The sequence below is a fragment of the Pseudomonas sp. WC2 genome (genome assembly GCF_050586545.1).
GTDB lineage: Bacteria > Pseudomonadota > Gammaproteobacteria > Pseudomonadales > Pseudomonadaceae > Aquipseudomonas.
In genome coordinates this window covers 1-222882 of sequence record NZ_JBOBDR010000006.1, presented here as the reverse complement: position 1 = coordinate 222882, position 222882 = coordinate 1, and the positions used below count along the sequence as shown (strand labels likewise).

Genomic DNA, 222882 nt, shown 5'->3' with positions numbered 1-222882 from the left:
CCACTGCCAACCGTGCAAGCCCAGGCCGCTGATGTGCAGCAGCGCACCGGACACCGGGCCGGAGATCACCGAGGCAATCGCCGAACCGCTGAGGAACACCGCCATGGTCTTGCCGCGCTCGGAGGCAGGCAGCCATTGGGTGAAGTAATAGATGATCCCCGGAAAGAACCCCGCCTCCGCCGCGCCGAGAATAAAGCGCAGCACGTAGAAACTGGTTTCGCCTCTGACGAACGCCATGGCCATGGCGGCGGCGCCCCAAGTGAACATGATTCGCGTCAGCCAGACCCGCGCGCCGTAGCGCTGCAGGAGCATGTTGGAGGGCACTTCGAACAGCGCGTAGCCAATGAAGAACAAGCCAGCGCCGAGCCCGTAGGCCGCAGCACCAATGCCCAGATCGGTTTCCAAATGGCTGCGCACAAAACCGATGTTGACCCGATCGATGTAGTTGACGATGAACATCACCACGAACAGTGGCAGCACGTGGCGCTTGACCTTGGCGGCGGCACGGGCGAGAACCGTGACGTCCAGCGGACTCTGGAGGGTTTTCAAGGGGCGACTCCCGATCTTGTTTTTTTAGGGATGGCGTGAAGCGATGGGTCGATCATGGACGGCGATCATTGATCCCGTCTAATCTAACTTGGCATTCGATTGATACCTGGATTAGATCAATGTTCGAACTCACTCAGCTGCGCTGCTTCACCACCGTCGCCACCGAACTCAACTTTCGCCGCGCCGCCGAACGACTGAACATGACTCAGCCGCCACTGAGCCGGCAGATTCAGTTGCTCGAGCATCACCTCGGTTTCGAACTGTTTACTCGCAGCACCCGCAGCGTCGCGCTCACCGCCGCAGGCCGGGCGTTCTTCATCGAAGCACAGAACCTGCTGGAGCGCGCCCAGCAAGCCGCCGTCACTGCCCGACGGTTTGCCGAAGGTGATATCGGTTCGGTGAACATCAGTTTTGTCGGCAGCGCGGTGTATGAATTTTTGCCCAAGGTCATCGCCGAGGCGCGCCTGAAACAGCCGCAAGTGAAAATCGATCTGTCGGAGATGAACACCTACCAACAGCACGAAGCGCTGCGCGCCCGCCGCATCGACTTGGGCATCGCCCGCGCGCCGCTGCTGGAACCGGGGTATGCCACCGAATGCCTGGTGCGCGAGCCGTTTGTGCTGGCGGTGCCGAGCGCTCACCCATTGGCAAGCGCAGCCGAAGTGTCGGTCAGCGACTTGGATAAACAACCCTTTCTGATGTACTCCCATGCGGCATATCCGCCGTTCAACGAACTGCTGACCGGCATGCTGCGTTCGGCCCGGGTCGCACCGGACTATGTGCAGTGGCTGGGGTCATCGTTGACGATTCTGGCATTGGTCAACGCCGGCATGGGCCTGGCGCTGGTACCGCGCTGTGCGACCAGTGTGGTGTTCAAGAATGTGGTGTTTCGCGATATCGATCTGGGCGAAGGGGTGCAGAGCGAGTTGCATCTGATCTGGCGGGAGAACAACGACAACCCGGCATTTGCGATGTTGCTGGAAGCGATTCGCCGGGCAGTGGCGGAGGGTTGGGGCTGAGGGATCTATCGTGCTTTGCGGCGCTTAAGCGGTGGCGGCGCACTCGGTCCCTTGATCAATGGTACTTCCAGCATCTTGCCGTCCGGTCCGATGAAAAGGCGTTCTAAATGTTTGGGCATGAGTTGTGGTGCTCTGGCGGTCGGCATGAGGATCCCTCTGATGACGGGCTGAACTCAACCCATTTGACGTTCGCGGAATCTATCAACAAAAACTCCGCACCATAAGATGTCGGCTGGCCATCATCGTCGAGCCAACGCGGAAATTGCATGACGAACTGCCCATTGGCGGATTCGCGTGGCCACTCGACCGGCCAGCCCAGGACGCGCCTTTCGTCACTCAAATGCAGGGTGATGAAGCGCTCATACTGTGCAAATGCGCAGAACCATTCACTGGGATAAGAAGATTGTTTCGTTACGTTTCTGCTACGCAACCATGCATGCAGTTTGTCATTGATGGCCAGATAACAGGCGGAAAATCCGAGTAGCAGAGAAAAAGCAAAGGCCCATGCGATTTCGGCCTTGGCGTCCCATTTGCCTACAGAAAATCCCTTCGAACCCACCCACAAACAGATTGCCCCAATCCCCAACACTGCCCCGTGGATCACAAACGTAAAAATCAACGCCTGCACAATCTGCCCGAACGTATCGGGCCGCTTGAACGCCGTCAGCGAGTAAAAAATCCACGCTGATAAAAAACCGGGAATCAGGTACTGCAATAGCGGAATAACGTCTTTGACCAGATCATCCATGATCCGAGGCTCCTTCAAAGGTCATGCCGGCCTGACGATCGACCGGCCCTCAAAAGCCTAGTGCACACGACAGGAAACCCGCGTACGCAACTGTCACCGCGCATTACGCAACCACAGGAATCATCGGATCCGCCGCCGCCAATGCGCTCACGCGATCAGCCGCCGGCGGGTAAATCCACTGAGTGTTGGCCAGCAAGTGCAAGACTGGATTCAGGATCGCCGCGAGAAAAAGGGCAACGTCGGGACTATCCCGCTGACCAACCTCTGCGACTGAGCACCGCTGGCGACAGGCCAAAAAAAAGCAGAAACCGTCGTTCCGGTTTCTGCTTTTTGATCAACGCGACAGTCGTTACAGGCAATCACGCACCGATTTGCGCAGCGAGCCGGACTTGGCCCAAGGCGGCCCCTGATACAGCGACACCCGGCTGCCATCCTTGTATTTGACAATGTCGAGAATTTCATCGGCGGTGATGATGCTCGGCGCGGTAATGCGATAGCCGTTGGAAATGGACGTCTGCGTGGTTTTGGCCACGTCCTGCTGCCACAACGGTAATACACATGCGGCATAGTCTTTGGGGACCTTTGCACTGGTCTTGCTGACATTCGGCTCACCCGGTACCAGCGACGCCGGCAACGAGCAACCTGCCAACATGGCCAACGTCAAACTCCCGATCCATATCCGCATCTGTAATGCCCTGTTCTGAAAAAAAGCGAATGTAACCCGTAACTGGGTGGACATCCATCGTGGCAATCAGCCCCGGACGACGATTGGACAATTTTTTACATCCATTCAGTCCGAAGACTGACAGGCCTTGCGCCAACCGCGAAAAATGCGACTACTCTTTTCTACCGAGAACGTCCTGGAGATGATCATGCGGCTCAATGAATACGAACACGAACTTCAGCGCGACCTGCAAAGTGTTGCATCGGATTTGAGATGGTCGGCCGTCGACCTCAAACGTATCGCCGAACAACTGCGCAAATCCGGCAACGAAGCCGACGCGCAGACGGTATTGAGATCCTGCGAGGTTTTGCAAAGCGACGAGGAGCGCCTGCAACTGTATGCAAAAGAAGTGAAGGCACGCGCGATCAGCCGTACCAAAGTTCACTGAAACCCGGCCCTTCTTTCCCCCCTAAACAAAAGCCCCGACAAATGCCGGGGCTCATTGATTACCGCTCATCACTCGGCGATGTGACTTTGTCCGCGTACCGAGCGTTTTTTGTAGCCAGGAAGTGCCGCGGCATACGCCAGCGCTTCCTCCCTGCTAGCAAATGACGCCAGCCGATCGCCTTGGGTACAAACCCGCCACGGGCCGTTGTTTACGCTGAGTACGTCGTAGCCGTTCATGTGCATCTTGTTCATCACAGGCATGCTCATGGGCACCTCCTTTTCGCTGACGGTGGGTTTCAGCCTCACGCTTTTACCTTACACCCTGCGCCAAATGAGGTACCAACCGAACGTCGCGAAACCGGCCAGTCGGCACTTTCAGTCCCAGCGAACGCTCCAAACTTCCACGGAACCTTTAGTTGCGGGCCCGGCTCGAATATTGCAGTTTCATTTCAGTTTTATGACAAGCAGTAAACAGGTAACAAATGAAAGTACGTGCCACCGTCATTTGCGAACAGGATCGTCACATTCTCCTGGTGCGCAAGCCCCACAGCCAATGGGCATTGCCCGGCGGCAAGGTCGAGCCTGGTGAAACCCGGGCGGACGCGGCTGTACGCGAGCTGCAGGAAGAGACCGGGCTGAACGCCGAAGACGTGTTGTATCTGATGGAACTGCAGAGCGGCAGCACGCGGCACCACGTCTACGAAGCCTCAGTGCTGAACATCGACGACGTCCGACCGCAAAACGAAATCATCGATTGCATCTGGCACCCGCTGGATTCGGTGCAAAACCTGAGCACCAGTGCCGCGACGTTGCGCATTGTTCGGGCATTTCAACGACGTCTGTAAACGCTCAACCTGCAAATGCACGGCGACCCGCACTCATCTCAGTGCGTAGCTCGCCAATGAAGTTGGAAATGTCACGGATCGTGACGAGATGTTCCGGCGAAACACCGTTGAGGAGCAAATCCACTCGCCCGCTTTGCGGCTCATACACCTTGATCTGCAGAAGCCCTTGCGCCGAAGGCGTGCAATCACATTTAAGCGCAGGAAAGCCTGACTCGACGATGCGGCAAATGTCGGTAATGGCAAGCATGGGCGAACGCCTCGCAGGCGATGGATCAATCCGATCGGTAGAGCATAGATGAGCAATTTGTGTCTTGCGCGACACAAATATGCCAAGCGGGTCACACTTCTCAAGAACCCTCTCAGTGAGCATCGCCATCCCAGATCCAGTTCCAGATGCCGGGCAAATTCACCGGTTCCGAGCTCTTTGCAACCGTGCGCGCCAGAGCGGCGTTCTGCAACGCAGCGTGATCATCATAGAACGGCTTGTCCGCCAGTTTCACGCCTGTAGCCGCCGCACTGTCGATGAGGATTTGCAGGTATTCGCGCGTATGTCGTGCGGTATAGCGATTGAGGTCATGGAAGGTCACCACCACAGGAATCACCCCATCCACGGTGGGAAACTCACCCAGAGCGACGCGCTCGCGAACTTCCGACATTTGTCGCAGCATGTTGGCCCGACGCCTCGGGCTGGCATTGAAACCCCAGATTTTTCCATCATTGGCACTCATGTCCGTCAGCAAAACATGCAAGCCATGTTGTTGATAGGCGGCGAAAGTGCGTTTGTCGAAGTTCCAGAATGGCGGACGCAGCAAGGTCGGTGGCGCGCCGGTGATGGCGGCGATATCCGCCGTGCCGTTGGTCAGCGACTCTTCCAGTTCCTCGGGATCAAGCGAGCGATGGTTGGTGTGCCAATGGGTGGCGGTGTGAAACGCGAGAATGTGCCCTTCGGCATACTCGCGCCGCATGATGCCGCGCCCGATCTCGCTATTACCGGCCCGGGGTGCGCGGGTCTGGACAAAAAACACGGCTTTGATACCGGGTTGCACAGGGTTGTCCTTGAGACTGTCGAGCACCGTTGCTGACGGGTTCCAGAAACTTGAAGCGCTGGGCCCGTCATCGAAGGTCAGCAGAAAGCGCACCGGCGCCTGAGCCTGAAGGCGGGATTCGGTTTGCGCAGTCATTTCGATGGGCGCGGCGATGCAGCCAGCCAGCCCGAGAGCGATGGCGGCTGCACCGATGAGTTTGAATACGGATGTCATGTTTTGCCTTGAGTCCGACCGCGCCGGTCATGTTTTCGATTGGCAAAACTCCCTCGCCTTTCTCCGTCCCTGCGCTCCGATCTGCGAGCCGAGGCTGGATAAGGTACACAGTGTTTGGTTCAGATGCTCGCTCAGTTCGCCAAGGCTTGCTGGAAGGATGTATCGATTATCCCTGCGGTGCTCAGTGCTGATGGCAATGCTTTTACTTTGAACAGGAAGTCGGCAGTGCTTTGCAGATCCGCTGCGGCCTGCTGATCCACTGGCCCGACGCTCATGTGCGCCTGGCGCAACCAGTGCCGCGACACCTGCTGATCAAGGTTGGCCTTCTTCGCCCACAGGTCGGCGTACTCGTCGGTGTGGTTGTCGACCCACGCGCGCGCCTGCTTCAAACGTACGAGGAAATCAGCGATGGCCTCACGTTTGCTGTCGATCGATGGCGTCGACGCGGCAATCGCGCTGAGTCCCGGCATCAGATTTTTCGCGGTGAGAATCGGCCGCGCACCTGAGAACACAATCTGCTGGGAAATGTACGGCTCCCACACAGGGAACGCATCGATGCTGCCCTGCGGTAATGCAGCCGCCGCGTCGATCGGCATCAGTTTGACGAAGTCGACATAGTCTTCCGGCAGACCGCCCTGCTCCAGCGCGCGCAAGGTTAGTTGCTGGCTCCAGGCGCCGGGCCAGTAGGCGACTTTCTTGCCCTTCAAATCAGCGATGGTTTTGACCGGTGAATCCTTGGGCACCAGCAAAGCAATCGTGTCCGGATTTTGCCGCGACACGCCGATCAGTTTCACCGGGGCCTGTTTTGCGGCGAGAAACAGAAATCCTGAATCACCAAGGAAGCCCAGGTCCAGCGAACCGGTTTGCAGGGCTTCGGCGAGCGGTGCTGCGGCCTGAAAATGCTTCCAGTCGACCGTGTAAGGCGCATCTTTCAACACACCCGAGGCTTCTATCGAAGCGCGGATGTTGTAGTAATTCTGATCGCCGACGTGCAGAACCACAGGCTCGGCGGCGTAGGAAAGTGGCGAGATAAACAGCGCGGCGCAAAGCGCCTTGCGAACAAAACGGGAAAGCTTCATGGCGAGTCCTGCAACGGAAATTGCATAGACCATAACGCTCTCAATTAGCGCTTTTGAAATTCGAATAATGCATAAGCTCATCGCTGCCGACGCAGACTGTTCGCCCTGCAACAGTGCCCCTCCACACTGTTCACCACGCAACACTGAGCTTGCCTTTTAAAACGTCAAGAGCCTTATAAACCGGGGCTCCGGCACGCATGGCACAGAGCCTGCAATATTCCATTCATGCAGGAAGCATTCATCAGAAATATATTTTTGGACATAAGAACCCTGTGCCTTTGCCGGAGCGCCCCATGACCTCGTTCTTCCCGTTAACCCGCTTCAAGACCCTGTTGGCCGCTGGCGCAATGGCCCTGAGCCTGCAACCGCTGGCCCATGCCGCTGAAACCGCTCCGGCCGAAGTCCATCTGGATTACGCCTACTACTCGCCAGTGAGCCTGGTCCTCAAGCATTTCGGCTTTCTGGAAAAAGCCCTGCCGCAAACCAAAGTCAGTTGGGTGTTGAGTCAGGGCAGTAACCGCTCGCTGGAATACCTCAACAGCGGCGGCGTCGATTTTGCCTCCAGCGCCAGTCTCGCTGCGGTGCTTAGCCGCGCTAACGGCAGTCCGATCACATCCGTCTACGTCTATAGCCGCGCCGAATGGACGGCATTAGTGGTGCGCAAAGATTCCCCGTACCAATCGGTCGCCGACCTCAAAGGCAAGAAAATCGCCGCCACCAAAGGCACCGATCCGTACCTGTTCACCTTGCGCAGCCTGCAACAGGCCGGGCTGAAAAAGGACGATGTGGAGTTGGTTCACTTGCAACACCCGGACGGCCGCACCGCACTGGAAAAGGGTGACGTCGACGCGTGGGCCGGGCTCGATCCACACATGGCTGCCAGCCAGGTGCAGGCGGGCTCGCGATTGCTGTATCGCAACCCGGCGTTTAACAGTTACGGAGTCGTCAGCGTCACCGAGCAATACGCCAAAGAGCATCCGCAGACTATCGACACCGTGATCAAGGCCTACGAGCAGGCGCGTGAATGGTCATTGAAAAATCCTGAAGAGTTCGCTGCCCTGCTCGCCAAGGAATCCGGTTTGCCGCTCGACGTTGCCAAGTTGCAACTGTCGCGCACCGATTTGAGCAGCCCACAACTGACACCCAACGACGTGGTGGCCTCTAAGGCTGCGGCGCCGATTCTGGTTTCCGAAGAACTGGTGCGCCGTGGCGTCAATGTCGATCAAGTCATCGACCAACTGCTCGACAGCGGTGTTCAACAAGCCGTCGCTCGCCAGTAAACGATCAGCCTTACAGCGAATCCGCGCCCGTCGCGGATTCGTTGTGAGCGGAGCCAAACCATGACCATTCAAAGCAAAGACCTGCCGGCGCAACTTGCCTTGCGGCCACGGCGCGCCACCGCCCTCAATCCGAGCTGGCAGCGCCGCTGCAAAGGCCTGGCGTTGCCGGTGCTGATCGTCATCGTCCTGGAAATTATCGTACGCATCGGCTGGCTACCGTCCTACCAAATGCCGGCCCCGAGCGAGATCGCATTGACCCTCACCGACCTTGCCGAAGGAGCGTTGTGGAAACACATCGGCGCCAGCCTGATTCGCGTGTTGATTGGCTTCGCCATCGGCGCCAGCCTCGCGCTGGTGTTTGCTGCCTGGGTCGGTTTGAGCCGTGAAGCCGAAGCTTATCTGGAGCCGACGTTCGCCGCGTTGCGCTCAATCCCGAGCCTTGCCTGGGTGCCGCTGTTGCTTCTGTGGCTGGGCATCGACGAGACCTCGAAAATTGTCCTGATCGCCATCGGCGCGTTCTTTCCGGTGTACGTCAACGTCGTCGCGGCGATCCGCAATATTGATCGCAAACTGGTGGAAGTCGGGCGCATCTACGGTTTCAGCCGCTGGCAACTGACACGACGCATTCTGCTGCCCGCCGCCCTGCCCGGCCTGTTCACCGGTTTGCGCAGCGGCATGAGTCTGGCCTGGATGTTTCTCGTCGCCGCCGAGTTGATCGCCGCCACCAAAGGCCTCGGCTATCTGCTCAGCGACGGTCGCGAAACCTCGCGGCCCGACATCGTGCTCGCCGCAATCATCGTGCTCGCCTTGCTGGGTAAATTCAGCGACGGCGTGCTGGCCATGCTCGAGCGGCGCTGGCTCAACTGGCGCGATACCTTTACCGGTGAGACCACCCAGGAATAATGACCGCCAGCGACCAATCTGAAATGCCAGCAAATGAAAAAGTCGCCTAAATAATTCGCGGCGTGGGGCGTCTCCACAATACTGCCTCTCACGCTGAATCTTCTGCGTTACAACCGGTGTTTCATTGACGAAACAGTGGCAATAAAACAGACGTTTGAGCGAACTAACCGCTTGTCTGACAATTTGTACGCCATACATACATTTACGGGCACTACAGCTAGCATGCGCGCCGCCTTTCCGATTGGTATACCAATTGACCAAAGAGTCAACAAACCGGGAATTCCCTATCACTGTACAAGCCCTTGCAGAGAAATAAGTTGCGCGACGATTTTGCAATCAAACAGGTCGGTGGCCTGGAGTGTGTCTATCTGTCCATGACAGAACGCTTTGAACTCGACTGTTTTATCGGCCACTACATCAAGACCCGAAACCTGCGTGCCGTTCCCGACATCGAACGCATCCTGCGCACCACCCTCGAGGGATATCCCGGCCACCCGCCGGTGATGATCAACGAGCTCAACGCCTGGATCGATCGAACGTTGGGATATCGGGCTTCACACCCCGATTTCACCCAGATCGAAGATCTTTGAATCCACAAAAAAGCCCCGCGCATGCGGGGCTTTTTCATAGGAATCACTTACAGCTTGCGGTCGGGGTCTGAAAGTTCTCGGCCATCGTCGTGCTTCCAGGTCTGTTCCTTGCGCCTCTCACGCTCGATTTCTTCTTGCGTCGGCTCATCGGTCTTTTCTTCATCCGCTTCCGGATGTTTTTGCTCAGTCGTCATACTCACCCTCCCTTTTACCGAAAACGTTCAGCCCTAAAGCGTAGAACAGTTTCAAGCGGACAACTTACAACCACCAGCGCAGCAAAAAGAAGAACGCCATGCTCAACAACATGCTCAGCAACGTATTGCGTGTCGCGAGCACCAGGCCAATAGCGACCAGCGAACTCAGCAGGTAGGGATTGTCCCACTGCAGATTCAAGTGTTTGTCCGGCATAAATACGATCGGCCCGCAGATCGCCGTGAGCATGCCCGGCACCGCGAAGCCGAGAAACTGTCGGACGTTGCTGCTCAAACGCACGGGCAGGCGCGGCTCAAGAAACACGTAGCGGTTGAGAAAAACCAGAATCCCCATGCCGAAAATCACCGCCCAGACCATCATGTGCGCTCCCGATACAGTTTGTTGCAGATGAACCCTGCGGTCATGCCCGCCAATCCCGACAGCACCAGCGCCGAGCCCCACTGCCAATAACTGAACAGCACCGAGCAGAACAACGACGCGGCCACGCAGACCACGGTCGGCACGTTGCGCACCACGGGCGTGATCAGCGCAATGAAGGTCGCGGCAATCGAGAAATCCAGGCCCAGGTGTTCCAGCCCCGGAATACTGCTGCCAAGAACGATACCGGCCAAGGTGAAGAGGTTCCAGGCAATGTAGAAGGTCAAACCGACGCCCAACGCATACCAGCGATTGAACTGTTGCCGGTCATGCTGACTGGTCAGCGCAAACAACTCGTCAGTGAGCAGAAAGCCGAGGCCAAGACGCCAGCGACCGGGTAACGGTGAGATCACCGAACGCATGCTCATGCCGTACAACAGATGCTGCGAGGTCAGCAGCACCGTGGTCAGCAGAATCGAAAAAATCCCCGCGCCCCCCTTGAGCATGCCAATCGCCACCAATTGCGCCGCGCCTGCAAAGACAATGCTCGACAGGCCCTGCCCTTGCAGCGGGGTGAGGTTGGCCTCAATCGCCATGGAGCCGGCCAGCAGCCCCCACGGCGCGGTCGCCAGAGACAACGGCATGATCGCCGCAGCACCGCGCAGGAACGCACTGCGGGGCAAAAGTGAATCGGACATAACGCTCTTCAATCAGGGAAACGGCCGAAGACTTTGCCAGTAAAGTGGGTTTTATGGCTTGAACAATCTTGCGCACTTGTAGGAAATAGGTCCGAGCCAACCGTTCATCGGCAACCTGCTTGCAACGCAACAGTGCCACTAACATGCTGGCGCAGCCTTTTCCTTCTCGAGCCCCGCCATGACCGCCATCGACAATGACGTGTACAAAACCCTGCTGGAATCGACCAAAGCCATTCCATGGCGGATCGACTGGAAAAGCATGACTTTCAGCTACATCGGCCCACAGATCGAAACTCTTCTGGGGTGGAAGCAGGACAGCTGGGTCGGGGTTAACGACTGGGTTGAACGCATGCACCCGGATGATCGCGATTACGTCGTCGAATTCTGCGTCTCGCAGTCCCGTGCCGGTGTCGATCACGAGGCCGACTATCGCGCGCTGACCAGTGCCGGCGAATACGTGTGGATCCGCGACGTCGTACACGTGGTGCGCAAGGACGGCGAAGTCGAGGCGCTGGTGGGATTCATGTTCGATATCAGCGAGCGCAAGAAGACCGAAGAGCATCTGATCCGCCTGCAAAAACAACTGGAGGAATATTCCTTTCAGGACGGGCTGACCGGTATCGCTAATCGGCGCATGTTCGACACCGTCCTCGAACGCGAATGGGCTCAGGCTCAACACGGCGGATTGCCGCTGTCACTGCTGATCCTCGACATCGACTACTTCAAGCAATACAACGACCACTACGGCCACATCAAAGGCGACGAATGCCTGCGCCAAGTGGCCAAGACGCTGTCGCTGGCGGCCAATCGGCCACGGGATTTCATTGCGCGCATCGGCGGCGAAGAATTTGTCTGGCTACTGCCGGAAACCGATGCCGAGTCAGCGCGTCTGGTCGCGCGCAAATGCCTGCACTTGATCCGTCAGCAGCAGATTGCGCACGCGCATTCGCCGGTGTCGTCGTTGGTCAGCCTAAGCCTGGGCGTCGGTACTACCAGGGCAAAGGTCGGCAGCGATCCCCTGCACTTCGTCGAACAGGTCGACAAATTGCTTTATCAAGCCAAACACAATGGGCGGATGCGCGCCGAATTTGCCGATTTTCGCCCTGAGCCTTAAGCCCCTGACGGGCGTAACATAGCGCCATTCACAATTGCGTCAGGGAGACGACATGCTGTACCGAATCGCAGCCGACGGGCTGGTGCTGTTTCATTTGTGCTTCATTTTGTTCGTGCTGTTCGGCGGCTTGCTGGTGCTGAAGTGGCCACGACTGATGTGGCTGCATTTGCCGGCGGCGGCGTGGGGCGTCGCGGTCGAGGTGTTGCACCTGACCTGCCCGCTGACCTATTGGGAAAACCTGATGCGTCACGCCGCCGGGCAAACCGAATACGCCGGCGGCTTCATCGAGCATTACATCTGGCCGATCATCTACCCGGCCGGGCTGACACCGCAGATTCAACTGGCATTGGGCAGCGTGGTGCTGGCGGTCAATCTGCTGGTCTACGGGCGGCTGATCCGCTCATGGAAACTGCGCGGCAAGCAGGCGCTCTAGCGCGGCGTCTGCTTCAGGGCGTCAAGCCAGGCCGGATCGAAGCGCGTCTGCTCGGTGTCGAGGCCCTGCGCTTGCATGCGCTGTTTGTGCGCTTCGACTTCTCGCCAGAGTTGCCCATGATCGCTGGAATTACCGTCCAGTTCATGCATCTGCGTCAGGCCCAGATGGTAGAAGCGCAACACCTTCATGGCCATCGGATCGTTTTTCTCCACCGCTGCCGTGACCTGATGCATCACGTTGGTGATGCTCATCAGGTTGCGCTTGAGGCGCCAGCTGTACACCGCAGGGGCCATCCAGCTCTGATTCCAGAACCGGCCGCGCAACAGCGCCGCCGTCAGCAGGAAAGCGAGAAACACCCCGCCGACGTTAAACCGCAGGTTATCGCCGCCGGGCTCGCCGAACAGCGCCACCGCGACGCTGGAAAACAACATCGCCAGCACCAGGAACAGCACGGCGATGATGATCGTGCTGCGCCGGGTCTGCTGGCGAAAGGTGGCGGCGTCCATCGGCTGAATTTCGAACATTACGAATGACTTCCTTGAGCAGCAAAAAAAGGCAACGGAAAAAACCCGCCGGCGCATTATCGCATCGAGCGGCGATTTAGCTATGCTGGGGCTCCTTTTCATCTTTTCAGCGTCCAACGGGGACATGGCGGTATAGCGCAGATCGTGCCATCTTCATTCATGGATACACACTATTCGGATGCCATCGCCTAGTCTTGAGATGACATCGTTTTAAGGATCATTGCATGACCCAACGACACGTAATCAACGCCTCGGTCAGCCCGAAAGGCAGCCTGGAAACCCTTTCTCAACGTGAAGTCCAGCAACTGAGCGAAGCCGGATCCGGCAGCACCTACACCCTCTTCCGCCAGTGCGCCCTGGCCATCCTCAACACCGGCGCCCATGTCGATAACGCCAAGACCATCCTCGAAGCCTACAAGGACTTCGAAATCCGCATTCACCAACAGGATCGCGGCGTACGCCTGGAGCTGCTGAACGCTCCGGCCGACGCTTTCGTCGACGGCGAAATGATCGCCAGCACCCGCGAAATGCTGTTCAGCGCCCTGCGCGATATCGTCTACACCGAAAACGAACTCGACAGCCAACGCATCGACCTTACAACTTCGCAAGGCATCAGCGACTACGTCTTTCACCTGCTGCGTAACGCGCGCACCTTGCGCCCGGGCGTCGAGCCGAAGATTGTCGTCTGCTGGGGCGGTCACTCGATCAATACCGAAGAATACAAATACACCAAGAAAGTCGGCCACGAACTGGGCCTGCGCAGCCTCGACATCTGCACCGGTTGCGGCCCCGGCGTGATGAAAGGCCCGATGAAGGGCGCGACCATTGCCCACGCCAAACAGCGCATTCACGGCGGTCGCTACCTCGGTTTGACCGAGCCAGGCATCATCGCCGCCGAAGCGCCGAACCCGATCGTCAATGAACTGGTGATCCTGCCAGACATCGAAAAACGTCTGGAAGCCTTCGTCCGGGTTGGCCACGGCATCATCATTTTCCCGGGCGGCGCGGGTACGGCTGAAGAGTTCCTCTATCTGCTCGGCATCCTGATGCACCCGGACAACGCCGGCCTGCCGTTCCCGGTCATTCTCACCGGGCCGAAACACGCGGCGCCGTATCTGGAGCAGCTCGACGCATTCGTCACCGCGACCCTCGGCGAAGCGGCCAAGCAGCATTACGAAATCATCATCGACGACCCGGCCGAAGTGGCGCGGCAGATGACTCAGGGTCTGAAAGCGGTGAAGCAGTTCCGCCGCGAGCGCAATGACGCGTTCCACTTCAACTGGCTGTTGAAAATCGACGAAGGCTTCCAGCGTCCGTTCGATCCGACCCACGAAAACATGGCCAACCTGAAACTGCACCGCGACCAGCCACCGCACGAACTGGCGGCGAACCTGCGTCGGGCGTTTTCCGGCATCGTCGCCGGCAACGTCAAGGACAAAGGCATTCGCCTGATCGAAGAGCACGGGCCGTACCAGATCCGTGGCGACGCGGCGATCATGCAACCGCTCGATGCCCTGCTCAAAGCCTTCGTCGCCCAGCACCGGATGAAACTGCCGGGCGGCGCGGCGTATGTGCCTTGTTATCGGGTGGTGGCGTAACTGTTAAGCCGCCCACACCATTCCAATAGGGGAGTTGGATGCCAGCGATAGTGGTAGATCACGCACATTCGTGTTGCCTGATGCACCGCTATCGCTAGCAGGGCTAGCTCCTACAGGGATTTGGAGTGCACACAGATTCTGCATCCCCCCGCCCTGCTGGCGATGGGGCCGGAAAGATCACCCTCACTCTACCAATCGCACCGCCAACGCCTTGGCCTGCAACGCCACATCCGTCACCGCCGTACTTTCCCACCACATCCCCCGAAGTGGCGGCCCCATCGCAAATAGGCGGTCAGCCGCACACCCTTCAGCATCCAGCACTGCGCCATCTGCCACCGCCGCAATCCCCAACGCCAACGGCCCCGGCTGCACCAGACCACGCTCCAGCAACTGCTGCGGCAACGGTCGCGCCACCCGCCGCCAGTCGTATTCGATGCCACTGGAATTGATCAGCGCCGCGCCCTGCACCACGCAGGTTTCAGACTCACCACGACGTCTTATTCGAATACTCACGCCGCCATCCGCACCAGGCTCAAGCCCTTTGAACGATGCAGCGTGAATGCTCAGCCGCCCGGCCAATTGCAGGCGCCCGACCAACGCCGCGCTCAACGGCGGCGAACGATGATGATGACTTTCCCACCACGGCCGCAAATGCCGTACGAATTGTCGCCGCTGCACGTCAGTCGCCTGACTCCACAACCGAGCGATGTGCACGCGAACCGTGTCCAGCGGTGCTTGCCAGTCGATGCCTTGGGCCATCGCCTGGTGACAGTGCCGGCGTAATTCGCGCAGCAACTGTCGTGGAGTGCGAATACTGTGATCGCTGCCCAGAAAGTCTTCCCAGGCCGGTGGTTGTCGGCGCACATGGGGCAACAAACCGTGCCGGGAGAACACTTCAATCGGCCCCCGATGCCCGGCCTGTTCCAGCGAAACCACGGCATCAACCATGGTCAGGCCGGAACCGATGATCAGCACGGTCGATTGCGGGTCAAGTTGACGCATCGCCGCGACATCCCACGGGTCCAGCGCGGCGGCGTTGAGGCCGCTTGAGTGTTTCTGCACCGTCCGCGCCGCGGGGAACATGCCAGTGGCGAGAACCGCATAAGCGCCGTCCACGATCTGGCCATCGCTCAGGCGCAATTGCACCGAGTCCACAGCCGTTTGCAGATCCACCGCCTCAGCGCAAATGTGCTCGACCGTCGAGCCGTATTGCGCACCGATACGCCGCGCTTCAGCCAGACGCTGCTGCACATACACGCCAAACAATCCGCGCGGGGGAAACAGCTCATTGATGGGAACGTTTTGCTCGGCAGACTCAGGCCAGCCGCCGGCAGCGATGTGTTCGGTCAGCCATTGCGTGAGATCATCCGGATTATCCGGATCAACGCTCATGCGCGCGGCATTGCCATTGAGCGTATGGCCCAATTCAATCGCACTGTAAGCTTCGCCTCGACCGAGTTCGGCACGCGGCTCGATGATGACAATTTTTCGTTGGCCCGGCTGACGCAACAATTGCACCGCCAGCATCGTGCCGCTAAGGCCGCCGCCGATGATCAGGATCTCTGCAGTCTGCTCCATTCAAATCACCACATTACGCACAAACCGCGCTGCGACATCGCCATCGTTTCGATAGGAATGCGGCTGGCTACTGGCAAACATAAAGAACTCCCCTGTGCCGATCTGTTGCGGCTGATCGCCGAGCATCAGCGTCAGGCAACCTTCGAACACAAAAATCTGCTCACTCCAGCCCTCGGCATCCGCCTGAGAGGGGTAGACCTCACCCGGTTGCAAGCACCATTCCCACTGCTCGACTTCGCGAGTGGCAGTGGCTTTGGACAGGAGCACGGCTTTGCTGCCCGGAATAACGCCGGCCCAGGCCACTTCGTTGATGCGGCTCGGATCACGGGCATCCGGCGCCTGGATCAGATCGCTGAACGCGACATCGAGCGCTTCGGCAACGCGGTCGAGCGTGGTCAGGCTGACATTCTTCTCGCCCGCCTCGATCGCCACCAGCATGCGTCGACTGACCCCGGATTTTTCCGCCAGCGCGGTCTGGCTCATATCAGCGGCATGGCGCAGACGTCGGACGTTCTGGCTGACGTGCTGAAGGACGGAAGCGCGTTGCAAGGAATCTTTGGGCACTATATTGCTCACTCGGTGAGGTTGGGCAGTATACTGCGCAACGTTGGGCGCATTGTGCGGCCTCTTTTTTATAGTACGCAAGGTCATGACGTCGCTGAACACCTCCCCTACCCCTATCCGCTTTTCCCGTTTCAGCAAAGCCGAGTGCGTGCTGGTGCTGATTACCATGATCTGGGGCGGCACTTTTTTGCTGGTTCAGCACGCAATGACGGTCAGCGGGCCGATGTTTTTTGTCGGTCTGCGCTTTGCCGCAGCGGCGTGCATTGTCGCGCTGTTCTCGTGGCGCCACTTGCGCGAACTGACCCTGTTCGAACTCAAGGCCGGCGCCTTTATCGGTGTGGCGATCATGCTCGGGTACGGCTTGCAGACGGTTGGCTTGCAAACCATCCCGAGCAGTCAGTCGGCGTTCATCACCGCGCTATACGTCCCGTTCGTGCCGTTGCTGCAATGGATGGTGCTCGGGCGCCGTCCTGGGTTGATGCCAAGCGTCGGGATCATGTTGGCGTTCGCCGGTTTAATGCTGCTGTCGGGGCCATCCGGGGCTGAGCTGAATTTCAGTCCAGGTGAAATTGCCACATTGATCAGCGCAATCGCGATTGCCGCCGAAATCATTTTGATCAGTACCTATGCCGGTCAAGTGGATGTGCGCCGGGTCACCGTGGTGCAACTGGCCACGACGTCGGTGTTGTCGTTCCTGCTGGTGGTGCCAACGGGCGAATTGATTCCGGATTTTTCCTGGACGCTGCTGGTGACTGCGTTGGGCCTGGGTGCCGCTAGCGCGGCGATTCAGGTGGCGATGAACTGGGCGCAGAAAAGTGTTTCCCCGACTCGGGCCACGTTGATCTATGCCGGTGAGCCGGTATGGGCCGGGATTGTTGGGCGGATTGCCGGCGAGCGGTTGCCGGCGATTGCACTGGTGGGCGCAGGATTGATTGTGGCGGCGGTGATTGTCAGTGAGTTGAAGACCAAGGGTAAGGTCGCAGAAACCGATGTTGAGTTGGAGCGAGAAGCGCAGGGTTAATCCGCAACATCTTCAGCGTCTGACCCGACGCTTTCGCGAGCAGGCTCGCTCCCACATTTTGAAATACATTCCAATGTGGAAGCGAGCCTGCTCGCGAAAGGGCCATCTGCCACACCTTCCATTGCCCTGAAATAAGGCCAAACACAAATTTTGAGACTACTTTGTAGGATTCTGAGACATCCTGGCGTTTGGTGATCGGGGAGCTGGCACGTATGATGCTTCACAAACTTCCGCAGATTAGAAGCCTATGTCCCTGATAGTTCTACTGCTTCTGCCATTCATTGGCAGCTGTCTGGCAGCCGTGCTGCCACACAACGCGCGTAATACCGAATCCCTGCTGGCAGGTCTGGTCGCTTTGATCGGCACTGTTCAGGTCGCGATGTTGTACCCGCAAATCGCCCACGGCGGCGTGATCCGAGAAGAGTTCATGTGGCTGCCCAGCCTTGGCCTGAACTTCGTTCTGCGCATGGATGGCTTCGCCTGGCTGTTCTCGATGCTGGTGCTCGGCATCGGCACACTCGTTTCTCTATATGCGCGTTATTACATGTCGCCGGATGATCCGGTGCCGCGTTTCTTCGCGTTTTTCCTGGCGTTCATGGGCGCCATGCTTGGTCTGGTCATCTCCGGCAACCTCATCCAGATTGTATTTTTCTGGGAGCTGACCAGTCTCTTTTCTTTCCTGTTGATCGGCTATTGGCACCACCGCGCCGACGCTCGTCGCGGCGCCTACATGGCGCTGATGGTCACCGGCGCGGGCGGGCTCTGCCTGCTGGCGGGGGTCATGATTCTCGGCCATGTCGTCGGCAGCTATGACCTCGACAAGGTCCTGGCCGCTGGCGATCTGATTCGCGCACACGCCCTCTACCCAATCCTGTTACCCCTCATCCTCATCGGCGCACTCAGCAAAAGCGCCCAGTTCCCGTTTCACTTCTGGCTGCCCCACGCCATGGCGGCGCCGACTCCTGTTTCTGCTTATCTGCACTCGGCGACCATGGTCAAGGCCGGGGTGTTTCTGCTCGCCCGCCTGTGGCCGTCACTGTCCGGCAGTGAAGAATGGTTTTACATCGTCAGCGGTGCCGGCGCGTGTACGCTGTTGCTCGGCGCGTATTGCGCGATGTTCCAGAACGATCTCAAAGGGCTTCTGGCCTACTCGACCATCAGCCACCTCGGCCTGATCACCCTTCTGCTCGGCCTGAACAGCCCGTTGGCGGCAGTGGCGGCGGTGTTCCACATTCTCAACCACGCCACGTTCAAGGCTTCGCTGTTCATGGCGGCGGGCATCATCGACCACGAAAGTGGCACCCGCGATATCCGCAAGCTCAGCGGTCTGATCAAACTGATTCCGTTCACCGCGACGCTGGCGATGGTCGCCAGCGCCTCGATGGCCGGCGTGCCGTTGCTCAATGGCTTCCTCTCGAAGGAAATGTTCTTCGCCGAAACCGTGTTCATCAATGCCACGGCGTGGGTCGAGATCAGTCTGCCGATCGTGGCGACCATCGCCGGCATGCTCAGCGTTGCCTATTCCCTGCGTTTCACGGTGGATGTGTTCTTCGGCCCTCCGGCTACCGAGCTACCGCATACTCCGCACGAACCGCCGCGCTGGATGCGAGCGCCAGTCGAACTGTTGGTGTTCACCTGCTTGCTGGTGGGGATTTTCCCGGCACAGATCGTCGGCCCGTTGCTCGCAGCAGCGGCGTTGCCGGTGGTAGGTGGCGAGTTGCCTGAATACAGCCTGGCGATCTGGCACGGCCTGAATGCACCGATGATCATGAGCCTGATCGCCATGTCCGGCGGCATCGTCCTCTACCTGTTGCTGCGCAATCAGCTCAAGCGTGGCCGATTCAAATACCCGCCACTGGTAGGACGCTTCAACGGCAAGCGCCTGTTCGAGCGCAGTCTGGTGGTGATGATGCGCATGGCCCGACGCGTCGAGCGACGCCTGGGCACCCGACGCCTACAGATGCAGCTGTTCCTTATGGTGTTGGCCGCCGTGCTCGCCGGCCTGATCCCGATGCTGCACAGCACGCTGAGCTGGGGCGACCGGCCGAAGATTCCTGGCTCCATCGTCTTCGTGACCCTATGGTTGCTGGCGATTGCCTGCGCCCTAGGCGCGGCGTGGCAAGCCAAGTATCACCGTCTCGCAGCACTGACCATGGTCAGCGTCTGTGGCTTGATGACTTGCGTGACCTTCGTCTGGTTCTCCGCGCCGGATCTGGCGTTGACGCAACTGGCGGTCGAGGTGGTGACCACCGTGCTGATCCTGCTCGGCCTGCGCTGGTTGCCACGCCGGATCGAGGAAGTCTCGCCACTGCCGAGCAGCCTGCGCAAGGCGCGCGTTCGTCGTCTGCGCGACTTGCTTCTGTCGATTGCAGTCGGTGGCGGCATGGCGCTGCTGTCCTACGCGATGCTGACGCGGCAGACGCCGAACGATATCTCCTCGTTCTACCTCAGTCGCGCCTTGCCCGAAGGCGGCGGCAGCAACGTGGTCAACGTGATGCTGGTGGACTTCCGTGGCTTCGACACCCTCGGTGAAATCACCGTGCTGGTTGCCGTGGCATTGACCGTGTTTGCCCTGCTGCGACGCTTCCGCCCACCGAAAGAAAGCCTGCAATTGCCGACCCAGCAACGCTTGCTCGCGCCGGATGTGGTCACCGATCTGGTCAACCCGCGTTCGGCCAGCGACACCGCACTCGGCTTCATGATGGTGCCGGCGGTGCTGGTGCGTCTGCTGCTGCCGATTGCGCTGGTAGTGTCGTTCTACCTGTTCATGCGTGGACACAATCAGCCGGGCGGCGGTTTCGTCGCCGGTCTGGTGATGTCGGTGGCGTTCATCCTGCAATACATGGTCGCCGGTACGCAGTGGGTCGAAGCGCAAATGAGCCTGCGCCCATTGCGCTGGATGGGCACCGGACTGCTGTCCGCCACCGCCACCGGGCTGGGTGCGATGCTGGTCGGTTATCCATTCCTGACCACGCACACCTGGCATTTCAGCTTGCCAGTCCTGGGTGACATCCATGTCGCCAGCGCACTGTTCTTCGACATCGGTGTGTACGGCGTAGTGGTCGGTTCGACGCTCTTGATCCTCACTGCCCTCGCCCACCAATCGGTGCGGGGTCACAAGACCGCATCGCTGCCCAAGTCCGTCGCCAGCAAAGGAGCCGTCTGATGGAAGAAGTCATCGCAATCGCCATCGGCATCCTCGCCGCATCGGGCGTCTGGTTGATCCTGCGGCCACGAACCTTTCAGGTAGTCATGGGCCTGTGCCTGCTGTCCTACGGCGTCAACCTGTTCATTTTCAGTATGGGCAGCCTGTTCATCGGTAAAGAGCCGGTGATCAAGGACGGCGTGACGCAAGATTTGCTGCACTACACCGATCCACTACCGCAGGCGTTGGTACTCACGGCGATCGTGATCAGTTTCGCCATGACCGCATTGTTCCTCGTCGTACTGCTCGCCTCGCGCGGTCTGACCGGCACTGACCACGTCGACGGCCGGGAGCCTAAAGAATGATGGCGATGACTCATCTGATCGCCGCACCGATCCTGCTGCCGCTGCTGACCGCCGCCATCATGCTGATGCTGGGCGAGCGGCACCGGCCGCTGAAGGCGAAAATCAATCTGTTCTCCAGCCTCGTCGGTTTGTTCATTTCGGTAATGTTGTTGCAATGGACACAGACTACCGGCGTGCCCGGTTCGATTGGCGTGTACCTGCCGGGTAACTGGCAGGCGCCGTTCGGCATTGTGCTGGTGGTCGATCGGCTGTCGGCATTGATGCTGGTACTGACCGGGATCATCGGCGTCAGCGCCCTGCTCTTCGCCATGGCGCGCTGGGACGGTGCCGGCTCGAGCTTCCACGCGTTGTTCCAGATTCAGTTGATGGGCCTGTATGGCGCGTTCCTGACGGCGGATCTGTTCAACCTGTTCGTGTTCTTCGAAGTGCTGCTGGCCGCGTCCTACGGCTTGTTGCTGCACGGCTCAGGACGGGCACGGGTGTCGTCGGGGCTGCATTACATCTCGATCAACCTGCTCGCTTCGTCATTGTTCCTGATTGGCGCCGCGCTAATCTATGGCGTGACCGGGACGCTGAACATGGCCGATCTGGCGCTGAAGATTCCGCTGGTGCCGGAAGCCGACCGTGGCTTGCTGCACGCCGGCGCGGGGATTCTCGCGGTGGCATTTCTGGCCAAAGCTGGCATGTGGCCGCTGAACTTCTGGCTGGTACCGGCCTACTCCTCGGCCAGCGCGCCGGTGGCCGCGATGTTCGCGATCATGACCAAGGTTGGCGTCTACACCCTGTTGCGCCTGTGGACGCTGTTGTTCTCCGGGCAAGCCGGAGCTTCGGCATTCTTTGGCGGTGACTGGCTGATCTACGGCGGTATGGTGACCATCGCTTGTGCAGCGCTGGCCATTCTCGCGGCGCAGCGCCTGGAGCGCATGGCCAGCCTGAGCATTCTGGTGTCCGCCGGGATCCTGCTGTCGGCGATCGGATTCGCCCAGCCAAACCTGATCGGCGCCGCGCTGTTCTACGTGGTCAGCTCGACCCTGGCGCTGAGTGCTCTGTTCCTGCTGTCGGAGCTGATCGAGCGCTCGCGTTCGGCCAACGAAATTCCACTGGAAGACGAAAGCGAACTGTTGCCGCGACCGCAGGAATCCCTGCAACCGCCCAAAGGCATCAACCTCGACGATGAACAGAAAGCCGTGGTCGGTCAGGTCATCCCCTGGACCATGGCATTTCTTGGCCTGAGCTTTATTGCTTGCGCGCTTTTGATCATCGGCATGCCGCCGCTGTCGGGTTTTATCGGCAAACTCAACCTGATCGGCGCGTTGCTCAATCCGCTCGGGCTGGGCACCGCTGCGCCGATTTCCATACCGGCGTGGATGCTGCTGGCGCTGCTGATTCTCTCCGGACTGGCTTCGCTGATGGCATTCTCGCGCTTGGGTATCCAGCGTTTCTGGACGCCGGAGGAGCGTCCTTCGCCCCTGCTGCGAAAACTCGAATGCGCGCCGATCTTCCTCTTGCTGGGGCTGAGCATCGCCCTGACTTTCAAGGCTGAACCGCTGCTGCGTTACACCCAGGCTACGGCTGAGGCACTTCACAATCCGCAGCAATACGTAATGGCGGTGCTCGGCACACGCGCGGTACCAAGTCACGAAGCCAAAGCAGCGGTGCTGGAGGGGCAGCCATGAATCGAGTGTTTCCTGCGCCGTGGCTGTCGCTGGCACTGTGGGCCTTGTGGCTGACGCTGAACCTCTCGATCAGCCCGGGCAACCTGCTGCTTGGCGCGGCATTGGGTTTCGCCGCCCCTTTGATGATGCGTAAGTTGCGGCCAAAACGCGCGCACATTCGCCGGCCGGGGACGATTATAAAGTTGTTCTTCCTGGTCGGTCGGGACGTAGTGATGTCCAACCTGATCGTCGCGTGGGGCGTGCTCAACGCCGGTCGCCGCCCACCGCGCTCGCGCTTCGTCAAAGTGCCGCTGGACCTGCGCGATGCCCATGGCCTGGCAACGCTGGCGATGATCTGCACGGTCGTGCCCGGTACAGTGTGGTCGGAACTGGCACTGGATCGCAGCATTCTGTTGCTGCACGTCTGGGATCTGGACGACGAAGCCCAGTTCATCGAGCACTTCAAGACCACCTACGAGCGGCCGTTGATGGAGATCTTCGAATGAGCCCATTACTGTCGAACGCGATTTTGTTGACGCTGTTCCTGTTCTGCCTGGCGATGGCACTGACCCTGATTCGCTTGTTCAAAGGGCCGTCGGCACAGGATCGGGTATTGGCGCTGGACTATCTGTACATCGTTGCGATGTTGATGATGTTGACGCTGGGCATTCGTTATTCCAGTGACACTTACTTCGAAGCAGCGTTGCTGATCGCGCTGTTCGGTTTCGTCGGCTCGTTTGCCTTGGCGAAATTCCTGCTGCGTGGCGAGGTGATCGAATGAATGCTGAATTATCGCTGTGGGTGGAGATTCCGGTGGCGATCCTGCTGGTGCTCAGCGGTGTCTTTGCGCTACTCGGCGCGGCCGGATTGTTGCGAATGAAGGATTACTTCCAGCGCATGCACCCGCCGGCACTGGCTTCCACACTGGGTGCATGGTGCGTGGCGCTGGCCTCGATCATTTGCTTCTCGGCACTGAAATCCGGGCCGGTGATACATGCCTGGCTGATCCCGATTTTGCTGGCGATCACGGTGCCGGTGACCACGTTGCTGCTGGCGCGAGCGGCATTGTTCCGCAAGCGCATGGCGGGCGACGATGTACCGGCAGAGGTCAGTAGCCGCCGGACCGAAAGCGGCAGCTGAAGTTTTTGTATTGTCTGCAACGACGCCATCGCGAGCAGGCTCACTCCCACACGTGGAATGCGTTCCCCTGTAGGAGTGAGCCTGCTCGCGATAGCTATCTCCTGATCACCCCAAATCTCAAACCCAAGCCACCGCCAACAACCCCGCCCCCAGCGCCGCACACAACGGCGAATATACCCAGGTATCCAGCCGCGCAAACCGCGAGCCCTTCACTTCTTTGAAAAAACCGACCAGATTGGAATCGCCAATTGCTCGGGCAAACATCAACAACGCAATCGCGCTGATCACCCACTGCAACGCCTTGTGGTTCACCGCTGGCATCCCCCAGCCCACCCGCATACACACCAGCACCGCGATCACCAGCAGCGCGGCAGCCACGATCAACGTCAGCCAGCCAGACGGTTTGAACGCCGGTCGCACCGTCGTCACGAAACCCTGCACCGGAACCTGCGGCACCACCATGGCTGCCGCCCATTGTCCGCCCAACGCCCAATACACATGCATCAGGCTGATCACCGCGAAAATCGTCACCAGCCATTGAGCCAACACAAAGGTCATGGTTTAAATCCTTGGAAAGGGATTTGAACAAATCATCCTAGTCGCAATTTTTTCAAGTGCACGACCGATCAGCGGTACGGTAAAGTGCCGCCCCATGAAATTCTCCCGTTCCGACCGTTCACTGCTGGCCTGGATGCTCTATTGCTGCGTCCTGTTCAACGTGTTCGCCTGCAGCATCGGTCACGGACAAATGGTCGGCCTTCAGCTGAACGGTCTTGGCGGCCAGTTCTGTGCAGTGGATCCGGCCACTCAAGCGCCGCTTGCCAGTAACCCCAGCGAAGAACAACTGCCGACCTTGTCGAAAGCGTTCGGCTGTCCACTGTGCTCCGTTGGCGGTGGCATGGGGCCGGCGTTCAACTCCAGCCTGACCCTGGCGATCCTGCCGGAACAACACAGTCCACCGCTGGCGCCGATCGTCAGCGCCGACCTCCCTGCCCGCTTCACCTGGCCTTCGGCCAATCCTCGCGCCCCGCCGCTCGCCTGAGTGTTTTTGCCTTTTTGATGTGTCAGCCCATTGCGCCAACGCGCGGCGTTTGCCTGTGCGCTGACTCCTAGACAAGCATTCAGGATTCGATGATGAAACAACTCACTTTGCTGGCGAGCCTGTGTGGCTGCCTGTCCGTTAACGTCTGGGCGCAATCCACCGTGGACCTGGCGCCGATCACCATCGATGGCGAGTCCGGCGCAGAGCCGGGCCTGAGCCTCGACCAATCCAGCGGCATGGCCTCGCGCCTCGGCCTAAGCGTGCGCGACACGCCCGCCTCGGTGGCCGTCGCCAATCGCAACGACATCGAGCGCCACGGCGCGCAGAACTTTCAGGACGCCGCCAACACCCTGCCCGGGATCAACGCCAGTGCTCCACCGGGGTTCGGCGGTTTCGTGTCCTATCGCGGTTTCACCAGCAGCCAGATCACCCAGATGTTCAACGGTATCAACGTGTCCGGCGGCCTCGCCCGGCCGGTCGATGCCTGGATCTATGATCGGGTTGAGCTGGTCGGCGGCCCGTCGTCGCTGATCAATGGCGCGGGCTCCGTGGGCGGTTCGCTGAATTACGTGACCAAACTGGCCACGCGCGACGAGCAGGCTGTTGAAGGCCGGGTCAGCTACGGCACCTACGACACCACCGAAACGGCTTTCGGTCTCAACCATGCGTTGACCGATCCTAGCGCTGATATTCAGCACTACGCGCGCCTCGACGTCAGCCATAACACCAGCAACGGCTACATTGACCGTCAGCAGCGCGATGCCTGGAGCGTAGCGTTCTCACTGCTCAGCGATCTCACGCCAAACCTGTCACACACGCTGGCCGTGGAATATCAGGATGAACACGAAGACAGCCCGTATTGGGGCACGCCGGTGCTGAATCCCAAGGCTGGCGAATTGAAGATCGATAAGCACAATCGCTTCAACAACTACAACGTGGAAGACGGGCGCTACGAACAGCGAACGATCTGGGTGCGCTCGATCATCGACTACCGTATCAACGACAGCACCACACTGCGCAACACGTTGTATCACCTCGACAGTCAGCGTGATTACCGCAACCTCGAAACCTATCAGTACAACGCCGACAACAGCGCGGTGAACCGCTCCACCGCTTATCAGGTGCGCCATCAGGGCGAACAAAACGGCAACCAGTTCGAACTGCGTCATGACAACTCGATCTTCGGTCTGGATACGACGTGGTCAGGCGGTTTTGAATACAAGGTCAACCAGACCACCAATTCGCCGCTCAACGTCAAAGGCGCGAGCACGGTAGATCCGAACAACTACCGGCCAGGCTACTTCTACGATATTCCCGGCACCAATCCCAAACTGATCAGCGACAAAACCAACGAGGTCACGACCAAAGCGTTGTTCTTGGAAAACCGTCTGGCCCTGACCGATAAACTGGCGCTGCTCACCGGCCTGCGTTATGACGACATCGACCTCGACGTCACCAACCACCGTACCGTGACCGCCGCCAACCCCAGACATCTCAAGCGCAGCTGGGAACCTGTGACCGGTCGCGTCGGCCTGACTTACCAATTCATTCCGTCGGCCAACGTTTACGCGCAATACAGCACCGCCGCCGAACAACCCAATGGCACGCAGGACTTCGACGTGTCGACCGGCAAGCAGTGGGAGATCGGCAGTAAATTCGACTATCTGAATGGCCGAGGCTCAGCGACCGTGGCCGCCTACACGATTGAGCGCAAAGACTTCGCCGTCACCGATCCACTGGATCCGACCAGCAGCATTCCGGTCGGCCAACAGACGTCGAAAGGCATCGAGATCGCCAGCTCATTGCGGATCACTGACAAGTTACTGGCCGAAGGCAACTTTGCCTGGGTCGATGCGCAGTACGATGATTTCACCGAAAAAAATGCCAACGGCGTGGTGGTGTCGCGCAAGGGCAACACCCCGACTAATGTGCCGGATCGGGTCGGTAACCTGTGGCTGACCTATGATTTTTCGCCGCAATGGCAAGGTGGCGTCGATGCGCGATATGTGGCGTCGGTGTATGCCGACACGGCGAATACGATGACCGTGCCGTCGTACACCTTGTTCGGCAGCTTCCTCAATTACAAAGTGGATTCGCACACCACGGTGACGGGGCGCGTGCGCAACCTGACCAACGAGGTGTATGCCGAGTTTGCGCATGTTTCGCCGGCGTATTACCTAGGCACGCCGCGCACTTTTGAATTAGCGGTGCAGACCAAATTCTAGAAGCTTCGCGAGCAAGCTCGCTCCCACAATTGGAATGCGTTTCCTGTAGGAGTGAGCCTGCTCGCGATGAGGTCATCAGCCTCAACGCCTATTTCAGATCAGCCGAAACCTTATCCGCCACATCCTTCGGCAACCACGCTTGCCACACATCCGGATGCGCCTTCATAAAGGCTACCGCCGCCTCCCGCGGCGCGGTGTGTTTCTCACTCATGTCCGCCAACGCCTTGTTCAAAGGCTCAATCGGAAAATCGACCTTACTGAAGAATTCGGCGATCTGCGGGTATTGCTTCTGGAACGGTGTAGACACGCCAATCGACAGCTTGGAGGCCAGCGAACGGGTCGGTTTCGGGTTGGGATTATCAGCATCGGTCAGCGTCTTCCACGCTTCGGCATCAAACGGCGGCTCTTCCAGCTGCACCAGTTTGAATTTGCCGAGCAGCGGCGTCGGCGACCAGTAGTAGAACAGCACGGGCTTGCCGCGACGAATCGAAGAACTGATCTCGGCATCCAGCGCCGCCCCCGAACCACTGCGGAAGTTGGTGTAATCATCCTGCAGGCCGTAAGCGGTCAGTTTTTGTTTGTTGACCACTTCCGAGGTCCAGCCGATCGGGCTGTTGAGAAAACGCCCCTTGCTCGGGGCTTCTGGGTCCTTGAACACGTCTTTGTATTTTTTCAGATCACTGACGCTGCGCAAATCCGGCGCCATCGGTTTGATGCCCTTGGCCGGGTCGCCTTTGATCACGTACTCCGGCACCCACCAGCCTTCGGTGGCGCCTTTGACCGTATCGCCCAGGCTGACGACTTTGCCTTCCGCTTCGGCCTTGACCCATACAGGACTACGCCCGGCCCACTCTTCGCCAATCACTTGAATGTCGTTGTTGGCCAGCGCGGTTTCCAGGGTAATAGTGGTGCCGGGCAAGGTGTCGGTCGGCAATCCATAGCCCTTTTCGACGATGATCCGCAGGACATCAGTGATCAGGCTGCCACTTTCCCAGTTCAAGTCGGCAAAATGGATCGGCTTCTCTGCCGCCACCACCGTTTGCGCTGACGCCAGCAAGCCAAATGTGGCCACGCTCGCCGCCAACAACCGTCGAAATCCGTTCATGCATTGCACCTCGTGCTGTTCACAGCAATGGCAGGATGGCCTGACAGAAAGACCGCAAGCCTCTGAATACTCAGTCAACTGACTGTAGCCGAGGTTCCTGCTTTTTCCGGGGTGGAACCCGGACGAGGTTACGAATCAGACTTTTCCTGCAAGCTTTGCAGCTCGCGTCTGACCATGCTGGCGTATTCCGCGGGACGCAACGTATAGAGCTGCGCGGCAACCCAGTTCAGCCACGCGCCTTGCAGTTCGGCCTTCGCGACGTACAAACGCCGGGCCTCGACCTGTGCACTTTCGAGGTTCTGCAGATGGAAATCGGCGCGACTCAAAACGCTCACTCGCTCGCCTTGAAAGTCACCAGTTCGCCCTTGCGCCACTTGGCGGCTTTGGCCGTCACGGCTTTCAGGGTTTTGGTCAGGCCTTCCTGCAACTGCTCATTGGCGGCGAACACCGTCACCACGCTGTGACCTTCCTTGAACAGGATCGCATGACCGTCTGCAGTGTCGACGAAGGCGTAATCGCCAAGCCCGTAGACCGTCAGTTTGATTTCACGAAAACGGATATCCATCTTGCCGCCTTCACGGCTCGGCAAGACTGAAGCGCTGAAATGATCGCCGACCTTGAGCTTGAGCCCCGGTTTGTCGTCCACCACCAGTGCGCTTTCGGTGTCGATCTCGGCAACGTAAATGCCTTCAGCGTTTTGCTCGGTGATGTAAACAAAACGCGACTGGAACAGCTTGACCAGCTTTGCACGCAAATCACCCAGCACGAACAAAGCATGCATATCGAGGTTACTGACTGCCAAAGAAACATCCCCACATCTGGAAAAACCACGCACGGAAAACGCGCACGGGAAAAATAACGGTCAGGCCGATGGCACTGCCAAATCATTTGAAAGAAGCCCGAAGCAAGCAGAGAGCCCGTTCGCGAGGTTGGTAAGACTACTGGATTGTCACTCGCAAAACTCATCCCGATGTCGCCACAACTTGAAGGAAAAATCCTTACTGGCGGACAGAGAAAACTGACTACGAACTTTAGGGAAATTTCTCACGAAAAAAAGCACTTTTCCGACATATCGCTCGCGAAAAATTGCTTTAGATAAGCCCTGTCGTCAACAGGTGCTGACGATTCTAGAGCAGCTCTGCTCTTTACGACTACCCGAAACGGTCCGTAATTCAAGGCCAATTGATGAAAAGGACTTCATATGTGCACTCTGACTCACTTTGCCAGACCCGCTGACGACCTGATCCCCTCTCCCCTGATACTGCATGTCAGCGATGACCACGACCAGACACCGCGTTTTCAAGTAGTGCCGGCGGGTAATGCCTTCTTTCATATCAAGGAAAAATCGACCGGTCGTGTAAGAGGTTTCCGTGAAAGTCATAACGAAGCCTGCGCGCTTGCCCGTTCACTTGAATCGCAAATCGAACTCCGGGCGCACGGACACCTCAGATAAAGAGAGTGATCGACTGCGCCACACCGGCGCGTACCCAAGGAGCACACGATGGATTTGCCAACACACGATCTGAAAACCCTGTTCGATCAACTGGGACTGCCTTCGGAAGGCACCGCCATTGACGACTTTATCGAAGATCATCAGCTCGACGCCGACACCAAGCTGATCGATGCCGACTTCTGGACGCCGCAACAGGCGCAATTGCTCAAGGAATGGTTACGTGCAGACGGCGAAGAAGCTGTCGTGGTCGATGAGTTGAATGTGCGCTTGCACCCCGGCAAGTAACCCTGATCAGTGCAGGCTGTCACCCGGCTCGGCCTGCAATTGCGCGAGCCACGCAGCTCTGCACTCCTCGGCTTCGTCACGGCTGGCGAATGCGGTGCCGCGTCTCTCACCGTTGAGCAAAACCACCCAGCAAACGCTCTGCCCCATCGCCCGCAAACCGGCCGGGACACCACTGCCGATCATCACGGCAACATCAACTCGGCATTGCATACTGACCTCCCGAAATCATTAGCTACCTAACTAAGTGGTCAGGTTAAAGCTTTATTTCGGGAGGAAACAGCAACCGCTCTGCACAGATTCATTGCACCAACGGTAACAATCAGCGCGGATTTTCCGGTTTGTAACCCAACCGCAGTCCACCCCAATGTCGGCCTTTGATCATGATTGGCACCGAGAGGTCATGCATCAGCTCGCCGGTATCGCGGGTGTACGTCTGCAGCAGCACCGGTTGCTGGTGACTGCCGCAGCGAATTCCAGTGCGATCGGCGAACTTGCGTTTGGTGCGACTGTTCACCGTGTCGGCTTTCACATCCCCGGTCAGTGGCTGGCTGAATGCCTGATTATGCGTAGGCACATAGCCTTGCTGCGTGCAGGCGATTGCAAATACCAGGCCCTCGTGACGCGGCAACAGCGGCTCTTGAATCGCTGGCAGCACCTGATCGGTGTAGCGGTCGAAACGCGTCTGGAACTTGGCCGGTTCCGTACCGGGAATCGCCTGATAATTGCGATCGAACAGATCCTCCAGGCTGACTCGCCCCTGCTCGACATCCGCCTCGAAACGCGCCGCAATCTGGCCAGCGCCTTCACGCGCCAAGTCATAGATGCGCTGGTGATAGTCATCCAGGCCGACTTCAGCCAGACGCTCGCTGATGGTTTCGGCCTGCCCTTCCATCTGCACCGCCGCTTCCGCCAGGCGTCGGGTCTGCTGATCACTGATTGCCAGATCGCTGCGCATCTGTTCGATGGCTGTGAACAGACTGTCGAGTTGCTCACGATCGGTTTCCGCGCCCCGAGCGATCTCGCCCACCTGGCCCTCAACTCCAGCGGCCAGTCGCGCGATGTTCTCCAGATGCTGACCGGTGTGCTCGACCTGCTCGACACCTGTTTGGAGGTCGCTGGACAGCTCGCGAATCTGCTCCACCACTTGCGCGGTGCGCTGTTGAATGTCCGCGACCATCTCACCCACCTCACCGGTTGCCGACGCCGTGCGCGCCGCCAAACCGCGCACCTCATCGGCCACCACGGCAAAACCGCGACCATGCTCGCCGGCCCGCGCCGCTTCAATCGCCGCGTTCAAGGCCAACAGATTGGTCTGGCTGGCGATGGACTGAATCACCAACGTCACGCGCTGAATGTCATCGCTGCGCACACTCAACGCTTCGATCAATTCACGGCTGGCATTGGCGCGTTGACTGAGTTGATGCATGCGCGCGATCGAATCGACCAGTTCGGTGCGCCCCGCCGCGCTGCTGTGATGCGCCTCGCTGGCGGCCGCCAGCGCTTCTCGGCTGAGCTGCGAGGTCGCGTGTTCGGTGGCGATCATCACCTCGGCATTGCTGACAATTCGCGCCGCGGCATCGAGTTGCGATTCGAGTTTGCTCGCCAGCGCTTTCACCGAAAACGCCACGCCCGCCGCCGACAAGGCATTGTGGCTGGTGGTGTAGGAGAGATCGCGGGTCAGTTCGGACATTGCGCTGCCATTGTCGGCAGGCGGTACAGCGGGGACACCTCGGGAACGCAGGCGCGGTAGCCAGACAATCAGCACCGCCAAGGGCATGCCGAGATAAAGCGACCACTCACCCAGCGTCATGCCGGCCAACAACAGCATCAGGGCGATGCTTTGCAGGGTCGGTGCGATCCAGCGGTTTTTCGGCAACAGCACTGGTGCGGGCAAAGCCCCAACCAGAGATCCATCTCTCGTCATTTCAACACCCCACGCTTGTTCTCATTGTTGTGACTGCATTAAACGCCACTACAACGCCATTATCCATGGTCCGTTAGTCGTGGGGTCTGCGGCAGGTCAATGAACCGGCGGGAAGATGTTGCGGACGAGCAAAAGCAAAGATCGCAGCCTCCAGCAACCCCCTATAGGAGCCGCCGAAGGCTGCGACCTTTTCCAGGCGCCCCGATTAAGGGGTCACCTCACAGCATCAAGCCTGACGCTGGTGCTTGTCGATCTGCTCGTGACGCTCTTGAGCTTCGATGCAGTATTTGGTGGTCGGGCTGATCAGCAGACGCTTCAGGCCAATGGCCTCGCCGCTGTCATCGCACCAGCCAAAGCTGTCTTCCTTGATGCGCTCAAGGGCTTGTTCCAGTTGCGGCAGCATGCGCTGGTCGCGATCGATCGCGTTCACCAGCCAGGTACGCTCTTCTTCAACCGAAGCCGCATCCGCCGGGTCAGCCGGAGTGTCCAGGCTCTCGATGGCGATACGGTTTTGCTCAATGCGCTCGTGGGTTTCGACTTTCATGTTCTGCAACAGCTCAGTGAAGAAAGCGTGCTGCTCGGAATTCATGTAGTCATCTGCCGGCATGGCCAGCAACTTGTCCTTTGTCATTGATATCTCTATAAAAAAACGTGCATTAAGGCGAATTAGGGAGCGTTTCGGCGAACCGTGCGCGGTCGGCGAAAAGGCATCGTTTATTGCAAATGCCACCCGGCACTCAATTTACGAGGGGCGGCAGTCTAAGGCCCGTTTGAGGCCTCAGCAACTGTAAATACTGGGAATTTGTCCGACAAAGCCCGGAAACTGCTCTGACACAGGGTTCACATGGGCAATCGGAGTGCGTTTATAGCAAGAAATTCAGTCGAGCGGCTGTATATAGAAGACAAACGGCTAACCCGGCATCGCTCAATCGCGAATTTTTCTTCGGCCAGTGCATCGTTTCAGCTCAGCAGACCTCGCCCAGCCCCACTAATATCAGGGGCCATCGAGTGATCAACCCGTCTGAAGGATGACTTATGCCCCGCCCCGATCTGCCGGCCACAGACGAGACGAGCCTCGCTAGCCCCCCGATCAATGCCGAGCGCTTGCTGCAATTGATCACCGACGAATACGACGCCCTGCCGCGCCAGCTCAAACGCATCGCCAGCTACATGAGCCAGCAAAGCGACCGGATCATGGTTGACCGCATCAGCGATATCGCCCGCGAATGCGAAGTCCACCCGTCCGCCATCGTCCGCTTCTCCCAGCGCTTCGGCTTCAGCGGCTTCAGCGAAATGCAGGCGCTGTTCCGCAGCGCCTACACCCACAAAGCCTCACCGGTGCAAAACTACCAGCAACGCATCCGCAGCATGATCGCCAACCCCTCGCAGCACACCGGCGACGGCGACCTCGCCCGCGAATGCATCGAGGCCACCCGCTCCGGCATCGAACGCCTGGGCCGGGAACTCGACGATGCCGCGTTTACAAAAGCGGTCGACCTGATTGCCAACGCCGACAACATCTATGTCATCGGCGTACGCCGCTCCTTCGCCGTCGCCGACTACCTCGTTTACAACTTGCAACACACTCACAAGCGCATTCACCTCGTTTCTGGCCTCGGCGGCAGTTATCGCGAGCAAATGCGCAGCGTGCGCGGCAACGATCTGGTAATTGCCATCAGCTTCGTCCCCTACGCCAAGGAAACCCAACAATGCCTGCGCTTCGCCCGCGAGCAACAGGCGAACACGCTGGTCATCACCGACAGCCACCTCTCGCCGCTGGCCAAGCGTGCAAACAGCTTGCTGTTGGTGAATGAAGGCAGCGCGCTGGCGTTTCGCTCGTTGAGCGCGACGCTGTGTTTGTGCCAGGCGCTGTTCGTGGCAGTCGCGTATCGGTTGGGGTTGAATGTCGATGAGATTCACGAACAGGCGGGGTTTGACGACTGACAATTGCTGCAAGCTCAGCTAGGTTATGCGTTCCCACCGGTTCGACTTGAAGGAACGCGTCATGAAACTGATCGGCATGCTGGACTCCCCTTACGTGCGCCGCGTGGCGATCTCCGCGAAACGCTTAGGGATCGACCTCGAACACCAGTCGGTCTCGGTGTTTCGCCATTTCGAGCAATTCCAGCAGATCAACCCGGTGGTCAAAGCGCCGACATTGATCCTCGACGATGGCACTGTCCTGATGGACTCGACCCTCATCCTCGACTACCTTGAAGCCGCCTCAGGTAAAAGCCTGCTGCCAATCGACCTGAAACAACGCGCCCATGCCCTGCGCCTGATCGGACTCAGCCTCGCCGCCTGCGAAAAAGCCGTGCAGTTGTATTACGAGCGCAACCTGCGCCCCGCCGACATTCAATATCAACCGTGGGTTGACCGTGTTGAAAGCCAACTGGCTGCCGCCTTCACTGCCCTCGAACAAGAACTCGAAAAAAATGGCTTGCCCACCGATGGCACCCTCACCCAAGCTGGCATCAGCCTCGCCGTCGCCTGGAGCTTCACCGACCTCGTCGTCCCTGACCAGATCGACACGCAACGCTACCGCCGCATCGCCCAGTACACCGCCTACGCCGAAACGCTCGAAGCGTTCGTCAGCACGCCGATGACCTGACCGTGAGCGCAACCGAGACCGCCGCCCCGGCGTTAAAAGAAATCTTCAACGCCGAACGGCTGCGACATATCGCTGACGAGATGAGCACCGTATATCCCGCGTTCAAGTCCAAAGCATTTCTTAAACACGCCAATGAAGGCCTGGCCGAGTTGTCGGTGATGCAACGCATGGCGCGCGTCAGTGAAAGCCTGCATGCCGTGCTGCCGCTGGACTACGCGGATTCTCTCGACGTGCTGCGTGAACTCGCGCCACGCTTGAACAGTGGATTCGTCAGCATGTGCCTGCCGCACTACGTCGCCAGCTACGGCGGGCACGCGTTCGATACGTCCATGGAAGCCCTGAAATACTTCACCACCTTCGGCTCCTCCGAATTCGCCATCCGTTACTTTCTGCGCAGCGACCTGGAACGCTCGCTGGAACGGATGCACGACTGGACCCAAGACCAAAACCACCACGTCCGCCGCCTCGCCAGCGAAGGTAGTCGCCCTCGCCTGCCTTGGTCGTTCCGGTTGGAAGCGGTGCAAGCCGATCCACGACTGGCAGCCGGGATATTGGACCGATTGAAGGCTGACGATAGTTTGTACGTGCGCAAATCCGTGGCGAATCATTTGAATGATGTGACCAAGATGCATCCGGAATGGGTGCTCGACACGATTGAAGGTTGGTCGCTGGAGAACAAGCACACCGCGTGGATTGCCAAGCATGCGTTACGGAGTTTGATCAAACAGGGGGATGTGCGCGCGCTGACGGTGATTGGCGCGGGGGCGAAGGCTGAGGTTGAACTTTTGGATGTAAAGGTTGAGCCGGCGGTGGTGAGGTTGGGTGAGACGATTACGTTGTCGTTTGTGGTGAAGTCGATGGTGGCGCATGAACAGCGGTTGGTAATTGATTATGCGATTGACTATGTGAAGGCGAATGGCGGGGTTTCGGAGAAGGTTTTCAAGTTGAAGACGCTGCAGTTACCAGGATCTGGAAGCACGGTGGTGGAGCGAAAGCAGGTGATTCGGGATTTCACCACTCGTAAGCACTATATTGGGCGGCATGGGGTTCGGGTGATGGTGAATGGCCAAGTCTTGGCTAATGCCGGGTTTGACATCGTAGGCTGACGGCTTTGAACGACTCTACTTCCTGAATCCCTAGTTCCCTTGCGGCTCTGCTGAGCCGCAAGGACGTGTCGTCAGTGTCTAATCGCTGTGGCCGCCATCAGCGTCGATCAAAAATCAATTTGCCTGCCGCCAATTGGAGTTTCCGTAGCATTCTGCCCGGCAACCATAGCCGAAGCGCTAATTGCATTCTGATTCGCCCAATCACGGAGTTTGATGAACTCGTCTTTACGCATTTTGCTCATGGGTACCAAACGCGAAATAGTCGTTTCAAAATCATCCATCGTCAGGTCGCTTGCATCATCAGCGCCATTCATCCGCCGTGAAAACGCTTCAATCAGCGAGTCGCCAACCCAAGCTTCGATTTCAGCACCAGACAGGACGATGTCCTGGCCAAAATTCGACTCGCCCCCTAGCGCGGACAGTCGATCCAAATCAAATTTCGCCGGGTCGCGCTTCGATTTCCTCAGATGTATTTCAAGAATCTTCTTTCTTTCTACTGTCGATGGGAAGTCAACGAAAAATATCTCGTCGAATCGCCCCTTTCGCAACAATTCCGGTGGCAAGCTGTTGATGTTGTTAGCAGTAGCAAATACAAAAACGGGTGCCGTTTTTTCCTGCATCCAAGTCAACAGCGTGCCAAATACGCGCGTAGCCGTGCCACCATCAGATGATCCGCTGGAAGAGCCGGAAAGTCCTTTTTCAATTTCATCGATCCATAGAATGCAGGGCGAAATAGCTTCGGCAGTACGCAGAGCGGAACGAATATTGGACTCTGAAGAGCCAACCACTCCCTGGAAGATTTTCCCCATATCCAGACGCAATAAGGGCATATTCCATGACGACGCAACACATTTCGCCGTTAGAGACTTACCGCAACCAGGAACTCCAGTTAAGAGCAATCCCTTAGGAGTTCCAACACCGAACTCCTGAGCAGCCTGCCCAAAACACTGGCTGCGCAAATGCAGCCACTTTTTAAGAGTTGCCAGTCCCCCCACATCCTCAAGACTTACCTTTGAGTCGATGTATTCCAGAATACCTGTTTTGCGAATAATTTGTTTTTTCTCGGAAAGCAGGTCTTTTACAGTTGTTTCATCCAGGCTCAGACTGGAAACCAGCGAACGAGACAAGCTATTGTCGATCTCCAAACCCGTTAGACCCAAAGCAGCATCAATAAGCTTATCTTTAGCATCGCTGGAAAGATCAATCTTAACGCTGCTATTGCCCTGCCAAGCGCTGACAAAATTATTGATTTGAGACTTCACTTCATCTCTTGACGGCAACGGGAAATCAATCAGTGTGATTTCCTTCTGAAGGTCATTGGCAATTTCAAAGCTGGGTGCCACGACAATGCAATTACTGCGATATCCACGCGAGCGGATATTGATGGCTAAATCTCGGAGCCGACGACGGTAGACAGGATTTGAGCTTGAGGAAAGATAGTTATGTCCATCACAAAAAACAAATATGTTTTTGCTGCCCTCCTCTTTTGCTTTTTCTTCGCAAAAATCCAGAGCCATTTTCAAGTCAAAGGTTTTATCCCCAGCAACGACGCCGTTTGTCTGTACTCCTACCGTCGAGTTCCAAACGAACAAACGATGGCTAAGCGACTTGGCGATTTCAGAGATCTCGTTGAGTGCACGCTCTTCCTCGAACGTTTCAATGACCAGAATCGCATAACGCGCCTTGAGGTAATCTGTTATCTGCTTGGTACGGTTCATGCCTGTTATCCCTGCGCTTGAACTGAGTTATACATGCATCGGAAGACCGGTTTTGGTAACACCGTGACTTGAAACGACGAATTCGACAACTCTTCTATTACGGAAGAAACCAATATCGACTCTGTCGCTGCTTTTGATGATCTGTTTATGTTGATAGGGATGTATAGCGTTGTGTCGATAGCGACCGGCCAGGGTCAAGTCCACGGCTTTAACGACTCGAATCATTGCTTCGTTCTGGAATATCTCTTTCGGTGTATAGCCGGTGTAGAGGATCCAGTTCTTCTCGTGATTGACGGCGCGCATCAGTTGCTCCAAGGCTGGCGCCTGATCAAGCGGCTCTCCCCCGGAGAGGGTAACCCCAGCGATATCCAGTGCGTTTATCTTCTGTGCCAAGTCATGAACAGACATCAGCGTACTCACTTCAGGAGCGTGGGTCGCCTGGTTGAAGCACCCCTTGCAATTCAGCGCACAACCCTGCACCCATAACGTCAAGCGCAATCCGGGGCCATTGACAGTGCTCAACTCCATATGGTGCACATTGATTTCCATTTAGAAATTCGCACTGAGAATTTGAAGGGTTTGCTCTTCATGGACTATGGTGTATTCCGGCTTCCACTCGGTGACAAGTTCTGCAGTAGGCCTGGAAAGTAGAGCCTCAAGTTCTTCGGTAAGTCTTGTGCAAATGTCGCCTTTCACGCCACGCACTTCCTCGGTAATTTCATCGCCCGAGAAAGTGACATGGATGCTGTATTCGTAGTGAGGTCCAAATTCAACCTCAAATCCTTGAAGACTTTCTTTCACTCTGGCTGGAACACCTGATGCCTCTATGCGCTTGATGGTTCCATCAATAGCTACACTGATATAGGCTTTTTGAAAGCTCAAAGCCAATTCAGCCATTGTTGCTTCATCGTTAGCGGACACAGTTCCACGTTCGATCAGAAGTTTATATGAGCCCGCCTCAACCTGACATACAAACAGATTGAAATCATCTGCCGTCTGGCCACAAATAGCTCTAAACTGCTGCGTACCCATATAGCCTATTTTGCTTAAAACTTTTTTACTGAAGTCGCTGGAGAATATTGAAACAAGCCCCGTCGTCGGGATGATGCCCATCTTGCCGAAAGCTTTGGCGATGGTTTCTTCATCAACATAAGAAAACTCAAACTTTGTACAATGCGACATCATTAAAGCTCCAGCCTGCGACCGGGAGCAACTTCCGCAGCGGCCTGGATGGCTGTTAATACATCAGGGGTGACCTCAATGCTGCGTACAGACGGCACAGAGGCAAGTGTCGACTCAGGCGCAACATTTTTTGAAGTCGGGGTTGGCGTTCCATGATTGACGACTACCCGGCGTCTTTGTGCCGCCTGGGGGGCAACACCCTCACCCAAAAGGCTTGCATCAATGGCCTCCAAGAGCTTTTTTATTACCAGAACGGGATTGGAAGTGAGCTTTTCATAGAGCTCAATGCGCAACAAAACATCCGCTCCGTCAAGGAATTGCAGTTTAAAAAAGTAATTTTGGCTTTCATCGCCAGCGATACCAATGTGCGAGACCTGATTGAGATCACGTGACAGCTTTATCCAATTATCCCCATCAAACGACGCTACAACCAGTTTCGTCGCTGTTGCGGCAAAAGCATTACTACCCGCTTCGACCTCACCGGCCTCAAAATTCTGGTAACTCACCAGAATCTTCTCGCCGACAGGAAACCCCAGAGCAGTTGCTAAATATTCATTCGTCGAAAAATCGATATCTGCGTGAAACTTCAGGGTTTTTGAATAAGTATAAAGACCAAAAACGGCCGCTATTGCATAGCCTACCGATCTCAGCGTGTCTTCCGGTACAAGAACCGCAAAAATCAGGCAGATAAAAGCGATGATCGCGTAGCCGTAATAAACGGCTTTCTGGGTATGGAATTTTTTATTTCTATATGCCTGAAATGTTTTGCCGGGAACATATTTTTTAGACGGTCCCACGAGCAGGGTGCCGCCACCAAAAAAAATCAGACAAAGAAGACCTATTACAACCTGGCGCATTTTGCCACTCTGCAACCCTTCAACAAACATCCACGCACCGCCAATGATGAAGACAGGTAAGAATGCCAGGACCACAAGGCCCACTACCTTACCTTTGGTGGCCATCATCATTTTCCACATCGGGACAGTTTTTATCATTTACATACCTTATTGAGTGGGTGCAGAAGCGCGTAGTGGGAGGATGATTGAAGAGCGGATCATGGCACTATGCTACGTGACGATCCTTGATTAATCACCCACTGTTGCGTGTGTCATTCGACTTAAAACAGCATGTGCAAAAAGTCTCCCCCTCGCCGCACGGGTAGTCAGCTCGCGATCTCGGCGTCGTCCAATGCTTGGTAAACCGAGAACTGGCCGAGCATTTGCGCAGTGCCGAGCGGCGGAGCCAAGGGTTTCGCTGGCGTTAGTGAGTAGGGATTCGCTGTGTACATGGGGTTGACCCAGTAGATGCGTTCGGGTTGGTTAGTGCTGGCCGGAGCCATTCATTGAGCATGACCATGTGCGTAACAAGCACGTTGGTTACCAACTTCCGTAAGGAATACCGTACTTGTCGATATACCGCTTCGCCTTTTCACTCACTGGATAGGCGTAGCGCCCTCCATTCTTGCCCTGACTCGGCCCCAGTGGTTCGATCTCAGCCTGTGCTCGAGCCACTTTGATCGCTTTATGGCATGAGTCCTTGACCCAAGCCTGCACAACTCCGCCGGGAGCGAGCCCCAAGTAGACCGACGCCATAAATCGCGCTTCTTGATTGGGAGTTTCCGCGCATCGTTTGTTGGTGGATGACACCATCATTTGCCTTGCTTGCTCAGGAATATCTACCCAGGCTTGCCAGGTTTTCTTTTCAACGATTGATTGCCACCGGACGTAGATCCGGACGGGAAGACCGGCGCCCACCACTCGTTTACCACTACCGTCCACGATTGACCAACCCCGCGCTGACTCGCTGCCGTCTTCTGGCTCACCACCCGCCGCAGAGCCACCATTTGCTCGGTAGTAGACCTTACCGGCGACGTCTTGGACGGAACTGTCCTCAACCCAAACCTGCATGTAATTCGGCTCGATGAAGGCCAGCTCCCACCATTCGGACTTGGGGTCATTTGTTCCGGATAATGGGTCAGCAGATTGGCAGCCGGTCATGAACAATACGCATAGCAGGGTCACAATTAATTTCATTACCAAAGCGTCCAATCGGGTACATGAGGATGTTGCACGCGAATCGAGTCTGCCGTAGGGGCGTTGATGTAGACAGCTTTTATACCGCTACCATCTCTGCGCCCAAGAGGGTGGTTCCAGTTTGCAGAGGTGTGAATGTACTTCAGTTTCAGAAGCTGTTCTTCCTCAGGAGTAACGTTGTAATCCTTGGCCAAGAACCGATCACACAGCGCTTGTAGTTCTGAGGGGACAGCTAGGTCCGGAGTGTCTGGGATGTCTTTAAACCGAACGCCCTTCTCTTTTGCCAATTGGTGCATTACTCGCAGATAAACCCTGGACAGCATGCCGCTTACAGGGCGTTTGAGCTGGACCGCAGCGTACACGCGCTTCATGCGTGGGCTGATCCCATTGGGCTGGCTGTTTGCTAAAGGAGTTGCATCAGGCGTGACGATTTCCAGCATTTCTGAAGGCCAACCTTTCGCGAGCCATTGATCTCTGACCATCGCAGCATCACGGTAAATCGAGGTAGCAGATACATCAGTGAATTGCGAAACATCAAGTGTTTGCATCGGGCTGATAAGCACGTTTTCTTGCGCTTCTTCGAGGTAACCACCACCCAGATCAGAGTGAACACCCGGCAAGGTGATTTCCAGATGATCGGGTTTGACACGACTCAGAGCGAAGTTGGCTCGACATTCATCGCGGGCTGTCAGTTGAACAACATCGGAAAAAAAACGTCGATCCAAGTAAAGCCTGATACCCGTTGCGATGGAGCTTTTGATGTTACCCAGATTGGACCAGCCAGCAATTGAGGGCACGGTGTCGAACAGACCAATAAAGCCCATATTGATGCTGCTTTTATATTGATCGTTGAAGGTTGAGCTGAACCCTCTCGCACTACTGCGCAAAATTTCCCCGAGCGGCCCCTGCTTTCCACGGGCAATTTCATTGGCAAAGTGTCGAGCGGCAGCAGCTCCACGACTGAAGCCGAACGTATCGAAAGTCAGCGAGGTGATTTCACTATTGGGAATGTTCGCTAACACGCCTTCGATGCGCAGTTTGATCTCTGAAAATGAGAACTGAACACGACCCGCAACGCCCGTTTCGCCCCGGCCTGTACCAGCCCCGAGAGTGCTGTCCTCTTCGCCTGAGCGGGTACCGATACCCTCGATATAGACCATACGGAACGCTTGCTTATGCGAGCTATCGCCTTCGGCATTTTGAGGCGCGTAGTACAAGTCACTAAGTTTTTGCACATTGCTAGTATCGTTGCCGTAGCTGCTGTCCGGATTTTTCATGAACGGCTTGCAACTGGCATCAATGTCTTCGGCTGCAATTGGATGATGGGCGCCGCACAGCAAGCCCGCAGCAGCATTACTAGCGTTATTGCCGGTACCGTCGAAGAACACTCCGATACGCAAGGCAATGCCGATTTTTTCACGCGCCGATGCAGGCTCTTTCCCATACTTCTCATACTCCGCCCAACGCTGGGCGTGGATGTCGACGGGTTTGGCTTCTTCGTAGCGATGGTTTTTCGGGGGGTTGGGGACGTAGCCGCTCAATCCTTGATTCCTTGTTCTGATCCTTGAAGAACGGCGCGAAGGGTGACAGCGGAGGCTTAGGGGCACAAGCCGTGGCCCTGTGCCAGCGCTGTTGAGACCGCGTTTAAGGACGAGGGTTTCCCCTCGTCGCGGTGGTGGGTCAGTTGGCGATTTCGACGTTATCCAGCGCTTGGTTTACCGCGATTTCGCCGAGCATGACGACCTGTGCGATGCCCAGTGCGGTTTTGCGGTGGGAGGTGTCGAGCATGGCGGCGAAGTTGATGAGCATTTCGCTGGCGGAGCCGAGGGTTTCGCTGGCGTTGGCGAGCAGGGATTCGCTGTCGTACTTGGGATTGGCGAGGTACATGCGTTCGGGTTGGTGGGTGCTGGCCATGATTTGCGCAGGGCCGAGGTAGTGGTCGAGGGCGCGGTCAGCGGCTTCGTTGAGTTTCTTGGAGTTGGGGGATTCGTAGGGGGATGTGGGATCGATTTCGGGTGGGTTGGGTGTGACTTTGAACATGGTGAAACTCCTAGTTGATAAAAGGAGCCTCCACATTCGCTACCAAACGAAGGTGGCGGCCATACGCGGGTTGGTAGACCGGTAACTAGGACCCGGCACACCCGAAGGTGTCCTGCGCATGGCCACCATTGAGCACAGACCTGAAGCGGTCAGCGAACGGTGCGCGATGCGACTAGTTATGGCGGGCTACCAAACCCGATCACTGTTTTTCAGTGACCGGCAAACGATAGAACCCGCGCCCTAGACGCACAAGCCGGCGGATTCTGGCTTAGTCGTAGGCAACGGCGCAAGGCGTTGTAGGGCGCAGATCACCATTTGAAGCATCATTTAAACAACCACCTCGCTCCCTGTTTACCCACCAGTAAACACCTGGACATTTGCTGCAATGATTCCCTCCGCAAAGGATCGTATGACTCCAGCACAGATCCCGCGAAACGAACCAGACCAACCCCCCTCGCCCACAGCGTGACCAACCGGTCCCCTGCAAAAACGCAAGCTATTTCGGTGTCGATATCAGACACAAAAATGCCGCGTTCAGGCTATTGAGCCATCAGACAGCCCAGTTAAGGTGACGCGTCTTTTCAGCAAAATAAAGCCATCGCGATGATGCGTTTGATAAGAACTGCGGCGTTTGAGGGGGGCTTCTTGAAGGAAGTCCAGCAGGCAACAACCAAGCCCTCCCAATTCGCTTAAATGTCGATCAGCAGAGAATAAGAAAACCATGATCAGCCCGAACTCCAAGGATTCGAGTGGCCAATTGGCGCAGGGCTTCAAGCCTCGTCACGTCACAATGTTGTCAATCGCGGGCATCATCGGTGCCGGTCTGTTCGTGGGCTCGGGGCATGCCATTGCGGCGGCGGGGCCTGCGGTGCTGCTGGCTTATCTTTTCTCGGGTCTGCTCGTCGTTCTGGTGATGCGCATGCTCGGTGAGATGGCAGTGGCCAATCCCGACACCGGTTCGTTTTCTACTTATGCCGATCAGGCAATCGGGCGCTGGGCTGGCTTTACCATCGGCTGGCTGTATTGGTGGTTCTGGGTGCTGGTGATTCCCATCGAAGCGTTGGCCGCCGGCCACGTGTTGCACCAATGGTTCCCGCAGGCCGATGCCTGGCTGTTCGCCTTGGTGTCGATCATTGCGTTGGTGATCACCAATCTGTTCAGCGTGTCGAAATACGGCGAGTTCGAGTTCTGGTTTGCGATGGCCAAAGTCGTGGCGATCATCGGCTTCATCGGCGTGGGTTTCGCGGTGTTGATGGGCTGGGTGCCCGACCGCGAGGTCAGCGGGTTGAGCGGGTTGATGGCTGATCACGGCGGCTTCGCCCCCAACGGCATGTCAGCGGTCGTCGGCGCGTTCATCACCATCATGTTCAGCTTTATCGGCACGGAAGCAGTGACCATCGCCGCCGCTGAATCCAGTGATCCGGCGCGCAACATTGCCAAGGCAACGCGCTCGGTCATGTGGCGCATCGGCGTGTTTTATCTGCTGTCGATTTTCGTGGTCATCTCGGTGGTGCCGTGGAACGACCCGTTGCTGGCGTCGGTGGGCTCTTATCAGCGCGCCCTGGAAATCATGAACATCCCCCACGCCAAGTTCATGGTCGACGTGGTCGTCCTGATTGCCGTGGCCAGTTGCATGAACTCGTCGATCTACATTGCCTCGCGGATGTTGTATTCGCTAGGCCGTCGTGGCGATGCGCCGAAAGCGCTGAAGGCGACGTCTTCTGAAGGCGTGCCGCGCGCCGCCGTGATCGCCAGCACCGTGCTCGGCGCGGCGATTACCGTGTGGAGCTATGTGATGCCCGCCGGGCTGTTCGAGTTTCTGCTGGCCAGTTCCGGCGCAATTGCCTTGCTCGTCTATCTAGCGATTGCCGTGTCGCAGTTGCGCATGCGCAAGGTGCTGCGTCAGCGCAACGTCGAACTGACCTTTCGCATGTGGCTGTTTCCTTGGCTGACCTGGTTGGTGATCGTGTTCATTTGCGGTGCGTTGACGGTGATGATGATCACCCCGCAACACCGCACCGAAGTCACCACGACGATCGGCCTGGCGCTGGCGATTTCCTTCATCGGCCTCTTGACCTCGCGCCACCCTGCGCCCGCTGCTCAGGCCACCTCTGCCGGGTAAGCAGAACTGATGCCCCCCACGCCAAGGCTGGGGGCTCGCCATCGTTTTTCTGCAAGGACAATCTCGATGTCATCGAACGCCCCCATGCCCGACGGCAAGACTCAGTCCATCGGTTTTCTGCTGTTGGACAAATTCACCCTGATGTCGCTGGCGTCCGCCGTTGAGCCTTTGCGCATGGCCAATCAATTGACCGGCCGCGCGCTGTATCGCTGGCACACGTTCAGTCTCGGTGGCGCGCCAGTCTGGGCCAGTGACGGTTTGCCGATCACGCCGGACGCAGATTGGAAGAATCCCTCCGTGGCGGACACGGTCATCGTCTGCGGCGGGGTCGGCATTCAGAGCGTGATTACCCGCGAGCACATCACCTGGCTGCAAGCCCTGTCGCGGCAATCAAAACGCCTGGGCGGCGTCTGCACCGGCAGTTGGGCGCTGGCGAAAGCCGGGCTGCTTGATGGCTATGAATGCAGCGTGCATTGGGAATTCCTCGCGGCCATGCAGGAAGCTTTCCCGCGCGTTGGTGTCAGCACCAGTCTGTTCACCCTCGACCGCAATCGCTTCACCAGCTCCGGCGGCACGGCGCCGCTGGACATGATGCTGCACCTGATCGGTCGCGATCATGGCCGTGAACTCTGCGCCGCGATCTCGGAAATGTTTGTCTACGAGCGCATCCGCAGCCAGCAGGACCATCAGCGCGTGCCACTCAAGCATGTGCTCGGCACGCATCAGCCCAAGCTGCAGGAAATCGTCGCGTTGATGGAGGCCAATCTTGAGGAGCCGATCGACCTCGACAAGCTCGCCGAATACGTTGATCTGTCGCGGCGGCAACTGGAGCGGCTGTTTCAGAAGTACGTGCAATGCACGCCGTCACGCTACTACTTGAGGCTGCGGCTGATTCGCGCGCGGCAACTGCTCAAGCAGACATCCATGTCGATCGTTGAGCTGGCGTACGTCTGCGGATTTGTGTCCACGCCGCACTTTTCCAAATGCTATCGCGAGTACTTTGGTGTGCCCCCGAGCGATGAGCGCTTCGGTTCTGACATGAGTCGCAAGTCCCCAACGCCAGCGACTTTGGCCGAACCGCAGACTTCGCTGGATCAGGCCCGACATGAATCGACATTTGCCAGTGTGCGAACGATTGAACGAGCTGACTGCGCGTAATTGTGGGCAGTCTTCAGGGCACTGTCGCGGGCGGCAAGTCGTTCTGGCGCACATCCGCTTCCGCCGTTGAACGCTGCATCGTCTCCGGCACAGCGAACCAAAGCAGCACCAACGCCACCGCCGCAACTGCCGCCAACGTCAGGAATGCGGCGCTGTACCCCGCCGCCTGCACGACGAATCCGGCCAAGCCGTTACTCAATGCCGCGCCCAGGCCGAACGCGGTCGAGAGTGCGCCGAGGCTGACATTGAAATGCCCAGTGCCCAACGTCAGATCTTTAACCACCACCGGAAACAGTGCGCCGAAAATCCCCGCGCCAACGCCGTCGAGCAATTGCACGGCGACCAGCCAATACGGGTCGTCAGACAGGACATACAGCACGCCCCGCAGCGGCAAGATCAGAAAGCCTGCGAGCAGCAGCGGCTTGCGTCCCCAGACATCGGCCTTGGCGCCAACCAGCATCGCGACCGGCACCATCACCAATTGGGCGGCAACAATGCAGGCGGACGTCAGTGGCGTGGCCATCTGCAGATTGGCCTGCGCCAGTTTCTGGCTCACCAGCGGCAGCATTGCGGCGTTCGCCAGGTGAAACAACGCGCAGCACACGGCAAACATCAGCAGCGGTTTATTGGTCAGCAGCACTGACAAACCCGACGGTTGCGTGCCATGCCCCGCGCCGCCCGGATCCAGCCCCCTGGCCACATCGTGGTCGATGGCTTCTGGCGATACAAACGAGACAGCGACGACGCTGGCAACCGCCATCGCCGCCATCAGATAAAACACCGCGACCGGCCCGAACAGATAGGCGAACAACCCGGCCAACAGCGCTGCGCAGGCGTTGCCGGCGTGGTTGAAAGTTTCGTTACGGCCCGTGCGTCGGGTGAAGGCGCGCGGCCCGGTGATCCCCAAGGTGATCGCCGAAATGGCCGGGGCGAAAACCGATGCGGCGACAGCGCTGAGGGCCTGGGTCAACGCCACCAGACTGAACGACGTCACGAACGGCAGCAGCAGACAACTGCCGGTCACCAGCAACGCGGCAATAATGATGATGGCGCGTTTACGCCGCGTGTTATCGACCAGCGCACCCGCAGGCGTTTGCGTGATGAGCGCGGCGATCCCGGCGATGGTCATGACCAGACCAATGCTGGCCGGGTCCCAGTGGTGAACCGCCAACAGGTAAATCGCCAGATAAGGACCGAGCCCGTCGCGCACGTCGGCGAGGAAGAAATTCAGACTGTCGAGTGACAGGTTGTTGCGACGATCGAGATGAGTGGCCACGGGCAGCGTCTTCGGTGTTCGAGGTCGTGCGAATTGAATCAACCTCCGCTGATTGAATGACCTGTGGCGCGGGGACTTAGTTGCAGGGATCGTCAGCAATTCGCCGCTCGGCCAATACCCGACGGGCAGCTTGGCTGGCTCAAATCGATCGCTGGTTTACCCGGGCCATCAGTTGCTCGGCGCTTTCCTTGCGTTCGGAGTAGCGGTCGACCAGATGCGTCTGCTGATCGCGCAACAACACAGTGAACTTCACCAACTCCTCCATCACGTCAACCACACGGTCGTAGAACGGCGACGGTTTCATCCGCCCTGCCTCGTCGAATTCCATGTAGGCCTTGGGCACCGAGGATTGGTTGGGGATGGTGAACATGCGCATCCAGCGGCCCAGCACGCGCAACTGGTTAACTACGTTGAACGACTGCGACCCGCCGCAGACCTGCATCACCGCAAGGGTTTTGCCCTGTGTCGGGCGCACGGCACCGAGCTCCAGCGGGACCCAGTCGATCTGCGCCTTGAACACGGCAGACATGGCGCCGTGACGTTCGGGTGAACACCACACCTGCCCTTCCGACCACAGCACCAGATTGCGCAGCTCCTGAACCTTGGGATGGTCGACCGGAACGTCGTCGGGCAGCGGCAGACCGGACGGGTTGAAGATGCGTGTTTCGGCACCGAAGTGTTCGAGCAGGCGCGCGGCCTCTTCTACCAGCAAACGGCTGAACGAGCGTTCGCGGGTCGAGCCGTAGAGCAGCAGGATGCGTGGTTTGTGTTCGCCCAAAGGGGACGCTCCTTCGAACAGCGAATGATCAAGATGGGGCAGTTGTTCTGACATATGTCCTCCAGCTCAGAGAGAGCCGATACGATCCAGCTCACGCTGAAGTTCAGCGCGGCTGAGTGCTTTGAATGGCAGGCCGAGAAAAGTCGCGCAGCGCCGCTCGATGATCGCCAGGGTGGCAGTAAATGCCGCGTCCACGGCGGCATCGTCGCCGATCACATCCGAGGGATCTGCCAGCCCCCAATGGGCTTTTAGCGCGGGGCCGAAATACACCGGGCAGCTCTCACCGGCGGCCTTGTCGCAGACGGTGATGACAATATCTGGCGGATTCTCTTCGAACGCGTCATTGCCTTTGCTGGATAAGCCATCGATGGCAATGCCGGCCTGTTGCAGCGTCGATAGGCTGCGCGGCAACACTTGGCCCTTGGGGAAACTTCCGGAACTCACGGCCTCGAATCCGGGGCGCGCCAGATGATTGAACATGGCTTCGGACAGGATGCTGCGGCAGCTGTTGGCGGTGCACATAAACAGAATTAGCATGGTTTTTTCTTTCTCAGCAGCAGGCGGTTTCGCGAACCGGACGACCGTCCATGTTCTGCAGGCGCGCGGCATTGTCCTGGAGCCAATCGGCGTTGGCTTTGGACGTCACTTGCAGAATTTCGCGAACCCACGCTGGCAGCTCCGGGTTGAGGCGGTAATAGACCCACTGACCCTGACGGCGATCAAGCAGCAAACTATTGCTGCGCAGTTGCGCGAGGTGGCGGCTGATTTTCGGCTGGCTGTCGCCGAGTGCGCACATCAACTCGCAGACGCAGAGCTCACCTTGATCGGCGATGAGCAGCATGGCGCGGACGCGGGTTTCGTCAGCGAGGCTCTTGAAGACTTCGGTGGGGGAGATCATCGGAGGGACTCAACACATACGGAAATCCGAATATACGGATATCCGTATATTAATCAACGAAGAAGTTCATTCTTGCCAAAGTCTCGCAGGAGCAACGGTTTTCACTCGCCGCTCGCGACATCATTCCTGCCGGTCCTAGGAAAGGGATTGAAGGTGTGCATGCACCACCGGCGCGACGATCTCCACTTTGATCTTGTCCGGGTCCTCACAGTAGAGGGCGTAGTGCTCCGGGCCGCCGGCGTACGGATAGACGCTCTCGTAGAGAAGACGAAAACCGGACGTTCGCAGCCAATCCGCCATTTCCTCCACTTGCGCCTGTGAACCCGCCTGGAACGCCAGATGATTCAAGCCCACGCCCCGGCGGTTAAAGCCCTGTTGCAGATCGCTGGCCTGAACGAACACCAGGTAGGTGCCGTTGAGAATAAAGCTGCGCCCGGCTTGCCAGTTTTGATGCTGCGTATAACCCAGCATCAAGAGCAACGGCTGCCAAAAACGCAGCGAGACTTCCAGCGATGAGACGTTGATTTCAACGTGATGAAGCATGCCGGTTTTGGGTGTACTGCTCAGATCGCTACTGCTCATCGGCGGCGTTTCCATTGGTTCCGTTAAGCGTTTTCAAGAGCGTATGACGACTCCACGGGCCGCAGTACTCAGGCACATGCGCGATCAATCTATATCCGCAACGGATGTACCACCGTGCGACGTCGTCATCCAGCGTTTCGATCAAGGCATCCACGCATGCCCTTTCAATCGCTAACGCCTCGAGCTTGTGCAACGCCTGCGTACCCAGCCCCGTTCCGCGCCATTGCGCGTCGATCCACAGGTAATTGACGAACAGGCGCCGGAATTCGGTTCTGCCTGTAGCCCCGCCGATCAGTGTTCCCTCCTCCATCAGCGCACAGGCGATGGATTCAGCTTGCCCGCCGCGCGCCTCAGACAAGGCTCGGCCATGCTGTAAGACGCCTTCACTGATAGCCTTCAAGGTGTCCGCATTGATGTCGCGAACGGTAAGCCATTCCCTCATTGCTGCTCTCCATTGCCAAGGGCCTTGGAGGTATTCAAGCAAAAGCGGCGCCAACACCAGCACAGCCAAAACGATTAACGGATGCCGGGCTTCGATCTGCCCAGCAGCAACCCCTGCTCCGCCTCACACAACCCCACCACATAATCCCAGACCACCCGCAACCGCACCGATTTGTGCAACTCGCGCCGCGTGCTGATCCAGTAGCTGCGCTCGATACTTTCATCCGGCAGCAATGGAACCAGATCCGGATCCGACTCGGCCATGTAGCACGGTAAAACCGCTATCCCCAATCCTGAGCGCGCCGCTTCCTGCTGGGCGATGACGCTGGTGCTGTGGAACACGACGCGAGGGCTGCGGCAGAAACTGTTGAGAAACATCAGCTCCTGACTGAACAGCAAATCATCGACATAACCGATCCACGCATGCCGCCCGAGGTCTTCACGGCTTTGCAGTGGCGGGGCTTTATCGAGGTAGGCCTGGCTCGCGTACAACGCCAAGCGATAGTCAGTAAGTTTGCGCGTGACCAGCATGTCCGCCGCCGGACGCTCCAGATGAATGCTGATTTCGGCCTCGCGGTTGAGGATGCTGACAAACCTCGGCACCGCGACCAGCTCCACTTCCAGTCCCGGATAGCGCTCGAACAAGCCAATCATGCGACTGGCGAGAAACTTGATGCCCAGCCCTTCGGTGACACCGACGCGAATCTTGCCCAACGGCGCGGTCGACTGGGTGATTTCTTCCTGAGCCAACAACGCCACATTCTCCATGGCCTCCGCATGCTTGAGCAGCGCCTCCCCCGCCGGGGTCATCTCATAGCCTTGCGCATGCTGGACGAACAGCGCAGTGCCGAGGCTTTTTTCGATGGCTTCGATGTGGCGGGCGACGGTGGCGTGCGTGGTGTTGAGGCGGCGGGCGGCGGTGAGCAGGCGGCCACTGCGTTGCAGTTCGAGAAAAAACCGCAGGTCGTTCCAGTCGAACATGGCGTGTCCTTGTCGGCTATCGTCTAGTGAGGCTGTTCGAAAACGCACAGCGGCTGCGCAAAAACTAACATTCTTTTGACGAAAGCTAACAACTAGAGTGTCCGACAATAAAAACAAAAAGCGAGGTCAGGGAATGCAGACTTCCCTCGATGAATATGACTACATCGTGGTCGGCGCCGGCCCTGCCGGGTGCCTGCTGGCCAATCGGCTGTCGGCGGATCCGCAGCAGCGCGTGTTGCTGCTCGAAGCCGGCGGACGCGACAACTATGCCTGGATTCACATCCCTGTCGGTTACCTGTTCTGCATCGGCAATCCGCGCACCGACTGGTGCTTCAAGACCGAACAACAACCCGGCCTCAATGGCCGCGCGCTGAGTTATCCGCGCGGCAAAGTGCTGGGCGGCTGTTCTTCCATCAACGGCATGATCTACATGCGCGGCCAGGCCAACGACTATGACGGCTGGGCGGCCGAGGGCAACCCGGGCTGGGCCTGGAAGGATGTGCTGCCGCTGTTCAAACAGAGCGAAAACCACTTCGCCGGCGCCGCTGATTTTCACGGTGCCAAGGGTGAATGGCGAGTGGAGCAACAGCGCTTGTCGTGGCCGATTCTCGACGCGTTTCGCAACGCTGCCGAGCAAAGCGGCATCGCCAGCATCGACGATTTCAATCAGGGCGACAACGAGGGTTGCGGCTACTTTCAGGTCAATCAGAAGGCCGGGGTGCGTTGGAATGCGGCCAAGGCGTTTTTGAAACCGGTGCGTAACCGCCCGAATCTGACGGTACTGACCGGGGTTGAGGTGGATCGGGTTCTGCTGGAGGACGGTCGCGCTTCGAGAATCAGCGCGCGGCACGAAGGTCAGACCAAACAGTTCAAGGCGCGCAAGGAGATTGTCTTGTGCGCGGGCTCCGTGGGGTCTCCGAGCATTCTGCAGCGCTCCGGGATTGGCCCGCGACCGCTGCTCGAACGTTTGGGTATCGGCGTGATTCACGAGCTGCCGGGTGTTGGCGGCAACCTGCAGGATCACCTGCAATTGCGCCTGATCTACAAACTGGAAAACGCCCGTACGCTGAACCAGATCGCCGGTAGCGTGTGGGGCAAGATGGGCATGGGCCTGCGTTATCTGTATGACCGCAGCGGGCCGTTGTCGATGGCGCCAAGTCAGCTGGGCGCGTTTGCGCGGTCGGGGCCGGAGCAGACCTCGTCGAATCTGGAATATCACGTGCAGCCACTGTCGCTGGAGCGCTTTGGCGAACCGTTGCACAGCTTCCCGGCCTTCACCGCGTCGGTGTGCGATTTGCGTCCGCAGAGTCGTGGGCGGATCGAAATCCGTTCGGCGAATCCCCAGGAAGCGCCGCTGATTCAGCCCAACTATTTGAGCCATCCGGAAGATTTGCGCGTCGCGGCAGATGCGATTCGCCTGACCCGCCGCATCGTCAACGCGCCTGCCCTGCAAGGGTTCAAACCGGTGGAATACCTGCCCGGCGCGAGTCTGCAAAGTGAAGAGGAACTGCAGCAAGCGGCGGCGACCATCGGCACAACGATTTTCCACCCGGTCGGCACCTGTCGCATGGGCAATGACGGCGAGGCGGTGGTCGATGCGCAATTGCGCGTTCACGGCGTGCCCGGTTTGCGCATCGCCGACGCTTCGATCATGCCGCGCATCACCTCGGGCAATACATGTTCGCCTACGCTGATGATTGCGGAGAAGGCTGCACAGCTGATCCTGGCTGGACCTGTACACAGTCCAAATGTGGGAGCGAGCCTGCTCGCGAATGCGGTAGCACATTCAACATAAACGTTGACTGACACGATGCCTTCGCGAGCAGGCTCGCTCCCACAATAATCAACAGCAGAATCACGGCATCGCGCATCACCCGGACACGCAACACCAGTGGAACAACAAAAACAATCACTGTGAGGGATACCGATATGTCAGAACACGCTCAGCCGCTGGACGCCGTGCGCAGCGCGGAAACCAGCCCGGATACACGCAAAGTCATCTTCGCCTCATCGCTGGGCACGGTGTTCGAGTGGTATGACTTCTTCCTCTACGGCGCCCTCGCGGCGGTGATCAGCAAACAGTTTTTCGCCGGGGTCAACGACACCACGGCGTTCATCTTTGCGCTGATGGCCTTCGCCGCAGGCTTTATCGTGCGGCCGTTCGGAGCGTTGGTGTTCGGTCGGTTGGGGGACATGATCGGGCGCAAATACACCTTTCTCGCGACGATCATTCTGATGGGTGTCGCGACCTTCTGCGTCGGTCTGCTGCCGACCTACGCCAGCATCGGCATCGCCGCGCCGATCATTCTGGTGGTGCTGCGCATGCTCCAGGGTTTGGCGCTCGGCGGCGAATACGGCGGCGCGGCGACCTACGTGGCGGAACACGCGCCCATCGGCAAACGCGGTTTCCACACTAGCTGGATTCAGTCCACCGCGACCCTCGGTCTGCTGCTGTCGCTGCTGGTGGTGCTCGGTTGCCGCTATTTCACCGGCGATCAGTTTGAAGTCTGGGGCTGGCGCATTCCGTTCCTGCTGTCGATCGTGCTGCTGGGTATTTCCACCTGGATTCGCCTGAGCCTGCACGAGTCGCCCGCCTACCTGAAAATGAAAGAGGAAGGCAAAACCTCGAAAGCGCCGATCCGCGAATCCTTCGGCAAATGGGACAACCTCAAAGTCGTGCTGATCGCTCTGTTCAGCATCAACGCCGGGCAAGCGGTGACTTTTTACGCCGCGCAGTTCTACGTGCTGTTCTTCCTCACCCAGTTCCTGAAAATGGACCCGGCGGTGGCCAACACCTTGCTGATCATCAGCGTGGTGATCGGCGCGCCGTTCTTTATCATTTTCGGCTGGCTGTCGGACAAGGTCGGGCGTAAACCGGTGCTGATGCTTGGTCTGTTGCTGGCCACGGCGCTGTACTTTCCGATCTTCAAATCCCTCGCGCACTACGCCAACCCGGCGATCGATCAAGCCAGCCGTCAGGCGCCGATCACCGTGATGGCGGATCCGGCAACCTGCACCTTTCAGTTCGATCCGGTCGGCAAAGCCAAATTCGACAGCCCCTGCGACAAGGCGAAAACCTTTCTGGTCAAGCAAGGCCTGCCTTACTCGAGCGTCGCTGCGCCGGCTGGCAGTGCGGTACAAATCAGCGTCGGCGACGTAAAACTCGACGGCTATGATGAAGCGGCATTGCGCGGTGCGATCACCCTCGCCGGTTACCCGCAACAGGCGGATTTGCAGCAGATCAACAAGCCGATGATCGTCGCCCTGATCGTGGCGCTGATCATCATCAGCGCCATGTGCTACGGCCCGCTCGCGGCGCTGATGGTCGAACTGTTCCCGACGCGCATTCGCTACACCTCGATGTCGCTGCCGTACCACATCGGCAATGGCTGGTTCGGCGGGTTCCTGCCGACGGTGTCATTTGCGCTGGTGGTGTACACCGGGGATATTTTCTACGGGCTGTGGTATCCGGTGCTGATTACCGGGGTCAGCCTGGTGGTGGGGATGATCTGTTTGCGTGAGACGAAGAATATCGATCTCGACAAGAACTAAACGCGTTCGAAGTGGCGAGGGATTTTGCTCCCTCGCCATTTTTTTTGTCAGGCCTCAGCCTTGATCACCTCGAACTTCACCTGATCCGGATAAAACGCCACGTAGTCGCGGATCGGCGCCACCGACACTTTCGGGTTCTCATAAGTCCACACGGCGTTCGCGCCCTCATGCCCCGGCACTTGCAGGCTGAAGTAATTGGCATCGCCCTTGTACGGGCAATAACTGGTGTGATCGGTGCGGGCGAAATACTTAGCGTCGATGTCTTCGCGAGGGACGTAATAGACCGGCGGGTAATTGGCTTCGTTGAGGACCAGAACGTGGGAAGACGCGGCGACCTGGATGCCGTGGAATTTCACCAGCAGGCAGCCGGCAAGCTGCTCGAGGTTGATGACGGGACTGGGGCCAGAGGTTTTCATTGGGGTTCTCCTGTGTACGGCGAAGAGACCGATTCAGGTATAGCCCATAGGTGCCGATGCGGGTGGACTTACAGCCGAACGGCCAATGACCCGGCGCTCCGCCACCGCGAGGGTCTCCGCGAGATTTCCCGCAACGTTTTATCTGTATATCCATACAGATAAAAGTTGCCCCACGCTTCAAGTCCAGCCATTCTGTGCGCCTGTTCCGACCTTGATCGACGATGGTGGTTATGCGGCTGTACCTCTGTGAAAAACCCTCCCAGGCCAAAGACATTGCGGCCGTGCTCGGCGCCAAGCGTCGGGGCGACGGCTGCTGGCTGGGAACGGATGTCACGGTGACCTGGTGCATCGGCCACTTGCTCGAAACCGCTCCGCCGGATGCTTATGACGCACGCTACAAGCGCTGGGTACTGGCGGATCTGCCGATCATTCCGGACAAGTGGAAGATGACCGTCAAGCCGCGCACCGCCAGCCAGTACAAAGCGGTGAAACGCCTGCTCGGCGAGGCCAGCGAACTGATCATCGCCACCGACGCCGACCGTGAGGGCGAGATGATCGCCCGGGAACTGGTCGAGCACTGCCGCTACCGCGGGCCGATTCGCCGCTTGTGGCTGTCGGCACTCGACGAAGCCTCGATCCGCAAAGCCTTGGCCGCGCTGAAACCGGGCGCCGAGACGTTCAGCCTGTATCACTCGGCGCTGGGGCGATCGCGGGCAGACTGGTTGATCGGCATGAACATGAGTCGCCTGTTCACCTTGCTCGGGCGACAGTCAGGTTATCAAGGGGTGCTGCCGGTCGGTCGGGTGCAAACGCCGACATTGCGGCTTGTTGTTGATCGCGACCGCAGCATTGCCGATTTCGTACCGGTGCCGTTTTGGGCGATTGATGTGGATCTGTTGCATAACGGCACGCCGTTTACCGCGCAATGGCGCGCGCCGTCGGATGTTTGTGATGATCAGGATCGTTGCCTCAATCAGGCATTGGCCCAACAGGCAGCGGCGGCAATCGGCAGCGCTGCCAGTGCACGGGGGGTCAAGCTGAAAACCGAGCGCATGCGCGAAGTGGCGCCCCTGCCCTTCGATCTCGGCACCTTGCAGGAAGTCTGCTCGAAGAAACTCGGCCTCGGTGCGCAGGAAACGCTCGATATCGCCCAAGCGCTGTATGAAACCTACAAGGTCATCACGTATCCGCGCAGCGATTGCGGCTACCTGCCCTTGAGTCAACACAGCGAGGCGCCGGGGATTCTCGCGGCGCTGCGTCAGGCCGATCCTGGCCTTGAAGCACTGCAAGGGTTTCTTGAACCTCAGCGCCGCTCACGGGCCTGGAACGACGCCAAGGTCAGCGCGCACCACGGCATCATTCCCACCGCAGCGGCGAAGAATCTCGAACGCCTGAGCGGCAAGCACCGCGCGGTCTACACGCTGATTCGCGCACGTTACCTGGCGCAGTTTCTGCCCAATCACGAATACGATCGCACCCAGGCCGATTTCGATTGCGCCGGCCAAGCCTTGCGCGCGGTCGGCAAGCAGATCATCGAGCCGGGCTGGAAGCGCGCCCTGCCAGAGGCGCTCGCACCGGCCAAGGGCCGCGAAGCCCCTGCCCCGCAAACGTTGCCGGCCCTGAGCCAAGGCGTCGAATGTGCCATCGCCGCGGTGAAACTCAAGGATCTGTGGACGCAACCACCGAAACCCTACACCGAGGGCGATCTGATCAAAGCGATGAAAAACGTCGCCAAACTGGTCGAAGATCCGCTGCTCAAACAGAAGCTCAAGGACACCACCGGCATCGGCACTGAAGCCACCCGTGCGTCGATCATTCAGGGTTTGCTGGATCGCGGTTATCTGGTGAAAAACGGCAAGGCGCTGGCCGCCACGCCCGCCGCGTTCAGTTTGATCGACGCGGTGCCCCGGGCGATTGCCGATCCTGGTACGACGGCGATTTGGGAACAGGCGCTGGACATGGTGCAAAGCGGCGAGATGAGCCTGGAAGAGTTCGTCACCAAGCAGGCAGCATGGATGAGCAAACAGGTTGCACGCTGCTCCAGCCTCAGCCTGACCATCAGCGGACCGCCTCCTGCTGGCAAAGCGTCTGCACCGTGGAAAAAGAAACGCAAATCAACCCGCAGCAAAACCACCGGCACCAGCAAGCGCGCAGCGAAACCGGCCGCCAGGTAAAACCCGCTACTGTTTCTGCAAGGTTCATCACTTTCAGGAACTCGGCGCATGCCCAACATTGATCTGCACCCCGCTCAACGCGATGAACTGCAAATCATCGAAAACCTTATGCAGTTCTACATGTACGACTTCAGCGAATGGCTGCCGTTGAAACTCGCCGGGCACGGTTTCTTCTCCATCCAGGCAAAAATCGACTACTGGCGCCGCCCGACCACTCAACCATTCCTGATCCACGTCGACGGCGAACTGGCGGGTTTCGTGACCGTCGATGACGAGGTTCATGTTGCCGGTGCACAACACAATATCGGCTACTTCTTCATTGCCCGGCGCTTTCGTGGCCAAGGCATCGCGCAGTTTGTCGTCTCTGCCCTCTTGAAGCGCATCCCCGGTCAATGGCAGATTTTCCATATCAACGCCAATCTGCCCGCGCAACGCTTCTGGGCCGGGCTGATCCCTGAATTGACCGGCGGCGATTTCACCCGGCACCAGCGCGAAGTGGACGGTTATCCGTGCACGTTCTACTGCCTCCACACGCCTTTTTCCGTTACCTGAACGGATCCTTTCTCATTCCAAAACAGCTTTGTCCGACAATATGTAGTGCTTGAAAATAATCACTACAAAACCGTTGACGGCGTCGTTTTGCTTTTGCATGATGAAGACGTTCCCCGATCGGGAACACGGGTAACACGCTTGAGCAAACTCGTCTGACCGCCGAGTTGTTTTTTCCGGATACACGCTGCCCACAAGGCAGATTGAAGAAGCTGACCTGGCCTGAACGTCCAGTACAAGGACGAGAAGCGCTGGCGAAAATTCTCAAGACGCTTGTGGTCGACACTGAAAATGTCGTCAAGGAGCCTCCCGGTTTTCGCTGCTTCTCTTCGTTGTGACGCTATTGCGTAGCAGTTATTCAACACGACTACATGCAACAGATGCACGACCCCGTACTCCATGCGGGCGAGCGCTGACGTCCTGGTTTCGGTGCCAGGGATCAACTAACCGATGGGCTACCTGTATTAGCGAATCAACTTTGAAAGATCACCAAACTGGTCAAGGGGCAATATTATGAATCTGAACAATCAACCTACTATCGAAGAACTGGCTCGTATGTTCGCTGCGCAAAAAGACAGCCACGACAGCCATATTCTGTGGATCAGCAAGTCGGGTCAGGTGCATATCGACTGCCTGGCGCCCCATGCTGGTGAAGACGAATTCGACCGTAACCATCAGAACCTGCTGGCCCGCCTGAAGATGTACCGCCGTGGCCACGGTTATGTTGGCAAGAAAGCCGCGGCTGACAAGGACTTCATCGGTAATGTTCTGCAAACGCTGAAACAGGCGTGGGACTCGATGCAGAACAAGAATGAAGTTCGGGTGATTGATCGGTTCTGCTGACTCTAAACTTCAATAAAGAAAGGGCCTGCTTCCGATTAAGAAGCAGGCCCTTTTTATTGGCCGGAACAGAACCACCACTCGTACAGGGACGGCGCCGTTCAATGATTCTTTGTTTCCAGCACCAACTCCATGAATGCCTCCGCCGCTGCGCTGTGATAGTTGTTCTTGCGCCGCAACAACGCCGCCCCACGCTGCGGCGCATCACTGTCGACGTCTAACCTGCGCAGCGCCCGATCCTCGCTCGCAATCGCCTGCGGCAACATGGTTGCCATGGGCAAACACCGCACCACCTCCAGCAACGTACTCACCGAGTTCACCTCGATCCGCACCTTGGGCGTAATCCCGTGCTGACGAAAATACTCATCCACCGATAAGCGCGTGATGAAGTCTGGCGCCAACAAGGCGAAGCCCAAAGAAGCAATGTCATCCGCAGTCAGCCGCGAGTGGCTGTCATAGAGCGGATGCTCGCGCCCCACCATAATCCCCAGCGTCTCGGTAAACGCCGGAATGCATTCGATGTCCGCATGCCGCACCGGCGTGAACGCAATCGCGACGTCCAGCGAATCATCCGCCAGCCCCGCCTCGATGTCGTCCATCGACAATTCGAAAATCTGCAGATGAATGCCTGGATAACGCGCGGTGAAGTCACGCACCAACGGCCCGACCAGGTACGCCATGAACGTCGGCGTCATCGCCAGGCGCAAGCTGCCGCGAGACAAATCTTTCACGTCATGCAATGCACGCTTCCCGGCCTCCAGCTCCACCAATACCCGCCGCGCACATTCGATATAAGCCTCGCCAGCATCGGTGGGTTTGACCGTGCGCGAGGTTCGGTCGAACAGGTTCACGCCCAGGGTTTCCTCGAGTTGGCGGATCTGCTGCGACAGGGTCGGCTGCGACACATGCAGCGCCTCCGCCGCGCGAGTGAAGCCGCCGTGATCGGCGACGGCCAGCAGATAACGCAAATGTCGCAGCAACATGGACACACCATCTATAGGCAGGGCTTATGCAAAGCATTGTATATCGATCTTGGACGCTATGAATCATTCGGCAGAAGATGGCTCCCACACAGCAAGCCAACCCTGAAAGGAGTGTCACCATGCAACAGTCCCACGCCTACAACGACAACAGCCTGGCCCTGACCACCCGCATTCTCGACGCCAAGGCAGGCAAAAATCTGTCGTGGCAGGACCTCGCCGACGGCACCGGCCTCAGCCTGGCCTACGTTACTGCCGCCCTTCTTGGCCAACACCCACTGCCGGAAAACGCCGCGCAAGTGGTCGGCCAAAAGCTGGAGCTGAGCGCTGAAGACGTCGCGGCGATGCAGATCATCCCTCTGCGTGGCAGCCTCAGTGGTGTACCGACCGACCCGACCATCTACCGTTTCCACGAGATGATCCAGATCTACGGCACCACCCTTAAAGCGCTGGTTCACGAGCAGTTCGGCGACGGCATCATCAGCGCCATCAACTTCAAACTCGACATCAAGAAAGTCGAGGACCCGGAAGGCGGCTCCCGCGCCGTGGTCACCCTCGACGGCAAATTCCTGCCCCTGCGTCCGTTCTGATGTGCCCCGGCCCGCACCCGCGTGCGGGCCATCCGATCTCCATCAAAGAGAACACGCCCATGAAAGCCCTGATCGACGGTTTCCTGAAATTCCAGAACGAAGCTTTTCCGCAACGCAGCGAATTGTTCAAGCACCTGGCGACTACCCAGCAACCAGGGACGCTGTTCATCACCTGCTCTGATAGCCGTGTAGTGCCGGAACTGCTGACTCAGCAAGAACCCGGCGAGCTGTTCGTCATCCGTAACGCCGGCAATATCGTTCCGTCCTACAGCCCGCATCCGGGCGGTGTTTCGGCGACGGTGGAATATGCCGTGGCAGTGCTTGGCGTGACCGACATCGTGATCTGCGGCCACTCCGATTGCGGCGCGATGACCGCGATTGCGCAGTGCAAATGCATGGATCATCTGCCCGCTGTCAGTGGCTGGCTGCAACATGCCGAGTCGGCGAAGGTGATGAATGAGGCGCGCACCCATGCCAGTGACGCCGCGAAGTTGAGTTCGATGGTGCGCGAAAACGTGATCGCGCAACTGGCGAATATCCAGACTCACCCGAGCGTGCGTCTGGCTCAGGAGAAAGGCCTGCTGAACCTGCATGGCTGGGTGTATGACATCGAGACCGGCTCGATCGATGCGCTGTCCTCCGACCGCCGTACCTTTGTGCCACTGGCCGAGCAACCGACGACCTGCGCGGTTTACGCAAACAGCGCTGACGCAGCCTGAAACACCCCCTGTAGGAGCTGCCGAAGGCTGCGATCTTTTGATCTTGAAAAACCAACATCAAAAGATCGCAGCTTCGGCAGCTCCTACATTGAGGGGGCTGTGTTGCCGGGGATATCAGCGTTTTACCGTGAGATCGACCTGGGTCATGCGGCTGCGCACGGTGAATACGCCGTCGCCCGACAAAATCGCACTGCGCGCAAACAACCGCCCGCTTTCCCAGTTCGAAAGCCCCAACTCCGGTTTATTCAGCGCGTACTGACCATCCACCCAACGGGTGATGCCATTGCCTACGAACGGCGCGTTTACCGCATTGTAAAAACGCTCATGAGCCACAGCGTCCTCACTGATCAACGACACAGTGAATTGCGGGCTGTAGCGGTTGAACAGCGCAATCGCCTGATCCAGATCGTCAACAATCATCAGGCTGACTTCCGGGGTTTCCTCCCACTCCCACTCGCGACCCAACTCGGACTGCGCCAAGGGTTCGGCCAGTGCTTCGGTCTGATAACCCCCGGCGCGATAAACTTCGACCGTCGCCTGCTGCCACTCGCTCGGCAGGCAACCCTGGCTGCCTTCGACGATGTGCAATTTGCAGCCCTGCCCCCGAGCATTACCAGCTTGCTGCAATGCCTCGAGGAACAACGGCACCAGTTCAGCCGCACGCTCACGCTGGATCAAGCAGACATTCAGCGTGTTGCACACCTTGCGATCCAGCGAGTTGCGCACCACGGCGGCGAAGCGCTTGGCATCGGCATCGCGATCAGCAACCAGCCAAGCACCGCCCGTGCCGTGGAGGCTCACCGCGGTGCCGGCCTGCTGAGCGATGCTGCCCAGTTGACTGACCGCTCGCCCCGAACCGCGCGCCACCGCCAGCGATAAACGTCGATCGGCAAACATCGCCCAACCGGCGGCGTGATTGACACTTTCCACCAGCGACACCGCGCCGGCCGGCAAACCGGCATCGGCCAGTGCCGGGTTCAAGGCGTGGGTGACGATGGCTTGCGCTGTGCCCAATGCATCGCTGCCAATGCGCAGCACGGCGGTGTTGCCGGTGCGCAAGACCCCGGCCGCATCGGCAAACACGTTCGGCCGCCCTTCAAAGACAAAGGCCACGATGCCCAGCGGTGAAACCACTTGCTCGACCTTCCAGCCATCATGCTCGACGCTGCTGATGACTTTGCCGCGCGTTGCCGCCGCATCACGCCAGGCGCGCAGGCCGGCGATCATGTCGCGGCGCATGCGTTCATCGGCGAGCAAACGGGTGGTGGAACGACCGCGAGCCTTGGCCCGTTCAATATCGGCCTGGTTGGCGGCTTCGATCTGCGCCCAGCCATCGGGGGTTTCCAGGCGTTGCGCGAACAGATCAAAGAATTGACTGATGGACTCATCGGACACAGCCGCCAATGCTGTGAACGCAGCCGCCGCCCGCTCTATCGCCACGGACGCCGCTTGCTGATCCGCCACTGGAATCAGCAGCAGTTCGCCACTGACCTGCTCGACCAGCAGATGGTCACCGGGCTGAAACCGAGCGGCCAGTTCGGGGCTGACCACGGTGACGCGGTTTCCAGCGAAAGGGATCGGCGTGCCAGCGACCAGACGTTCGAGTGCAAGAGACATGAAGCGAATTCACCATGCGGAGAGCGGCCGGAAAATGTAGCGGATTCGCCGCTGAAATACACCTGTTCAATCGCCAATCTCCGGACGAAAAAAAGCCGCTGTGCGCATCACGCACAGCGGCCATTGTTCCTGCGTCAATTGCGTATTCTGGCTTACGCCGTCAACGAATAAATCAACGCCGAAATCGCCACCAGACCTACGGCAGTGACAAACACGTTCGACGCCTGACCACGATAACGCGCCATCGCCGGCACTTTACGGATCGCGTACATCGGCATCAGGAACAGGATCGCCGCGATGACCGGGCCACCGATGGTTTCGATCATGCCGAGGATGCTCGGGTTCAGGGTCGCGACGATCCAGCACACCACCAGCATGAACGCGGCAACGATGCGGTCCAGTGCTTTGGCGCTCGGACGCTTGCCGCTCTTGACGATCAAACCTTTGAGGCCTTCGCTGGCACCAATGTAGTGGCCGAGGAACGACTTGGAGATCGCCACGAATGCAATCAACGGCGCAGCGAACGCAATGGTCGGATTGCTGAAGTGGTTGGCCAGGTACGACAGGATCGACAGGTTCTGCGCTTTCGCTTCAGCCAGTTGCTCAGGCGACAGGGTCAACACGCAGCTGAAGACGAAGAACAGCACCATCAGCACCATCAACGCGTGGGCGCGGGACAAGATCTGCGAGCTGCGCTCTTCGGCATGCACGCCGTAACGACGTTTCTGGTCCACGGCGAACGCCGAGATGATCGGCGAATGGTTGAACGAGAACACCATTACCGGGATGGCCAGCCACAGCGTGTGCAGCAAGGCCGACGGTGCCGGCACGTGCGAAGCAGTGGCGAGGATGCCGCCGTTCCAGTGCGGGATCAGGTAGACCGCCAAAAACAGCAGCGCGACGATGAACGGATAGACCATCAGGCTCATGGCCTTGACGATTGCCTGCTCGCCGCAACGCACGACGGCCAGCAAACCGAGAATCAGCACGAACGACAACAGGGCGCGCGGTGGCGGCGTGATGTGCAGTTGGTGTTCGAGGAAACTCGCGACCGTGTTGGTCAGGCCAACGCTGTAGATCAGCAGGATCGGAAAGATCGCGAAGAAGTACAGCAATGTGATCAGCGCGCCGGCCTTGATGCCGAAATGCTGCTCGACCACCTCGGTGATGTCGGCGCCTTCGCGACCGGACAATACAAAGCGGGTCAGGCCCCGGTGCGCGTAGAACGTCATCGGGAACGCCAGCAGCGCGAGGATCACCAGTGGCCAGAAACCACCGAGTCCTGCGTTGATCGGCAAAAACAGGGTGCCGGCGCCGATGGCCGTCCCAAACAGTCCCAACATCCAGGTGGTGTCCTGGCGATTCCAGCTCGACAGCTCGGCTGGTGCTGCTGCGTCAAAGCGCTGGTCGACGCTTTTGGCCTGATCATTCATCCGGTCGGATCTCCGCATTCCGGTCACTTGCCACTCGGTCAGGACGCGTCGGAAAAAACCGACAGACATGCTCCGGCCGAAACAGGGGCGCGATTCTCCGCGATAAATCAACAGAAGCAAAGACTTAGCTGAGGAATGGTTGTGCGGAGCAGATTAACGGGTTGTCGTTTTCGGGAAAATGCCTGTCGTCAATGAGCAAGTGACATGTCGTTTTCTGAAAGGTATCTGCGCCGAATCTTGTCGAGATAAACAGATCAGATCGATCTACCCAACAAGAATCCAAGTGACCAGCAAAAGATTCCAAACGCTAGCGTCGCCCAGACCGGGAACATATCGCCCTTGTTTTTAATGCGTACTCTTTCAGCCCACTCATCGTGTTCCCGCTCCATTTCTTCCATTCTGGCTTTGCGATCATAGGTACTCATGTTGATTTCCTTTCTGGGTCATGGTCTGAAAGCAGTAAAATGCGAATAATCACAGCTTGAAGAAAACGCCTGCTATTGCAGTGACTGCTGTCGCTACTCCCGCTAATACTGCGAGCGGATAAAAACTCGTCTCTCTATTCAGCTTTTTTTCTTCCGCCAGAAGCTTCTGTCTTTCAGCCACCAGCTTCCTTGACTCGTTCTCCAGCCTTTCCAGCTCCAGATATTCGCGGTTGTTCTTGAGCATTCGCCTTCCTTGGCTGCTGGCAATCGCTGACGGGCAGCTTAGTGCCCTTATGATTTCGTACTCATCGATTGCCCGATAGCAGATCAATCCGCCAAATTTGTAGGCAAAATCCGCGAATTTCGTAGGTCGCCTCAGACAGCGAAATACTTTCATTCTGGCCGGCATGATCTAGCGTGAGATAAGCCCCCTACCCCACGGAGCCTGCCCATGCCACTTGTCCGCGTCGACATCCAGCAAAACCCCGACCCCAGCTTCGCCAAGCGCGTCGGCGAACATATTTATGCCGCGCTGCGCAGCTGCATCGATGTGCCCGAGCACGACAATTTCCAGATCCTCGCCGAGCATGACGCCCGACACTTCGTCTACGACCCGCAATACCTTGGAATCCAGCGCACCGACGGGATGGTGTTCATTCAGATCACCATCAGCGAAGGACGCACGGTAGAAAAGAAACAGCTGCTGTTCAAAACCATCGCCGAGAGCCTGCACACGCATCTGGCGGTGCGGCTGGAAGACGTGTTCATCAATCTGGTGGAAGTCAAAAAAGAAAACTGGTCGTTCGGCAACGGCATCGCTCAGTACGTGACCTGAGACGCCGCTACACTGCTTGAAGCGGGACTGCGGCCAGCATTGCCAAACCGCTCTGGAATCAGCACTCTGACACGACTTTCGCGACCGAACCGCCATTGATCTCAGGAGCCGCGCAATGCCCGCCACCGTTCTGGTACTGGTTGAAACCATCAATGACTATTTGCCGATTCTCGAACATCAGGGCTTTCACCTGATTCTGGCGCCGACGCCGGCAGAACGTGCGCAAGCCATCGCCACCCACGGCAGTCGCATCGATGCGGTGTTGACCCGCGGCCCGCTGGGCCTGACCGCCGCCGAAATAGCTGCGCTGCCGGCGCTGCGGATCATCACCGTGATCGGTGCCGGTTATGAGCAGGTCGATCTGCAAGCCGCCAGTGATCGCGGAATTACCGTGACCAATGGCGCCGGGGTCAACGCCTCTTCCGTGGCTGACCATGCCATGGCGATGTTGCTGGCTCTGGTCCGTGACATTCCGCGTTGCGATGCGGCGGTCAGACGCGGTGAATGGCCGAAAATCATGCGTCCGTCGCTGGCCGGCAAACGCTTGGGAATTCTGGGTTTGGGTGCGGTAGGCCTGGCGATCGCGAAACGTGCCAACCTCGGTTTCGACATGTCGGTCAGCTACCACAGCCGTCAGGTGCGCAACGAAGTGCCGTACACCTTCTGTTCGACGCCGACCGAACTGGCACGGGCCTCGGACTTTCTGATCGTGGCCACGCCCGGCGGCATCGGCACTCAACATCTGGTCACGCGGGCGGTGCTGGATGCGCTCGGGCCGAACGGGTTCATCGTCAACATTGCCCGCGCCAGTGTGATCGCTACGGCGGATCTGATCAGCGCGCTGGAACAACGGCGAATTGCCGGCGCCGCCCTGGACGTATTCGACCATGAGCCGCAAGTGCCGGATGCTCTGAAATCCCTCAGCAACGTACTGCTCACGCCCCACGTGGCCGGTCTCTCACCGGAAGCTACCCAGGGCACGGTGGAATTGGTGGGGAAAAACCTCGTGGCATTCTTCTCCGGGCAGCCGGTGCTAACCCCGATCGCGCTGCCGCCAAGGCACAGTAACCAGCGGGTGCACTGAGCTGCGATCGCTTTAACCCAAGGGCTCGATCTGCTTATTCGGAACGCTGATTATCCGGCAACACGCTAACCTATAAGACCTGTCCGCGCTTGTGAGCAATCGGGCGCGCCATTAGATTAGCCAATGATGTCTGGCCTCCAAAATAAGCAGAAGGGATAAGCATGGCGCTTACTGACCAGTCCACCCGTATCCGCTCGGGCGAAGAACTCGATGCCAGCCTGATCGACCCGTACCTCAAGGCGCACATTCCGGGCCTCAACGGCACACCACAGATCAGTCAGTTTCCGGGCGGTGCGTCGAACCTGACTTATCTTCTGGAATACCCGGATCAGGAATTCGTCCTGCGCCGTCCGCCGTTCGGCCACAAGGCCAAATCCGCCCACGACATGGGCCGCGAATTTCGCATTCTCAATCAGTTGCGCGACGGTTTCCCCTATTGCCCGAAAGCCTACGTGCACTGCACCGACGAATCAGTGATCGGCGCCGAGTTCTACGTGATGGAACGGGTCAACGGGATCATCCTGCGTTCTGAGTTGCCGCCGGAACTGGGTCTGGATTCAGCGAAAACCGAAGCGCTGTGCAAAAGCTTTATCGACCGCTTCGTCGAGTTGCACCGTGTCGATTACAACGCCTGCGGCCTCGGCGATCTCGGCAAGCCGGAAGGCTACGTCGCGCGCCAGATCAAAGGCTGGAGCGAACGCTACGAAAAAGCCCTGACCCCGGACGCGCCGCACTGGGAAGCAGTGAAAGTCTGGCTCAACGACAAGATGCCCGCCGACCACCCGACCTCAAGCATCGTCCACAACGACTACCGCTTCGACAACGTTATCCTCGACCCGCACAACCCGATGCAGATCATCGGTGTGCTCGACTGGGAACTGACCACCCTCGGCGATCCGCTGATGGACTTGGGCAACACCCTCGCCTACTGGATTCAGGCGGATGACCCTGCGCCGGTGCAATTGATGCGCCGCCAGCCGAGCCACTCGCCAGGCATGCTCACGCGCCGCGAGTTCGTCGATTACTACGCCGAGCGCTCGGGCATCCAGATCGACAATTTCGATTTCTACTACACCTACGGCCTGTTCCGCCTGGCCGGCATCGTGCAGCAGATCTACTACCGCTTCTACCATGGCCAGACCCAGGACAAACGCTTCGCGCAGTTCATTCACATGAACAAACTGCTCGAGCAGATGAGCCTGCAAGTCATTTCGAAATCGAGCCTCTGACGGCCCACACTCAGGAACCCTTATGTCCAAGACTCAGTTGTTCGACCTCGACGGCAAAATCGCATTCGTCTCCGGCGCCAGCCGTGGCATCGGTGAAGCCATTGCCAAACTGTTGGCCCAGCAAGGCGCCCACGTCATTGTTTCCAGCCGCAAACTCGACGGCTGCCAACACGTTGCCGACGCGATCATCGCCGCAGGCGGCAAGGCCACTGCGGTCGCGTGCCACATCGGTGAGATGGAGCAGATTGCCCAAGTGTTCGCCGGAATCAAGGAACAGTTCGGCCGCCTCGACATTCTGGTCAACAATGCCGCGACCAACCCGCAGTTCTGCAACGTCCTCGACACCGATCTCGGCGCGTTCCAGAAAACCGTCGACGTGAACATTCGCGGCTACTTCTTCATGTCGGTTGAAGCCGGCAAGCTGATGCGCGAAAACGGTGGCGGCAGCATCATCAACGTTGCCTCGATCAACGGCATTTCGCCGGGGATTTTCCAGGGCATCTACTCGGTGACCAAGGCCGCCGTGATCAACATGACCAAGGTCTTCGCCAAGGAATGCGCGCAGTTCGGCATCCGTTGCAATGCCCTGCTGCCGGGCCTGACCGACACCAAATTTGCCTCGGCGCTGGTGAAAAACGATGCGATTCTCAAGCAGGCACTGACCCAGATCCCGCTCAAGCGCGTGGCGGATCCGAGCGAAATGGCTGGCGCGGTGTTGTACCTGGCCAGTGACGCATCGAGCTACACCACCGGCGTTGCGCTGAATGTGGATGGCGGGTTCCTGTCCTGATTCCCATTGCTGACACACACCCACCCTGTGGGAGCAAGCCTGCTCGCGAAGGCTTCATCTCAGTCAACATTATCGGTGACTGATACACCGCATTCGCGAGCAAGCTCGCTCCCACAGGAGGTCAGCACAATCCGCTCAATCCGGGACTAACGCCCCGCCGGCGCTATTGCGTGACGCAACGGGTGGTGGTGATGTGGCGAGTGACCTGCCCGTCGACATACATATCACCGGCAACCTCTGTGTTTTCGAGGACTTGGCAAGTACGTTCCGGCGGTGGCGGTGGTGCAACAGGTGGAGGTGGCGGCGGACTGGCACAGCCCGCCAGCAAAGCAACGAAAAAAGCCAACGGCAACACGCGTTTCCCAGGATTGTTCATAGGACGACCCGCGGTAAATGAAAGAGCCACTCCCGCGACCGAACCGACCACGGAAGACCTGACCACTCATTCTTTATAGTCGACAGGCTCGCATGTGCCAGTAAAGCGAGGTATTGGCAGTTGATGGCTGTCGATTTTGCGTTGGGATGCAAGAGGATTTGCAGATTGAAACAAGTAGGGCCAGACAGGCAGTCTTCGCGAGCAGACGGGCTCCCACAGTGGAAGTGCAAGCAGTCTGCTGGAGATTGGTCGACCCGTAGGCCGCCAAGATCTAAACCAGATCAGGATCCCGCGAAGACCGCAAAGAATTACTCTCCAGCTCATACCGCAACTCTTCAATCAACGCCTCTACCGACTCCGGCGTTCGCAGCGCATCCAGCTTCAGCCCACTGATCACCAGATCCACCTGCCCGGAGACGGGGTGAAAAAGCTTCACGGTCATGGAATGGTCACCATCCACCAGACACTCACACGCCAGCGGCGAAAAACTACGCTCAAGCTGCACGCGCAACTGCGCAAGATTCATCATTACGGCTGTCCTTCAGCAACTTCAAGGGGACACGATCACAAGCGCAAACAGGCTCGTATCGCACCCCACAAGACTAAGAACAGTGCCGCTGCACCAATACCTGCATTTGCACCACCTGAACTAGTGCATTTGCACCTCAGCGCTGACCCTTGCCGACTGAGTCTCCGGAAAACAAACCACGCTCCCGCGCCCAGACAATCGCCTCACTCCGGCTGTGCACATCCAGCTTGGAATACACCGTCGCCACATGATTGCGCACCGTATTCAGCGCCAGTTTCAGGCGAGCGGCGATCTCCTTGTCGGCCAGTCCTTCGCAGATCAGGCCGAGCACATCGCGCTCGCGCGCCGTCAGGTCGGTGAACGACACGCTCGGCAGTTGCGGCGAGTTGACCTTCTTCACGTTAGCCAGTTTTTCGATCAGCGTACGGCTGAACCATGAAGCATCTTTCATCACCTCTTCAATCGCCGCCACCAGCTCAAGCTCGGTGCGCTTGCGTTCAGTGATGTCCATCAGCACCAGTAGATAACACGGTATGTCCTGAATGTTGACGGTGTCGGCGGACAACGCGCACTCGAGCACATCGCCGTCCTTCTTGCGCACTTGCACGTCAACCCGGTCGACGCGCCCGCTGTTTCCCAAGGCCGTCAGTAACCGCGCACGGGCGCCTTTGTCGCTGATGAAGTCGAGCTGCGTCACGTTTTTGCCGAGCACCTCGTCGCTGTCGTAGGCCAGGGTTTCGAGGAACGCCTGATTCACATCGATCACTTCCTGCCCGTCGGCGCTGCAGATCAGGATCGGCACCGGCGTCAGGCGGAAGGCCTTGGCGAAACGCTCTTCACTCTGGCGCAACGCGAGTTCAGCCTTGTGCCGCAGGTCGATGTCGACGAACGAGAACAGCATGCAAGACTCGTCGTTGAGCTGCAGCGGCTGACCGGCGACGATCACCTGTTTGCTGCCACCATCGGGCAAGCGCAGTTCCGCCTGCATCTGCGGAATGGTCGCCACGTCGCGCAGACGCTGAATGGCCAAATCCTTTTTCTCGGCGTGCTCATAGATGTCGATTTCATAGGCCGAGGTGCCGATCACCTGCTCGCGGCTGTAGCCGGTCATTTCCAGAAACCCCGGGTTGACCTTGATATAGCGCAGATCGCTGAGACGACAGATCACAGCCGGTGCCGGGTTGGCGTTGAAGGTTTTCTCGAAACGCTGCTCGGCGTTGGCCCAATCGGTGACGTCGCTCATGATCAGCACCAGCGACTCGGGCTGACCTTCGCGATCGGTGAGGATCATGCTGCGCACGCTGTGGACCCAGACCCGCTCGGGGTCATCGACGGCGAACAGTTCGATCAGGACGTCGTTGAACATTTCGCAACGCGCGACCCGGCTGATCGGGTAGTTTTCCGCCGCCAGCGCGTGATTATTGCGGTAGCGCAGGCTGAAGCGTTGCGCGTACTCGGCAGCGTTATGGCCCAGCTCACCGATCCGGCTGACACCGTGCATGGCCAGCGCGGCTTCGTTGGCCCAGAGGATGCTCTGATCGAGCTCCAGCAGGATCACCCCGTCGGACAACCCGGCGATGATCTGCTGCAACTGGCGGCGATTGGTTTCGGTGGTCAGGACTTCCTGGCTCATTGGATCTCCACAAGTGATGCGCCATGTGAAGAGTACGACCGCACGGGTTGGTGATCGTGCCGAGCCAATATTTGCGGACACCCAGAGCCCCTGTAGGAGTGAGCCTGCTCGCGATAGCGGCGTATCAGTAAGAGTTGATGTGGCTGAGAGACTGCTATCGCGAGCAGGCTCACTCCTACAGGGGATTGTGTCTATTCGCGACTTCCGGGTTTGTCGGCTAAGGTTAATCCCTCATCGGACTGAGCCCCTGCCAGCAAAACCGGGCTCTTGATCAAGGAGAGACTGATGGCGTCGCGTCGCAACATCGAACAGACCTATCGCACCTGGTCCAGCCCCATTCTGCTGGAGCTGAAAAAGCGCGAACACCAAATGGCGCCGTTTGAGCGTCAGGCGTTGGAGAATGTGTTGGTGGAGAGGCGGTTGCTGGATGTGGGCAATCCGCAGGGCAATGACCGGCGCACAAGTGCCGCAAGCAAAAATGACCGCCCCGGTTGATCACTTCATTTAACTGAATAAACAAAACCCTGTGGGAGCGAGCCTGCTCGCGAGGGCGGTGTGTCAATCACTCATGTGTTAACTGAAACAACGCTTTCGCGAGCAGGCTCGCTCCCACAGTTGCAGGCTGCGATCTGTTGATGTTTATGCGGCGGCTTTACCAGATGCCACCGCCGCCGAAGCCGCGAGCATCGCCCGCAACAACACCGCGCACCCGGCCGCCAGATCATCCGGCGCGGCGTTTTCGATTTCGTTGTGGCTGATCCCGCCTTCACACGGCACGAAAATCATCCCGGCAGGGCCAAGTTCGGCAAGAAAAATCGCGTCGTGGCCGGCGCCGCTGACGATGTCCATGTGCGATAACCCCAACCCTTTCGCTGCACCACGCACCGCTTCCACGCAGCCTTTTTCGAAATACAGCGGTGGGAAGTCGGCCGTCGGCGTTAGCTCATAGGTCAGGCCATGTTCTTCGCAAGTGGCTTCGATGACATGTTTGACCTCGGCGATCATCGAATCCAGCCGCGCCGGTTCCAGATGCCGGAAGTCCAGAGTCATGCGCACTTCGCCGGGGATGACGTTGCGCGAGCCGGGGTAGGCTTGCAGGCAGCCGACGGTGCCGCAGGCGTGGGGTTGATGGCCGAGAGCGGCGCGGTTGACAGCGCCGACGATGACCGAGGCGCCGACCAATGCGTCTTTGCGCAGGTGCATCGGGGTCGGGCCGGCGTGCGCCTCGACGCCGCGCAGTTTGAGGTCGAACCACTTCTGCCCCAGCGCGCCGAGCACCACGCCGATGGTTTTCTGTTCGTCTTCGAGGATCGGACCTTGTTCGATGTGCGCTTCGAAGTAGGCGCCGACCTGGTGTCCGCTGACCTTGCGCGGGCCGGCGTAGCCGATCGCATTCAACGCTTCGCCCACTGTCACGCCGTCGGCATCGACTTTGGCCAAGGTTTCTTCGAGGGTGAATTTCTCGGCGAACACGCCGGAGCCCATCATGCATGGCGCGAAGCGTGAGCCTTCTTCGTTGGTCCAGACCACCACTTCCAACGGTGCTTCGGTTTCCACTTTCAGGTCGTTGAGGGTGCGCAGGACTTCAACGCCGGCGAGCACGCCGAAGCAGCCGTCGAATTTGCCGCCGGTGGGTTGGGTGTCGATGTGGCTGCCGGTCATGACCGGCGGCAGGTCGGGATTGCGCCCCGGGCGTCGGGCGAAGATATTGCCGACGGCATCGACCGTGACGCTGCACCCGGCGTCCTTGCACCATTGCACGAACAGGTCGCGGGCCTGGCGGTCGAGGTCGGTCAGGGCCAGTCGACAGACGCCGCCCTTGACCGTGGCGCCGAGCTTGGCCAGCTCCATGAGCGAGGCCCACAGGCGATCGCGGTTGATGTGCTGATGGGTCGATTGCAGAACGTCTACGGCTGCGTTCATGGGGATCTCCTCAGTGTTGATGCCGATAGTTCCCACGCTCTGCGTGGGAACTCATCCATGGACGCTCTGCGTCCGCTGTTGGGACGCAGAGCGTCCCGGACTGCATTCCCACGCAGAGCGTGGGAACGATCATGAGTTACACCGCTGATTTCACGGCAGAAGGCTGCGCACGCATCACGCACAACCCGTAATAAATAATCCCGCCCAACGCCGAGCCGGTGAACCAGCCGTAGCTGTAAAACCAGCTGAACGCATCGCTACCGAGCGACAACAACGTCAGCACCACCGGCACACCAAAGGCGAGAAACCCGGCCCGGTTCCACGCCGGATAAACGTCATCGCGGTACAACCCGGCCAGGTCCAGTTGCTGTTTCTTGATCAGGAAATAGTCCACCACCATGATCCCGGCAATCGGCCCGAGCAGGCTCGAATAGCCCAGCAGCCAATTGGAATAAACCGTCTCCAGACTGACATCGGAGACAATCAAACCAAGCTTTTTCAGCAGCTCATGGCCCATCAGCAACAGCCCGACCAACCCGGTCAGCAACACCGCTTTGGTGCGGTTGATCACCTTGGGCGCGATGTTCTGGAAGTCATTGGTGGGCGAGACAATGTTCGCCGCCGTGTTGGTCGACAACGTGGCGATGATGATCAGCGCCATGGCCACCGCAACCCACACCGGGCTCTGGATATGACCGATCAGCGTCACCGGATCAGACACGGTTACGCCGACCAGTTTCACTGACGCCGCCGTCATGATCACGCCCAGCGACGCGAACAAAAACATGGTCAGCGGCAGGCCGAAAATCTGCCCGAGGATTTGATCTTTCTGGCTCTTGGCGTAACGACTGAAGTCCGGAATGTTCAGCGACAACGTCGCCCAGAATCCCACCATCGCTGTCAGGCCGGCGGCGAAGTAACTCACCACACTGGCGCCTTCCGGACGTTTCGGCGGGATCGCCAGCAGTTCGGTCATCGAGACATTGGGCATCGCCCACACCAGCAAGCCGATGCCGACCGCCACCAGCAACGGCGCGGACAAGGTTTCCAGCCACTTGATCGACTCGGCGCCGCGAATCACCACCCACAGGTTCAGCGCCCAGAAAATCATGAAGCCGATCACTTCGCCGGTGCCACCGAGGGATTTCCAGCCGTCGAAAATCGAGCCGAGAAACAGGTGAATCGCCAGACCGCCAAACATTGTCTGGATACCGAACCAGCCACACGCGACCAACGCGCGAATCAGACACGGAACGTTGGAGCCGAGAATCCCGAACGAGGAACGCAGCAACACCGGAAACGGGATGCCGTACTTGGTGCCGGGAAAGGCGTTAAGCGTCAGCGGAATCAACACGATGATGTTGGCGAACAGAATCGCCAGCAGCGCTTCACCGACGCTCAAGCCGAAGTACGCCGTCAGCACGCCACCGAGGGTGTAGGTCGGCACGCAGATCGACATGCCGACCCACAGCGCGGTGATGTGCCATTTGTTCCAGGTTCGTTCGCGCACCTTGGTCGGTGCCATGTCGTGGTTGTAACGGGGACTGTCGAGGACGTCGCTGCCGGCTTCGAGTTCGAACAAGCCGTCGCGCTCGGTCACTTGCGATCTGTTCTGTTGCATGGCCGCTCCACTGTTCTTCTGATTATTTTTTTGCTCATCAGGCGGCTTGCACACAGAGTGCGAGCCGGACGATGGCCGGAGGAACTGACAACTTTCGTACACCGGCCACGTTGTCAGCGGCGGCATCAATAAACGTGCCGGGTGCCGCGCTTGCGCATCGGGCCGAGGGTTAAACGCTTTGCAACTTTCTGATATTCATCAATTTTAATTATTCACCGGTTGAGTTCGCGGAAACTTGTCTGGGTGCTCAGGCTAAACACTTGGCAAGTTGTCCGAACAGACAGGACTCAAACTGGTGCACGATATTTATTTTCATTGTGAGCGCGCCGCCGCAGCTCAACTTCAAGCGGCTGATTTCACATAGGAAATCTTGCTCATATTTCCATCCTGTCAAGTGCGTCAAAATGGTGAACAGCCTCACCATTTTGGTGATTATGACTTTTTATCGTTATTTTTCATGCACTTAAAACAGCCATAAGCTTATAAAAAATAATCTTGATCTATTGCAAATCTGCGACTAGTTTCTATTCCTGACAGCGCTGACAGGAATACACCTTGCCACGCTGTACATCACTAAAACATCTAGAACCGGCACAAGTCGGTCATGCCTGCGAGGAACTCGGAATGTCTCTGTTGATCCGTGGCGCCACCGTTGTTACCCATGATGAAAGTTATCGCGCCGACGTCTATTGCACCGACGGCGTGATCAAAGCCATCGGTGAAAACCTTGATATTCCCGCCGGCGCCGAAGTGCTCGACGGCAGCGGCCAATATCTGATGCCCGGCGGCATCGATCCGCACACCCACATGCAACTGCCGTTCATGGGCACCGTTGCCAGTGAGGACTTTTACAGCGGCACAGCGGCTGGTTTGGCCGGTGGCACCACGTCGATCATCGACTTCGTCATTCCCAATCCACAGCAGTCATTGATGGAAGCGTTTCATCAGTGGCGCGGCTGGGCGGAAAAATCCGCATCCGACTATGGCTTCCATGTCGCAATCACCTGGTGGAGCGAGCAGGTGCGTGAGGAAATGGCCGAACTGGTCAGCCATCACGGCATCAACAGCTTCAAGCATTTCATGGCCTACAAGAACGCGATCATGGCTGCCGACGACACGCTGGTGGCGAGTTTCGAGCGCTGTCTAGAGCTCGGCGCGGTGCCGACCGTGCACGCGGAAAACGGCGAATTGGTGTATCACCTGCAACGCAAGTTGATGGCCCAGGGCATCACCGGGCCGGAGGCGCATCCGTTGTCGCGTCCTTCGCAGGTTGAAGGGGAAGCGGCGAGCCGAGCGATTCGTATCGCTGAAACCATTGGCACGCCGTTGTATCTGGTGCACGTCTCGACCAAGGAAGCCCTCGACGAAATCACCTATGCGCGCAGCAAGGGTCAGCCGGTTTACGGCGAAGTGCTGGCCGGACATTTGCTGCTCGACGATAGCGTCTACCAACACCCGGACTGGCAGACTGCTGCGGGTTACGTGATGAGCCCGCCGTTCCGTCCGCGCGGTCATCAAGAGGCGCTGTGGCACGGGCTGCAGAACGGTAATTTGCACACCACTGCGACGGATCATTGCTGCTTCTGCGCCGAGCAAAAAGCGGCGGGTCGTGATGACTTCAGCAAAATCCCTAACGGCACGGCGGGTATCGAAGATCGCATGGCGGTGCTTTGGGATGAGGGCGTTAATTCCGGGCGTTTGTCGATGCAGGATTTCGTCGCCCTCACCTCCACCAACACCGCGAAGATCTTCAACCTCTATCCGCGCAAAGGCGCGATCCGTGTCGGTGCCGATGCCGATCTGGTGCTGTGGGACCCGCAAGGGACACGGACCATCTCCGCCAAGACCCACCATCAGCAGGTGGATTTCAACATCTTCGAAGGCAAGACCGTGCGCGGCGTGCCGAGCCATACCGTCAGCCAGGGCCGCGTGGTCTGGGCCGATGGCGATCTGCGTGCTGAGCGCGGGGCCGGGCGGTACATCGAACGGCCGGCGTATCCGGCGGTGTTTGATTTGCTGAGCAAGCGGGCTGAGCAACATAAGCCAGTTGCTGTGAAACGCTGATATCGAGGCCTTCGGCCTCATAAATGATCGTTCCCACGCTCTGCGTGGGAATGCAGCCCGTGACGCTCCGCGTCACTGGACGCAGAGCGTCCCTAGAGGCATTCCCACGCAGAGCGTGGGAACGATCAAAAATCCACTGCCCATCAGAGGCAGAGAACCTCAATAACCGTGAGGCAAAAAACCGTGATCGAGACCCTGAACCATCTCCCCCACCCGCACGAGAGCGCGGCCGCCCTCGCTGGGCATTTCACTGATCTGGCGCCACCGCTCAACGATCGCCAGGCGCATCTGGAAGCCTCGCGCTGCCTGTATTGCTACGACGCGCCTTGCGTGAATGCTTGCCCTAGCGAGATCGACATCCCCTCATTCATCCGCAATATCCACCAGGACAATGTGACCGGTGCCGCGCAGAAAATCCTCTCGGCGAACATCCTCGGCGGCAGTTGCGCGCGGGTGTGTCCGACTGAAATTCTTTGCCAGCAAGCCTGCGTGCGCAACAACGCCCACGAATGTGCGCCAGTGCTGATCGGCCTCCTGCAACGCTACGCCGTCGATAACGCCCATTTTGCTGAACACCCCTTCCAACGCGCCGCCGCCACCGGCAAACGCATTGCCGTGGTCGGTGCCGGTCCGGCCGGTTTGTCCTGCGCGCATCGCAGCGCCATGCACGGTCACGACGTGGTGATTTTCGAAGCGCGGGAGAAGGCTGGCGGCCTCAATGAATACGGGATCGCCAAGTACAAACTGGTCGACGACTATGCACAGAAGGAACTGGATTTTCTTCTGCAAATCGGTGGCATCGAAATTCGTCATGGGCAGAAACTCGGCGACAACCTGACGCTGAGTGAACTGCATCAACAGTTCGACGCGGTGTTCCTCGGTCTCGGCCTCAACGCGAGCAAACAACTCGGTTTGGCCCACGAAGATGCCCCGGGCCTGCTCGCCGCCACCGATTACATTCGCGAACTGCGCCAGGCCGATGACCTCACGCAACTGCCGCTGGCCGAGCGCTGCATCGTCCTCGGCGCCGGCAACACGGCGATCGACATGGCCGTGCAAATGGCCCGCCTCGGCGCCCGCGATGTGAATCTGGTGTATCGCCGAGGTGCCGCCGACATGGGCGCCACCGGCCATGAACAAGACATTGCCAAAGCCAATCAGGTGCGCCTGCTGACCTGGGCGCAACCGGAAGAAGTGCTGCTCGACGATCACGGCCACGTGCGCGGCATGCGTTTCGCTCGCACCGATCTGGTCGACGGTCGCCTGCAAACCACCGGAGAAACCTTCGAACTGGCCGCCGATGCGATCTTCAAAGCCATCGGCCAAGCCTTCGACAACGGCGCCCTCGCCGACCCGTTGGCCCGCGAACTCAAGCGTCAGGGCGAACGCATTCAGGTCGACGAAAATCTGCGCACCAGCATCCCCGGCGTGTATGCCGGCGGCGATTGCACCAGCCTCGATCAAGACCTCACCGTGCAAGCCGTGCAGCACGGCAAACGCGCCGCCGAGGCGATCAACGTTCAACTGATGCTCAACGTGGAGGCTGCATAAATGGCCGATCTGTCGATAGTCTTCGCTGGCATCAAAGCGCCGAATCCGTTCTGGCTGGCTTCCGCGCCGCCAACCGACAAAGCCTACAACGTCGTCCGCGCCTTTGAAGCGGGCTGGGGCGGTGTGGTCTGGAAAACCCTCGGCGAGGACCCGGCGGCGGTCAACGTGTCGTCGCGTTACTCGGCGCACTACGGCAACAACCGCGAAGTGCTGGGCATCAACAACATCGAGCTGATCACCGACCGCTCGCTGGAAATCAACCTGCGCGAAATCACTCAGGTGAAGAAGGACTGGCCGGATCGTGCGCTGATCGTTTCGCTGATGGTGCCGTGCGTCGAAGAGTCGTGGAAACACATTCTGCCGCTGGTCGAAGCGACCGGCGCTGACGGCATCGAATTGAATTTCGGTTGCCCCCACGGCATGCCCGAACGCGGCATGGGCGCGGCGGTCGGTCAGGTGCCGGAGTACGTCGAGCAGGTCACGCGCTGGTGCAAGACTTATTGCTCGCTGCCGGTGATCGTCAAACTGACGCCGAACATTACCGACATTCGTGTGGCTGCCCGGGCGGCGTATCGCGGTGGCGCGGATGCGGTGTCGCTGATCAATACGATCAACTCGATCACCAGCGTCGATCTGGAGCACATGGTCGCCCTGCCCACCGTCGGCAGCAAAAGCACCCACGGCGGTTATTGCGGCTCGGCGGTGAAGCCGATTGCGCTGAACATGGTTGCCGAGATTGCCCGCGATCCAGAAACCCAAGGCCTGCCGATCTGCGGGATTGGCGGCATCGGCAGTTGGCGCGACGCGGCGGAGTTCATGGCGCTGGGCAGCGGCGCGGTGCAGGTGTGCACGGCGGCGATGCTGCATGGTTTCAGGATTGTCGAGGAGATGAAGGACGGGCTGTCGCGGTGGATGGACAGTCAGGGTTACGCCAACATCAGTGAGTTTTCCGGGCGTGCGGTGAGTAATACCACCGACTGGAAGTACCTCGATATCAACTATCAGGTGATCGCGAAGATTGATCAGGCGGCGTGCATTGGCTGCGGGCGCTGCCACATTGCTTGCGAGGACACTTCACACCAAGCGATTGGCAGTCTGAAGCAGGCGGACGGCACGCATAAATATGAAGTGATCGATGACGAGTGTGTGGGCTGTAATTTGTGCCAGATCACTTGTCCGGTGGCGGACTGCATCGAGATGGTGCCGATGGAAACGGGCAAGCCGTTTCTGGACTGGAATCATGATCCGAGGAATCCCTACCATGTTGCTGTCTGATTGATCGTTCCCACGCTCTGCGTGGGAATGCAGCCCGGGACGCTCTGCGTCCCATTGGAACGCGGAGCGTCCCTTGAGGCATTCCCACGCAGAGCGTGGGAACGATCAGGGAAAAGACTTAGGGTTCCAACCCAATCCCGCGCAAGATCACACTCGTCACCGTCTGCACCGCCCGCTCGAACTGCATGTCCGACAGCGGCTGATGCTCGTTGAGAATATTCACCTGATGATCAAAGTCGGCATAGTGCTGCGTCGACGCCCAGATCATGTACAGCAGGCTCGAAGGCTCCACCGGCAGAATCCGCTTGTCCTCGACCCACTGACGAATCTTCGCTTCCTTCATCTTCGCCCAGTCGTACAGGCTGACATCCAGCGCTTCGCCCAGCGTCGGCGCGCCGTGGATGATTTCGTTGGCCCAGACTTTCGAACCATACGGGCGACTGCGCGAGTGGTTCATCTTGGCGCGGATGTAGCTGCTCAGCACCACGCGCGGGTCGTCGAACATCTCGAAGCACAGCGCATCCTGCTTCCACACTTCCAGCAAGTCGAACAGCACCGCGCTGTACAGCTCGCTCTTGGTTGAAAAGTAGTAATGCAGATTGGAACGCGGCAGCTGCACCTCGGCCGCGATGTCGGCCATGGCGGTGCCACCGAAGCCTTTTTCGGCGAAGACTTTCTCCGCCGCCAAGAGGATTTTCTCGACGTTACTGCGACGAATCTCGATCTTGTGATTGCCCATGTGGGCTCCCTGACACCAACGTTGCTCAAGACTAGCATCCGCTCTGGTGCGCGGGCGAACGCTGTAAACAAAACTTCGTACTGAGGCGAGCGGATGGCTAAACTGACGTTTTTCGATCCTGCCTCAGAGGTATCCGCGATGCTGCTCAAGAACGTCCTGACCACCACTGCCCTGCTCGCCTCGCTGTTCGCCGCATCTTGCGTATTCGCCCACGCCCACCTGAAAAGCCAGACCCCGGCCGCCGACAGCACTGTCGCGGCACCGGCTGATTTGCGCCTGACCTTCTCCGAAGGCGTCGAGGCCACGTTCACTAAAGTCACCGTAACCAAGGATGGCGCAGCAATCGCGATCAAGCCGCTGACCACCGAAGACGACAAGAAAACCCTGATCATCACCCCCGCCGCACCGCTGAGCGCCGGCGAATACAAAGTCGAATGGCACGCGGTATCGGTCGACACGCACAAAAGCGAAGGCGCCTATCAGTTCAAGGTTGGCCAGTAATTCATGAGTGAAGCGCTGGTGCTGTGCCGCTTTGTGCATTTCATCGTGGTGTTGATGCTGTTCGGGGCCTGGCTGTTCAGGCCGTTGCTGCTCAAGGATGAAGCGCTGCAAGTGGACCGGCACCTGGCGCGACTGGCGCGTTGGCTGACCGCGATTGCGCTGGTCAGTGGGGTCGTCTGGGCGCTCTTGATTACCGCGAGCATGGCCGGTTCGACTGCGGCGGCATTTGATCCGGACACGATTGCGCTGGTGCTGGGCAAGACGTTTTTCGGTCAGGTCTGGCGCTGGCACTTGTTGATCAACGCGGTGTTGTTGGCGTTGTTGTTTACCCCGTGGCGATCAAGCCTGCCGTTGCGGCTGGGCTTGAGCGGCTTGCTGCTGGCGACGCTGGCACCGGTCGGGCACGGGGCGATGCTCGATGGTTTGAGCGGGCAACTGCTGATTCTCAACCAGATCGTTCATCTGACCTGCGTGGCCGCGTGGCTCGGCGGGTTGTTGTTGCTGGTGATGATTTTGCGCCAGCCCACGGAACCGGTGTCGAGGGTGCTGCGGCGCTTCAGTGGCGTCGGTTATGCGCTGGTCGCAGGGCTGCTGATCACCGGATTGATCAACGTGCGCGTGCTGACCGGCCAGTGGTGGCCGACGCCGCTGTTCAGCGGGTTTGCGTTGATTCTGTTGATCAAGGCGCTGATCGTGCTGGGGATGCTTGGCTTGGCGTTGTTCAACCGCTTGCGGATCGATGATTGCGAAAAGCGGATGGCCGCGCTCAGGCGCAGTGTGATGCTTGAATGGTTACTCGGGATTGGCGCCGTCGCCGCCGTTTCACTGCTCGGCACCCTGCCCCCGATGATCACAGGATAAACACCGCTCCCACAGGGTTATGCATTGAGTCAGTGAGGTTGCGTGTTGCCCGCGGCGGTGTCGATGCTGACCACCACCGACATCCCCGGCCGCAACCGTTCCTCTTCCTGCTGATCCGGATCAATGGTGATCCGCACCGGCACCCGCTGGGCGATTTTGACGAAGTTGCCGGTGGCGTTATCCGCCTGCAACAGAGCAAATTCCGACCCGGTCCCCGGCGAAATATGCTGCACGTGCCCGGTGAATTTGCGGTGGTTCAACGCATCGACGGTGAAGCGCACCGGTTGCCCGACGCGCACGTTGTCCATCTGCGTTTCCTTCATGTTGGCGATTACCCATTTCTGGTTCGGCACCAACGCCATCAACTGCGCCCCGGAGTTGACGTAGGCGCCAAGACGCACGCCGATCTGCCCGAGCTGGCCGTCGCGGGGCGCGACGATGCGCGTATTCGACAGGTCGATCCGCGCCAGTTGCACCGCCGCTTCGGCGCTGGCCACCGCCGCTTCCAGCGAGCCGCGATTGACGATCACCGTTTGCAGATCCTGGCGGGCGATTTCCAGATTGGCCTTCGCCTGCGCGACGGCTGCAACGCTTTGCGCATTGGCCGCCAACGCCACGTCCATCTCGCGTTTCGACACCGAACCGTCGCGCACCAACTCTTTGTTGCGGCGCAGATCCGCCTCGCTTTTGCGCAACTGCGCTTCGCTGTCGGCCTGCACCGCTTGACGCAACTTGATGGTTGCTTCGGCGCTGTTGCGTTGCTGCACGACGTTGGCCAATGCGGCTTTCTGCACCGCCAGTTGCGCCAGCGATTGATCGAGGCGTTGCTGATAGATACGGTCGTCAAGGCGCACCAGCAAATCACCGGCCTTCACGTACTGGAAATCCTGCACCGGCACTTCAAAAACATAACCGGCGAGCTGCGGACCGATGATCGTCACCTGCCCGCGTACCAGCGCGTTTTCAGTGGTTTCGACCGCGCTGCTGAACGGCGGCAGTTGCCATGCATACAAGACGATCAACACGCCGACGATGGCAATCGCGGCAAAGCCCAGCGACGAAATAATCCGCACCCGCAGCGAGCGCGGCTCGGTGTTCGGCGATGACGGCGGCGCGACACCTTCAGGCGTGGCGGCAATGGCATGGGTGGTTGTGGTGGTCGGTTCGGTCATGAAGAAATGGCACCGCTCGAAGGTGTGGATGGCGCAGGGGCGACGGCTTTGGTGGTGCTCATCAGCCACAGCGCACGAATGGACAGCCAGATCATGGTCAGCACCGCAATCACGGCGATCAGCATGAACACGTCGTTATAGGCCAGCACGTTGGCCTCGCGGGTCGCGGCGTTGGACAGGCTGCGAATACCCGCGAGGTTGCGCAGGCTCGGGTCGGCCAGCAACGGGCCGTACGCCGAGCCGCCGCTCTGCACGCGCGCAGCCACCAAAGGGTCAGACAGCGTCAGGTGTTCAACGATGTGGCTGGAATGAAATTTTTCCCGGACGATCTGGAAGGTGCCCAGAAGCGCTGCGCCCAGCAGGCCGCCGAGGTTATTGCAGATCCCGAACAGCACGGAAAAACTCACCAGATTGCGCGGATTGGTCAGCACGTTGCGCGTGCCGAGGACCATGGTCGGACCGAGGAAAAACGTGCTGCCGAAGGCCAACAGGAATTGACTGAAATACAGATTTTCCGGGCGGGTCAGGTTATTCGAATAACTGTCCATGACCGACCCGGTGGCCATCAGGCCCAACGAGATGATCAATGGCATCAGCAGGTGTTTGGGGTCGATCGTCAGTGCGCTGGTCAACAACCCCGCGACGCTGCCAAACAGCATCACCACGTACAGGCTGTGCAACTGCTCATAGCCCATGTTCAGGTTCTGCATGAAACCCACCGCCCCGGTGGACTGCTCCGAGGTGACCATGCGAATCAGGGTTACCGCCAGCGCCAGGCGGATCATCGTTCCGCTGCCCAGCCAACGGGTCATCAACATCGGGTTGCTGCGGTTATGTTCGATGGCCAGGCCGGCGAGAATCAGCGCGATGGACGACGCCAGGGCAACGCCTATCCAGTCCGCCTCCAGCCACCAGTCAATTCGCCCCAGCGACAGCACCGCGCACAATAGAGCGACGCCTGTGGCGAGAATCGCGAAGGTCAGGAAATCGAGTTTTTCGAAGGTTTTGAAGCGGTCGCCGGGCGGCAGCTTGAGCATCAACACGCAACCGAGCGACAGCAAGGCCATGCCCAATTCGAACAGGTACAAGCCGCGCCATTCGGCGATTTGCAGCAAGTCTTCGGAAAACAAGCGCGCCAGCGGCAGGGCCAGTTGCGAGGTGCCGAGACCGAGCACCAGCGCCTTCATCCGCCACTTCGCCGGGAACGCCTGGACCATGTAATACAGGCCCAGAGAGCTGAGCGCCGCGCCGACCATGCCGTGCGCCGCACGCACTGCCACCGCCGAGTTCAGGTCGTTGACGAACAAATGGCCGAAGGTCACCAGCGCATACAACACCAGGAACACTTCGGTGAACGCGCGCAGACCGAACTGCTGACGAAACTTCACCAACAGCAGGTTCATCGACACGTTGGTCATCACGTACGCCGCCGGCAGCCAGGCCATTTCCGCCGTGGTCGCGCCGAGGGCGCCTTGCAGATACGTCAGGTTGGCGACCACCAGCGAATTGCCCAAACCACCGGTCAACGCCACCAGCAAACCGACCAACGCATACGCCAGGCGCTTGGGGGTGGAGTGCAGCGGCGTCGAGGGAGAACCGGGCAGACTGGGCTTCTCGTGCGGCTGCCAGTGGCGAGGGGCGTATTGATCCATTGAAAGGCCTTGGGCGGAAGGTGGTTAAGTTTGCCGTAAATTCATTGCCAAAACACGTTTCCCCTGTGGGAGCGAGCCTGCTCGCGAATGCGCTGTGTCAGTCGACAACATCAGCGGATGAAAGTCCGCATTCGCGAGCAGGCTCGCTCCCACAAGGGTTCCGTGGAGTGGCAGGCAGTCATCGTATAACTTGTTGTTGACATTCCCGGAGAACGTAGGAAATATCCGCAACCATGTTGTACGACGACGTATAACAAATAATAAAAACAACAAACGTAACAGGGAGCGTCACAGTGAGCACACTCGTCTGCAATTCCGTCCGCCCTTCCCGTCTTTCCATCACCCGCCCGCGTACCGCCTTAAGCCTGATCGGCTGCAGCAGCCTGGCCCTCGTCATGCCGATGAGCGCCGAGGCCGAAGGTTTTCTTGAAGACAGCAAAGCCACGCTGAACCTGCGCAATGCCTACTTCAACCGCAACTTCGTCAACCCGGCCAACCCGCAGGGCAAGGCTGAAGAATGGACACAAAACTTCATCCTCGACGCGAAATCCGGCTTCACCCAAGGCACCGTCGGCTTCGGCCTCGATGTGCTGGGCATGTATTCGCAAAAGCTCGATGGCGGCAAAGGCTCGGGCGGTACGCAGTTGTTGCCGATCCACGATGACGGCCGCCCGGCGGACAACTTCGGCCGCCTCGGCGTGGCGCTGAAAGCCAAGGTGTCGAAGACTGAATTGAAGGTCGGCGAATGGATGCCGGTGCTGCCGATCCTGCGTTCCGACGATGGCCGCTCCCTGCCGCAGACCTTTCGCGGCGGCCAGATCACGTCCACCGAGATCAATGGCCTGACCGTCTACGGCGGCCAGTTTCGCGGCAACAGCCCGCGTAACGACGCGAGCATGGAAGACATGTCGATGAACGGCCGCGGTGCGTTCACTTCGGACCGCTTCAACTTCGGCGGCGGCGAATACAGCTTCAACGACAAGCGCACCTTGGTCGGCGTGTGGTACGCCGAACTCAGCGATATCTACCAACAGCAGTATTTCAACCTCAGCCATAGCCAGCCGTTGGGCGACTGGACCCTGGGCGCCAACCTCGGGTTCTTCACCGGCAAGGAAGACGGCAGCGCCCAGGCCGGCGACCTCGACAACAAGACCGCGTTCGCCATGCTCTCGGCCAAATACGGCGGCAACACGTTCTATGTCGGCCTGCAAAAACTCAGCGGCGACGATGCGTGGATGCGGGTCAACGGCACCAGCGGCGGCACCCTCGCCAACGACAGTTACAACGCCAGTTATGACAACGCCAAAGAGCGCTCCTGGCAGTTGCGCCACGACTACAACTTCGTCGCCCTCGGCATCCCCGGGTTGACCATGATGAACCGCTACATCAGCGGCGATAACGTGCACACCGGGACCATCACCGATGGCAAGGAATGGGGCCGCGAATCTGAGTTGGCCTACACCGTGCAGAGCGGACCGCTGAAAAACCTCAACGTGAAATGGCGCAACGCGACGATGCGTCGGGACTTCAGCACCAATGAGTTTGACGAGAACCGGCTCTTTATCAGTTATCCGATTTCGTTGTTGTAAGTTCCCGAGCTGTCGCAAATCCCCCTCTGGGAGCGAGCCTGCTCGCGAAGGCGGCGTGTCAGTCGACATCAATTGTTAATGACACACCGCTTTCGCGAGCAGGCTCGCTCCCACAGGGAACCGCATTGCAAGTTCAGGATTGGAGTACCGACCGAAAAGAGCATCGGCCCATCCGTCATTTACACCAAAAGTCGCGTTGACAAGTTCCGGAAACCCTACCGATACTTCAGCGCAGTCATACGACAACCTACAACAAACCTAATAACAAACGTGTAAGGGATTGCCATGACGTCTACTTCTATTCCCCGCGCCCCGTTCAACCGTCTGCTGCTGACCGGCGCTGCCGGTGGTCTGGGCAAAGTTCTGCGCGAACGCCTGCGTCCTTACGCCAATGTGCTGCGCCTGTCCGACATCGCCGCCCTCTCGCCAGTCGTCGATGACCGTGAAGAAATCGTCCTCTGCGATCTGGCCGACAAACACGCCGTGCATCAACTGGTCGAAGGCGTCGACGCGATTCTGCACTTTGGCGGCGTCTCCGTTGAGCGACCGTTCGAAGAGATCCTCGGTGCCAACATCTGCGGCGTTTTCCACATCTATGAAGCGGCGCGCCGGCATGGCGTAAAGCGAGTGATCTTCGCCAGTTCCAACCACGTCATCGGCTTCTACAAACAGGACGAACCGCTCGACGCCAGTTCCGCCCGACGCCCTGACGGCTACTACGGATTGTCGAAGTCCTACGGCGAAGACATGGCCAGTTTTTACTTCGATCGCTACGGAATCGAGACCGTCAGCATCCGCATCGGCTCTTCGTTTCCCGAACCGCAAAACCGTCGAATGATGCACACCTGGCTGAGCTTCGACGACCTCACCCAATTGCTCGAACATTCGTTGTACACGCCCAACGTTGGCCACACCGTGGTGTATGGCATGTCCGACAACAAGGACGTCTGGTGGGACAACCGCTTCGCCAGCCACCTCGGTTTTGAAGCGAAGGACAGCTCCGAAGTGTTCCGCGAAAAAGTCGAAGCGCAGCCGATGCCCGCCGCCGATGACCCGGCGCGGATCTATCAGGGCGGCGCGTTCGTTGCGGCCGGACCGTTCGGCGACTGATCACTCTGACAACGACACAAGGGATTGAGTATGCAAGCCGAATTGATCGTCGACGCCCGTAACGCCGTGGGCGAAAGCCCGGTCTGGGTGGCACAGGAAAACGCGCTGTACTGGGTCGATATTCCCAACGGCGGGCTGCAACGCTGGAGCGCCGACACCGGCCACGTACATGCCTGGAAAACTCCGCAGATGCTCGCCTGCATCGCCCGCCACAGCCGTGGCGGCTGGATCGCTGGCATGGAAAGCGGCTTCTTTCATTTGCACCCGCACACCGATGGCAGCCTCGACAGCGAGCTGCTCGCCAGCGTCGAGCACAGCCGCGACGACATGCGTCTGAACGATGGCCGCTGCGATCGTCAGGGTCGCTTCTGGGCCGGCAGCATGGTGTTGAACATGGGCCTGAACGCGCCGGAAGGCCGGCTCTATCGCTACGGCGCTGGCCAGTCTGGCGTGATCGAAGCACAGCTCGACGGCTTTATCGTGCCTAACGGCCTCGGCTTCAGCCCCGATGGCAAGACCCTGTACCTGTCCGATTCGCACCCCGACGTGCAATTGATCTGGGCATTCGATTACGACACTGAGACCGGCACACCGTCGAACCGGCGCATCTTCGTCGACATGAATCACTTCCCCGGTCGCCCCGATGGCGCCGCCGTGGACGCCGAAGGTTGCTACTGGATCTGCGCCAACGACGCGGGCCTCATCCACCGTTTCGCGCCAGATGGCCGGCTCGACTTCTCGCTGGCCGTGCCGGTGAAAAAACCGACCATGTGTGCGTTCGGCGGCAGCCGCATGGACACCCTTTTCGTCACCTCGATTCGCCCCGGCGATGACCACGATCCGCAATCCCTGGCCGGCGGCGTGTTCGCCCTCAACCCCGGCGTCAGAGGCCTTGCCGAACCGCTGTTTGACGATTCCCTGTAACACCTGCACCGCTGCGCCTTGAACACAACAATAACAAGACTGGAGACTCACCCCCCATGTACTTCAAACGCACCTTGCTCGCCGTCGCTTTACCGCTCGCCTTCTCCCTCGCCAACGCCGCCCAGGCGCTGGAAATCAAGTTCGCCGACATTCACCCCGCCGGTTATCCCACCGTGGTCGCTGAAGAAAGCATGGGCAAAGCCCTGACCAAGGAAACCAACGGCGACCTCACCTTCAAATACTTCCCGGGCGGTGTGCTCGGTTCGGAAAAAGAAGTCATCGAGCAAGCGCAGGTCGGCGCGATCCAGATGACCCGCGTCAGCCTCGGCATTGTCGGGCCGGTGGTGCCGGACGTGAACGTGTTCAACATGCCATTCATCTTCCGTGACCAGGCGCACATGCGCGCGGTCATCGATGGCGAAGTCGGCGATGCGATTCTTGATCGGATTACCAATTCCGAATTCGGCTTGGTGGCCCTGGCGTGGATGGACGGCGGCACGCGCAACATCTACACCAAGAAACCGGTGCGCAAACTCGAAGACCTCAAGGGCATGAAGATCCGCGTGCAAGGCAACCCGATGTTCATCGAAACCATCAACGCGATGGGCGGCAACGGCATTGCGATGGACACCGGAGAAATCTTCAGTGCCCTGCAAACCGGTGTCATCGACGGTGCGGAAAACAACCCGCCGACCCTGCTCGAACACAACCACTTCCAGAACGCCAAGTTCTACAGCCTGACCGGGCACCTGATCCTCCCCGAGCCGATCGTGATGTCGAAAATCACGTGGGAAAAACTCACCCCCGATCAGCAGACCCTGGTGAAGAAAGCCGCCAAGGCTGCGCAGCTTGAAGAACGCGCGCTGTGGGACGCGAAATCCGCCAGCAGCGAAGAAAAACTCAAAGCCGCTGGCGTCGAGTTCATCACCGTCGACAAGAAACCCTTCTACGAGGCCACTGCCTCGGTTCGCGAGAAATACGGCGCGCCTTACGCCGATTTGATCAAGCGCATCGAAGCGGTGCAGTAACCCTCCAAGCCCTCAATGAAAGGCCCGGCAGCGCTGGCGTCCACTGACGTCTGCGGCTGCCCGGTTACGGTGAAACCCGATGAAGAATTCGCTGCTGCGCCTCAACGATGTTCTCTACATGACCTGTATCTGGGTCGCCGGGCTGTCGGTCTTGGCGATCGCCCTGATCATTCCCTGGGGCGTGTTTGCCCGTTACGCCCTCGGCACCGGCTCGAGCTGGCCGGAGCCGACCGCGATCCTGCTGATGATGGTCTTCACCTTCATCGGCGCTGCTGCCAGCTATCGCGCTGGTGCGCACATGGCAGTGGCGATGGTCACCGACCGCTTGCCACCGAACCTGCGCAGAACCATGAGCATCGTCTCGCAATTACTGATGGCCACGGTGTGCCTCTTCATGACCATTTGGGGGGCCAAGCTGTGCGCCTCGACCTGGAACCAGTTCATGAGCGCCCTGCCAACCTTGCGCGTCGGCATCACGTACATGCCGATCCCGGTTGGCGGCGCGCTGACACTGGTGTTCGTGCTGGAAAAACTCATGTTTGGCGACCAGAGCAACCGTCGGGTTGTGCGGTTCGATCTGGTTGAAGAAAGCGAAGGGGCCGCCTGATGGACGCATTGATTCTGCTGGGCAGTTTTATCGCATTGATCCTGATCGGCATGCCGGTCGCCTACGCTCTCGGGCTGTCGGCGCTGATTGGCGCGTGGTGGATCGACATTCCGTTTCAGGCCTTGATGATTCAGGTCGCGGGCGGGGTAAACAAGTTCTCGCTGCTGGCGATCCCGTTCTTCGTGCTGGCCGGGGCGATCATGGCCGAGGGCGGCATGTCGCGGCGGCTGGTCGCATTTGCCGGAGTGTTGGTGGGCTTCGTGCGTGGCGGGCTGTCGCTGGTCAACATCATGGCCTCGACGTTTTTCGGCGCGATCTCTGGTTCATCGGTGGCGGACACCGCATCGGTGGGTTCGGTGCTGATTCCGGAAATGGAACGCAAAGGCTATCCGCGCGATTTCTCCACGGCGGTGACCGTCAGCGGTTCGGTGCAGGCTTTGCTGACACCGCCGAGCCACAACTCGGTGCTCTACTCGCTGGCGGCCGGCGGCACCGTGTCCATCGCTTCGCTGTTCATGGCCGGCGTGGTTCCGGGCCTGTTGATGAGCGCGTGCCTGATGGTGCTGTGCCTGATCTTCGCGCGCAAACGCGACTACCCGAAAGGCGAAGTCATTCCGCTGCGTGAGGCGCTGAAAATCTGCGGCGAAGCGCTGTGGGGGCTGATGGCGATGGTGATCATCCTCGGCGGGATTCTCTCCGGGATTTTCACCGCGACCGAGTCGGCAGCGATTGCCGTGCTCTGGGCGTTCTTCGTCACCATGTTCATCTACCGCGACTACAAGTGGAGTGAACTGCCGAAGCTGATGCACCGCACGGTGCGGACGATTTCGATCGTGATGATCCTGATCGGTTTCGCCGCAAGCTTCGGCTACATCATGACCCTGATGCAGATCCCGGCGAAAATCACCACAGCGTTCCTGACCCTGTCGGACAACCGCTATGTGATCCTGATGTGCATCAACGTCATGCTGCTGTTGCTCGGCACGGTGATGGACATGGCGCCGCTGATCCTGATCCTCACGCCGATCCTGATGCCGGTGATTCTCGGCATCGGCGTCGATCCGGTTCAGTTCGGCATGATCATGCTGGTAAACCTGGGGATCGGACTGATAACGCCGCCGGTGGGCGCGGTGTTGTTTGTCGGTTCGGCGGTGGGCAAAGTCAGTATCGAGAGCACAGTGAAGGCGCTGCTGCCGTTTTACGCGGTGCTGTTCCTGGTGTTGATGCTGGTGACCTACATTCCGGCGATTTCGCTGTGGTTGCCGCATCTGGTGTTGTAAGCCGTCGAACAAATCGCAGCCCTTAACGGGCTGCGATTTTTGCTTTACGCCCGCAACAACATATACCCCGCCACCACCAGACAGACGCTGGCAAACCCCACCTGTAATGCCCGCGCCGGCACCCGCGCGCACAGCTTGCGGCCGATGATCATGCCGACAACGCTGGCCACGATGAACGCCGCGCCCTGCCCGTCAATCCGCACACCGGCGTGAAACGAGCCGATCACGCCAATCGCTGAAATCAGACTGATCACCATCAGCGAGGTCGCGACGATGCCGCGCATCTGCACATCGGTCAGTTGCTTGAACGCCGGCACAATCAAGAACCCGCCACCGACGCCGAGCAGTCCGGACACCACGCCAGTAATCGCGCCTAATGCGGCCAGGGTCGCGGTGCATTTGGCGGTCCAGTCAAATCGCCCGGTGTCTTCGTTGAGCATGCAGTTCTTCTGGCCCCAACTGGCGTGACCGTGATCGCTCGGCCCTTGCTGCTGACGCTCGCGGCGCAACATGCGCCAGGCGACCATGACCATCAGCAGACTGAACAGGATCATCAGGATTTTTTCCGGCAACTGGTGCGCGAAGTAGATCCCCAACGGCGAAAACACCGCGCCCAGCGCCGCAATCAACAGCGCCGCACGATAGCGCACCAGGCCATGCCGCAAACCATCGATAGCGCCAACCGCCGCCGCACTGCCGACCGCAAACAACGCGACTGGCGCCGCTTGCGTCATGGTCCAGCCAAGGCCGAGTACCAGCGCCGGCACGGCGAGAATGCCGCCACCGGCCCCGGTCAAACCGAGGACCAACCCCATCACCACGCCAAACAGACTTGCCAGCAACATAGGGTTTTCTCAGTCGACCTTGGACAGACCAGTCAGCCACTCACGGCCCTTGAGCATGCCGTTCCAGTAGAACCACGGCAGCAACGTCGCCTTGAGCAACCACGCCGAACGCCGCGCCACGGTCGGGTCCAGTGGAAAGGTCGGCAGCAACTTCCCGGCATAGCCGAATTCGGCGAGGATCACCTTGCCCTTTTCCACCGTCAGCGGGCAGGAACCGTAACCGTCGTACTTCAGCGGCAGCGGTTGTTGCTTACGCAGGGCCAGCAGGTTTTCCGCGACCACCACGACTTGCTTGCGCACCGCCGCCGCGGTTTTCGCGTTACTGGTGCCGCAGATGTCGCCGAGGGCGAACACCTCGGCATAACGCGGATGCTGCAGGCTGTGCGGATTGACTTCGCACCAGCCGGCGGCGTCGGCCAACAGACTTTGTGCGATGAAATCCGGCGAAACCTGGGGCGGTACTACGTGGAGCAGATCGAAGCTTTTCGCCTCGCGGATGACGTTGCCGTCGGCGTCCTTGATCTCGAACCACGCGGTTTTCGCCGGGCCGTCGACCTTGACCAGGTTCGAATTGAACGCCAACTGTGCGTTGTACTTTTCGATGTACTTCATCAACGGCGGGACGAACGTCGGCACACCGAACAGCGCGGCGCCGGCCAGATTGAATTCGACGTTGATATGGTTCAGTACGCCGCTTTTGAGCCAGTGATCGCAAGACAGGTACAGGGCTTTTTGCGGCGCGCCGGCGCACTTGATCGGCATTGCCGGCTGAGTGAACAGTGCTGTGCCGCCGCGCAGTTTCTGTACCTGATCCCAGGTGTATTGCGCGTGCTGATAGCTGTAGTTGGAGGTGACGCCGTGCTGGCCGAGGCTTTCCTGCAAACCTTCGATTTTCTCCCAAGCCAGACGCAGACCGGGGCAGACGATCAGGTTCTGGTAGCTGACCGTGCGCTCGTCGTTGAGGGTGAGTTGTTTATTGTCGGGATCGATGCCGGTGACAGCGGCTTGCACCCAAGTGGCTTGGCGCGGCAGTACTTTAGCCATCGGCCGGACGGTGTCTTTCACGTCGTAGGCGCCACCGCCAACTAGTGTCCACGCCGGTTGGTAGTAATGGTGAGTGCTCGGCTCGATGACCGTGATGTTCAGGTGCGGATCACGCTTGAGCAGACTGGCGACGAAGCCGATGCCGGCAGTGCCGCCGCCGATGACCACGATGTCCGCACTGATGGATGGGCCCCAGTGTTGATCGTTCATTGCTTGTTCCTTTTACTGCACGCAAGGATTTTTCTAGCTGAAACTCAAATCCCACATTGGAGTGGTGTATAGGCCGGCATTTATTGCAATTCCCAGCTCTTGAGTACCGCCCCGCAATAAAGCCCCGACAGCGTCTTCATCACTTGAATCACTTCGTGACTGGCGAGGCCGTAGAAAATGTATTTCCCTTCACGACGGGTCGCGACCAACCCTTCGTCACGCAAAATGCCCAATTGCTGGGACAGCGTCGGCTGGCGTACGCCGGTCATCTTTTCCAGTTCGCCGACGTTGCGTTCGCCCTGAGTCAGTTGACACAGGATCAGCAGGCGATCCTCATTGGCCAGGGCCTTGAGCAAAGCGCAGGCCTTGGAGGCCGAGGCGCGCAGTTGGGCGACTTCACATTCGGTCAGACTGGATTGCATTTGCACGATGCCTTCAAGGTCACTTAAGCTACGAACATTATGTTTTTAGATAAAGTGTTGCAACCCATTTTCCTCGTTCAGGTTGGTGTCCATGCCCGCGCAGATTGAATCGTTCCTCGACCCCGCCTCCTCGACCTACAGCTATGTGGTCTATGAAGACGACGGCGGGCAATGTGCAATCGTCGATCCGGTGCTCGATTACGACGGCGCCGCCGGCCGCACCTGCACCGCGCAGGCCAACAAGATCATCGCTTTCGTTCGCGCCCACAACTTGCAAGTGCAGTGGCTGCTGGAAACCCACGCCCACGCCGATCACCTGTCCGCCGCGCCTTATCTGCGCCGAGAACTGGGGGGCAAGATCGCCATCGGTGAATCGATCAGCAAAGTGCAAAACGTGTTCAAGACGCTGTTCAATCTGGAGCCGGAGTTCTGCGTCGATGGCTCGCAGTTCGATCACCTGTTCGCGCCGAACGAATCGTTCAGGATCGGCAATCTGAAAGCCACCGCCCTGCACGTCCCCGGGCACACACCCGCGGACATGGCTTATCTGATTGATGGCGAGCAGATCCTGGTCGGCGACACATTGTTCATGCCCGACGTCGGCACGGCGCGCTGCGACTTTCCCGGTGGCAACGCGCATCAGTTGTTCAATTCCATTCATAAACTGTTGGCCTTCCCGGCCGGCGTGAAGCTTTACGTTTGCCACGACTACCCGCCAGAGGGCCGCGAGCCGCAGTGCCAGAGCACCGTGGGCGAGCAGCGCAAAAGCAATATCCATGTGCATGACGGGGTTGATGAAGCAGCGTTTGTCGAGATGCGCACGAAGCGTGATGCCGGGCTGGGCATGCCGACATTGCTGCTGCCGGCGATTCAGGTGAATGTGCGGGCGGGGAATCTGCCGGCGGCTGAGGACAATGGCGTGGTTTACCTGAAGATCCCGATCAATAAGCTCTAACGTCAAAAGATCGCAGCCCGCGGCAGCTCCTACATTGATCGTTCCCCACGCTCTGCGTAGGAACGATCAGCAGGTCAGGTGCCCAACGTCAATCCATTCGCCGGCAGCGGCAGCGCGGTTTTATAGCGCACCTGCTTAAGCGCAAAGCTCGACCGGATATTCGCCACACCGGGAACCTTGGTGAGGAAATCCATCATGAAGCGTTCCAGCGACTGAATCGTCGGCACCAACACGCGGATCAGATAATCCGGATCGCCCGCCATCAAATAGCACTCCATCACCTCAGGGCGATCGGAAATAGCCTCTTCGAAATGCTGCAGCGCCTCCTCGACCTGTTTCTCCAGGCTGACGTGAATGAACACGTTCACGTGCAGCCCCAGCAGATCGGCATCCAGCAGTGTCACCTGCTCGCGAATCAGGCCCAATTCCTCCATCGCTTTCACCCGATTGAAGCACGGCGTTGGCGACAGGTTTACCGAACGCGCGAGGTCAGCGTTGGTGATGCGCGCGTTCTCCTGAAGGCTGTTGAGAATGCCGATGTCGGTACGGTCCAGTTTGCGCATGAGACAAAACCACCTGTTTTTTATGTTTATGCAGAATTTCTATCTGCAAATGATCGCCAGCGCAACGAAACAGAGATAAATATTCTTCTTGGCCGGGCCTATGATTGTTGTAGGACAAGATTTCTTCTACCGAAGAATGACTGCCAGCTCACTACAAGAAATTCACAAGATCGAGCGTAGAAGCCATGACCCAAGCGTATGAACCGCTGCGTCTGCACGTCCCTGAACCCTCGGGCCGTCCAGGCTGCAAAACCGATTTTTCCTACCTGCATCTGACCGATGCCGGTACGGTGCGCAAACCTCCCGTCGATGTAGAACCGGCTGACACCGCCGACCTCGCCCGAGGCTTGATCCGCGTGCTCGACGATCAGGGCAACGCCCTCGGCCCATGGGCTGAAAACGTCCCCGTCGAGATCCTGCGCAAAGGCATGCGCGCCATGCTCAAGACGCGCATCTACGACAACCGCATGGTGGTCGCCCAGCGTCAGAAAAAGATGTCGTTCTACATGCAAAGCCTCGGCGAAGAAGCCATTGGCAGTGCTCAGGCCTTGGCCCTCAACATCGACGACATGTGCTTTCCGACCTACCGCCAGCAAAGCATTCTGATGGCCCGCGAAGTGCCACTGGTCGACCTGATCTGCCAACTGCTGTCGAACGAGCGCGATCCGCTCAAGGGCCGTCAGTTGCCGATCATGTACTCGGTCAAGGAGGCTGGTTTCTTCACCATTTCCGGCAACCTCGCCACTCAGTTCATTCAAGCGGTCGGCTGGGGCATGGCCTCGGCGATCAAGGGCGACACGAAAATCGCCTCGGCGTGGATCGGTGATGGTGCTACCGCCGAATCGGACTTCCACACTGCCCTCACCTTCGCTCACGTTTACCGCGCGCCGGTGATCCTCAACGTGGTCAACAACCAGTGGGCAATCTCGACCTTCCAGGCAATTGCCGGTGGTGAAGCCACCACCTTCGCCGGACGCGGCGTCGGTTGCGGCATCGCTTCGCTGCGCGTTGACGGCAACGATTTCTACGCGGTCTACGCCGCCTCTGCCTGGGCAGCCGAACGCGCCCGCCGCAACCTCGGCCCGACCATGATCGAATGGGTCACCTATCGCGCCGGCCCGCACTCAACTTCCGACGATCCGTCGAAGTACCGCCCTGCCGATGACTGGAGCCACTTCCCGCTTGGCGACCCGATTGCGCGCCTGAAACAGCACCTGATCAAGGTCGGCCACTGGTCGGACGAAGAGCACGCCGCCGTCAGCGCTGAACTCGAAGCCGAAGTGATTGCCGCGCAGAAACAGGCCGAACAGTACGGCACCCTCGCCGGCGGCCAGATTCCAAGCGCCGCGACCATGTTCGAAGACGTCTACAAAGAGATGCCGGAGCACTTGAAGCGCCAGCGTCAGCAGTTGGGGATCTGACATGAACGATCACAACAACAATATTCAGTTGGAAACCGCCATGACCACGACCACCATGACCATGATCCAGGCCCTGCGCTCGGCCATGGATGTGATGCTTGAGCGTGACGATAACGTGGTGGTGTTCGGTCAGGACGTCGGCTATTTCGGCGGCGTGTTCCGTTGCACCGAAGGCCTGCAGACCAAGTACGGCGCTTCGCGCGTATTCGATGCGCCGATCTCGGAAAGCGGCATCGTCGGCGTTGCCGTGGGCATGGGCGCCTACGGTTTGCGTCCTGTCGCCGAGATCCAGTTTGCTGACTACGTTTACCCGGCGTCTGACCAGATCATTTCCGAAGCGGCGCGCCTGCGCTATCGCTCGGCCGGCGAGTTCACTGCGCCGATGACCCTGCGCATGCCTTGCGGCGGCGGCATCTACGGCGGCCAGACCCACAGCCAGAGCATCGAGGCGATGTTCACTCAGGTCTGCGGTCTGCGCACTGTCATGCCATCCAACCCGTATGACGCCAAAGGCCTGCTGATCGCCTCCATCGAAAACGATGACCCGGTGATCTTCCTTGAGCCGAAACGCCTGTACAACGGCCCATTCGACGGCCATCACGACCGTCCGGTAACGCCGTGGTCGAAACACCCGCAAGCGCAGGTTCCGGACGGTTACTACACCGTGCCGCTGGACGTTGCCGCCATCACCCGTCCGGGCAAGGACGTGACCGTGCTGACCTACGGCACCACCGTGTACGTCTCGCAAGTCGCTGCCGAAGAAAGCGGCGTGGATGCCGAAGTCATCGACCTGCGCAGCCTGTGGCCGCTGGACCTGGAAACCATCGTCAAGTCGGTGAAGAAAACCGGCCGCTGCGTGGTGGTTCACGAAGCCACGCGCACCTGCGGTTTCGGCGCCGAGCTGGTGTCGCTGGTGCAAGAGCATTGCTTCCATCACCTGGAAGCGCCGATCGAACGCGTCACCGGTTGGGACACCCCCTACCCGCACGCGCAGGAGTGGGCGTATTTCCCAGGGCCGTCCCGAGTGGGCGCGGCGTTGAAACGGGTTATGGAGGTCTGAATGGGCACGCACGTTATCAAGATGCCGGACATCGGCGAAGGCATCGCAGAAGTAGAACTGTCGCAGTGGCACGTCAAGGTTGGCGATCTGGTCGTTGAAGATCAGGTGCTGGCGGACGTGATGACCGACAAGGCGATGGTCGATATTCCATCGCCGGTGCATGGCAAGGTGATTGCACTTGGCGGTCAGCCGGGTGAAGTGATGGCGGTTGGCAGTGTGCTGATCAGCATTGAGGTTGAGGGTGCCGGTAACCTGAAAGAGTCCGCCGCCCCCGCGCCGGTTAAAGAGGCGCCGGCCGCGCCGAAAGCTGAAGCGGTTGTCGAGAGCAAACCTGCTCCAGCCGCCCCGCGTCCGGCTGCCGTTTGCCAAGGCCCGATGGTGGCTCGCGAAGCAGACGAACGCCCGCTCGCCTCTCCGGCCGTGCGCAAACACGCGCTGGATCTGGGCATTCAATTGCGTCTGGTGCGCGGATCCGGTCCGGCCGGTCGTGTGTTGCACGAAGACCTCGAGGCCTATCTGGCGCAAGGTCAGTCCAACGCCTCGGCGCCGGTGGGCGCTGCTTACGCCCAGCGTAATGACGAAGAACAGATTCAAGTGATCGGCATGCGCCGCAAGATCGCCCAGCGCATGCAGGATGCTACCCAGCGCGCCGCCCACTTCAGTTATGTCGAAGAAATCGATGTCACCGCGATTGAAGAACTGCGCGCGCATCTGAATGAAAAACACGGGGCCAGCCGTGGCAAGTTGACCTTGCTGCCGTTCCTCGTCCGCGCCTTGGTCGTCGCCCTGCGCGACTTCCCGCAAATCAACGCCCGTTACGACGACGAAGCCCAGGTCATCACTCGCCTTGGCGCCGTGCATGTCGGCGTCGCCACCCAGAGCGATGTCGGCCTGATGGTGCCGGTGGTGCGTCACGCCGAGGCGCGCAGCCTGTGGGACAGCGCTACGGAAATCTCGCGTCTGGCCAACGCCGCACGCAATGGCAAGGCCAGCCGCGACGAGCTGTCCGGCTCGACCATCACCCTGACCAGCCTCGGTGCGCTGGGCGGCATCGTCAGCACACCCGTGCTGAACCTGCCGGAAGTGGCGATCGTCGGCGTCAACAAAATCGTCGAACGGCCAATGGTCGTCAAAGGCCAAGTGGTGATCCGCAAGATGATGAACCTCTCCAGCTCCTTCGATCACCGCGTGGTCGACGGCATGGACGCGGCACTCTTCATCCAGGCCATCCGTGGCCTGATCGAACAACCTGCCACTTTGTTTGTGGAGTAAGGCGCGCATGCAATCTCTGAACACCACGCTGCTGATCATCGGCGGCGGCCCTGGCGGTTATGTGACGGCGATCCGCGCCGGGCAACTGGGCATTGCGACGATTCTGGTCGAAGGCCAGTCGCTGGGCGGCACCTGCCTGAACATCGGCTGCATCCCGTCGAAAGCGCTGATCCATGTGGCTGAGCAATTCCACCAGACCCAGCATCACAACCAGCATTCGGCGCTGGGCATCAGCGTTTCCGCCCCTACCCTCGACATCACAAAAAGCGTCGAATGGAAGGACGGCATCGTTGATCGCCTGACCTCTGGCGTGGCCGCCCTGCTGAAGAAAAACAAGGTTCAGGTCATCAACGGCTGGGCCAAAGTCATCGACGGCAAAACTGTCGATGTCGGCGACACGCGCATTCAGTGCGAGCACCTGGTGCTGGCCACCGGTTCGACCAGCGTCAATCTGCCGATCCTGCCGATTGGCGGGCCGATCATCTCTTCCACCGAAGCGCTGGCGCCGAAATCAGTGCCGAAACGTCTGGTGGTGGTCGGCGGTGGTTACATTGGTCTGGAGCTGGGCATCGCGTATCGCAAGCTCGGCGCTGACGTCAGTGTGGTCGAGGCGCAGGATCGTATCCTGCCGGCCTACGACGCTGAACTGACGCAACCGGTGCACGACGCGCTGAAACAACTGGGTGTGAAGCTGTACCTCAAGCACAGCGTGCTGGGTTTCGACGGCACGTTGCAGGTGCGCGATCCTGAGGGCGAAACCCTGAACCTGGAAACCGATCAGGTGTTGGTCGCCGTCGGTCGCAAACCGAATACCCAGGGCTGGAACCTCGAAGCGCTGAATCTGGACATGAACGGCTCGGCGATCAAGATCGACAGTCGTTGCCAGACCAGCATGCGCAACGTCTACGCCATCGGCGACTTGAGCGGCGAACCGATGCTGGCCCATCGCGCGATGGCTCAAGGCGAAATGGTTGCCGAGCTGATCAGCGGTAAAACCCGCGAATTCAACCCGACCGCGATTGCTGCGGTGTGCTTTACCGACCCGGAGCTCGTGGTGGTCGGCAAGACGCCGGACGAGGCCAAGGCTGCGGGGCTGGACTGCATCGTTTCCAGTTTCCCGTTCGCTGCCAATGGGCGAGCGATGACCCTGGAATCGAAAAGCGGCTTCGTGCGCGTGGTCGCTCGTCGGGACAACCATGTGATCGTCGGTTGGCAGGCGGTGGGCGTTGGCGTGTCGGAGTTGTCGACCGCGTTCGCGCAAAGCCTGGAAATGGGCGCGCGGCTGGAAGACATCGGCGGCACCATTCATGCGCATCCGACCTTGGGCGAAGCGGTGCAGGAAGCGGCGTTGCGTGCTCTCGGGCATGCGTTGCATATGTGATGGGCGGTTGATCGTTCCCACGCTCTGCGTGGGAATGCAGCAGGGGACGCTCTGCGTCCCAAAAGCCGAACGCGGAGCGTCCGATGAGGCATTCCCACGCAGAGCGTAGGAACCATCAAGCATGGGAACGATCAGTGGAGCGAATTCCGGCTGCGAAACCGCTCAAGAATGAAGTATTGTTGTGCCCATCCAAAAAACGTCAGAAGCCTTGAACCGTTTCGACGGTTGTTCAGTGATAGAGGGTGTCATGGGTAACGAAAGCATCAATTGGGACAAGCTGGGTTTTGACTACATCAAGACCGACAAGCGCTATCTGTCGTACTTTCGCGATGGCCAGTGGGACAAAGGCACCCTGACCGAAGACAACGTGCTGCACATCAGCGAAGGCTCGACTGCCCTTCACTATGGTCAGCAGTGCTTCGAAGGCATGAAGGCCTATCGTTGCAAGGACGGCTCGATCAACCTGTTCCGCCCGGACCAGAACGCCCTGCGTATGCAACGCAGTTGCGCGCGTCTGCTGATGCCGACAGTCGACACCGAGCAGTTCATCGAAGCGTGCAAAGAAGTGGTTCGCGCCAACGAGCGCTTCATCCCGCCGTACGGCACTGGCGGCGCGCTGTACCTGCGTCCGTTCGTGATCGGCGTGGGTGACAACATCGGCGTGCGCACTGCACCCGAGTTCATCTTCTCGATCTTCTGCATCCCGGTCGGCGCCTACTTCAAGGGCGGCCTGACCCCGCATAACTTCCAGATCTCCAGCTACGACCGCGCGGCCCCACAAGGCACCGGCGCAGCCAAGGTCGGCGGCAACTACGCGGCCAGCCTGATGCCGGGGTCGAAAGCCAAGAAAGCCAACTTCGCCGACGCGATCTACCTCGACCCGATGACCCACACCAAAATCGAAGAAGTCGGTTCGGCCAACTTCTTCGGGATTACCCACGACAATAAGTTCATCACCCCGAACTCGCCGTCCGTTCTGCCAGGCATCACCCGCCTGTCGCTGATCGAACTGGCCAAGTCCCGTCTGGGGCTGGAAGTGATTGAAGGCGACGTGCTGATCGACAAACTGTCGGACTTCAAAGAAGCCGGCGCTTGCGGCACCGCTGCCGTGATCACCCCGATCGGTGGCATCAGCTACAACGATCATCTGCATGTGTTCCACAGCGAGACCGAAGTTGGCCCGGTCACCCAGAAGCTCTACAAAGAGCTGACGGGCGTGCAGACCGGCGACATCGAAGCGCCAGCGGGCTGGATCGTCAAGGTTTGATTTGACGGCTGCTGATGCACAAAAGCCCCCCATCGAGTGATCGATGGGGGGCTTTTTTTGATCTTTGATTTTCTATTTCAACGCAATGCGTTTCCCGCCCCGGCTGGCAATCCCGCTCGCCTGACCATCCTGCTGTTTGCCCGTCCGCGCCTGGGTAATCAACCCCGGAATCAATTCCCCCTCCGGCAGATTCTTCCAGAACCGCACGGGCAAATGACCCTGCATGACCTTCTCGTTCAACCGCGCCGGGTTGAAGATGTGGCTGTAGTAGGTCAACCACAAATCGCCATGGGGATCGTCGACGTTTTGCGCTAATTGCTGCCATTGCTCCGGGCACTGGCGCTCGTAGATCAACTGTTCGCCATCGTAATAAACCCCGTCACGCGGCGTGGCGATCAGCCAGCGATGCTGCCCCATGCGCCCGACGAAATGCTCGCTGGCGCTGTGCAGAATGTCATGGGCAGGCTCATGCCACGCCACATATTGCGGGCCGGCGCTGGTTAACGGACGCTCGATAAACCGCACAAATGCATGCAAGTGATGCGCTTCGCGGCGCACTTGTTTGATCCGCCGCTGCAACTCGCTACCGAGCTTGTCACCGGCCATCATTGCCGTGCGATCACCGTGGCTGACGCGCCACAACACCTCGTAAAGCAGACTCCAGCGTTGATCGCCGCGGTATTGCGCTGCTTGCTCCAAGGTATCGAGCAGCACGCGAGGGATCTTCGCCATAAACGGGCCTTGCCCTTCCGGCACCGGATCATCGTTGGCAAATAGATCGCCCACGCCTTCCGACGCCCAACTCACCAGGCTCGGATCGACCTCATGGCTGAGCAGCCAGCGCGCTTGCTGGCGCCAGGTGGCGAACAGGTCGTCACAGTCGAGATTGCTCATCCCCACAACCCCATCTGCTGCGGCATTGGCCGGTCGCGCAATTGCTGGTAGAGCAAGTGGCTGGTCACTTCAGCTTGCTGCGGGTGGTAGTCGCTGGTGATGATGAACGGTTTGGCCTTGGCCAATACGCAGCGCATGCGCGCGACATCTTCGTAGCGAATCTTCCGTTGCCGGCGCAGTTCGACCAGACGTTCGGTGGTACGTAGACCGATGCCGGGAATGCGTGCGATCAGCGACGCTTCGGCGCGGTTCAGATCCAGTGGAAACACCTCACGATTCTGCAACGCCCACGCCAGTTTCGGGTCGATGTCCAACGCCAGATTGCCCGGACCCTTGAGCAGCTCATCGGCGCGGTAGCCGTAGCTGCGCAAGAGGAAATCCGCCTGATACAAACGGTGTTCGCGCATCAGTGGCGGCGCGGCCAGCGGCACACTTTTCGGGCTGTCGGGGATCGGGCTGAACGCCGAATAGTAAACGCGGCGCAAACGGAAGTTGCCATACAGCGACTGGGCACTGTGCAAGATCGTGCTGTCGTCGGTGTCATCGGCGCCGACGATCATTTGTGTACTCTGCCCGGCAGGCGCGAACTTCGCCGAACGGGGTTCGTTGAGCACCGTTTGCACACCGGTGTAGATGGTATTCATCGCCTGCTTGATCGAGCCAATGTCTTTCTCCGGTGCCAGGGTTTGCAGGCTGGCATCGGTGGGCAGTTCGATGTTGACGCTCAAGCGGTCGGCGTAGCGCCCGGCTTCCTCGATCAACGCCGGGTCGGCATCCGGAATGGTCTTGAGATGGATGTAGCCGCGAAACTCATGCTCTTCGCGCAACAGCTTCGCCACCCGCACCAGTTGTTCCATGGTGTAGTCCGCCGAGCGAATGATGCCCGAACTGAGGAACAGCCCGCTGACGCAGTTGCGCCGATAGAAATCCAGGGTCAGCGTCACCACTTCTTCGGGGGTGAAACGGGCACGCGGCACATCGCTGGAGCGGCGATTGACGCAGTATTGGCAATCGTAGAGGCAAAAATTGGTCAGCAAAATTTTCAACAACGACACGCAACGCCCATCCGGCGTATAGCTGTGGCAAATGCCCATGCCATCAGTCGAACCGAGGCCGCTCTTGCCCTCGGAGCTGCGCTTGGGCGCACCGCTGCTCGCGCAGGACGCGTCGTACTTGGCGGCGTCGGCGAGAATGCTCAGCTTGTCGATGATTTGCATGGCGCGGGCCCTTTACTGTGTGGATATACAGTATAGCGTCGGGCCCGGGGTTACAAGGTGGTAGAAGTGCACCTCGTCGGTCAGGCGCTCAAGATCAAAAGATCGCAGCGTTCCGCAGCGCCTACATGAGATCTCGAACCCCTGTAGACGCTGCTGAACGCTGCGATGTTTTGCTCTGGCCGTTTTCAATCGCCAACTCAATGCCAAACCGCGCGGCGATTTCCCTGCGCCCCAGCGCTGTCAACGTCAACGCCCGACTGTCCAGGTCTTGCGTCACCCACTTGCGCTTTAACGCCGCTTGCAACAACGCCGCCCCCAGCGACCCACCGAGATGCGGGCGACGCATGCTCCAGTCCAGGCACGGGCAGGCAAACTTGCGCCGCAACGCGCTCAGATCCTGCACTTCAATGCCCAAGCCTTCGAACAACGCCACGCCAGTGTCGCTCAAGCGATACGCCTGCTCGTCGGTTTCCACCAACCACCCCGCCTCAAGCAAACGGTCATGCAGCATCACCGCCAGCGTCCCAGCCATGTGGTCGTAGCAGGTGCGCGCGAATTGCAGGCGATCCGGCGTGTGTGGCTTGAACGTCGGCGCGGCGCTCTGGCCGATCACCATCAACGCTTCCAGCGCTTGCGCCACGCGCTTGTCGGCGAGGCTGTAATAACGATGGCGACCCTGAACGTGCAGACGCACCAGGGCCAGATCCTTGAGCTTGGCCAAGTGCGCGCTGGCGGTGGAGGCGCTGACTTCAGCAATGGCCGCCAACTCCGTGCTGGTGCGTGCGTGGCCGTCCATCAGCGAGCAGAGGATTTTCGTCCGCGCGGGTTCCGCTATGGCGGCGGCCACTTGCGAGACACCGATGTCTTGATGTTCTGCGTGCATATTTCGCTCCCGGACGAATCATCGCCGCTGTGCACTGAAGATACTCGCCCTACTTTCACGACGACAAGGCTGCGAACCATGGACCCGATCATCGCTGCGACTCATGCCGATCCTTATCCTTATTACGCCGAACTGCGCGCTGCGGGCGGATTCACTTTTCATCCCGGATTGAAACTGTGGGTCGCCAGCAGCGCCCGCGCGGTGTGTGCAGTGCTGGCGCATGCCGATTGCCGGGTGCGTCCGCTGCAGGAGCCGGTGCCCAAAGCGATTGCTTCGGGCATGGCTGGCAAGGTGTTCGGGCAGTTGATGCGGATGAACGATGGCGAGCGTCAGCGCTGTCCGCGTTCGGCGATCGAGCCTTCGCTTGAGCTGATTGATGAGGCGCAAGTCCGAGCATTGGTAGCCGCGCGACTGATTACCGTGGACGCCGACGGCTTATATAAAGCCATGTTTCGCGGCCCGGTGTGCGTGGTTGCGGCGCTGCTTGGCTTCACCCCGGCGCAGGGTCGGGTCGTCAGTAAGCTGACCGCCGACTTCGTCGCGTGCCTGTCGCCGTTGAGCAATGACCTGCAACTCTCGGCTGCGCATGCCGCCGCTGAGCAATTACGCGGATATTTCATCGAGTTGCTGGCAGAGGCCGATAGCGCTTTATTGGCGGCGATCAAGCAGCGATTTGAAGGCGATGAAGATACGTTGATCGCCAATCTGATCGGGCTGTGTTCGCAGACTTATGAGGCCAGCGCCGGTTTGATTGGCAATGCGTTAGTCGCGCTGCGGCGGCAACCTGAGTTGCGCGGTGCGTCGAGGGAAGCTCTGCTGGCGGAGGTGCAACGTTTCGATCCGCCGGTGCAGAACACGCGGCGATTTGTGGCTGAGGCCTGTGAGATTGATGGCGTTCGGGTCGAGGCTGGCGACGGAATTCTCGTGTTGCTGGCCTCGGCCAGTCGCGATCCAGCGCTCAATGAACAGCCTGACGCGTTTTTGCTGGAGCGCTCCAATCGGCGCAGTTTCAGTTTTGGCAGTGGCCGGCATCAGTGTCCGGGGCAAGTTTTGGCGATGGAAATTGCGGGGGCGACTGTCAGAGAAATCCTTGATCGCGGTGTGAATCTGGAACGACTGGTCTGGCATTACCGGCCTTCGCTGAATGGGCGCATTCCAATGTTCAGTTTTGGCGGTGACTGACCTGCCGCTATCGCTAGCAGGGCTCCCACACTGAATCGGCGTCGTGCATAAATCTGCTGCGGGAGCCAGCCCTGCTGGCGAGAGCGCACGGAAAAACGCAGCATCATTTCGGCATCATCGAGCAGGCCACAGCGCCTTGCGCCTTTGCCTACAACTACGCCAGAATCCGCCGGCTTGTGCGGTTTGGGGAGCGCCGGTAACTTGGTTCGCGTCACTGAATGTTCAGTGATCGGGTTTAGTCGCTCGGTAATCTATTCAACTTGCACAACGTTCCAGACAGTAGGTATTTCGATACCTTGCTCAATGGTAGCTGTGCACAGGGCACCTTCGGGTGCGCCGGTTTGGGTGGGTTTCCGGTCGACTAACCTGTGCATAGCTGCCACCTTTTGGTTTAGTCGCGAGAGGGTGTCAGCATCACTTTGGAAACCTACTCAATGTTCAAAGTTACGCCGAATCCCCCGGAAACCGATGCCATACCCGAATCCGATCCAACATCCCCCTACTCCACCCTCGCCCCGACAAAACTGAACGGCGCCGCCGAACGCGCCCTCGATCACTACCTCAAACCCCAAGCCCCGCCGCAGCGAACACCCAGCTCCATGTTCGTCGTCGCCCCTCACATAGACACCGAGTCTCTCCTGGCCCACGCCTGCGAATCCATGGCCTCGGCCAGCATCATGCTCAGCGACTTCGCCGGCCTGCTGGAAACGCCCTACCGCAATACCCTGCTCGGCATTCAGCAAGTGGTCATGCTCGGCGAACTCGCCGTCAACCGCGCACTCGACAACTTGGAGCCGCCGACCAGAAATTGAAGTGAGTTGATAGGTGAGAGAGCTTGCTCCCGCACCTCTACTTTCTGTTACCAAATGTCTGATAGATCCACATCCATCTTGTTTTATATCTGTTCTGATATAACCTTGAGCAAGAACACTCTTGCCATCCTTTGAAACACTCCAAAGCATCACGATTTGGTCTGAGCTATTACGCTTTTTCCTTTCAAACAGGAGAAATCGATGTCAAGACACAAGGATGTGATGTTTGTCGGAAGTTCGCTCAAGGATCTGCGAGCATTCCCGCTTGATGCCCGAAGGGCGGCGGGTTTTCAGTTGGATCTATTGCAACAGGGTGAAGCACCTTTTGATTGGCGCCCAATGAAAACTGTAGGCCGTGGCGTCAACGAAATCAGGATCACTGAGGATTCAGGAGCGTTTCGGGTGTTCTATGTGGTCAATCGGCCTGAAGCCATTTATGTGCTGCACGCCATGCACAAGACCGCACGTAAAACTGAAACGCGAGATATCGAACTGGCTCGCGCCAGATACCAGGAAATAGGTTAAGCCATGAAGGATCATCAAGACCCATCCCAGCGTTTCATAAGCGTCTGGGACGCACTGGAAGATACGCCGCAGGACGCAGCCAATATGCGTCTGCGGGCCAAACTAATGCGTACGCTTTGCGAAACCATTCGCGCTTGGGAGCTACCACAGAAAGAGGCAGCCAAGCGACTGGGCATCACTCAGCCGCGCCTCAATGATGTACTCAACGGGAAAATCGACAAGTTCTCGCTCGATGCCTTGGTCAACCTTTCGGCAGCAGCAGAGTTGGAAGTAGACATCTACTTTCCGTCCGGGCCACCGTTGCAGTGGGCCTGAGGACCACTCAGCCCGCCAAGGATTACTTCAACCCGTGCGCTGACGAAACTCCGAAAGGATAAAAGGTTTACCGGCTCTGGGTTAACCTTCGACATCCTCCAGCGCCACCAAAGGCTCGCTGGAGGACTCGACAGCGCCTGCACTCAATCCTCCCGCGTCAAAACCTCCAGCAACTCAATCTCGAAGACCAGATTCGAATGCGGAGGAATCTTGCCCATCGTCCGCTCGCCATAGCCCAAGTGCGCCGGCACCAGCAATTTACGCTTGCCGCCCACCTGCATGCCCATCAGTCCCTGATCCCAGCCTTTGATGACCCGGCCGGTGCCAATCACGCACTGAAAAGGTTTGCCACGGCTGTAGGAAGAATCGAACTCGCTGCCGTCTTCCAGCCATCCGGTGTATTGGGTGGTGATCAGCGCGCCTTTGACCGCGGCTTTGCCTTCGCCGACCTTGAGATCGATTACCTGCAATTCATTATTCATAACCATCACTCTGTTGTTCAGCAGGCCGCCGTTTTCCCAGAAACAGCGATTATTGGCAACCCGCACGCGCAGGACAATGCCTTAGCAGAATCGAGTGAGGCCAAGCGCAGTGGAAGAATCAGGATCGGTTGGGAGGGGAAAGCCCTGTGCGCGTGCATGCTCAGGGCTTTTAAAGCGGGGTTTAACGCGGAACCGGTTTCATCTCGACAATCGTGCCGTTGGTGATCATCACCATGACGTACTGGTCATTGATCTGCACCCATTGCGCCTGTTCAACCGGTTTTTTCAGGCCTTTGGCTTTCCAGTCGATGGCTTTTTCGCTGCGTTGATAAATGTCCGGCGCGCGGTCGTTGACCTTCAACTCGCGGTCGCTGACCGGCGATTGTACGGAAGGATCGCTTGAGTTTTGCGCCGCTTGAACGATTGGGGTGATGCCGGCAATGCCAGCAACGAGGGCCAGACTGGCGATTAGGGTTTTGCTGTTCATCGGTGAAACTCCATAGAGGTGCGATACCTGAAATCGGACTGCGCGGCGCGGAAATCATTCCTTTTTTGTAGGGGCTGCTTGGCGATTGTAGTCGCCAGTCGGACCGCCATCGCTGGCAAGCCAGCTCCCACAGTGTTTCGGAATGTTCGCAAGATGGGCAATCTCATAGAGCCACTGTCGGCGTGATGTTTTTGCGCTACCATGCCGCGCAAAATCTCGCCGAGTGAAAAGGACATCACCTTGAACACCTATCTCGTCGTCAATCTGGTTTTACTCGCGTTCTGTGCGCTCTATGCCATGCGCGTGTTCAACGCGCTGGTGGCGCGCCGCAACGAAATCAGGAACGCGTTTGCGCAAGTCGAAGTTCAGCTCAAGCGTCGCTACGATCTGATCCCCAATCTGGTGGCCATCGCCAAAGGCGCGATGGCTCACGAACGCGAAACCCTCGAAGCGGTAATCGCTGCGCGTAATGCGGCGGTGGCCGTGCTGGAAGCCGCCCAAGCGCGACCCGTTAACGCGCAAAACATCGAACAGTTGGGCCATGCTGACAGCGCACTCGACAGCGCCGTGGAACGCATGAATATCACGCTGGAGGCTTATCCCGATCTCAAAGCCTCGCAGAACATGCTGCAACTGAGTGAAGAGCTGAGCAGTACCGAAAACAAAGTGAGTTTTGCCCGCCAGGCTTACAACGATGCCGTCATGGCCTACAACACCCACAAGCAGAGTTTTCCGGCGGTGCTGTTGGCCCCCAGCTTCGGCCACCGCGCCGATGCTGCGCCGCTCAAATTTGCCGACACCCTGGCGATTAAGACCGCTCCCAAGGTTTCTTTCTAAACCCTGCTGCCCATGGAAGGCCCGATGAATTTCTTCGAACAACAACGCCAAGCCAAAAGCCAGACCACACGTCTGATCAACATGATGATTATCTCCATCGTCATGTTGATCGGGCTGACCAGCCTGCCGTTTGTCTTCAGTGGTTTTGAGGATTACCTGAGCGGCACCGGCACCTTGCTGGATGCCTTCATGGCGCTGGGCGTTATCGCGTCAGTAGTCGGCGGCGTCATCGTGATCGGCGGCCTGCTGAAATACCACGAGCTGCGCGCGGGCGGCAAAGTGGTCGCCGAGAAGCTTGGCGGGCGTTGCCTGAACGGCGTTGCAAAAACTCAGGATGAAAAACGTCTAATGAATGTGGTCGAGGAAATGGCCATTGCCTCTGGCAGCGTCATGCCGACGGTGTATCTGTTGCCCGATCAAACGATCAATGCCTTCGCCGCCGGTTTCAAACCTGAGGATGCGGTGATCGGTGTCACACAGGGGGCGGTCACCCAGCTGACTCGCGAAGAGTTGCAGGGTGTGATTGCCCATGAGTTCAGCCACATTTTCAATGGTGACATGCGCCTCAATACACAACTCGTTGCAGTAGTGCATGGGCTTCTGGTGCTCGGAATTTCGGGCGGACTGTTGATAGCCAGTCTGTTCAAGGGTGGTAAACGCGATTTCAGCTTGATACTGCTGGGATTGTTCGCCGGTTTTTTGCTGTGCCTGGCCGGCTTCATCGGCAATCTTTTCGGCAATTTGGTCAAGGCCGGAGTGAGTCGTCAGCGTGAGTTTCTGGCTGATGCCAGTGCGGTGCAATTCACGCGCAATCCCCAAGCGCTAGTCAGCGCGCTGAAAAAAATTTCTGCGCAAGGTTCGACCATCAGTGCTGCTCGGGCCGGTGAATACAGCCACTTGTATTTCAATACGGGCGTTTCGGACACGCTGACTCGAATGTTTGCCACTCATCCTGATTTGAGCGTGCGCATTCGGCGAATTGATCCGCTGTGGGATGGGAGTTTTGCTTTGCCGGCGAATTTGTAATGCCGGAGGGGTTTACACCCGCAAAATCTTCGTTAGCGGGCAATCCGCTATCGCTGGCAAGCCAGCTCCCATAGGGTGTTCAGGTGTCTGCAGGGCCAGTGGGAAGTGCCACAGGGTTCTGCTGTGTTCCCCGGTTCGAAGGGCATCTGCAGAGTCTTTTTTAACGCCGCATTTTGCGACTGATCCACTTTGCACATCAATGCATGCCAATAATGCAATTAACATCCAGTTACACCTGGGCCACCATCCGCCTCAATAAGAACCGTGCGCTGCCTCTCCGTGGCGCACGTCATAAAAGCGGTGGAGTCCTTTGCTATGACAGCCTCAATCCCTCACGGCGGCTCGCGGGCCGGTGCCATTTTCCGGGTGACCTCGGGTAACTTCCTCGAACAGTTCGATTTCTTTCTGTTCGGCTTCTACGCCACGCAGATCGCGGCGGTGTTCTTTCCGGCGAGCAGTGAGTTCGCTTCCCTGATGATGACCTTTGCAGTGTTCGGCGCAGGCTTTTTGATGCGTCCACTGGGGGCCATCGTACTCGGCGCGTACATCGATGATGTCGGCCGCCGCAAAGGTTTGATCGTCACCCTGTCGATCATGGCCAGCGGCACGATATTGATTGTGCTGGTGCCCGGATACGAAAGCATTGGCTTGTTTGCCCCTGCGTTGGTGCTGATCGGGCGGCTGCTGCAAGGCTTCTCCGCCGGTGCGGAATTGGGCGGGGTTTCGGTGTATTTGTCGGAGATCGCCACCCCGGGCCGCAAAGGTTTCTTTACCGCTTGGCAGTCGGCCAGTCAGCAAGTGGCGATCATCGTTGCCGCCGCCCTGGGTTATGCGTTGAACGCGTGGATGGCGCCGGACGTGATTGCCGATTGGGGCTGGCGGATTCCGTTTTTCGTCGGCTGCATGATTGTCCCGTTCATCTTTTTCCTGCGCCGCAATCTCGCGGAGACCGAAGAGTTTGCCGCACGCAAACACCGCCCAAGCATGCGCGAAGTGTTCCGCACCCTCGGCCAGAACTGGGTCGTGGTGCTCGGCGGCATGCTGATGGTGGCCCTGACCACCACCGCGTTTTATCTGATCACCGTGTACGCGCCGACCTTCGGTAAAACCGTGCTGCACCTGAGCACGTCCGATGCACTGCTGGTGACCTTGCTGGTCGGTGTGTCGAACTTCTTCTGGCTGCCGATTGGCGGCATGTTGTCGGATCGCATCGGTCGTCGTCCGGTGCTGATCGCGATGTCGCTGCTGGCACTGGCCACGACTTATCCGGCGCTGTCGTACCTGGTGCAGGCGCCGAGCTTCAGCCACATGTTGCTGTCGCTGCTGTGGTTATCGTTCATCTACGGCATGTACAACGGCGCGATGATTCCGGCGCTGACCGAAATCATGCCGGTGGAAGTGCGCGTCGCCGGTTTCTCCCTCGCCTACAGCCTGGCCACGGCAATTTTCGGCGGCTTTACCCCAGCGATGTCGACATTCCTGATTCAGTACACCGGCGACAAAGCCGCGCCGGGTTACTGGATGAGCATCGGCGCGCTGTGCGCGTTGTGCGCCACGCTGTACCTCTATCGCCGCGCGGGCGGCCGTCTGCAACCGGTCGCAGCATAAGGAACCATGACCATGAAAAAACTCTTCAACTTCGCCGCCATTGCCCTCTGCGCTTTCAGCACCCTGGCACACGCTGAACAGCTGAACGTGATGACGTCGGGGGGCTTCACCGCCGCCTATAAAGTCCTCGGGCCGAAATTCGCCGCGGCCACCGGCAACACCCTCGACACCCAACTCGGCCCGTCGATGGGCAAGGCGCCGGAGGCCATCCCCAATCGTCTCGCACGCGGTGAGCATGCCGACGTGGTGATCATGGTCGGTTACGCCCTCGATGACTTGATCAAACAAGGCAAGGTCGACCCGGCGTCTCGTGTGGAACTGGCGGATTCGCGGATCGGCCTGGTGGTGCGCGAAGGCGTGGCCAAACCGGACATCAGCAGCGTCGACAAGCTGAAGAAAACCTTGCTCGACGCGCAGTCGGTGGCCTACTCCGACAGCGCCAGCGGCGTGTACATCGAGCAGCAGTTGTTCAAGAAGCTGGGGATCGAAGATCAGCTGAAACCGAAGGCGAAGATGATCCCGAAAGTCCCGGTCGGCTCGGTCGTTGCCACCGGCGACTATCAACTGGGCTTCCAGCAGGTCAGCGAATTGTTGCCGGTGCCGGGCGTGAGTTTTGTGGCGAAGATTCCGGAATCGGTGCAATCGGTAACGCGTTTTGCTGCCGGGATTCCAGTCGGCGCGCAGCACCCGGAAGAAGCGAAAGCCTTGCTCGCCTACCTCGCCGCGCCAGCCGCACAAGCTGACGTGCAGGCCACCGGGCTGGATTCGGTCAAGCGCTGATCGTGGGCGGCTGGACTTTCATTTCCACCACCAGCCGCTCTAGTTCCAGTGCCGCCGGGGTCAGCGTACGACCCCGGCGCTTGATGATGCCGACACTGCGCATCACTTGCGGATCGGTCAACGGTACCCGCGTCAGGATCGGATGATCCGGCCCCGGCAGCGCCATCTGCGGCACAGCTGCAACCCCCAATCCCGCCTCGACCAGACCGATCATGGTCGTCACATGCTTGGTTTCACAGATGCTCTGCCGCTGCGGCACCACGGTGCTCAGGGCTTGATCGAGCAAAAAGCGGTTGCCGGACGTCTTGTCCAGCGAGATGTAATCCTGCTGATAGAACTCGTCCCACGTCACGCTGCTGCGCCCGGCCAACGGGTGATCGCGACGACAAGCGACCACGTAGCACTCCTGCACAAGCGCTTCGAAGTCGACTTTGGCATCCTGCGTGCCCAAGAAACTCAAACCGAAATCCGCCTCGCCATTGACCACCGCACTCAAGACATCGTGAGCGCTGGAATCGAGGACTTTGACCTTGATCCGCGGGAATTGCTGGTGATAGCGGGCGACCACCCGCGGCATGAAGTAGTACGCCGCCGACGGCACGCAGGCGACGGTGACGTGGCCCAGCCGCGTCGAAGCCACTTCGCTGATACCCAGCAACGCGACATCGAGATCATCCAGCAAACGCTCGACACTCGGCATGAAACCGCGTCCGGCCTGGGTCAGGCTGACCTTGCGCGTGGTGCGTTCGAAGAGTTTTACGCCGAGAGCGTCTTCGAGCTTTTCGATGCGCCGGCTCAGCGCCGGTTGCGACAGGCGCACGGTGTCGGCGGCTTTGCGGAAACTGCCCTGCTCGACCACGGCGCGAAAGGCTTGCAGGTCGTTGAGGTCGAAGTTGATGGCCATGGCGGGACTCGGGGAGATTGATTCGTAGAGATTATGAATGTAACTAATTGATGCCAATTATTACAGAAACAATGAAAATCCCTGTGGGAGCCAGCCTGCTCGCGAAAGCGGAGTCTCAATCAACAGGGTTGTCACTGACAGAATGCTTTCGCGAGCAGGCTCGCTCCCACAGGGATCTTTGGTGGATGAAAAGTCTGTGTACCCATTATCCTTGTCACCCCCCGCCGTACCGTTGTCAGGAGTTACCCCATGCCCCATGAAGGCAATCTGTTGCAAGCCGCTGTCGTCTTTCTGTTCGCGGCGGTGCTCACCGTGCCTTTGGCCAAACGTCTGCAACTGGGCGCGGTGCTCGGTTATCTGTTTGCCGGGGTGATCATCGGCCCTTCCGTGCTGGGTCTGATCGGCAATCCGCAGAGCGTTGCGCATATCTCCGAACTGGGTGTGGTGTTGCTGCTGTTCATCATTGGTCTTGAGTTGTCGCCGCGACGTTTGTGGGTGATGCGCAAATCGGTGTTCGGCGTGGGCCTGGCGCAAGTGCTGCTGACGGCTTCGGTGATCGGCGTATTGGCGTTGTCGGTGTTTGGCCAACCGTTGAACAGTGCAATTGTGCTTGGCCTCGGCTTGGCGTTGTCGTCCACGGCGTTCGGCCTGCAAAGCCTCGCAGAGCGAAAGGAGTTGACCAGTCCCCACGGGCGGCTTGCGTTCGCGATTCTGCTGTTCCAGGACATCGCCGCGATCCCGTTGATCGCGCTGGTGCCGATGCTCGCGGGCGTCGATCACCACACTAGCACCGCTGACGATATCCGGCACAGCCTGCAGGTACTTGGCGGCATCGCGGTGGTAGTGATTGGTGGGCGTTATCTGTTGCGCCCGGTGTTCCGCGTGGTGGCGAAAACCGGTCTGCCGGAAGTGTCCACGGCCACCGCGTTGCTGGTGGTGATCGGCACGGCGTGGTTGATGGATCTGGTCGGTGTGTCGATGGCGCTGGGGGCGTTTCTCGCCGGTCTGCTGCTGGCGGATTCGGAATATCGCCACGAGCTGGAAGCGCAGATCGAGCCGTTCAAAGGCCTGCTGCTCGGGCTGTTTTTCATCAGCGTCGGCATGGGTGCAAACCTCAGCCTGCTGCTCAGCGCGCCGTTCACCGTATTGGGCCTGACGCTGTTGCTGATTGGCCTGAAGTTGCCGCTGCTGTTCGTGGTCGGAAGGCTGGCCGGAGGCTTGAACAAAATCAGTGCGATTCGCCTCGGTATTGTCTTGGCGGCGGGCGGTGAATTCGCCTTTGTGGTGTTCAAGATCGGTCGCGATCAAGGCCTGTTCGAGCCGCGTCTGTACGACTTGCTGGTGCTGACCATCACCCTGTCGATGGCGGTCACACCGTTGCTGCTGCTGGTCTGCGCGCGTCTGGTCAGCCCGAAAGTGCAACCGGTGGAAGTGCCGGAACAATACCGTGAGATCGACACTGACACACCGCGCGTGGTGATTGCCGGCATGGGCCGGATGGGCCAGATCGTGGCGCGTATTCTGCGCGCGCAGAACATCAAGTTCGTCGCGCTCGACACGTCGGTGGAAACCATCGAACTGTCGCGCAGTTTTGGCGGTGTGCCGGTGTTCTACGGCGACCCGATGCGCCCGGAAATCCTCAACGCGGCGAAGGTCGGCGAGGCGGAATATTTCGTGATTGCCACGGATGATCCGGAGACCAATATCAAGACCGCCGAGGTGGTACGCAAGCTGTACCCGCACATGAAAATCATCGCCCGGGCGCGTAACCGTCAGCACGTGCACCGGTTGGTCGATGTCGGCGCTGAAGCAATTCGTGAGACCTATTATTCGAGCCTGGAAATGAGCCGGCGCACATTGGTGGGTCTGGGGCTGACGCAAGCTCAGGCGGATGCGCGGATCAAGCGTTTCAAGCATCACGACGAACAGGTGCTGGAGGCGCAGCACGCGGTTTACGACGACGCAGCGAAAGTCCTGCAGACCGCCCAGGAAGCCCGGGCGGAATTGGCGCGGTTGTTTGAGTCGGATCAGCTCGAAGAGGAATCACGCAAATCCTGAGCCTCACCTGATTGTTTCCACGCTCCGCGTGGGAATACAGCCCGGGACGCTCCGCGTTTCAATTCGAAGGCTGGAACGCGGAGCGTCCCTTGAGACATTCCCACGCAGAGCGTGGGAACGATCATCTTGCCGAGGTCAGGCCAGTTCGAGTTCGGGCGCTTGCTTGACCGGCGCCACCTCAAACCGATCCGCCAGAAACGGCGTGATGTCCAGCGGCAGCGGTTCATCGTTGACCAGTTTGTCCAGCAACACCCCGGTTATCGCCGACGTCAGAATCCCGGTACGAAAGTGGCCGCAGGCATTCAGATACCCTTCCACCCCACGCATCGGCCCGAGGATCGGCAGCTCATCCGGTGACCCCGGACGCAGCCCCGCCCACGTGCGTTTCAGGTTGACGTCCTTCAGCTCCGGCAAACAGCGCACCGCGCCCTGCACCAGCCCGGCGATTTCCGGGTAGGTGGTGGTGACGTCGAAGCCTTTGTCTTCAGTGGTGCTGCCGATCAGGATCTCGCCGTTGTCCTTTTGCGCCACGTAGCAATCGCTGGTGGTCAGGCAGCCGTTGAGGATCTTCGGCAGGCGTTCGGTCAGTAGAATCTGGCCTTTCACCGGTTTCACCGGGATGCGGATGCCGCTGGCCCACTCACTCAAATCCGCCGCCCACGCGCCCGCCGCGTTGATCAGGGTTTTGCAGTGAAACACGCCCTCCTCGGCTGTCTGCACGCCGGTCACGCGCGTGCCGTGGTGCAGCACGCCGGTGACGTTGGTGTTGACGAAAATATCCACGCCGTTCTGCCGCGCGCCTTCCATGTAGGCATCGGCGAGGCGGAACGGGCTGACCTGATGGTCGCAGAGAAACTCCAGCGCGCCGCGTGCTTCATGGCTGACGCTGGGCTCGGCCTCGCGCAATGCCGCCTGATCGAGCCAACGCACCTGATCGGCCAGGTGCGGAATGCAGCCGACGATATGCTCGGCGTAGAGCCGGTCTTCGTCGTCATAAATCACGAATTTCAGCCCGGTCTTTTCGAACTTGAAATCCATGCCGTGGTTGTCTTTCAGCTCACGGTGCAACGCCGGGTACAAGGCGTTGGACTGCAAGGCGAAATCGAAGAACGACGGCGGCAGAATGTGCGGCGTGCTGGCGTCCACAGCCACCGCCGCGCCTTGAGTTTCGCGCCTGCGGTTGGCCGACATCATGCGAAAGAAAATCACCCCGCAACCGAGGCCGACCGACTCACCGATCGCCCACAAACCACCGGCCGAGGCACGGGTTGCGTTGCCCGGACGCTTGGCATCGATCAGCGCGACTCTGAGGTTTTTGCGTTTGGACAATTGATAGGCGCAGGACGCCCCGATCACGCCGCCGCCGGCGATGACCACGTCATAGAACTTACTCATGGGAAACGGCCTCCGTGCCGACGGACTGGAACGCGGAAAAAGGAATCGGATCGATCGGGAAACGCGGGCGCAGCCAACCGACGTCCTTGCGTCCGGTGGCTTGGCGCAAGCGGTCGCTGCAATAGCCGATGCACATGCGCCCCTGACAATCGCCCATGCTCACGCGGGTGCGCATTTTCAGGCTGGCGATGTCTTGCACGCCCTGCTCCAGCGCCTTGTCGATGTCCGCGCGAGTCGCGTGTTCGCAACGGCAGATCACCGTGTCGGCGGCGGGCAATGCGGTCTGACCGACGCCGCGTTCGGTGTAGCGATCCACGGCGGCGCGGAAACGCACGATGGCTTTGAGTTTGCTCAGGTAACGATCGCGACGCACGCGGGCCAGTTCTTCCTCGAGCACACCGCGTTGCAGCAGGATCGAGGTCGCGGCGATCTTGCCGGCGAGCATCGCCGCTTCACCGCCGCGAATCCCGCCCATGTCACCGGCCAGATGCACCTGCGGTTCGTTGCTTTGCTGCCAGATATTGGAATTGGCGCGCAGGTAACCGTCGTCGCTGAAGCCATGGTCCAGGCCCATTTGCTGGCTCAGTTGCGTACGCGGAATGAAGCCATAACCGACCGCCAGCGTCTTCGCCTCGAAGCGTTCGATGCGGGTCATGTCCGGCTCCCACGTCGCCGAATAAGGCGCGACGCTGACGCTGTGCAATTCGCCTTCGCCGTGGGCTTCGACCACGCCCCAACCGTAATGCATCGGGATGCCGTGCAGTTTCAGGTAAGCGAGCATGCTCAAACCATCGAGGAACAGTTGCGGCTTGTTCAAGAGCGCCAGACTTTCGCGGGCGATCTTGCTGAACGCACAGGCCTCATACACGCCAGCAACGCTAACGCCGGCGGCATGCAACTGCGTCGCCACCAACGGCAGCAGCGGCCCGGTGCCGGCGATGATCACCGGCCCTTGCGGTTTGACCACGGCGCTTTTGATCTGCAATTGCAAACCGCCAAGCATGATCACTCCCGGTAGCGTCCAGCCGGGGAACGGCACGCTGCGTTCGTGGCAACCAGCAGCCAAGAGCAACTGCGGATACTCGATCTCGTGCAGTTGCTCATCGCCGTCGAGCACGACCAACGCGCGAGTGCCTTCGGCGCCGACCACACGATGGTTGAGGCGCACATCGATCAGCCCGGACTGCTCCTGAAAATCGCCGTGCAGTTTGCCCAGCGTTTCGGAGTAACGCGGGCCGAGGTAATCCAGTTGCACGCCGTCCCGCAGCGGCCCGCGATAGACCACACCGCCAAGGCGCGAAGCTTCTTCCAGCAAAGTGCAGCGCACGCCGTGGCGCGCCAGTTCGATGGCCGCCGCCATCCCCGCCGGCCCACCGCCGACGATCACCGGTTGCAGGCTCATACGACCTCCTGCGCGGTGATGCGGTTGACCTGGGTTTCGATCTGCATACCGTCGCGCACGACGGTCTGGCAAGCGCGGCGTTTGTGCCGACCATTGATTTTCACCAGACAGCACTGGCACACGCCCATGCCGCAATAGGCGCCGCTGATCTGGCCGTGATCGTTGCGCGCGATCTGGCGCACGCCGAGGGACTGGATAACGCTGAGGACGGTTTCGCCGATGGCGGCCGTGACGGGTTGACCGTTGATGTGCACGGTCATATCCGCCTGCGCCAAGGGCTGGATATCAAAGGTTCTTTCTAGGCAGTGCATTGCGATGATCTTCCGTGAAAATGTCAGTGGAGTTTTGCGCCAGCTCCTTGCTGCACTACACCGTGTCGACCCGTTGTTCTCATGCATTTTGAGGGTCTGACTGCGGTACTCCGTCAGCGCAACAGATGCGCGTACAGGCAATGTAGTCGATACCGCGACAAAGGCTTGGATCCATTTACGGTAGGCGATATCGCCGGACGAAATATTGATCCAGGCCAGTGAAGTCGGTTGGATTGTCCAACGATCAGTTGCAGAGAACGGTGCGGATTCTCGCTTTGTTGGGGGCCAGAAAGCAAAAAGCCGCTTCCACCCGAAGGTGGAAGCGGCCGAGGCACGAGCCTCAATAGAGCAATCAGTGCACGAACAGGGCGATCAGGATAATGATCGGGATCGGTACGCCGAGGAAAAACAGCAGTAGTGAACGCATGGTGGATCTCCTTGTTTAACGGACCGGAGTGGTAGTGGTGTAGGTATCGACTTCGACGTATTCGACTGCATCGCGACGACGACCGCCGAAGGTGGCTGCGAAGCTGGCGAAGAACGCACCGGCCAACAGCGCGACGAACATCCACAACGAAGTCAGGGCTGCAACTTTCGCGGCGGTATCAGCGGCTTGTTGAGCTTTGAGCTTGGCGTCGGCCAGGGCTTTCTGAGTGCGAGCGTAAATCTCATCAACACGACGTTCGGCATCGGCCTGAGTCAGGTTGGTACGCTGTGCAACCAGTTGGGCGAGGTAGGTACGGTCTTCGGCGCTCATCTGACCATCGGCCAGGCTTTGCGCAAAGATGCGGGCCACGGCGCCGTGGGCAGCGTCATCGCTGACGGAAGCAGGACGGTCATCGCGGAACAGGCTGTCGATGTAGTAGCCGTACTGATTGCTGTCGGTGTTAGCCGCAGCAGTACCGGCCGCTTGGGTCATGGCACTGGCTGCACCGCCAGCGACGCTGGCACCGGCCTGCACACCACCGCTGATGACGCTGCTGACCGAGCCGACCACCAGAACTGCAGTGACCAGAGTAGCCACGCACCAGGCGAGGAAGCCGTGAGCGGTATCGCGGAAATACACCTCGTCACCGTGCATGTTCGCCCACTTCACCCGCAGGCGACCGGCGATATAACCACCCATGCCGGAAGCGACGATCTGCGTCACCGCCAGCCAGACAATCGTGGAAATGCCCAGGCCCTTGGCGCTGACGCCCTCTCCGGCCCACGGTGAAACGGCAGAGAATCCTAAACCGAAACCGAGTAACACCAGGATCATCGACAGGGCAGCGGCAGCCGCGGCACCTGCGAAAATCGCGCCCCAGGACACGCCCGAAACGCTGCTCGACTCTTCAACGGCGGGATAAAACCCATCAGGGGATCTATTCATTGTTGTTCTGCTCCAGGCATGAAAAATGGTGTTACAACTCGTCATCAGATGAATTGCAGCGACCGTGCCAGTTGCAGCAAATAAATAAATCCTTGTATTTCAACGTTTTAGAAAAGATGAACTTCCTAAGACCATGCAAATTGCAACAAGCGCCGAATAACAGCGGGTTTTATGCATTGGCACCCATTGCGCGCAGGCGCGAAATTTGCGTTTGTGACAGGCCAACATGAAAGTTAATTTAAAGCGTCGCCGGAATTTCTTGGCAAAATGCTGCCATTCCGTTTGAACCGATCAGCAGGCCTGCCTATGACTCGTATCTTGACCATCGAAGACGACGCCGTGACCGCCCGGGAAATCGTCGCCGAACTGAGCAGCCACGGGCTGGAAGTTGACTGGGTCGACAATGGCCGCGAAGGCCTCGACCGCGCCGTGAGCGGCAATTACGACCTGATCACCCTCGACCGCATGTTGCCCGAACTCGATGGCCTGGCCATCGTCACCACGCTGCGCACCATGGGCGTGGCCACGCCGATTCTGATGATCAGTGCCCTCTCCGATGTCGATGAACGTGTGCGCGGTTTGCGTGCCGGCGGCGATGATTACCTGACCAAACCGTTCGCCACCGATGAAATGGCCGCGCGGGTTGAAGTGTTGCTGCGGCGGCAGAACAGCGGCGCCACGCAGGCCACCACGTTGCAAGTGGCCGACCTCGAACTCGACTTGATCAGCCATGAAGCACGCCGCGCCGAACAGGTGCTGACGCTGCTGCCGACCGAATACAAGCTGCTGGAATTCCTGATGCGCAACAGCGGCCAGATTCTCTCGCGGATGATGATTTTCGAAGAAGTCTGGGGCTATCACTTCGACCCGGGCACCAACCTGATCGATGTGCACATTGGCCGTCTGCGCAAGAAAATCGACGCTGCAGGCAATGTTCCGCTGATCCGCACGGTACGGGGCTCGGGTTATGTCATTGCCGAACCCGTCTGACGGTTGGCGCTCCTCCAGCAGCCGTTTGCTGGCGCTGTACAGTTCGCTGTTCGTGGCGTGGAGCGCGATCCTCATGGGGGTCATGTACTACGAAGTTTCCGGCTACCTCGACAACCTCGCCAAACACTCGCTGATGCAACGTCAGCATCTGTTTTCGCACTTTCGCGGTGAGCAACTGGAAGAAGCGCTCGCCGCGAGCATGACCTTTGATATTCGCGGCATCGACGCCTATGGCTTGTTCGATGCCGAAGGCGTTTACCTTGGCGGTGCGCTGCAGCAGATTCCCGAAGGTCTGCCGCTGGACGGCAAGATCCACATGCTCGCCGATTGCGCCAATTCCGACGACCCAACCCTGCCCAATGACAGCTGCGACGCCGTCGCCACGCAAACCCGCGACGGGCGCTGGCTGGTGCTGTTGCGCGACAACGGTTCGTTGTTCGCGGTGACGCGGATCATTTTGCATGCGTTGTTCTGGGGAGTGTCGCTGACGATTCTGCCGGGGATTGCCGGTTGGCATTTGCTGCGACGCCGACCGCTGCGGCGGATTCGTGCGATTCAGGCCAGCGCCCAGGCGATTGTTGCCGGCGACCTGACGCATCGTTTGCCGCTGTCCAATCGCCGCGATGAACTGGACATGCTCGCCGCCATCGTCAACGCCATGCTCGAACGCATCGAGCGCTTGATGAATGAAGTCAAAGGCGTCTGCGACAATATCGCCCATGATTTGCGCACCCCGCTGACGCGCCTGCGCGCGCAGTTGTATCGCATGCAGCAGCAGGCCGGCGAAGGTTCGCAGGAAGCGGCGCAACTGGATCTGGTGCTGGCGGAAGCGGATACGCTGATGGCGCGGTTTCGCGGGTTGTTGCGGATCTCCGAACTGGAGGATCGGCAGCGGCGCTCAGGGTTTGTCGAACTTGATCCGGTGCAGTTGCTGGAAGAACTGCATGAGTTTTACCTGCCGCTGGCCGAGGAAGGCGAGTTGCGTTTCGATTTGAACATGCCGGAAACATTGCCGCCGCTGAACGGTGATCGGGCATTGTTGTTCGAAGCGCTGGCGAATCTGCTGAGCAACTCGATCAAGTTCACCCCGCCGGGCGGCACGGTGATGCTGCGCGGCGTGAATGCGGGTGGCCAGACGCGGATTGAAGTGCACGACTCCGGACCGGGGATCCCCGAGGCTGAACGCGAAGCGGTATTCCAGCGCTTTTATCGCGCCGACGGTGGCCAGCCGCTGGGTGGGTTTGGCCTGGGGCTGTCGATTGTCGCGGCGATTGTCAGCCTGCATGGCTTCAGCCTTGAAGTCGGCAGCAGCGATCTGGGCGGGGCGAAACTGGTGCTCGATTGCCGCCAGAGTTTGATCGAGAATTCCTGATTCCGCCACGAGCGTTCCCACGCTCTGCGTGGGAACGATCATGCAATCCCCTGTGGGAGCTAGCCCTGCTGGCGATCGCGGTGTGTCAGTCAACAACTTCATTGGATGACACCCCGCCATCGCTAGCAGGGCTAGCTCCCACAAGGGTTGCAGCGTATCTGTCAGGCTGGGTAATTGGCGCGCAGTGCGTCGAGGCCACCCTGGTAGATGCCATTGAATAGCGCCACGACCTCCTCATCGCTGACGCCTTTGGCGTTGAAGCGCCCCGACCACGTCACGCGTGCGCCCTGCCCCTGGGCCTCGACCTTGATCGTCGCCAGATAATCCGTCGCCGGAAACGGTGCCTGTTCAATCGAATAGCTGTAGGTCTTCGCGGCATTGTCGAACGCTTGCAAACGCTCGACCACCACAGCGCCATCCGCCGTTTGCAGTGTGCGCACGCGGCCACCGTCGCTCAGTTCGCTGTTGGGAATGAACGGCAGCCAGTCCGGCAGCGTGTTGAAGCCGCCGATCAATTGCCAGACCTGATCGGCCGAAGCCGGAATATCGATGGTTGCGGATGCTGTAGGCATAGATAAATCTCTCTGGGGAATTCAGATAGTGAGGCTGTCGACCACGCCGCCATCAACGCGCAAAGCAGCGCCCGTGGTGGCCGACGACAGCGGCGAAGCAATGTAGGTGACCAGATGCGCGACTTCTTCGACATCCGCGACACGCTGGATGATCGAGGTCGGGCGGGCCTTGAGCACGAAGGCATCGGCTTCATCGCGCAGGTTACGCCCGGATTCAGCGGCGGCGTCCTTAAGCATGTCTTGCAGGCCATCGGTGAAGGTCGGTCCCGGCAGGATCGAATTGACCGTCACCCCGGTGCCCGCCAGACGTTTGGCCAAACCGTGGGACACCGCGAGATTGGCGCTTTTGGTCACGCCATAATTGATCATGTCGGCAGGCGTTGCCACCCCCGATTCCGAGGACAGGAAAATCACCCGCCCCCAACCTTGCTCGACCATCCCGGGCACGTAATGCCGAGACAAGCGCACGCCGGAAATCACGTTGACCTCATAGAAGCGCGTCCACTCGCTGTCCGGCGCTTCGAAGAAATCCACGGCGTCGAAGATGCCGAGGTTGTTGACCAGAATGTCGGCGCGGGGTTCGGCGGCGAACAGTGTCTGCGCACCCTCCGCTGTGCCCAGATCCGCAGTCAAACCACGCAACTGCGCGCCCGGGACTTTCTCGCGAATACTCGCCAACGCCTGTTCAACCTTGCCCGTGTCGCGGCCGATCACCACCACCGTCGCCCCGGCTTCGGCCAACGACTGGCTGATGCCCAGACCAATGCCGGCGGTGCTGCCGCTGACGATGGCCAGTTTTCCACTCAGATCAATCTTCATGCTTTCACCTCATCGATTGGCAATGGTGCACGTTCGGAAACCAGTTGGGCGTCGCGCATCGCCTGCCAGAAACCGGCAGGGATAGTCGCCGACAACGCCGCGACATCTTCAGCAATGCGGCCGGGTTTGCTCGCCCCCGGAATCACCGCAGCCACCGCGGGATTGGCCAGCGAGAACTGTAGCGCAGCGGCTTTGATACCGACGTTGTAAGCAGCGGCGATGCGTTTGATCTGCTCGACCTTGGCGATGACTTCAGGGCTGGCCTGCTGATACTCGAAGTGCGCGCCACCGGCCAGAATGCCCGAGCTGTAAGGCCCACCGACGACGATTTCAACGTTCTGCGCCAAGGCCGAATCCATCAGGCGTTGCAACGGACGTTCGTGATCCAGCAGCGTGTAACGACCGGCCAACAGGAAGCCGTCCGGCTGCGCTTCAGTCAGGTCGAGGGTCAGTTCGCACGGCTCGACTTTGTTGACGCCCAGGCCCCAGCCTTTAATGACGCCTTCTTCACGCAAGCGGGTCAGCACTTTGAACGCGCCGGTGCGAGCCTGATCGAAGTATTCCAGCCATTGATCGCCGTAGAAATCCTGGGCGATGTCGTGCACCCAGACGATGTCGAGGCGATCAGTCTGCAGGCGTTTGAGGCTATCTTCGATGGAACGCAGGGTCGCGTCGGCGCTGTAGTCGTTGACGATCTTGTTCGGGCGACCGTGTTCGAACACGCCACTTTTTTCACCGAGATCGCGGGCGGCTGCATCCTCGACTTCATCGAGAATGACCCGACCGACCTTGCTGCTGAGCACGTAGTCGTCACGCTTGTATTGCTTGAGCGCTTCGCCGAGACGAATTTCCGAGAGGCCCGAGCCGTAAAATGGCGCGGTGTCGAAGTAACGCACGCCGGCCTCCCACGCGGCATGCACAGTGGCCTGCGCTTCGGCTTCGGGGATGGCGCGGAACATGTTGCCCAACGGTGCCGTGCCAAAGCCCAGTTGGCCGGGCAGTTTGTCTTTCAAGCTCATGGGTTTTTCCTCAATCGGTTCTGGGTCTGTGTGACCGTTGAGCAGATCCTAGATTGCGACACCGAGACCGTCCAAGACATAATGTGCAGCACTTGAGTCCCTATAGGTCTGACATGATCGACATCCGTCAATTGCGCTATTTCGTTGTCGTCGCCGAGGAAGAACACGTCGGCCGCGCCGCCGAACGGCTGCACATTTCTCAATCGCCGCTGAGCCGGCAGATCGCCCAGCTCGAAGAACGATTGGGTCTGACCCTGTTTGAGCGCAGCCAACAACGCATCCGCCTGACCCGCGATGGCCAGACCTTCCTCGCCGAAACCCGCGCCCTGCTCACCCACGCCAATCGCCTGGAATCCCTCGGCAAACGGCTGGGCCGGGGCGAAGAAGGCGGTTTGTGCATCGGCTATATCGAAAACGCCATGCATGCCGGCGTGCTGCCCAACGCGTTGCGCTTATTGCGCGGCGATCGCCCCAACGTCCACGTCGCGCTGTACAACCTCAGTTCCGCCGAGCAATTGGAAGGCTTGCGACAGCGTAGTCTCGATATCGCCCTGGTGAGTGATCCGCCGACCGATGACGACCCGGATTTACTGGGTTTTCAGGTGCTGGATGATCCGATGCTGCTGGCGTTGCCGGAGCATCATCCGCTGGCGCAGCAGGCTTCGTTGACCCCGCAGGATCTGGCCGATCAGGAATGGATCGGCGTGCAGCCGCGCCAGGATGCCGGCGATGAATTCGTCAGCGCGTGCATTCGTGCCGGGTTCACCCCGGACGTGCGCATGCAGGCGACCGAACCGTTTACCGCGCTGGGGCTGGTGGCGTCGGGGCTGGGGATTGCGATGATTCAAAAGGGCTTGAGCCAAAATGCGCCGCCGGGTGTGCTGTTGCGAGAACTGCCTTGGCTGACGTTGACCACGCCGTTGTGGGCGGCGTGGCATCGGGTCAATTTGCGGCCGTTGGTGGAGACGTTCCGCAAAGTCCTGACTGACGGCAAGATATCAGCTGACTGACCCACCGCATTCGCGAGCAAGCTCGCTCGCTCCCACAGGGACTGTAGGTGTCAGTTACTCTGGAGGTGGAGCTTCCCATCGCCATCGACTTTGGCGCGAACGTCAGCATAAGTGTCCAGCGTCGCATGGCGCGTTTCCAGAGCATGCTGGTGCGTGGTGGTGATGATCATCAACGGCGCGCCCGCCGCTTCCGCTGCTTGAATACCCACGGTGGCGTCTTCGAAAATCAGGCAATCATTGGGTTCAAGCCCAAGACGCTTGGCGGCCAGCAGATAACCCGCCGGATCAGGTTTGCCCGCCTTCACATCTTCAGCGGTGATCATCAGCGAAGGCTCGGGAATCCCCGCCGCCGCCATCCGGCGCAAAGCCAGATCCCGTGGTGCCGAGGTCACCATCGCCCAGCGGTCTTTCGGCAAGCTGTGGAGAAACGCTGCCGCGCCGGGAATCTCGACGATGCCTTCAACGTCTTCGATTTCCGCGTGGGTGATGAACGCCGCTTGCGCCTCGGCATCAACGCCGGGCAGGTTCAGGCGATTGATGGTGTCGATGGCACGCGCGCCATGAATGGTCGGCAAAAACGTTTCCACATCGACGCCATGCCGCACCGCCCAGGCAGACCAGATGCGCTCGGCAGCGGCGATGGAATTGAGGACGGTGCCGTCCATGTCGAACAGGAACGCGCCGAACGCGCGATCGAAAACAGAATCGTGAGCAGACAAAACGTCGCATCCTCTGGCAATAAACCGGGCCGGCAATGTAGCACTTGCCGGGCCGATTGACCCAGCGTGTCAGTGCAGGCGCGGGGCCTTGGACTTGAACGCGCTGTCTACGCAGTCGAGCAACTGGCCGATGGCCCAAGGCTTTTTGATGAACGCCACCGAATGCTTGACCCCGGAAGTCTCCGGCGTTTCATAGCCGGACATGACCATCACCGGTTTGTCCGGCCAGCGGTCACCAACCAGGTTGGCCAGATCGGCGCCATTGAGGGTGCCGGGCATGGTGATATCGGTGAGCAATAACGCGACTTGCTGGGCGTGTTGCTCCAGATAAAGCGATGCGGCGTCAGCACTGGTGTGCGGCTCGACCTTGAAACCTTCCTCCTGAAGAATTTCGCAGAGAAACTCCAGAATCAACGGATCATCCTCAACCACCAGAATCAATCCGTCAGGAAGGTGCTCGTCCGCCGTCGATGTTGGGCACATGAAACTGCACTCCCTGAATTGCATTAACGATTTAGCGGCTTGAATCCGCTGCTTATCAGGTATGAGCGGTGGGCTCTGCAGAAATTCATTTTTGATACAGGTCTTTTCAAGAACGTTGTTTTTGCCCGCCAGCAGCAATCGTTCGCTGGGCCATATTTGTGGTTAAAATGCCGGCCCTTTTGCTTGCCGACCCTGACCGATGAACCCTGAAGCCCTCGCCACCCTCCACGCTCATTTGCTGCCTGCGCTCGCGGCGGCGCCGAATGAGACCCGACGTCTGTTCCACGGGCGCGGGCGCTGCTGGCCGGGGCTGGAACAGTTGACCGTGGACTGGCTGCAAGGCGTGGTGCTGGTGTCATTGTTCAAGGAGCCGCTGCCGGAACAGCTCGCTGCACTCAAGCGCTTGCTGCTGGACATCACCGAGGCCGACGAATGGCAGCAAAGTGGCGCACACACGTTGCTGATCCAGCATCGATACTTGCCGCAAAGCACGGCTGAATGGCTGCTGGGCGCCGAGATTGACGAAATGACCATCGTCGAGGGTGGTCTGCAGTACCGGATCGATCTGGGCCTCAAACAAAACACCGGTTTGTTTCTCGACATGCGCTACGGTCGCAACTGGGTGCGCGAACAGGCCAGCGGCAAGCGGGTGTTGAATCTCTTCGCCTACACCTGCGGATTTTCCGTGGCGGCGATCGAGGGTGGCGCCGATCACGTGGTCAATCTGGACATGTCCCGCGCAGCTTTGAGCCGTGGCCGCGACAATCACCGCTTGAATGGCCATGACCTGAGCAAGGTCAGTTTCCTCGGCCACGACCTGTTCAAATCCTGGGGCAAAGTGATCAACAGCGGCCCGTACGATCTGGTAATCATCGACCCGCCGTCGTTTCAGAAAGGCAGTTTCCTGCTGACCAAGGATTACCAGCGCGTGCTGCGCCGCTTGCCGGAATTGCTGACGGCGCAGGGCACCGTGCTGGCGTGCATGAACGATCCGGCGTTTGGTTCGGACTTTCTGATTGATGGCGTCACACAGGAAGCGCCGGGGTTGCGCTTTGAGCAGCGGCTGGAGAATCCGCCGGAGTTTGCGGATGTTGATCCGCAGAGCGGGCTTAAGGCGCTAGTGTTTCAACGAATCTCCTGAACACCCTGATCGAATGTGGGAGCAAGCTCGCTCCCACAGGGATAGGTGCATGGCTGATGATCTTCAGTGCGCGCGCAACACCAGCGCAAACAACTCGCCATGCCCGCTGACATTGAGCTTCTGATAAAGATTGCGTCGATGCACTTTCACCGTCTCCGGGGAAATGCCTAGCTGCTGGGCAATCGCCTTGCTGGAAAAGCCCTGCAGGATCAGCCGCGCTGTGTCGACTTCCCGTGCGGTCAGCCGGGCATCGAAGCGATCAAGCAAAGTCGCCAGATCACCGACCGCCACGTCCGCCACCGGCCCCTGCGGCGGCAGCAACTGCACGTGCCGTCGCATCGCCGCCAACACCCAATCCCTCACGCAAAGCAACCTGCCCTGCTCGGCCAAATCGAACGTCGTCGAGCGTCCCAATGACAACCCGAGCACGCCGGCGTCGAGGTTGATGATGACCTGCAATTCGTCTTCGCCGACCACCGGACGAAAGTAGCTCTGGTAGTACTCACTGTGCAGAAACTGGTCCGGCGCGACCGACGCCAGACTGTGCAGACCGTCACTGATGCCAGCCGACGCGGCTTGATAAAACGGATCGAGCAGGTACATGCCGGCGGTGTAATCGGCCAGTTCCTCCTGCTCGGCGGCGCTGCCCTTGCTGTCGAAGTCGATCAGCAATTGTGGCGGTTGCCCGGCCTTCATGACCGCTACCAGCGCGTTGTCCACGGGCACCAGCAAGCGCAGGGTGTCGACCAGCGCGCGCCAGAAACCGTCCTGCCCGACACTGGCAAACACCCGCGCCAGGCTTTGATGCACCGGCAATTCCTGCAACAACGCGTCCACGTTCTACCCCTTCTGTGTAACCCATGATGGGAATGGGTCTGGTGCGATCCGCCCGATAGGCTGATTACCGTTGCTCATACCGGCCCGCCGCATCATGCGGTGTCGGCGGGAGGAGTTCAACCGGTCCGCTTCCCACAGAGGAACGTGACAGTCAGTGCCATTTTTATCTGCCTTCTAGAGAGACAAGAACCGATGAAACCTCGTGCCCGTGACCTCAACATTCGCCTCGGCCAGATGCAGCCCGGCCCGCTCAACGCGATCACCGATGTGCCCGGCGTGCGTGTCGGCCACAGCAACGTGCGCGGTCGCAGCGATGCCGGGCGGGACATTTATACCGGCGTCACGCTGATCGAACCGCGTCGCGGCTCGACCAACCAGCAACCGTGTTTCGCCGGCGTGCACGTGCTCAACGGCAATGGTGATGCCACGGGTCTGGAGTGGATTCGCGAGGCCGGTTTGCTGACCAGCCCGATCGCCTTCACCAACACCCACAGCCTCGGCGTGGTGCGTGATGCGCTGATTGCACTGGACCGTGAGCAGCAACCGGACGACGGTCGTCTCTACTGGAACATGCCGGTGGTGCTGGAGACTTATGATGGTTTGCTCAACGACATCAACGGCTTCCACGTCAAACCGGCGCATGTTGCCGAGGCGTTGAAATCAGCCACCGACGGTCCTGTGGTTGAAGGCGCGGTGGGCGGTGGCAGCGGCATGATCTGCCATGAATTCAAGGGCGGCATTGGCACCGCCTCGCGCCGGTTGAGCGCGGCTCAGGGCGGCTGGACTGTCGGCGCCATCGTCCAGGCCAACCATGGCATTCGCAGTGAATTGCGTGTCGACGGCTACCCGGTCGGGCGTTACATGGAACAGAAGGACTCGCCGTTCTTGCGGGCCTCGCTGCCGCATCCGGGCATGGGTTCGATTGTCGTGTGCCTGGCGACCGATGCGCCGCTGCTGCCCCACCAATGCACGCGTCTGGCGCAACGTGCGAGCCTCGGCCTGGCCCGCACCGGTGGCGGTAACGAAGACCACAGCGGCGACATCTTCATCGCCTTCGCCACCGGCAATGAGCACGTCCCGCCAGCGGCCTATGAAGGGAAAGGCGCGCCGACGTGCGACGGTTTGCGCATGGTCAATAACGACCACATCAGCGAGCTGTTTCTAGCGGCTACCGAGGCGGTCGAAGAGGCGATCATCAATGCGTTGCTGGCCAGTGACAGCACCGAGGGCAATGGGCATTCGGTGCCGGGGCTGGATGCGCAAACGCTGCTCGCCGCGCTCGCAAAAGCAGGTTGGCCCGGCTCTCGTTAACCCTGAATGACCTGTGGGAGCGAGCTTGCTCGCGAAAGCGATCCGTCAGTTAATGATGATTCGACTGACACGACGCCTTCGCGAGCAGGCTCGCGCCCACAAGGGGCTATGCGAACAGTGCGTGCCTCAGTGCAGCGTCAGGCGCTGGCGAACAAATTCTTCAACGTGACGGGTGGTCTGATCCAGATGCCGGTCGCGCTGCTTTTCGGCATCGAGCATGGCGCGCTTGCCGTTTTTCTGCAGAAGGTAAGTGTGAATCTGCTGCACTTCCAGCGAGCGATAGATTGGCGTGGTGTCGATAAACCCGCGCAAGCCGTTACTGCGGTAGTGCCGGGTGCTCATCAGCACTTGGGTCTCACGCGAGCCGATCACTTCAAAACCCATCGCTTCGAAACACGGCACTTTACCAACCGTGCACGCCAGTTCGGCATGCGGGTAACGTCCGACCATGTCAGCGATCATCGCCCGCGCCACGCCTTGCCGACGATGCCCTTCGCGCACCGCCATGTAGGCGACGCTGCAGGCTTCCCAGTCGCCCTGCACCGGCAGGTACAACAGGAAACCGATGACCTGCTCCGGATCATCGTCATCGGTCGCCACCAGCAACTCGACCTCGGTGCCCTTCTCGCCGTTCAACGCTTCCAGATACAGATGCACCTCGTAGCCGACCGCGTACTGATAGACGTTGTAGAGCAGATTGCTCGGGCCCAGGCCCACGGCGCTGATGTCCGTCAGGTAGTCGACGACCATCTGCAGAATCTGGCTGTTGACGCCTTCCGGGCAGGGAGATGTGTAATGGGTGATGCGGGGCATGGTGGCTGAACTCCGGCAGAAAACCGCGACATCATACCTTGTCACCCCGACCAGCGGACTCACTGCTGTGGCGCCACCACCTTGATCTTGATGGCGATGTCCCTGGACACCACGGTGTCCGCCCACTCCCCCGCTCCCAAGCCAAACTCATCGCGTTTGAGCAGCAGTTCGCCGTCAAAAATGCCGATGTCGTGGTCAGGTTTCAATTCCACCGGCACTTGCACCTCGCGGGTAATGCCCTTGAGGGTGAGTTGGCCGGCGATCAAATAGCGGTTTTCTGCAACTTGGGTGAACTGGCTGGATTCGAACACCGCCACGGGGAATTTTGCCGTGTCGAACCAAGCCGGCTTCACCAGTTCGGTGTTGGCGTCCTCGCTGCCGGCGTCGATGCTGGTGAGGTCGATGTGCAACGTGGTGTGGGCGTTTGCGAGGTTATCGGTATCGAAATCCAGCGTCGCCTCGAACCTGGCGAAGGTGCCGTACATCCGCGAGCCCATCTGGTTGTAGGTGAAACTGATCTGGCTGGCGTGGGTGTTGACCCGGGTGTATTCGACCGCCTGCGCAGTGGAGATGGCGCAGAACGCCAGCGTGGCTGCCAGCAGCAATCGGATCGACATGGGATTCTCCGGGCAGCGCTTAACGTCGAGGGGCTCGATTGACTTAAGCAAACATCCGCCGGTTGCGCCAGTTCCCAACGTGGCGCGCCCATGCTCAGACGAAGGCTTCAGTGCCACGAGCATCGGCTGCGTCCGGCCGCACACCGGACCGAAGCCGATGGCGCAATTTCAACCCCGGCCGCTCAATGCAGTAGTACGTCAGGCCGCTGACCGAAAAGGCCACCAACAACAGGAGCAAAATGATTGCCGTGTCGTACGTCCCCGACCAGAAGCCGTGCAGCGCGTAAATCAGCACGAAATGATTGAGGAACACGCCGTAACTGAGGTTGCCGAGAAACTCGTCGACCCAGTGATATCTGAGTCTGCTCAGCCAGTACACCGCTGGAATGCCCAGCGCGATGCCGAGCGTCACCTCGGCGTTGTAGGGCCGGCGCTCGATCACCCCCGCCATGATCGCCGCAAACAGCAGTCCCGCGCCGATTGCTGTCGCGATCACCACTGCGATTGCTCTGGCGTTGGCTTTGCACAGATAGCTGCCACACAGAAACATGAACAGCACGCCCGGCAACAAACGATAGCCATAGTAATCCGTGTTGATGTAACCGAAACACGCCAGCAGAAACACGCCGACAGACAAGGCGAACGCAGCGCCACGCCACTTGAGGATCAGCAGAAAAGGAATCACCAGGTAAAAACACATCTCCAGCCCGAGTGACCACGCGGGCGGCAGAATCCACACGCTGGAAATCCCGAACATGGAGAAATCCAGCGGCATCATCGACAGGCTCGCGGCCACCCGTGGGACGGTTAGTTCGAGGTCAGGCGCCGAACCGGGCATGAGCACATGCACCACGATGCACGAGACGATGAAATAGAACAGAAACTGCGGATACAGGCGCAAGGCCCTGTCCAGATAGAACGCCGGGATGTTCCCCGTCGAGCTGTAGTTACGCTCGATCAGCGATGTCATGACGAAACCGCTGATGATCAGAAAGGAAATCACCGCCACCACACCGGGATTGAGCCCGGCGAACGTTACCCCCATGTGCGAAACGGCGACCAGCACAGCCAGCAACAGTCGGAACACACCCATTTACACCCTCGAACGACCTTATAGTTATGGCGCGTAACCTACGATGCTTTCTGACTGGATAACAGCAAAATATCCAGCCTCCGGCGGCAGTTCCTACACAAGCCGCTCGATCTTCTGATGCCGCCAGACCAGTTTGTAATACAGCGTCTGCAGCACCAGCATGCCCAGATACGCCACCGGAAACGCCATCCACACACCCTGCAAACCGTATTGCGCGTCGAGCCAATACGCCGCCGGCAACTGCACGCCGACCACGCAGACAATCGCAATCACCACTGGCACCAGCACCGTGCCGCTGGCCCGCATGATGCCGCCGATGATCGCCTGAAAACCGAACACCAGCAGGCTCCACAACATGATGTGCAGCAGATGCTCGGCCATCATCCGCGTCGAATCCTCGGTGAGGAACAGCCCCAGCAGCCAGTGCGAGAGCAGATAGCCCATCACGATCAAGCCACCAGTGAGGCACACATTGATCAACAACCCTGTGCGCAGGATCGGCCCCATGCGCTGCAGTTGCCCGGCGCCGATTGCCTGTGCGCCGAGGATCGACGCGGTGATCGCAATCGACAACGCCGGGAACTGCACGTAGTTGACGATCTGCGTTACCGCGCCATACGCCGCCGTTGCTTGCGAGCCGTGCTGGTTGACCAGCGCCAGAATCACCAGCTCCGACAGTGACAGCACAATCATCTGCACCCCGGTCGGCAAACCGATGCGCAGCACCTTGCCGAGAATCGCCCCGTTGAGTCGCAGTGCCGCGAAAAACTCGCGGTCCGGCGCCAGCGGGTGGCCCTTGCGAATCAGCCGCCAGGCCAGCCACGCCATCGCCGCCAGGTTGCCGGCCAGCCCGGCAAACGCTGCACTTTGGATGCCCATCTGCGGCAAACCGAACCAGCCGCGAATCAACGCCGGCGTCAGCGCCAGCCCGACCGTGGTCGAGACGATCAGCGCCAACAGCGGCGACAACGTATCGCTGACCCCGCGCAGCAATTGCGTGAACAACACAAACACCAGCAGCGACGGCAGGATCCACAGCATCACATGGGCATACGCCACCGCATCATCGAGCACATCCGCCGGCGTTCCCAGCCCGGTCAGGGCCTGGCGCGCAAACACACTGCCAAGCACCGCCGCGACCAGACCGATCAATACCCCGAGCAACAACGTCGCCCCGGCAATCGCCTTGACCATGTGCGTTTCACGCGCGCCCCACGCCTGACCGATCAACACACCGGCACCGGCGCCGAGGCCGATCACCAGCGCAATAAAGAAGAACACGATGGGAAACATCCCCGACACCGCCGCCAGCGCCTGCGTACCGAGCATCTGGCCGATGTAGATGCTGTTGACCGTGCCCGACATCGATTGCAGAAAATTCGACAGCACCATCGGCGCCAGAAACAGCAGGTAGGTTTGCCAGAGGGGTTTGGCGGTTGCGGGGGTTTGCATTGAAGGGAGGTCCATCTCGACGGCGGGAGGGCTATGACAGGATAGCTTCGGTGAGTTGCTTGCGAGGTGCAATTAACATTTCACATCGACGTCTATAGTCGGCTGCAGACCGTGATACTTAACCGTCCACTTGTGTTTCCTTCAATGAGGCCTTGTCCATGCCCCGCTTGCCCGGCGGCCTGAATGCCCCTGAAAAAACCATCTGACAAAAAGCCGCAAACGCTGGCGTTCGCGGCCTTCTGCTACCGACAGTCTTACCGGTCAATCACATGATGTGCCGCAGGACGGTGCCGAGTGTCACCACTCCGTCAGCGCCCCTGACCTGAGCCAGTGCCTGCAGCCATTGCTCCAGCGCAAAGAAGTGATATTCGCCACGGATGCTGATACCCACCTGCAACGCGGGAGCCGACATCCCCTCCTCCAGTGGATGGCCGCGCACAATCAGACTGTGCGCGTTATCCGGATCGGTGAGCAGCCAATGCCCATCGACGCTAGACATCAACAAACGCTCACTGTCGGCCATGTCCAGCACGAGCTTGCGGACGTGCGACGCTTCAACCGGTGCAACAGGCTGCCTGTCGATTACGATGCAATCCAACCGCTGCCAGACGTGTTCGGAAATTCGATAGGTCGATGCATCTCGGTTGTAACTCAAAATCAGCTTGTTTATCCCGTCAGGCAGAAAGGGCAGCAGATCGGGAATGTCACCGTGAAGCTGCAACGACAACAATTCGTCATCACGGCTGGCACCACTGCCAGTCAGGCTGAGCCGTCCTGTCGGGAGATATCGGTTGACCTGCCCTTCTACCGGATCGAACAGCAGCGGCTCGCTCCCATCGAACACCCCCAGAAAAACGGCCCATCGACCATTGCTCTTGGCGTCGACCTCAAGCAGCCGATTCTGGTCAGGCACGAAGTATTGATAACGCCCCGCCGTTTGCTCAATCACCACCACCGAACCATGAGCTTCCCCCCTGAGCAACATGCGCAAATCTTCTCGCAATGCTTCGGGCGTTCGATCCTTGTATTTGAACCATTGGTTGTCCACGCTCACGACAAGTGCCGGCCGGCCATCGTGCAGCTCAAGGTTGATGCCATCAAACGTGCGCCCGAACAACCCTTGACCATCAAACGAAACCTCCTGGAATGTCCAGCGCGCCCAGACTTTCTGGGGTTGCGGCAGCGACGCCGGATTCATCAGTTGCCTGCCGCCGGCGAACGCCGCACGCATGCCTTCGACGTCGACCAGCGACTGACGATAAACGTGCCCACTGCGTTTATCATGTAACCACGCCGCTTTGCCGTCAGGCGTCGCCCCCAAAAGCAGCCATTCCTTGCCGCCGTCCATATCGGCAAGCAGAAAATGTCGGCCGATCACCCAAGCGCCAAGAGACCCGGTCCCGGAAGCGCGACTCAGGCCTATCAGCGCATATGCTCTGGCCTGACGCTCATCGGCGCCCTCGATGAGTGCGCTGATCCAGTCTGGATGTTGGTCGAACCAGTGCGGACCCAAGCCGACAGAGTGGAAAGAGCCATCCGGGGCGACCTCGAACAATTGGCCGTTCGCCCGGGTTGCCATGAAATGACCTCCGGCCGCTCTGACCTCGATGATGTCGCGCTCCAGCACTTCACCAGGCGTGACCGGGCCGGTGTTGCCGCCGCCAACACCACGACGCAACATGTTCGCCTGCCGACTGAAAAACAACGGCGTATCGAGAGCCCAGCCATCGACTCTGGGGAGCATGACCGTGTCCAGGCCCATGCCGCTGTCGCGAGCCAGACGGTGATATCGACCGTCACCAGGGGAAAGCCAGACCAAGTCACGCAAATCATCGTCAATACAGCAACGAATCTCTACGAACGGCCTAGGTCCCCAAGTGGCAATGGCGGGTACCATGTCTTGGGTATCGTCGGCGTAATCACCAGAATGACCCAAGTGTTTCATCAGTTCGAGCCAGTAATGGGTACCTCGGTCTGGGGTGTAGTTCCCCCAGGCAGACGATAACGTGATCCCCACGAGCGCGACTGACCAATCAGAGATCTGAAACTCCATCGTCGTCGCGACACCGTCTCTGGCATTCAGCAACCGCTGTAAAACCCGAATTCCGTCGGCACGCATTTCAAAACCGACAATCTTCGCCCCTGCCTCTGGCGTCATCAAGCGATAACGGTGATTGACCGTTCCGGTAATTGCATCCACGCGCCAGATCGTCATCCAGTCCGGGTGATAGAACCAGGCATGCCGAGCGCTGGCCGCGCCCAGCACGACTCCCTGACGGACAAAATGGGGAAGATTGCGACCATAAAGTTGACGATTTCGCGCGATGTCATGGTAGGCCGTGATGAGCGGCACATTTTCCTGTGCTGCCAGAGGCAGTTTGTACTGGTAGAGCGGCACATAAGCCCCAGGCAACCGCCCCCGATTCAAGCGTTCACGCAATCGGATCATCGCACTGTCGAGCGTGGTGCTCTCGCTGAGTGTCACAGACACCAGATCCAACTGTTCAGTCTGCCAATCGATCCTGAACAGTTCGCCATTGGCCAGCTCGATGAAGTCGGGCGTGCCGCGAATTCGGATGCCATCAACGCTGAGCCAATCATCCTCGAGCCGACATTGCAATTCGTTGGCCCATGTCGCATGGATTACCCACTCATTGCGGCTACGCGTCTGCAAATCAATCTCGACCAGTCCAGGGGTCAACCACAACTGCCGTCGACCTGGCGATTGCGCGTCCATGTCGTATGAAATGAGGTTCTTCCACTCGTCGGGGAGCTCGGGGATCACCAATTGCTGGGTCTTTTCGCCGAGGGTTACCGCGATACGGGTCGGCATGGGAAAGGGGCGCAGCTTGTACAGAATATGGGGAAACGGCGTCTTGACGGTGAAATAGAAACGCTGCTCGCCGTTCGGCGCATATTCCAGCCGGCTGACCGTACTGTTGCGCAACCCCGGATACCACGTCTCGATCTGATCACCGAGACGGCCTTCGATGAACTTCCCTGCAGCCACTGCAATATTCAGAAAGTGCAGCAAATCGGGAGTGGGAATTTCACTTTCCGCACGTGGCTCAAGTTCACCTTCGCGGCGTTCATACAAAAACCCAGACGTTCCCAACTGATAGTCGTAACCGTAAAAAACCACGGGCGTACACGGCAACACGACCGTGCGCGCGGCTTCCGGCACCCATTCATCCATGGCAAGGCTGCGTGCCAGGCCCATGCCCTCGCGAATATTGATCGCCTTATGCAAGTGAGCCTGGGCCGAGGTGTATTGCGGCAGTTCAAGTCCGCCACGCAGCATCGGATAAAATTTCTGGCTGGCGAAGTGAACCTTATTGTTGTGCAAGTCCAGATGTTCGATGACCGCTTCAGGTTCGAAGCGCAGCGTTGCGCCTCGGCAGGCATGGCCTCGAGGTCCATAGGCCTCCTGGATCTTGCGCAGATGCTCACCCACGGCTTCGGCCTTGTCCCTGATCTGCCCCAGATTGCTGGCGATCGCGGTCACGCCGATACCGATCCCAAGCAATGGCACCGCCAGAATGCTCGCAGCAGAGCCTACAGTTCCGCCAGCCACCATGGCCGTGATATCCAGGCCCAGCGCTACCAGATCAAACGCCAGTTGCGTGGAAAATCGCGAGCGCTGCTCGTGGTTGGTCGCGTTGGCCAGGTTGTAGGCGCCAAAACCAATGTTCATGAGTGAAAAGCCCACGCCTACGCCTGTATTGGCACGGGCGATCAAGCGCCCCGCCATCGAGCTTTGGCGCACGAGCAGGGCCCGCTCGGACGTGATGATCTGGCGAACCAGATTGGCCATCTGCTGTGCATCGTTCAACACGCCGTAACCTAACTGGGCGTAATTGACATACACCTGAACCTGCAGCGATATCGCCAACGCCGGTGCAGATTTATCGTCAGCCTGATACTCGCGATTGCGCATTTCACTGATCAATGTCTGGATGGCGAAAGCAAAGCTCAAACGGCTGCCCCCGTCGGAATCCCCGTGAGCAGCACCTTTGCCGACAGCCCCCTCAACCAGACGCTCGACATGTTTCCTCAGCGCCATGAGGCGTGAGTCGTCGGTGCTGATCTTGACGACGTTGGGCGGATCGCTCATGTCCACCATTTGCAACGTGTAACCCTTGTCCGGATGCTCTTCTACCGTCTGGAGCAATGGCAGGTAATCACGTCCCAACTGATGTTTACCGCGCAACAGCGTAGCAGCGTCGTCGTACTCGGCAGCCCGGAAACGGTTTTCCAGTTGCGCGAGGCTGGCACCCAGTCGAGCATTTTCCGATAAGGATCGGGAACGTCCGACAGCCTGCTTCTCCCAGAGGCTGGGCGTTCGAGGATGGGTGATGGGGCGTGCCGCGCAAAAACAGTCCCACCTGCAGATTGGAGGGCAGCACCCGCTCGGTGATGGCGGGAATATCCAGCTCGACCACGTTGAACTGCGGGTCGGCGCCGGAAACTCCATACGGGCTGGCCAGCTCACCGCCGTTGTGATTCAGATAACGCCGCACCCCAGTCTCCAGCGGCTGTACCCGATCAAAGCCGTACAGGGAGAAATTGGGCTCGAAGAACCGAAAAGCGCTACTGTCCGCGGTGACGACCTTCGCCACCAACATCGCATGATTGCCGGTGTCGAGCAGCAACACGCGGGTCTGCGTCTGTTCTTCCAACAATCGACCGATCCCGGCGAGATCCAGCGTGCCTCGCGGTTTGCCGATCTCGGCCATGGATACGTCCTGCAACTCGTTCAACGCAACCATTAACAGCCGTGATTCGGCATCGTCGGGCATTAAAACCGCGTTTGAAAGCCTGCCGACCATCGAACGCTCGCCCGCATCGCCCTCGCCCATCGCGGCGGCCATCATCAACGCCAGGGGATAGCAATAACGGCTTGGATCACCTGCCACCTGTCCCAGCAAGTCCTGTGGCATTTGCTTGGCGGATACGGCCCCTGCTTGGAAAAATTGCTCTCGCACCGTGGCTGCGCGCCTGAGAATCTGCCCTTGATATTCCTGCCGCGCAACCCGCCCGACTTGCGCAACCTGCTGCCCCCACTGCGTTAGCGTGAGGGGCTCGGCTAATGTTAAAGCCTTGAGTTCCCGAGCGGTTTGATGACTCGATACGCCCACCTGTGACAGGCCCTTGTCGAACGCCGCCAGATTGTGATCACGTAGCGCACTTTCGATCGCCGTATAACGGGCGAAAACGCCGGAGTCGGCTGTGTTCGCGGCCATGTCCACCGCATCGCGCCAAGCGTCGGCGAAACCGTCGGCGTCGAGTGTTTGCGCGCCAAAAATGCCGCCCAGGATCACCCGCATCATCGGGCTGATCTGTTCGAGTGTCAGTGAACCGTGAGCTATGCGAGCAAACCATTCATTGACGTTATCGAAGGGTTGCGCGCCGATCGAAACGGGTATGTCAAAACTCGCCTGTTGTCGAATTTGCTGACGCATTTCCAGGTTCAGAACAATGCGTTGATTGAAGGACACATCACCGCTGAGTTTATCTTTCATGGCGCGAATGAACGGTTCGCCCAAATCATCCATTAATTGCTGCAAGACAGCGGTTAACAGCACCGGCTTTCCATCGATGACCGGCCAACCTTGTTTGAAGGTCAGTATCTGCTCTTTAAGCAGATCATCGAGATGACCGACATGGCGCGACTTGAGCTTACCGTCAGCCCATTTACTGTGCTCGTTGGCCAACCATTTAGCGGGGTCGTCGTTGACCGTCCAGCCGGAAATCATTTCCTCTTCGGTGAAAACGTTATAACCCTCAAGCAATTTGAGCTTCTGACGCACAACATCAATCTGATCGGGCAAGAGGTTTGTTTCAATGTATCTGATCACACCGTGTACCGCCGCGCCGGGACCGGTCAACGTGATGGTGCCTCGCGCGCCAATACGAATACCGTCCTGAAAATACTGATTAATGGCCTCGATGATCTTGAAGGGCGAAAAGTGCAGGTGTGAAGCCGGAAAACTTCCGCTCGCCTGCGCTTCATTCACAACATTCTGAATAATCGCCAGTGCTCGGCTATCTGTAACAGAGGCGATGCCTTCTGCGGCCAGACGCCGTTCTACTTTCACCAGACAGTCGTAATTGCTTCGAATCATTTGCATATAAGCCAGTGTCATCGCGCTGCCGGGATGGGTCAGAAAATGCGCATTCATTTCACCGCTGGCCTGCGCGCCAAAGGCACTGCCCAAACGAATCCCGTCCGGCGGCATCGAGCTGCGCACCGGCGCCGCAAAAATATCCCGAGTGCCTGGTTTTGTCTGCGCAAACTCGAGCAATGCTTGCCGATGTTCCAAAGGAATATGTCCGGTTCTATCGTCGTATCGGTTTTGGTCCCGCCCGGGCATCAAGGCCGAATTGTGATTGAGCAACAGCTGCAACACACCTAACCGGGCTTCGCCACTGAAGTTGCGGATATCCACCCCAGCCAATGTGTCTTTGAGGGGGGGTAAATAATCCATATCGCTGTAGCGTCCCCCTTCCAGATAAGCGGCCTGCAGACGCACGACGTCGCTTGCCGCGGCGAAATTGCCACGCATCGCGACTTCGCGTTGGTAGATATCGGCTAAAAAGTGAGTCTTGAATTCGGACTGCACATCACGCAGCTGCAGATCCTGACCCACCAGCGCCTCATGCGTTTCCAGGCAACGCCTGCGAAAGGCATCCAGCGTCGCCCGGTCCTTGCCGTAGGCGCGAACCATAAGGTCGATGCGTGCCTCATCGGCCCGTCCGACCCATTGCGCCTGCCTAAGGTGTTCGGACATTTGAAGCTTCAACACCCGGGCGCGGTCTTCGATCATTTGCGACAACTCAGTAGAGCCCGTCGCAAGATGCCCCCCCGACTCCATCGCGTGAACGCGGGCGCTGTCGAGGATGACCCGGTTCATCTCAAACGCCAGCAATGCATCACTGTCGTACCAAAGATTGAATGTGTACGCCTGAGGCGCCATGACTTCGCGCCAGATATTGATGTAATCGCGTTGATTAACCCCTACTTCACTACCTCCGACCCAAACGAAATGCATAATATTCGGAGCGGGCACGGCAGTGGGTGACAACATCGCTGCCGTGCGCACTAACCTGGATGCATAGATGTCGAGCTGACGCAGAGATTGCGTAACAACCGGTGATACCAAACCCGTCTTTTTACTCATTAATGAAATGAGTGTTTCCTGAAATAATTTCACTGGGAGCAAGGCATCCAGAGTCGTAGCCGCACTGGCAACTGCTTCATAGTGGCGTGCCAGCCTTTCGTATTCATGTGTACTGGCAAACTCCGCCAGCTCACTTTTAATCGCGAAAAAATCAGACGCCGACATAAATCCATTCAAGTCGACTACTGTCTCTTGAGCATTACTCATCATTAAACTTCCTGTTGGGTTCGTTCAATCGCCCACTTCTGAAGGCAGAGAGCTGAAGAGAAGGCATTTCACAGCTTTCAACTCTTCAACCGGGCGAGAGGATCGAACGAGAGATAATAGGAAGCGAGTAACTATTCAAATTACAAGAACATCAAATCAAGACAGAAAAAACACACAGCAACATTATTTGATTAACGTCGAACCATCTACGAACAACTTCTCCAGTTGCCAAAAAGGTCGGTCTTTGAAAAGGCGCATACTCCGTGGCATCGCCGGAAATTATTGGAGGACCATAAGGGTTGGAGCGCTTATAACAGAACCCTACGACTTACTGATGTGCTTACAATCGGATGCTTTCGCTGCCTGCCAGATTTTAGCAACCATCGCTGGCGTCGATAGTCACCATCACGCCAATGAAGTTCTCATAAAAAATCCACGGCGTAACATCGGCTCCAGACAAACAAACAACTTCTGGAGCACACGATCATGAAACGCCAAACCCTTCTCAGCATCGCTTTCTCGGTTTTCGCAGTTAACGCTTTTGCCGCCACTCCGGCGCACACGATGATCGCCGAAGGCGGTTCGGACAAGCTGATTGAAAGCCGTGTGGCTGAGGGCGGTTCGGATCGTCTGATCGAACGCCGTGTTGCCGAAGGTGGTTCGGACCGTCTGATCGAACGCCGCGTTGCTGAAGGTGGCTCGGATCGTCTGATCGAACGCCGTGTTGCTGAAGGTGGCTCGGATCGTCTGATCGAGCGCCGTGTTGCTGAAGGTGGCTCGGATCGTCTGATCGAACGCCGCGTTGCTGAAGGTGGCTCGGATCGTTTGATCGAACGCCGCGTTGCCGAAGGTGGTTCGGATCGTTTGATCGAACGCCGCGTCGCATGATCCAAAGCTGTACCGCACGCCCACAAAAAAGCCCGGCCTGATCAGCCGGGCTTTTTGCATTCAACCGGTGCTTACTGCACGGTTTTCAGCTTGACCACGTCACCGGAGATCTTGGTGGTGTAACCGGTCAGGACCCACGCCCAGAACCAGTTTTCCTGGACTTGGGTGTTGATCATGGCGTCGCCGCCCTTGGCTTTGATCGCGGCGGTCTGGGCGCGGACGAAGCGGTTGTTCTGCTGGATCGGGATCACGCCGAACAGCAGCAGACCGGTGGCGGTGGCTTCACTGTGGCCGATCACGGTGTATTGGTTGCTGTCGTAATGCTGGGTGTTCATCGGGGTGCCGGTGCAACCTGCCAGAACCGCACCGAGCAGGGCGGCGGCGACTACTTTGCTGAGGTATTTCACGCTAAAACTCCATAGGAAAACGCCCGGGATCCGTCTCTCGGGCGGCGCATACCTTAGCGAAAATGGTGGCGTCTTGGTATCAATCTCGACAAGTTTCATTTTGCCGCTTCGCTGGCAGCCCGTCGGCCATGTCGCATACCATGGCGCCACGCCAATCAAGACAGACAATCATCGCCCATGCTCAAAGCCAGTCTGCGTAGCCACCTCACCCTATGGTTCACCGGTTTGTCCCTGTTGACGCTGTTGAGCGTGGGTTTCTACGTCGGCCACATCGCCACTGAACAAATGAAACAGGCCAGTGGCAACGCCTTGCTCAACACCGCACGTTCAGCCGCCTCGTTATTGGGTGAGCAACTGCGTGAGCGGCAACTGGAAGTTTATCTGCTCAGCCGCGCCCCGCACCTGGAACGCGGCGATCTGGACAATCCGGCGATTCTCAAATCGATGCAATTGCGCACCCAGGCCCGCAACGAGTATGCGTGGATGGGCGTGACCGATGCCGACGGCAACGTGCATCAAGCCGTGAACAATTTGCTGGTCGGGCAATCGGTGCAACAGCGCCCGTGGTTCCAGGCTGGCCTGCGCGGCGAATACACCGGCGATCCCCACGAAGCCGTGCTGCTGGCCAAGTTGCTGCCCGGCACGCCGAATGGTGAACCGCTGCGCTTCATCGACTTCGCCGCGCCAATCCACAATGCCGAGGGTCAGGTGATCGGTGTGCTGGGCGCCCACGCGCACTGGAGCTGGGTGACGCGGATTGTCGAGTCGGCGGCGGTTTCCCATAAGAATTCCGCACCGGATATCGAAGCGCTGATCGTCGATCACGACGGCAAGGTGTTGTACCCGGAAGCGTTGATGGGCGAGCAACTGGCGGCGAGTAATTCGCCCTCGCCAGGTTGGTCGGTGGGCGATGGCTATCTGACCAGCATGGTCACTGTGCCGACGCCATCAAGCACCGCCCTGTCGTGGTCGATTGCCGTGCGCCAGCCTTTGGAAACCGCGCTGCAACCCGCACGCCTGCTGCTGTATAAACTGCTGATTCTGGGCGTCGTCGCGGCGGTGCTGTTCGGTCTGGTCGCATATTACCTGGCGCTGTACCTCAGCCGCCCGATCGAACAGCTCGCGCGGTCGGCCAAACAGGTGCAGCGCGACGAACCCGGTGCGCGTTTTCCGCTGGAGCATCCGGTGCAGGAAATTGCCCAGCTCGGCCAGTCACTCGATGCCATGACGCAATCGTTGCTCGGCAAGGAACGCGAACTGCAAGAGGCCAACGCCTCGCTGGAAGCCACCGTCGCGCAACGCACCGCCGCCCTCACCCAAGCCAACGCCGAACTGCTGAGCCTGGCCGTTCACGATGGCTTGACCGGGGTTTACAACCGTCGGCGCTTTGACGAAAAACTCACCGAGTACACGCTGCTGTCTCGGCGCACCGGGCGTCCGTTTGCGCTGCTGTTGATTGACGCCGACCACTTCAAGCGGATCAACGACACTCACGGCCATGCCGTCGGCGATGACGTGCTCAAGCAGTTGGCCGCGCTGATTCAAAGCAGCCTGCGCACCACCGATTTCGTCGCCCGTTACGGCGGAGAAGAGTTCGCCGTGCTCCTCCCGGAAATCGCCCAACCGGACACGCCCGAAGTCGTCGCCGAGAAGGTTCGCGCGGCAATCGCCGAGGCCTTCTTCCCCGTTGTCGAACGGGTGACAGTGAGCATCGGCGTCGGCCTCGCCGACCCCGCAGACAACAGCCATAGCGCACTGATCAAGCGTGCCGACCAGCAGTTGTATCAGGCGAAGGCAGCGGGCCGTAATCAGGTGGCGTGATCAGCCCTTCTTCACTTCGCACACGCCGTTGGCTCTGTTCTTGCCGGTGTACGACACTCCGGCAGAGCCATCGGGATTGATGCTCAGGGAAATGGTCACCCCGGCGCCTTTGGCTTCAAAGTAGTTGTCGTTGAATTTCTTCAATTTGCCCTCCTTGCCGTTGATGTAGATCGGCCCGCCCTCATCGGCGTGGACTTCGATCTTGCCCGGGCAAGTGGCATTGAACATCGGAATTGCGGCTTGGGCCCATCCCGCGGCGAGCAACAGTGGCGCGGCCAACAACATCGATTTCATGGTCTGCTCCTTGATAACGGCGGAATGCCGACGCTGTTAGCAATAGCGCAAATCATCCCGTCAGACCAGCGCCCTGTTGCCACATCCGGTCTCACGTATTGGTTTTCAACTTGGTCCACAACCGCGTGGTCAGACGGGCGATCTTCGCCGGCAACTCTTCCACGGTGAACAGTTTTTCCAACACGCTCTTCGGTGGGTAGATCGCTGAATCCTGCTGCACATCTGCATTAAGGAAATCATGGGCCGCCGCGTTCGGGTTGGCGTAGTGAATGCTGTTGCTGATGTTGGCGATGACCTTGGGTTCGAGCAGGTAATTCATGTAGGCGTAGGCGTTTTTCTCGTGGGGCGCGCTCTTGGGCATGACCAGCATGTCGAACCATAACGTCGTGCCTTCGTCAGGAATCGAGTAAGCGATATCGATGCCGTTTTTCGCTTCCCGGGCACTCGCCGCTGCCTGAACGATATCGCCATTGAAACCAATCACCACACAGACGTTGCCGTTGGCCAGATCGCTGATGTACTTGGACGCATGGAAATACTGGATATACGGGCGGATCTTCAACAACGCCTGCTCGGCCTTTTTGTAATCGTCCGGCTCATGGCTGTGCGGTGGCAGGCCCAGATAATTGAGCGTAATCGGCAGCACTTGCGTCGGGTTGTCGATAAACGCCACGCCGCACTGGCTGAGTTTCTTGATGTTGTCTTCGTCGAACAACAGCTTCCATGAGCGGGTGACGTCCGTGGTGCCGAACATGGCTTTGATCTTTTCGACGTTGTAGCCGATGCCAGCGGTGCCCCACATGTACGGAAACCCGTATTGATTGCCCGGGTCGTTGACCTGCAGTTTCTCCATCAGCACTGGGTCGAGGTTTTTCCAGTTGGGCAATTGCGAGCGGTCGAGCTTCTGAATCGCCCCGGCCTTGATCAGCCGCGACAAAAAGTGGTTCGACGGACTGACCACGTCATAACCGGTGTTGCCGGTCATCAGTTTCGACTCCAGCACTTCGTTGCTGTCGTGGATGTCGTAGGTGGTTTTGATGCCGGTGGCCTGGGTGAAATTGGCCAGGGTGTCCGGGGCGATGTAGCTGTTCCAGTTGGAGATGTTGACGGTTTCATCGGCGTAAACCGTAGCCGAAGCGGCCGCGAGCACGGTCGTCAGAAAAAGTGGCTGGGTGCGCATGTTCTATCACCTGAGTTGAGTGGCTTTTGTTCTTGTGAAATGGGGTGAAAATTCAGATTTCTGTTCTGGCCCTGACCGCCTCCACACGCATGCGCAACATAGCGCCGATGTCGAACAATGGACGCGGCGGCAACCAGCCCGGCTCGGCCCTTTGCATCACCGATTGCAGCAGCGGTGAATTGATGCCCGACGCCAGTTCCGCCAATAACCGCCCCCACAACGTGCCGCGCGCAACGCCGGAACCATTGCACCCCGCGACGGCGAAAACGCCCTCCTCGACCCGATCGAAATATGCCTGGCCACTGCGGCTCGCGCTTAAGTGGCCGGTCCAGGTGTATTGAATGTCTGACTCACCGAGGAACGGAAAGCGTCGTTGCAAACCACGGACATGATGCTCGCGGCGCACGGCCAGTTCGCTGCTGGACAGGTCGCGCGTGCGGTATTCCGCGGTGTTGCGGATCATCACCCGACGATCCGGGGTCAGCCGCACCGTCGCCCCCAGCGGCCGGGTCGACAGCACGCCCCACGGCTCGACCGCACCGATGGCTTGAAACTCCTGATCGGTCAGTGGCCGTGTGAGGCTGGCGCTGAGTTCCATCGGGAACGTCGCGGTGTCCGCGATTCCGACCCTGGGAATAAAGGCGTTGAGGCAGACCAGTACCTGTTTCGCTTCGATGCTGCCGTCTACTGAACTGGCGCGAAGGCGACCATGGCTCAGGCGCTCAAGACCGCTGATGTCCGTGTCCTCGTACAGCGTAATGTTGCCCGGTGAAGCGTTGAGCAACCCTTTCACGTATTTGGCCGGTTGCAACAATGCGTTGCCTTGGCCGCACCAGATTGCCGCTTGGTAGTGGCGGGTGCCGAGCTTTTGCGCCAACGCCGCGCCCTGAAGAAATTCCGCTCGCGCCCCAAGGGCACGCAGCGTCGCCAGTTTGGCGTCGACGTGGTCGAGTTTGGCGCGGTCGTTGACGGCAAAGTAATAGCCGCTGTCGCGAAAGTCGCAGTCGATGGCATGCCGGGCAATGCGTTGGCGCACTTCTTCGCTGGCCGCGCGGGAAATGGCGGTATCGACTTCAAATCCGGCAAAACCCGGCTCGCCGATCAATTCGTTGTGCGCCGGGTGTTCATGGGCAACGACGAATCCTGAGTTGCGCGCCGAAGCGCCCTGCGCCGCCCGCTGCCGATCCACCACGACAATGCGCGCCTGCGGGTGCAATTCGGCCAGCGTATGCGCCGCGCTGAGACCGGTGATGCCAGCGCCGATCACCAGCCAGTCAGCCTTTTGTGCGCCGCTCAGGCGAATGCCTTGCGGGGCACTGCCGGCCTGCGCGATCCAGCCACATACGTTTTCCATGCTCCACCTCTTCGACTGTCGTTCTGCGGCTTGCTTCAACGGGTTCGGCATGCGTGAATGGCATACACGGCTTGAGAAGATCACCGCCAGAGCTAGAATCTATAAGGTCTTCGCCAAACCGACCAACGCTATAAAATCATCGAACCATTCGGAAAACGCATGGATAACATTCGTCACATTCCCTCCTTGCCAGCCTTGCAGACGCTGGTTGAAGTCGCCCGTTGCGCCAGCTTCACCAGCGCTGCGCAGACCTTGTGCCTAACGCAAAGCGCAGTGAGTCGGCAAATCCAGCAACTTGAAAATCATTTCAACGTGGCACTGTTCATCCGTACCAGCCGCAGCCTGCGCCTGACTCCGGAAGGCGAATTGGTGTTGTCCAGCGCACGCAGCATCCTTGAACAATTGAAAACCCTCGAAGAACGCCTCGCGCCGCAAAAACGCCCGTTTCGCATCCGCATGCACGTGTCGCTGGCGGTGCGCTGGCTACTGCCGAAACTCAGCGATTTCTATCTGCGCCATCCCGAGGTGTCGCTGGCGATTGAAACAGTGGCGACCGAAGTGGTGGAGCCGGCGAGCGACAGCGATGCGTACATTCTTTACCTGCCGCAGCCGTCGAGCGACACCGCGTGCCTGATGCTATTCGAGGAAATGCTGGTGCCGGTGTGCTCGCCGAATCTGGCCCATGCGCCGCGCTCAATCAGCGAATTGCAGCGCTTTGCCTTGCTGCACCGCTCGTCAGATCGACAGGCGTGGATCGAATGGCTGGCGGCCAACGACGGTCAGCCGCTGGAGGATTACCGGCACATTCCGTTCAATCTGGATGAGTTGGCGCTGGACGCGGCCGCACGCGGCTTGGGCGTGGCGGTGACCGACATGACGCTGGCAGCGGAGTCGATCGAACGCGGTGTGTTGCGGGTGCCGTTTGGCGAGCCGTTGAAGACCGGAGGTGTGTACGCGTTATGCCCGCAGCCAGGGGCGGCGGCGCATCCGGCGTGCAGTTCGGTCATGCAGTGGTTTGCCGACCAGGCTCTGGTTTGAACCCGGTTTTATGGCGCAGTGGCTTGAAAGCTCTGCAGATAGGCCAGCAAGTTTTCCACCTTCTCCTCGTCACTCAGCCCCCAGAAAATCATGCGCGTGCCGGGCACCACACCTTTCGGGTCTTTCAGGTACGCAATCAGTGTTTCGCGATTCCAGGTCAGTCCTGAGTTTTTCATCGCATCGGAATACACATAGTTCGCCGAGGTGCCGGCGGGGCGGCCGATGATGCCGTTGAGTTGCGGGCCGAAACCCGGGCGTGCCGACTCGCCGACCTGATGGCAGCCACCGCACAGGCGCGGGAAGATTTTCGCCCCGGCTTCGGGGTCGCCCGCCGCGTGAGTGAGCGTGCTGAACAGCGCGGCGGTTAGCATCAGGGCGAGGGACAGGCGTGCGGCGTGGTTCATCGAGTGTTCCGGAGCGGCGTGAATCGGGCGGCGCAAGGGTAGCATTTGTTTTTACAGGTAAGCGCCGATGATCTGTCTGACCTTGATCAACGCTTGGCGCAGAACGTCCATGTCCACCGAACCCAGCGCCAGACGAATTGCATGGGGTACGTGCGCCGAAACGGAAAACGGTTCGGCGGTGGTGACGGAAATCTGCTCGTGCATCAGCGCCACCACGATCTGATCGGCGCGCACATCTTCCGGTAACGGCAGCCAGAGGAAATACGAAGCCGGATGGCCGATGGTGGGCAACCCGTGCAGCAGTTTGGCCGCCAACGCTTGCCGTGCCTTGGCATCGTTGCGCTTCTGTTCTTCCAGCACGCCGACCGTTCCGTCATCGAGCCAGCCACAGGCAATGGCAGTCATCACGCCGGGCGTGTTCCAGGTGGTGGCGCGGATGATGCGTTCCAGCGCCGGTACCGCAGGTTCAGGCGCGGCGATAAAACCGACGCGCAAACCGGTGGCGATGTTCTTCGAAAGTCCGGACACGTACACGGTGCGCTCCGGCGCCAATTGCACGAGGGCCGGCGGTGGGTTGTCCACGAGAAATGCGTAGGCCGCGTCTTCGATGAGCGTCAGATCATGCTGCCGGGCAATCGCCACCAACCGTTCGCGCGCCGCCAATGGCATCACCCAACCCAGCGGATTGTGCAGGGTCGGCATGCTGTACACGGCGCGGACCGCGCGGCTGCGGCAGAGCTTTTCCAGCGCCAGAAGATCCGGCCCGTGCTCGCTGACCGGGATCGCCACGACTTCCAGATGCAGTGCCTCGGCCAGAACCTTGAAACCGGAATAGGTCAGCGCATCGGCAGCAATCACATCACCGGGTTTGAGCAACGCCATCAACGTCACGGCCAACCCTTGCTGGGCGCCGTTGACGATCAGCACGTGTTCGGAGTCGACCGTCACACCGCGGGCGATCAGGTGTCGCGCCACCGACGCGCGCTCGTGGGCGCGACCGGCGTGGGGCTGATAGCGCAACAGTGCTTCCAGATCTCCGGACAACGCCAATTGTCGCAACGCCGTACGCAACAACTCCGCCTGACCGGGCAACGATGGGTAGTTGAAATTGAGATCGATCATGCCCACCGCGACATCTTTCTGATCGATGCCCTGCCCCGGCGCCAACAAGGTTTCGCGAACGAACGTGCCGCGTCCGGTCTCGCCGCTGACCAGCCCCATCGCCTCCAGCTCGGCGTAGACCCGCGACGCCGTGACCAGCGCCAGCCCTTGCTGCGTCGCCAATTGCCGGTGAGTCGGCAAGCGCGTACCGGGCGCCAGACGCCCGCCGCGAATGTCCGCCGCGTAGGCATCAACGATGGTCTTGTAGCGGGAACGCGGCATGTGGGTTGTATCCATGACAATTTTTTGATTGTGCTGATTCTCGACCCTAGGATGAGCCAAACGCAACCCCACTGCCGAGCGCGTCCAACATGCAACGAACTTCAAACCTGACCACCCCGGCCCTGGAAAAAACCAGCGGCTGGATCAACGGTTTTATCGGCGTGGTGATCTTCAGCGGCTCGCTGCCGGCGACGCGGCTGGCGGTGCTGGAATTCGACCCGGTGTTTCTCACGGTGCTGCGCGCGGCCATCGCCGGGGGTTTGGCGGTGGCGTTGTTGTGGCTGTTTCGCGAACGACGCCCGGCGCGCAATCAGTGGCTGTCGTTGTTGATCGTGGCGCTGGGCGTGGTGCTCGGTTTTCCGCTGCTGACGGCGCTGGCCCTGCAACACGTGACGTCGGCGCATTCGATTGTGTTTGTCGGATTACTGCCCTTGGCCACGGCGATTTTCGGCGTGCTGCGCGGCGGCGAGCGGCCACGAGCGGTGTTCTGGATTTTTTCCGTGCTGGGCAGTGCTTTGGTGGTCGGCTACGCGGTGTCGCAGGGGCTGACCGCCTCGCCCACCGGCGATTTGCTGATGCTGGCGGCGATTCTCGCTTGCGGTCTCGGTTATGCCGAAGGCGCGAAACTGTCGCGCAGCCTCGGCGGCTGGCAGGTGATTTGCTGGGCGCTGGTGCTGTCATTGCCGCAGATGGCGTTGCTGAGTGTATGGCTGGCGCCCGCCTCGTTCGGCGAGATCAGCCTGTCGGCGTGGCTGTGCCTGGGGTACGTGTCGTTGTTCAGCATGCTGATCGGGTTTGTGTTCTGGTATCGCGGTTTGGCCCAGGGCGGGATCGCTGCGGTCGGTCAGTTGCAGTTGCTGCAACCGTTTTTCGGTCTGGCACTGGCGGCGACGTTGCTGCATGAACAGGTCAGCCTCGGCATGCTCGTGGTGACGTCAGGCGTAATTCTCTGCGTGGCCGGGGCGAAGAAATTCGCCAAATGACTTTCAGGCACCGGCCTTCCATTCCCTGGGACTCAGGCCGGTCTTGCGCCGAAACGCCCGGGCCAGCGCCGAGGGACTTTCATAACCCACCTCTTCGGCGATCAGCGCAATCGGCTTGCCTTCGCGCAGACGCTTCTGCGCCAGGCTGACCCGCCAGCTCAGCAGATAATCGGCGGGGGTCTGCCCGACCACCCGGCGAAACTGCTCGGAAAAACTGGCGCGGGACATGTTCGCGACGGTCGCCAGTTCGGCCACGCTCCACGGCGTTTGCGGTTGCTCATGCATCAGGTTCAAGGCTCGGGATAAACGCGCATCGGCCAGCCCGGCGATCATCCCCGGTTGCTGCTCACGACTGCTGATCAGATGCCGCAAGAGCAAAATCACCAGCAGTTCAAACAGCCGATCCATCACCGCCATCCGCCCGCAATGACCTTCAAAGGCTTCCCTGAACAGCCATTCGACCGTGCTGGCCAGCTCCGGAATCTCGCTGAGTTTCAGCACCAGATAATCCGGCAACGCGGCGGCCAGGGCATTGCCTGAACCACCGTCAAAGGTCAGCGTCGCGCACACCACCTGGCTGTGCATGGCTTCATCGGCAAACATTCGGTGCGGAAACGGTCGCGCAAAGAAAATCAGCGACGGCTCGCTGAGATGAATCTCGCGCTCATTGCCCGGTTTGATCCGCAACTCGCCCGCCTGCAACAGATGCACATGGCCGACTGGCTCGTCCTCATGCATGGCGACACCGCAGAACGTGCCGCTGTGAAAGGTCCCGGCATTTACGCCGAAATGGCTGAGCAAGGTGGACAAGCGATCCATGGGTGACTCCCGTCGGCATGTCTGGACGATCTGTCGCATATCCTCGACGATTTGCCGCCAATGCGCTACTGGCGTTGCCTACCATTCACTCCATCGCCGCTGCACTTCGCAGCGGACTTTCGGAGAATCACCATGAGCCGCATCAACACCATCAGCCTCGACACCGCCACCGACGCCACCCGCACCGTGCTGGAAGGCGTGAAGAAGAAAATCGGCTTCCTGCCGAATCTGTTCGCGACCCTGGCCACCGCGCCGGTCGCCCTCGACACCTACGTGCAAGCCTCGGCGATCCTCGGCAAGACTTCGCTCAGCGCCCAGCAAAAAGAAGCGGTGTACCTCGCCACTTCGCAGGTCAACGGCTGCGACTACTGCCTGGCGGCGCACACCCTGTTTGGCGGCAAGTCAGGGCTGTCGGCGCAGGACATCGTCGCGGCGCGTCAGGGCGAACTCAATGCTTATGCCGCCCTCGCCCGGCAACTCACCGAGAGCCGTGGCCACCTCAGCGACGCGCAGATTGCCGCCGCCCGCGCCGCCGGGATCGACAACGTCAAAATCATCGAAGTGATTGCCCTGGTGGCGGTTCAGACCCTGACCAACTACCTGAACAACACTGCGCTGACGGACATTGATTTCCCCGCCATCGACGCCTGAAAAAAGCCTGATCGAAACCTGTGGCGAGGGCGCCGGTGCCCTCGCCACAAATCGTTTTGTCTCGCGCATCGTGCCATGATGCGCAAAGACCCGAATCCTCTGCGATGCAAACACGCCTGGGGCGTGCTGAAATCATGGTCATCGGCAAGGGTCTTTCTACACAAGCTGACGTCAGGAACGACACGCCCCCTATGACACAATGGTTGCAAGACAACGGCGAGATGGCCGAACAAATCCGTGCTCACGACTGGGCGAATACGCCCCTCGGCCCGCTCGAACATTGGCCGGATGTGCTCAAGACCACCGTTTCGCTGAGTCTCGCTTCGCATTTTCCGCAGGCGATTGTCTGGGGCCCTGAACTGATCACGATCTTCAACGACGCGTTCAAGCCGATCCTCGGCAGCAAGCCGCTCGCGCTGGGCCATCCGTTCAGTACGATCTGGAAAGAAGCCTGGCGCGACATCGGTCCGATTGCCGAGGCGGCATTCGCCGGCAAAGCCACCTACATCGAAAACTTTCCCTTGGTGGTGGAACGCGGCGCCGGCCCGGAACAGGCTTATTTCACCTTTTGCTACAGCCCGATTCGTGACTCGCGCGGCCAGGTCGTCGGCCTGCTCGACACCGTCACCGAAACCACCCAAACGGTTTTTCTCAACCAGCGCCTCGCCGTGCTGGAGGCGATCGGCAACGCGGTGACCAACGCCAGCGACGCCCAGGCGATTCTCGCCGCCAGCACACGTTTGATGGTCGAACAACTGAACCTGTCCAACTGCGCCTATGCCGACATGGACGCCGACGAAGACGGCTTCACCATTCGCGGCGACTTTGCCGCCGCCGGTTCGCCGAGCATCGTCGGCCACTACAGCCTGAGCGATTTCGGCGAGAAAGCCGTGACCCTGCTGCACGCCGGCCAAGCGCTGGTGATTCACGATAACCGCGCCGAACTGCCGCCCGAGGAATCAGCGACGTTCCAGGACATCGGGCTCGCCGCGACCATTTGCGTGCCGCTGATCAAGCAGGGCCGGTTGACCGCGCTGATGGCCATTCACGACAAGGTGCCGCGCGCCTGGTCGCCGTTCGAACAAGCGCTGTTGATCGAAGTGGCCGAACGTTGTTGGGCGCACATCGAGCGTGTGCGCGCCGACGCCGAAGTGCGTCAAGGCCTGCTGGCGCTGGAGGAACTGAATGCCACGCTGGAGCAGCGGGTCGAGGAGCGCAGCGTGCGTCTGGCCCATGCCGAATCGGCGTTGCGCCAGTCGCAGAAACTCGAAGCCATCGGCCAGCTCACCGGCGGCGTGGCCCACGACTTCAACAACCTGCTGACAATCATTCGTTCCTCGGTGGATTTCCTGCGGCTGCCGAACCTCTCGGACGAGCGGCGCCAGCGCTACATGCGCGCGGTGTCCGACACCGTCGAGCGTGCGGCGAAACTGACCAGCCAACTGCTGGCCTTCGCCCGCCGTCAGCCGCTGAACCCGGAAGTCGTCGATGCCGGCGAGCGTCTGGCGAACATTGGCGAGATGCTCGAATCGGTGACCGGTGCGCAGATTCATATCAGCGTCGAGCGTCCGGATCAGCCGTGCTATATCCGCGCCGACCTGAGTCAGTTCGAAACCGCGCTGATCAACATTGCTCTGAACGCCCGCGATGCCATGGACGGTCAGGGTCTGCTGAAACTGCGCGTGGAGGGTGGCAAGCCGTTGCCGGTGATCCGTGCGCATGCCGGCTCAAGCGCGCCGTTCGTGGCGATCACCCTGGCCGACAACGGCACCGGTATCGACGCGAAAACCCTCGAACATATTTTCGAACCGTTCTTCACCACCAAGGCTGTCGGCAAAGGCACCGGTCTGGGGCTGTCGCAGGTGTTCGGTTTTGCCAAGCAATCGGGAGGCAACGTCGACGTGTCCAGCGTCGTCGGCGAAGGCACGGTGTTCACTCTCTATCTGCCGCAAGTCAACGCCAGCGCGGTCGCAGCGGCGGAAGGCATCGAGGCTGAAGAAGCGCCGTCGGCGGATATCCGACGCCGAGTACTGGTGGTCGAGGACAACCTCGACGTCGGCCGTTTCGCCCAGCAGATCCTTGAGGATCTGGGTTATGAAGCCACTTGGGCCACCAACGCCGAAGAAGCGTTGCAACTGATCGGCGCCGATGCCATGGCGTTCGACGCTGTGTTTTCCGATGTGGTCATGCCGGGCATCAGTGGCGTCGCGCTGGCCCGCGAGCTGCGCCGCCGACGCCCCGACCTGCCCGTGGTGCTGACCTCGGGCTACAGCGAAGAACTGGCGCGCAGCGGTTATGAAGGTTACGACTTTCTGCCCAAGCCCTACTCCGCCGAGCAGGTCTCGCGCATCCTTGGCAAAACCTGGCTCAAGGGCTGATCGACGCCCGATCAGTCGTGATCGACACCGGCACGCTTGAGCAGCTTCTTGCAGCGCTCCGATAAATGAAACACCTGCACATGCTTGCCGGCCTTGGCGTAGCGCTCGCGCAGGGTTTTCAACGCGGCGATGGCCGAGTAATCGACGAAGCTCAGGTGGCGACAATCCAGCGTGACTTTTTCCGGGTCGTTGGCCGGGTCGAACTGATTGAGAAAAGGTGTGGTCGAGGCAAAGAACAGCGTGCCGTGCAGGCGATAGAGTTTGCTGCCGTCGCTTTCCAGATGCTCATCGGCGTACAACTCGCGCGCCTGCTGCCAAGCGAAGTTGAGCGCGGCGATGATGATCCCGCACAGCACCGCCGTGGCCAGATCGGTGAACACGGTGATCGTGGTCACGGCGATGATCACCAGCACATCGTTGAGCGGAACCTTGTTCACCACCCGCAGCGACGCCCAGGCGAAAGTCTGCTGCGACACCACGAACATCACGCCGACCAGCGCCGCCAGCGGAATGCGCTCGATCAGCGGCGACAGAAACAGGATGAACAGCAGAATCAGCATGCCTGCGACCACACCGGACAAGCGCCCGCGTCCGCCGGAGCTGAGGTTGATCACGGTCTGACCAATCATCGCGCAACCGCCCATGCCGCCGAATGCGCCCGAGACCACGTTCGCCGCACCCAACGCCACGCATTCGCGATCCGGGTAGCCACGGGTTTCGGTAATTTCGTCGGTGAGATTGAGGGTCAGCAAGGTTTCCAGCAGGCCGACCAGCGCCATCAGGATCGCGTACGGGGCGATGATGCGCAGGGTTTCCAGGTTCCACGGGATGTCCGGCAGCGCAAACGTCGGCAGGCCACCGGCAATGTGCGCCATGTCGCCGAGGGTGCGGGTAGGCAGACCGAACAGGTAAACCAGCAAGCCGACGCCGAGAATCGCCACCAATGCCGGCGGCACCGATTTGGTCAGGCGCGGCAGGATGTAGACGATGGCCATGGTCAGCGCCACCAGACCGGTCATCAGGTACAACGGCGTGCCGCTAAGCCAGTCTTCGCCGCTCTTGAAATGCTCCAGCTGCGCCAGCGCAATAATGATCGCCAGGCCGTTAACGAAACCGAGCATCACCGGGTGCGGCACCATCCGCACCAGTTTGCCCAGGCGCAACAGCCCGAACGCCATCATGATCAGCCCGCCAAGCAGCACCGTCGCCAGCAGATACTGCACGCCCTGCTGCACCACCAACGCGACGATGACCACGGCCATCGAGCCCGCCGCGCCGGAGACCATGCCCGGACGGCCGCCGAACAGCGCGGTCAGCGTACAAATGATGAAAGCGCCGTACAGGCCCATCAACGGATTGAGGTGGGCCACCAGCGCAAACGCAATGCATTCGGGCAACAGGGCAAATGAGGTGGTGAGTCCGGCCAGGACATCGGCGCGCAGACGTTTCGGTTTCATGGCTTACCTGACTGAGCAGCCACTGAGCGTGGCCGCGGATATTCGCGAAATTTGAGGGTTGCGAATGTTACGGAATTGTCCGGGCCCGGGCCAGCAATCACTGACAGGCTTTTTGCGGTGATTTATGCTGGCGCGTTCCTGCCCCCTGATCGAGTCCCACCATGTCTTCTTTTCTGAGCGCCCGTGAGGTCTGCCAACGCTTGCGCGACGCGGCGCTGGGCGTCCTGACGTTTGAACGGCGCGAGTCTTGCGACAATACCGGACGGGTCCTCGTCGATATCGAGGGCTGGCGCCTGTTGCTGGATTTTGAGGGCGGACGCTTGCACCACTGTGAATGCGCGCAAAATGCCGACGGGCAGGAAGGCGCGCTACACACATGGCAGCGCTACGGCACGGATCCGGTGAGTTTGCTCAGCACCTGGGAATTGGCGCAGATCGAGAAGCTGTTGCGCGAATCCGCTCAGGCCTGACGCAAATCGAGCAGATAGGTGTAGTAACCCGTGTCCCGCACATAACCCAGTGACTCATACAAACCCTGCGCGGTGAAGTTGTCGGTCGCCGTTTCCAGTGTCATGCTTTTCGCGCCGGTCTCCAGCGCAAACTCGCGTGCAGTATTCATCAGCAGACGGCCAACCCCACGTCCCCGCGCACTCGGCGCGGTGAACAGGTCGCTGAGAAGCCAGGCGCGATGGGCGTCTATTGACGAAAACGTCGGGTACAACTGGACAAATCCCAAGGCCTGCCCTTGTTCATCCTGAGCGAGAAATATCGCTGACTCGTTGCCCGCGATGCGTTCGGCAATGAACGCGCGGGATTGCTCGAGGTTCGGCGGTTGCTGATAAAAACCCCTGTACGCATCGAATAATTGTGCCACCGCGTCCAGATGACTCGCGTTCGCCCGCAGTGCCTGAATGGCCATAGCCCCTGCCCTCTTTTTATTTGAATGATCGATCCAGCATAGCGCTGCGTATCGATCAGGCTGGATTGATCGCTATATAGTTTTGTATATTGCGAAACCAAAAATCGCCAGAACGTTGCCATGCCGTCCACCAAATCCGTGTTGCCATGAGCGCCATCCGAGTCCGCAACGAGCAGTTGATCCTCGCCGCCGCCAGCGAAGAATTCGCCGCCAACGGCTTCGACGCCACCCAGACCCGCGACATCGCCGCCCGCGCCGGCGTGCCCAAGGCCAACCTGTATTACTACTTCCAGACCAAGGAAAACCTTTACGGCAAAGTGCTGCTGGGGTTTGTCGAACCGCTGCTGGAAGCTTCGGCGGCATTGCGCGAAAGCGATGATCCGTTGATCGGCCTTCGCGCCTACGTGGCCGCGCGAATTCGCATCGCCCGCGAACACCCGGCGATTGCCAAAGTGTTCAGCGGCGAGTTGCTGCTGGGCGGACGGCAACTGCCCGACGAATGCCGCGACCTGCTCCACGCCGAAGCACGCCGCAACGTCGACTGCCTGCGCAGCTGGATCGAGCGCGGCTTGCTCGCGCCAGTGGACCCAGAGCACTTGATGCTGTTCATCTGGTCGGCCACGCGCACCTACACCAACATTGGCTGGCAGATGGGCCGGATCATGGAACGCGAAGTGCCGCAGGATGAAGATTACGCGCAGGCGGCGGAAACGATCACGCGGATGGTGCTGGAGGGTGTGGTGGTGGCGCCACGGCGGGTTGGGGAGGTTCGTGGGTTTTGTTTGCGACGTGATTGGCAGAACGGTCAATATCGAATGGCGATATAAATCCTGTGGGAGCGAGCCTGCTCGCGAAAGCGGTAGGTCAGCCACTATCAATGTTGACTGACATATTGCTTTCGCGAGCAGGCTCGCGCCCACAGGAGTTTAGGTAAGTGGTTAGAAAGTGATGTCGGCCGCCGGTTTTACGTCGATTCGCGCCACGGAGCCGGTCAGGTGGGCCAGGTCTTTGTTGTGTTCGGCGATGATGTCTTCGGCGCTCATGTTGCCGTTGTCTACGGTGGAATGCGCGTCGGCGGCGAGTTCGACGTCGTAGCCCAGTTCATGGGCCTGGCGCACGGTGGCGTTGACACAGTAGTCGGTTTGCAGACCGCAGATGACCAAGCGCTCGAAGTCCTCGCTCGGCAGCAGCTTGCGCAGGTCGGTCTGGTAGAACGAGTCCCGCGTGGTCTTGCCGACACGCAAGTCGCTGGCGGCGGTTGTCAGCGCTTCGGCCAGTTGCCAGCCTTCGGCGCCGCGAGCCAGTGGACTGTCGGCCTCTTCGTGCTGAATCAGCACCACCGGCACGCCAGCGTTGCGCGCGCGGGTGCTGAGCGCATTGATTCTGTCGATGATGGTGTGGATGTCGTGGCACTGATACTCGCCCGAGCAGAGGGCGCGCTGGACGTCGATGATCAGTAATGCGGTGGTCATGATGAGCCTTCCTTGATCAGTCCTTGAAACGGGGGCGGACTTAAGCCCGCCCCCTTTTTACGCGCATCAGTAACCCAGTGACAAGCCAGTATTGCGCCGTGGATCGTTGGCGCCGTAGAAGCGGTTTTTGCCGACCGGTTTGCCACCCAGCGAAGGCGCCCCGACCAGAATGGCCGCGATGTGGTTGGCATCCTGCGGCCCGGCGAACTTGTGGCCCCAGCTCTCGAGGATTTTTTTCGTGTCCGGGCTGGCCGCGAAGTCTTCGAGGTTGGTTTCTTCCGGCATCCATTGCTGGTGGAAACGCGGCGCATCGACCGCTTCCTGCAGGCCCATGCCGTAGTCGATGACGTTGAGCATGGTCAGCAAGGTCGCGGTGATGATGCGGCTGCCACCCGGGGTGCCGACGACCATGACTACTTTGCCATCCTTGGTGACGATGGTCGGGCTCATTGACGACAGCGGCGCCTTGCCCGGGGCGATCGCATTGGCTTCGCCCTGGACCAGACCGTACATGTTCGGCACGCCGACCTTGGAGGTGAAGTCGTCCATTTCATCGTTGAGGATCACCCCGGTCTTGCTCGCCATCACGCCCGCGCCGAACCAGTCGTTGAGGGTGTACGTGACGGACACCGCGTTGCCCCACTTATCGACGATCGAATAGTGGGTGGTATTGCTGCCTTCGTGGGGCGCGACGCCGGGTTTCAGCTCAGCCGAAACCCCGGCCTTCTGCGGCTGGATCGCGTCGCGCAGCTTGGTCGCGTAGTTCTTGTCGAGCAGGTGCTCGATCGGATTTTTGACGAAATCCGGATCACCGAGGTAGCTGTTGCGATCCACGTAGGCGTGGCGCATGGCTTCGATCTGATAGTGCATGCCTTGGGCCGAATGGAAGCCCAGATCCTTCATCGGATAGCCTTCGAGGATGTTCATGATCTGGCAGATCACCACCCCGCCGGAGCTTGGTGGCGGTGCGGAAACGACGTGGTAGCCACGGTAATCGCATTCCACTGGGGCCAGTTCGCGGGTCTTGTATTTGTCGAGATCGGCCTGGGTGATGATGCCTTTGTTGGCCTGACTGGAGGTGACAATGGCATCGGCGACCCAGCCTTTGTAGAAGCCATCGGCGCCCTTCTCGGAAATCGTGCGCAGGGTTTTACCGAGGTCTTTCTGCACCAGTTTTTGCCCGACCTGCATCGGCTCGCCGTTGTGCAGGAAGATCGACCCGGAATCGCGGATGTCCTTCTTGAACACGTCAGTGGCGTATTCCAGCAACTCGACGTCACCCTGCTCCAGCGCGAAGCCGTCTTCCGCCAGTTTGATTGCCGGGGCGATCATTTCATGGCGCGGTTTGGTGCCGTACTTGCTCAGCGCCAGTTCCATACCGGACACGGTGCCCGGCACGCCGACGGCCAAGTGGCCACGGGTGCTCAGATCGGGCACGACGTTGCCGTCCTTGTCCAGGTACATGTTCGCAGTGGCGGCCAGCGGGGCCTTTTCGCGGAAGTCGAGAAAGGTCTTGCGTCCGTCGGCCAATTGAATGGTCATGAAACCGCCACCACCAAGGTTACCGGCGGCGGGATAGACCACCGCCAGCGCATAACCCACGGCGACTGCCGCATCGACGGCGTTGCCACCACTTTTCAACACATCGACGCCGACGTGCGTGGCCAGATGTTGCGCGGTCACGACCATGCCGTTTTCGGCGGCCACCGGCGCCACCGATGCGGCATGGGCCATAAGGCAGCTGAGGGCCAGAGACGTCGCTATCAGCGATTTGGCAAAAGGTTCGTACTTCATGAGTCGATCTCTTTTTTTGTTTTTAGGGACTGAAGCAGCAGGAAACGCTTCAAAAGCCACAAGCAGTATGGTCGGCTTTGCGTATTGCGCCTGCCTGATCAGGCAGTATCCTGAGGGCCCGTTGTTGTCCTGTTGCGGAGCCCGTTCCCATGTCTTTTACGTTCATCACCCTGCCCTCGCCGGTCGGCGAGCTGAAGCTGGTCGCGAACGGCTCCCGACTGGCCGCCATCCTCTGGGAAAACGACAAACCGAACCGGGTACGACTTGGTCAGATGAGCGAAGCGCAAGACAACCCGATCCTGGTGAAAACCGCTCGCCAGCTGGAAGAATATTTTGCCGGCACCCGGGACTGCTTCGAGCTGGAACTGGATTTCGCCGGCACCGAGTTTCAGAAAAAAGTCTGGGCGGCGCTGCTGACCATTCCCTTCGGCGAAACGCGAACCTACAGCCAGATTGCCGAGCAGATCGGGAATCCCAGCGCCGTTCGTGCGGTGGGCGCGGCGAACGGGCGCAATCCAATCTCTATCGTCGCGCCATGTCATCGGGTCATCGGCGCTTCAGGAAAGCTGACCGGATTCGCCGGCGGACTTGAGGCGAAGCAACGGTTGCTGACGCTGGAGGGCGGCGACTGGTCAGAGGTTGGCAAGACCGGCCAGTTGTTCTGACTCAGGCACCGAACAGGTTATTCATCGCCGCATACTGCAACAGCATGATGGTCTTGGCGTCACAGATTTCGCCGCGCTGGAACGCCGCCAACGCCTCATCGAAGCCCCACTCCAACACTTCCAATTCTTCGGTTTCTTCCTCCAGACCGCCACCCTCGCTGACCTTCGATGCCGCATCGTATTCGGCAATGAAGAAGTGCAGCTTCTCAGTGACAGAGCCGGGGCTCATGTAGGCCTCGAACACCTTTTTCACGTCGTGCACGCGATAGCCGGTTTCTTCCTCGGCTTCATCACGAATCCGTTGTTCCGGCGCGGCACCCTCCAGCAAACCCGCCGCGACTTCGATCAGCAGGCCGTCATGGCCGTTGACGAACACCGGCAAACGGAACTGACGCGTCAGCACGACGGTGCGCTTGTCACCGTTGAACAACAGAATCGCCGCGCCATTGCCGCGGTCGTACACCTCGCGAGTCTGACGCTGCCACTCGCCGTTGTTGCGGTGGTAATCAAAGGTGATTTTCTTCAGCAGATACCAGTCATGGGACAGCACCTGAGTCTCGACGATGTTGACCCGCTTGGCAGTGTTGGACATGACGTCTGATCCTTTTTTCATCGTGGAAAGCCGCTATGGTCGAATAGTCTGCTCGACAAAAAAAGCCCGGCAGCGCTACCGGGCTTCATCATTTGACGACAGTGCGTCGTTATTTGAAGTCGACGTCGAAGGCCTGATAAAAGGCGTTGCCGGTATTGGCAACGATCCACATCAGCACGATGACATGCCGCCCCTTCTTGTCGGCCGGCAGTTTCACTTCATGTTCGACTTTGGCCTTCAATTCATCCGCATGGCTGTAATACGGCACCTGCGGATAGAAATCCTCAAAGAACGGTTGCGCCTCCAATTGCCCGCGGCTGATACGTTGTTTCGGGTCCCAGCCATCCTTGGTGATCAACCAGCGATAACCGCGGGTGGTGTGCGGCGCGGTGTATACCCAGTTGATCTTCAGCGTTTGCCCCGCGTCGACATTCAGCAGGGGCCAGGCGAACGAACGACCAAGCTTCTGGCTCATTTCTTCGTCGGTGTAATTCACACAGTCGCGGGCATCGGACTTGCCGCCACTGAGGATGTAGCCGTCGGCGGGTGGCGCCACGCTCGCCGAGTCAGTCTCGAACGGCGCAGGAAACGGCCCGGCGACCAACGCCGGGAAGTTCTTGCCACCCTCCATCTCGTTGACCTGCCAGCCACCGAGCAGACCGAGGTCGATGGCCACCGCACCGCGGCTGGCTGGAGAGGTCACGCGACCGTGTTTCAGTTCGGTGTTTGCAATTGCCTGATTCATTTTTTTCACTCCGTTGATTTAAGAACTCTCCTTCCCGAGGAGAGGCCTTCAAGCTAACGGAGGTGGTTTTTTTGTCCATCGGCGGATTTGTCGCAGTCAGCGCAGGCAAATCGCAAAACACCCCAGAATACTGGATGGATATACAGTCACCTGAGAGAACGCCCACCCACCAACGAGCAAAAGGATTACACGGCAAGACTGCAAAGGCTGCCGTTCAGTATTCAAGGCAACTGCGCTTTGAATTCCTTTTCGTACTCACCGGCGAGTTGGACTTTCTGCTTCTCGTTGAGCAATTTTCCGGCCATCTGGAAGAATTTCTGCTCCTCTTCCTTGAGGTGGTGATGGACTTTGTCGGAGAGTTTTTTCGCCGTGGCCAGCCAGGCCGGACTGGACATCTCGGTCTCGTCCAGTTCTTCCATCATTTCGTCCATTTCATGGTGTTCGGATATGGCGTGGCGACTCAGGTCAACGCCGTTATCGAAGGCCATCAATGGAATGTAGAAATGGCGTTCTTCTGCCGTTTCGTGGGCCTGCAATTCGGCCTTGAGCTGCTTGTAAGCTTCCACCCGTTCCGGCGTATCACCACTGGTTTCAACCAGGCGTTTGGCGTAGCTGCGCTGGCGATCGTGGCTTTCGCGAAGGGCTTCAAAAATATTCATGGAGTGTCCTCATCAACCGCGTTCGAAATGACGCTGTAATGCCTAGACCCCGGCGCGCGAACGACGGTTCCACTTGGGTTAAGCAAGCGCTTGGAAGATTGGCGTCGGGCACGTTAGGCTGCGGGCTCAACCACAAGGAAGTCAGGCATGAACCTGCGTATCGAGTTGTCGCAAGACCCCACCGAAGAACAACGCACCGCCATTCTCGCGCCACTGCGTGCTTATAACGTCGCCAAGGCTGGCCCCTCGGCCATGGAGACGATTGCGCTGTTGGTGCGCGATGAGCACGACGCGATTCTCGGCGGCCTGTGGGGCCATACGTTTTATCGGTGGATGTTCATTGATCTGCTCGCGGTGCCGGAGCAAGGACGGGGTCAGGGCATTGGCTCGAAGCTGATGCAAATGGCCGAAGCGACAGCGCGGGACAAGGAATGCGTGGGCATCTGGCTCGACACTTTCGATTTCCAGGCGCCGGAGTTCTACAAGAAGATGGGGTTCAGCCAGTGCGGGGAAATCGCCGATTATCCGCTGGGGCATAAGCGGCATTTTTTCCAGAAGCGGCTGATCGGTTGAAGTCACGGCGCCTTCGCGAGCGAGCCTCGCGAAGGTGCCGGAAGCTTCAACGCAGGCTCAGAGGCAAGTCGCCAACGCCGCCAGGCGGCGCTTGGCAACAAAATCATCCTGCTGCGCGTAGTAATTGAGCGTGGTGCCCGAAGCCTCGGTGATCACATCGACAAACGACTCCGCCGAACGGGTGTAGATCGTTGTGCCGCCGGATTTGCGCGGTTCCAGGTAAGCCGCCGCATCCACGCCAAATACCGCCTCGTCTTGCCAGCCGAACTGCACGCACTGTGCCACGACTTTCTCGGCTTTGTCCGACGTCAGCACTTTATACGGGGCTTTGGTGCGCGCATCGTTCATCACCGAACCCGCGCAACCAGCCAGCAGCGTCGCTGCCAGCGCAACCATCAGAATTCGCATTGCCTTCGCTCATTCAGAAAAAAGCGGACTGTATCACCGCAGCCAGCAGAATCGTTCTGCTTTACTGCATTTATAGCGCGACACACGTCGGCCGCTGCGGCAACCTACGGTCATCAGCCTCACAAGGAAACGCTATGGCGCCCACTGACCAACGACATGAACACGCCCTGAAACTGTTTCTTGAAGCACGACCCGAATTGCGTGAAACCCTCGATCACCTCAACCCCCTACTGGCACAGGCCAAGGGTGAAACCCAGGCGCAGTATCGCGAAGAGCGACTGCATGAGGCCTTCGAAGCCGAGGCGGAAAGTCTCGGTCTGTTTGCTTGGGAACTGACACTGCAACTGACCGCCGCGACCCCCGAGGACTATCAGGCGCAGCGTCTTGAAGTGCATCGTGAAGTCGCGGAAATGGCCGGGATGGACTGGCTCGAGTATTGCGATCTGTATGGCATAGACCCGTAACCGCCGCACAAGGATACCGTCACCGATGCTGCCATCCGCCTCCACCCACCGTGCCAGCCCCGGCCACCTGCACACGCAAAAGTGGCGCGGGCGGGTGGGTCTGGCGCTGGTGGCCAGCCTCTCGGTCCTGGCTGGCATGACCGACGCCATCGGTTTCATGGCCAGCGGCGACTTCGTCTCGTTCATGAGCGGCAATACCACCCGACTCGCCGTGGCGATCAGTGACGGCGACATCGGGCTGACCGGGCGTTTGTTGATCCTCGTTGCGACTTTTATTGTCGGTAATGCCTTGGGCGTTGTCGTCGCGCGGGTCGGCGGGCGTCGGGCGCTGCCGCTTCTACTGTGTATCGCCACCCTGCTGTGCGCAGCGGCTGTCTGGCCTTATGACTCGCAACTGCCGGCGCTGCTGGCAGCGATTATTGCCATGGGCATGCTGAACGCGTCGGTGGAGGAAGTGAACGGCTTGCCGGTCGGCCTGACGTATGTCACCGGTGCCTTGTCGCGATTCGGCCGTGGATTGGGCCGCTGGATGCTCGGCGAACGCCGCAGTGGCTGGCGGGTGCAACTGGTGCCTTGGAGCGGGATGTTCATCGGCGCGATTCTGGGGGCGGTGCTGGAACATCATTTTGGCCTCAGAGCGATGTTCGCCAGCGGCTTGCTCGCCGCGATGATCGGGCTGCTCTCCCTGAAAATCCCGCGACGCTGGCAACTGGGCTATATGCCGCGCTGACCGAGGACAACAAAAATCTCTGTAGGCGTGAGCCGGCTCCGGGCGGCGTTCCGACGAAGACGCCGGCCCATTCTTCATCTTCACCAACTGACACCGCTATCGCGAGCAGGCGAAGGCCTACAAGGTTTCGCGGCGGCCTCGATAAAGCTTTATCATGGCCGCAGTTTTGCTGATCGAGTCCGTCATGAAGTTCGCCATCGCGCTGTTTTCCGCCGCTCACGCGCCCTCCTCGCGCCGCGCCCTGCTGTTTGCGCAGGCTGCGCTGGCCGGTGGGCATGAAATTGTCCGGCTGTTTTTCTATCAGGACGGCGTCTACAACGCCTCGGACGCAGTGGTCACACCGCAGGACGAACTGGACTTGCCCAAACAATGGCGCGCATTCATTACCGAGCAGAAGCTGGACGGCGTGGTGTGCATCGCCGCCGCCCTGCGTCGCGGCGTGTTGAACGGCGAAGAAGCCAAACGTTACCAGCGTGATGCGATTTCGGTCAGCGCGCCGTGGGAATTGTCCGGCCTCGGTCAGTTGCATGATGCGGTGCAAGACGCTGACCGTCTGATCTGCTTCGGAGGTGCGTGAGATGGCCAAATCCCTGTTAATTATTAGCCGCCAGTCGCCATGGTCCGGTCCCGCTGCCCGCGAAGCGCTGGACATCGTCCTGGCCGGCGGCGCGTTCGATTTGCCCATCGGCCTGCTGTTTCTCGATGACGGCGTGCTGCAACTCGCCGCCGCGCAGAACGCCAAAGCGCTGCAACAGAAAGACCTCAGCGCCAACCTGCAAGCGCTGCCGATGTTTGGCGTTGAAGAGCTGTTTTATTGCGCCGACAGCGCCCGCTCCCGTGGCCTCGGCAATCTGTCGCTGGACGAAGCGCAGCCGCTGGACGCCGAGCACATCACCGCCCTAATTGACCGCTACGACCAGGTGATCACCCTCTGATGTCGACTTTGCATGTGTTGTCTCACTCCCCGTTCGGCGACGATCGCCTGAACAGTTGCCTGCGTCTGATTGGCAGCGCTGATGCGTTGCTGCTGTCCGGCGATGCGGTTTATGCGCTGCAACCGGGCACCGCGCCGTTCACCGCTTTGCACACCCGCCAGATCAAATTGTTTGTCCTCGCCGAAGATGCTCAGGCACGCGCCATCGAAGTCCCGGATTGGGCCAAAGTGATCGATTATCCGGCCTTCGTCGAACTGTCGATCCAGCACGACAAGGTCAACAGCTGGCTATGAATTCCATGACCGTCGGCGCCCGCGCCATCGAACTGGACAAGGACGGCTTCCTCGTCGACCTCAGCGATTGGTCTCACGATGTCGCCAGCGCCCTCGCCGCTGCAGAAGAGATCGAGTTGACGCCCGAACACTGGGAAGTCCTCGAACTGCTGCGCAGCTTCTACGCCGAATTCCAGTTGTCCCCGGCCACGCGCCCGCTGATCAAGTACACCGCACTGAAACTCGGCCCGGACAAAGGCAACAGCCTGCACCTGAACCAACTGTTCAAAGGCACCCCCGCCAAACTCGCCGCGAAACTGGCGGGCCTGCCCAAACCGACGAATTGCTTATGACCGACTTTCCAGCGCTGACCCTCGAAACACCCGCCGAGCATCCGTTCGCCCAGTTCGTGCGCATCCTCGGCAAGGGTAAACGCGGTGCGCGCGATCTCACTCGCGAAGAAGCGCGCGAAGCGATGGGCCTGGTGCTCGACGACAAGGTCGAGGACACCCAGCTCGGTGCGTTCCTGATGTTGCTGCGGCACAAGGAAGAAAGCGCCGAGGAAATGGCCGGTTTCACCGAAGCTCTGCGCGCCCGTTTGCAGGCCCCGGCGCTGAATGTCGATCTGGACTGGCCAACCTACGCCGGCAAGAAGCGCCATTTGCCGTGGTATCTGCTGGCGGCCAAGTGCCTGGCGCAGAACGGCGTGCGCATTTTCATGCACGGCGGCGGCGCTCATACCGCCGGGCGTCTGTACAGCGAGCAGCTGCTCAGCGAATTGAACATCCCGTTGTGCCGCACTTGGCCGGAGGTCGGCGCGGCGCTGGACAACGGCGGGCTAGCGTTTATGCCGCTAGTGGACTGGGCGCCGCAGCTGCAAAAGATGATTGATCTGCGCAACACCCTTGGTCTGCGTTCACCCATTCATTCGCTGGCGCGGATTCTCAACCCGTTGGGCGCTCGCTGCGGCCTGCAAAGCATCTTCCACCCCGGCTATCAAGCGGTGCACCGCGACGCCAGCGGTTTGCTTGGCGACACGGCGATTGTGGTCAAGGGCGACGGCGGCGAAATCGAGATCAATCCGGATGCCGACAGTCACTTGTATGGCACCACCGGCGGCGAGAGCTGGGACGAGGAATGGCCGCAATTGTCGGCGCAGCGCCACGTCAAGCCGGCGACCCTGGACATCGAACATCTGAAAGCCGTTTGGCGTGGCGACGTCGTCGACAGCTACCCGCAAATGGCCCTGATGGCGACCATGGCATTGGCCTTGCGCGGCCTCGGTCAGACCCGTGAACAAGCCTTCGAGACCGCCGAGGAATTCTGGGCTGCACGGAACAAATCGATTTAACCGATCATTCACGCCCGATCTTTGCGCTTTTTGTTCGAACTCATCGGAATAGACTCGACTCCAACGATTATCGGTTTACGGAGTCTTGATCATGGGTTTACTCGTCGATGGCCACTGGCAGGACAAGTGGTACGAAAGCAGCAAGGACGGCGCGTTCCAGCGCGAACAGGCGAAACGCCGCAACTGGGTCACCGCCAACGGCGAGCCCGGCCCGAGCGGTGAAGGTGGTTTTGCCGCTGAAGCCGGGCGCTATCACCTCTACGTTTCGCTCGCCTGCCCGTGGGCGCATCGCACGCTGATCCTGCGCAAACTCAAAGGTCTGGAAAGTCTGATCGACGTGTCGGTGGTCAGTTGGCTGATGCTGGAAAACGGCTGGACCTTCGACACATCGCTTGGCTCGACCGGCGACAAGCTCGACGACTTCGAATTCATGCACCAGCGCTACACCGCTGACACCGCCGACTACACCGGGCGCGTCACCGTGCCAGTGCTGTGGGACAAGAAACTCAAGCGCATCGTCAGCAATGAATCAGCAGAGATCATCCGCATGTTCAACAGCGCGTTCGATGATCTGACCGGCAATGACCTGGACTTCTACCCTGCGCCACTGCGCAGCGAAATCGATGCACTGAACGATCGTATCTATCCCGCCGTGAACAACGGCGTGTACCGCGCAGGTTTTGCCACCTCGCAGCAGGCTTATGAAGAAGCGTTCGATGAAGTGTTTGCCGAACTCGATCACCTTGAGGGTGTTCTAGGCGCGAACCGTTATCTGACCGGCGAGTACCTGACCGAGGCGGACGTGCGACTGTTCACCACGATCATTCGGTTTGACGCGGTGTATCACGGCCACTTCAAGTGCAACCTGCGGCGGATTGCCGATTATCCGAACCTGTCGAACTGGCTGCGTGAGCTGTATCAGATGCCGGGAATCGGCGAGACGGTGGATTTCCAGCACATCAAGAACCACTACTACGGCAGCCACAAGACCATTAACCCGACCGCGGTTGTGCCGAAGGGGCCGGAGCAGGATTTCAGCGTCGCCCATGATCGGGCGCGGTTGGCAGGCAAAGAGGTTTGGCGCCGGGGTTGAGATTTGTATTGTTTTTGAGGGCCCCATCGCTGGCAAGCCAGCTCCCACAGGGATTTTGGTGATGCTGAAGATTGCAGCTTCAACACAAAACCTGTGGGAGCTGGCTTGCCAGCGATGGGGTCAACTCGGTTCTCAGACCTGCGCCTGAGCCCCTTCGAACCAAGCCAGTTTCTCGCGCAGTTGCACCACTTCACCGACGATCACCAGTGTCGGCGCATGCACTTCATGCTCCGCGACCAGTCGCGGCAGATCCGCCAGGGTGCCGGTAAAGACTCGCTGATTGACCGTGGTGCCCTGCTGGATCAACGCCGCCGGCGTATCGGCCGAGCGACCGTGTTTGATCAGTTGTTCGCAAATGACCGGCAATCCCACCAGACCCATGTAGAACACCAGCGTCTGCGCCGGTGCGACGAGGTCGGACCACGGCAGATCGGTGGAACCGTCCTTCAAATGCCCGGTAACGAAACGCACTGACTGCGCGTAATCCCGATGGGTCAGCGGAATCCCGGCGTACGCCGCGCAACCGCTGGCTGCGGTAATCCCCGGCACGACCTGGAACGGAATGCCATGGGCCGCCAGTTCTTCGATCTCTTCGCCACCACGGCCGAAGATGAACGGATCACCGCCCTTCAACCGCACCACACGTTTGCCGGCCTTGGCCAGGTCGACCAGTTGTTGGTTGATCTGATCCTGCGGCACCGCGTGATCGGAACGACGCTTGCCGACGTACACACGCTCGGCATCGCGACGGCACAGCTCAAGAATCGCCGGCGCGACCAAACGGTCGTACAACACCACATCGGCTTGCTGCATCAGACGCAAGGCCTTGAAGGTCAGCAGATCCGGATCGCCCGGCCCTGCGCCTACCAAATACACTTCACCCGTGGTGACCGTGGCTTCGCCGTCAATCTTGGCTTGCAGCAGACGCTCCGCTTCCGTGCCCTGCCCGGCCAGTTGCCGATCGGAAATCGGTCCCTGGAATACGTCTTCCCAGAATCCGCGACGCTGCTGCACATCCGGAAACAGGCTTTTCACCTGATTGCGGAAACGTGCGGCGAGCCCCGCCAGTTGGCCGTAGGTCGATGGAATCCAGGTTTCGATCTTGGCGCGAATCAACCGCGCCAGCACCGGCGCATCGCCGCCGCTGGACACCGCGATGATCAGCGGCGAGCGATCGACGATCGCCGGGAAGATCACGCTGCACAAGGCAGGCGCGTCGACCACGTTGACCGGCACGCAACGCTTGTGAGCATCGCTGGACACTTGAGCGTTCAGCGTTTCATCGTCGGTCGCGGCGATGATCAACCCGCAACCGTCCAGATCCGTTTCGACGTAACCGCGCAACAGGCATTCACCGCCAGAAGCGACGACCAATTCACCCAGTTGCGTTTCGATTTCAGGTGCGACCACCCGCAGCAGCGCACCGGCATCGGCCAGCAGGCGGGATTTGCGCAAGGCAATTTCCCCCCCACCGACGACCAACACACGACTGCCGCGCAGGTTGTGAAACAGCGGCAGATATTTCATTTAGCCGATGACCTCAAGGCCACCCATGTACGGCTTCAGCACGTCCGGAACACGGATCGAGCCGTCGGCCTGCTGGTAGTTTTCCAGCACAGCAACGAGGGTACGGCCTACGGCCAGACCAGAACCGTTCAAAGTGTGCACCAACTCAGGCTTGCCGGTTTCCGGGTTACGGAAACGCGCCTGCATGCGGCGGGCCTGGAAATCACCGCAGTTCGAGCACGACGAGATTTCGCGGTACTTGTCCTGGCTCGGGATCCACACTTCGAGGTCGTAAGTCTTGACCGCGCTGAAGCCCATGTCGCCAGTGCACAGCGCCAGGGTGCGATACGGCAGACCAAGCAGTTGCAGAACTTTTTCAGCGTTGGCGGTCAGGCCTTCCAGCGCTTCCATCGAGGTCGACGGCTCAACGATCTGGACCATTTCGACTTTGTCGAACTGGTGCTGACGAATCATGCCACGAGTGTCGCGACCCGACGCGCCGGCTTCACTGCGGAAGCACGGGGTGTGGGCGACGAATTTGATCGGCAGCAGTTTCGAGTCAACGATTTCGCCGGCAACGATGTTGGTCAGCGACACTTCGGCGGTCGGGATCAGGTACAGATCGGCTTCGCCTTCGCGAGCGATCTTGAACAGATCTTCTTCGAACTTCGGCAGTTGACCGGTGCCTTGCAGTGCCGGCGCCTGAACCAGATAAGGCGTGTAAGCCTCTTCGTAGCCATGCTCGTTGACGTGCAGGTTGATCATGAACTGCGCCAGAGCGCGGTGCAGACGGGCGATCGGGCCACGCAGCAGAGCAAAGCGTGCGCCGGACAGCTTGGCGGCGGTTTCAAAATCCAGCCAACCGAACTTCTCGCCCAGTGCGACGTGGTCTTTTACTTCGAAGTCGAACGCGGTCGGCGTGCCCCAGCGGCGCACTTCGACGTTGTCATCTTCGTCTTTACCGACCGGCACGGAGTCATGCGGCAGGTTGGGAATGCCCAACACGATCGAGTCCAGTTCGGTCTGGATCGCGTCCAACTCGACTTTACCGGCGCTCAGTTCGCCCGCCATGCGCTCGACGTCCGCCATCAGCGGCGCGATGTCTTCGCCGCGCTGCTTGGCCTGACCGATGGATTTGGAACGCGCATTACGCTCAGCCTGCAGTGCTTCGGTGCGGGTCTGGACGGTCTTGCGCTGTTCTTCCAGCGCTTCGATGCGCGCGGTATCCAGGGCAAAGCCACGGGAAGCCAGGCGGTCCGCTACGTCCTGAAGGTTGCTACGTAACAGTTTGGAATCGAGCATGTCGGTTTCTCGTTATCAAAGTTTGGTCAAAGACAGGCCAGCCCACGTCGCGAGCAGCCCGCCGAATACGCTGAGTGCCGCATAGCCCAGGGCCAGCAGCACTTGCCCGCTTTCCAGCAGGCGCACCGTATCCAGTGAAAAGGATGAAAAAGTCGTCAGCCCCCCGAGGAAGCCGACCATCAACCCGGCACGCACCTCGATCGGCACTTCCGGGCGTATCAAAAACAGGCCGTACAACACGCCAATCAACAGACAGCCCACGATATTAACGGCCAGCGTCGCGGTATAGAAGTGCCGCGGCCAATTGGCGTTGACCCAATTACCGGTGGCGAAGCGCAACAGCGTGCCGGCGACCCCGCCGACGGAGACCGCAATGATCAATGGAAGCACTATTTTCTCCGCTGCCGAGGGCTTAACCGATCGAGTTGGGCGAGATGATTGAGCTTCTCGCCGATCTTCAATTCCAGGCCGCGAGGCACCGGTTGATAGAACGGAATCGGCTCGAGTTCTTCCGGAAAATAGTCTTCGCCAGCGGCGTAAGCGTCCGGTTCATCGTGGGCGTAGCGGTATTCGTCACCGTAGCCCAATTGTTTCATCAGTTTGGTTGGCGCATTGCGCAGGTGCAGCGGCACTTCCAGTGAACCGTTTTCGGCGGCGGCACGCAGCGCGGTTTTGAAGCCCATGTACACCGCGTTACTTTTCGGCGCGCAGGCCAGATAAGTGATGGCCTGGGCCACCGCCAACTCGCCTTCCGGGCTGCCGAGGCGTTCCTGCACTTCCCACGCGGCGAGGCAGAGGCTGAGGGCGCGCGGGTCGGCGTTGCCAATGTCTTCGCTGGCCATGCGCACCACGCGCCGAGCCAGATACAGCGGATCGCAACCACCGTCGATCATCCGCGCGAACCAGTACAGCGCGCCGTCTGGATTGGAGCCGCGCACCGATTTGTGCAGCGCCGAGATCTGGTCGTAGAACGCTTCGCCGCCCTTGTCGAAACGCCGACGGGTGTCGCCGAGCAGGCTCTGCAGCAGCTCGGTGCCGATTTCGCTGTCGTCTTCGGCCAGGTCGGAAGCGTTTTCCAACAGATTGAGCAAGCGCCGGCCATCACCATCGGCGGCGGACAACAGCATCTGGAAGCCTTCGTCATTCAGCGTCAGGTTGCGCTTGCCGAGGCCGCGCTCTTCGGTGAGCGCGCGGTGCACCAGCTTGCGCAGCGCCGCTTCGTCGAGGCTTTTCAGCACGTAGACGCGGGCTCGCGACAACAAGGCGTTATTGAGTTCGAACGACGGGTTTTCAGTGGTGGCGCCGATGAAGATCAGCGTGCCGTCTTCAACATACGGCAGAAACGCGTCCTGCTGGGACTTGTTGAAACGGTGTACTTCATCGACGAACAGAATCGTGCGCTTGCCGTACTGACCGGCTTGCTGCTTGGCGATTTCAACGGCCTGACGGATCTCTTTGACCCCGGCGAGCACTGCTGAAACCGTTTCGAAGTGCGCATCGGAGACTTCCGCGAGCAACCGCGCCAAGGTGGTTTTACCCACGCCCGGCGGGCCCCAGAAGATCATCGAATGCAGGGCACCCTGCTCCAGCGCCTCACGCAGAGGCTTGCCGCGAGCGAGCAGGTGCTCCTGACCGACGTACTCATCCAGATTGGTCGCACGCAAACGCGCGGCCAGTGGCTGGGCAATCGGTGCACTGCGAAACAGATCCATCACTACCTTTGAAACCTCACAGGTTTTTTGGGTTTATTCCTGGATCACGTCGGCACCCTTGGGGATGTCGAACTTGAACTTGGAGGCCGGTACCGCTTCGTTGGCCTTGACCCCGGTAAACAGGATGTTGGTGCGCTGGCCGACACTGTCGATCAGTTGCATGTCATTGAGCAGACCGTTGCGGAACGACAGGCGCAGGTTGTCGAACAGGGTGTCTTTGGTTTTTGGCTTGAGGGTGAAATCGATCACACCGCCCGCCTCTTTCGCGCTGATATCGAAGCTCTGGCTGATCTTCGACACATCACCAGACAGCAGCAGCGCTGGGGTCTGGGTCAGGCGCTCGTCGAGCTTCTTGATGGTCGCTTGTTCCAGATCCGGATCCCACAGGGTGACTTTCTTGCCGTCGGAGACCATGGTCTGCTCGGCCGGGGCGTTGGTGTGCCAGTAGAACAGGCCCGGACGCTGCAGGGTCATATTGCCGGTGGTTTCCTGCAACTGGGTGCCGCTGCCGTCGAGGGTCAGCTGCGAGAAGTTTGCGCTCAGGGTCTTGGATGTTTCCAGCAATTGGGTCAGACGCGCCACATCCTCGTCATCGGCGTGGGCCGTGAGGGTGGTCAACGCCAGCACTGGCAACAGCATGCGGATAAGACGCATGGGAGTCCTCTTGAATACGTGTGGAAGAGCGGCGGAACATCATTGTCCCGCCTTTTGCTTTGCAATCAGTCGCGTACCGGGCCCGGGGCCAGGACTTCACGCGAACCGTTGGTGTTCATTGAGGTGACGACGCCAGCCATTTCCATGGCTTCGATCATCCGCGCGGCACGGTTGTAACCGATCTTCAGCTTGCGCTGTACTGCAGAAATCGAGGCGCGACGGCTTTCCAGGACGAACTGCACGGCTTCGTCATACAGCGCGTCGGCTTCAGGATCGTCGCCATCGCCGCCACCACTGCTGCCTTCGAAACCGCTGCCGGCCTCTTCGACACCGTTGAGGATGTCGTCGTTGTATTCCGGTGCGCCACGCAGCTTCCACGCCTCCACCACACGGTGAACTTCATCGTCGGAAACGAACGCGCCGTGAACCCGGATGGGCAGGCTGGTGCCCGGCGGCATGTAGAGCATGTCACCGTGGCCGAGCAATTGTTCGGCGCCGCCCTGGTCGATGATGGTCCGGGAGTCGATCTTGCTCGACACCTGGAACGCCATACGCGTCGGGATATTGGCTTTGATCAGACCGGTGATCACGTCCACCGACGGGCGCTGGGTCGCAAGGATCAAGTGAATACCCGCCGCACGCGCCTTCTGCGCAATACGCGCGATCAGCTCTTCAACCTTCTTGCCGACGATCATCATCATGTCGGCGAATTCGTCGACCACCACGACAATGGTTGGCAGTTTCTGCAGCAGCGGCGCTTCGTCGTGGATGCTTTCGCGCTTGTACAGCGGATCGCTCAACGGTTCGCCAGCGTCCTGCGCTTCCTTGACCTTGGCGTTGAAGCCGGACAGGTTTCGCACGCCCATCTTCGCCATCAGTTTGTAGCGGCGCTCCATCTCGGCCACGCTCCAGCGCAGGGCGTTGGCGGCGTCCTTCATGTCGGTCACGACCGGGCACAGCAGGTGCGGAATGCCTTCGTAGATCGACAGTTCCAGCATCTTCGGGTCGATCATGATCAGCTTGGCGTCTTCCGGGCCGGACTTGAACAGGATCGACAGGATCATCGCGTTCACACCGACCGACTTACCGGAACCGGTGGTACCGGCTACCAGCAAGTGCGGCATCTTCGCCAGGTCGGTGATGACCGGCTTGCCGCCAATGTCGTGACCGAGCGCCAGGGTGACCGGCGATTTGAAGTTGTCGTATTCAGGCGTCGACAGCACTTCGGAGAAGCGCACGATCTGCCGGTCTTCGTTGGGAATCTCGATACCGACCGTGGTCTTGCCCGGAATCACCTCGACCACCCGCACACTGGTCACGGCCAGCGAACGCGCAAGGTCTTTGGCAAGGTTGGCGATGCGGCTGACTTTGACGCCGGCGGCAGGCTGGATTTCGTAACGGGTAATCACAGGGCCCGGGTGGATCGAGTCCACCGTGACTTCGACGCCAAACTCCTTGAGCTTGATCTCCAGCAAGTGGCCGACCGCTGCAAGGGATTCCGGCGAGTAATTGAGTTGTTTCTTTTCCGCCGGATCGAGAATCGAGATTGGTGGCAAGGTGCCTTCCACGGCGCTGTCAACGAACAACGGCGCCTGCTTCTCTTTCTGCACGCGTTTGCTTGGCTCGGGAGCCTTGACTGGCGCTGGGGCGATGACCGGAGGCACCTGCTTCTCACGATCAGACATGTGCTTGCTCAGCGCTTGCTCACGCTCGATCAGGCGTTCTTTGACTTTGGCTTGTTCGCGCTTGTCGGTGACGGTCGGCGCAACGACATCGTGCACACGATCATCGACTTCACGCAGTTGCGCGACCAGTTGCTTGCGCTCGGTACGCGCCGACCACCAGCGGTTGAGCGCGCCCTGGAACAGTTCGAACAAGTCGAGGGTGATCTTGCCGGTGACGTCCATCACCTTGAACCACGACAGGTCGGTGAACACCGTCAGGCCAAACAGAAACAAGGCGATGAACAACAGCGTGCTGCCCTGGATGTTCAGCGCGTTCTTCGCCAGATTGCCCAGACTTTCGCCCAGCGCACCGCCAGCACCCGCCGGCAGACCCGAGGCCGCATGGAAATGCAGATGCGCCAGCGCAGCGCCGGACAACACCAGAAACACCAGGCCGATCAGGCGCCAGGAAAACAGCCAGCCGCTCCACTGCCACGGCTCATGGCGCTGGCGGAAAATCTGGTAGGCCTTGATCGCCAGCAGTAGAGGGAAGATGTAGGCGAAGTAACCGAGCACCATGAACAGGATGTCGGCGCTGTAAGAACCCGCCGGGCCGCCGAAATTCTGTACGTCGTCGATCTTGCTGTTGTGGCTCCAGCCCGGATCGTCCTTGCCGTAGGTCAGCAAAGCCATCATCAGGAACAGGCACAAGGCGCCGATGGCGATCAATGCACCTTCCTTGAGACGGTAGTGCAACTGTTGGCGCCAGAGCGGAACGACTGTTTTAGGTGCTGCGGTGGATTTCTTCAAAACGCTTCTTTTCCTGCGCCCGAGGCGCGTCCATCTATTGAATGACGATAAAAAACTGCCCAATCCAGGCAGGTAAAAAAGTTGACGGGCACAACTGAGACTACTTTTAACACTGTGCTGGCGCTTTTATAAACACAGCGCATCGCGAACATTCTGTAACAGCCCGGCATTGTACGGGTTTGTGCGTCCGATGCCATGCTTCAAACCCCAGCAATGATGATAGTCAAGCACATAGAACCCGCGATTCAATTTGAGCATGCATTACCTTTTGTGACAAAGGCTTATGAGGTGTATTTGATGAACGCAGCGAAGCATTCACGCCTGATCATCCTTGGCTCTGGCCCCGCCGGTTACAGCGCCGCGGTGTACGCCGCTCGTGCCAACCTGAAACCCGTGGTGATTACCGGATTGCAGGCCGGTGGCCAGCTCACCACTACCGTCGAAGTCGACAACTGGCCGGGCGACGTCGAGGGCCTCACCGGCCCGGTACTGATGGAGCGCATGCAGAAGCACGCCGAACGCTTTGCCACAGAGATCGTTTACGACCACATCCATACCGCCAAGTTGCAGCAGCGCCCGTTTGAGCTGATTGGCGACAGCGGCACCTACACCTGTGACGCGCTGATCATCGCCACCGGCGCTTCAGCGCAATATCTGGGTCTGCCCTCGGAAGAAGCGTTCGCCGGCAAAGGCGTGTCGGCGTGCGCGACCTGTGACGGTTTCTTTTATCGCAATCAGGTGGTCGCGGTAGTCGGCGGCGGCAATACCGCTGTCGAGGAGGCGCTGTACCTGTCGAACATCGCCAAAGAAGTGCATCTGATTCACCGTCGCGACAAGCTGCGCTCAGAGAAAATACTTCAGGACAAACTGTTCGAGAAAGCCGCTAACGGCAACGTGCGCCTGCACTGGAACCAGAATCTCGACGAAGTACTCGGCGATGCCAGCGGCGTGACGGGTGCCCGCCTGCGCGACAGCCACACGGGCGAGACCCGCGAATTGCCCCTGGCCGGGGTGTTCATCGCAATTGGCCACAAACCCAACACCGATCTGTTTCCAGGCCAGTTGCCGATGCGTGACGGCTACCTGTTGGTCAAGGGCGGAAGCGACGGTGACGCCACCGCTACGAATATCCCCGGGGTGTTTGCCGCCGGCGACGTCGCCGACCATGTCTACCGTCAAGCCGTAACGTCGGCGGGTGCGGGCTGCATGGCCGCGCTCGATGCCGAGAAGTATCTGGACGACATTCCTGTCATTTAACGGCACACTTTATCGCGGGTCGAACAGCCCGCACCGCCCTCCCCTTCTGCAAGCCTGGATGCCATGCTGACTTGGTTACAACGTAATTCACTGACCTTTCCGCCACTGGAAAAGGCCATGCGCGACCCCAACGGACTGCTCGCCGCAGGTGGCGACCTGTCCGCCGATCGCTTGATCCAGGCTTATCGCCATGGCTGCTTTCCGTGGTTCTCCGAGGGCCAGCCGATTCTCTGGTGGTCGCCGGATCCGCGCACGGTGTTGTTTCCCGACGAACTGCATGTGTCGCGCAGTCTCGGCAAATTGCTGCGCAAAGAGCGTTATCAAGTGACGTTCGACAAAGATTTCGACGCGGTGATTCGCGCCTGCGCTGCGCCCCGGGACTACGCCGACGGCACCTGGATCACCGAAGCCATGCAGGACGCCTACGTTGAACTGCATCGGCGCGGCTTCGCCCATTCGGTGGAGGTCTGGGATGCGGGCGAACTGGTGGGAGGCCTGTATGGCTTGGCCATGGGCCAATTGTTCTTCGGTGAGTCCATGTTCAGCCGCGCCGATAACGCCTCGAAATATGGCTTCGCCACGTTGGTGCAGCATCTGAAAGAGTCAGGCTTCGTGCTGATCGACTGCCAGATGCCGACCGACCATCTGCACAGCCTCGGCGCGCGGGCGATTGCCCGTCAGGAATTCGCCGACTATCTGGCCAGACACCTGGATCAACCCAGTCATGCCACTTGGGTTTGCTGAGCGACTTTCGCGCGCGTGGCTTACACTTAATTCACCAGCTTATCCCGAGGGTTGATCATGACCGAGTTGGCGCGTTTGAAGTTCTATGCCACTCAGCCTCACTCTTGCAGCTATCTGCCCGAGGAGCAGGCCACGACCCTGTTTCTCGACCCTAGCCAGCCCATGGATGTGCATGTCTACGCAGATCTGTCGGAAATGGGCTTTCGTCGCAGTGGCGATCATTTGTATCGACCCCATTGCCAGAATTGCAATGCGTGCGTGCCTGCGCGCATCCCCGTCGCGCAGTTCACTCCCAATCGCCAACAGAAGCGCATTTTCAAGCGCAATGCCGATTTGCAGGTGCGCCCGGTCAAACCACAATTCAGCGAAGAATATTTCGACCTGTACCAGCGCTACATCGAACAACGCCACGCCGACGGCGATATGTACCCGCCGAGCCGGGATCAATTTTCGACATTCCTGGTGCGCGACCTGCCCTTCTCCCGTTTTTATGAGTTCCGACTCGACGGACGGTTACTGGCCGTGGCGGTGACCGATTTGCTGCCTAACGGCTTATCTGCGGTCTACACCTTCTACGAACCCGACGAAGAACGCCGCAGCCTCGGCCGCTTCGCGATTCTCTGGCAGATCGGCGAGAGCCAGCGTCTGGGGCTTGAGGCGGTTTATCTGGGTTACTGGATCAAGAACTGCAAAAAGATGAACTACAAGACCCAATATCGACCCATCGAATTGCTGATTAATCAGCGCTGGGTGATCCTCAACTAAACCCAAGCCGTAAACCCCTTGGCGTAAACCCCATTTTTCGGGCACAATGCACGCCGCTTTTGCCTGGCGCAGTTGCACCGGGCCATTCATTGGATACCGAGGGCTTTACTGCATGTCGAAAGAAGACAGCTTCGAAATGGAAGGCACTGTCGTCGACACCCTGCCCAACACCATGTTTCGTGTGGAGTTGGAAAATGGGCACGTCGTAACCGCGCATATTTCCGGCAAGATGCGCAAGAACTACATTCGTATTCTTACCGGTGACAAAGTGCGCGTCGAGCTGACGCCCTATGACTTGAGCAAAGGGCGCATTACTTACCGCGCTCGCTAATCAGGTCAATACAAGACGCCCGGTTTATGCCGGGCGTTTTTGTATCTGGGCTTTATCGGTTTTGTGTGTATATCCGTTGCTGCGGGTGATGCCGCCGGCGGTTTCGCTCTTACAGCGAGTCACCTTTTCCAAACGCCGGAATGCCGGGGTTTGAAAAAAAGTGAGTCGCCGTAAGGGTGAAACCGTAATAAGCCATCACCGCAGCCACGGATATACACCCAAAGCCCAAAAACACCAGACAACAAAAAGGCGCCCGAAGGCGCCTTTTCACCCGACAACAAGCCGTCAGGCCATTTCTGCGGTAGTCTCGAAGTCAAACGTCAACTCACCATCCTTGATGTCGATGTGAACCACACCGCCATGCTCGGCCAGCTCGCCAAACAGAATCTCCTCCGCCAAAGGACGCTTGATCTTGTCCTGGATCAGACGTGCCATCGGACGTGCGCCCATCGCCGCATCATAACCACCCGCGGCGATCCAACTACGTGCCGCATCAGTCACTTCCAGCAACACACGCTTATCTTCCAGCTGCGCCTGAAGCTCGGTAAGAAACTTGTCCACCACACTTTTGATAACCTCATGGCTGAGGCGACCAAACTGGATAATGGTGTCCAGACGGTTACGGAATTCCGGCGTGAAGCTCTTCTTGATCACTTCCATCGCATCAGACGAGTGGTCCTGATGAGTAAAACCGATCGAAGCGCGAGCAGCCGTTTCGGCACCGGCGTTAGTGGTCATGATCACGATCACGTTGCGGAAGTCCGCCTTGCGCCCGTTGTTATCGGTCAGCGTGCCGTGGTCCATTACCTGCAGCAGCAGATTGAAGACTTCCGGATGCGCCTTCTCGATTTCGTCGAGGAGCAATACGCAGTGCGGCTGCTTGGTGATCGCTTCGGTCAACAGACCGCCCTGGTCGAAACCGACATAGCCCGGAGGCGCACCGATCAGACGCGATACGGTGTGACGCTCCATGTATTCGGACATGTCGAAGCGAACCAGTTCAATGCCCAGAGCCTTGGCCAATTGCCGCGCGGCCTCGGTTTTACCGACACCGGTCGGACCTGCGAACAGGAACGAACCGACTGGTTTGTCAGGCGACTTGAGGCCGGCACGAGACAGCTTGATCGCAGTCGACAGCGAATCGATCGCCGCGTCCTGACCAAACACCGTCAGCTTCAAATCACGCTCAAGGTTACGCAGCAGCTCTTTATCGGAGCTGGTGACGTGCTTCGGCGGAATCCGCGCGATCTTCGCCACGATGTCTTCGACCTGTGGCACTTCAATGCGCTTCACGCGTTTTTCAACCGGTTGCAGACGCTGATAGGCGCCCGCCTCGTCGATCACGTCGATGGCCTTGTCCGGCATATGCCGGTCATTGATGTAGCGCGATGCCAGTTCAGCAGCGGCGCGCAACGACTCATCGCTGTATTCGATGTTGTGGTGCTGCTCGAAACGCCCTTTCAGGCCGCGCAGGATACCGATGGTGTCTTCCACCGACGGCTCGACGACATCGACCTTCTGGAAGCGACGTGCCAAGGCACGATCCTTCTCGAAGATGCCGCGAAATTCCTGGAACGTGGTCGAACCGATGCAACGAATGTCGCCAGACGACAACAGCGGCTTGAGCAGATTCGAGGCGTCCATGACCCCACCGGATGCAGCGCCCGCACCGATGATGGTGTGGATCTCGTCGATGAACAGGATCGCCTGCGGACGTTTTTTCAGTTCATTGAGCAGCGCCTTGAAGCGCTTCTCGAAATCGCCGCGATACTTGGTGCCCGCGAGCAGAGCGCCAAGGTCGAGCGAGTAAACAACGCTGTTGGCCAGCAGATCCGGCACCTGGTTGTCGACAATGCGCTTGGCCAGACCTTCGGCAATCGCGGTTTTACCCACGCCGGCCTCGCCGACCAGCAGCGGATTGTTTTTGCGACGGCGCGCGAGAATCTGCGCGACACGCTCGACTTCCGATTCGCGGCCGACCAGCGGATCGATACGACCCTGGCGCGCGAGTTCGTTAAGGTTGCTGGCATAAGCATCCAGAGGATTGCCTGAAGAAGAAGACTCACCGCCCTCGTCGTCCTGCATATCTTGCTCACCTTCAGAGTGATCGCCATGCCCCGGCACTTTGGAAATGCCGTGTGCGATGTAATTGACGACATCAATGCGCGCAACGCTCTGCTGTTTCAGCAGGAACACGGCCTGACTCTCTTGCTCACTGAAGATGGCAACCAGCACGTTGGCGCCGGTTACTTCGCGTTTGCCCGAGCTCTGTACGTGGAATACAGCACGTTGCAGTACACGCTGGAAGCCCAGGGTTGGCTGGGTTTCGCGATCTTCGTCATGAACGGGGATCAATGGCGTGGTGGAGTCGATGAACTCCTGCAGGTCGTGCTTGAGTTTGTCGAGGTTTGCGCCGCAGGCACGCAAAACGGTGGCGGCAGCCTCATTGTCCAATAGGGCCAGCAAGAGGTGTTCGACGGTCATGAATTCATGACGTTTCGAACGAGCCTCCTTGAAGGCTAGATTGAGGGTGACTTCGAGCTCGCGGTTTAACATAGCTTCACCTCATACCCAAGTGGTCGGCGATTAACCGTCCTTCTCGATTTCACAGAGTAGCGGATGCTGGCTTTCCCTGGCGTACTGGTTGACCTGCATGGCCTTTGTCTCGGCGATGTCGCGGGTAAACACTCCACATACTGCCCGTCCTTCTGTGTGAACGGCCAGCATGACCTTGGTCGCCAGCTCGCGATTCAGGTTAAAAAACACCTCGAGCACTTCGACGACGAAATCCATCGGTGTGTAGTCATCATTGAACAAAACCACCTTGTACATCGGCGGCGCCTGTAACGCAGGCTTTGCTTCCTGAACAGCAACGCCTGCCGAATCGTCGTCGTGCTCCTGTGGAAGATCCTTTTGGAGAAGCGGGCGATCCTGATTGAATGTTAGTCGAATCTGGCTGATTGCATGCATGGAAAGAAAGGTTCGTCAGTTGAGCAAATACAGTGGTGGGGGCGGTTGCACGCGTTTTCAACTCCGACTGCCCGGTCACCTTGACTATCGGGAAAACGGTGTTACAACCAATAGAGCCCACAGTGGGTAAAAAAGATCCGCGGAGTCAATTTTTTTAACGAATAAGATTGCGGATGAATTGGATGATACTCCAGCGATGGAGTCTGTTGCAGAGGGATTTGAGCATGGCTGTCGGCAAGGTGAAATGGTTCAACAATGCCAAGGGATTCGGCTTTATCAATACCGACGCCCGCGAAGGCCGCGATGAAGATGGCAAAGACATCGATTTCTTTGCGCACTACTCCGCCATCGAAATGGACGGGTACAAAACCCTGAAAGCGGGTCAGGAAGTGAAATTCGACATCGTGCAAGGCCCAAAAGGCCTGCATGCCGTGAAGATTTGCTCGGCCGACGCTGTGAAAGAGGCGACCTCAGTCGCCATTCACGAAGAAAAAGCGACCAGCTGACGCCTAAAACCTTCAGCCATAAAAAAACCGCCTGACTCAACTCATCGAGTCAGGCGGTTTTTGTGTGCCTGCGTTTTACATGTGCGAAATCAGCGCATCACCGAAGCCCGAAGACGAAACCAGCTTGGCGCCGTCCATCAGTCGTTCGAAATCATAGGTCACTGTTTTGGCCGAGATAGCGCCGTTGGTGCCCTTGATGATCAGATCCGCCGCTTCCGTCCAGCCCATGTGGCGCAGCATCATTTCCGCCGAGAGAATCAGCGAGCCCGGGTTGACCTGGTCCTTGCCGGCGTATTTCGGCGCGGTACCGTGGGTGGCTTCGAACATCGCCACGGTGTCGGACAGGTTGGCGCCCGGCGCAATACCGATACCGCCCACTTCCGCCGCCAGGGCGTCGGAGAGGTAGTCGCCGTTGAGGTTCAGGGTCGCAATCACATCGTATTCGGCGGGGCGCAGCAGGATCTGCTGAAGCATGGCGTCGGCGATGGCGTCTTTGACCACAACGTTCTTGCCGGTTTTCGGGTTCTTGAACTGCATCCACGGGCCGCCGTCGAGCAGGGTCGCGCCGAATTCTTCTGCGGCCACTTCGTAGGCCCACTCTTTGAAGGCACCTTCGGTGAACTTCATGATGTTGCCTTTGTGCACGATGGTCAGCGAATCGCGGTCGTTATCGACCACATATTGCAGGGCCTTGCGCGCCAGACGCTTGGTGCCTTCCAGGGAAACCGGCTTGACGCCGATGCCGCAGTTTTCGTCGAAACGGATCTTGGTGACGCCCATTTCTTCTTTAAGGAATTTGATGACTTTGGTAGCTTCCGGCGAACCGGCCTTCCACTCGATACCGGCATAGATGTCTTCGGAGTTCTCGCGGAAGATGGTCATGTCGACGTCGCCAGGCTTCTTCACCGGGCTCGGCACGCCTTCGAACCAGCGCACCGGGCGCAGACAGACGTACAGGTCGAGCTGCTGACGCAGGGCCACGTTCAGCGAGCGGATGCCGCCACCGACCGGTGTCGTGAGCGGGCCTTTGATGGAAACCACGTAATCCTTCACGGCATCGAGGGTTTCCTGAGGCAGCCAGGTGTCCTGATCGTAAACCTGTGTGGCTTTTTCCCCGGCGTAGACTTCCATCCAGGAAATCTTGCGCTTACCGCCGTATGCCTTTTGAACTGCAGCATCGACAACCTTGATCATCACCGGACTGATGTCGACACCAATGCCGTCACCTTCGATGAAGGGGATGATCGGGTTATCAGGAACATTGAGAGAATGGTCTGCATTGACGGAGATTTTGTCGCCGACGGCTGGAACCTGAATCTTCTTGTAACCCATGCTGAACTCCATTGTTTGGATTGAACATCTGGCTTGGTTCGAGCGTAACCCAGTTAAATCAACACGCAAACCCTCTGTTCCCGGCAATCGCACAACTCGTTTCGTACAACCCTGAAAGCAAAGGGAAAAGCGCCAAACTCAAGCATTCCCATCGACTTTAGCCGTCCCCCTGCCCTGCGACCTTTAGACCAATGGACGAGATTCGTTGCATATGAACCATCGGCAGATTGCCAGCTACCTATGTATAATGCCGCCCGCTGACCACAGGGTCACGACGGCTGGCCTCTCTAGTACGAGACTTTCCGCCTGATTGGTCGGGTTGTTACCGCAGCCTGACTGCTTGACGCTCTACTGATGCACCCAACATCACCGCGAAGAATCTCGACATTCGGTTCATGGATGACTTTGAACGAACGCGCTTACCCGGCGCCCCTCGAGTTTCTGCGCACGCTTTAGCAAAGAAGAGAGAGTTAATCCGAATATGCCCACCCGCTCGAAGATCATCTATACCTTCACCGACGAAGCTCCTGCCCTCGCCACCTATTCCCTGCTGCCGATCATCGAGGCTTACACCGCCTCGGCCGATATCGCCGTGGAAACCCGCGATATCTCTCTGGCAGCACGCATCCTGGCAAGCTTCCCCGAGCAACTGGGCGACAAAGCCGTAGCCGACCACCTCGCCGAACTGGGCGACCTGGCCGTTACGCCTGAAGCCAACATCATCAAGCTGCCGAACATCAGCGCTTCGGTTCCACAGCTGCAAGCCGCGATCAAAGAGCTGCAAGCTCAGGGTTACAACCTGCCGGACTACCCGGAAACCGTGACCAGCGACGCCGACAAAGACGCCAAGGCGCGTTACGACAAGGTCAAGGGCAGCGCCGTGAACCCGGTTCTGCGTGAAGGCAACTCCGACCGTCGCGCACCGCTGTCGGTTAAAAACTACGCGCGCAAGCACCCGCACAAAATGGGCGCCTGGGCCAAAGACTCCAAGTCCCACGTTGCTCACATGAGCACCGGCGATTTCTACGGCAGCGAAAAAGCTGCCCTGATCGACGCCGCTGACGCCGTGAAGATCGAGCTGATTGCCAAGGACGGCACCGCTACCGTCCTGAAAGAAAAAACCACTGTTCAGGCTGGCGAGATCCTCGACTGCGCCGTGATGAGCAAAAACGCTCTGCGTGCGTTCATCGCTGCTGAAATCGAAAGCGCCAAGGCCCAGGGCGTGCTGCTCTCGGTTCACCTGAAAGCGACCATGATGAAGGTCTCCGACCCGATCATGTTCGGCCAGATCGTTGCCGAGTTCTATAAAGACGCACTGACCAAGCACGCTGACGTGCTGGCCGAGATCGGCTTCAACCTGAACAACGGCATTGGCGATCTGTACGCTCGCATCAAAGCCCTGCCGGCTGAGCAGCAAGCGCAGATCGAAGCTGACATGGCTGCGGTCTACGCTGCTCGTCCATCGCTGGCGATGGTCAACTCCGACAAAGGCATCACCAACCTGCACGTGCCGAGCGACGTGATCGTCGACGCCTCGATGCCAGCGATGATCCGTGACTCCGGCAAAATGTGGGGCACCGACGGTCAGCTGCACGACACCAAGGCGGTGATCCCGGATCGTTGCTACGCAACCATCTACCAGGCTGTGATCGAAGATTGCAAAGCCAATGGCGCTTTCGATCCGACCACCATGGGCAGCGTGCCAAACGTTGGTCTGATGGCGAAGAAAGCCGAAGAGTACGGCTCGCACGACAAGACCTTCCAGATCAAGGCTGACGGCGTGGTTCGCGTCACCGACAGCAAGGGCAACCTGCTGATGGAACAGGCTGTTGAAGCCGGCGACATCTTCCGCATGTGCCAGACCAAAGACGCGCCGATCCAGGATTGGGTCAAACTGGCCGTCAACCGTGCTCGCGCCAGCAGCACCCCGGCGATCTTCTGGCTCGACCCAATGCGCGCTCACGACGGCGTAGTGATCGAGAAAGTTCAGGCTTACCTGAAGGATCACGACACGGCCGGTCTGGACATCCAGATCATGGCGCCAGTCGATGCCATGAAGTTCACCCTGCAGCGCACCCGCGAAGGCAAGGACACCATTTCGGTGACCGGCAACGTACTGCGCGACTACCTGACCGACCTGTTCCCGATCATGGAACTGGGCACCAGCGCCAAGATGCTGTCGATCGTGCCGCTGATGAACGGCGGTGGCCTGTTCGAAACCGGCGCCGGCGGTTCGGCTCCGAAGCACGTGCAGCAACTGGTTGAAGAGAACTTCCTGCGCTGGGATTCGCTGGGCGAGTTCCTCGCACTGGCAGCGTCCCTTGAGCATCTGGGCGTGAACTACAACAACCCGAAAGCGCTGGTACTGTCGAAAACTCTGGATCAGGCGACTGGCCAGTTCCTCGACAACAACAAGTCGCCATCGCGCAAAGTCGGCAACATCGACAACCGCGGCAGCCACTTCTATCTGGCGATGTACTGGGCTCAGGCTCTGGCTGCCCAGACTGAAGACGCTGCACTGCAAGCGCAGTTCGCGACCCTGGCAAAAACCCTGACCGAGAACGAAGCAACCATCGTTGCCGAGCTCAACGCCGTTCAGGGCAAGCCAGTCGACATCGGCGGTTACTACCACGCCAATGCCGAGCTGATCAGCAAAGCCATGCGCCCAAGCGCAACCCTCAACGCGGCGATTGCTGCGCTGGTTTAAGGTTGTAATGGGAACATCACAAACCCCGGCCTTGTGCCGGGGTTTGTGTTTCCAGAGGTCCCACAATGGGAATGGGTTTCAACCAATAGATTGAGGAAGGTTTTATGGAATGGCTCCCCCACATCACCGTCGCCACCATCGTCGAGGACAACGGTCGCTTTCTGATGGTCGAAGAACACAAGGCCGGACGTAACGTGCTCAACCAGCCCGCCGGCCATCTCGACCCGGACGAAACCCTGATCGACGCCGCCGTGCGCGAAACCCTCGAAGAAACCGGTTGGGACGTCGAGCCCACCGGCGTCATCGGCATTTATCTGTACACCGCGCCGAGCAATGGCGTGACCTACCAACGCGTGTGCTTCAGCGCCAAAGCCTTGAAACACCATCCGGACTACCAGCTCGACGACGGCATCGTCGGCGCCAAGTGGCTGACCCGCGACGAATTAATCGCCCAGCGCGATAACTGGCGCAGTGAGCTGATCATCCGTTGCATCGACGATTATCTGGCCGGTCATCACTTCAGCCTCGAACTGATCCGCCCTTCTCTTTAGCCTTGAGGCCGCGAGCCTGCTAGAATCGCGTCCTTTTTCAAGACACTCATTGAATCCCTATGCGTGATCCAGCCCCTTCTGACACATCCAAGAAGCGCGTCATTGTCGGCATGTCCGGCGGCGTGGACTCTTCCGTTTCCGCTCTCCTGCTGATCGAGCAGGGTTACGAGGTGGAAGGCCTGTTCATGAAGAACTGGGAAGAAGACGACGGAACGGAATACTGCACCGCCATGGACGACCTGGCGGATGCCCAGGCTGTCTGCGACAAGATTGGCATCAAGCTGCACACCGCCAACTTCGCCGCCGAGTACTGGGACAACGTGTTTGAGCACTTCCTGGCCGAATACAAGGCCGGGCGCACGCCGAACCCGGACATCCTGTGCAACCGCGAGATCAAGTTCAAGGCGTTCCTCGACTACGCCATGATGCTCGGCGCTGACCTAATCGCCACCGGCCACTATGTGCGCCGCCGCGACATCGATGGCCGCACCGAACTGCTCAAAGGCCTCGATCCGAACAAGGATCAGAGCTACTTCCTGCACGCCGTTGGCGGTGAACAGATCGCCAAGACCCTGTTCCCGGTCGGCGAACTGGAAAAGCCGGAAGTCCGCGCCATTGCCGAGAAATACGAGCTGGCGACCGCGAAGAAGAAGGATTCCACCGGGATCTGCTTCATCGGCGAGCGTCGTTTCAGCGACTTCCTCAAGCAATACCTGCCGGCGCAACCGGGCGAGATCAAAACCACCGAAGGCGAAGTCATCGGCCGTCACCACGGCTTGATGTACCACACCATCGGACAACGTCAGGGCCTCGGTATCGGTGGTTTGAAAGATGCCGGCGATGAGCCGTGGTACGTGCTGCGCAAGGATCTCGACACCAACGAACTGATCGTCGGCCAGGGCAACAACCATCCGTGGCTGTTCTCCAGCGCCCTGCTCGCTTCGGAAATCTATTGGGTCAACCCGATCGACCTGAGCCAGCCACTGCGCCTGACCGCCAAGGTGCGTTATCGCCAGAGCGATCAGGTCTGCACCCTGGAAAAAACCGCCAGCGGCTACCGCGCTGTGTTCGACGAGCCGCAACGCGCGGTGACGCCGGGCCAGTCCGTGGTGTTTTATGACGGTGAAATCTGCCTCGGTGGCGGCGTAATCGAGGTCGCCGAGCCGTGGAGCGGCCAGGCATGAGCCCGACTCAGGAGCAACTGACGGCGCTGGGCGGCGTGTTTCTCGCCGCCGTGCTGGTCGACCGGATCGCCAAGACCGGGCAGACCAGCGAGGCCGGCCTGACCTGCATGCTCGGCAGCCTGTTGGTGCGCGACCCGAAAGACACGCTGGATGTGTACGGCGGCGATGACCTCAATCTGCGCGAAGGCTACCGCGCACTGATCGGCGCCCTCGAACGCGACCCGAGCACGTTGCAGCGCGAGCCATTGCGCTATGCGCTGTCGATGCTCGGCCTGGAACGCCAACTGGCCAAGCGTGACGACATGCTCGATGTGATCGGCAAGCGCTTGCCGCAGATCCAGTCGCAGGTCGAGCATTTCGGCCCGGCCCACGAGAACGTGGTGGCTGCTTGCGGCGCGCTGTATCAGGACACCCTGAGCACGCTGCGCCAGCGGATTCAGGTGCATGGCGACATGCGCAATCTGCAGCAACCGAGCAACGCTTCGAAGATTCGCGCCCTGCTGCTCGCCGGCATTCGTTCGGCGCGCCTGTGGCGGCAGCTCGGCGGCCATCGCTGGCAGTTGGTGATCAGCCGGCGCAAGCTGCTCAAAGAGCTGTATCCGTTGATGCGCAGCGAGTAAACGCCGCGCAATAAAAGCTTTGTAATCTGTAACGCGTAATACGCCGGTCAGTTGGCAACGGACCGGCGGATTTTTTCATGTATGATACGCGCCCCATTTCGTTGCCCGACTGTCCGAGAACACCCCATGCAGCTTTCTTCGCTCACTGCGGTTTCCCCTGTTGACGGCCGCTACGCCGGCAAAACCCAGGCCCTGCGCCCGATTTTCAGCGAGTACGGTCTGATCCGTGCCCGTGTTCTGGTTGAAGTGCGCTGGCTCCAGCGCCTGGCCGCCCACGCTGGTATCCCTGAAGTGCCAGCCTTCTCCGCCGAGGCCAACGCCGTTCTCAATGAACTGGCTGAAAACTTCTCGCTGGAGCACGCCGAGCGCGTCAAAGAGATCGAGCGCACCACCAACCACGACGTCAAAGCGATCGAATACCTGCTCAAAGAGCAGGCGGCCAAGCTGCCGGAACTGGCCAAGGTCAGCGAGTTCATCCACTTTGCCTGCACCAGCGAAGACATCAACAACCTGTCCCACGCGCTGATGCTGCGCGAAGGCCGTGACGACGTGATGCTGCCGCTGATGCGCCAGACGGCCAACGCCATCCGCGAACTGGCCATCCGTTTCGCTGACGTGCCGATGCTGTCGCGCACCCACGGTCAACCGGCTTCGCCGACCACTCTGGGCAAAGAACTGGCGAACGTGGTTTACCGTCTCGAGCGCCAGATCGCTCAGGTCGCTGCCGTGCCGCTGCTGGGCAAGATCAACGGCGCTGTCGGCAATTACAACGCGCACCTGTCGGCCTACCCGCAGATCGACTGGGAAGCCAACGCCCGCGCCTTCATCGAAGACGAACTGGGTCTGGGCTTCAACCCGTACACCACCCAGATCGAACCGCACGACTACATCGCCGAGCTGTTCGACGCGATCGCGCGCTTCAACACTATCCTGATCGACTTCGACCGTGACATCTGGGGCTACATCTCCCTGGGTTATTTCAAGCAGCGCACCATCGCTGGCGAAATCGGTTCGTCGACCATGCCGCACAAGGTCAACCCGATCGACTTCGAAAACTCCGAAGGCAATCTGGGCATCGCCAACGCACTGTTCCAGCACCTGGCGAGCAAACTGCCAATCTCCCGCTGGCAGCGCGACCTGACCGACTCCACCGTCCTGCGCAACCTTGGTGTCGGCTTCGCCCACAGCGTGATCGCGTACGAAGCCAGCCTCAAAGGCATCAGCAAACTGGAGCTCAACGAGCAGAAGATTGCCGCTGACCTCGACGCTTGCTGGGAAGTGTTGGCTGAGCCGATCCAGACCGTGATGCGCCGCTACAACATCGAAAACCCGTACGAAAAACTGAAAGAACTGACCCGCGGCAAGGGCATCAGCCCTGAAGCGCTGCAGACTTTCATCGATGGTCTGGACATGCCAGCCGAAGCGAAAGCCGAGCTCAAGCAACTGACCCCGGCCAACTACATCGGCAACGCTGTAGCGCAAGCCAAACGCATCTGATCGACCGTTTGACCCGTTTGAGACGCCCGGCCGCGCCGGGCGTTTTTATTCCCGTCTGAAAAGTGCTTTTTTTCAATAGGTTACATATGAATTCCGACATTCCTCTTCAACTTCTGGGCGGCATCACGGCGCGCGAATTCCTGCGCGATTACTGGCAGAAAAAGCCACTGCTGATCCGTCAGGCAATTCCTGACTTCGAAAGTCCGATCGACGCCGACGAACTGGCCGGCCTGGCCCTGGAAGAAGAAGTCGAGTCGCGCCTGGTGATCGAGCACGGCGAGCGCCCATGGGAACTGCGTCGCGGCCCGTTCGCTGAAGACGAGTTCAGCAAGCTGCCGGAAAAAGAGTGGACCCTGCTGGTTCAAGCCGTCGATCAATTCGTCCCGGAAGTCAGCGAGCTGTTGGAAAACTTCCGTTTCCTGCCGAGCTGGCGCGTCGACGATGTGATGATCAGCTTCGCCGCCCCGGGTGGCAGCGTCGGTCCGCACTTCGATAACTACGACGTGTTCCTGCTGCAAGGTCACGGCAAGCGCAACTGGAAAATCGGCCAGATGTGTGATTCCGAGAGCCCGCTGCTGCAACACGCGGATCTGCGCATCCTCGCCGAATTCCACGAGACCGAAGAATGGGTTCTGGAACCGGGCGATATGCTCTACCTGCCGCCGCGTCTGGCTCACTGCGGTGTCGCGGTCGACAACTGCATGACCTACTCGGTCGGCTTCCGTGCGCCGAGCGCTTCCGAAGTGCTGACCCACTTCACCGACTTCCTCAGCCAGTTCCTGACTGACGAAGAGCGTTACACCGACGCCGACGCGCAGCCAGCCGCTGACCCGCATCAGATTCAGCACGATGCGCTGGATCGTCTGAAAAGCCTGCTCGCCGAGCACATGAGCGACGAGCGTCTGCTGCTGACTTGGTTCGGCCAGTACATGACCGAGCCGCGCTATCCGGAACTGGTGGTTGGCCCGGAAGACGTCGAAGAAGAAGACTTCCTCAGCGCTTTGCAAGATGGCGCCGTGCTGATCCGCAACCCGAGCGCGCGTCTGGCCTGGTCGGAAGTCGATGACGACCTGCTCCTGTTCGCCAGCGGCCAGAGCCGTTATCTGCCGGGCAAACTGCGCGAGCTGCTGAAACTGATTTGCGCCGCTGACGCCCTGCACGCCGACAACCTCGGCGAGTGGCTGAGCGACGAAGACGGTCGCGGCCTGCTGTGCGAGCTGGTCAAGCAAGGTAGCCTGGGGTTCGCTGATGAATAAAATTCGCGTTCGTGTCGCAGACTGGCAGAAGGACATCGCCGAGATCCGGCGCATTCGTGAAACGGTGTTCATTGCCGAGCAATCGGTGCCACCTGAGCTGGAGTGGGACGCGGACGACGCGACCGCCGTGCATTTCCTGGCCTTTGAAGGCGACTTTCCGATCGGCACTGCGCGCCTGCTGCCTGACGGGCACATTGGCCGCGTTTCCGTGCTGAAAGACTGGCGCGGAATGAAGGTCGGTGATGCGCTCATGCAAGCGGTTATCGCTGAAGCAGAAACGCGCGGCTTGAAGGAGCAGATGCTCAGCGCCCAGGTGCAGGCCACGGCGTTCTATGAGCGCTTGGGTTTCAGTCTGGTCAGCGAGGAATTTCTCGAAGCCGGGATTCCGCATGTCGACATGGTTCGCCATTCGGCTTGAGCTCTGCCCTGATCGTTCCCACGCTCTGCGTGGGAATGCCTCTCGGAACGCTCCGCGTCCCTTGCGGCATGTGACGCAGAGCGTCACTGGCTGCATTCCCACGCAGAGCGTGGGAACGATCACGCCCCGACATCCACCGATGCCGGGGCGTTTTGCTGTCTACGATTCAACTTGCCCCACCCAAGGCCGACAAACTGGCAATATCAAGCCTTTCGAAAGCGGAGATAACGGACATGTCCCTACGCACCCTGCTCACCACCCTGCTGCTCGGCTGCAGTTTTTCGGTGATGGCAGCTACAGAAATCGTGCCTCTCAATTACCGCACCAGCACCGACATGCTGCCAATGGCGCAAGACTTCCTTGGCAAGGACGGTCAGGTCAGCGCCTACGGCAACCAACTGATCATCAAGGCCGAGCCGGACAAGATCCAGGAACTCAAGGCGCTGATCACCCAACTCGACACCGCGCCCAAACGCCTGCTGATCACCGTCGATACCAACGAAAACAATGGCCGTGGCGATGAAGGCTATTCAATCAACGGCGCACAGCCGAGCCAGACCCGCATCATCAGCCGCAGCACCACCAGCCGTAATGGCGGCGTGCAACAGATTCAGGCCAGCGAAGGCGCGCCGGCGCTGATTCAGGTCGGACAAAGCGTGCCGATCACCAGCAGCCAGAGCAATTCCTACGGCGACTACAGCAGTCAGACTCAATACCGCAACGTCACACAAGGGTTCTACGTCACCGCCAGCGTCACCGGCGACATCGTTCATCTGGCAATCACCACCAACAATGACCGCATGAGTCAGGAACGTTCCGATGTAGTGAACGTGCAAAGTACCGACACAACCGTCAGCGGACGCCTCGGTGAATGGATCACCCTCGCCGGCGTCAACAGCCAGACCCAGGCTGATAAACAGGGCCTGACCCGCAGCTACTCGACTCAAGGCCGGGATGACATGACTTTGCGGGTGAAAGTCGACACGCTGGACTAAAGCACCGAAAACTGACTGATTAGTCGTATTAGACGAAAGATGTAGTGCTTGAAAAAAAGCACTACAAAACGTTTGACGAGGCAAAAAAGCGAAGGCATGATGGCCTCGCTCCCGCTAATCAGAGGCCCTGGCAAGGGCCTTCGAAGCGATGTTCGCACCTACCCCGCGAACCGTTTCGTGTCTGTACCGCCCACAAGGTGTGTTTGACGAGGTTGCCGACTGGAACGAAGTTGTCCCGAGGGACGGAAGCGTAATTAGGTAACCCGGCTCCACACTGTAGATCGTATAGAGGCCCACGACGCCCGAATGCGCCCGCAGTCCGCCACTACCTGCTCACTTCCCCTCGAGCCCATCGTTCATCCCGTCGCCTACCCCGCCGAATCCGACTTGACCACCTAAGCTTCTGGTCAGCGAGCGCAGGAATTTTCCACCGCAGAACAACTTTTCATAAAAGACGCGACGAGGTTTATCTCCATGGCACTGACACGCGAACAGCAAATTGCAGCCCTCGAAAAAGACTGGGCTGAAAACCCGCGCTGGAAAGGCGTGACACGCACTTACTCCGCTGCTGACGTCGTCCGTCTGCGTGGCTCGGTTCAACCTGAGCACACCTTTGCAAAAATGGGCGCCGACAAGCTGTGGAACCTGGTCACCCAGGGTGCCAAGCCGTCCTTCCGTCCTGAGAAAGATTTCGTCAACTGCATGGGCGCCCTGACTGGCGGCCAGGCTGTTCAGCAGGTTAAAGCCGGTATCCAGGCGATCTACCTGTCGGGCTGGCAAGTGGCTGCGGACAACAACTCCGCAGAATCCATGTACCCAGACCAGTCGCTGTACCCGGTGGACTCGGTGCCAACCGTGGTCAAGCGCATCAACAACTCGTTCCGTCGTGCTGACCAGATCCAGTGGAAAGCCGGCAAGAACCCGGGCGACGAAGGCTACATCGACTACTTCGCGCCAATCGTGGCTGACGCAGAAGCCGGTTTCGGCGGCGTCCTGAACGCCTACGAGCTGATGAAGAGCATGATCGAAGCAGGCGCTGCCGGCGTTCACTTCGAAGACCAACTGGCTTCCGTGAAGAAATGCGGTCACATGGGCGGTAAAGTACTGGTTCCTACTCAGGAAGCCGTACAGAAGCTGACCGCTGCGCGTCTGGCTGCTGACGTTGCCGGTACCCCGACCATCATTCTGGCCCGTACCGACGCGAACGCCGCTGACCTGCTGACCTCCGATTGCGACCCGTACGACCAGCCTTTCGTGACTGGCGAGCGCACTCAGGAAGGTTTCTACAAGGTCCGTGCCGGCCTCGATCAAGCCATCGCTCGTGGCCTGGCTTACGCGCCATACGCCGACCTGATCTGGTGCGAAACCGCCAAGCCGGATCTGGACGAAGCCCGTCGCTTCGCTGAAGCGATCAAAAAGGAATACCCGGACCAACTGCTGTCGTACAACTGCTCGCCTTCCTTCAACTGGAAGAAAAACCTGGACGACGCGACCATCGCCAAGTTCCAGCGCGAACTGTCCGCCATGGGTTACAAGCACCAGTTCATCACCCTGGCCGGCATTCACAACATGTGGCACAGCATGTTCAACCTGGCGCACGACTACGCCCGCAACGACATGACTGCCTACGTGAAACTGCAAGAGCAGGAATTCGCTGACGCCGCCAAGGGTTACACCTTTGTGGCTCACCAGCAGGAAGTGGGCACCGGCTACTTCGACGACATGACCACCGTGATTCAAGGTGGCTCGTCTTCGGTAACCGCACTGACCGGTTCGACCGAAGAAGAACAGTTCCACTGATTCTGCTTCGCTGAGCAAACGGCCTCTGCGGATCGGATAGAAAGCTAACCGCAGAGCCGCAAAACTGACGCCCCGACTGGTTCGGGGCGTTTTTTTGTCTGCGATTTGGCAGACGCCTGACGACAGCTTCCCCACCCACTCCCGTCCTTGACACTTCCCCGCCAAAACTCCGCCATCTGTGACGACAGTTCACACCCTGTTTGAACCATTTGGGGCTAATGCCCTCCCCTCTTAACGCTTAGGGTACGGCCCATCGCCGTGTCGTTGCGGCGCTATGACAATAATAAAGACGTTCATTCGAGGTACAAGCCGATGCGTGATGACAAAGACAAGGCTAACAACGAGCTAGGGAATGGCTTGAAGGGACGGCAGGTCACAATGATTTCGATCGGCGGCGTGATCGGCGCCGGTCTGTTTGTGGGTTCGAGCAATGCCATCGCCACCGCTGGTCCTGCGGTGCTGGTGTCGTATGTCTGCGCCGCGATCATCGTGGTGCTGGTCATGCAGATGCTCGGCGAAATGGCCACTGCGCGGCCAGACACCGGGTCGTTCTCATCCTATGCCGATCAGGCGATTGGTCGCTGGGCCGGGTTTTCCATCGGTTGGTTGTACTGGTGGTTTTACGTGCTGGTCATTGCCATTGAAGCGATTGTCGCCGGCAATATCCTTGGCGATTGGCTAGGGATTTCCCATTGGGTGGCGGCGTTCGGCGTCACGTTTGCGCTGATCCTGTGCAACAGCCTCAGCGTCGGTTCGTTCGGTACGCTGGAATATTGGTTGTCGTTGTTCAAGGTCGTCTCGATCGTCGGTTTCATCATTCTCGGTGTGCTGGCGATTTTCGGGGTTTTGCCGGGTTCTTCGACCAGCGGGATTTCCAATCTCTACGCCAACGGCGGTTTCGCCCCCAACGGTAACGTGGCGATTGTCGCCGGCCTGCTAACAGCGATGTTCAGTTTCCAGGGCAGCGAAGTGGTGACCATTGCCGCCGCTGAATCCAAGGACCCGAAAGCCAACATCAAAAAAGCCATTCATGCCGTGGTCTGGCGTTTGGGCTTGTTCTATCTCGGCTCGATGTTTGTGGTGGTGTGCCTGATTCCGTGGAACGCCCCAGATCTGGCGAAGGGTTCTTACCAGGCCGTGTTGAGTGCGATGAACATTCCGTGGGCGCCGCAGATCATGGGCATTGTTGTGCTGGTGGCCGTCACCAGTTGCCTGAACTCGGCGATCTACACCGCTTCGCGCATGGCCTACTCGCTGGCCCGTCGCGGCGATGCACCGAACGCGGTGTCGCACACCACCCGTCACGGCGTACCACTGCTGGCCGTCGCGCTGACATCGGTCGCGGCGCTGACGGCGCTGACCGCCAACTACCTGCTGCCCAAGCAAGTGTTTCAGTTTCTGCTGGCCACCAGCGGCGCATTGGCCTTGCTGATGTACCTGGTGATCGCCGTCACACAACTGTGCATGCGCCGCAAACTGGTCGCGCAGGGCAAGAAACTCGAAGTGCGGATGTGGATGTTTCCGTATCTGACGATCCTCACGATCGGGTTCATCCTCGGCGTGTTCGCGATCATGGCGGCCTTCCCCGGCCAGCGTGCGGAACTGCTCTCGACCCTCGGCCTGACGGCGGTGCTGGTGATCATCGGCGCGTATTTGCAGAAGTCGCAGCCCGAACTGTCGGCACGCCGCAGCGCCATGGCGCCAGTTGAAACCGCCACCCCGCAAGTATTGGCCTGAACACCGCCCGCCACTGTGACTGAGCGTCACAGCGAGTGTGCCGGCGACCCACTTTTTCACGGTTGATCGCCAGCCTAACCTGCTTGAAACCCCGGCCAACAAACGGCCGGGGGTTATCAAAACTTACAAGGAACGCCTCATGAGTATTGCGCCTAAACCTGACGAACTGGCCATCCCGTATCAACTGCCGCAAGTGCCGTACATGGCGCCCGACATGGTGCACCCCGGCGTCCTCGGCCAATGGCTGGAAGACGATCAACTGTGGGTGCCGGTGACCGATTCGGTGTCGTTCAAACCGGTGTTGCTCAGCGTGTCCGGTGGCTACTACATCAACCTGTTGCGCGTGCGCAAAAGCGGTGTGCTCTCGCGCCATCGTCATACCGGCGGCGTGCACGCGATGGTGCTGAAAGGTCGCTGGTACTATCTGGAGCATGACTGGGTCGCCGAGGAAGGTTCGTTCGCGTTCGAGCCACCGGGCGAGACGCACACCCTGTTTGTGCCGGAAGATGTCGAAGAGATGATCACCTGGTTTCACGTGCAGGGCGGCTACACCTACGTTGACCCGCAGGGTGTAGCGGTCGGTTACGAAGACGTTTTCACCAAACTGGAAACGGCCCGCGCGCACTACAAAAAGCTCGGGCTGCCAGACGATTACATCGAACAGTTCATTCGCTGATCGACGCCGTGGCAGGCGTCTGATCGACACGGGAGGCAAGCCTTGGATAACTACTCGCAGCTGCTGGCGTTTCTTTGGGCCACCGAGCACGGTAACTTTTCAGCGGCCTCTCGCGCCCACGGTCTGACGCCGTCGGCCATCAGCAAGCTGATTTCGCGCCTGGAAGATCGCTTGCAGGTGCGCCTGTTTCAACGCGGCACGCGCAGCTTGTCGCTGACCGAAGAAGGCGCGGCCTATCTGGTCAGCGCCCGCGCGGTGATCAATGCGATGGCCGAAGCCGACTCGCTGGCCGAAGCGTTTCCGACGCGGGTCAGCGGCATGCTGCGGATTCACACGATGTCGACGTTCGCCAAACACCAGATCATTCCGTGGTTGCCGGAGTTCTTGGCGGCCTACCCCGGGCTGACGATTGATATCCAGATCGGCGCGCAGTTTTCCGATCAGTTCGATCAAGGGCTGGATCTGGCGATTCACAGCGGCGTCCTGCCAGATTCCACGCGCATCGCCCGCAAGATTGGCCAGAGCCGCTGGATCATCTGCGCCTCCCCGGACTACCTCGCTCGCCACGGAACGCCGGAGCACCCACAGCAATTGCTCGATCACACCTGTTTCAGTTTTGGCTTCAACAGCGTGTGGAACGACTGGGATTTCCTCATCGATGGCCACCCAACGTGCATCCCGGTGATTCCCAAAGCGACTTTCGCTCAGGGCGATCTGCTGCGCGATCTGGCACTCAGCGGCGCGGGCATTGTGCGCCTGGCTGAGTTTCATATCGGCCACGATATCCGCGAAGGTCGCTTGATCCCGCTACTGCAGAGCTACAGCCCGGACAGCTTTGAACCGATTTACATGATCTACACCAATCGCAAGCACCTCAGCCCCAGGATCCGCGTGTTCCGCGACTTTCTTGAACAGAAACTCGCGCAAAGTCCGTGGAACACCGAGCGCGGCTGAGCGCTCACCTATTAACAAGCACAGAGGCTTCTATGCGTAACCTGATTGGCGATGTTTCCAGCGCCGCGCGCATCCTTCCTGAACTCAATGGCGAAACCCTGTTTATCCGCAACGGCAAGGACGCCTACGTGTATGACGATCAAGGTCGGCGCTACATCGACACCGCGCTTGGCTTTGGCGCTGTGCTGCTGGGGCACGCCAATAACCGCGTGAACGAACAGGTGGCAGCTGCGTTGGCCGATTCTGCCGCGCCGTCGTGGGCGCATGTTCGTGAACACGCGGCGGCCTCGGCACTGGCGGCGCATACCGGCGCGCTGAGCAAGGTGATTTTCACCAACTCCGGCAGTGAAGCGGTACACCTTGCCTGCCGTGCGGCTCGCGCTTATACCGGGCGCGGGCGTATCGCGAAAATGGCCGCGGGCTTCGACGGTTGGTTCGATGACGTCAGCTTCGGCAATGTGTCGTCCAGTGAGGCGAATTTCGCTGACGGCCAGCGACCTTCTACGCCGCGCACGACGTTGCTGCGCTTCAATGACTTTGATGATGTCGAGCGGTTGTTTGCTGAAGATGCGGACATTGCGGCGGTGATTCTTGAGCCGATGCTCGCCAATGCCGGCTGCATCATGCCGGCGCCGGGGTATTTGCTGCATGTTCAGGAAGTCGCGCATCGACATGGGGCGTTGGTGATCTGCGATGAAGTGCTGATGGGGTTTCGCCTGTTCGCCGGCCTCGCGGGTTTGCAGGCGGGGCTGGATCCGGACATCGCCAGTGTTGGCAAGGCGATCGGTAATGGCGTGCCGGTGTCGGCGATTGTCGGCAAGCCGCATATCTTGGCGGGGTTTGAGGAAGGCCGTGTGCTGCGTGGCGGCACGTTCAGCGGCAACCCGATGGCGTGTGCAGCGGTGATCAGCACCTTGGCACAACTGGATGATGCGGATTATCAGCGTTTGATTGCGCGGGGTGAGGCGCTGCGTGTTTCGGTGGAGGCCTCGTTCAAGGCCCATGGGATGACGGTCAGCACCAGTGGTTACGGGAATGTGTTTGGGATCTGGCCTTCGGCGCAGGCACCGACGAATTATGCCGAGGCGCTGGAATGTGGCGATGCCGAGTTCAGTAAGGCGCTGCATTTGGCGTTGCGCGAAGCCGGGGTGCTGGTGATGCCTTCGCCTTATGGGCGGGTTTACCTGTCGTTCGCCCACGATGATGGCGTGGTTGAGGAGATGAAGGCTGCTTTTGCGGTGGCGGCTTCGAAACTGGCTGGGCGGTTCGGCTAAGAGGATTGGGATTCAGGCCCGGCGCGCAAGGCGTCGGGTTTGGCGGTGACTGGCAGACCGCTTTCGCGAGCAGGCTCGCTCCAGGGTTCTCGGTTGGACACAGGACTTCCGGCACACCACCGCTCGCTGCCAAAGGGATTCGCGGCGCTCGGACAAAACATTGATCCAGAGCGGTAGCGGCGTAGGAAAAATCGTGTAAAACGGGCGCCGTCGCTACTTGCAGTAACGCGCAAGTAAGACAACTTCCCAATACCTCACCCGTTAAACAGTTACAAAACCATTCCAAACGATATTAATTATCATTTAGCGACAACTATGTTCGTTACATTCTCTACAAAACATTATTTGCATAACCCCGGCTAATGCCCGCAACGCATGGGCTGCAGGGCATCGGAGATGCGCTATGTCCTTATTCCAATAAATAATTTCGCTATAGGAATTTTACTTGCCGGGTGTTTAGCCATAAAATCAGCGCGATTGATTGCTGCGACATATCGTCACTGCCTATTTCTTTATCAAGCTCAGAGACCTTTGCTCTCTGTTAAGGATTACCAGCATGCCCGAAGCGACAGGACTCATGGCCCACAACTGGGGCTTTGCCATTTTCCTTCTGGGTGTCGTCGGCCTGTGTGCCTTCATGCTTGGCGTCTCCAGCCTCCTCGGGTCAAAAGCCTGGGGCCGCAGCAAAAACGAACCGTTCGAGTCGGGCATGCTACCTACCGGTGGCGCCCGCTTGCGGCTCTCAGCCAAATTCTATCTGGTCGCGATGCTCTTCGTGATCTTCGATATCGAAGCCCTCTTTCTCTTTGCATGGTCTGTGTCCGTCCGCGAAAGCGGCTGGACCGGATTCGTCGAAGCTCTCGTTTTCATAGCAATTCTGTTGGCAGGTCTTGTCTACCTGTTCCGAGTGGGCGCCCTTGACTGGGCTCCGGAAGCTCGTCGCAAGCGGCAGGCGAAGCTGAAACAATGAGGCTTTGGCAATGCAATACAATCTCACCAGGATCGACCCCGATGCTCCTAACGAGCAGTATCCGATTGGCGAACGGGAAACCGTTTCCGATCCGTTAGAAGATCAAGTCCACAAAAACATTTTCATGGGCAAGCTGGAAGACGTGCTGAGTGGCGCGGTCAACTGGGGACGTAAGAACTCCCTGTGGCCGTACAACTTCGGCTTGTCGTGCTGCTACGTGGAAATGACCACCGCCTTCACGGCGCCCCACGACATCGCGCGCTTTGGCGCCGAGGTTATCCGGGCATCGCCGCGTCAGGCCGACTTCATGGTTATCGCCGGTACCTGCTTCATCAAGATGGCGCCGATCATCCAGCGTCTCTACGAGCAGATGCTCGAACCGAAGTGGGTGATCTCCATGGGTTCGTGCGCTAACTCCGGTGGCATGTACGACATCTACTCTGTGGTTCAAGGGGTGGACAAGTTCCTGCCCGTGGACGTCTACGTACCTGGCTGCCCTCCTCGTCCGGAAGCATTTCTGCAAGGCTTGATGCTTTTGCAGGAATCGATCGGCAAGGAGCGTCGTCCGCTTTCCTGGGTCGTTGGCGATCAAGGCGTTTATCGCGCCGACATGCCTTCGCAGAAGGAAGAGCGCCGCGAACAGCGAATCGCAGTCACCAACCTGCGCAGCCCTGACGAAGTCTGATCCAGATCTGTTCTTACAAAGAAACGAGAAGCTGGCTTCATTCTTTACGTTGACCGAAAGCGAAAAAATAACCATGACTACAGGCAGTGCTCTGTACATCCCGCCTTATAAGGCCGACGACCAGGATGTGGTCGTTGAATTGAACAACCGTTTTGGCGCCGAAGCGTTCACCGCTCAGTCGACCCGCACCGGCATGCCGGTGCTGTGGGTCGCGCGCGCCAGGCTCGTTGAAGTCCTGACTTTCCTGCGCAACCTGCCCAAGCCGTACGTCATGCTCTATGACCTGCACGGCGTGGACGAGCGTCTGCGCACCAAGCGTCAAGGGCTGCCGAGCGACGCCGAGTTCACCGTGTTCTATCACCTCATGTCGCTTGAGCGTAACAGTGACGTGATGATCAAGGTCGCCTTGTCCGAGAGCGACCTCAGCTTGCCGACCGTCACCAGCATCTGGCCGAACGCCAACTGGTACGAGCGTGAAGTCTGGGACATGTTCGGCATCGACTTCAAAGGTCACCCGCACCTGTCGCGCATCATGATGCCGCCGACCTGGGAAGGTCACCCGCTGCGCAAGGACTTCCCGGCGCGCGCCACCGAATTCGATCCGTACAGCCTCAACCTCGCCAAGCAACAGCTTGAGGAAGAAGCCGCGCGTTTCCGCCCTGAAGACTGGGGCATGAAGCGTTCCGGCCCGAACGAGGACTACATGTTCCTCAACCTCGGCCCGAACCACCCTTCGGCGCACGGTGCGTTCCGTATCATTCTGCAGCTGGACGGTGAAGAGATCGTCGATTGCGTGCCGGACATTGGCTACCACCACCGTGGTGCCGAGAAAATGGCCGAGCGTCAGTCGTGGCACAGTTTCATTCCGTACACCGACCGTATCGACTACCTCGGCGGCGTGATGAACAACCTGCCGTACGTGCTCTCGGTCGAGAAGCTGGCCGGCATCAAGGTGCCTGAGAAGGTCGACGTCATCCGCATCATGATGGCCGAGTTCTTCCGGATCACCAGCCACCTGCTGTTCCTCGGGACTTACATCCAGGACGTCGGCGCGATGACGCCGGTGTTCTTCACCTTCACCGACCGCCAGAAGGCGTACACGGTGATTGAAGCCATTACCGGTTTCCGTCTGCACCCGGCCTGGTACCGCATCGGTGGCGTTGCCCACGACCTGCCGCGCGGCTGGGAAAAACTGGTGAAAGACTTCGTTGAATGGCTGCCAAAACGCCTCGACGAATACACCAAGGCTGCCCTGCAGAACAGCATCCTCAAGGGCCGTACCATCGGCGTTGCCCAGTACAACACCAAAGAAGCCCTGGAATGGGGCGTCACCGGTGCTGGCCTGCGTTCGACCGGTTGCGACTTCGACCTGCGTAAAGCGCGTCCGTACTCCGGCTACGAGAACTTCGAGTTCGAAGTACCGCTGGCCGCCAATGGCGATGCCTACGACCGCTGCATGGTTCGCGTTGAAGAGATGCGCCAGAGCATCAAGATCATCGACCAGTGCATGCGCAACATGCCGGAAGGCCCGTACAAGGCGGATCACCCGCTGACCACGCCGCCGCCGAAAGAACGCACGCTGCAGCACATCGAAACCTTGATCACGCACTTCCTGCAAGTTTCGTGGGGCCCGGTGATGCCGGCCAACGAATCCTTCCAGATGATCGAAGCGACCAAGGGCATCAACAGTTATTACCTGACGAGCGACGGCGGCACCATGAGCTACCGTACCCGGATCCGCACTCCAAGCTTCCCGCATCTGCAACAGATCCCTTCGGTGATCAAAGGCAGCATGGTCGCGGACATGATTGCGTACCTGGGTAGTATCGATTTCGTTATGGCCGACGTGGACCGCTAAGCATGAACAGCACGCTTATCCAGACAGACCGTTTCACCCTCAGTGAAACCGAGCGCTCGGCCATCGAGCACGAGCTGCATCACTATGAAGACCCGCGCGCGGCGTCGATCGAAGCCCTGAAGATCGTTCAGAAGGAACGCGGCTGGGTGCCGGATGGCGCCTTGTACGCAATAGGTGAAATGCTCGGCATCCCGGCCAGCGACGTTGAAGGTGTGGCGACGTTCTACAGCCAGATTTTCCGTCAGCCGGTTGGCCGTCACATCATTCGCGTCTGCGACAGCATGGTCTGCTACATCGGTGGCCACGAGTCGGTGGTCAGCGAAATCCAGAACAATCTGGGCATCGGCCTGGGTCAGACCACCGCCGACGGTCGTTTCACCCTGCTGCCTGTCTGCTGCCTCGGCAACTGCGACAAGGCTCCGGCGCTGATGATCGACGACGACACCTTTGGTGATGTGCAGCCTGCTGGCGTCGCCAAACTGCTCGAGGGCTACGTATGACCCTGACATCTTTCGGTCCTGCCAACCGCATTCAGCGTTCGGCCGAGACTCACCCGCTGACCTGGCGTCTGCGTGACGACGGCGAAGCCGTGTGGCTCGACGAGTACCAGGCCAAGAACGGTTACGCCGCTGCGCGCAAAGCCTTCGCCGACATGGATCAGGACGCCATCGTCCAGACCGTGAAAGACGCAGGCTTGAAAGGTCGCGGCGGTGCAGGCTTCCCCACGGGCGTGAAGTGGGGCCTGATGCCCAAAGACGAATCCATCAACATCCGCTACCTGCTGTGCAACGCGGATGAAATGGAGCCGAACACCTGGAAAGACCGCATGCTGATGGAGCAACTGCCCCATCTGCTGATCGAAGGCATGCTGATCAGTGCGCGCGCGCTGAAAACCTACCGTGGCTACATCTTCCTGCGCGGCGAATACACCACCGCCGCCAAGCACTTGAACCGTGCTGTGGAAGAAGCCAAGGCTGCGGGCCTGCTGGGCAAGAACATTCTGGGCAGCGGCTTCGATTTCGAGCTGTTCGTTCACACCGGCGCCGGGCGTTACATCTGCGGTGAAGAAACCGCACTGATCAACTCCCTCGAAGGCCGCCGCGCCAACCCGCGCTCCAAGCCACCCTTCCCTGCCGCCGTCGGCGTGTGGGGCAAGCCGACCTGCGTGAACAACGTCGAAACCCTGTGCAACGTGCCGGCGATCATTGCCGACGGCGTTGACTGGTACAAATCGTTGGCTCGCGAAGGCAGCGAAGACATGGGCACCAAGCTCATGGGCTTCTCCGGCAAAGTCAAAAACCCGGGCCTGTGGGAACTGCCATTCGGCGTCACCGGTCGCGAGTTGTTCGAAGACTACGCCGGTGGCATGCGCGACGGCTTCAAGCTCAAAGCCTGGCAACCAGGTGGCGCCGGTACCGGTTTCCTCCTGCCAGAACACCTCGACGCGCAAATGTACGCCGGCGGCATCGCCAAAGTGGGCACCCGTATGGGTACCGGCCTGGCCATGGCGGTGGACGACAGCGTCAACATGGTCTCGTTGCTGCGCAACATGGAGCAGTTCTTCGCTCGCGAGTCGTGCGGCTTCTGTACCCCGTGCCGTGATGGTCTGCCATGGAGCGTCAAGCTCTTGATGGCCATCGAAGAAGGCCGCGGTCAGCCAGGCGACATCGAGACCCTGCTGGGTCTGGTCGGTTTCCTCGGCCCAGGCAAGACCTTCTGCGCTCACGCACCGGGTGCCGTGGAGCCGTTGGGCAGTGCCATCAAATACTTCCGTCCAGAGTTCGAAGCCGGTATCGCGCCAGTCAGCGCCGCCGTCCCGCCTCTGGCAAGGCCGATCGTAATCGGCGCGTAAACGCTTAAAAAGGCGAAGGGTCCGTGCCCTTCGCCTTTCGTCCGATGACGCCTTTCGGGGCTGACTGGATTCGGACGGATAACAAGATTCCATTAGCCACGCCCGCTGACACCGGGCCAACGAAGACCTTTGAACCATGGCCACTATCCACGTAGACGGCAAAGCGCTCGAAGTCGACGGGGCAGACAACCTGTTACAGGCATGTCTGTCGCTGGGCCTCGACATTCCATATTTCTGCTGGCACCCCGCGCTTGGTAGCGTCGGGGCTTGCCGCCAGTGCGCGGTCAAGCAGTACACCGACGAGAACGACACCCGTGGTCGCATCGTCATGTCCTGCATGACCCCGGCCACCGACAACACCTGGATCTCCATCGACGATGATGAATCCAAGGCATTCCGCGCCAGTGTTGTCGAATGGCTGATGACCAACCACCCGCACGACTGCCCTGTGTGCGAAGAAGGCGGTCATTGCCACCTGCAAGACATGACGGTGATGACCGGCCACAACGAGCGCCGTTATCGCTTCACCAAACGCACCCACCAGAACCAGCAACTGGGCCCGTTCATTTCCCACGAAATGAACCGCTGCATCGCTTGCTATCGCTGCGTGCGTTTCTACAAGGATTACGCTGGCGGCACCGACCTCGGTGTATTCGGCGCCCACGACAACGTGTACTTCGGTCGCGTTGAAGACGGCACCCTCGAAAGCGAGTTCTCCGGCAACCTCACCGAGGTCTGCCCGACTGGTGTGTTCACCGACAAGACTCACTCCGAGCGCTACAACCGCAAGTGGGACATGCAGTTCTCGCCGAGCATCTGCCATGGCTGCTCGAGCGGTTGCAACATCTCCCCGGGCGAGCGTTACGGCGAACTGCGTCGCATCGAAAACCGTTTCAACGGTTCGGTAAACCAGTACTTCCTGTGCGACCGTGGCCGTTTCGGTTATGGCTACGTCAACCGCACCGACCGCCCACGTCAGCCGCTGCTGGCCGACGGCACCAAGCTGGGCCTCGACGCTGCACTGGATAAAGCCGCTGATCTGCTGCGCGGTCGCAACATCGTCGGTATCGGTTCGCCGCGTGCCAGCCTCGAAAGCAACTACGCGTTGCGCGAGCTGGTTGGCGCCGAGCACTTCTACTCGGGTATCGAAGCGTCCGAACTGGAGCGCATCCGTCTGGTCCTGCAAGTGCTGAAAGACAGCCCGCTGCCAGTGCCGAACATGCGCGACATCGAAGACCACGACGCAATCTTCGTACTCGGCGAAGACCTGACCCAGACCGCCGCCCGCGTGGCGCTGTCCCTGCGTCAATCGGTCAAAGGCAAAGCTGAGGACATGGCCGAAGCCATGCGCGTTCAGCCTTGGCTCGACGCAGCGGTGAAGAACATCGGTCAGCACGCGCTGAACCCACTGTTCATCGCCAGCCTCGCTGAAACCAAGCTCGACGACATCGCTGAAGAATGCGTACACGCCGCTCCTGACGATCTGGCGCGCATCGGTTTCGCCGTTGCCCACGCTCTGGACGCCAGCGCCCCGGCCGTTGAAGGTCTGGACGCTGAAGCCCTGGAACTGGCTCAGCGCATCGCCGACGCCCTGCTCGCGGCCAAACGTCCACTGATCATCGCCGGTACTTCGCTGGGCTCCAAAGCCTTGATCGAAGCCGCCGCGAACATTGCCAAGGCACTGAAGCTGCGCGAGAAGAACGGTTCGATCAGCCTGATCGTGCCGGAAGCCAACAGCCTCGGTCTGGCCATGCTCGGTGGCGAATCGGTCGACGCGGCGCTGCAAGCCGTCATCGACGGTAAGGCTGACGCGATCGTTGTGCTGGAAAACGATCTGTACACCCGCACTGCCAAAGAAAAAGTCGATGCTGCGCTGAACGCCGCGCAAGTGGTGATCGTTGCCGACCATCAGAAAACCGCTACCAGCGACCGCGCGCACCTGGTTCTACCAGCGGCAAGCTTCGCTGAAGGCGACGGTACTTTGGTCAGCCAAGAAGGTCGCGCTCAGCGCTTCTTCCAGGTTTTCGATCCGCAATACCTCGATGCGAGCATTCTGGTTCACGAAGGCTGGCGCTGGCTGCACGCCCTGCGCGCGACCCTGCTGAACCAGCCGATCGACTGGACGCAACTCGACCACGTCACCGCTGCCGTTGCTTCGAGCACCGAGCAACTGGCGCGTATCGTCGACGCTGCACCGTCCGCCGCGTTCCGCATCAAGGGTCTGAAACTGGCGCGTGAGCCGCTGCGTTACTCCGGTCGCACCGCGATGCGCGCCGACATCAGCGTTCACGAACCGCGCACCCCGCAAGACAAAGACACCGCGTTTGCCTTCTCCATGGAAGGTTACTCGGGCTCTGCCGAACCGCGTCAGCAAGTGCCATTTGCATGGTCGCCGGGCTGGAACTCGCCACAAGCGTGGAACAAGTTCCAGGACGAAGTCGGCGGTCACCTGCGCGCTGGCGATCCGGGCACTCGCCTGATCGAAAGCACTGGCGACTCGCTGAACTGGTTCGCCGCTGCGCCACGTGCGTTCAACCCGGCGCCGGGCACCTGGCAAGCCGTGCCGTTCTTCCACCTGTTCGGCAGCGAAGAGAACTCTTCGAAAGCCGCACCGGTTCAAGAGCGCATTCCCGCGCCTTACGTGGCACTGGCCAAGTCGGAAGCGGATCGTCTGGGCGTCAACGACGGTGCCTTGCTGAGCCTGAACGTGGCCGGTCAGACCCTGCGTCTGCCGCTGCGCATCAATGAAGAACTGGGCGCAGGTCTGGTGGCATTGCCTGCGGGCATAGCCGGCATTCCACCGGCATTCGCCGGCGTATCCGTCGACGGTCTGCAGGAGGCAGCGCAATGACCTGGTTCACCCCTGAAGTGATCGATGTGATCCTCTCGGTCGTCAAAGCCATCGTGATTTTGCTGGCCGTTGTGGTTGCAGGCGCGTTGCTCAGCTTTGTCGAACGTCGCCTGTTGGGCTGGTGGCAGGACCGTTACGGTCCGAACCGCGTTGGTCCGTTCGGTATGTTCCAGATCGCCGCCGACATGCTGAAGATGTTCTTCAAGGAAGACTGGACCCCACCGTTTGCCGATAAAGTGATCTTCACTTTGGCACCGGTGGTCGCCATGTCGGCCTTGCTGATCGCGTTTGCGATTATCCCGATCACCCCGACCTGGGGCGTCGCGGACCTGAACATCGGCCTGCTGTTCTTCTTCGCCATGGCCGGTCTGTCGGTCTACGCGGTGTTGTTCGCCGGCTGGTCGAGTAACAACAAGTTCGCCCTGCTCGGCAGCTTGCGTGCGTCGGCGCAGACCGTGTCCTACGAAGTGTTCATGGGCCTGGCCCTGATGGGCATCGTGGTCCAGGTCGGCTCGTTCAACATGCGCGACATCGTCGAGTACCAGGCGCAGAACCTGTGGTTCATCATTCCGCAGTTCTTCGGCTTCTGTACCTTCTTCATCGCTGGCGTCGCCGTGACTCACCGTCACCCGTTCGACCAGCCGGAAGCGGAACAGGAACTGGCTGACGGTTACCACATTGAATACGCCGGTATGAAATGGGGCATGTTCTTCGTCGGTGAATACATCGGCATCATCCTGATCTCGGCGCTGTTGGTCACCCTGTTCTTCGGTGGCTGGCACGGTCCGTTCGGCATCCTGCCGCAACTGGCGTTCGTCTGGTTCGCACTGAAGACCGCGTTCTTCATCATGCTGTTCATCCTGCTGCGCGCTTCCATTCCGCGTCCGCGTTATGACCAGGTGATGGATTTCAGCTGGAAATTCTGCCTGCCACTGACCCTGATCAATTTGCTGGTGACCGCTGCAGTCGTGTTGTGGAACACGCCTGCGGTCGCGGTTCAGTGAGGATTTGACCCATGTTCAAATATATTGGCGACATCGTTAAGGGTACCGGTACCCAGTTGCGCAGCCTGGTCATGGTCTTCGGCCATGGCTTTCGCAAGCGCGACACCCTGCAATACCCGGAAGAAGCGGTCTACCTGCCACCACGCTACCGTGGTCGCATCGTCCTGACCCGCGACCCCGATGGCGAAGAGCGTTGCGTAGCCTGCAACCTGTGCGCCGTGGCTTGCCCGGTGGGTTGCATCTCGCTGCAAAAAGCTGAAACCGAAGACGGTCGCTGGTATCCGGACTTCTTCCGTATCAACTTCTCGCGCTGCATTTTCTGCGGTCTCTGCGAGGAAGCCTGTCCGACCACCGCAATCCAGTTGACCCCGGATTTCGAGATGGCCGAGTTCAAACGTCAGGACCTGGTGTACGAGAAAGAAGATCTGTTGATCTCCGGCCCCGGCAAAAACCCTGATTACAACTTCTATCGTGTTGCAGGTATGGCAATCGCTGGCAAGCCGAAAGGCGCCGCACAGAACGAAGCCGAACCGATCAACGTGAAGAGCTTGCTGCCTTAAGGAAGAACGATGGAATTCGCTTTCTATTTCGCATCGGGTATCGCTGTTGTGTCCACGCTTCGCGTAGTCACCAACACCAACCCTGTGCACGCCCTGCTCTACCTGATCATCTCGTTGATCGCTGTGGCCATGACCTTCTTCGCACTCGGCGCACCGTTCGCCGGCGTGCTGGAAGTGATCGCCTACGCCGGCGCCATCATGGTGCTGTTCGTGTTCGTGGTGATGATGCTCAACCTCGGCCCGGCCTCGGTTCAGCAAGAACGCGTCTGGCTCAAGCCCGGCATCTGGGCAGGGCCGGTGATTCTCGCCGCGCTGCTGCTGGCCGAACTGCTGTATGTGCTGTTCGCTCACCAGAGCGGTCAAGCCATCGGCCACACCACCGTAGACGCGAAAGCCGTGGGCATCAGCCTGTTCGGCCCGTACCTGCTGGTGGTCGAACTCGCCTCGATGCTGCTGCTCGCCGCAGCCGTCACGGCGTTCCATTTGGGCCGTAACGAGGCGAAGGAGTAAGACATGCCTGCTATCCCTCTCGAACATGGATTGGCCGTCGCCGGCATCCTGTTCTGCCTTGGTCTGGTCGGCCTGATGGTCCGCCGCAACATTTTGTTCGTGTTGATGAGCCTGGAAGTGATGATGAACGCCTCTGCACTGGCGTTCATTGTTGCGGGTGCCCGTTGGGGCCAGCCGGATGGACAGATCATGTTCATCCTGGTGATCAGCCTTGCAGCCGCCGAGGCCAGTATTGGTCTGGCGATCCTGCTGCAACTGTATCGCCGCTTCCACACGCTCGATATTGACGCTGCCAGTGAGATGCGCGGATGAACCTGATCTTTCTGACTTTCGTATTTCCTCTGATCGGTTTCCTGCTGCTGTCGTTCTCCCGTGGACGCTGGTCGGAAAACCTCTCGGCGCTGATCGGCGTGGGTTCCATTGGCTTGTCGGCAATTGTCGCCGCCTACGTCATCTGGCAATTCAACGTCGCACCACCCGAAGGCGGTCACTACACCCTCGTGCTGTGGAAGTGGATGGCGGTCGAAGGCTTCAAGCCTGATTTCGCCCTCTACGTCGACGGCCTGTCGATCACCATGCTCGGCGTGGTGGTTGGCGTCGGTTTCCTGATCCACCTGTTCGCGTCCTGGTACATGCGCGGCGAAGCGGGTTACTCGCGCTTCTTCTCGTACACCAACCTGTTTATCGCCAGCATGCTGTTCCTGGTGCTCGGCGATAACCTGTTGTTCCTGTACTTCGGCTGGGAAGGCGTGGGCCTGTGCTCGTACCTGTTGATCGGTTTCTACTACAGCAACCGCAACAACGGTAACGCCGCACTCAAGGCCTTCATCGTCACCCGGATCGGCGACGTGTTCATGGCCATCGGCCTGTTCATCCTGTTCCAGCAAGTGGGCACGCTGAACATCCAGGAACTGCTGGTGCTGGCACCGCAGAAATTCCAGGTCGGCGATTTCTGGATCACCTTGGCAACCTTGATGCTGCTGGGCGGTGCGGTCGGTAAATCGGCACAACTGCCGCTGCAAACCTGGCTCGCGGACGCGATGGCCGGCCCGACCCCGGTTTCGGCACTGATTCACGCCGCAACCATGGTGACCGCCGGTGTCTACCTGATCGCCCGTACCCACGGTCTGTTCACCCTTGCGCCGGAAATCCTCCATCTGGTGGGCATCGTTGGTGGTGTGACCCTGGTACTGGCAGGTTTCGCCGCGCTGGTTCAAACCGACATTAAACGTATCCTCGCCTACTCGACCATGAGCCAGATCGGCTACATGTTCCTGGCGCTGGGCGTTGGCGCATGGGATGGCGCGATTTTCCACCTGATGACCCACGCCTTCTTCAAGGCCCTGCTGTTCCTTGCTTCCGGTGCGGTGATCGTTGCCTGCCACCACGAGCAGAACATCTTCAAGATGGGCGGTCTGTGGAAAAAACTGCCACTGGCCTACGCCAGCTTCATCGTCGGTGGTGCCGCTCTGGCTGCTCTGCCTCTGGTCACCGCAGGCTTCTACTCCAAGGACGAAATCCTTTGGGAGGCATTTGCCAGCGGCAACCACGGTCTGCTTTACGCAGGTCTGGTCGGCGCATTCATGACCTCGCTGTACACCTTCCGCCTGATCTTCATCACGTTCCACGGTGAAGCCAAGACCGAAGCCCACGCCGGTCACGGCATCGCTCACTGGCTACCACTGTCGGTGCTGATCGTATTGTCCACCGCCATCGGCGCGATGATCGTTCCGCCACTGCACGGCGTACTGCCAGAAAGCGTTGGTCATGCCGGTGGCGAAGCCAAGCACAGTCTGGAAATCGCTTCGGGCGCCATCGCCCTGGCCGGTATCCTGCTGGCAGCGCTGCTGTTCCTCGGCAAGCGTCGCTTCGTCACGGCGATCGCCAACAGCGGCATCGGCCGTTTCCTTTCGGCCTGGTGGTTCGCTGCCTGGGGCTTCGACTGGATCTACGACAAACTGTTCGTCAAGCCTTACCTTGCGATCAGCCACGTACTGCGCAAAGACCCGCTCGACCAGACCATCGGTCTGATCCCGCGTATGGCCAAGGGTGGTCACACCGCCCTGAGCCGCACCGAGACCGGTCAACTGCGTTGGTACGCTGCTTCGATGGCTGCTGGTGCCGTGCTGGTCATTGGCGCCATCGTGCTGGTAGCGGTCTGATATGAACCTTGCGAATTTGCGAAAGGAAACGAGCCCGTCATGATTCTGCCTTGGCTAATCCTGATCCCCTTCATCGGCGGCCTGCTGTGCTGGATGGGTGAGCGCTTCGGCGCTACCCTCCCGCGCTGGATTGCGCTGTTGACCATGACCCTGGAACTCGCCCTCGGCCTCTGGCTGTGGGCCCACGGTGACTATTCATTTGCACCGGCGCCTGGCGCCGATCCGACCTGGGCGCTTGAGTTCAAGCATGTCTGGATCCAGCGCTTCGGCATCAACGTGCACCTGGCCCTCGACGGCCTGTCGCTGTTGATGATCCTGCTGACCGGTCTGCTGGGTATCCTCTCGGTACTCTGCTCGTGGAAAGAGATTCAACGTCACGTTGGCTTCTTCCACCTGAACCTGATGTGGATCCTGGGCGGCGTTGTCGGCGTGTTCCTCGCCCTCGACCTGTTCATGTTCTTCTTCTTCTGGGAAATGATGCTGGTGCCGATGTACTTCCTCATCGCGCTCTGGGGTCACAGTTCTTCGGACGGCAAGAAAACCCGGATCTACGCGGCGACCAAGTTCTTCATCTTCACTCAGGCTTCCGGCCTGATCATGCTGGTGGCGATCCTCGGTCTGGTACTGGTCAACTTCAACAACACTGGCGTGATTACCTTCAACTACGCCGACCTGTTGAAAACCAAGATGTCGATGACCACCGAGTACATCCTGATGCTCGGTTTCTTCATCGCCTTCGCGGTCAAGCTGCCAGTCGTACCGTTCCACTCGTGGTTGCCTGATGCCCACGCCCAGGCGCCGACTGCAGGTTCCGTCGACCTCGCCGGTATCTTGCTGAAAACCGCTGCCTACGGCCTGCTGCGTTTTGCCCTGCCGCTGTTCCCGAATGCTTCGGCCGAGTTTGCGCCGATTGCCATGACCCTCGGTCTGATCGGGATCTTCTACGGTGCGTTCTTGGCGTTCGCACAAACCGACATCAAGCGTCTGATTGCCTTCTCGTCCGTTTCCCACATGGGTTTCGTGTTGATCGGCATCTACTCCGGCAGCCAACTGGCCCTGCAAGGTGCAGTGATCCAGATGCTGGCGCACGGTGTGTCGGCAGCCGCACTGTTTATCCTCAGCGGTCAGTTGTACGAGCGTCTGCACACTCGTGACATGCGTGAGATGGGCGGTGTGTGGTCGCGTATCGCTTACCTGCCGGCAATCAGCCTGTTCTTTGCAGCCGCCTCGTTGGGTCTGCCGGGTACCGGTAACTTTGTCGGTGAGTTCCTGATCCTGATCGGCTCCTTCGCGAGCTGGCCGTGGATCACCGCGATTGCCACCTCCGGTCTGGTGTTCGGTTCGGTCTACTCGCTGATCATGATCCATCGTGCCTACTTCGGTCCGGCGAAATCGGATTCGATCCTGCACGGTATGGACGCTCGCGAACTGATCATGGTGCTGGGCCTTGCGGTGTTGCTGATCTACATCGGCGTCTACCCGCAACCGTTCCTCGACACTTCTGCCGCCACGATGCATGGCGTTCAGCAGTGGCTCGGCACCGCCTTCACTCAACTCGCTTCGGCCCGGTAAGAGCGCTATGGAATTCACGATTCAACACTTTATTGCGCTTGCGCCACTGTTGATCACCAGCCTCACCATTATCGTGGTGATGCTGGCAATCGCCTGGCGCCGCAACCACTCGCAGACCTTCCTGATCTCGGTCGCCGGTCTGAACCTGGCCCTGCTGTCGATCCTGCCGGCATTGAAAGTCGCGCCTCTGGCCGTGACCCCTTTGCTGCAGATCGACACCTTCGCTTGCCTGTACATGGCGCTGATCCTGGTCGCCACCCTCGCCTGTGTCACCCTCGCCCACGCTTATCTGGGTGATGGCGGTTCGGGTTACCCGGGCAACCGTGAAGAACTCTACCTGCTGATCCTGATGGCTGCCGCCGGTGGTCTGGTTCTGGTCAGCGCGCAGCACCTGGCCGGTTTGTTCATCGGTCTGGAACTGCTCTCGGTACCGGTCTACGGTCTGGTGGCTTACGCCTTCTTCAACAAGCGTTCGCTGGAAGCCGGCATCAAGTACATGGTGCTGTCGGCGGCCGGTTCCGCGTTCCTGTTGTTCGGTATGGCGCTGCTGTACGCAGACTCGGGTTCGCTGAGCTTCGTCGGTATCGGTCAGGCTCTGGCCGCGACTGGCCTGCCTAGCTCGCTGGCACAACTGGGCTTGGGCATGATGCTGATCGGTCTGGCGTTCAAACTGTCGCTGGTTCCTTTTCACCTGTGGACGCCGGACGTTTACGAAGGTGCTCCGGCGCCAGTGGCCGCGTTCCTTGCGACCGCTTCGAAGGTTGCGGTGTTTGCGGTGATGGTGCGTCTGTTCCAGATCTCCCCTGCCGCGAGCAGTGGCGTGCTGAGCGACGTGCTGACCGTCATCGCCATCGCCTCAATCCTGTTCGGTAACCTGCTGGCCCTGACCCAGAGCAACCTCAAGCGTCTGCTCGGTTACTCGTCCATTGCGCACTTCGGCTACCTGCTGATCGCACTGGTAGCGAGCAAGGGTCTGGCGGTGGAAGCCATTGGCGTGTACCTGGTCACCTATGTGATCACCAGCCTCGGCGCCTTCGGCGTGATCACCCTGATGTCCTCGCCGTACAACGGCCGTGACGCGGACGCACTGTACGAATACCGCGGCCTGTTCTGGCGCCGTCCGTACCTGACCGCCGTCCTGACCGTGATGATGCTGTCGCTGGCGGGTATCCCGCTGACCGCTGGCTTCATCGGCAAGTTCTACATCATCGCTACCGGTGTTGAATCGCACCAATGGTGGCTGGTGGGTTCGCTGGTTCTGGGCAGCGCCATCGGCGTCTTCTACTACCTGCGCGTGATGGTCACCCTCTACCTGATCGAACCAAACCTGCGTCGCCACGACGCCCAGCTGCACTGGGAACAGAAGGCAGGCGGCGTGATGCTGCTGGCCATCGCCCTGGTCGCGTTCTTCCTGGGTGTGTACCCGCAGCCATTGCTGACACTGGTTCAGCAGGCGGGTCTGGCGGGCTGATTGCTCGGCTGGCTAGAAATGAAAACGGCACCTTCGGGTGCCGTTTTTGTTTTTGCGGGATTCAATATCTCGAGTGTTTGCACTGGCCGCGGGATTTTTCCGTCACGCCAGCTGCGAAGTCTCCTCATGATCAGTCGAAGGTTCCCACCGCACTCGTCGATGCGTCCTACAGGTGTTTTTACGACCGGCGTCTACCGTTGAAAAAGGAACGAAAAGCAGGGCCAGGAGGCCTTGACTGATTCGATTATCGGGACAACACTATACGCAGGTAACGTACAGAATATGGAAGCTCTATTTATCGAATTGCCTGCCTTTCAGAAGCACCGAGATGACTATCTGGATGACGATCTTTTTCGTAGTTTTCAACTGGAGTTGCTGAAAAACCCAGTAGCGGGCGATCTCATCGAGGACACCGGAGGCCTTCGTAAAATTCGCTTTAGCGACCAACGAAGAGGAAAAGGCAAGCGCAGCGGATTACGAGTGATCTATTACTGGTGGTCAGGCTTCGATCAGTTCTGGCTCTTTACCGTCTACAGCAAAAACGAGCAGGACGATTTGACGCCTGCCCAGAAAAAACTTTTCCGACAAACGCTGGATAGAGAACTCAACGCGAGAACCCACGATGAAACGTGACATTTTTTCCGAACTGATGGATGGCCTTGAGGCGTTGGCGGACGAGCGCCAAGGGAAGGTCACACTCCGCACTCACAAAGTCCAGCTACCAAAGCTGGTGCCTATCACCGCCGAGGAGGTAGTCGCGATCCGCCAGCAACTCAACCTCTCAAGATCGGTATTCGCCATGTATCTACGCACCAATACCCGGACCCTAGAGAATTGGGAGCAAGGACGTGCCACACCCAACGCGCAAGCGACGACCCTGATTCGGCTAGTACAACGCTTCCCACAAACCATAGAACAACTCGCAGCCTTGAACTGAGCCGGCGTGGTCAGCGATGGTGCGGGTCAGTCGATACCGATGTCGACTGCCAGACCGCAATCGCCTGCAGGCAAGCTTCCACAAGGGTTTAGGGGGTACTCGAAAGCCGGGATCATCGCTAGATCATGTGGGAGCCAGCCCTGCTGGCGATGGCGGTGGGTCAGTTGATGGCAATGTTAAATGGCAGACCGCAGTCGCTGGCAAGCCAGCTCCACAGTTATCTGCGGTGTTCACAGAATATGGGCACACCACTGAAACCTGTGGGAGCTTGCCTGCAAGCGATGGCGGTAGATCAGGCAGCAAAAAAAACGGCACCTTGCGGTGCCGTTCGCCTTTCACACTTCCCCTTTCACTTACGCGCATCCGCCCAGGATTTCAGCAGTTCGTTGTAGCTCACGGTCTCGCCTTTTGGCTTCTCGTTGGCCAGTTTCGGTTTCGGTGCGCCCGGTTGATCAAACCAGTATTGCGCGTCGCGCTCCGGATTCATCTTCGGTGCGCAAACGGCTTGGGCCTTGGAGCGTTCGAGGCGCGTCATGATCGCGTCCTGATCCTTGGCGAGGCCATCCAGCGCTTGTTGCGGGGTCTTCTCGCCGCTGGCCGCTTCGGCGATGTGGCTCCACCACAATTGCGCCAGACGCGGATAGTCCGGCACGTTGGTCCCGGTCGGGGTCCATTGCACGCGGGCCGGGCTGCGGTAGAACTCGACCAGGCCACCCAGTTTCGGCGCCAGATCGGTCATCGCCTGCGAGTTGATGTCCGACTCGCGAATCGGCGTCAGGCCGACGATGGTTTTCTTCAGCGACACGGTTTTCGAAGTGACGAACTGCGCGTACAGCCACGCCGCCAGTTTCTGTTTCTCAGGCGTGGATTTCATGAACGTCCACGAACCCACGTCCTGATAACCGAGCTTCATGCCCTCTTCCCAATACGGCCCGCGTGGCGATGGCGCCATGCGCCACTTCGGCGTGCCGTCGGCATTGACCACCGGCAGGCCCGGTTTGGTCATGTCGGCGGTGAACGCGGTGTACCAGAAAATCTGCTGAGCAATGTTGCCCTGGGACGGCACCGGCCCCGACTCGGAGAAAGTCATGCCCGCTGCTTCCGGTGGCGCGTAGGCCTTGAGCCAATCGACATATTTCTGCGTGGCGAACACCGCCGCCGGGCCGTTGGTGTCGCCGCCTCGGGTGACGCTGGAGCCAACCGGGTGGCAGTCCTCGACGCGAATCCCCCACTCGTCCACCGGCAATCCGTTCGGGATGCCCTTGTCGCCGCCGCCGGCCATGGAGAACCAGGCATCGGTGAAACGCCAGCCCAGCGACGGGTCTTTCTTGCCGTAGTCCATGTGCCCGTAAACGCGTTTACCGTCGATTTCCTTGACGTCTTCGCTGAAGAATTTGGCGATGTCTTCATAGGCCGACCAGTTCACCGGCACGCCCAATTCGTAACCGTACTTTTCCTTGAACTTGGCTTTCAGGTCCGCACGTTCGAACCAGTCGGCGCGGAACCAGTACAGGTTGGCGAATTGCTGGTCAGGCAGCTGATAGATCTTGCCGTCCGGCGCAGTGGTGAACGAGATGCCGATGAAGTCCTTGATATCGAGGGTCGGCGAGGTGAAGTTCTTGCCTTCGTTGGCCATCAGGTCGGTGATCGATTCGGTTTTGCCGTAGCGAAAGTGCGTACCGATCAGGTCCGAGTCGTTGACCCAGCCGTCATAGATATTCTTGTCGGACTGCATCACCGTCTGCATTTTCTCGACCACGTCGCCTTCTTGCAGCAGGTCGTGGGTGAGTTTGATCCCGGTGATTTCGCTGAAGGCTTTGGCCAGCACCTTCGACTCGTATTCGTGGGTGGTCAGGGTCTCGGAAACGACCTTGATGTCCATGCCGCGAAACGGCTCGGCCGCTTTGATGAACCACTTCAATTCTTCGAGTTGCTGCTCGGCCGTCAGGGTCGACGGTTTGAATTCACTGCCGATCCATTTTTTCGCCGCGTCCTCGTAGGCATCGGCCCAGGCGGATGCGCTCAAACCGCTGAGTGCCAGCATGGCTGCCAATGAAATGCTATGTCGCAGCTTATTGTTTTTGTCGAACATAGAGACCTCCTGTTTAAGTTGTGGAGCCGCATTGCCGAACGACTCGACTAGCCCCAACGCATCACAGCCAACAGCCACACCAGGGACAACGCGGACGCCACCCAGATGCTCCAGTCGGTGGCGCCGATCACCAGCAAATGCAGGTAGGCGCTGCCGAGAAGACCGATAAACAAACGATCACCACGGCTGGTGGCAATCGGTAGAAACCCTCGCCGCAGGATGCTCGGCGAACGCAATTCCCACGTGGTCATGCCGACCAGAATCAGGCCGATGACGATGAAGAATGCGGCTGTCGGGGTGGTCCAACTCATCCATTCCATCATCAGCTCCTCAGACCCGACCGAGGGCAAAGCCCTTGGCCACATGGTTGCGAACAAACCAGATCACCAGCATGCCCGGCAGAATGGTCAACACCCCCGCCGCTGCCAGCACGCCCCAATCGATACCCGACGCCGACACCGTGCGCGTCATCACCGCTGCAATCGGCTTCGCGTTTACCGAGGTCAACGTGCGCGCGAGCAGCAGTTCGACCCAGGAAAACATGAAGCAGAAAAACGCCGTCACACCGATGCCGGAGCCGATCAGCGGGATGAAAATCTTCACAAAGAACTTGGGGAAACTGTAGCCGTCGATGTAGGCGGTTTCGTCGATTTCTTTCGGCACCCCGGACATAAAGCCTTCAAGAATCCACACCGCCAATGGCACGTTAAACAGGCAATGCGCCAACGCCACGGCAATGTGCGTATCGAACAGGCCAATCGACGAATACAGCTGGAAGAACGGCAGCAGAAACACTGCCGGCGGCGCCATGCGGTTGGTCAGCAGCCAGAAGAACAGGTGCTTGTCGCCGAGAAAACGGTAGCGCGAAAACGCATACGCCGCTGGCAGCGCCACACTCAGCGAGATCACCGTGTTCAAACTCACGTAATACAGCGAGTTGAGATAACCGTTGTACCAACTCGGATCGGTGAAGATCACTTTGTAGTTCGCCAGCGTGAATGCCTGTGGGAAAAGTGTCAGGCCGCCGAGGATTTCGGTGTTGCTCTTGAAGGACATGTTCAGCAGCCAGTAGATCGGCACCAACAGGAACAGGATGTACACCAGCAACGGAATAAGCTTTCTCTTGCTCATGGCCGGGCCTCAGCGGTTGGCGTCGGAGTGCGTCATGGCGGTGTAGAACAGCCAGGACACCAACAGGATGATCAGGAAGTACACCAGCGAAAACGCCGCTGCCGGACCGAGGTCGAATTGCCCTACGGCCATCTGGGTCAACGTCTGACTCAAGAAGGTCGTGGCGTTACCCGGTCCGCCGCCGGTGAGCACGAATGGCTCGGTGTAGATCATGAAACTGTCCATGAAGCGCAGCATCACCGCGATCAGCAGCACGCTCTTCAGTTTGGGCAATTGGATATGGCGGAACACCGCCCAGGCTGAGGCGCGGTCGATGCGCGCGGCCTGGTAATACACGTCGGGAATCGCGCGCAGCCCGGAGAAACACAGCAGCGCCACCAATGAAGTCCAGTGCCAGACGTCCATCACCAGCACCGTCACCCAGGCGTCCATGGTGTTGGCCGCGTAGTTGTAGCTGATGCCCATGGCGTTGAGGCTCGAGCCGAGCAAACCAATGTCGGCACGGCCGAAAATCTGCCAGATCGTACCGACCACGTTCCACGGGATCAGCAATGGAATCGCCAGAATGATCAGCACCACCGACGACCAGCGGCCCTTGGTCGGCATGGTCAGGGCAACAGCGATGCCCAGTGGAATTTCGATCAGCAACACGCAGGCCGAGTAGATGAACTGACGCAGCAACGAGTCGTGCAGACGCGGATCGAGCAGCACTTGTTTGTACCAGTCAGCACCGACGAAGTAGCGGCTGGACTGGTCGAAGATGTCCTGCACCGAGTAGTTGACCACGGTCATCATCGGGATCACCGCACTGAACGCCACCAGCAGGAACACCGGCAATACCAGCCACCAGGCCTTGTTGTTCTGCACCTTGTTCATGGCTGCACCGCTTCATCGGCTTCAAGCAGAAACTCATCGGCATAAACCATCAGCCACTGCGCCGGAAAACTGATGTACGCCGTGCCTTGTGGCACCGGTTTGTCTTCGGCCAAACGCACTTTCAACGGTGCGCCGTCGAGGTCGAGGGTCATGATCTTGTAGGTGCCGAGGTCTTCGACGTGTACGACGTTTGCCTGCATCGCGTCATCAAACGGCTCGTCCCACACGTGAATAAACTCGGGACGGATGCCGACCTTCAGATTTTTCCACTGGCCGTGTTCGATATGGCGCTGCATGGCGTCAGACAACGGCAGGTGCGTCGAGGCGAAACCAACGCCGCCGGGTTGCGGCTGCACTTCGATCAGGTTCATTCCCGGGCTGCCGATGAAATAGCCGACAAAGGTGTGGCTCGGCCGTTCGAACAATTCCCGTGGCGTGCCGAACTGCACAATCTGGCCGCCGTACATCACCGCAATCTTGTCGGCGAAGGTCGAGGCCTCGAGTTGATCGTGGGTCACGTAGACCATGGTGATGTTGAACTGCTCGTGGATCTGCTTGAGCTTGCGCCGCAGTTTCCACTTCAGGTGCGGATCGATCACCGTCAGCGGTTCATCGAAAAGGATCGCCGACACGTCGTCCCGCACCAGACCACGGCCCATCGAGACTTTCTGTTTTTCGTCGGCGGTAAGGTTGCGTGCCTTCTTGCTCAGGAGGTTTTGCAGGTCGAGCACTTCAGCAATTTCCTGCACCTTGCTGTGTACTTTTGCCTCGGCCATGCCCTGATTGCGCAGGGGAAACGCGAGGTTATCGAACACGGTCATGGTGTCGTAGACCACCGGAAACTGGAAAACCTGAGCAATGTTGCGCTTCTCCGGCGTCAGGTCGTTGACCGCTTTGCCGTCGAATAGCACATGGCCCTGCGAAGGGCTGAGCAGGCCGGAAATGATGTTTAGCAAGGTTGATTTTCCGCAACCGGACGGGCCGAGCAAGGCATAGGCGCCGCCCTGTTCCCAGACGTGATCCATCTCGCGGATCGCATAATCCTCCGCGCCGCTCGGGGTTTTGCTGTAGCTGTGGGCGAGGTGCTGCAAACGGATTTCGGCCATCAGGCAACCCTCGCGACACGCCGGCCCGGTGCTTGCACCAGACGGCCCTGCGCATCGAAAACGAACAGTTTGTGGGTCGGGATGTAAATGCGGATCGGCGCATCGACGTCGTATTCGTGAACACCGGGCAGGTGCAGCACCAGCAGAAAATGCTCGTTGCGCACGTGCAGGAAGGTTTCCGAACCGCTGATCTCGGCGACTTCGACGGTAACCGCCAGTTCGAGGTCGTCATCGTTGCTCGGCACCAGCGAGATGTGGCTGGGGCGCACGCCAAAACGGAACTCGCCCTCGCCCACCGGGCGCAGATCGACGTTCAACGGGAAGTGTACGAAGTTGGCAAAACTCACTTCGTTGCCGGCGATGCGACCCGGCATCAAGTTGATCGGCGGCTCGGAGAACAACTCTGCCGCCAACACGGTTTGCGGTTGGTGATACACCGAAGTCGACGGGCCGCTCTGAATCACCCGGCCTTCGTGGAGGATGGTCGTGGTGCCGCCGAGGGCCAGCGCTTCGTTGGGTTCGGTGGTGGCGTAAATGGCGATGGTGTGACGCGCCTTGAACAGCTCGCGCATTTCCTGGCGCAGTTCTTCGCGCAGTTTGTAATCGAGGTTAACCAGCGGTTCATCGAACAGAATCAGCTCGGCGTCTTTGACCAAGGCGCGGGCCATGGCCGTGCGCTGCTGTTGACCGCCGGACAGCTCCAGCGGATAGCGCTGCAGAAACTTCTCGATCCGCAGCATCTTCGCGGTTTCCTGCACTTTGCTGTGGATGATTTCTTTCGACACACCGGCCTGACGCAGCGGCGAAGCGATGTTCTCGAACACGGTCATGGTCGGGTAATTGATGAACTGCTGATAGACCATCGACACGTTGCGCAGGCGCACCGGGCGTTGGGTGACGTCGACGCCGTTCATCAGGATCCGGCCGCTGTCAGGCTTGTCCAGACCGGCCATTAAACGCATAAGGCTGGTTTTGCCGGACAGGGTGCGGCCGAGCAAAACGTTGAACGAACCGGGTTCGAATTTCAGGCAGGCATCGTCGATCCAGGTCTGGCCCTCGACGGTGCGGCTGACGTGCTCCAGGGTGAGTGACATGGCTCGGCCTTTTTATTATTGGAGTCAAGCGACCTGTGCACAGGAGCGAGTTTCATGCCAGAAATGGCAAGTGGTTGATTAGCCGCGAAAATCGGCGAAAGCGTGGTGAAACGGCGTTCATTGCTGAACACATTTGAACAGTTGGGCGATTGACAATGAACAAGAGTGAACAACACTCTATGAACGCTTTTTGCCCGATCTTGAATGCGATAGAGATC

At 59.2% G+C, this 222882-nt stretch carries 222 protein-coding genes and 1 pseudogene (1 of these 223 only partly in view); 120 read left to right on the top strand and 103 right to left on the bottom strand.

The annotated features are described in order from the left end of the window. On the bottom strand, nt 1-549 hold the beginning of the coding sequence (locus ACQ4OE_RS09860; RefSeq protein ID WP_430946520.1) for an MFS transporter. The gene continues 819 nt to the left of window position 1, outside the view; only the first 549 of its 1368 coding nucleotides appear in the window; its start codon is at nt 547-549; its stop codon lies off the left edge, out of view. Nucleotides 550-668: 119 nt separating this feature from the next. Here ACQ4OE_RS09860 and ACQ4OE_RS09855 point away from each other — a divergent pair, with 119 nt between their 5' ends. After that, on the top strand, nt 669-1568 hold the full coding sequence (locus tag ACQ4OE_RS09855; protein ID WP_430946519.1) for a LysR substrate-binding domain-containing protein: 900 nt from the start codon (nt 669-671) through the stop codon (nt 1566-1568). A 103-nt stretch (nt 1569-1671) separates the two neighbouring features. Here ACQ4OE_RS09855 and ACQ4OE_RS09850 read toward each other — a convergent pair whose 3' ends face one another. Further along, on the bottom strand, nt 1672-2316 hold the full coding sequence (locus tag ACQ4OE_RS09850) for a DUF6338 family protein (protein ID WP_430946518.1): 645 nt from the start codon (nt 2314-2316) through the stop codon (nt 1672-1674). Nucleotides 2317-2665: 349 nt separating this feature from the next. Continuing rightward, complete coding sequence (locus ACQ4OE_RS09845; protein WP_122594213.1) at nt 2666-3001, bottom strand: hypothetical protein; 336 nt, start codon at nt 2999-3001, stop codon at nt 2666-2668. Nucleotides 3002-3188: 187 nt separating this feature from the next. On the opposite strand from ACQ4OE_RS09845, the gene ACQ4OE_RS09840 reads away from it, so the two are divergent. Next, entirely contained in the window at nt 3189-3428 is a 240-nt protein-coding gene (locus tag ACQ4OE_RS09840) for a hypothetical protein (protein ID WP_008085812.1), read from the top strand. Nucleotides 3429-3496: 68 nt separating this feature from the next. Here the strand turns inward: ACQ4OE_RS09840 and ACQ4OE_RS09835 are convergent, their stop codons facing one another. After that, nucleotides 3497-3694, bottom strand: a complete 198-nt coding sequence (locus tag ACQ4OE_RS09835) for a DUF2188 domain-containing protein (RefSeq protein WP_122594212.1) — start codon at nt 3692-3694, stop codon at nt 3497-3499. 215 nt (nt 3695-3909) lie between these two features. On the opposite strand from ACQ4OE_RS09835, the gene ACQ4OE_RS09830 reads away from it, so the two are divergent. Further along, nucleotides 3910-4272: an NUDIX hydrolase gene (locus ACQ4OE_RS09830; RefSeq protein ID WP_122594211.1), complete on the top strand. Its 363-nt coding sequence runs from the start codon at nt 3910-3912 to the stop codon at nt 4270-4272. 4 nt (nt 4273-4276) lie between these two features. On the opposite strand, the gene ACQ4OE_RS09825 is transcribed toward ACQ4OE_RS09830, so the two are convergent. The 3 genes from ACQ4OE_RS09825 to ACQ4OE_RS09815 form a co-directional block, all read right to left on the bottom strand. Continuing rightward, nucleotides 4277-4519 carry a DUF1652 domain-containing protein gene (locus ACQ4OE_RS09825; protein WP_122594302.1) on the bottom strand — a complete coding sequence of 81 codons (243 nt, stop codon included), beginning with the start codon at nt 4517-4519 and terminating at the stop codon, nt 4277-4279. A 112-nt stretch (nt 4520-4631) separates the two neighbouring features. After that, nucleotides 4632-5531 carry a polysaccharide deacetylase family protein gene (locus tag ACQ4OE_RS09820; protein WP_430946517.1) on the bottom strand — a complete coding sequence of 300 codons (900 nt, stop codon included), beginning with the start codon at nt 5529-5531 and terminating at the stop codon, nt 4632-4634. Between the two features lie 131 nt (nt 5532-5662). Next, nucleotides 5663-6610 carry an ABC transporter substrate-binding protein gene (locus ACQ4OE_RS09815; RefSeq protein WP_430946516.1) on the bottom strand — a complete coding sequence of 316 codons (948 nt, stop codon included), beginning with the start codon at nt 6608-6610 and terminating at the stop codon, nt 5663-5665. Between the two features lie 293 nt (nt 6611-6903). On the opposite strand from ACQ4OE_RS09815, the gene ACQ4OE_RS09810 reads away from it, so the two are divergent. From ACQ4OE_RS09810 to ACQ4OE_RS09800, 3 genes are all read left to right on the top strand, one after another. Continuing rightward, on the top strand, nt 6904-7890 hold the full coding sequence (locus ACQ4OE_RS09810) for an aliphatic sulfonate ABC transporter substrate-binding protein (RefSeq protein ID WP_430946515.1): 987 nt from the start codon (nt 6904-6906) through the stop codon (nt 7888-7890). 60 nt (nt 7891-7950) lie between these two features. Beyond that, nucleotides 7951-8793: an ABC transporter permease gene (locus ACQ4OE_RS09805; protein ID WP_430946514.1), complete on the top strand. Its 843-nt coding sequence runs from the start codon at nt 7951-7953 to the stop codon at nt 8791-8793. Between the two features lie 317 nt (nt 8794-9110). Next, nucleotides 9111-9383, top strand: a complete 273-nt coding sequence (locus ACQ4OE_RS09800) for a hypothetical protein (RefSeq protein WP_430946513.1) — start codon at nt 9111-9113, stop codon at nt 9381-9383. Between the two features lie 47 nt (nt 9384-9430). On the opposite strand, the gene ACQ4OE_RS09795 is transcribed toward ACQ4OE_RS09800, so the two are convergent. From ACQ4OE_RS09795 to ACQ4OE_RS09785, 3 genes are all read right to left on the bottom strand, one after another. Beyond that, entirely contained in the window at nt 9431-9577 is a 147-nt protein-coding gene (locus ACQ4OE_RS09795) for a hypothetical protein (RefSeq protein WP_163005231.1), read from the bottom strand. Between the two features lie 64 nt (nt 9578-9641). Further along, nucleotides 9642-9953 (bottom strand): AzlD domain-containing protein, encoded by a 312-nt coding sequence (locus ACQ4OE_RS09790; protein WP_430946561.1) that lies wholly within the window; start codon nt 9951-9953, stop codon nt 9642-9644. Further along, a complete protein-coding gene (locus ACQ4OE_RS09785; protein ID WP_430946512.1) occupies nt 9953-10651 on the bottom strand; it encodes an AzlC family ABC transporter permease in 699 nt (232 codons plus the stop codon). The genes ACQ4OE_RS09790 and ACQ4OE_RS09785 overlap by 1 nt, the downstream gene beginning before the upstream one ends. A gap of 178 nt (nt 10652-10829) precedes the next feature. Between ACQ4OE_RS09785 and ACQ4OE_RS09780 the strand changes: the two genes are divergently transcribed. Then, nucleotides 10830-11765 (top strand): sensor domain-containing diguanylate cyclase, encoded by a 936-nt coding sequence (locus tag ACQ4OE_RS09780; RefSeq protein ID WP_430946511.1) that lies wholly within the window; start codon nt 10830-10832, stop codon nt 11763-11765. A 52-nt stretch (nt 11766-11817) separates the two neighbouring features. Continuing rightward, nucleotides 11818-12198, top strand: a complete 381-nt coding sequence (locus ACQ4OE_RS09775; protein WP_122594202.1) for a DUF2784 domain-containing protein — start codon at nt 11818-11820, stop codon at nt 12196-12198. Here the strand turns inward: ACQ4OE_RS09775 and ACQ4OE_RS09770 are convergent. Then, the gene (locus ACQ4OE_RS09770; protein WP_430946510.1) at nt 12195-12722 is read right to left on the bottom strand and encodes a DUF3087 family protein; all 528 of its coding nucleotides are present in this window, start codon (nt 12720-12722) and stop codon (nt 12195-12197) included. The two genes, ACQ4OE_RS09775 and ACQ4OE_RS09770, sit on opposite strands and share 4 nt — an antisense overlap. Before the next feature lie 224 nt (nt 12723-12946). On the opposite strand from ACQ4OE_RS09770, the gene ppnN reads away from it, so the two are divergent. Next, on the top strand, nt 12947-14320 hold the full coding sequence (gene ppnN / locus ACQ4OE_RS09765; protein ID WP_105704980.1) for a nucleotide 5'-monophosphate nucleosidase PpnN: 1374 nt from the start codon (nt 12947-12949) through the stop codon (nt 14318-14320). A gap of 183 nt (nt 14321-14503) precedes the next feature. Here the strand turns inward: ppnN and ACQ4OE_RS09760 are convergent, their stop codons facing one another. Both ACQ4OE_RS09760 and ACQ4OE_RS09755 read right to left on the bottom strand, forming a co-directional pair. Next, complete coding sequence (locus tag ACQ4OE_RS09760; RefSeq protein ID WP_430946509.1) at nt 14504-15898, bottom strand: FAD/NAD(P)-binding protein; 1395 nt, start codon at nt 15896-15898, stop codon at nt 14504-14506. Beyond that, nucleotides 15899-16462, bottom strand: coding sequence for a helix-turn-helix domain-containing protein (locus tag ACQ4OE_RS09755; RefSeq protein WP_430946508.1), 564 nt, complete (start codon nt 16460-16462; stop codon nt 15899-15901). A gap of 85 nt (nt 16463-16547) precedes the next feature. Between ACQ4OE_RS09755 and ACQ4OE_RS09750 the strand changes: the two genes are divergently transcribed. The 7 genes from ACQ4OE_RS09750 to ACQ4OE_RS09720 all read left to right on the top strand — a co-directional run bounded on the left by ACQ4OE_RS09750 (nt 16548) and on the right by ACQ4OE_RS09720 (nt 23788). Next, a complete protein-coding gene (locus ACQ4OE_RS09750; RefSeq protein WP_430946507.1) occupies nt 16548-17483 on the top strand; it encodes a DMT family transporter in 936 nt (311 codons plus the stop codon). A gap of 247 nt (nt 17484-17730) precedes the next feature. Continuing rightward, a complete protein-coding gene (locus ACQ4OE_RS09745) occupies nt 17731-20649 on the top strand; it encodes a monovalent cation/H+ antiporter subunit A (RefSeq protein WP_430946506.1) in 2919 nt (972 codons plus the stop codon). Then, nucleotides 20649-20993 (top strand): Na+/H+ antiporter subunit C, encoded by a 345-nt coding sequence (locus ACQ4OE_RS09740; RefSeq protein ID WP_122594196.1) that lies wholly within the window; start codon nt 20649-20651, stop codon nt 20991-20993. The genes ACQ4OE_RS09745 and ACQ4OE_RS09740 overlap by 1 nt, the downstream gene beginning before the upstream one ends. After that, nucleotides 20990-22669, top strand: a complete 1680-nt coding sequence (locus ACQ4OE_RS09735) for a monovalent cation/H+ antiporter subunit D (RefSeq protein WP_430946505.1) — start codon at nt 20990-20992, stop codon at nt 22667-22669. The genes ACQ4OE_RS09740 and ACQ4OE_RS09735 overlap by 4 nt, the downstream gene beginning before the upstream one ends. Further along, entirely contained in the window at nt 22666-23154 is a 489-nt protein-coding gene (locus ACQ4OE_RS09730) for a Na+/H+ antiporter subunit E (protein ID WP_122594194.1), read from the top strand. Before ACQ4OE_RS09735 ends, ACQ4OE_RS09730 begins: the two co-directional genes overlap by 4 nt. Beyond that, nucleotides 23151-23429 (top strand): K+/H+ antiporter subunit F, encoded by a 279-nt coding sequence (locus ACQ4OE_RS09725; RefSeq protein WP_122594193.1) that lies wholly within the window; start codon nt 23151-23153, stop codon nt 23427-23429. The genes ACQ4OE_RS09730 and ACQ4OE_RS09725 overlap by 4 nt, the downstream gene beginning before the upstream one ends. Beyond that, nucleotides 23426-23788 carry a Na+/H+ antiporter subunit G gene (locus ACQ4OE_RS09720; RefSeq protein WP_122594192.1) on the top strand — a complete coding sequence of 121 codons (363 nt, stop codon included), beginning with the start codon at nt 23426-23428 and terminating at the stop codon, nt 23786-23788. Before ACQ4OE_RS09725 ends, ACQ4OE_RS09720 begins: the two co-directional genes overlap by 4 nt. 117 nt (nt 23789-23905) lie before the next feature. Here ACQ4OE_RS09720 and ACQ4OE_RS09715 read toward each other — a convergent pair whose 3' ends face one another. After that, nucleotides 23906-24346: a DUF3995 domain-containing protein gene (locus ACQ4OE_RS09715; RefSeq protein ID WP_430946504.1), complete on the bottom strand. Its 441-nt coding sequence runs from the start codon at nt 24344-24346 to the stop codon at nt 23906-23908. 94 nt (nt 24347-24440) lie between these two features. Here ACQ4OE_RS09715 and ACQ4OE_RS09710 point away from each other — a divergent pair, with 94 nt between their 5' ends. Next, a complete protein-coding gene (locus ACQ4OE_RS09710) occupies nt 24441-24830 on the top strand; it encodes a DUF2946 domain-containing protein (RefSeq protein WP_430946503.1) in 390 nt (129 codons plus the stop codon). Between the two features lie 92 nt (nt 24831-24922). After that, nucleotides 24923-27055, top strand: a complete 2133-nt coding sequence (locus tag ACQ4OE_RS09705; RefSeq protein ID WP_430946502.1) for a TonB-dependent receptor — start codon at nt 24923-24925, stop codon at nt 27053-27055. Between the two features lie 88 nt (nt 27056-27143). Here ACQ4OE_RS09705 and ACQ4OE_RS09700 read toward each other — a convergent pair whose 3' ends face one another. The 3 genes from ACQ4OE_RS09700 to ACQ4OE_RS09690 form a co-directional block, all read right to left on the bottom strand. Further along, nucleotides 27144-28160, bottom strand: coding sequence for an ABC transporter substrate-binding protein (locus ACQ4OE_RS09700; protein ID WP_122594188.1), 1017 nt, complete (start codon nt 28158-28160; stop codon nt 27144-27146). A gap of 128 nt (nt 28161-28288) precedes the next feature. Continuing rightward, nucleotides 28289-28486 carry a hypothetical protein gene (locus ACQ4OE_RS09695; protein WP_122594301.1) on the bottom strand — a complete coding sequence of 66 codons (198 nt, stop codon included), beginning with the start codon at nt 28484-28486 and terminating at the stop codon, nt 28289-28291. Between the two features lie 5 nt (nt 28487-28491). After that, on the bottom strand, nt 28492-28941 hold the full coding sequence (locus ACQ4OE_RS09690; RefSeq protein ID WP_163005233.1) for a hypothetical protein: 450 nt from the start codon (nt 28939-28941) through the stop codon (nt 28492-28494). A gap of 420 nt (nt 28942-29361) precedes the next feature. Here ACQ4OE_RS09690 and ACQ4OE_RS09685 point away from each other — a divergent pair, with 420 nt between their 5' ends. Together ACQ4OE_RS09685 and ACQ4OE_RS09680 are read left to right on the top strand one after the other, a co-directional pair. Next, on the top strand, nt 29362-29613 hold the full coding sequence (locus ACQ4OE_RS09685; RefSeq protein WP_430946501.1) for a hypothetical protein: 252 nt from the start codon (nt 29362-29364) through the stop codon (nt 29611-29613). A 48-nt stretch (nt 29614-29661) separates the two neighbouring features. Further along, entirely contained in the window at nt 29662-29898 is a 237-nt protein-coding gene (locus ACQ4OE_RS09680) for a DUF2789 family protein (RefSeq protein WP_122594185.1), read from the top strand. A gap of 6 nt (nt 29899-29904) precedes the next feature. Here ACQ4OE_RS09680 and ACQ4OE_RS09675 read toward each other — a convergent pair whose 3' ends face one another. From ACQ4OE_RS09675 to ACQ4OE_RS09665, 3 genes are all read right to left on the bottom strand, one after another. Further along, the gene (locus tag ACQ4OE_RS09675; protein ID WP_103303573.1) at nt 29905-30108 is read right to left on the bottom strand and encodes a hypothetical protein; all 204 of its coding nucleotides are present in this window, start codon (nt 30106-30108) and stop codon (nt 29905-29907) included. A gap of 109 nt (nt 30109-30217) precedes the next feature. Next, nucleotides 30218-31441, bottom strand: coding sequence for a methyl-accepting chemotaxis protein (locus ACQ4OE_RS09670; protein WP_430946560.1), 1224 nt, complete (start codon nt 31439-31441; stop codon nt 30218-30220). A gap of 607 nt (nt 31442-32048) precedes the next feature. Beyond that, nucleotides 32049-32453: a TraR/DksA family transcriptional regulator gene (locus ACQ4OE_RS09665; RefSeq protein WP_008084239.1), complete on the bottom strand. Its 405-nt coding sequence runs from the start codon at nt 32451-32453 to the stop codon at nt 32049-32051. 404 nt (nt 32454-32857) lie between these two features. Between ACQ4OE_RS09665 and ACQ4OE_RS09660 the strand changes: the two genes are divergently transcribed. The 3 genes from ACQ4OE_RS09660 to ACQ4OE_RS09650 all read left to right on the top strand — a co-directional run bounded on the left by ACQ4OE_RS09660 (nt 32858) and on the right by ACQ4OE_RS09650 (nt 35539). Continuing rightward, nucleotides 32858-33766 (top strand): MurR/RpiR family transcriptional regulator, encoded by a 909-nt coding sequence (locus tag ACQ4OE_RS09660; protein ID WP_122594182.1) that lies wholly within the window; start codon nt 32858-32860, stop codon nt 33764-33766. Nucleotides 33767-33827: 61 nt separating this feature from the next. Further along, complete coding sequence (locus ACQ4OE_RS09655; protein WP_430946500.1) at nt 33828-34433, top strand: glutathione S-transferase; 606 nt, start codon at nt 33828-33830, stop codon at nt 34431-34433. 2 nt (nt 34434-34435) lie between these two features. Beyond that, nucleotides 34436-35539 carry a DNA alkylation repair protein gene (locus ACQ4OE_RS09650; RefSeq protein ID WP_430946499.1) on the top strand — a complete coding sequence of 368 codons (1104 nt, stop codon included), beginning with the start codon at nt 34436-34438 and terminating at the stop codon, nt 35537-35539. Nucleotides 35540-35646: 107 nt separating this feature from the next. Here the strand turns inward: ACQ4OE_RS09650 and ACQ4OE_RS09645 are convergent, their stop codons facing one another. From ACQ4OE_RS09645 to ACQ4OE_RS09615, 7 genes are all read right to left on the bottom strand, one after another. Continuing rightward, nucleotides 35647-37257 carry an AAA family ATPase gene (locus ACQ4OE_RS09645; RefSeq protein ID WP_430946498.1) on the bottom strand — a complete coding sequence of 537 codons (1611 nt, stop codon included), beginning with the start codon at nt 37255-37257 and terminating at the stop codon, nt 35647-35649. A gap of 27 nt (nt 37258-37284) precedes the next feature. Beyond that, nucleotides 37285-37806, bottom strand: coding sequence for a 4Fe-4S single cluster domain-containing protein (locus ACQ4OE_RS09640; RefSeq protein ID WP_430946497.1), 522 nt, complete (start codon nt 37804-37806; stop codon nt 37285-37287). After that, nucleotides 37807-38442 carry a DUF2997 domain-containing protein gene (locus ACQ4OE_RS09635; protein WP_430946496.1) on the bottom strand — a complete coding sequence of 212 codons (636 nt, stop codon included), beginning with the start codon at nt 38440-38442 and terminating at the stop codon, nt 37807-37809. After that, nucleotides 38442-39434, bottom strand: a complete 993-nt coding sequence (locus ACQ4OE_RS09630; protein WP_122594177.1) for a hypothetical protein — start codon at nt 39432-39434, stop codon at nt 38442-38444. Before ACQ4OE_RS09630 ends, ACQ4OE_RS09635 begins: the two co-directional genes overlap by 1 nt. 381 nt (nt 39435-39815) lie before the next feature. Continuing rightward, nucleotides 39816-40472: a DUF2931 family protein gene (locus ACQ4OE_RS09625; protein WP_122594176.1), complete on the bottom strand. Its 657-nt coding sequence runs from the start codon at nt 40470-40472 to the stop codon at nt 39816-39818. After that, nucleotides 40472-42013, bottom strand: a complete 1542-nt coding sequence (locus ACQ4OE_RS09620; protein ID WP_430946495.1) for a DUF2235 domain-containing protein — start codon at nt 42011-42013, stop codon at nt 40472-40474. Before ACQ4OE_RS09620 ends, ACQ4OE_RS09625 begins: the two co-directional genes overlap by 1 nt. 139 nt (nt 42014-42152) lie before the next feature. After that, complete coding sequence (locus ACQ4OE_RS09615) at nt 42153-42512, bottom strand: DUF6124 family protein (RefSeq protein WP_430946494.1); 360 nt, start codon at nt 42510-42512, stop codon at nt 42153-42155. A 721-nt stretch (nt 42513-43233) separates the two neighbouring features. Here ACQ4OE_RS09615 and gabP point away from each other — a divergent pair. Continuing rightward, nucleotides 43234-44634: a GABA permease gene (gene gabP / locus ACQ4OE_RS09610; RefSeq protein WP_430946493.1), complete on the top strand. Its 1401-nt coding sequence runs from the start codon at nt 43234-43236 to the stop codon at nt 44632-44634. Nucleotides 44635-44700: 66 nt separating this feature from the next. Next, nucleotides 44701-45792 carry a GlxA family transcriptional regulator gene (locus ACQ4OE_RS09605; RefSeq protein ID WP_430946492.1) on the top strand — a complete coding sequence of 364 codons (1092 nt, stop codon included), beginning with the start codon at nt 44701-44703 and terminating at the stop codon, nt 45790-45792. Between the two features lie 13 nt (nt 45793-45805). On the opposite strand, the gene ACQ4OE_RS09600 is transcribed toward ACQ4OE_RS09605, so the two are convergent. The 7 genes from ACQ4OE_RS09600 to ACQ4OE_RS09570 form a co-directional block, all read right to left on the bottom strand. Next, a complete protein-coding gene (locus ACQ4OE_RS09600; RefSeq protein ID WP_122594171.1) occupies nt 45806-47068 on the bottom strand; it encodes an MFS transporter in 1263 nt (420 codons plus the stop codon). 139 nt (nt 47069-47207) lie between these two features. After that, complete coding sequence (arsH, locus tag ACQ4OE_RS09595) at nt 47208-47900, bottom strand: arsenical resistance protein ArsH (RefSeq protein WP_430946491.1); 693 nt, start codon at nt 47898-47900, stop codon at nt 47208-47210. A 12-nt stretch (nt 47901-47912) separates the two neighbouring features. Beyond that, nucleotides 47913-48383: an arsenate reductase ArsC gene (locus ACQ4OE_RS09590; protein ID WP_430946490.1), complete on the bottom strand. Its 471-nt coding sequence runs from the start codon at nt 48381-48383 to the stop codon at nt 47913-47915. A 13-nt stretch (nt 48384-48396) separates the two neighbouring features. Then, nucleotides 48397-48744 (bottom strand): metalloregulator ArsR/SmtB family transcription factor, encoded by a 348-nt coding sequence (locus tag ACQ4OE_RS09585; protein WP_430946489.1) that lies wholly within the window; start codon nt 48742-48744, stop codon nt 48397-48399. A gap of 135 nt (nt 48745-48879) precedes the next feature. Continuing rightward, nucleotides 48880-49341 carry a VOC family protein gene (locus ACQ4OE_RS09580; RefSeq protein WP_430946488.1) on the bottom strand — a complete coding sequence of 154 codons (462 nt, stop codon included), beginning with the start codon at nt 49339-49341 and terminating at the stop codon, nt 48880-48882. Further along, the gene (locus ACQ4OE_RS09575; protein ID WP_430946487.1) at nt 49316-49768 is read right to left on the bottom strand and encodes a GNAT family N-acetyltransferase; all 453 of its coding nucleotides are present in this window, start codon (nt 49766-49768) and stop codon (nt 49316-49318) included. Before ACQ4OE_RS09575 ends, ACQ4OE_RS09580 begins: the two co-directional genes overlap by 26 nt. A 74-nt stretch (nt 49769-49842) precedes the next feature. Continuing rightward, nucleotides 49843-50748 carry a LysR family transcriptional regulator gene (locus tag ACQ4OE_RS09570; RefSeq protein WP_430946486.1) on the bottom strand — a complete coding sequence of 302 codons (906 nt, stop codon included), beginning with the start codon at nt 50746-50748 and terminating at the stop codon, nt 49843-49845. 133 nt (nt 50749-50881) lie between these two features. Here ACQ4OE_RS09570 and ACQ4OE_RS09565 point away from each other — a divergent pair, with 133 nt between their 5' ends. Both ACQ4OE_RS09565 and ACQ4OE_RS09560 read left to right on the top strand, forming a co-directional pair. Continuing rightward, nucleotides 50882-52543, top strand: a complete 1662-nt coding sequence (locus ACQ4OE_RS09565; protein ID WP_430946485.1) for a GMC family oxidoreductase — start codon at nt 50882-50884, stop codon at nt 52541-52543. A 134-nt stretch (nt 52544-52677) separates the two neighbouring features. Beyond that, nucleotides 52678-54300, top strand: coding sequence for an MFS transporter (locus ACQ4OE_RS09560; RefSeq protein WP_430946484.1), 1623 nt, complete (start codon nt 52678-52680; stop codon nt 54298-54300). Nucleotides 54301-54347: 47 nt separating this feature from the next. On the opposite strand, the gene ACQ4OE_RS09555 is transcribed toward ACQ4OE_RS09560, so the two are convergent. Next, nucleotides 54348-54716, bottom strand: a complete 369-nt coding sequence (locus ACQ4OE_RS09555; protein ID WP_430946483.1) for a DUF427 domain-containing protein — start codon at nt 54714-54716, stop codon at nt 54348-54350. Nucleotides 54717-54946: 230 nt separating this feature from the next. Between ACQ4OE_RS09555 and ACQ4OE_RS09550 the strand changes: the two genes are divergently transcribed. The 3 genes from ACQ4OE_RS09550 (at nt 54947) to ACQ4OE_RS09540 (ending at nt 58282) form a co-directional block, all read left to right on the top strand. Next, entirely contained in the window at nt 54947-56890 is a 1944-nt protein-coding gene (locus ACQ4OE_RS09550) for a DNA topoisomerase III (protein ID WP_430946482.1), read from the top strand. A gap of 48 nt (nt 56891-56938) precedes the next feature. Continuing rightward, the gene (locus ACQ4OE_RS09545; RefSeq protein ID WP_430946481.1) at nt 56939-57442 is read left to right on the top strand and encodes a GNAT family N-acetyltransferase; all 504 of its coding nucleotides are present in this window, start codon (nt 56939-56941) and stop codon (nt 57440-57442) included. 510 nt (nt 57443-57952) lie between these two features. After that, nucleotides 57953-58282 carry a hypothetical protein gene (locus tag ACQ4OE_RS09540; protein WP_122594161.1) on the top strand — a complete coding sequence of 110 codons (330 nt, stop codon included), beginning with the start codon at nt 57953-57955 and terminating at the stop codon, nt 58280-58282. A gap of 98 nt (nt 58283-58380) precedes the next feature. Here ACQ4OE_RS09540 and cynR read toward each other — a convergent pair whose 3' ends face one another. After that, complete coding sequence (gene cynR / locus ACQ4OE_RS09535) at nt 58381-59262, bottom strand: transcriptional regulator CynR (protein WP_430946480.1); 882 nt, start codon at nt 59260-59262, stop codon at nt 58381-58383. A 119-nt stretch (nt 59263-59381) separates the two neighbouring features. Here cynR and cynS point away from each other — a divergent pair, with 119 nt between their 5' ends. Next, complete coding sequence (cynS, locus tag ACQ4OE_RS09530) at nt 59382-59849, top strand: cyanase (protein ID WP_430946479.1); 468 nt, start codon at nt 59382-59384, stop codon at nt 59847-59849. Nucleotides 59850-59908: 59 nt separating this feature from the next. Continuing rightward, entirely contained in the window at nt 59909-60568 is a 660-nt protein-coding gene (locus tag ACQ4OE_RS09525; protein WP_430946478.1) for a carbonic anhydrase, read from the top strand. 114 nt (nt 60569-60682) lie between these two features. Here ACQ4OE_RS09525 and ACQ4OE_RS09520 read toward each other — a convergent pair whose 3' ends face one another. The 4 genes from ACQ4OE_RS09520 to ACQ4OE_RS09505 all read right to left on the bottom strand — a co-directional run bounded on the left by ACQ4OE_RS09520 (nt 60683) and on the right by ACQ4OE_RS09505 (nt 64287). Further along, nucleotides 60683-62185 (bottom strand): aldehyde dehydrogenase family protein, encoded by a 1503-nt coding sequence (locus ACQ4OE_RS09520; RefSeq protein ID WP_430946477.1) that lies wholly within the window; start codon nt 62183-62185, stop codon nt 60683-60685. A 152-nt stretch (nt 62186-62337) separates the two neighbouring features. Then, nucleotides 62338-63618: an HAAAP family serine/threonine permease gene (locus tag ACQ4OE_RS09515; RefSeq protein ID WP_122594156.1), complete on the bottom strand. Its 1281-nt coding sequence runs from the start codon at nt 63616-63618 to the stop codon at nt 62338-62340. A gap of 254 nt (nt 63619-63872) precedes the next feature. After that, the gene (locus tag ACQ4OE_RS09510; protein ID WP_163005230.1) at nt 63873-64043 is read right to left on the bottom strand and encodes a hypothetical protein; all 171 of its coding nucleotides are present in this window, start codon (nt 64041-64043) and stop codon (nt 63873-63875) included. 49 nt (nt 64044-64092) lie between these two features. Further along, nucleotides 64093-64287: a hypothetical protein gene (locus ACQ4OE_RS09505; protein WP_122594155.1), complete on the bottom strand. Its 195-nt coding sequence runs from the start codon at nt 64285-64287 to the stop codon at nt 64093-64095. Nucleotides 64288-64494: 207 nt separating this feature from the next. Here ACQ4OE_RS09505 and ACQ4OE_RS09500 point away from each other — a divergent pair, with 207 nt between their 5' ends. The 5 genes and pseudogenes from ACQ4OE_RS09500 to ACQ4OE_RS09480 form a co-directional block, all read left to right on the top strand. Then, the gene (locus tag ACQ4OE_RS09500) at nt 64495-64878 is read left to right on the top strand and encodes a tautomerase family protein (protein ID WP_430946476.1); all 384 of its coding nucleotides are present in this window, start codon (nt 64495-64497) and stop codon (nt 64876-64878) included. A 115-nt stretch (nt 64879-64993) separates the two neighbouring features. Next, nucleotides 64994-65962 (top strand): 2-hydroxyacid dehydrogenase, encoded by a 969-nt coding sequence (locus tag ACQ4OE_RS09495; RefSeq protein ID WP_430946475.1) that lies wholly within the window; start codon nt 64994-64996, stop codon nt 65960-65962. Nucleotides 65963-66123: 161 nt separating this feature from the next. Beyond that, nucleotides 66124-67191, top strand: coding sequence for a phosphotransferase family protein (locus tag ACQ4OE_RS09490; RefSeq protein ID WP_430946474.1), 1068 nt, complete (start codon nt 66124-66126; stop codon nt 67189-67191). A 22-nt stretch (nt 67192-67213) separates the two neighbouring features. Next, nucleotides 67214-67981 (top strand): SDR family oxidoreductase, encoded by a 768-nt coding sequence (locus ACQ4OE_RS09485; protein WP_007911074.1) that lies wholly within the window; start codon nt 67214-67216, stop codon nt 67979-67981. Between the two features lie 6 nt (nt 67982-67987). Beyond that, nucleotides 67988-68098 (top strand): annotated as a pseudogene (locus tag ACQ4OE_RS09480) (metal ABC transporter ATP-binding protein); the annotation flags it as partial. A gap of 530 nt (nt 68099-68628) precedes the next feature. On the opposite strand, the gene ACQ4OE_RS09475 reads toward ACQ4OE_RS09480, so the two are convergent. Next, nucleotides 68629-68886 carry a DUF1652 domain-containing protein gene (locus ACQ4OE_RS09475; protein ID WP_122590110.1) on the bottom strand — a complete coding sequence of 86 codons (258 nt, stop codon included), beginning with the start codon at nt 68884-68886 and terminating at the stop codon, nt 68629-68631. Between the two features lie 136 nt (nt 68887-69022). Next, the gene (locus ACQ4OE_RS09470; RefSeq protein ID WP_430946473.1) at nt 69023-70519 is read right to left on the bottom strand and encodes a helix-turn-helix transcriptional regulator; all 1497 of its coding nucleotides are present in this window, start codon (nt 70517-70519) and stop codon (nt 69023-69025) included. A gap of 285 nt (nt 70520-70804) precedes the next feature. Here ACQ4OE_RS09470 and ACQ4OE_RS09465 point away from each other — a divergent pair, with 285 nt between their 5' ends. Continuing rightward, complete coding sequence (locus tag ACQ4OE_RS09465; RefSeq protein WP_122590113.1) at nt 70805-71014, top strand: hypothetical protein; 210 nt, start codon at nt 70805-70807, stop codon at nt 71012-71014. Between the two features lie 144 nt (nt 71015-71158). Here ACQ4OE_RS09465 and ACQ4OE_RS09460 read toward each other — a convergent pair whose 3' ends face one another. Beyond that, on the bottom strand, nt 71159-72442 hold the full coding sequence (locus ACQ4OE_RS09460) for a Zn-dependent hydrolase (protein WP_430946472.1): 1284 nt from the start codon (nt 72440-72442) through the stop codon (nt 71159-71161). 136 nt (nt 72443-72578) lie between these two features. Next, entirely contained in the window at nt 72579-74063 is a 1485-nt protein-coding gene (locus ACQ4OE_RS09455) for an NCS1 family nucleobase:cation symporter-1 (RefSeq protein ID WP_122590117.1), read from the bottom strand. A gap of 624 nt (nt 74064-74687) precedes the next feature. Here ACQ4OE_RS09455 and hydA point away from each other — a divergent pair. From hydA to preA, 3 genes are all read left to right on the top strand, one after another. Then, the gene (gene hydA / locus ACQ4OE_RS09450; RefSeq protein ID WP_430946471.1) at nt 74688-76127 is read left to right on the top strand and encodes a dihydropyrimidinase; all 1440 of its coding nucleotides are present in this window, start codon (nt 74688-74690) and stop codon (nt 76125-76127) included. A gap of 183 nt (nt 76128-76310) precedes the next feature. Then, nucleotides 76311-77678 carry an NAD(P)-dependent oxidoreductase gene (locus tag ACQ4OE_RS09445; RefSeq protein ID WP_430946470.1) on the top strand — a complete coding sequence of 456 codons (1368 nt, stop codon included), beginning with the start codon at nt 76311-76313 and terminating at the stop codon, nt 77676-77678. Further along, the gene (preA, locus tag ACQ4OE_RS09440) at nt 77679-78953 is read left to right on the top strand and encodes an NAD-dependent dihydropyrimidine dehydrogenase subunit PreA (protein WP_430946469.1); all 1275 of its coding nucleotides are present in this window, start codon (nt 77679-77681) and stop codon (nt 78951-78953) included. Nucleotides 78954-79071: 118 nt separating this feature from the next. On the opposite strand, the gene ACQ4OE_RS09435 is transcribed toward preA, so the two are convergent. Then, nucleotides 79072-79692 (bottom strand): TetR/AcrR family transcriptional regulator, encoded by a 621-nt coding sequence (locus tag ACQ4OE_RS09435; RefSeq protein ID WP_038365564.1) that lies wholly within the window; start codon nt 79690-79692, stop codon nt 79072-79074. 138 nt (nt 79693-79830) lie between these two features. Here ACQ4OE_RS09435 and copC point away from each other — a divergent pair, with 138 nt between their 5' ends. Both copC and copD read left to right on the top strand, forming a co-directional pair. Beyond that, entirely contained in the window at nt 79831-80193 is a 363-nt protein-coding gene (copC, locus tag ACQ4OE_RS09430; protein ID WP_430946559.1) for a copper homeostasis periplasmic binding protein CopC, read from the top strand. 3 nt (nt 80194-80196) lie between these two features. Then, entirely contained in the window at nt 80197-81054 is an 858-nt protein-coding gene (gene copD, locus ACQ4OE_RS09425; RefSeq protein WP_430946468.1) for a copper homeostasis membrane protein CopD, read from the top strand. A 29-nt stretch (nt 81055-81083) separates the two neighbouring features. Here the strand turns inward: copD and ACQ4OE_RS09420 are convergent, their stop codons facing one another. Continuing rightward, nucleotides 81084-82226, bottom strand: coding sequence for an HlyD family secretion protein (locus ACQ4OE_RS09420; protein WP_122590125.1), 1143 nt, complete (start codon nt 82224-82226; stop codon nt 81084-81086). Next, a complete protein-coding gene (locus ACQ4OE_RS09415) occupies nt 82223-83878 on the bottom strand; it encodes an MFS transporter (protein ID WP_430946467.1) in 1656 nt (551 codons plus the stop codon). Before ACQ4OE_RS09415 ends, ACQ4OE_RS09420 begins: the two co-directional genes overlap by 4 nt. Before the next feature lie 293 nt (nt 83879-84171). Here ACQ4OE_RS09415 and ACQ4OE_RS09410 point away from each other — a divergent pair, with 293 nt between their 5' ends. From ACQ4OE_RS09410 to ACQ4OE_RS09385, 6 genes are all read left to right on the top strand, one after another. Continuing rightward, nucleotides 84172-85467 carry an OprD family porin gene (locus ACQ4OE_RS09410; protein ID WP_430946466.1) on the top strand — a complete coding sequence of 432 codons (1296 nt, stop codon included), beginning with the start codon at nt 84172-84174 and terminating at the stop codon, nt 85465-85467. Between the two features lie 285 nt (nt 85468-85752). After that, nucleotides 85753-86577: an NAD-dependent epimerase/dehydratase family protein gene (locus ACQ4OE_RS09405; protein ID WP_122590133.1), complete on the top strand. Its 825-nt coding sequence runs from the start codon at nt 85753-85755 to the stop codon at nt 86575-86577. A 30-nt stretch (nt 86578-86607) separates the two neighbouring features. Then, on the top strand, nt 86608-87501 hold the full coding sequence (locus tag ACQ4OE_RS09400; RefSeq protein ID WP_430946465.1) for an SMP-30/gluconolactonase/LRE family protein: 894 nt from the start codon (nt 86608-86610) through the stop codon (nt 87499-87501). A gap of 56 nt (nt 87502-87557) precedes the next feature. After that, nucleotides 87558-88529, top strand: coding sequence for a TRAP transporter substrate-binding protein (locus ACQ4OE_RS09395; RefSeq protein WP_008087215.1), 972 nt, complete (start codon nt 87558-87560; stop codon nt 88527-88529). 79 nt (nt 88530-88608) lie between these two features. Beyond that, nucleotides 88609-89136, top strand: a complete 528-nt coding sequence (locus tag ACQ4OE_RS09390) for a TRAP transporter small permease (RefSeq protein WP_122590136.1) — start codon at nt 88609-88611, stop codon at nt 89134-89136. Continuing rightward, nucleotides 89136-90416, top strand: coding sequence for a TRAP transporter large permease (locus ACQ4OE_RS09385; protein WP_122590138.1), 1281 nt, complete (start codon nt 89136-89138; stop codon nt 90414-90416). Before ACQ4OE_RS09390 ends, ACQ4OE_RS09385 begins: the two co-directional genes overlap by 1 nt. Nucleotides 90417-90460: 44 nt before the next feature. Here the strand turns inward: ACQ4OE_RS09385 and ACQ4OE_RS09380 are convergent, their stop codons facing one another. The 3 genes from ACQ4OE_RS09380 to ACQ4OE_RS09370 form a co-directional block, all read right to left on the bottom strand. Continuing rightward, nucleotides 90461-91261, bottom strand: coding sequence for a sulfite exporter TauE/SafE family protein (locus ACQ4OE_RS09380; RefSeq protein ID WP_122590140.1), 801 nt, complete (start codon nt 91259-91261; stop codon nt 90461-90463). 9 nt (nt 91262-91270) lie between these two features. After that, entirely contained in the window at nt 91271-92515 is a 1245-nt protein-coding gene (locus ACQ4OE_RS09375; RefSeq protein WP_430946464.1) for an FAD-dependent oxidoreductase, read from the bottom strand. An 80-nt stretch (nt 92516-92595) separates the two neighbouring features. Continuing rightward, nucleotides 92596-92937 carry an ArsR/SmtB family transcription factor gene (locus ACQ4OE_RS09370; protein WP_422607035.1) on the bottom strand — a complete coding sequence of 114 codons (342 nt, stop codon included), beginning with the start codon at nt 92935-92937 and terminating at the stop codon, nt 92596-92598. A 91-nt stretch (nt 92938-93028) separates the two neighbouring features. Between ACQ4OE_RS09370 and ACQ4OE_RS09365 the strand changes: the two genes are divergently transcribed. Further along, nucleotides 93029-93892, top strand: coding sequence for an MBL fold metallo-hydrolase (locus ACQ4OE_RS09365; protein WP_430946463.1), 864 nt, complete (start codon nt 93029-93031; stop codon nt 93890-93892). 74 nt (nt 93893-93966) lie between these two features. On the opposite strand, the gene bkdR is transcribed toward ACQ4OE_RS09365, so the two are convergent. Further along, on the bottom strand, nt 93967-94455 hold the full coding sequence (gene bkdR / locus ACQ4OE_RS09360) for a Bkd operon transcriptional regulator BkdR (RefSeq protein WP_008059350.1): 489 nt from the start codon (nt 94453-94455) through the stop codon (nt 93967-93969). Between the two features lie 185 nt (nt 94456-94640). On the opposite strand from bkdR, the gene ACQ4OE_RS09355 reads away from it, so the two are divergent. The 5 genes from ACQ4OE_RS09355 to ACQ4OE_RS09335 all read left to right on the top strand — a co-directional run bounded on the left by ACQ4OE_RS09355 (nt 94641) and on the right by ACQ4OE_RS09335 (nt 100856). Continuing rightward, nucleotides 94641-95876, top strand: a complete 1236-nt coding sequence (locus tag ACQ4OE_RS09355) for a 3-methyl-2-oxobutanoate dehydrogenase (2-methylpropanoyl-transferring) subunit alpha (protein WP_122590146.1) — start codon at nt 94641-94643, stop codon at nt 95874-95876. Nucleotide 95877: 1 nt separating this feature from the next. Then, complete coding sequence (locus tag ACQ4OE_RS09350; protein WP_008086973.1) at nt 95878-96936, top strand: alpha-ketoacid dehydrogenase subunit beta; 1059 nt, start codon at nt 95878-95880, stop codon at nt 96934-96936. Then, the gene (locus tag ACQ4OE_RS09345) at nt 96937-98208 is read left to right on the top strand and encodes a dihydrolipoamide acetyltransferase family protein (RefSeq protein ID WP_430946462.1); all 1272 of its coding nucleotides are present in this window, start codon (nt 96937-96939) and stop codon (nt 98206-98208) included. Nucleotides 98209-98215: 7 nt separating this feature from the next. Continuing rightward, nucleotides 98216-99589, top strand: coding sequence for a dihydrolipoyl dehydrogenase (gene lpdA / locus ACQ4OE_RS09340; RefSeq protein ID WP_430946461.1), 1374 nt, complete (start codon nt 98216-98218; stop codon nt 99587-99589). 247 nt (nt 99590-99836) lie between these two features. After that, nucleotides 99837-100856 carry a branched-chain amino acid aminotransferase gene (locus tag ACQ4OE_RS09335; protein ID WP_430946460.1) on the top strand — a complete coding sequence of 340 codons (1020 nt, stop codon included), beginning with the start codon at nt 99837-99839 and terminating at the stop codon, nt 100854-100856. A 72-nt stretch (nt 100857-100928) separates the two neighbouring features. Here ACQ4OE_RS09335 and ACQ4OE_RS09330 read toward each other — a convergent pair whose 3' ends face one another. From ACQ4OE_RS09330 to ACQ4OE_RS09320, 3 genes are all read right to left on the bottom strand, one after another. Then, nucleotides 100929-101750, bottom strand: a complete 822-nt coding sequence (locus ACQ4OE_RS09330) for a TIGR03915 family putative DNA repair protein (protein ID WP_430946459.1) — start codon at nt 101748-101750, stop codon at nt 100929-100931. After that, nucleotides 101747-102967, bottom strand: a complete 1221-nt coding sequence (locus ACQ4OE_RS09325; RefSeq protein ID WP_430946458.1) for a putative DNA modification/repair radical SAM protein — start codon at nt 102965-102967, stop codon at nt 101747-101749. The genes ACQ4OE_RS09330 and ACQ4OE_RS09325 overlap by 4 nt, the downstream gene beginning before the upstream one ends. Before the next feature lie 121 nt (nt 102968-103088). Continuing rightward, the gene (locus tag ACQ4OE_RS09320; protein ID WP_430946457.1) at nt 103089-103850 is read right to left on the bottom strand and encodes an ArsR/SmtB family transcription factor; all 762 of its coding nucleotides are present in this window, start codon (nt 103848-103850) and stop codon (nt 103089-103091) included. Between the two features lie 78 nt (nt 103851-103928). On the opposite strand from ACQ4OE_RS09320, the gene ACQ4OE_RS09315 reads away from it, so the two are divergent. The 4 genes from ACQ4OE_RS09315 to ACQ4OE_RS09300 all read left to right on the top strand — a co-directional run bounded on the left by ACQ4OE_RS09315 (nt 103929) and on the right by ACQ4OE_RS09300 (nt 106684). Beyond that, nucleotides 103929-105032 (top strand): cytochrome P450, encoded by a 1104-nt coding sequence (locus tag ACQ4OE_RS09315; protein WP_430946456.1) that lies wholly within the window; start codon nt 103929-103931, stop codon nt 105030-105032. 434 nt (nt 105033-105466) lie between these two features. Next, nucleotides 105467-105844, top strand: a complete 378-nt coding sequence (locus ACQ4OE_RS09310; protein WP_430946455.1) for a DUF6124 family protein — start codon at nt 105467-105469, stop codon at nt 105842-105844. A gap of 201 nt (nt 105845-106045) precedes the next feature. Next, entirely contained in the window at nt 106046-106369 is a 324-nt protein-coding gene (locus ACQ4OE_RS09305; RefSeq protein WP_430946454.1) for a type II toxin-antitoxin system RelE/ParE family toxin, read from the top strand. A gap of 3 nt (nt 106370-106372) precedes the next feature. Then, nucleotides 106373-106684 carry a helix-turn-helix domain-containing protein gene (locus ACQ4OE_RS09300; RefSeq protein WP_430946453.1) on the top strand — a complete coding sequence of 104 codons (312 nt, stop codon included), beginning with the start codon at nt 106373-106375 and terminating at the stop codon, nt 106682-106684. Nucleotides 106685-106827: 143 nt separating this feature from the next. On the opposite strand, the gene ACQ4OE_RS09295 is transcribed toward ACQ4OE_RS09300, so the two are convergent. Next, complete coding sequence (locus tag ACQ4OE_RS09295; RefSeq protein WP_430946452.1) at nt 106828-107166, bottom strand: FKBP-type peptidyl-prolyl cis-trans isomerase; 339 nt, start codon at nt 107164-107166, stop codon at nt 106828-106830. 181 nt (nt 107167-107347) lie between these two features. Then, the gene (locus ACQ4OE_RS09290) at nt 107348-107653 is read right to left on the bottom strand and encodes an RcnB family protein (RefSeq protein ID WP_122590169.1); all 306 of its coding nucleotides are present in this window, start codon (nt 107651-107653) and stop codon (nt 107348-107350) included. 240 nt (nt 107654-107893) lie between these two features. Between ACQ4OE_RS09290 and ACQ4OE_RS09285 the strand changes: the two genes are divergently transcribed. The 4 genes from ACQ4OE_RS09285 (at nt 107894) to ACQ4OE_RS09270 (ending at nt 111904) form a co-directional block, all read left to right on the top strand. After that, the gene (locus ACQ4OE_RS09285; protein ID WP_430946451.1) at nt 107894-108490 is read left to right on the top strand and encodes a LemA family protein; all 597 of its coding nucleotides are present in this window, start codon (nt 107894-107896) and stop codon (nt 108488-108490) included. Between the two features lie 24 nt (nt 108491-108514). Then, nucleotides 108515-109516 (top strand): M48 family metallopeptidase, encoded by a 1002-nt coding sequence (locus ACQ4OE_RS09280; protein ID WP_430946450.1) that lies wholly within the window; start codon nt 108515-108517, stop codon nt 109514-109516. A 315-nt stretch (nt 109517-109831) separates the two neighbouring features. After that, entirely contained in the window at nt 109832-111124 is a 1293-nt protein-coding gene (locus ACQ4OE_RS09275; RefSeq protein WP_122590174.1) for an MFS transporter, read from the top strand. Between the two features lie 12 nt (nt 111125-111136). Continuing rightward, nucleotides 111137-111904 (top strand): substrate-binding domain-containing protein, encoded by a 768-nt coding sequence (locus ACQ4OE_RS09270; RefSeq protein WP_430946449.1) that lies wholly within the window; start codon nt 111137-111139, stop codon nt 111902-111904. Here ACQ4OE_RS09270 and ACQ4OE_RS09265 read toward each other — a convergent pair. Further along, a complete protein-coding gene (locus ACQ4OE_RS09265; protein ID WP_122590177.1) occupies nt 111894-112808 on the bottom strand; it encodes a LysR family transcriptional regulator in 915 nt (304 codons plus the stop codon). The genes ACQ4OE_RS09270 and ACQ4OE_RS09265 overlap by 11 nt on opposite strands. A 249-nt stretch (nt 112809-113057) precedes the next feature. Between ACQ4OE_RS09265 and ACQ4OE_RS09260 the strand changes: the two genes are divergently transcribed. Beyond that, nucleotides 113058-114866, top strand: coding sequence for a monovalent cation:proton antiporter-2 (CPA2) family protein (locus ACQ4OE_RS09260; RefSeq protein WP_430946448.1), 1809 nt, complete (start codon nt 113058-113060; stop codon nt 114864-114866). Between the two features lie 135 nt (nt 114867-115001). On the opposite strand, the gene hcnC is transcribed toward ACQ4OE_RS09260, so the two are convergent. From hcnC to ACQ4OE_RS09240, 4 genes are all read right to left on the bottom strand, one after another. Beyond that, nucleotides 115002-116261 (bottom strand): cyanide-forming glycine dehydrogenase subunit HcnC, encoded by a 1260-nt coding sequence (gene hcnC / locus ACQ4OE_RS09255; RefSeq protein WP_430946447.1) that lies wholly within the window; start codon nt 116259-116261, stop codon nt 115002-115004. Continuing rightward, nucleotides 116254-117663, bottom strand: coding sequence for a cyanide-forming glycine dehydrogenase subunit HcnB (gene hcnB / locus ACQ4OE_RS09250; RefSeq protein ID WP_430946446.1), 1410 nt, complete (start codon nt 117661-117663; stop codon nt 116254-116256). The genes hcnC and hcnB overlap by 8 nt, the downstream gene beginning before the upstream one ends. Further along, nucleotides 117660-117974: a cyanide-forming glycine dehydrogenase subunit HcnA gene (gene hcnA / locus ACQ4OE_RS09245; RefSeq protein ID WP_122590184.1), complete on the bottom strand. Its 315-nt coding sequence runs from the start codon at nt 117972-117974 to the stop codon at nt 117660-117662. Before hcnA ends, hcnB begins: the two co-directional genes overlap by 4 nt. Before the next feature lie 442 nt (nt 117975-118416). Then, nucleotides 118417-119346: a hypothetical protein gene (locus tag ACQ4OE_RS09240; RefSeq protein WP_122590187.1), complete on the bottom strand. Its 930-nt coding sequence runs from the start codon at nt 119344-119346 to the stop codon at nt 118417-118419. Between the two features lie 306 nt (nt 119347-119652). Between ACQ4OE_RS09240 and ACQ4OE_RS09235 the strand changes: the two genes are divergently transcribed. Both ACQ4OE_RS09235 and ACQ4OE_RS09230 read left to right on the top strand, forming a co-directional pair. Further along, a complete protein-coding gene (locus ACQ4OE_RS09235) occupies nt 119653-120336 on the top strand; it encodes a response regulator transcription factor (protein WP_122590190.1) in 684 nt (227 codons plus the stop codon). Continuing rightward, nucleotides 120314-121708 (top strand): sensor histidine kinase, encoded by a 1395-nt coding sequence (locus ACQ4OE_RS09230; protein WP_430946445.1) that lies wholly within the window; start codon nt 120314-120316, stop codon nt 121706-121708. The genes ACQ4OE_RS09235 and ACQ4OE_RS09230 overlap by 23 nt, the downstream gene beginning before the upstream one ends. A 161-nt stretch (nt 121709-121869) precedes the next feature. Here the strand turns inward: ACQ4OE_RS09230 and ACQ4OE_RS09225 are convergent, their stop codons facing one another. The 3 genes from ACQ4OE_RS09225 to ACQ4OE_RS09215 are packed head-to-tail and all read right to left on the bottom strand — an operon-like array spanning nt 121870 to nt 124118. Then, a complete protein-coding gene (locus ACQ4OE_RS09225) occupies nt 121870-122280 on the bottom strand; it encodes an SRPBCC family protein (protein WP_122590194.1) in 411 nt (136 codons plus the stop codon). A gap of 21 nt (nt 122281-122301) precedes the next feature. After that, nucleotides 122302-123099 carry an SDR family oxidoreductase gene (locus tag ACQ4OE_RS09220; protein ID WP_122590196.1) on the bottom strand — a complete coding sequence of 266 codons (798 nt, stop codon included), beginning with the start codon at nt 123097-123099 and terminating at the stop codon, nt 122302-122304. Continuing rightward, nucleotides 123096-124118 carry an aldo/keto reductase gene (locus tag ACQ4OE_RS09215; RefSeq protein ID WP_430946444.1) on the bottom strand — a complete coding sequence of 341 codons (1023 nt, stop codon included), beginning with the start codon at nt 124116-124118 and terminating at the stop codon, nt 123096-123098. The genes ACQ4OE_RS09220 and ACQ4OE_RS09215 overlap by 4 nt, the downstream gene beginning before the upstream one ends. 113 nt (nt 124119-124231) lie before the next feature. Between ACQ4OE_RS09215 and ACQ4OE_RS09210 the strand changes: the two genes are divergently transcribed. Beyond that, entirely contained in the window at nt 124232-125128 is an 897-nt protein-coding gene (locus ACQ4OE_RS09210) for a LysR substrate-binding domain-containing protein (RefSeq protein ID WP_430946443.1), read from the top strand. Nucleotides 125129-125178: 50 nt separating this feature from the next. On the opposite strand, the gene ACQ4OE_RS09205 is transcribed toward ACQ4OE_RS09210, so the two are convergent. Both ACQ4OE_RS09205 and ACQ4OE_RS09200 read right to left on the bottom strand, forming a co-directional pair. Next, entirely contained in the window at nt 125179-125847 is a 669-nt protein-coding gene (locus ACQ4OE_RS09205; protein WP_430946442.1) for an HAD family hydrolase, read from the bottom strand. A 69-nt stretch (nt 125848-125916) separates the two neighbouring features. Beyond that, nucleotides 125917-126330, bottom strand: a complete 414-nt coding sequence (locus ACQ4OE_RS09200; protein WP_430946441.1) for a response regulator — start codon at nt 126328-126330, stop codon at nt 125917-125919. A gap of 199 nt (nt 126331-126529) precedes the next feature. On the opposite strand from ACQ4OE_RS09200, the gene ACQ4OE_RS09195 reads away from it, so the two are divergent. Continuing rightward, nucleotides 126530-127471, top strand: a complete 942-nt coding sequence (locus tag ACQ4OE_RS09195; RefSeq protein ID WP_430946440.1) for a class I SAM-dependent methyltransferase — start codon at nt 126530-126532, stop codon at nt 127469-127471. Between the two features lie 63 nt (nt 127472-127534). On the opposite strand, the gene ACQ4OE_RS09190 is transcribed toward ACQ4OE_RS09195, so the two are convergent. Beyond that, on the bottom strand, nt 127535-128308 hold the full coding sequence (locus tag ACQ4OE_RS09190; RefSeq protein ID WP_430946439.1) for a helix-turn-helix transcriptional regulator: 774 nt from the start codon (nt 128306-128308) through the stop codon (nt 127535-127537). Nucleotides 128309-128500: 192 nt separating this feature from the next. Here ACQ4OE_RS09190 and ACQ4OE_RS09185 point away from each other — a divergent pair, with 192 nt between their 5' ends. Further along, nucleotides 128501-129619 carry a P1 family peptidase gene (locus ACQ4OE_RS09185; RefSeq protein ID WP_430946438.1) on the top strand — a complete coding sequence of 373 codons (1119 nt, stop codon included), beginning with the start codon at nt 128501-128503 and terminating at the stop codon, nt 129617-129619. A gap of 126 nt (nt 129620-129745) precedes the next feature. Here the strand turns inward: ACQ4OE_RS09185 and ACQ4OE_RS09180 are convergent, their stop codons facing one another. The 6 genes from ACQ4OE_RS09180 to ACQ4OE_RS09155 form a co-directional block, all read right to left on the bottom strand. Further along, the gene (locus ACQ4OE_RS09180; RefSeq protein WP_430946437.1) at nt 129746-130432 is read right to left on the bottom strand and encodes a GNAT family N-acetyltransferase; all 687 of its coding nucleotides are present in this window, start codon (nt 130430-130432) and stop codon (nt 129746-129748) included. Between the two features lie 59 nt (nt 130433-130491). Then, the gene (locus ACQ4OE_RS09175) at nt 130492-131049 is read right to left on the bottom strand and encodes a YceI family protein (RefSeq protein WP_430946436.1); all 558 of its coding nucleotides are present in this window, start codon (nt 131047-131049) and stop codon (nt 130492-130494) included. Nucleotides 131050-131143: 94 nt separating this feature from the next. Further along, nucleotides 131144-132142, bottom strand: coding sequence for an acyltransferase family protein (locus ACQ4OE_RS09170; protein ID WP_430946435.1), 999 nt, complete (start codon nt 132140-132142; stop codon nt 131144-131146). A gap of 93 nt (nt 132143-132235) precedes the next feature. Then, nucleotides 132236-133594, bottom strand: coding sequence for an MATE family efflux transporter (locus tag ACQ4OE_RS09165; RefSeq protein ID WP_430946434.1), 1359 nt, complete (start codon nt 133592-133594; stop codon nt 132236-132238). Between the two features lie 265 nt (nt 133595-133859). Next, nucleotides 133860-137786 carry a TcdA/TcdB pore-forming domain-containing protein gene (locus ACQ4OE_RS09160; protein ID WP_430946433.1) on the bottom strand — a complete coding sequence of 1309 codons (3927 nt, stop codon included), beginning with the start codon at nt 137784-137786 and terminating at the stop codon, nt 133860-133862. Nucleotides 137787-137793: 7 nt separating this feature from the next. Continuing rightward, a complete protein-coding gene (locus tag ACQ4OE_RS09155) occupies nt 137794-140982 on the bottom strand; it encodes a TcdA/TcdB catalytic glycosyltransferase domain-containing protein (protein ID WP_430946432.1) in 3189 nt (1062 codons plus the stop codon). Nucleotides 140983-141468: 486 nt separating this feature from the next. Here ACQ4OE_RS09155 and ACQ4OE_RS09150 point away from each other — a divergent pair, with 486 nt between their 5' ends. Further along, on the top strand, nt 141469-141870 hold the full coding sequence (locus ACQ4OE_RS09150; RefSeq protein WP_430946431.1) for a hypothetical protein: 402 nt from the start codon (nt 141469-141471) through the stop codon (nt 141868-141870). Between the two features lie 71 nt (nt 141871-141941). On the opposite strand, the gene ACQ4OE_RS09145 is transcribed toward ACQ4OE_RS09150, so the two are convergent. Continuing rightward, entirely contained in the window at nt 141942-142277 is a 336-nt protein-coding gene (locus ACQ4OE_RS09145) for a hypothetical protein (RefSeq protein ID WP_122590221.1), read from the bottom strand. Nucleotides 142278-142454: 177 nt separating this feature from the next. On the opposite strand from ACQ4OE_RS09145, the gene ACQ4OE_RS09140 reads away from it, so the two are divergent. Further along, entirely contained in the window at nt 142455-144098 is a 1644-nt protein-coding gene (locus ACQ4OE_RS09140) for a sensor domain-containing diguanylate cyclase (protein ID WP_430946430.1), read from the top strand. Here ACQ4OE_RS09140 and ACQ4OE_RS09135 read toward each other — a convergent pair whose 3' ends face one another. The 3 genes from ACQ4OE_RS09135 to ACQ4OE_RS09125 all read right to left on the bottom strand — a co-directional run bounded on the left by ACQ4OE_RS09135 (nt 144099) and on the right by ACQ4OE_RS09125 (nt 146926). After that, nucleotides 144099-144392: a hypothetical protein gene (locus ACQ4OE_RS09135; RefSeq protein ID WP_430946429.1), complete on the bottom strand. Its 294-nt coding sequence runs from the start codon at nt 144390-144392 to the stop codon at nt 144099-144101. It abuts the gene before it with no gap. Between the two features lie 91 nt (nt 144393-144483). Further along, nucleotides 144484-145572 (bottom strand): polyamine ABC transporter substrate-binding protein, encoded by a 1089-nt coding sequence (locus ACQ4OE_RS09130; protein WP_430946428.1) that lies wholly within the window; start codon nt 145570-145572, stop codon nt 144484-144486. Nucleotides 145573-145624: 52 nt separating this feature from the next. Beyond that, the gene (locus ACQ4OE_RS09125) at nt 145625-146926 is read right to left on the bottom strand and encodes an NAD(P)/FAD-dependent oxidoreductase (protein WP_430946427.1); all 1302 of its coding nucleotides are present in this window, start codon (nt 146924-146926) and stop codon (nt 145625-145627) included. Between the two features lie 159 nt (nt 146927-147085). Here ACQ4OE_RS09125 and ACQ4OE_RS09120 point away from each other — a divergent pair, with 159 nt between their 5' ends. Beyond that, nucleotides 147086-147964: a LysR substrate-binding domain-containing protein gene (locus ACQ4OE_RS09120; protein WP_430946426.1), complete on the top strand. Its 879-nt coding sequence runs from the start codon at nt 147086-147088 to the stop codon at nt 147962-147964. Nucleotides 147965-147972: 8 nt separating this feature from the next. Here the strand turns inward: ACQ4OE_RS09120 and ACQ4OE_RS09115 are convergent, their stop codons facing one another. Then, a complete protein-coding gene (locus ACQ4OE_RS09115; protein ID WP_430946425.1) occupies nt 147973-148368 on the bottom strand; it encodes a c-type cytochrome in 396 nt (131 codons plus the stop codon). A gap of 51 nt (nt 148369-148419) precedes the next feature. Next, nucleotides 148420-149751 (bottom strand): PLP-dependent aminotransferase family protein, encoded by a 1332-nt coding sequence (locus ACQ4OE_RS09110; protein WP_430946424.1) that lies wholly within the window; start codon nt 149749-149751, stop codon nt 148420-148422. Nucleotides 149752-149840: 89 nt separating this feature from the next. Between ACQ4OE_RS09110 and ACQ4OE_RS09105 the strand changes: the two genes are divergently transcribed. Next, nucleotides 149841-150734: a DMT family transporter gene (locus tag ACQ4OE_RS09105; protein ID WP_430946423.1), complete on the top strand. Its 894-nt coding sequence runs from the start codon at nt 149841-149843 to the stop codon at nt 150732-150734. A gap of 3 nt (nt 150735-150737) precedes the next feature. On the opposite strand, the gene ACQ4OE_RS09100 is transcribed toward ACQ4OE_RS09105, so the two are convergent. Continuing rightward, a complete protein-coding gene (locus ACQ4OE_RS09100; protein WP_430946422.1) occupies nt 150738-151553 on the bottom strand; it encodes a cupin domain-containing protein in 816 nt (271 codons plus the stop codon). A 132-nt stretch (nt 151554-151685) separates the two neighbouring features. Between ACQ4OE_RS09100 and ACQ4OE_RS09095 the strand changes: the two genes are divergently transcribed. Continuing rightward, on the top strand, nt 151686-152204 hold the full coding sequence (locus tag ACQ4OE_RS09095; protein WP_430946421.1) for a carboxymuconolactone decarboxylase family protein: 519 nt from the start codon (nt 151686-151688) through the stop codon (nt 152202-152204). A 191-nt stretch (nt 152205-152395) separates the two neighbouring features. Next, the gene (locus tag ACQ4OE_RS09090; RefSeq protein ID WP_430946420.1) at nt 152396-154582 is read left to right on the top strand and encodes a GAF domain-containing protein; all 2187 of its coding nucleotides are present in this window, start codon (nt 152396-152398) and stop codon (nt 154580-154582) included. An 11-nt stretch (nt 154583-154593) separates the two neighbouring features. Here ACQ4OE_RS09090 and ACQ4OE_RS09085 read toward each other — a convergent pair whose 3' ends face one another. Next, nucleotides 154594-156039, bottom strand: coding sequence for a SulP family inorganic anion transporter (locus tag ACQ4OE_RS09085; RefSeq protein WP_430946419.1), 1446 nt, complete (start codon nt 156037-156039; stop codon nt 154594-154596). Between the two features lie 161 nt (nt 156040-156200). Here ACQ4OE_RS09085 and ACQ4OE_RS09080 point away from each other — a divergent pair, with 161 nt between their 5' ends. Next, entirely contained in the window at nt 156201-156509 is a 309-nt protein-coding gene (locus ACQ4OE_RS09080; protein ID WP_430946418.1) for a DUF7693 family protein, read from the top strand. Here ACQ4OE_RS09080 and ACQ4OE_RS09075 read toward each other — a convergent pair. After that, nucleotides 156500-156958: a GNAT family N-acetyltransferase gene (locus tag ACQ4OE_RS09075; protein WP_430946417.1), complete on the bottom strand. Its 459-nt coding sequence runs from the start codon at nt 156956-156958 to the stop codon at nt 156500-156502. The genes ACQ4OE_RS09080 and ACQ4OE_RS09075 overlap by 10 nt on opposite strands. A 146-nt stretch (nt 156959-157104) precedes the next feature. Between ACQ4OE_RS09075 and ACQ4OE_RS09070 the strand changes: the two genes are divergently transcribed. Further along, nucleotides 157105-157785: a TetR/AcrR family transcriptional regulator gene (locus ACQ4OE_RS09070; RefSeq protein WP_430946416.1), complete on the top strand. Its 681-nt coding sequence runs from the start codon at nt 157105-157107 to the stop codon at nt 157783-157785. 111 nt (nt 157786-157896) lie between these two features. On the opposite strand, the gene ACQ4OE_RS09065 is transcribed toward ACQ4OE_RS09070, so the two are convergent. Both ACQ4OE_RS09065 and ggt read right to left on the bottom strand, forming a co-directional pair. Beyond that, nucleotides 157897-158430: a cysteine hydrolase family protein gene (locus ACQ4OE_RS09065; RefSeq protein WP_430946415.1), complete on the bottom strand. Its 534-nt coding sequence runs from the start codon at nt 158428-158430 to the stop codon at nt 157897-157899. Nucleotides 158431-158496: 66 nt separating this feature from the next. After that, nucleotides 158497-160224, bottom strand: coding sequence for a gamma-glutamyltransferase (gene ggt, locus ACQ4OE_RS09060; RefSeq protein ID WP_430946414.1), 1728 nt, complete (start codon nt 160222-160224; stop codon nt 158497-158499). 149 nt (nt 160225-160373) lie between these two features. Between ggt and ACQ4OE_RS09055 the strand changes: the two genes are divergently transcribed. Next, the gene (locus tag ACQ4OE_RS09055) at nt 160374-160889 is read left to right on the top strand and encodes a methylated-DNA--[protein]-cysteine S-methyltransferase (protein WP_430946413.1); all 516 of its coding nucleotides are present in this window, start codon (nt 160374-160376) and stop codon (nt 160887-160889) included. 1 nt (nt 160890) lies between these two features. Here ACQ4OE_RS09055 and ACQ4OE_RS09050 read toward each other — a convergent pair whose 3' ends face one another. The 3 genes from ACQ4OE_RS09050 to ACQ4OE_RS09040 form a co-directional block, all read right to left on the bottom strand. Then, entirely contained in the window at nt 160891-161481 is a 591-nt protein-coding gene (locus ACQ4OE_RS09050) for an NUDIX domain-containing protein (protein ID WP_430946412.1), read from the bottom strand. Nucleotides 161482-161590: 109 nt separating this feature from the next. Further along, nucleotides 161591-162226, bottom strand: coding sequence for a lytic polysaccharide monooxygenase auxiliary activity family 9 protein (locus tag ACQ4OE_RS09045; RefSeq protein WP_430946411.1), 636 nt, complete (start codon nt 162224-162226; stop codon nt 161591-161593). A gap of 221 nt (nt 162227-162447) precedes the next feature. Beyond that, nucleotides 162448-162885 carry a hemerythrin domain-containing protein gene (locus ACQ4OE_RS09040; protein WP_122590255.1) on the bottom strand — a complete coding sequence of 146 codons (438 nt, stop codon included), beginning with the start codon at nt 162883-162885 and terminating at the stop codon, nt 162448-162450. A gap of 147 nt (nt 162886-163032) precedes the next feature. Here ACQ4OE_RS09040 and ACQ4OE_RS09035 point away from each other — a divergent pair, with 147 nt between their 5' ends. After that, nucleotides 163033-163458 carry a GNAT family N-acetyltransferase gene (locus tag ACQ4OE_RS09035; protein WP_158954222.1) on the top strand — a complete coding sequence of 142 codons (426 nt, stop codon included), beginning with the start codon at nt 163033-163035 and terminating at the stop codon, nt 163456-163458. Nucleotides 163459-163515: 57 nt separating this feature from the next. On the opposite strand, the gene ACQ4OE_RS09030 is transcribed toward ACQ4OE_RS09035, so the two are convergent. After that, a complete protein-coding gene (locus tag ACQ4OE_RS09030) occupies nt 163516-163866 on the bottom strand; it encodes a hypothetical protein (RefSeq protein WP_122590259.1) in 351 nt (116 codons plus the stop codon). A gap of 134 nt (nt 163867-164000) precedes the next feature. Between ACQ4OE_RS09030 and ACQ4OE_RS09025 the strand changes: the two genes are divergently transcribed. From ACQ4OE_RS09025 to ACQ4OE_RS08990, 8 genes are all read left to right on the top strand, one after another. Further along, nucleotides 164001-164330: a DUF6388 family protein gene (locus tag ACQ4OE_RS09025; protein WP_122590639.1), complete on the top strand. Its 330-nt coding sequence runs from the start codon at nt 164001-164003 to the stop codon at nt 164328-164330. 25 nt (nt 164331-164355) lie between these two features. Continuing rightward, nucleotides 164356-165060 carry a YoaK family protein gene (locus ACQ4OE_RS09020; protein WP_122590260.1) on the top strand — a complete coding sequence of 235 codons (705 nt, stop codon included), beginning with the start codon at nt 164356-164358 and terminating at the stop codon, nt 165058-165060. Between the two features lie 184 nt (nt 165061-165244). Next, nucleotides 165245-165637, top strand: a complete 393-nt coding sequence (gene tusD / locus ACQ4OE_RS09015) for a sulfurtransferase complex subunit TusD (RefSeq protein WP_430946410.1) — start codon at nt 165245-165247, stop codon at nt 165635-165637. 1 nt (nt 165638) lies between these two features. Next, entirely contained in the window at nt 165639-165995 is a 357-nt protein-coding gene (gene tusC, locus ACQ4OE_RS09010) for a sulfurtransferase complex subunit TusC (RefSeq protein ID WP_430946409.1), read from the top strand. Further along, nucleotides 165995-166288 carry a sulfurtransferase complex subunit TusB gene (gene tusB, locus ACQ4OE_RS09005; protein WP_430946408.1) on the top strand — a complete coding sequence of 98 codons (294 nt, stop codon included), beginning with the start codon at nt 165995-165997 and terminating at the stop codon, nt 166286-166288. Before tusC ends, tusB begins: the two co-directional genes overlap by 1 nt. Beyond that, on the top strand, nt 166285-166620 hold the full coding sequence (locus tag ACQ4OE_RS09000) for a TusE/DsrC/DsvC family sulfur relay protein (protein WP_430946407.1): 336 nt from the start codon (nt 166285-166287) through the stop codon (nt 166618-166620). Before tusB ends, ACQ4OE_RS09000 begins: the two co-directional genes overlap by 4 nt. Then, a complete protein-coding gene (locus ACQ4OE_RS08995; protein WP_430946406.1) occupies nt 166617-167618 on the top strand; it encodes a glycosyl transferase family protein in 1002 nt (333 codons plus the stop codon). Before ACQ4OE_RS09000 ends, ACQ4OE_RS08995 begins: the two co-directional genes overlap by 4 nt. 91 nt (nt 167619-167709) lie before the next feature. Continuing rightward, complete coding sequence (locus tag ACQ4OE_RS08990; RefSeq protein ID WP_430946405.1) at nt 167710-168711, top strand: glutathione S-transferase family protein; 1002 nt, start codon at nt 167710-167712, stop codon at nt 168709-168711. 132 nt (nt 168712-168843) lie between these two features. Here the strand turns inward: ACQ4OE_RS08990 and cysG are convergent, their stop codons facing one another. The 6 genes from cysG to ACQ4OE_RS08960 all read right to left on the bottom strand — a co-directional run bounded on the left by cysG (nt 168844) and on the right by ACQ4OE_RS08960 (nt 176359). Then, nucleotides 168844-170238: a siroheme synthase CysG gene (gene cysG, locus ACQ4OE_RS08985; protein ID WP_430946404.1), complete on the bottom strand. Its 1395-nt coding sequence runs from the start codon at nt 170236-170238 to the stop codon at nt 168844-168846. Continuing rightward, nucleotides 170239-171519, bottom strand: a complete 1281-nt coding sequence (serS, locus tag ACQ4OE_RS08980; protein WP_430946403.1) for a serine--tRNA ligase — start codon at nt 171517-171519, stop codon at nt 170239-170241. A gap of 15 nt (nt 171520-171534) precedes the next feature. After that, entirely contained in the window at nt 171535-171909 is a 375-nt protein-coding gene (crcB, locus tag ACQ4OE_RS08975) for a fluoride efflux transporter CrcB (protein ID WP_122590277.1), read from the bottom strand. Beyond that, complete coding sequence (locus tag ACQ4OE_RS08970) at nt 171909-173231, bottom strand: replication-associated recombination protein A (protein ID WP_042559848.1); 1323 nt, start codon at nt 173229-173231, stop codon at nt 171909-171911. The genes crcB and ACQ4OE_RS08970 overlap by 1 nt, the downstream gene beginning before the upstream one ends. Nucleotides 173232-173264: 33 nt before the next feature. After that, nucleotides 173265-173885 (bottom strand): outer membrane lipoprotein chaperone LolA, encoded by a 621-nt coding sequence (gene lolA, locus ACQ4OE_RS08965; RefSeq protein ID WP_430946402.1) that lies wholly within the window; start codon nt 173883-173885, stop codon nt 173265-173267. A gap of 65 nt (nt 173886-173950) precedes the next feature. After that, nucleotides 173951-176359: a DNA translocase FtsK gene (locus tag ACQ4OE_RS08960; protein WP_122590278.1), complete on the bottom strand. Its 2409-nt coding sequence runs from the start codon at nt 176357-176359 to the stop codon at nt 173951-173953. A 297-nt stretch (nt 176360-176656) separates the two neighbouring features. Between ACQ4OE_RS08960 and trxB the strand changes: the two genes are divergently transcribed. From trxB to infA, 4 genes are all read left to right on the top strand, one after another. Continuing rightward, complete coding sequence (gene trxB / locus ACQ4OE_RS08955) at nt 176657-177616, top strand: thioredoxin-disulfide reductase (RefSeq protein WP_430946401.1); 960 nt, start codon at nt 176657-176659, stop codon at nt 177614-177616. Between the two features lie 63 nt (nt 177617-177679). Further along, on the top strand, nt 177680-178360 hold the full coding sequence (gene aat, locus ACQ4OE_RS08950) for a leucyl/phenylalanyl-tRNA--protein transferase (protein ID WP_430946400.1): 681 nt from the start codon (nt 177680-177682) through the stop codon (nt 178358-178360). Nucleotides 178361-178417: 57 nt separating this feature from the next. Then, nucleotides 178418-179125 carry an arginyltransferase gene (locus ACQ4OE_RS08945; protein ID WP_122590283.1) on the top strand — a complete coding sequence of 236 codons (708 nt, stop codon included), beginning with the start codon at nt 178418-178420 and terminating at the stop codon, nt 179123-179125. A gap of 112 nt (nt 179126-179237) precedes the next feature. Then, nucleotides 179238-179456, top strand: a complete 219-nt coding sequence (gene infA / locus ACQ4OE_RS08940; protein ID WP_002553999.1) for a translation initiation factor IF-1 — start codon at nt 179238-179240, stop codon at nt 179454-179456. A gap of 285 nt (nt 179457-179741) precedes the next feature. On the opposite strand, the gene clpA is transcribed toward infA, so the two are convergent. After that, nucleotides 179742-182012, bottom strand: a complete 2271-nt coding sequence (gene clpA / locus ACQ4OE_RS08935) for an ATP-dependent Clp protease ATP-binding subunit ClpA (RefSeq protein ID WP_122600571.1) — start codon at nt 182010-182012, stop codon at nt 179742-179744. A gap of 30 nt (nt 182013-182042) precedes the next feature. Further along, the gene (clpS, locus tag ACQ4OE_RS08930) at nt 182043-182426 is read right to left on the bottom strand and encodes an ATP-dependent Clp protease adapter ClpS (RefSeq protein ID WP_011334948.1); all 384 of its coding nucleotides are present in this window, start codon (nt 182424-182426) and stop codon (nt 182043-182045) included. A 224-nt stretch (nt 182427-182650) separates the two neighbouring features. On the opposite strand from clpS, the gene ACQ4OE_RS08925 reads away from it, so the two are divergent. After that, nucleotides 182651-182932: a cold shock domain-containing protein gene (locus tag ACQ4OE_RS08925; protein WP_122590287.1), complete on the top strand. Its 282-nt coding sequence runs from the start codon at nt 182651-182653 to the stop codon at nt 182930-182932. 75 nt (nt 182933-183007) lie between these two features. Here the strand turns inward: ACQ4OE_RS08925 and icd are convergent, their stop codons facing one another. Beyond that, the gene (gene icd / locus ACQ4OE_RS08920; protein WP_042559856.1) at nt 183008-184264 is read right to left on the bottom strand and encodes an NADP-dependent isocitrate dehydrogenase; all 1257 of its coding nucleotides are present in this window, start codon (nt 184262-184264) and stop codon (nt 183008-183010) included. A 481-nt stretch (nt 184265-184745) separates the two neighbouring features. Here icd and ACQ4OE_RS08915 point away from each other — a divergent pair, with 481 nt between their 5' ends. The 28 genes from ACQ4OE_RS08915 to ACQ4OE_RS08780 all read left to right on the top strand — a co-directional run bounded on the left by ACQ4OE_RS08915 (nt 184746) and on the right by ACQ4OE_RS08780 (nt 216365). Continuing rightward, nucleotides 184746-186971, top strand: a complete 2226-nt coding sequence (locus ACQ4OE_RS08915) for an NADP-dependent isocitrate dehydrogenase (protein WP_427120363.1) — start codon at nt 184746-184748, stop codon at nt 186969-186971. A 104-nt stretch (nt 186972-187075) separates the two neighbouring features. Then, nucleotides 187076-187522: an NUDIX hydrolase gene (locus ACQ4OE_RS08910; protein WP_122590290.1), complete on the top strand. Its 447-nt coding sequence runs from the start codon at nt 187076-187078 to the stop codon at nt 187520-187522. Between the two features lie 59 nt (nt 187523-187581). Then, entirely contained in the window at nt 187582-188706 is a 1125-nt protein-coding gene (mnmA, locus tag ACQ4OE_RS08905; protein ID WP_430946399.1) for a tRNA 2-thiouridine(34) synthase MnmA, read from the top strand. Beyond that, entirely contained in the window at nt 188703-189326 is a 624-nt protein-coding gene (hflD, locus tag ACQ4OE_RS08900) for a high frequency lysogenization protein HflD (RefSeq protein WP_122590293.1), read from the top strand. The genes mnmA and hflD overlap by 4 nt, the downstream gene beginning before the upstream one ends. A 126-nt stretch (nt 189327-189452) precedes the next feature. Continuing rightward, nucleotides 189453-190823 carry an adenylosuccinate lyase gene (gene purB / locus ACQ4OE_RS08895; RefSeq protein WP_003223822.1) on the top strand — a complete coding sequence of 457 codons (1371 nt, stop codon included), beginning with the start codon at nt 189453-189455 and terminating at the stop codon, nt 190821-190823. 86 nt (nt 190824-190909) lie between these two features. Further along, nucleotides 190910-192079, top strand: coding sequence for a cupin domain-containing protein (locus ACQ4OE_RS08890; RefSeq protein ID WP_122590296.1), 1170 nt, complete (start codon nt 190910-190912; stop codon nt 192077-192079). Further along, the gene (locus tag ACQ4OE_RS08885; protein ID WP_430946398.1) at nt 192072-192497 is read left to right on the top strand and encodes a GNAT family N-acetyltransferase; all 426 of its coding nucleotides are present in this window, start codon (nt 192072-192074) and stop codon (nt 192495-192497) included. Before ACQ4OE_RS08890 ends, ACQ4OE_RS08885 begins: the two co-directional genes overlap by 8 nt. Nucleotides 192498-192730: 233 nt before the next feature. Then, on the top strand, nt 192731-193492 hold the full coding sequence (locus ACQ4OE_RS08880) for a secretin N-terminal domain-containing protein (RefSeq protein ID WP_430946397.1): 762 nt from the start codon (nt 192731-192733) through the stop codon (nt 193490-193492). Between the two features lie 474 nt (nt 193493-193966). After that, entirely contained in the window at nt 193967-195292 is a 1326-nt protein-coding gene (gene aceA / locus ACQ4OE_RS08875) for an isocitrate lyase (RefSeq protein WP_034155130.1), read from the top strand. Nucleotides 195293-195604: 312 nt separating this feature from the next. Continuing rightward, complete coding sequence (locus ACQ4OE_RS08870; RefSeq protein ID WP_430946396.1) at nt 195605-197029, top strand: amino acid permease; 1425 nt, start codon at nt 195605-195607, stop codon at nt 197027-197029. Between the two features lie 139 nt (nt 197030-197168). Then, nucleotides 197169-197705 (top strand): 2,4'-dihydroxyacetophenone dioxygenase family protein, encoded by a 537-nt coding sequence (locus ACQ4OE_RS08865; protein WP_053121625.1) that lies wholly within the window; start codon nt 197169-197171, stop codon nt 197703-197705. Between the two features lie 42 nt (nt 197706-197747). Further along, nucleotides 197748-198659: a LysR family transcriptional regulator gene (locus tag ACQ4OE_RS08860; RefSeq protein ID WP_430946395.1), complete on the top strand. Its 912-nt coding sequence runs from the start codon at nt 197748-197750 to the stop codon at nt 198657-198659. Between the two features lie 32 nt (nt 198660-198691). Further along, on the top strand, nt 198692-199933 hold the full coding sequence (locus tag ACQ4OE_RS08855) for an aspartate aminotransferase family protein (protein ID WP_430946394.1): 1242 nt from the start codon (nt 198692-198694) through the stop codon (nt 199931-199933). A gap of 556 nt (nt 199934-200489) precedes the next feature. Continuing rightward, nucleotides 200490-200903: an NADH-quinone oxidoreductase subunit A gene (locus ACQ4OE_RS08850; RefSeq protein WP_003223812.1), complete on the top strand. Its 414-nt coding sequence runs from the start codon at nt 200490-200492 to the stop codon at nt 200901-200903. Nucleotides 200904-200913: 10 nt separating this feature from the next. Then, nucleotides 200914-201588: a NuoB/complex I 20 kDa subunit family protein gene (locus ACQ4OE_RS08845; RefSeq protein ID WP_007920192.1), complete on the top strand. Its 675-nt coding sequence runs from the start codon at nt 200914-200916 to the stop codon at nt 201586-201588. 73 nt (nt 201589-201661) lie between these two features. Then, complete coding sequence (gene nuoC, locus ACQ4OE_RS08840; protein ID WP_007920189.1) at nt 201662-203446, top strand: NADH-quinone oxidoreductase subunit C/D; 1785 nt, start codon at nt 201662-201664, stop codon at nt 203444-203446. A 2-nt stretch (nt 203447-203448) separates the two neighbouring features. Further along, nucleotides 203449-203946, top strand: a complete 498-nt coding sequence (nuoE, locus tag ACQ4OE_RS08835) for an NADH-quinone oxidoreductase subunit NuoE (RefSeq protein WP_122590307.1) — start codon at nt 203449-203451, stop codon at nt 203944-203946. After that, entirely contained in the window at nt 203943-205298 is a 1356-nt protein-coding gene (gene nuoF, locus ACQ4OE_RS08830; RefSeq protein ID WP_103306794.1) for an NADH-quinone oxidoreductase subunit NuoF, read from the top strand. Before nuoE ends, nuoF begins: the two co-directional genes overlap by 4 nt. Before the next feature lie 136 nt (nt 205299-205434). Further along, the gene (nuoG, locus tag ACQ4OE_RS08825) at nt 205435-208149 is read left to right on the top strand and encodes an NADH-quinone oxidoreductase subunit NuoG (protein WP_430946393.1); all 2715 of its coding nucleotides are present in this window, start codon (nt 205435-205437) and stop codon (nt 208147-208149) included. Then, complete coding sequence (nuoH, locus tag ACQ4OE_RS08820; protein ID WP_007920179.1) at nt 208146-209153, top strand: NADH-quinone oxidoreductase subunit NuoH; 1008 nt, start codon at nt 208146-208148, stop codon at nt 209151-209153. The genes nuoG and nuoH overlap by 4 nt, the downstream gene beginning before the upstream one ends. 11 nt (nt 209154-209164) lie before the next feature. Then, entirely contained in the window at nt 209165-209713 is a 549-nt protein-coding gene (gene nuoI / locus ACQ4OE_RS08815) for an NADH-quinone oxidoreductase subunit NuoI (protein WP_016987418.1), read from the top strand. Nucleotides 209714-209722: 9 nt separating this feature from the next. Continuing rightward, the gene (gene nuoJ, locus ACQ4OE_RS08810; protein ID WP_007920176.1) at nt 209723-210223 is read left to right on the top strand and encodes an NADH-quinone oxidoreductase subunit J; all 501 of its coding nucleotides are present in this window, start codon (nt 209723-209725) and stop codon (nt 210221-210223) included. A 3-nt stretch (nt 210224-210226) separates the two neighbouring features. Further along, complete coding sequence (gene nuoK, locus ACQ4OE_RS08805) at nt 210227-210535, top strand: NADH-quinone oxidoreductase subunit NuoK (RefSeq protein WP_003223790.1); 309 nt, start codon at nt 210227-210229, stop codon at nt 210533-210535. After that, entirely contained in the window at nt 210532-212385 is a 1854-nt protein-coding gene (gene nuoL / locus ACQ4OE_RS08800; RefSeq protein ID WP_038362640.1) for an NADH-quinone oxidoreductase subunit L, read from the top strand. The genes nuoK and nuoL overlap by 4 nt, the downstream gene beginning before the upstream one ends. A gap of 39 nt (nt 212386-212424) precedes the next feature. Beyond that, a complete protein-coding gene (nuoM, locus tag ACQ4OE_RS08795) occupies nt 212425-213957 on the top strand; it encodes an NADH-quinone oxidoreductase subunit M (protein WP_007920174.1) in 1533 nt (510 codons plus the stop codon). Between the two features lie 7 nt (nt 213958-213964). Further along, entirely contained in the window at nt 213965-215428 is a 1464-nt protein-coding gene (nuoN, locus tag ACQ4OE_RS08790) for an NADH-quinone oxidoreductase subunit NuoN (protein WP_007920173.1), read from the top strand. A gap of 282 nt (nt 215429-215710) precedes the next feature. Continuing rightward, the gene (locus tag ACQ4OE_RS08785; protein ID WP_430946558.1) at nt 215711-216061 is read left to right on the top strand and encodes a toxin; all 351 of its coding nucleotides are present in this window, start codon (nt 215711-215713) and stop codon (nt 216059-216061) included. Then, nucleotides 216051-216365: a transcriptional regulator gene (locus tag ACQ4OE_RS08780; RefSeq protein WP_122590310.1), complete on the top strand. Its 315-nt coding sequence runs from the start codon at nt 216051-216053 to the stop codon at nt 216363-216365. The genes ACQ4OE_RS08785 and ACQ4OE_RS08780 overlap by 11 nt, the downstream gene beginning before the upstream one ends. A gap of 349 nt (nt 216366-216714) precedes the next feature. Here the strand turns inward: ACQ4OE_RS08780 and ACQ4OE_RS08775 are convergent, their stop codons facing one another. The 6 genes from ACQ4OE_RS08775 to ACQ4OE_RS08750 are packed head-to-tail and all read right to left on the bottom strand — an operon-like array spanning nt 216715 to nt 222664. Further along, entirely contained in the window at nt 216715-218457 is a 1743-nt protein-coding gene (locus tag ACQ4OE_RS08775; protein ID WP_122590312.1) for an ABC transporter substrate-binding protein, read from the bottom strand. Between the two features lie 47 nt (nt 218458-218504). Continuing rightward, complete coding sequence (locus ACQ4OE_RS08770) at nt 218505-218777, bottom strand: DUF2160 domain-containing protein (protein WP_430946392.1); 273 nt, start codon at nt 218775-218777, stop codon at nt 218505-218507. A gap of 10 nt (nt 218778-218787) precedes the next feature. Further along, a complete protein-coding gene (locus ACQ4OE_RS08765) occupies nt 218788-219588 on the bottom strand; it encodes a carbohydrate ABC transporter permease (protein WP_122590314.1) in 801 nt (266 codons plus the stop codon). A gap of 9 nt (nt 219589-219597) precedes the next feature. After that, entirely contained in the window at nt 219598-220464 is an 867-nt protein-coding gene (locus ACQ4OE_RS08760; RefSeq protein ID WP_007912484.1) for a carbohydrate ABC transporter permease, read from the bottom strand. Then, the gene (locus tag ACQ4OE_RS08755; protein ID WP_430946391.1) at nt 220461-221570 is read right to left on the bottom strand and encodes an ABC transporter ATP-binding protein; all 1110 of its coding nucleotides are present in this window, start codon (nt 221568-221570) and stop codon (nt 220461-220463) included. The genes ACQ4OE_RS08760 and ACQ4OE_RS08755 overlap by 4 nt, the downstream gene beginning before the upstream one ends. Beyond that, the gene (locus ACQ4OE_RS08750) at nt 221570-222664 is read right to left on the bottom strand and encodes an ABC transporter ATP-binding protein (RefSeq protein ID WP_007912480.1); all 1095 of its coding nucleotides are present in this window, start codon (nt 222662-222664) and stop codon (nt 221570-221572) included. The genes ACQ4OE_RS08755 and ACQ4OE_RS08750 overlap by 1 nt, the downstream gene beginning before the upstream one ends. Nucleotides 222665-222882: the final 218 nt, after the last annotated feature.

What these genes read in the sequence shown, in the direction of transcription:
- ACQ4OE_RS09855 (WP_430946519.1), top strand. Translation starts at nt 669, where the DNA reads ATGTTCGAACTCACTCAGCTGCGCTGCTTCACCACCGTCGCCACCGAA.
- ACQ4OE_RS09850 (WP_430946518.1), bottom strand. Translation starts at nt 2,316, where the DNA reads ATGGATGATCTGGTCAAAGACGTTATTCCGCTATTGCAGTACCTGATT.
- ACQ4OE_RS09845 (WP_122594213.1), bottom strand. Translation starts at nt 3,001, where the DNA reads ATGCGGATATGGATCGGGAGTTTGACGTTGGCCATGTTGGCAGGTTGC.
- ACQ4OE_RS09840 (WP_008085812.1), top strand. Translation starts at nt 3,189, where the DNA reads ATGCGGCTCAATGAATACGAACACGAACTTCAGCGCGACCTGCAAAGT.
- ACQ4OE_RS09835 (WP_122594212.1), bottom strand. Translation starts at nt 3,694, where the DNA reads ATGAGCATGCCTGTGATGAACAAGATGCACATGAACGGCTACGACGTA.
- ACQ4OE_RS09830 (WP_122594211.1), top strand. Translation starts at nt 3,910, where the DNA reads ATGAAAGTACGTGCCACCGTCATTTGCGAACAGGATCGTCACATTCTC.
- ACQ4OE_RS09825 (WP_122594302.1), bottom strand. Translation starts at nt 4,519, where the DNA reads ATGCTTGCCATTACCGACATTTGCCGCATCGTCGAGTCAGGCTTTCCT.
- ACQ4OE_RS09820 (WP_430946517.1), bottom strand. Translation starts at nt 5,531, where the DNA reads ATGACATCCGTATTCAAACTCATCGGTGCAGCCGCCATCGCTCTCGGG.
- ACQ4OE_RS09815 (WP_430946516.1), bottom strand. Translation starts at nt 6,610, where the DNA reads ATGAAGCTTTCCCGTTTTGTTCGCAAGGCGCTTTGCGCCGCGCTGTTT.
- ACQ4OE_RS09810 (WP_430946515.1), top strand. Translation starts at nt 6,904, where the DNA reads ATGACCTCGTTCTTCCCGTTAACCCGCTTCAAGACCCTGTTGGCCGCT.
- ACQ4OE_RS09805 (WP_430946514.1), top strand. Translation starts at nt 7,951, where the DNA reads ATGACCATTCAAAGCAAAGACCTGCCGGCGCAACTTGCCTTGCGGCCA.
- ACQ4OE_RS09795 (WP_163005231.1), bottom strand. Translation starts at nt 9,577, where the DNA reads ATGACGACTGAGCAAAAACATCCGGAAGCGGATGAAGAAAAGACCGAT.
- ACQ4OE_RS09790 (WP_430946561.1), bottom strand. Translation starts at nt 9,953, where the DNA reads ATGGTCTGGGCGGTGATTTTCGGCATGGGGATTCTGGTTTTTCTCAAC.
- ACQ4OE_RS09785 (WP_430946512.1), bottom strand. Translation starts at nt 10,651, where the DNA reads ATGTCCGATTCACTTTTGCCCCGCAGTGCGTTCCTGCGCGGTGCTGCG.
- ACQ4OE_RS09780 (WP_430946511.1), top strand. Translation starts at nt 10,830, where the DNA reads ATGACCGCCATCGACAATGACGTGTACAAAACCCTGCTGGAATCGACC.
- ACQ4OE_RS09775 (WP_122594202.1), top strand. Translation starts at nt 11,818, where the DNA reads ATGCTGTACCGAATCGCAGCCGACGGGCTGGTGCTGTTTCATTTGTGC.
- ACQ4OE_RS09770 (WP_430946510.1), bottom strand. Translation starts at nt 12,722, where the DNA reads ATGTTCGAAATTCAGCCGATGGACGCCGCCACCTTTCGCCAGCAGACC.
- ppnN (WP_105704980.1), top strand. Translation starts at nt 12,947, where the DNA reads ATGACCCAACGACACGTAATCAACGCCTCGGTCAGCCCGAAAGGCAGC.
- ACQ4OE_RS09760 (WP_430946509.1), bottom strand. Translation starts at nt 15,898, where the DNA reads ATGGAGCAGACTGCAGAGATCCTGATCATCGGCGGCGGCCTTAGCGGC.
- ACQ4OE_RS09750 (WP_430946507.1), top strand. Translation starts at nt 16,548, where the DNA reads ATGACGTCGCTGAACACCTCCCCTACCCCTATCCGCTTTTCCCGTTTC.
- ACQ4OE_RS09745 (WP_430946506.1), top strand. Translation starts at nt 17,731, where the DNA reads ATGTCCCTGATAGTTCTACTGCTTCTGCCATTCATTGGCAGCTGTCTG.
- ACQ4OE_RS09740 (WP_122594196.1), top strand. Translation starts at nt 20,649, where the DNA reads ATGGAAGAAGTCATCGCAATCGCCATCGGCATCCTCGCCGCATCGGGC.
- ACQ4OE_RS09735 (WP_430946505.1), top strand. Translation starts at nt 20,990, where the DNA reads ATGATGGCGATGACTCATCTGATCGCCGCACCGATCCTGCTGCCGCTG.
- ACQ4OE_RS09730 (WP_122594194.1), top strand. Translation starts at nt 22,666, where the DNA reads ATGAATCGAGTGTTTCCTGCGCCGTGGCTGTCGCTGGCACTGTGGGCC.
- ACQ4OE_RS09725 (WP_122594193.1), top strand. Translation starts at nt 23,151, where the DNA reads ATGAGCCCATTACTGTCGAACGCGATTTTGTTGACGCTGTTCCTGTTC.
- ACQ4OE_RS09720 (WP_122594192.1), top strand. Translation starts at nt 23,426, where the DNA reads ATGAATGCTGAATTATCGCTGTGGGTGGAGATTCCGGTGGCGATCCTG.
- ACQ4OE_RS09715 (WP_430946504.1), bottom strand. Translation starts at nt 24,346, where the DNA reads ATGACCTTTGTGTTGGCTCAATGGCTGGTGACGATTTTCGCGGTGATC.
- ACQ4OE_RS09710 (WP_430946503.1), top strand. Translation starts at nt 24,441, where the DNA reads ATGAAATTCTCCCGTTCCGACCGTTCACTGCTGGCCTGGATGCTCTAT.
- ACQ4OE_RS09705 (WP_430946502.1), top strand. Translation starts at nt 24,923, where the DNA reads ATGAAACAACTCACTTTGCTGGCGAGCCTGTGTGGCTGCCTGTCCGTT.
- ACQ4OE_RS09700 (WP_122594188.1), bottom strand. Translation starts at nt 28,160, where the DNA reads ATGAACGGATTTCGACGGTTGTTGGCGGCGAGCGTGGCCACATTTGGC.
- ACQ4OE_RS09690 (WP_163005233.1), bottom strand. Translation starts at nt 28,941, where the DNA reads ATGCATGCTTTGTTCGTGCTGGGTGATTTGCGTGCAAAGCTGGTCAAG.
- ACQ4OE_RS09685 (WP_430946501.1), top strand. Translation starts at nt 29,362, where the DNA reads ATGTGCACTCTGACTCACTTTGCCAGACCCGCTGACGACCTGATCCCC.
- ACQ4OE_RS09680 (WP_122594185.1), top strand. Translation starts at nt 29,662, where the DNA reads ATGGATTTGCCAACACACGATCTGAAAACCCTGTTCGATCAACTGGGA.
- ACQ4OE_RS09675 (WP_103303573.1), bottom strand. Translation starts at nt 30,108, where the DNA reads ATGCAATGCCGAGTTGATGTTGCCGTGATGATCGGCAGTGGTGTCCCG.
- ACQ4OE_RS09670 (WP_430946560.1), bottom strand. Translation starts at nt 31,441, where the DNA reads ATGATCGCCACCGAACACGCGACCTCGCAGCTCAGCCGAGAAGCGCTG.
- ACQ4OE_RS09665 (WP_008084239.1), bottom strand. Translation starts at nt 32,453, where the DNA reads ATGACAAAGGACAAGTTGCTGGCCATGCCGGCAGATGACTACATGAAT.
- ACQ4OE_RS09660 (WP_122594182.1), top strand. Translation starts at nt 32,858, where the DNA reads ATGCCCCGCCCCGATCTGCCGGCCACAGACGAGACGAGCCTCGCTAGC.
- ACQ4OE_RS09655 (WP_430946500.1), top strand. Translation starts at nt 33,828, where the DNA reads ATGAAACTGATCGGCATGCTGGACTCCCCTTACGTGCGCCGCGTGGCG.
- ACQ4OE_RS09645 (WP_430946498.1), bottom strand. Translation starts at nt 37,257, where the DNA reads ATGAACCGTACCAAGCAGATAACAGATTACCTCAAGGCGCGTTATGCG.
- ACQ4OE_RS09640 (WP_430946497.1), bottom strand. Translation starts at nt 37,806, where the DNA reads ATGGAAATCAATGTGCACCATATGGAGTTGAGCACTGTCAATGGCCCC.
- ACQ4OE_RS09635 (WP_430946496.1), bottom strand. Translation starts at nt 38,442, where the DNA reads ATGATGTCGCATTGTACAAAGTTTGAGTTTTCTTATGTTGATGAAGAA.
- ACQ4OE_RS09630 (WP_122594177.1), bottom strand. Translation starts at nt 39,434, where the DNA reads ATGATAAAAACTGTCCCGATGTGGAAAATGATGATGGCCACCAAAGGT.
- ACQ4OE_RS09625 (WP_122594176.1), bottom strand. Translation starts at nt 40,472, where the DNA reads ATGAAATTAATTGTGACCCTGCTATGCGTATTGTTCATGACCGGCTGC.
- ACQ4OE_RS09615 (WP_430946494.1), bottom strand. Translation starts at nt 42,512, where the DNA reads ATGTTCAAAGTCACACCCAACCCACCCGAAATCGATCCCACATCCCCC.
- gabP (WP_430946493.1), top strand. Translation starts at nt 43,234, where the DNA reads ATGATCAGCCCGAACTCCAAGGATTCGAGTGGCCAATTGGCGCAGGGC.
- ACQ4OE_RS09605 (WP_430946492.1), top strand. Translation starts at nt 44,701, where the DNA reads ATGTCATCGAACGCCCCCATGCCCGACGGCAAGACTCAGTCCATCGGT.
- arsH (WP_430946491.1), bottom strand. Translation starts at nt 47,900, where the DNA reads ATGTCAGAACAACTGCCCCATCTTGATCATTCGCTGTTCGAAGGAGCG.
- ACQ4OE_RS09590 (WP_430946490.1), bottom strand. Translation starts at nt 48,383, where the DNA reads ATGCTAATTCTGTTTATGTGCACCGCCAACAGCTGCCGCAGCATCCTG.
- ACQ4OE_RS09585 (WP_430946489.1), bottom strand. Translation starts at nt 48,744, where the DNA reads ATGATCTCCCCCACCGAAGTCTTCAAGAGCCTCGCTGACGAAACCCGC.
- ACQ4OE_RS09580 (WP_430946488.1), bottom strand. Translation starts at nt 49,341, where the DNA reads ATGGAAACGCCGCCGATGAGCAGTAGCGATCTGAGCAGTACACCCAAA.
- ACQ4OE_RS09575 (WP_430946487.1), bottom strand. Translation starts at nt 49,768, where the DNA reads ATGAGGGAATGGCTTACCGTTCGCGACATCAATGCGGACACCTTGAAG.
- ACQ4OE_RS09570 (WP_430946486.1), bottom strand. Translation starts at nt 50,748, where the DNA reads ATGTTCGACTGGAACGACCTGCGGTTTTTTCTCGAACTGCAACGCAGT.
- ACQ4OE_RS09565 (WP_430946485.1), top strand. Translation starts at nt 50,882, where the DNA reads ATGCAGACTTCCCTCGATGAATATGACTACATCGTGGTCGGCGCCGGC.
- ACQ4OE_RS09560 (WP_430946484.1), top strand. Translation starts at nt 52,678, where the DNA reads ATGTCAGAACACGCTCAGCCGCTGGACGCCGTGCGCAGCGCGGAAACC.
- ACQ4OE_RS09555 (WP_430946483.1), bottom strand. Translation starts at nt 54,716, where the DNA reads ATGAAAACCTCTGGCCCCAGTCCCGTCATCAACCTCGAGCAGCTTGCC.
- ACQ4OE_RS09550 (WP_430946482.1), top strand. Translation starts at nt 54,947, where the DNA reads ATGCGGCTGTACCTCTGTGAAAAACCCTCCCAGGCCAAAGACATTGCG.
- ACQ4OE_RS09545 (WP_430946481.1), top strand. Translation starts at nt 56,939, where the DNA reads ATGCCCAACATTGATCTGCACCCCGCTCAACGCGATGAACTGCAAATC.
- ACQ4OE_RS09540 (WP_122594161.1), top strand. Translation starts at nt 57,953, where the DNA reads ATGAATCTGAACAATCAACCTACTATCGAAGAACTGGCTCGTATGTTC.
- cynR (WP_430946480.1), bottom strand. Translation starts at nt 59,262, where the DNA reads ATGTTGCTGCGACATTTGCGTTATCTGCTGGCCGTCGCCGATCACGGC.
- cynS (WP_430946479.1), top strand. Translation starts at nt 59,382, where the DNA reads ATGCAACAGTCCCACGCCTACAACGACAACAGCCTGGCCCTGACCACC.
- ACQ4OE_RS09525 (WP_430946478.1), top strand. Translation starts at nt 59,909, where the DNA reads ATGAAAGCCCTGATCGACGGTTTCCTGAAATTCCAGAACGAAGCTTTT.
- ACQ4OE_RS09520 (WP_430946477.1), bottom strand. Translation starts at nt 62,185, where the DNA reads ATGTCTCTTGCACTCGAACGTCTGGTCGCTGGCACGCCGATCCCTTTC.
- ACQ4OE_RS09515 (WP_122594156.1), bottom strand. Translation starts at nt 63,618, where the DNA reads ATGAATGATCAGGCCAAAAGCGTCGACCAGCGCTTTGACGCAGCAGCA.
- ACQ4OE_RS09510 (WP_163005230.1), bottom strand. Translation starts at nt 64,043, where the DNA reads ATGAGTACCTATGATCGCAAAGCCAGAATGGAAGAAATGGAGCGGGAA.
- ACQ4OE_RS09505 (WP_122594155.1), bottom strand. Translation starts at nt 64,287, where the DNA reads ATGCTCAAGAACAACCGCGAATATCTGGAGCTGGAAAGGCTGGAGAAC.
- ACQ4OE_RS09500 (WP_430946476.1), top strand. Translation starts at nt 64,495, where the DNA reads ATGCCACTTGTCCGCGTCGACATCCAGCAAAACCCCGACCCCAGCTTC.
- ACQ4OE_RS09495 (WP_430946475.1), top strand. Translation starts at nt 64,994, where the DNA reads ATGCCCGCCACCGTTCTGGTACTGGTTGAAACCATCAATGACTATTTG.
- ACQ4OE_RS09490 (WP_430946474.1), top strand. Translation starts at nt 66,124, where the DNA reads ATGGCGCTTACTGACCAGTCCACCCGTATCCGCTCGGGCGAAGAACTC.
- ACQ4OE_RS09485 (WP_007911074.1), top strand. Translation starts at nt 67,214, where the DNA reads ATGTCCAAGACTCAGTTGTTCGACCTCGACGGCAAAATCGCATTCGTC.
- ACQ4OE_RS09475 (WP_122590110.1), bottom strand. Translation starts at nt 68,886, where the DNA reads ATGATGAATCTTGCGCAGTTGCGCGTGCAGCTTGAGCGTAGTTTTTCG.
- ACQ4OE_RS09470 (WP_430946473.1), bottom strand. Translation starts at nt 70,519, where the DNA reads ATGAGCCAGGAAGTCCTGACCACCGAAACCAATCGCCGCCAGTTGCAG.
- ACQ4OE_RS09465 (WP_122590113.1), top strand. Translation starts at nt 70,805, where the DNA reads ATGGCGTCGCGTCGCAACATCGAACAGACCTATCGCACCTGGTCCAGC.
- ACQ4OE_RS09460 (WP_430946472.1), bottom strand. Translation starts at nt 72,442, where the DNA reads ATGAACGCAGCCGTAGACGTTCTGCAATCGACCCATCAGCACATCAAC.
- ACQ4OE_RS09455 (WP_122590117.1), bottom strand. Translation starts at nt 74,063, where the DNA reads ATGCAACAGAACAGATCGCAAGTGACCGAGCGCGACGGCTTGTTCGAA.
- hydA (WP_430946471.1), top strand. Translation starts at nt 74,688, where the DNA reads ATGTCTCTGTTGATCCGTGGCGCCACCGTTGTTACCCATGATGAAAGT.
- preA (WP_430946469.1), top strand. Translation starts at nt 77,679, where the DNA reads ATGGCCGATCTGTCGATAGTCTTCGCTGGCATCAAAGCGCCGAATCCG.
- ACQ4OE_RS09435 (WP_038365564.1), bottom strand. Translation starts at nt 79,692, where the DNA reads ATGGGCAATCACAAGATCGAGATTCGTCGCAGTAACGTCGAGAAAATC.
- copC (WP_430946559.1), top strand. Translation starts at nt 79,831, where the DNA reads ATGCTGCTCAAGAACGTCCTGACCACCACTGCCCTGCTCGCCTCGCTG.
- copD (WP_430946468.1), top strand. Translation starts at nt 80,197, where the DNA reads ATGAGTGAAGCGCTGGTGCTGTGCCGCTTTGTGCATTTCATCGTGGTG.
- ACQ4OE_RS09420 (WP_122590125.1), bottom strand. Translation starts at nt 82,226, where the DNA reads ATGACCGAACCGACCACCACAACCACCCATGCCATTGCCGCCACGCCT.
- ACQ4OE_RS09415 (WP_430946467.1), bottom strand. Translation starts at nt 83,878, where the DNA reads ATGGATCAATACGCCCCTCGCCACTGGCAGCCGCACGAGAAGCCCAGT.
- ACQ4OE_RS09405 (WP_122590133.1), top strand. Translation starts at nt 85,753, where the DNA reads ATGACGTCTACTTCTATTCCCCGCGCCCCGTTCAACCGTCTGCTGCTG.
- ACQ4OE_RS09400 (WP_430946465.1), top strand. Translation starts at nt 86,608, where the DNA reads ATGCAAGCCGAATTGATCGTCGACGCCCGTAACGCCGTGGGCGAAAGC.
- ACQ4OE_RS09395 (WP_008087215.1), top strand. Translation starts at nt 87,558, where the DNA reads ATGTACTTCAAACGCACCTTGCTCGCCGTCGCTTTACCGCTCGCCTTC.
- ACQ4OE_RS09390 (WP_122590136.1), top strand. Translation starts at nt 88,609, where the DNA reads ATGAAGAATTCGCTGCTGCGCCTCAACGATGTTCTCTACATGACCTGT.
- ACQ4OE_RS09385 (WP_122590138.1), top strand. Translation starts at nt 89,136, where the DNA reads ATGGACGCATTGATTCTGCTGGGCAGTTTTATCGCATTGATCCTGATC.
- ACQ4OE_RS09380 (WP_122590140.1), bottom strand. Translation starts at nt 91,261, where the DNA reads ATGTTGCTGGCAAGTCTGTTTGGCGTGGTGATGGGGTTGGTCCTCGGT.
- ACQ4OE_RS09375 (WP_430946464.1), bottom strand. Translation starts at nt 92,515, where the DNA reads ATGAACGATCAACACTGGGGCCCATCCATCAGTGCGGACATCGTGGTC.
- ACQ4OE_RS09370 (WP_422607035.1), bottom strand. Translation starts at nt 92,937, where the DNA reads ATGCAATCCAGTCTGACCGAATGTGAAGTCGCCCAACTGCGCGCCTCG.
- ACQ4OE_RS09365 (WP_430946463.1), top strand. Translation starts at nt 93,029, where the DNA reads ATGCCCGCGCAGATTGAATCGTTCCTCGACCCCGCCTCCTCGACCTAC.
- bkdR (WP_008059350.1), bottom strand. Translation starts at nt 94,455, where the DNA reads ATGCGCAAACTGGACCGTACCGACATCGGCATTCTCAACAGCCTTCAG.
- ACQ4OE_RS09355 (WP_122590146.1), top strand. Translation starts at nt 94,641, where the DNA reads ATGACCCAAGCGTATGAACCGCTGCGTCTGCACGTCCCTGAACCCTCG.
- ACQ4OE_RS09350 (WP_008086973.1), top strand. Translation starts at nt 95,878, where the DNA reads ATGAACGATCACAACAACAATATTCAGTTGGAAACCGCCATGACCACG.
- ACQ4OE_RS09345 (WP_430946462.1), top strand. Translation starts at nt 96,937, where the DNA reads ATGGGCACGCACGTTATCAAGATGCCGGACATCGGCGAAGGCATCGCA.
- lpdA (WP_430946461.1), top strand. Translation starts at nt 98,216, where the DNA reads ATGCAATCTCTGAACACCACGCTGCTGATCATCGGCGGCGGCCCTGGC.
- ACQ4OE_RS09335 (WP_430946460.1), top strand. Translation starts at nt 99,837, where the DNA reads ATGGGTAACGAAAGCATCAATTGGGACAAGCTGGGTTTTGACTACATC.
- ACQ4OE_RS09330 (WP_430946459.1), bottom strand. Translation starts at nt 101,750, where the DNA reads ATGAGCAATCTCGACTGTGACGACCTGTTCGCCACCTGGCGCCAGCAA.
- ACQ4OE_RS09325 (WP_430946458.1), bottom strand. Translation starts at nt 102,967, where the DNA reads ATGCAAATCATCGACAAGCTGAGCATTCTCGCCGACGCCGCCAAGTAC.
- ACQ4OE_RS09320 (WP_430946457.1), bottom strand. Translation starts at nt 103,850, where the DNA reads ATGCACGCAGAACATCAAGACATCGGTGTCTCGCAAGTGGCCGCCGCC.
- ACQ4OE_RS09315 (WP_430946456.1), top strand. Translation starts at nt 103,929, where the DNA reads ATGGACCCGATCATCGCTGCGACTCATGCCGATCCTTATCCTTATTAC.
- ACQ4OE_RS09310 (WP_430946455.1), top strand. Translation starts at nt 105,467, where the DNA reads ATGTTCAAAGTTACGCCGAATCCCCCGGAAACCGATGCCATACCCGAA.
- ACQ4OE_RS09305 (WP_430946454.1), top strand. Translation starts at nt 106,046, where the DNA reads ATGTCAAGACACAAGGATGTGATGTTTGTCGGAAGTTCGCTCAAGGAT.
- ACQ4OE_RS09300 (WP_430946453.1), top strand. Translation starts at nt 106,373, where the DNA reads ATGAAGGATCATCAAGACCCATCCCAGCGTTTCATAAGCGTCTGGGAC.
- ACQ4OE_RS09295 (WP_430946452.1), bottom strand. Translation starts at nt 107,166, where the DNA reads ATGAATAATGAATTGCAGGTAATCGATCTCAAGGTCGGCGAAGGCAAA.
- ACQ4OE_RS09290 (WP_122590169.1), bottom strand. Translation starts at nt 107,653, where the DNA reads ATGAACAGCAAAACCCTAATCGCCAGTCTGGCCCTCGTTGCTGGCATT.
- ACQ4OE_RS09280 (WP_430946450.1), top strand. Translation starts at nt 108,515, where the DNA reads ATGAATTTCTTCGAACAACAACGCCAAGCCAAAAGCCAGACCACACGT.
- ACQ4OE_RS09275 (WP_122590174.1), top strand. Translation starts at nt 109,832, where the DNA reads ATGACAGCCTCAATCCCTCACGGCGGCTCGCGGGCCGGTGCCATTTTC.
- ACQ4OE_RS09270 (WP_430946449.1), top strand. Translation starts at nt 111,137, where the DNA reads ATGAAAAAACTCTTCAACTTCGCCGCCATTGCCCTCTGCGCTTTCAGC.
- ACQ4OE_RS09265 (WP_122590177.1), bottom strand. Translation starts at nt 112,808, where the DNA reads ATGGCCATCAACTTCGACCTCAACGACCTGCAAGCCTTTCGCGCCGTG.
- ACQ4OE_RS09260 (WP_430946448.1), top strand. Translation starts at nt 113,058, where the DNA reads ATGCCCCATGAAGGCAATCTGTTGCAAGCCGCTGTCGTCTTTCTGTTC.
- hcnC (WP_430946447.1), bottom strand. Translation starts at nt 116,261, where the DNA reads ATGAGTAAGTTCTATGACGTGGTCATCGCCGGCGGCGGCGTGATCGGG.
- hcnB (WP_430946446.1), bottom strand. Translation starts at nt 117,663, where the DNA reads ATGAGCCTGCAACCGGTGATCGTCGGCGGTGGGCCGGCGGGGATGGCG.
- hcnA (WP_122590184.1), bottom strand. Translation starts at nt 117,974, where the DNA reads ATGCACTGCCTAGAAAGAACCTTTGATATCCAGCCCTTGGCGCAGGCG.
- ACQ4OE_RS09240 (WP_122590187.1), bottom strand. Translation starts at nt 119,346, where the DNA reads ATGAATAGATCCCCTGATGGGTTTTATCCCGCCGTTGAAGAGTCGAGC.
- ACQ4OE_RS09235 (WP_122590190.1), top strand. Translation starts at nt 119,653, where the DNA reads ATGACTCGTATCTTGACCATCGAAGACGACGCCGTGACCGCCCGGGAA.
- ACQ4OE_RS09230 (WP_430946445.1), top strand. Translation starts at nt 120,314, where the DNA reads ATGTCATTGCCGAACCCGTCTGACGGTTGGCGCTCCTCCAGCAGCCGT.
- ACQ4OE_RS09225 (WP_122590194.1), bottom strand. Translation starts at nt 122,280, where the DNA reads ATGCCTACAGCATCCGCAACCATCGATATTCCGGCTTCGGCCGATCAG.
- ACQ4OE_RS09220 (WP_122590196.1), bottom strand. Translation starts at nt 123,099, where the DNA reads ATGAAGATTGATCTGAGTGGAAAACTGGCCATCGTCAGCGGCAGCACC.
- ACQ4OE_RS09215 (WP_430946444.1), bottom strand. Translation starts at nt 124,118, where the DNA reads ATGAGCTTGAAAGACAAACTGCCCGGCCAACTGGGCTTTGGCACGGCA.
- ACQ4OE_RS09210 (WP_430946443.1), top strand. Translation starts at nt 124,232, where the DNA reads ATGATCGACATCCGTCAATTGCGCTATTTCGTTGTCGTCGCCGAGGAA.
- ACQ4OE_RS09200 (WP_430946441.1), bottom strand. Translation starts at nt 126,330, where the DNA reads ATGTGCCCAACATCGACGGCGGACGAGCACCTTCCTGACGGATTGATT.
- ACQ4OE_RS09195 (WP_430946440.1), top strand. Translation starts at nt 126,530, where the DNA reads ATGAACCCTGAAGCCCTCGCCACCCTCCACGCTCATTTGCTGCCTGCG.
- ACQ4OE_RS09185 (WP_430946438.1), top strand. Translation starts at nt 128,501, where the DNA reads ATGAAACCTCGTGCCCGTGACCTCAACATTCGCCTCGGCCAGATGCAG.
- ACQ4OE_RS09180 (WP_430946437.1), bottom strand. Translation starts at nt 130,432, where the DNA reads ATGCCCCGCATCACCCATTACACATCTCCCTGCCCGGAAGGCGTCAAC.
- ACQ4OE_RS09175 (WP_430946436.1), bottom strand. Translation starts at nt 131,049, where the DNA reads ATGTCGATCCGATTGCTGCTGGCAGCCACGCTGGCGTTCTGCGCCATC.
- ACQ4OE_RS09170 (WP_430946435.1), bottom strand. Translation starts at nt 132,142, where the DNA reads ATGGGTGTGTTCCGACTGTTGCTGGCTGTGCTGGTCGCCGTTTCGCAC.
- ACQ4OE_RS09165 (WP_430946434.1), bottom strand. Translation starts at nt 133,594, where the DNA reads ATGCAAACCCCCGCAACCGCCAAACCCCTCTGGCAAACCTACCTGCTG.
- ACQ4OE_RS09155 (WP_430946432.1), bottom strand. Translation starts at nt 140,982, where the DNA reads ATGAGTAATGCTCAAGAGACAGTAGTCGACTTGAATGGATTTATGTCG.
- ACQ4OE_RS09150 (WP_430946431.1), top strand. Translation starts at nt 141,469, where the DNA reads ATGAAACGCCAAACCCTTCTCAGCATCGCTTTCTCGGTTTTCGCAGTT.
- ACQ4OE_RS09140 (WP_430946430.1), top strand. Translation starts at nt 142,455, where the DNA reads ATGCTCAAAGCCAGTCTGCGTAGCCACCTCACCCTATGGTTCACCGGT.
- ACQ4OE_RS09135 (WP_430946429.1), bottom strand. Translation starts at nt 144,392, where the DNA reads ATGAAATCGATGTTGTTGGCCGCGCCACTGTTGCTCGCCGCGGGATGG.
- ACQ4OE_RS09130 (WP_430946428.1), bottom strand. Translation starts at nt 145,572, where the DNA reads ATGCGCACCCAGCCACTTTTTCTGACGACCGTGCTCGCGGCCGCTTCG.
- ACQ4OE_RS09125 (WP_430946427.1), bottom strand. Translation starts at nt 146,926, where the DNA reads ATGGAAAACGTATGTGGCTGGATCGCGCAGGCCGGCAGTGCCCCGCAA.
- ACQ4OE_RS09120 (WP_430946426.1), top strand. Translation starts at nt 147,086, where the DNA reads ATGGATAACATTCGTCACATTCCCTCCTTGCCAGCCTTGCAGACGCTG.
- ACQ4OE_RS09115 (WP_430946425.1), bottom strand. Translation starts at nt 148,368, where the DNA reads ATGAACCACGCCGCACGCCTGTCCCTCGCCCTGATGCTAACCGCCGCG.
- ACQ4OE_RS09110 (WP_430946424.1), bottom strand. Translation starts at nt 149,751, where the DNA reads ATGCCGCGTTCCCGCTACAAGACCATCGTTGATGCCTACGCGGCGGAC.
- ACQ4OE_RS09105 (WP_430946423.1), top strand. Translation starts at nt 149,841, where the DNA reads ATGCAACGAACTTCAAACCTGACCACCCCGGCCCTGGAAAAAACCAGC.
- ACQ4OE_RS09100 (WP_430946422.1), bottom strand. Translation starts at nt 151,553, where the DNA reads ATGGATCGCTTGTCCACCTTGCTCAGCCATTTCGGCGTAAATGCCGGG.
- ACQ4OE_RS09095 (WP_430946421.1), top strand. Translation starts at nt 151,686, where the DNA reads ATGAGCCGCATCAACACCATCAGCCTCGACACCGCCACCGACGCCACC.
- ACQ4OE_RS09090 (WP_430946420.1), top strand. Translation starts at nt 152,396, where the DNA reads ATGACACAATGGTTGCAAGACAACGGCGAGATGGCCGAACAAATCCGT.
- ACQ4OE_RS09085 (WP_430946419.1), bottom strand. Translation starts at nt 156,039, where the DNA reads ATGAAACCGAAACGTCTGCGCGCCGATGTCCTGGCCGGACTCACCACC.
- ACQ4OE_RS09080 (WP_430946418.1), top strand. Translation starts at nt 156,201, where the DNA reads ATGTCTTCTTTTCTGAGCGCCCGTGAGGTCTGCCAACGCTTGCGCGAC.
- ACQ4OE_RS09075 (WP_430946417.1), bottom strand. Translation starts at nt 156,958, where the DNA reads ATGGCCATTCAGGCACTGCGGGCGAACGCGAGTCATCTGGACGCGGTG.
- ACQ4OE_RS09070 (WP_430946416.1), top strand. Translation starts at nt 157,105, where the DNA reads ATGAGCGCCATCCGAGTCCGCAACGAGCAGTTGATCCTCGCCGCCGCC.
- ACQ4OE_RS09065 (WP_430946415.1), bottom strand. Translation starts at nt 158,430, where the DNA reads ATGACCACCGCATTACTGATCATCGACGTCCAGCGCGCCCTCTGCTCG.
- ggt (WP_430946414.1), bottom strand. Translation starts at nt 160,224, where the DNA reads ATGAAGTACGAACCTTTTGCCAAATCGCTGATAGCGACGTCTCTGGCC.
- ACQ4OE_RS09055 (WP_430946413.1), top strand. Translation starts at nt 160,374, where the DNA reads ATGTCTTTTACGTTCATCACCCTGCCCTCGCCGGTCGGCGAGCTGAAG.
- ACQ4OE_RS09050 (WP_430946412.1), bottom strand. Translation starts at nt 161,481, where the DNA reads ATGTCCAACACTGCCAAGCGGGTCAACATCGTCGAGACTCAGGTGCTG.
- ACQ4OE_RS09045 (WP_430946411.1), bottom strand. Translation starts at nt 162,226, where the DNA reads ATGAATCAGGCAATTGCAAACACCGAACTGAAACACGGTCGCGTGACC.
- ACQ4OE_RS09040 (WP_122590255.1), bottom strand. Translation starts at nt 162,885, where the DNA reads ATGAATATTTTTGAAGCCCTTCGCGAAAGCCACGATCGCCAGCGCAGC.
- ACQ4OE_RS09035 (WP_158954222.1), top strand. Translation starts at nt 163,033, where the DNA reads ATGAACCTGCGTATCGAGTTGTCGCAAGACCCCACCGAAGAACAACGC.
- ACQ4OE_RS09030 (WP_122590259.1), bottom strand. Translation starts at nt 163,866, where the DNA reads ATGCGAATTCTGATGGTTGCGCTGGCAGCGACGCTGCTGGCTGGTTGC.
- ACQ4OE_RS09025 (WP_122590639.1), top strand. Translation starts at nt 164,001, where the DNA reads ATGGCGCCCACTGACCAACGACATGAACACGCCCTGAAACTGTTTCTT.
- ACQ4OE_RS09020 (WP_122590260.1), top strand. Translation starts at nt 164,356, where the DNA reads ATGCTGCCATCCGCCTCCACCCACCGTGCCAGCCCCGGCCACCTGCAC.
- tusD (WP_430946410.1), top strand. Translation starts at nt 165,245, where the DNA reads ATGAAGTTCGCCATCGCGCTGTTTTCCGCCGCTCACGCGCCCTCCTCG.
- tusC (WP_430946409.1), top strand. Translation starts at nt 165,639, where the DNA reads ATGGCCAAATCCCTGTTAATTATTAGCCGCCAGTCGCCATGGTCCGGT.
- tusB (WP_430946408.1), top strand. Translation starts at nt 165,995, where the DNA reads ATGTCGACTTTGCATGTGTTGTCTCACTCCCCGTTCGGCGACGATCGC.
- ACQ4OE_RS09000 (WP_430946407.1), top strand. Translation starts at nt 166,285, where the DNA reads ATGAATTCCATGACCGTCGGCGCCCGCGCCATCGAACTGGACAAGGAC.
- ACQ4OE_RS08995 (WP_430946406.1), top strand. Translation starts at nt 166,617, where the DNA reads ATGACCGACTTTCCAGCGCTGACCCTCGAAACACCCGCCGAGCATCCG.
- ACQ4OE_RS08990 (WP_430946405.1), top strand. Translation starts at nt 167,710, where the DNA reads ATGGGTTTACTCGTCGATGGCCACTGGCAGGACAAGTGGTACGAAAGC.
- cysG (WP_430946404.1), bottom strand. Translation starts at nt 170,238, where the DNA reads ATGAAATATCTGCCGCTGTTTCACAACCTGCGCGGCAGTCGTGTGTTG.
- serS (WP_430946403.1), bottom strand. Translation starts at nt 171,519, where the DNA reads ATGCTCGATTCCAAACTGTTACGTAGCAACCTTCAGGACGTAGCGGAC.
- ACQ4OE_RS08970 (WP_042559848.1), bottom strand. Translation starts at nt 173,231, where the DNA reads ATGGATCTGTTTCGCAGTGCACCGATTGCCCAGCCACTGGCCGCGCGT.
- lolA (WP_430946402.1), bottom strand. Translation starts at nt 173,885, where the DNA reads ATGCGTCTTATCCGCATGCTGTTGCCAGTGCTGGCGTTGACCACCCTC.
- trxB (WP_430946401.1), top strand. Translation starts at nt 176,657, where the DNA reads ATGAACGCAGCGAAGCATTCACGCCTGATCATCCTTGGCTCTGGCCCC.
- aat (WP_430946400.1), top strand. Translation starts at nt 177,680, where the DNA reads ATGCTGACTTGGTTACAACGTAATTCACTGACCTTTCCGCCACTGGAA.
- ACQ4OE_RS08945 (WP_122590283.1), top strand. Translation starts at nt 178,418, where the DNA reads ATGACCGAGTTGGCGCGTTTGAAGTTCTATGCCACTCAGCCTCACTCT.
- infA (WP_002553999.1), top strand. Translation starts at nt 179,238, where the DNA reads ATGTCGAAAGAAGACAGCTTCGAAATGGAAGGCACTGTCGTCGACACC.
- clpA (WP_122600571.1), bottom strand. Translation starts at nt 182,012, where the DNA reads ATGTTAAACCGCGAGCTCGAAGTCACCCTCAATCTAGCCTTCAAGGAG.
- clpS (WP_011334948.1), bottom strand. Translation starts at nt 182,426, where the DNA reads ATGCATGCAATCAGCCAGATTCGACTAACATTCAATCAGGATCGCCCG.
- ACQ4OE_RS08925 (WP_122590287.1), top strand. Translation starts at nt 182,651, where the DNA reads ATGGCTGTCGGCAAGGTGAAATGGTTCAACAATGCCAAGGGATTCGGC.
- icd (WP_042559856.1), bottom strand. Translation starts at nt 184,264, where the DNA reads ATGGGTTACAAGAAGATTCAGGTTCCAGCCGTCGGCGACAAAATCTCC.
- ACQ4OE_RS08915 (WP_427120363.1), top strand. Translation starts at nt 184,746, where the DNA reads ATGCCCACCCGCTCGAAGATCATCTATACCTTCACCGACGAAGCTCCT.
- ACQ4OE_RS08910 (WP_122590290.1), top strand. Translation starts at nt 187,076, where the DNA reads ATGGAATGGCTCCCCCACATCACCGTCGCCACCATCGTCGAGGACAAC.
- mnmA (WP_430946399.1), top strand. Translation starts at nt 187,582, where the DNA reads ATGCGTGATCCAGCCCCTTCTGACACATCCAAGAAGCGCGTCATTGTC.
- hflD (WP_122590293.1), top strand. Translation starts at nt 188,703, where the DNA reads ATGAGCCCGACTCAGGAGCAACTGACGGCGCTGGGCGGCGTGTTTCTC.
- purB (WP_003223822.1), top strand. Translation starts at nt 189,453, where the DNA reads ATGCAGCTTTCTTCGCTCACTGCGGTTTCCCCTGTTGACGGCCGCTAC.
- ACQ4OE_RS08890 (WP_122590296.1), top strand. Translation starts at nt 190,910, where the DNA reads ATGAATTCCGACATTCCTCTTCAACTTCTGGGCGGCATCACGGCGCGC.
- ACQ4OE_RS08885 (WP_430946398.1), top strand. Translation starts at nt 192,072, where the DNA reads ATGAATAAAATTCGCGTTCGTGTCGCAGACTGGCAGAAGGACATCGCC.
- ACQ4OE_RS08880 (WP_430946397.1), top strand. Translation starts at nt 192,731, where the DNA reads ATGTCCCTACGCACCCTGCTCACCACCCTGCTGCTCGGCTGCAGTTTT.
- aceA (WP_034155130.1), top strand. Translation starts at nt 193,967, where the DNA reads ATGGCACTGACACGCGAACAGCAAATTGCAGCCCTCGAAAAAGACTGG.
- ACQ4OE_RS08870 (WP_430946396.1), top strand. Translation starts at nt 195,605, where the DNA reads ATGCGTGATGACAAAGACAAGGCTAACAACGAGCTAGGGAATGGCTTG.
- ACQ4OE_RS08865 (WP_053121625.1), top strand. Translation starts at nt 197,169, where the DNA reads ATGAGTATTGCGCCTAAACCTGACGAACTGGCCATCCCGTATCAACTG.
- ACQ4OE_RS08855 (WP_430946394.1), top strand. Translation starts at nt 198,692, where the DNA reads ATGCGTAACCTGATTGGCGATGTTTCCAGCGCCGCGCGCATCCTTCCT.
- ACQ4OE_RS08850 (WP_003223812.1), top strand. Translation starts at nt 200,490, where the DNA reads ATGCCCGAAGCGACAGGACTCATGGCCCACAACTGGGGCTTTGCCATT.
- ACQ4OE_RS08845 (WP_007920192.1), top strand. Translation starts at nt 200,914, where the DNA reads ATGCAATACAATCTCACCAGGATCGACCCCGATGCTCCTAACGAGCAG.
- nuoC (WP_007920189.1), top strand. Translation starts at nt 201,662, where the DNA reads ATGACTACAGGCAGTGCTCTGTACATCCCGCCTTATAAGGCCGACGAC.
- nuoE (WP_122590307.1), top strand. Translation starts at nt 203,449, where the DNA reads ATGAACAGCACGCTTATCCAGACAGACCGTTTCACCCTCAGTGAAACC.
- nuoF (WP_103306794.1), top strand. Translation starts at nt 203,943, where the DNA reads ATGACCCTGACATCTTTCGGTCCTGCCAACCGCATTCAGCGTTCGGCC.
- nuoG (WP_430946393.1), top strand. Translation starts at nt 205,435, where the DNA reads ATGGCCACTATCCACGTAGACGGCAAAGCGCTCGAAGTCGACGGGGCA.
- nuoH (WP_007920179.1), top strand. Translation starts at nt 208,146, where the DNA reads ATGACCTGGTTCACCCCTGAAGTGATCGATGTGATCCTCTCGGTCGTC.
- nuoI (WP_016987418.1), top strand. Translation starts at nt 209,165, where the DNA reads ATGTTCAAATATATTGGCGACATCGTTAAGGGTACCGGTACCCAGTTG.
- nuoJ (WP_007920176.1), top strand. Translation starts at nt 209,723, where the DNA reads ATGGAATTCGCTTTCTATTTCGCATCGGGTATCGCTGTTGTGTCCACG.
- nuoK (WP_003223790.1), top strand. Translation starts at nt 210,227, where the DNA reads ATGCCTGCTATCCCTCTCGAACATGGATTGGCCGTCGCCGGCATCCTG.
- nuoL (WP_038362640.1), top strand. Translation starts at nt 210,532, where the DNA reads ATGAACCTGATCTTTCTGACTTTCGTATTTCCTCTGATCGGTTTCCTG.
- nuoM (WP_007920174.1), top strand. Translation starts at nt 212,425, where the DNA reads ATGATTCTGCCTTGGCTAATCCTGATCCCCTTCATCGGCGGCCTGCTG.
- nuoN (WP_007920173.1), top strand. Translation starts at nt 213,965, where the DNA reads ATGGAATTCACGATTCAACACTTTATTGCGCTTGCGCCACTGTTGATC.
- ACQ4OE_RS08785 (WP_430946558.1), top strand. Translation starts at nt 215,711, where the DNA reads ATGGAAGCTCTATTTATCGAATTGCCTGCCTTTCAGAAGCACCGAGAT.
- ACQ4OE_RS08780 (WP_122590310.1), top strand. Translation starts at nt 216,051, where the DNA reads ATGAAACGTGACATTTTTTCCGAACTGATGGATGGCCTTGAGGCGTTG.
- ACQ4OE_RS08775 (WP_122590312.1), bottom strand. Translation starts at nt 218,457, where the DNA reads ATGTTCGACAAAAACAATAAGCTGCGACATAGCATTTCATTGGCAGCC.
- ACQ4OE_RS08770 (WP_430946392.1), bottom strand. Translation starts at nt 218,777, where the DNA reads ATGGAATGGATGAGTTGGACCACCCCGACAGCCGCATTCTTCATCGTC.
- ACQ4OE_RS08765 (WP_122590314.1), bottom strand. Translation starts at nt 219,588, where the DNA reads ATGAGCAAGAGAAAGCTTATTCCGTTGCTGGTGTACATCCTGTTCCTG.
- ACQ4OE_RS08760 (WP_007912484.1), bottom strand. Translation starts at nt 220,464, where the DNA reads ATGAACAAGGTGCAGAACAACAAGGCCTGGTGGCTGGTATTGCCGGTG.
- ACQ4OE_RS08755 (WP_430946391.1), bottom strand. Translation starts at nt 221,570, where the DNA reads ATGGCCGAAATCCGTTTGCAGCACCTCGCCCACAGCTACAGCAAAACC.
- ACQ4OE_RS08750 (WP_007912480.1), bottom strand. Translation starts at nt 222,664, where the DNA reads ATGTCACTCACCCTGGAGCACGTCAGCCGCACCGTCGAGGGCCAGACC.